This is a genomic window from Paenibacillus sp. Soil766, from assembly GCF_001428105.1.
In the GTDB taxonomy this organism is placed as follows: Bacteria; Bacillota; Bacilli; order Paenibacillales; family NBRC-103111; genus Paenibacillus_E.
Window position 1 is genome coordinate 10011 of the sequence record NZ_LMSJ01000059.1, and the last position, 230686, is coordinate 240696.

Annotated in this window: 223 protein-coding genes and 1 pseudogene (1 of these 224 running past the window's edge); 36 read left to right on the forward strand and 188 right to left on the reverse strand. The window is 43.1% G+C overall.

The features are described from left to right. Positions 1-132 precede the first annotated feature (132 nt). The 11 genes and pseudogenes from ASG89_RS32720 to ASG89_RS32770 all read left to right on the forward strand — a co-directional run bounded on the left by ASG89_RS32720 (position 133) and on the right by ASG89_RS32770 (position 9357). On the forward strand, positions 133-525 hold the full coding sequence (locus ASG89_RS32720; protein WP_057315539.1) for a contact-dependent growth inhibition system immunity protein: 393 nt from the start codon (positions 133-135) through the stop codon (positions 523-525). A 558-nt stretch (positions 526-1083) separates the two neighbouring features. Beyond that, a complete protein-coding gene (locus ASG89_RS32725; protein WP_057315540.1) occupies positions 1084-1641 on the forward strand; it encodes an AAA family ATPase in 558 nt (185 codons plus the stop codon). A 198-nt stretch (positions 1642-1839) separates the two neighbouring features. Further along, positions 1840-2277 carry a GNAT family N-acetyltransferase gene (locus ASG89_RS32730; protein WP_057315541.1) on the forward strand — a complete coding sequence of 146 codons (438 nt, stop codon included), beginning with the start codon at positions 1840-1842 and terminating at the stop codon, positions 2275-2277. Between the two features lie 265 nt (positions 2278-2542). Further along, positions 2543-3124, forward strand: a pseudogene (locus ASG89_RS32735) (hydrolase). Between the two features lie 248 nt (positions 3125-3372). Next, a complete protein-coding gene (locus tag ASG89_RS32740; RefSeq protein ID WP_057315542.1) occupies positions 3373-4722 on the forward strand; it encodes a tyrosine-type recombinase/integrase in 1350 nt (449 codons plus the stop codon). Positions 4723-4724: 2 nt separating this feature from the next. Further along, a complete protein-coding gene (locus ASG89_RS32745; protein WP_057315543.1) occupies positions 4725-6194 on the forward strand; it encodes a hypothetical protein in 1470 nt (489 codons plus the stop codon). Beyond that, on the forward strand, positions 6139-6657 hold the full coding sequence (locus ASG89_RS32750; RefSeq protein WP_157276902.1) for a hypothetical protein: 519 nt from the start codon (positions 6139-6141) through the stop codon (positions 6655-6657). The genes ASG89_RS32745 and ASG89_RS32750 overlap by 56 nt, the downstream gene beginning before the upstream one ends. After that, complete coding sequence (locus ASG89_RS32755) at positions 6623-7093, forward strand: hypothetical protein (RefSeq protein ID WP_057315545.1); 471 nt, start codon at positions 6623-6625, stop codon at positions 7091-7093. The genes ASG89_RS32750 and ASG89_RS32755 overlap by 35 nt, the downstream gene beginning before the upstream one ends. 144 nt (positions 7094-7237) lie before the next feature. Further along, positions 7238-8110 (forward strand): ankyrin repeat domain-containing protein, encoded by an 873-nt coding sequence (locus ASG89_RS32760; RefSeq protein WP_082593758.1) that lies wholly within the window; start codon positions 7238-7240, stop codon positions 8108-8110. Positions 8111-8129: 19 nt separating this feature from the next. Continuing rightward, positions 8130-8966 carry a hypothetical protein gene (locus ASG89_RS32765; protein ID WP_057315547.1) on the forward strand — a complete coding sequence of 279 codons (837 nt, stop codon included), beginning with the start codon at positions 8130-8132 and terminating at the stop codon, positions 8964-8966. 1 nt (position 8967) lies between these two features. Continuing rightward, on the forward strand, positions 8968-9357 hold the full coding sequence (locus ASG89_RS32770; protein ID WP_057315548.1) for an ankyrin repeat domain-containing protein: 390 nt from the start codon (positions 8968-8970) through the stop codon (positions 9355-9357). Between the two features lie 376 nt (positions 9358-9733). Here the strand turns inward: ASG89_RS32770 and ASG89_RS36885 are convergent, their stop codons facing one another. Further along, positions 9734-9892, reverse strand: coding sequence for a hypothetical protein (locus tag ASG89_RS36885; protein WP_157276903.1), 159 nt, complete (start codon positions 9890-9892; stop codon positions 9734-9736). A gap of 477 nt (positions 9893-10369) precedes the next feature. On the opposite strand from ASG89_RS36885, the gene ASG89_RS32775 reads away from it, so the two are divergent. Both ASG89_RS32775 and ASG89_RS32780 read left to right on the forward strand, forming a co-directional pair. Further along, positions 10370-11155: a hypothetical protein gene (locus tag ASG89_RS32775; RefSeq protein ID WP_057315549.1), complete on the forward strand. Its 786-nt coding sequence runs from the start codon at positions 10370-10372 to the stop codon at positions 11153-11155. Continuing rightward, on the forward strand, positions 11155-11649 hold the full coding sequence (locus ASG89_RS32780) for a hypothetical protein (RefSeq protein ID WP_235550017.1): 495 nt from the start codon (positions 11155-11157) through the stop codon (positions 11647-11649). The genes ASG89_RS32775 and ASG89_RS32780 overlap by 1 nt, the downstream gene beginning before the upstream one ends. Positions 11650-11872: 223 nt before the next feature. On the opposite strand, the gene ASG89_RS32785 is transcribed toward ASG89_RS32780, so the two are convergent. Continuing rightward, a complete protein-coding gene (locus tag ASG89_RS32785) occupies positions 11873-12061 on the reverse strand; it encodes a hypothetical protein (RefSeq protein WP_057315550.1) in 189 nt (62 codons plus the stop codon). Between the two features lie 264 nt (positions 12062-12325). Here ASG89_RS32785 and thpR point away from each other — a divergent pair, with 264 nt between their 5' ends. Beyond that, complete coding sequence (thpR, locus tag ASG89_RS32790; RefSeq protein ID WP_057315551.1) at positions 12326-12907, forward strand: RNA 2',3'-cyclic phosphodiesterase; 582 nt, start codon at positions 12326-12328, stop codon at positions 12905-12907. 124 nt (positions 12908-13031) lie between these two features. Next, positions 13032-13757: a hypothetical protein gene (locus ASG89_RS32795; RefSeq protein ID WP_057315552.1), complete on the forward strand. Its 726-nt coding sequence runs from the start codon at positions 13032-13034 to the stop codon at positions 13755-13757. Positions 13758-13876: 119 nt separating this feature from the next. Here the strand turns inward: ASG89_RS32795 and ASG89_RS32800 are convergent, their stop codons facing one another. The 3 genes from ASG89_RS32800 to ASG89_RS32810 all read right to left on the reverse strand — a co-directional run bounded on the left by ASG89_RS32800 (position 13877) and on the right by ASG89_RS32810 (position 17226). Next, entirely contained in the window at positions 13877-15019 is a 1143-nt protein-coding gene (locus ASG89_RS32800) for a zinc-dependent alcohol dehydrogenase (protein WP_057315553.1), read from the reverse strand. 185 nt (positions 15020-15204) lie between these two features. Further along, positions 15205-16107 (reverse strand): sugar phosphate isomerase/epimerase family protein, encoded by a 903-nt coding sequence (locus ASG89_RS32805; protein WP_200963596.1) that lies wholly within the window; start codon positions 16105-16107, stop codon positions 15205-15207. A gap of 201 nt (positions 16108-16308) precedes the next feature. Next, a complete protein-coding gene (locus ASG89_RS32810; protein ID WP_057315554.1) occupies positions 16309-17226 on the reverse strand; it encodes an AraC family transcriptional regulator in 918 nt (305 codons plus the stop codon). A 240-nt stretch (positions 17227-17466) separates the two neighbouring features. Here ASG89_RS32810 and ASG89_RS32815 point away from each other — a divergent pair, with 240 nt between their 5' ends. Continuing rightward, positions 17467-18828 (forward strand): MFS transporter, encoded by a 1362-nt coding sequence (locus tag ASG89_RS32815; RefSeq protein WP_414813330.1) that lies wholly within the window; start codon positions 17467-17469, stop codon positions 18826-18828. Positions 18829-19004: 176 nt separating this feature from the next. On the opposite strand, the gene ASG89_RS32820 is transcribed toward ASG89_RS32815, so the two are convergent. The 5 genes from ASG89_RS32820 to ASG89_RS38355 all read right to left on the reverse strand — a co-directional run bounded on the left by ASG89_RS32820 (position 19005) and on the right by ASG89_RS38355 (position 22563). Beyond that, positions 19005-19775 (reverse strand): GNAT family N-acetyltransferase, encoded by a 771-nt coding sequence (locus ASG89_RS32820; protein ID WP_057315751.1) that lies wholly within the window; start codon positions 19773-19775, stop codon positions 19005-19007. A gap of 118 nt (positions 19776-19893) precedes the next feature. After that, positions 19894-20583 carry a DUF7002 family protein gene (locus ASG89_RS32825; RefSeq protein ID WP_057315555.1) on the reverse strand — a complete coding sequence of 230 codons (690 nt, stop codon included), beginning with the start codon at positions 20581-20583 and terminating at the stop codon, positions 19894-19896. After that, positions 20580-21485: a LysR family transcriptional regulator gene (locus tag ASG89_RS32830; RefSeq protein WP_057315556.1), complete on the reverse strand. Its 906-nt coding sequence runs from the start codon at positions 21483-21485 to the stop codon at positions 20580-20582. The genes ASG89_RS32825 and ASG89_RS32830 overlap by 4 nt, the downstream gene beginning before the upstream one ends. 90 nt (positions 21486-21575) lie before the next feature. Continuing rightward, a complete protein-coding gene (locus ASG89_RS38350; RefSeq protein WP_268795694.1) occupies positions 21576-21839 on the reverse strand; it encodes a hypothetical protein in 264 nt (87 codons plus the stop codon). A 91-nt stretch (positions 21840-21930) separates the two neighbouring features. Next, on the reverse strand, positions 21931-22563 hold the full coding sequence (locus tag ASG89_RS38355) for a hypothetical protein (RefSeq protein ID WP_268795695.1): 633 nt from the start codon (positions 22561-22563) through the stop codon (positions 21931-21933). Positions 22564-22860: 297 nt separating this feature from the next. Between ASG89_RS38355 and ASG89_RS35220 the strand changes: the two genes are divergently transcribed. Then, positions 22861-23895 (forward strand): S-layer homology domain-containing protein, encoded by a 1035-nt coding sequence (locus ASG89_RS35220; protein WP_063868274.1) that lies wholly within the window; start codon positions 22861-22863, stop codon positions 23893-23895. Between the two features lie 51 nt (positions 23896-23946). Here ASG89_RS35220 and aroC read toward each other — a convergent pair whose 3' ends face one another. Beyond that, complete coding sequence (gene aroC, locus ASG89_RS32845) at positions 23947-25002, reverse strand: chorismate synthase (RefSeq protein ID WP_057315557.1); 1056 nt, start codon at positions 25000-25002, stop codon at positions 23947-23949. 19 nt (positions 25003-25021) lie between these two features. Next, the gene (aroA, locus tag ASG89_RS32850; RefSeq protein ID WP_057315558.1) at positions 25022-26368 is read right to left on the reverse strand and encodes a 3-phosphoshikimate 1-carboxyvinyltransferase; all 1347 of its coding nucleotides are present in this window, start codon (positions 26366-26368) and stop codon (positions 25022-25024) included. A gap of 107 nt (positions 26369-26475) precedes the next feature. Here aroA and ASG89_RS32855 point away from each other — a divergent pair, with 107 nt between their 5' ends. Together ASG89_RS32855 and ASG89_RS32860 are read left to right on the forward strand one after the other, a co-directional pair. Beyond that, positions 26476-27354, forward strand: a complete 879-nt coding sequence (locus ASG89_RS32855; RefSeq protein ID WP_057315559.1) for a LysR family transcriptional regulator — start codon at positions 26476-26478, stop codon at positions 27352-27354. A 78-nt stretch (positions 27355-27432) separates the two neighbouring features. Continuing rightward, the gene (locus tag ASG89_RS32860) at positions 27433-27912 is read left to right on the forward strand and encodes a hypothetical protein (RefSeq protein WP_057315560.1); all 480 of its coding nucleotides are present in this window, start codon (positions 27433-27435) and stop codon (positions 27910-27912) included. A gap of 67 nt (positions 27913-27979) precedes the next feature. Here ASG89_RS32860 and ASG89_RS32865 read toward each other — a convergent pair whose 3' ends face one another. Next, positions 27980-28198, reverse strand: a complete 219-nt coding sequence (locus ASG89_RS32865; protein ID WP_057315561.1) for a hypothetical protein — start codon at positions 28196-28198, stop codon at positions 27980-27982. A 305-nt stretch (positions 28199-28503) separates the two neighbouring features. Between ASG89_RS32865 and ASG89_RS32870 the strand changes: the two genes are divergently transcribed. Beyond that, positions 28504-29061 (forward strand): NADPH-dependent FMN reductase, encoded by a 558-nt coding sequence (locus ASG89_RS32870; RefSeq protein ID WP_057315562.1) that lies wholly within the window; start codon positions 28504-28506, stop codon positions 29059-29061. 248 nt (positions 29062-29309) lie between these two features. Here ASG89_RS32870 and ASG89_RS32875 read toward each other — a convergent pair whose 3' ends face one another. From ASG89_RS32875 to ASG89_RS32900, 6 genes are all read right to left on the reverse strand, one after another. Further along, positions 29310-31331: a beta-galactosidase gene (locus tag ASG89_RS32875; RefSeq protein ID WP_082593768.1), complete on the reverse strand. Its 2022-nt coding sequence runs from the start codon at positions 31329-31331 to the stop codon at positions 29310-29312. Between the two features lie 147 nt (positions 31332-31478). Next, positions 31479-32471 carry an Ig-like domain-containing protein gene (locus tag ASG89_RS32880; protein ID WP_057315564.1) on the reverse strand — a complete coding sequence of 331 codons (993 nt, stop codon included), beginning with the start codon at positions 32469-32471 and terminating at the stop codon, positions 31479-31481. A 23-nt stretch (positions 32472-32494) separates the two neighbouring features. Then, the gene (locus ASG89_RS32885) at positions 32495-36091 is read right to left on the reverse strand and encodes a glycosyl hydrolase 53 family protein (RefSeq protein ID WP_057315565.1); all 3597 of its coding nucleotides are present in this window, start codon (positions 36089-36091) and stop codon (positions 32495-32497) included. Positions 36092-36258: 167 nt separating this feature from the next. Next, positions 36259-37827, reverse strand: a complete 1569-nt coding sequence (locus ASG89_RS32890; RefSeq protein WP_057315566.1) for an ABC transporter substrate-binding protein — start codon at positions 37825-37827, stop codon at positions 36259-36261. A 71-nt stretch (positions 37828-37898) separates the two neighbouring features. After that, on the reverse strand, positions 37899-38798 hold the full coding sequence (locus ASG89_RS32895) for a carbohydrate ABC transporter permease (protein ID WP_057315567.1): 900 nt from the start codon (positions 38796-38798) through the stop codon (positions 37899-37901). A gap of 27 nt (positions 38799-38825) precedes the next feature. Then, positions 38826-39743 (reverse strand): ABC transporter permease, encoded by a 918-nt coding sequence (locus ASG89_RS32900; RefSeq protein ID WP_057315568.1) that lies wholly within the window; start codon positions 39741-39743, stop codon positions 38826-38828. 186 nt (positions 39744-39929) lie between these two features. Between ASG89_RS32900 and ASG89_RS32905 the strand changes: the two genes are divergently transcribed. Together ASG89_RS32905 and ASG89_RS32910 are read left to right on the forward strand one after the other, a co-directional pair. After that, positions 39930-41504: a response regulator gene (locus ASG89_RS32905; protein WP_057315569.1), complete on the forward strand. Its 1575-nt coding sequence runs from the start codon at positions 39930-39932 to the stop codon at positions 41502-41504. Beyond that, the gene (locus ASG89_RS32910) at positions 41501-43279 is read left to right on the forward strand and encodes a sensor histidine kinase (protein WP_057315570.1); all 1779 of its coding nucleotides are present in this window, start codon (positions 41501-41503) and stop codon (positions 43277-43279) included. Before ASG89_RS32905 ends, ASG89_RS32910 begins: the two co-directional genes overlap by 4 nt. Before the next feature lie 197 nt (positions 43280-43476). Here the strand turns inward: ASG89_RS32910 and ASG89_RS32915 are convergent, their stop codons facing one another. The 6 genes from ASG89_RS32915 to ASG89_RS32940 form a co-directional block, all read right to left on the reverse strand. Continuing rightward, positions 43477-51651, reverse strand: a complete 8175-nt coding sequence (locus ASG89_RS32915) for a polysaccharide lyase family 8 super-sandwich domain-containing protein (RefSeq protein ID WP_057315571.1) — start codon at positions 51649-51651, stop codon at positions 43477-43479. 266 nt (positions 51652-51917) lie between these two features. Continuing rightward, entirely contained in the window at positions 51918-52868 is a 951-nt protein-coding gene (locus ASG89_RS32920; protein ID WP_057315572.1) for a stalk domain-containing protein, read from the reverse strand. A gap of 123 nt (positions 52869-52991) precedes the next feature. Next, a complete protein-coding gene (locus tag ASG89_RS35970) occupies positions 52992-54236 on the reverse strand; it encodes a stalk domain-containing protein (protein WP_162259755.1) in 1245 nt (414 codons plus the stop codon). A gap of 465 nt (positions 54237-54701) precedes the next feature. Further along, positions 54702-55223 carry a YfiT family bacillithiol transferase gene (locus ASG89_RS32930; RefSeq protein WP_057315574.1) on the reverse strand — a complete coding sequence of 174 codons (522 nt, stop codon included), beginning with the start codon at positions 55221-55223 and terminating at the stop codon, positions 54702-54704. A gap of 18 nt (positions 55224-55241) precedes the next feature. Beyond that, on the reverse strand, positions 55242-55874 hold the full coding sequence (locus tag ASG89_RS32935; RefSeq protein WP_057315575.1) for an NUDIX hydrolase: 633 nt from the start codon (positions 55872-55874) through the stop codon (positions 55242-55244). 4 nt (positions 55875-55878) lie between these two features. Continuing rightward, positions 55879-56691 carry a class I SAM-dependent methyltransferase gene (locus ASG89_RS32940; protein ID WP_057315576.1) on the reverse strand — a complete coding sequence of 271 codons (813 nt, stop codon included), beginning with the start codon at positions 56689-56691 and terminating at the stop codon, positions 55879-55881. A 251-nt stretch (positions 56692-56942) separates the two neighbouring features. Here ASG89_RS32940 and ASG89_RS32945 point away from each other — a divergent pair, with 251 nt between their 5' ends. Both ASG89_RS32945 and ASG89_RS32950 read left to right on the forward strand, forming a co-directional pair. Continuing rightward, on the forward strand, positions 56943-57527 hold the full coding sequence (locus ASG89_RS32945; RefSeq protein ID WP_057315577.1) for a TetR/AcrR family transcriptional regulator: 585 nt from the start codon (positions 56943-56945) through the stop codon (positions 57525-57527). After that, on the forward strand, positions 57524-57703 hold the full coding sequence (locus ASG89_RS32950; protein WP_057315578.1) for a DUF3995 domain-containing protein: 180 nt from the start codon (positions 57524-57526) through the stop codon (positions 57701-57703). Before ASG89_RS32945 ends, ASG89_RS32950 begins: the two co-directional genes overlap by 4 nt. 71 nt (positions 57704-57774) lie before the next feature. Here ASG89_RS32950 and ASG89_RS32955 read toward each other — a convergent pair whose 3' ends face one another. From ASG89_RS32955 to ASG89_RS33015, 13 genes are all read right to left on the reverse strand, one after another. Next, a complete protein-coding gene (locus ASG89_RS32955; protein ID WP_057315579.1) occupies positions 57775-58194 on the reverse strand; it encodes an HIT family protein in 420 nt (139 codons plus the stop codon). An 85-nt stretch (positions 58195-58279) separates the two neighbouring features. Beyond that, positions 58280-59113 carry a sugar phosphate isomerase/epimerase family protein gene (locus tag ASG89_RS32960; RefSeq protein WP_057315752.1) on the reverse strand — a complete coding sequence of 278 codons (834 nt, stop codon included), beginning with the start codon at positions 59111-59113 and terminating at the stop codon, positions 58280-58282. A gap of 144 nt (positions 59114-59257) precedes the next feature. Next, positions 59258-59746, reverse strand: a complete 489-nt coding sequence (locus ASG89_RS32965; RefSeq protein ID WP_200963597.1) for an SRPBCC family protein — start codon at positions 59744-59746, stop codon at positions 59258-59260. A gap of 80 nt (positions 59747-59826) precedes the next feature. Beyond that, on the reverse strand, positions 59827-60057 hold the full coding sequence (locus tag ASG89_RS32970; protein WP_235550018.1) for a hypothetical protein: 231 nt from the start codon (positions 60055-60057) through the stop codon (positions 59827-59829). A 221-nt stretch (positions 60058-60278) separates the two neighbouring features. Beyond that, positions 60279-60536 (reverse strand): hypothetical protein, encoded by a 258-nt coding sequence (locus ASG89_RS32975; protein ID WP_057315582.1) that lies wholly within the window; start codon positions 60534-60536, stop codon positions 60279-60281. A 19-nt stretch (positions 60537-60555) separates the two neighbouring features. Further along, entirely contained in the window at positions 60556-61743 is a 1188-nt protein-coding gene (locus ASG89_RS32980) for an MFS transporter (protein ID WP_268795696.1), read from the reverse strand. Then, on the reverse strand, positions 61736-62554 hold the full coding sequence (locus tag ASG89_RS32985; RefSeq protein ID WP_057315583.1) for a class I SAM-dependent methyltransferase: 819 nt from the start codon (positions 62552-62554) through the stop codon (positions 61736-61738). Before ASG89_RS32985 ends, ASG89_RS32980 begins: the two co-directional genes overlap by 8 nt. A gap of 64 nt (positions 62555-62618) precedes the next feature. After that, the gene (locus tag ASG89_RS32990) at positions 62619-62915 is read right to left on the reverse strand and encodes a hypothetical protein (RefSeq protein ID WP_057315584.1); all 297 of its coding nucleotides are present in this window, start codon (positions 62913-62915) and stop codon (positions 62619-62621) included. After that, positions 62884-63498 (reverse strand): DUF3990 domain-containing protein, encoded by a 615-nt coding sequence (locus ASG89_RS32995; protein ID WP_057315585.1) that lies wholly within the window; start codon positions 63496-63498, stop codon positions 62884-62886. The genes ASG89_RS32990 and ASG89_RS32995 overlap by 32 nt, the downstream gene beginning before the upstream one ends. 38 nt (positions 63499-63536) lie before the next feature. Continuing rightward, the gene (locus tag ASG89_RS33000) at positions 63537-64520 is read right to left on the reverse strand and encodes an aldo/keto reductase (protein ID WP_057315586.1); all 984 of its coding nucleotides are present in this window, start codon (positions 64518-64520) and stop codon (positions 63537-63539) included. 159 nt (positions 64521-64679) lie between these two features. Further along, entirely contained in the window at positions 64680-65063 is a 384-nt protein-coding gene (locus ASG89_RS33005; RefSeq protein WP_057315587.1) for a GIY-YIG nuclease family protein, read from the reverse strand. A gap of 5 nt (positions 65064-65068) precedes the next feature. After that, a complete protein-coding gene (locus ASG89_RS33010; protein ID WP_057315588.1) occupies positions 65069-65551 on the reverse strand; it encodes a DUF6530 family protein in 483 nt (160 codons plus the stop codon). 98 nt (positions 65552-65649) lie between these two features. Then, on the reverse strand, positions 65650-66087 hold the full coding sequence (locus ASG89_RS33015) for a MerR family transcriptional regulator (protein WP_057315589.1): 438 nt from the start codon (positions 66085-66087) through the stop codon (positions 65650-65652). A 168-nt stretch (positions 66088-66255) separates the two neighbouring features. Here ASG89_RS33015 and ASG89_RS33020 point away from each other — a divergent pair, with 168 nt between their 5' ends. Further along, positions 66256-67104, forward strand: a complete 849-nt coding sequence (locus ASG89_RS33020; protein WP_057315590.1) for an SDR family NAD(P)-dependent oxidoreductase — start codon at positions 66256-66258, stop codon at positions 67102-67104. Between the two features lie 87 nt (positions 67105-67191). On the opposite strand, the gene ASG89_RS33025 is transcribed toward ASG89_RS33020, so the two are convergent. From ASG89_RS33025 to ASG89_RS33105, 17 genes are all read right to left on the reverse strand, one after another. Further along, positions 67192-67644: a GNAT family N-acetyltransferase gene (locus ASG89_RS33025; protein WP_057315754.1), complete on the reverse strand. Its 453-nt coding sequence runs from the start codon at positions 67642-67644 to the stop codon at positions 67192-67194. Positions 67645-67849: 205 nt separating this feature from the next. Further along, the gene (locus ASG89_RS33030) at positions 67850-68110 is read right to left on the reverse strand and encodes a hypothetical protein (RefSeq protein WP_056625290.1); all 261 of its coding nucleotides are present in this window, start codon (positions 68108-68110) and stop codon (positions 67850-67852) included. Continuing rightward, positions 68103-68501, reverse strand: coding sequence for a hypothetical protein (locus ASG89_RS33035; RefSeq protein WP_057315591.1), 399 nt, complete (start codon positions 68499-68501; stop codon positions 68103-68105). Before ASG89_RS33035 ends, ASG89_RS33030 begins: the two co-directional genes overlap by 8 nt. A 123-nt stretch (positions 68502-68624) precedes the next feature. After that, positions 68625-68813 carry a hypothetical protein gene (locus ASG89_RS33040; protein ID WP_057315592.1) on the reverse strand — a complete coding sequence of 63 codons (189 nt, stop codon included), beginning with the start codon at positions 68811-68813 and terminating at the stop codon, positions 68625-68627. Positions 68814-68853: 40 nt separating this feature from the next. Next, complete coding sequence (locus tag ASG89_RS33045; protein WP_057315593.1) at positions 68854-69708, reverse strand: 3-hydroxybutyryl-CoA dehydrogenase; 855 nt, start codon at positions 69706-69708, stop codon at positions 68854-68856. A gap of 64 nt (positions 69709-69772) precedes the next feature. Further along, positions 69773-70939 carry an acetyl-CoA C-acetyltransferase gene (locus ASG89_RS33050; protein WP_057315594.1) on the reverse strand — a complete coding sequence of 389 codons (1167 nt, stop codon included), beginning with the start codon at positions 70937-70939 and terminating at the stop codon, positions 69773-69775. A 28-nt stretch (positions 70940-70967) separates the two neighbouring features. Then, the gene (locus ASG89_RS33055; RefSeq protein ID WP_057315595.1) at positions 70968-72101 is read right to left on the reverse strand and encodes an acyl-CoA dehydrogenase family protein; all 1134 of its coding nucleotides are present in this window, start codon (positions 72099-72101) and stop codon (positions 70968-70970) included. 29 nt (positions 72102-72130) lie between these two features. Next, positions 72131-73039, reverse strand: coding sequence for a methylisocitrate lyase (gene prpB / locus ASG89_RS33060; RefSeq protein WP_057315596.1), 909 nt, complete (start codon positions 73037-73039; stop codon positions 72131-72133). A gap of 38 nt (positions 73040-73077) precedes the next feature. After that, entirely contained in the window at positions 73078-74526 is a 1449-nt protein-coding gene (locus ASG89_RS33065) for a bifunctional 2-methylcitrate dehydratase/aconitate hydratase (protein WP_057315597.1), read from the reverse strand. After that, positions 74523-75674 carry a citrate synthase gene (mmgD, locus tag ASG89_RS33070; RefSeq protein ID WP_057315598.1) on the reverse strand — a complete coding sequence of 384 codons (1152 nt, stop codon included), beginning with the start codon at positions 75672-75674 and terminating at the stop codon, positions 74523-74525. The genes ASG89_RS33065 and mmgD overlap by 4 nt, the downstream gene beginning before the upstream one ends. A gap of 17 nt (positions 75675-75691) precedes the next feature. Further along, positions 75692-76822 (reverse strand): acyl-CoA dehydrogenase family protein, encoded by a 1131-nt coding sequence (locus ASG89_RS33075; RefSeq protein ID WP_057315599.1) that lies wholly within the window; start codon positions 76820-76822, stop codon positions 75692-75694. A 472-nt stretch (positions 76823-77294) separates the two neighbouring features. Further along, entirely contained in the window at positions 77295-79241 is a 1947-nt protein-coding gene (locus tag ASG89_RS33080) for an ATP-dependent DNA helicase (protein ID WP_057315600.1), read from the reverse strand. Positions 79242-79399: 158 nt separating this feature from the next. Continuing rightward, the gene (locus ASG89_RS33085) at positions 79400-80278 is read right to left on the reverse strand and encodes a radical SAM/SPASM domain-containing protein (protein ID WP_057315601.1); all 879 of its coding nucleotides are present in this window, start codon (positions 80276-80278) and stop codon (positions 79400-79402) included. Between the two features lie 86 nt (positions 80279-80364). Next, a complete protein-coding gene (locus ASG89_RS33090; RefSeq protein ID WP_057315602.1) occupies positions 80365-81159 on the reverse strand; it encodes a lipid II flippase Amj family protein in 795 nt (264 codons plus the stop codon). A gap of 183 nt (positions 81160-81342) precedes the next feature. Beyond that, on the reverse strand, positions 81343-83172 hold the full coding sequence (locus tag ASG89_RS33095; protein WP_057315603.1) for an ABC transporter ATP-binding protein: 1830 nt from the start codon (positions 83170-83172) through the stop codon (positions 81343-81345). Further along, a complete protein-coding gene (locus tag ASG89_RS33100; protein ID WP_082593761.1) occupies positions 83169-84932 on the reverse strand; it encodes an ABC transporter ATP-binding protein in 1764 nt (587 codons plus the stop codon). Before ASG89_RS33100 ends, ASG89_RS33095 begins: the two co-directional genes overlap by 4 nt. 689 nt (positions 84933-85621) lie before the next feature. Beyond that, entirely contained in the window at positions 85622-87064 is a 1443-nt protein-coding gene (locus tag ASG89_RS33105) for a CoA-acylating methylmalonate-semialdehyde dehydrogenase (RefSeq protein ID WP_414813325.1), read from the reverse strand. A 126-nt stretch (positions 87065-87190) separates the two neighbouring features. On the opposite strand from ASG89_RS33105, the gene ASG89_RS33110 reads away from it, so the two are divergent. Beyond that, complete coding sequence (locus ASG89_RS33110; protein WP_057315605.1) at positions 87191-88798, forward strand: PucR family transcriptional regulator; 1608 nt, start codon at positions 87191-87193, stop codon at positions 88796-88798. On the opposite strand, the gene ASG89_RS33115 is transcribed toward ASG89_RS33110, so the two are convergent. From ASG89_RS33115 to ASG89_RS33140, 6 genes are read right to left on the reverse strand one after another with little or no spacing between them, the layout of a single operon-like run. Beyond that, a complete protein-coding gene (locus ASG89_RS33115; RefSeq protein ID WP_057315606.1) occupies positions 88795-89010 on the reverse strand; it encodes a hypothetical protein in 216 nt (71 codons plus the stop codon). The two genes, ASG89_RS33110 and ASG89_RS33115, sit on opposite strands and share 4 nt — an antisense overlap. Beyond that, positions 89003-90445: a dihydropyrimidinase gene (hydA, locus tag ASG89_RS33120; RefSeq protein WP_057315607.1), complete on the reverse strand. Its 1443-nt coding sequence runs from the start codon at positions 90443-90445 to the stop codon at positions 89003-89005. The genes ASG89_RS33115 and hydA overlap by 8 nt, the downstream gene beginning before the upstream one ends. Before the next feature lie 2 nt (positions 90446-90447). After that, positions 90448-91743: an NAD-dependent dihydropyrimidine dehydrogenase subunit PreA gene (preA, locus tag ASG89_RS33125; RefSeq protein WP_057315608.1), complete on the reverse strand. Its 1296-nt coding sequence runs from the start codon at positions 91741-91743 to the stop codon at positions 90448-90450. Positions 91744-91776: 33 nt separating this feature from the next. Next, the gene (locus ASG89_RS33130; protein ID WP_057315609.1) at positions 91777-93147 is read right to left on the reverse strand and encodes an NAD(P)-dependent oxidoreductase; all 1371 of its coding nucleotides are present in this window, start codon (positions 93145-93147) and stop codon (positions 91777-91779) included. 16 nt (positions 93148-93163) lie between these two features. Beyond that, positions 93164-94435 (reverse strand): M20 family metallo-hydrolase, encoded by a 1272-nt coding sequence (locus tag ASG89_RS33135; RefSeq protein WP_057315610.1) that lies wholly within the window; start codon positions 94433-94435, stop codon positions 93164-93166. A 6-nt stretch (positions 94436-94441) separates the two neighbouring features. Beyond that, positions 94442-95815 (reverse strand): aspartate aminotransferase family protein, encoded by a 1374-nt coding sequence (locus tag ASG89_RS33140; protein ID WP_057315611.1) that lies wholly within the window; start codon positions 95813-95815, stop codon positions 94442-94444. A 503-nt stretch (positions 95816-96318) separates the two neighbouring features. Here ASG89_RS33140 and ASG89_RS33145 point away from each other — a divergent pair. Continuing rightward, positions 96319-96945: a LysM peptidoglycan-binding domain-containing C40 family peptidase gene (locus ASG89_RS33145; protein ID WP_057315612.1), complete on the forward strand. Its 627-nt coding sequence runs from the start codon at positions 96319-96321 to the stop codon at positions 96943-96945. 83 nt (positions 96946-97028) lie between these two features. Here ASG89_RS33145 and ASG89_RS33150 read toward each other — a convergent pair whose 3' ends face one another. The 4 genes from ASG89_RS33150 to ASG89_RS33165 form a co-directional block, all read right to left on the reverse strand. Then, positions 97029-97952 (reverse strand): S66 peptidase family protein, encoded by a 924-nt coding sequence (locus ASG89_RS33150; protein WP_057315613.1) that lies wholly within the window; start codon positions 97950-97952, stop codon positions 97029-97031. Positions 97953-98049: 97 nt separating this feature from the next. After that, complete coding sequence (locus ASG89_RS33155) at positions 98050-98973, reverse strand: tyrosine-type recombinase/integrase (RefSeq protein WP_057315614.1); 924 nt, start codon at positions 98971-98973, stop codon at positions 98050-98052. Positions 98974-99109: 136 nt separating this feature from the next. Beyond that, the gene (locus tag ASG89_RS33160; RefSeq protein ID WP_057315615.1) at positions 99110-99364 is read right to left on the reverse strand and encodes a YolD-like family protein; all 255 of its coding nucleotides are present in this window, start codon (positions 99362-99364) and stop codon (positions 99110-99112) included. 24 nt (positions 99365-99388) lie between these two features. Next, entirely contained in the window at positions 99389-99592 is a 204-nt protein-coding gene (locus ASG89_RS33165) for a YwbE family protein (protein ID WP_057315616.1), read from the reverse strand. A gap of 383 nt (positions 99593-99975) precedes the next feature. On the opposite strand from ASG89_RS33165, the gene ASG89_RS33170 reads away from it, so the two are divergent. The 5 genes from ASG89_RS33170 (at position 99976) to ASG89_RS33185 (ending at position 103004) form a co-directional block, all read left to right on the forward strand. After that, positions 99976-100419 carry a DUF3995 domain-containing protein gene (locus ASG89_RS33170; RefSeq protein ID WP_235550019.1) on the forward strand — a complete coding sequence of 148 codons (444 nt, stop codon included), beginning with the start codon at positions 99976-99978 and terminating at the stop codon, positions 100417-100419. 5 nt (positions 100420-100424) lie between these two features. Next, positions 100425-101015 carry an FAD-dependent monooxygenase gene (locus ASG89_RS38085; protein ID WP_235550020.1) on the forward strand — a complete coding sequence of 197 codons (591 nt, stop codon included), beginning with the start codon at positions 100425-100427 and terminating at the stop codon, positions 101013-101015. Between the two features lie 84 nt (positions 101016-101099). Further along, positions 101100-101573: an FAD-dependent monooxygenase gene (locus ASG89_RS38090; RefSeq protein WP_235550021.1), complete on the forward strand. Its 474-nt coding sequence runs from the start codon at positions 101100-101102 to the stop codon at positions 101571-101573. A gap of 202 nt (positions 101574-101775) precedes the next feature. After that, the gene (locus tag ASG89_RS33180; RefSeq protein WP_057315756.1) at positions 101776-102627 is read left to right on the forward strand and encodes a helix-turn-helix transcriptional regulator; all 852 of its coding nucleotides are present in this window, start codon (positions 101776-101778) and stop codon (positions 102625-102627) included. A gap of 92 nt (positions 102628-102719) precedes the next feature. After that, the gene (locus ASG89_RS33185) at positions 102720-103004 is read left to right on the forward strand and encodes a hypothetical protein (protein ID WP_057315618.1); all 285 of its coding nucleotides are present in this window, start codon (positions 102720-102722) and stop codon (positions 103002-103004) included. A 99-nt stretch (positions 103005-103103) separates the two neighbouring features. Here the strand turns inward: ASG89_RS33185 and ASG89_RS33190 are convergent, their stop codons facing one another. The 4 genes from ASG89_RS33190 to ASG89_RS33205 form a co-directional block, all read right to left on the reverse strand. Next, positions 103104-103370, reverse strand: a complete 267-nt coding sequence (locus ASG89_RS33190; protein ID WP_235550022.1) for a DUF3892 domain-containing protein — start codon at positions 103368-103370, stop codon at positions 103104-103106. 74 nt (positions 103371-103444) lie between these two features. Continuing rightward, positions 103445-103684, reverse strand: coding sequence for a hypothetical protein (locus ASG89_RS33195; protein ID WP_057315619.1), 240 nt, complete (start codon positions 103682-103684; stop codon positions 103445-103447). A gap of 59 nt (positions 103685-103743) precedes the next feature. Beyond that, positions 103744-104631: an RsiV family protein gene (locus ASG89_RS33200; protein ID WP_057315620.1), complete on the reverse strand. Its 888-nt coding sequence runs from the start codon at positions 104629-104631 to the stop codon at positions 103744-103746. A 2-nt stretch (positions 104632-104633) separates the two neighbouring features. Beyond that, on the reverse strand, positions 104634-105143 hold the full coding sequence (locus tag ASG89_RS33205; RefSeq protein ID WP_057315621.1) for an RNA polymerase sigma factor: 510 nt from the start codon (positions 105141-105143) through the stop codon (positions 104634-104636). Positions 105144-105299: 156 nt separating this feature from the next. Here ASG89_RS33205 and xerS point away from each other — a divergent pair, with 156 nt between their 5' ends. Next, a complete protein-coding gene (gene xerS / locus ASG89_RS33210) occupies positions 105300-106382 on the forward strand; it encodes a tyrosine recombinase XerS (protein WP_057315622.1) in 1083 nt (360 codons plus the stop codon). Between the two features lie 40 nt (positions 106383-106422). Here xerS and ASG89_RS38095 read toward each other — a convergent pair whose 3' ends face one another. After that, positions 106423-106833 (reverse strand): YjgB family protein, encoded by a 411-nt coding sequence (locus ASG89_RS38095; protein WP_235550023.1) that lies wholly within the window; start codon positions 106831-106833, stop codon positions 106423-106425. Here ASG89_RS38095 and ASG89_RS38100 point away from each other — a divergent pair. Next, positions 106817-107122: a hypothetical protein gene (locus ASG89_RS38100; protein ID WP_235550024.1), complete on the forward strand. Its 306-nt coding sequence runs from the start codon at positions 106817-106819 to the stop codon at positions 107120-107122. The genes ASG89_RS38095 and ASG89_RS38100 overlap by 17 nt on opposite strands. A 112-nt stretch (positions 107123-107234) precedes the next feature. Here the strand turns inward: ASG89_RS38100 and mgrA are convergent, their stop codons facing one another. From mgrA to ASG89_RS36890, 9 genes are all read right to left on the reverse strand, one after another. Further along, positions 107235-108224, reverse strand: a complete 990-nt coding sequence (gene mgrA / locus ASG89_RS33220; RefSeq protein ID WP_057315624.1) for an L-glyceraldehyde 3-phosphate reductase — start codon at positions 108222-108224, stop codon at positions 107235-107237. Between the two features lie 179 nt (positions 108225-108403). Beyond that, positions 108404-109432 (reverse strand): phosphotransferase, encoded by a 1029-nt coding sequence (locus tag ASG89_RS33225; RefSeq protein ID WP_057315625.1) that lies wholly within the window; start codon positions 109430-109432, stop codon positions 108404-108406. Positions 109433-109455: 23 nt separating this feature from the next. Next, complete coding sequence (locus tag ASG89_RS33230; RefSeq protein WP_057315626.1) at positions 109456-109962, reverse strand: hypothetical protein; 507 nt, start codon at positions 109960-109962, stop codon at positions 109456-109458. Between the two features lie 164 nt (positions 109963-110126). Further along, positions 110127-110720, reverse strand: a complete 594-nt coding sequence (locus ASG89_RS33235) for a ribonuclease H-like YkuK family protein (protein WP_057315627.1) — start codon at positions 110718-110720, stop codon at positions 110127-110129. Between the two features lie 108 nt (positions 110721-110828). Continuing rightward, positions 110829-111788, reverse strand: a complete 960-nt coding sequence (locus ASG89_RS33240; RefSeq protein WP_057315628.1) for a C40 family peptidase — start codon at positions 111786-111788, stop codon at positions 110829-110831. A 139-nt stretch (positions 111789-111927) separates the two neighbouring features. Continuing rightward, positions 111928-112224: a hypothetical protein gene (locus ASG89_RS33245; protein ID WP_057315629.1), complete on the reverse strand. Its 297-nt coding sequence runs from the start codon at positions 112222-112224 to the stop codon at positions 111928-111930. Positions 112225-112317: 93 nt separating this feature from the next. Beyond that, positions 112318-114621: a thiamine pyrophosphate-dependent enzyme gene (locus ASG89_RS33250; RefSeq protein ID WP_057315630.1), complete on the reverse strand. Its 2304-nt coding sequence runs from the start codon at positions 114619-114621 to the stop codon at positions 112318-112320. A gap of 34 nt (positions 114622-114655) precedes the next feature. Next, positions 114656-115666 carry a 2-oxoacid:acceptor oxidoreductase family protein gene (locus tag ASG89_RS33255; protein WP_057315631.1) on the reverse strand — a complete coding sequence of 337 codons (1011 nt, stop codon included), beginning with the start codon at positions 115664-115666 and terminating at the stop codon, positions 114656-114658. 113 nt (positions 115667-115779) lie between these two features. Further along, positions 115780-115947 carry a hypothetical protein gene (locus tag ASG89_RS36890; protein ID WP_157276907.1) on the reverse strand — a complete coding sequence of 56 codons (168 nt, stop codon included), beginning with the start codon at positions 115945-115947 and terminating at the stop codon, positions 115780-115782. A 211-nt stretch (positions 115948-116158) separates the two neighbouring features. On the opposite strand from ASG89_RS36890, the gene ASG89_RS33260 reads away from it, so the two are divergent. Continuing rightward, the gene (locus tag ASG89_RS33260) at positions 116159-117406 is read left to right on the forward strand and encodes a sensor histidine kinase (RefSeq protein WP_057315632.1); all 1248 of its coding nucleotides are present in this window, start codon (positions 116159-116161) and stop codon (positions 117404-117406) included. Positions 117407-117476: 70 nt separating this feature from the next. On the opposite strand, the gene ASG89_RS33265 is transcribed toward ASG89_RS33260, so the two are convergent. From ASG89_RS33265 to sucC, 104 genes are all read right to left on the reverse strand, one after another. Beyond that, the gene (locus ASG89_RS33265; RefSeq protein WP_057315633.1) at positions 117477-117965 is read right to left on the reverse strand and encodes a low molecular weight protein-tyrosine-phosphatase; all 489 of its coding nucleotides are present in this window, start codon (positions 117963-117965) and stop codon (positions 117477-117479) included. Continuing rightward, positions 117962-118696 carry a phosphonate ABC transporter ATP-binding protein gene (locus ASG89_RS33270; protein WP_057315634.1) on the reverse strand — a complete coding sequence of 245 codons (735 nt, stop codon included), beginning with the start codon at positions 118694-118696 and terminating at the stop codon, positions 117962-117964. Before ASG89_RS33270 ends, ASG89_RS33265 begins: the two co-directional genes overlap by 4 nt. Positions 118697-118813: 117 nt before the next feature. Beyond that, positions 118814-119278, reverse strand: coding sequence for a RicAFT regulatory complex protein RicA family protein (locus tag ASG89_RS33275; protein WP_057315635.1), 465 nt, complete (start codon positions 119276-119278; stop codon positions 118814-118816). A gap of 35 nt (positions 119279-119313) precedes the next feature. Further along, positions 119314-120900, reverse strand: a complete 1587-nt coding sequence (gene miaB, locus ASG89_RS33280) for a tRNA (N6-isopentenyl adenosine(37)-C2)-methylthiotransferase MiaB (RefSeq protein ID WP_057315636.1) — start codon at positions 120898-120900, stop codon at positions 119314-119316. Positions 120901-121047: 147 nt separating this feature from the next. Further along, the gene (locus tag ASG89_RS33285) at positions 121048-123480 is read right to left on the reverse strand and encodes a bifunctional diguanylate cyclase/phosphodiesterase (RefSeq protein ID WP_063868276.1); all 2433 of its coding nucleotides are present in this window, start codon (positions 123478-123480) and stop codon (positions 121048-121050) included. Positions 123481-123766: 286 nt separating this feature from the next. Next, complete coding sequence (locus ASG89_RS33290) at positions 123767-124336, reverse strand: phosphate propanoyltransferase (protein WP_057315637.1); 570 nt, start codon at positions 124334-124336, stop codon at positions 123767-123769. Between the two features lie 97 nt (positions 124337-124433). Further along, positions 124434-125300 carry a 2-oxoacid:ferredoxin oxidoreductase subunit beta gene (locus ASG89_RS33295; RefSeq protein WP_057315638.1) on the reverse strand — a complete coding sequence of 289 codons (867 nt, stop codon included), beginning with the start codon at positions 125298-125300 and terminating at the stop codon, positions 124434-124436. Continuing rightward, on the reverse strand, positions 125288-127036 hold the full coding sequence (locus ASG89_RS33300; RefSeq protein ID WP_057315639.1) for a 2-oxoacid:acceptor oxidoreductase subunit alpha: 1749 nt from the start codon (positions 127034-127036) through the stop codon (positions 125288-125290). Before ASG89_RS33300 ends, ASG89_RS33295 begins: the two co-directional genes overlap by 13 nt. Before the next feature lie 208 nt (positions 127037-127244). Then, entirely contained in the window at positions 127245-128186 is a 942-nt protein-coding gene (locus tag ASG89_RS33305; RefSeq protein ID WP_057315640.1) for a dipeptidase, read from the reverse strand. A gap of 144 nt (positions 128187-128330) precedes the next feature. Next, positions 128331-128591 carry a stage V sporulation protein S gene (locus ASG89_RS33310; RefSeq protein ID WP_028558349.1) on the reverse strand — a complete coding sequence of 87 codons (261 nt, stop codon included), beginning with the start codon at positions 128589-128591 and terminating at the stop codon, positions 128331-128333. 113 nt (positions 128592-128704) lie between these two features. Then, positions 128705-129499: a TIGR00282 family metallophosphoesterase gene (locus ASG89_RS33315; protein ID WP_057315641.1), complete on the reverse strand. Its 795-nt coding sequence runs from the start codon at positions 129497-129499 to the stop codon at positions 128705-128707. A gap of 118 nt (positions 129500-129617) precedes the next feature. After that, positions 129618-131159, reverse strand: coding sequence for a ribonuclease Y (rny, locus tag ASG89_RS33320; protein ID WP_056625130.1), 1542 nt, complete (start codon positions 131157-131159; stop codon positions 129618-129620). A 380-nt stretch (positions 131160-131539) separates the two neighbouring features. Beyond that, the gene (locus ASG89_RS33325; RefSeq protein WP_057315642.1) at positions 131540-132232 is read right to left on the reverse strand and encodes a regulatory protein RecX; all 693 of its coding nucleotides are present in this window, start codon (positions 132230-132232) and stop codon (positions 131540-131542) included. Positions 132233-132307: 75 nt separating this feature from the next. Continuing rightward, positions 132308-133351 carry a recombinase RecA gene (recA, locus tag ASG89_RS33330; protein ID WP_057315643.1) on the reverse strand — a complete coding sequence of 348 codons (1044 nt, stop codon included), beginning with the start codon at positions 133349-133351 and terminating at the stop codon, positions 132308-132310. Positions 133352-133520: 169 nt separating this feature from the next. Next, the gene (locus ASG89_RS33335) at positions 133521-134771 is read right to left on the reverse strand and encodes a competence/damage-inducible protein A (RefSeq protein WP_057315644.1); all 1251 of its coding nucleotides are present in this window, start codon (positions 134769-134771) and stop codon (positions 133521-133523) included. An 85-nt stretch (positions 134772-134856) separates the two neighbouring features. Continuing rightward, entirely contained in the window at positions 134857-135441 is a 585-nt protein-coding gene (gene pgsA / locus ASG89_RS33340) for a CDP-diacylglycerol--glycerol-3-phosphate 3-phosphatidyltransferase (protein WP_056625118.1), read from the reverse strand. Beyond that, on the reverse strand, positions 135438-136766 hold the full coding sequence (rimO, locus tag ASG89_RS33345) for a 30S ribosomal protein S12 methylthiotransferase RimO (RefSeq protein ID WP_057315645.1): 1329 nt from the start codon (positions 136764-136766) through the stop codon (positions 135438-135440). The genes pgsA and rimO overlap by 4 nt, the downstream gene beginning before the upstream one ends. 128 nt (positions 136767-136894) lie before the next feature. Further along, positions 136895-137386, reverse strand: coding sequence for a YajQ family cyclic di-GMP-binding protein (locus ASG89_RS33350; protein ID WP_056625112.1), 492 nt, complete (start codon positions 137384-137386; stop codon positions 136895-136897). Between the two features lie 145 nt (positions 137387-137531). Continuing rightward, positions 137532-138407: a helix-turn-helix domain-containing protein gene (locus tag ASG89_RS33355; protein ID WP_057315646.1), complete on the reverse strand. Its 876-nt coding sequence runs from the start codon at positions 138405-138407 to the stop codon at positions 137532-137534. A gap of 51 nt (positions 138408-138458) precedes the next feature. Next, positions 138459-139256, reverse strand: coding sequence for a DUF3388 domain-containing protein (locus ASG89_RS33360; protein WP_414813326.1), 798 nt, complete (start codon positions 139254-139256; stop codon positions 138459-138461). A 90-nt stretch (positions 139257-139346) separates the two neighbouring features. Next, positions 139347-140231, reverse strand: coding sequence for a hypothetical protein (locus tag ASG89_RS33365; protein ID WP_057315647.1), 885 nt, complete (start codon positions 140229-140231; stop codon positions 139347-139349). Between the two features lie 60 nt (positions 140232-140291). Next, positions 140292-140543: a DUF3243 domain-containing protein gene (locus ASG89_RS33370; RefSeq protein WP_028558337.1), complete on the reverse strand. Its 252-nt coding sequence runs from the start codon at positions 140541-140543 to the stop codon at positions 140292-140294. Between the two features lie 104 nt (positions 140544-140647). Continuing rightward, on the reverse strand, positions 140648-141403 hold the full coding sequence (gene ymfI, locus ASG89_RS33375) for an elongation factor P 5-aminopentanone reductase (RefSeq protein WP_057315648.1): 756 nt from the start codon (positions 141401-141403) through the stop codon (positions 140648-140650). Further along, positions 141400-142689: an EF-P 5-aminopentanol modification-associated protein YfmH gene (gene yfmH / locus ASG89_RS33380; RefSeq protein WP_057315649.1), complete on the reverse strand. Its 1290-nt coding sequence runs from the start codon at positions 142687-142689 to the stop codon at positions 141400-141402. Before yfmH ends, ymfI begins: the two co-directional genes overlap by 4 nt. 3 nt (positions 142690-142692) lie before the next feature. Further along, the gene (gene yfmF / locus ASG89_RS33385) at positions 142693-143973 is read right to left on the reverse strand and encodes an EF-P 5-aminopentanol modification-associated protein YfmF (protein ID WP_057315650.1); all 1281 of its coding nucleotides are present in this window, start codon (positions 143971-143973) and stop codon (positions 142693-142695) included. A gap of 95 nt (positions 143974-144068) precedes the next feature. Then, entirely contained in the window at positions 144069-144842 is a 774-nt protein-coding gene (sleB, locus tag ASG89_RS33390) for a spore cortex-lytic enzyme (RefSeq protein WP_057315651.1), read from the reverse strand. Between the two features lie 116 nt (positions 144843-144958). Continuing rightward, positions 144959-147511, reverse strand: a complete 2553-nt coding sequence (locus ASG89_RS33395; RefSeq protein ID WP_057315652.1) for a DNA translocase FtsK — start codon at positions 147509-147511, stop codon at positions 144959-144961. Positions 147512-147574: 63 nt separating this feature from the next. Continuing rightward, the gene (locus tag ASG89_RS33400) at positions 147575-147814 is read right to left on the reverse strand and encodes a YlzJ-like family protein (RefSeq protein ID WP_057315653.1); all 240 of its coding nucleotides are present in this window, start codon (positions 147812-147814) and stop codon (positions 147575-147577) included. Continuing rightward, positions 147811-148533, reverse strand: coding sequence for a ClpP family protease (locus ASG89_RS33405; protein ID WP_321166550.1), 723 nt, complete (start codon positions 148531-148533; stop codon positions 147811-147813). Before ASG89_RS33405 ends, ASG89_RS33400 begins: the two co-directional genes overlap by 4 nt. 185 nt (positions 148534-148718) lie before the next feature. Next, complete coding sequence (locus tag ASG89_RS33410; RefSeq protein WP_057315655.1) at positions 148719-150395, reverse strand: ribonuclease J; 1677 nt, start codon at positions 150393-150395, stop codon at positions 148719-148721. Positions 150396-150566: 171 nt separating this feature from the next. Next, positions 150567-151430 (reverse strand): 4-hydroxy-tetrahydrodipicolinate synthase, encoded by an 864-nt coding sequence (dapA, locus tag ASG89_RS33415; protein WP_057315656.1) that lies wholly within the window; start codon positions 151428-151430, stop codon positions 150567-150569. A 26-nt stretch (positions 151431-151456) separates the two neighbouring features. Then, on the reverse strand, positions 151457-152674 hold the full coding sequence (dapG, locus tag ASG89_RS33420) for an aspartate kinase (protein WP_057315657.1): 1218 nt from the start codon (positions 152672-152674) through the stop codon (positions 151457-151459). Between the two features lie 42 nt (positions 152675-152716). Next, a complete protein-coding gene (locus tag ASG89_RS33425; protein WP_057315658.1) occupies positions 152717-153754 on the reverse strand; it encodes an aspartate-semialdehyde dehydrogenase in 1038 nt (345 codons plus the stop codon). A gap of 36 nt (positions 153755-153790) precedes the next feature. Beyond that, positions 153791-154384 carry a dipicolinate synthase subunit B gene (locus ASG89_RS33430; protein ID WP_056625070.1) on the reverse strand — a complete coding sequence of 198 codons (594 nt, stop codon included), beginning with the start codon at positions 154382-154384 and terminating at the stop codon, positions 153791-153793. Then, positions 154381-155280: a dipicolinate synthase subunit DpsA gene (gene dpsA / locus ASG89_RS33435; protein WP_057315659.1), complete on the reverse strand. Its 900-nt coding sequence runs from the start codon at positions 155278-155280 to the stop codon at positions 154381-154383. Before dpsA ends, ASG89_RS33430 begins: the two co-directional genes overlap by 4 nt. 153 nt (positions 155281-155433) lie before the next feature. Beyond that, a complete protein-coding gene (gene dut / locus ASG89_RS33440; RefSeq protein WP_057315759.1) occupies positions 155434-155862 on the reverse strand; it encodes a dUTP diphosphatase in 429 nt (142 codons plus the stop codon). A 13-nt stretch (positions 155863-155875) separates the two neighbouring features. After that, positions 155876-157132, reverse strand: coding sequence for a M16 family metallopeptidase (locus ASG89_RS33445; protein WP_057315660.1), 1257 nt, complete (start codon positions 157130-157132; stop codon positions 155876-155878). Between the two features lie 108 nt (positions 157133-157240). Then, positions 157241-158218 carry a polysaccharide deacetylase family protein gene (locus tag ASG89_RS33450; protein WP_235550025.1) on the reverse strand — a complete coding sequence of 326 codons (978 nt, stop codon included), beginning with the start codon at positions 158216-158218 and terminating at the stop codon, positions 157241-157243. 199 nt (positions 158219-158417) lie between these two features. Next, positions 158418-160520 (reverse strand): polyribonucleotide nucleotidyltransferase, encoded by a 2103-nt coding sequence (gene pnp / locus ASG89_RS33455; RefSeq protein WP_057315662.1) that lies wholly within the window; start codon positions 160518-160520, stop codon positions 158418-158420. 266 nt (positions 160521-160786) lie between these two features. Beyond that, the gene (gene rpsO, locus ASG89_RS33460) at positions 160787-161056 is read right to left on the reverse strand and encodes a 30S ribosomal protein S15 (RefSeq protein ID WP_028558319.1); all 270 of its coding nucleotides are present in this window, start codon (positions 161054-161056) and stop codon (positions 160787-160789) included. A 157-nt stretch (positions 161057-161213) separates the two neighbouring features. Next, entirely contained in the window at positions 161214-162161 is a 948-nt protein-coding gene (locus ASG89_RS33465) for a bifunctional riboflavin kinase/FAD synthetase (protein WP_057315663.1), read from the reverse strand. A 47-nt stretch (positions 162162-162208) separates the two neighbouring features. Then, positions 162209-163123: a tRNA pseudouridine(55) synthase TruB gene (truB, locus tag ASG89_RS33470; RefSeq protein ID WP_057315664.1), complete on the reverse strand. Its 915-nt coding sequence runs from the start codon at positions 163121-163123 to the stop codon at positions 162209-162211. Continuing rightward, complete coding sequence (locus ASG89_RS33475; protein ID WP_235550026.1) at positions 163120-164121, reverse strand: DHH family phosphoesterase; 1002 nt, start codon at positions 164119-164121, stop codon at positions 163120-163122. The genes truB and ASG89_RS33475 overlap by 4 nt, the downstream gene beginning before the upstream one ends. Then, positions 164118-164477 carry a 30S ribosome-binding factor RbfA gene (gene rbfA / locus ASG89_RS33480; RefSeq protein ID WP_056625044.1) on the reverse strand — a complete coding sequence of 120 codons (360 nt, stop codon included), beginning with the start codon at positions 164475-164477 and terminating at the stop codon, positions 164118-164120. The genes ASG89_RS33475 and rbfA overlap by 4 nt, the downstream gene beginning before the upstream one ends. Positions 164478-164483: 6 nt before the next feature. After that, entirely contained in the window at positions 164484-167405 is a 2922-nt protein-coding gene (infB, locus tag ASG89_RS33485) for a translation initiation factor IF-2 (protein ID WP_063868277.1), read from the reverse strand. Further along, the gene (locus ASG89_RS33490) at positions 167395-167724 is read right to left on the reverse strand and encodes a L7Ae/L30e/S12e/Gadd45 family ribosomal protein (RefSeq protein WP_057315665.1); all 330 of its coding nucleotides are present in this window, start codon (positions 167722-167724) and stop codon (positions 167395-167397) included. The genes infB and ASG89_RS33490 overlap by 11 nt, the downstream gene beginning before the upstream one ends. Further along, positions 167714-168028: an RNase P modulator RnpM gene (gene rnpM, locus ASG89_RS33495; RefSeq protein WP_057315666.1), complete on the reverse strand. Its 315-nt coding sequence runs from the start codon at positions 168026-168028 to the stop codon at positions 167714-167716. Before rnpM ends, ASG89_RS33490 begins: the two co-directional genes overlap by 11 nt. Before the next feature lie 29 nt (positions 168029-168057). Then, positions 168058-169155 (reverse strand): transcription termination factor NusA, encoded by a 1098-nt coding sequence (nusA, locus tag ASG89_RS33500; RefSeq protein ID WP_057315667.1) that lies wholly within the window; start codon positions 169153-169155, stop codon positions 168058-168060. Between the two features lie 36 nt (positions 169156-169191). Next, on the reverse strand, positions 169192-169656 hold the full coding sequence (rimP, locus tag ASG89_RS33505; RefSeq protein ID WP_268795698.1) for a ribosome maturation factor RimP: 465 nt from the start codon (positions 169654-169656) through the stop codon (positions 169192-169194). A gap of 229 nt (positions 169657-169885) precedes the next feature. Beyond that, entirely contained in the window at positions 169886-174196 is a 4311-nt protein-coding gene (locus ASG89_RS33510) for a PolC-type DNA polymerase III (RefSeq protein WP_057315668.1), read from the reverse strand. Between the two features lie 66 nt (positions 174197-174262). Further along, complete coding sequence (gene proS, locus ASG89_RS33515; RefSeq protein WP_057315669.1) at positions 174263-175711, reverse strand: proline--tRNA ligase; 1449 nt, start codon at positions 175709-175711, stop codon at positions 174263-174265. 21 nt (positions 175712-175732) lie between these two features. Then, positions 175733-176992: an RIP metalloprotease RseP gene (gene rseP, locus ASG89_RS33520; protein ID WP_057315670.1), complete on the reverse strand. Its 1260-nt coding sequence runs from the start codon at positions 176990-176992 to the stop codon at positions 175733-175735. A 269-nt stretch (positions 176993-177261) separates the two neighbouring features. Continuing rightward, on the reverse strand, positions 177262-178407 hold the full coding sequence (locus ASG89_RS33525) for a 1-deoxy-D-xylulose-5-phosphate reductoisomerase (RefSeq protein ID WP_057315671.1): 1146 nt from the start codon (positions 178405-178407) through the stop codon (positions 177262-177264). A gap of 23 nt (positions 178408-178430) precedes the next feature. Next, positions 178431-179225, reverse strand: a complete 795-nt coding sequence (locus tag ASG89_RS33530) for a phosphatidate cytidylyltransferase (protein ID WP_057315672.1) — start codon at positions 179223-179225, stop codon at positions 178431-178433. Between the two features lie 74 nt (positions 179226-179299). Next, positions 179300-180070 (reverse strand): isoprenyl transferase, encoded by a 771-nt coding sequence (locus tag ASG89_RS33535; protein WP_082593764.1) that lies wholly within the window; start codon positions 180068-180070, stop codon positions 179300-179302. 67 nt (positions 180071-180137) lie between these two features. Continuing rightward, positions 180138-180692, reverse strand: coding sequence for a ribosome recycling factor (gene frr / locus ASG89_RS33540; RefSeq protein ID WP_057315673.1), 555 nt, complete (start codon positions 180690-180692; stop codon positions 180138-180140). A 3-nt stretch (positions 180693-180695) separates the two neighbouring features. Beyond that, positions 180696-181421 carry a UMP kinase gene (pyrH, locus tag ASG89_RS33545; RefSeq protein ID WP_056625013.1) on the reverse strand — a complete coding sequence of 242 codons (726 nt, stop codon included), beginning with the start codon at positions 181419-181421 and terminating at the stop codon, positions 180696-180698. A 90-nt stretch (positions 181422-181511) separates the two neighbouring features. Further along, a complete protein-coding gene (gene tsf / locus ASG89_RS33550) occupies positions 181512-182162 on the reverse strand; it encodes a translation elongation factor Ts (RefSeq protein WP_057315674.1) in 651 nt (216 codons plus the stop codon). Positions 182163-182277: 115 nt separating this feature from the next. Then, positions 182278-182976 carry a 30S ribosomal protein S2 gene (rpsB, locus tag ASG89_RS33555; protein WP_057315675.1) on the reverse strand — a complete coding sequence of 233 codons (699 nt, stop codon included), beginning with the start codon at positions 182974-182976 and terminating at the stop codon, positions 182278-182280. A gap of 246 nt (positions 182977-183222) precedes the next feature. Then, positions 183223-183741 carry a hypothetical protein gene (locus ASG89_RS33560; protein ID WP_057315676.1) on the reverse strand — a complete coding sequence of 173 codons (519 nt, stop codon included), beginning with the start codon at positions 183739-183741 and terminating at the stop codon, positions 183223-183225. Beyond that, positions 183734-184315 carry a hypothetical protein gene (locus tag ASG89_RS33565; protein WP_057315677.1) on the reverse strand — a complete coding sequence of 194 codons (582 nt, stop codon included), beginning with the start codon at positions 184313-184315 and terminating at the stop codon, positions 183734-183736. Before ASG89_RS33565 ends, ASG89_RS33560 begins: the two co-directional genes overlap by 8 nt. Positions 184316-184340: 25 nt before the next feature. Continuing rightward, on the reverse strand, positions 184341-184661 hold the full coding sequence (locus tag ASG89_RS33570; RefSeq protein ID WP_057315678.1) for a hypothetical protein: 321 nt from the start codon (positions 184659-184661) through the stop codon (positions 184341-184343). A gap of 19 nt (positions 184662-184680) precedes the next feature. Then, positions 184681-186096, reverse strand: a complete 1416-nt coding sequence (locus tag ASG89_RS33575; protein ID WP_057315679.1) for a DUF342 domain-containing protein — start codon at positions 186094-186096, stop codon at positions 184681-184683. A 28-nt stretch (positions 186097-186124) separates the two neighbouring features. Continuing rightward, entirely contained in the window at positions 186125-186913 is a 789-nt protein-coding gene (locus ASG89_RS33580; RefSeq protein WP_057315680.1) for a FliA/WhiG family RNA polymerase sigma factor, read from the reverse strand. A gap of 19 nt (positions 186914-186932) precedes the next feature. Next, positions 186933-187355, reverse strand: a complete 423-nt coding sequence (locus tag ASG89_RS33585; RefSeq protein WP_057315681.1) for a hypothetical protein — start codon at positions 187353-187355, stop codon at positions 186933-186935. Then, complete coding sequence (locus ASG89_RS33590) at positions 187355-187849, reverse strand: chemotaxis protein CheD (protein WP_057315682.1); 495 nt, start codon at positions 187847-187849, stop codon at positions 187355-187357. The genes ASG89_RS33585 and ASG89_RS33590 overlap by 1 nt, the downstream gene beginning before the upstream one ends. Beyond that, positions 187846-188466: a chemotaxis protein CheC gene (locus ASG89_RS33595; protein ID WP_057315683.1), complete on the reverse strand. Its 621-nt coding sequence runs from the start codon at positions 188464-188466 to the stop codon at positions 187846-187848. The genes ASG89_RS33590 and ASG89_RS33595 overlap by 4 nt, the downstream gene beginning before the upstream one ends. A 3-nt stretch (positions 188467-188469) precedes the next feature. Next, positions 188470-188931, reverse strand: coding sequence for a chemotaxis protein CheW (locus ASG89_RS33600; protein WP_057315684.1), 462 nt, complete (start codon positions 188929-188931; stop codon positions 188470-188472). Between the two features lie 27 nt (positions 188932-188958). Beyond that, the gene (locus tag ASG89_RS33605; protein WP_057315685.1) at positions 188959-191031 is read right to left on the reverse strand and encodes a chemotaxis protein CheA; all 2073 of its coding nucleotides are present in this window, start codon (positions 191029-191031) and stop codon (positions 188959-188961) included. A gap of 44 nt (positions 191032-191075) precedes the next feature. Then, positions 191076-192200, reverse strand: a complete 1125-nt coding sequence (locus ASG89_RS33610) for a protein-glutamate methylesterase/protein-glutamine glutaminase (protein ID WP_082593765.1) — start codon at positions 192198-192200, stop codon at positions 191076-191078. A 47-nt stretch (positions 192201-192247) separates the two neighbouring features. Continuing rightward, positions 192248-193117: a MinD/ParA family protein gene (locus ASG89_RS33615; protein WP_057315686.1), complete on the reverse strand. Its 870-nt coding sequence runs from the start codon at positions 193115-193117 to the stop codon at positions 192248-192250. Then, positions 193114-194418 (reverse strand): flagellar biosynthesis protein FlhF, encoded by a 1305-nt coding sequence (gene flhF, locus ASG89_RS33620; RefSeq protein WP_057315687.1) that lies wholly within the window; start codon positions 194416-194418, stop codon positions 193114-193116. The genes ASG89_RS33615 and flhF overlap by 4 nt, the downstream gene beginning before the upstream one ends. Beyond that, positions 194415-196448 carry a flagellar biosynthesis protein FlhA gene (flhA, locus tag ASG89_RS33625; RefSeq protein ID WP_057315688.1) on the reverse strand — a complete coding sequence of 678 codons (2034 nt, stop codon included), beginning with the start codon at positions 196446-196448 and terminating at the stop codon, positions 194415-194417. Before flhA ends, flhF begins: the two co-directional genes overlap by 4 nt. 21 nt (positions 196449-196469) lie before the next feature. After that, the gene (gene flhB, locus ASG89_RS33630; RefSeq protein ID WP_057315689.1) at positions 196470-197564 is read right to left on the reverse strand and encodes a flagellar biosynthesis protein FlhB; all 1095 of its coding nucleotides are present in this window, start codon (positions 197562-197564) and stop codon (positions 196470-196472) included. 10 nt (positions 197565-197574) lie between these two features. Next, complete coding sequence (fliR, locus tag ASG89_RS33635) at positions 197575-198375, reverse strand: flagellar biosynthetic protein FliR (protein WP_057315690.1); 801 nt, start codon at positions 198373-198375, stop codon at positions 197575-197577. Between the two features lie 12 nt (positions 198376-198387). Then, on the reverse strand, positions 198388-198657 hold the full coding sequence (gene fliQ, locus ASG89_RS33640) for a flagellar biosynthesis protein FliQ (protein ID WP_057315691.1): 270 nt from the start codon (positions 198655-198657) through the stop codon (positions 198388-198390). Positions 198658-198683: 26 nt separating this feature from the next. Beyond that, entirely contained in the window at positions 198684-199457 is a 774-nt protein-coding gene (gene fliP, locus ASG89_RS33645; RefSeq protein WP_057315692.1) for a flagellar type III secretion system pore protein FliP, read from the reverse strand. Then, positions 199454-200086, reverse strand: a complete 633-nt coding sequence (locus ASG89_RS33650; protein WP_157276909.1) for a flagellar biosynthetic protein FliO — start codon at positions 200084-200086, stop codon at positions 199454-199456. Before ASG89_RS33650 ends, fliP begins: the two co-directional genes overlap by 4 nt. Positions 200087-200134: 48 nt before the next feature. Beyond that, a complete protein-coding gene (locus ASG89_RS33655) occupies positions 200135-200497 on the reverse strand; it encodes a response regulator (protein ID WP_057315693.1) in 363 nt (120 codons plus the stop codon). A gap of 24 nt (positions 200498-200521) precedes the next feature. Continuing rightward, complete coding sequence (fliY, locus tag ASG89_RS33660) at positions 200522-201790, reverse strand: flagellar motor switch phosphatase FliY (RefSeq protein ID WP_057315766.1); 1269 nt, start codon at positions 201788-201790, stop codon at positions 200522-200524. Further along, complete coding sequence (gene fliM, locus ASG89_RS33665; protein WP_057315694.1) at positions 201783-202781, reverse strand: flagellar motor switch protein FliM; 999 nt, start codon at positions 202779-202781, stop codon at positions 201783-201785. Before fliM ends, fliY begins: the two co-directional genes overlap by 8 nt. Before the next feature lie 35 nt (positions 202782-202816). Next, complete coding sequence (locus ASG89_RS33670) at positions 202817-203302, reverse strand: flagellar basal body-associated FliL family protein (RefSeq protein ID WP_057315695.1); 486 nt, start codon at positions 203300-203302, stop codon at positions 202817-202819. Then, positions 203303-203524, reverse strand: a complete 222-nt coding sequence (locus tag ASG89_RS33675; protein WP_057315696.1) for a flagellar FlbD family protein — start codon at positions 203522-203524, stop codon at positions 203303-203305. 61 nt (positions 203525-203585) lie between these two features. Then, entirely contained in the window at positions 203586-204404 is an 819-nt protein-coding gene (gene flgG, locus ASG89_RS33680; protein ID WP_057315697.1) for a flagellar basal body rod protein FlgG, read from the reverse strand. A 95-nt stretch (positions 204405-204499) separates the two neighbouring features. Then, positions 204500-204883 carry a TIGR02530 family flagellar biosynthesis protein gene (locus ASG89_RS33685; RefSeq protein WP_057315698.1) on the reverse strand — a complete coding sequence of 128 codons (384 nt, stop codon included), beginning with the start codon at positions 204881-204883 and terminating at the stop codon, positions 204500-204502. Beyond that, complete coding sequence (gene flgD / locus ASG89_RS33690) at positions 204880-205323, reverse strand: flagellar hook assembly protein FlgD (protein ID WP_057315699.1); 444 nt, start codon at positions 205321-205323, stop codon at positions 204880-204882. Before flgD ends, ASG89_RS33685 begins: the two co-directional genes overlap by 4 nt. A gap of 33 nt (positions 205324-205356) precedes the next feature. Next, positions 205357-206808, reverse strand: coding sequence for a flagellar hook-length control protein FliK (locus tag ASG89_RS33695; protein WP_057315700.1), 1452 nt, complete (start codon positions 206806-206808; stop codon positions 205357-205359). 33 nt (positions 206809-206841) lie between these two features. Then, complete coding sequence (locus tag ASG89_RS33700) at positions 206842-207759, reverse strand: MotE family protein (protein WP_057315701.1); 918 nt, start codon at positions 207757-207759, stop codon at positions 206842-206844. A gap of 23 nt (positions 207760-207782) precedes the next feature. Next, positions 207783-208226, reverse strand: a complete 444-nt coding sequence (gene fliJ, locus ASG89_RS33705; RefSeq protein WP_057315702.1) for a flagellar export protein FliJ — start codon at positions 208224-208226, stop codon at positions 207783-207785. Positions 208227-208235: 9 nt separating this feature from the next. Then, entirely contained in the window at positions 208236-209564 is a 1329-nt protein-coding gene (gene fliI, locus ASG89_RS33710) for a flagellar protein export ATPase FliI (protein ID WP_057315703.1), read from the reverse strand. After that, a complete protein-coding gene (locus ASG89_RS33715; protein WP_057315704.1) occupies positions 209564-210388 on the reverse strand; it encodes a FliH/SctL family protein in 825 nt (274 codons plus the stop codon). Before ASG89_RS33715 ends, fliI begins: the two co-directional genes overlap by 1 nt. Continuing rightward, positions 210381-211397 (reverse strand): flagellar motor switch protein FliG, encoded by a 1017-nt coding sequence (gene fliG, locus ASG89_RS33720; protein WP_057315705.1) that lies wholly within the window; start codon positions 211395-211397, stop codon positions 210381-210383. The genes ASG89_RS33715 and fliG overlap by 8 nt, the downstream gene beginning before the upstream one ends. Before the next feature lie 12 nt (positions 211398-211409). Continuing rightward, complete coding sequence (gene fliF / locus ASG89_RS33725) at positions 211410-212981, reverse strand: flagellar basal-body MS-ring/collar protein FliF (RefSeq protein ID WP_057315706.1); 1572 nt, start codon at positions 212979-212981, stop codon at positions 211410-211412. A 41-nt stretch (positions 212982-213022) separates the two neighbouring features. After that, complete coding sequence (gene fliE, locus ASG89_RS33730) at positions 213023-213331, reverse strand: flagellar hook-basal body complex protein FliE (RefSeq protein WP_082593766.1); 309 nt, start codon at positions 213329-213331, stop codon at positions 213023-213025. A gap of 11 nt (positions 213332-213342) precedes the next feature. Continuing rightward, positions 213343-213792 (reverse strand): flagellar basal body rod protein FlgC, encoded by a 450-nt coding sequence (gene flgC / locus ASG89_RS33735; protein WP_057315707.1) that lies wholly within the window; start codon positions 213790-213792, stop codon positions 213343-213345. Between the two features lie 6 nt (positions 213793-213798). Continuing rightward, positions 213799-214206: a flagellar basal body rod protein FlgB gene (flgB, locus tag ASG89_RS33740; protein WP_057315708.1), complete on the reverse strand. Its 408-nt coding sequence runs from the start codon at positions 214204-214206 to the stop codon at positions 213799-213801. Positions 214207-214432: 226 nt separating this feature from the next. Further along, complete coding sequence (codY, locus tag ASG89_RS33745; protein ID WP_057315709.1) at positions 214433-215218, reverse strand: GTP-sensing pleiotropic transcriptional regulator CodY; 786 nt, start codon at positions 215216-215218, stop codon at positions 214433-214435. 36 nt (positions 215219-215254) lie between these two features. Next, positions 215255-216652: an ATP-dependent protease ATPase subunit HslU gene (gene hslU, locus ASG89_RS33750; protein ID WP_057315710.1), complete on the reverse strand. Its 1398-nt coding sequence runs from the start codon at positions 216650-216652 to the stop codon at positions 215255-215257. Between the two features lie 87 nt (positions 216653-216739). Continuing rightward, on the reverse strand, positions 216740-217294 hold the full coding sequence (gene hslV / locus ASG89_RS33755) for an ATP-dependent protease subunit HslV (RefSeq protein ID WP_057315711.1): 555 nt from the start codon (positions 217292-217294) through the stop codon (positions 216740-216742). A gap of 194 nt (positions 217295-217488) precedes the next feature. Then, positions 217489-218805, reverse strand: a complete 1317-nt coding sequence (gene trmFO, locus ASG89_RS33760) for an FADH(2)-oxidizing methylenetetrahydrofolate--tRNA-(uracil(54)-C(5))-methyltransferase TrmFO (protein ID WP_057315712.1) — start codon at positions 218803-218805, stop codon at positions 217489-217491. Positions 218806-218817: 12 nt separating this feature from the next. Then, complete coding sequence (topA, locus tag ASG89_RS33765) at positions 218818-220926, reverse strand: type I DNA topoisomerase (protein WP_057315713.1); 2109 nt, start codon at positions 220924-220926, stop codon at positions 218818-218820. A 70-nt stretch (positions 220927-220996) separates the two neighbouring features. Then, positions 220997-222088, reverse strand: coding sequence for a DNA-processing protein DprA (gene dprA / locus ASG89_RS33770; protein WP_057315714.1), 1092 nt, complete (start codon positions 222086-222088; stop codon positions 220997-220999). Between the two features lie 115 nt (positions 222089-222203). Continuing rightward, a complete protein-coding gene (gene sucD, locus ASG89_RS33775) occupies positions 222204-223136 on the reverse strand; it encodes a succinate--CoA ligase subunit alpha (protein WP_057315715.1) in 933 nt (310 codons plus the stop codon). A 49-nt stretch (positions 223137-223185) separates the two neighbouring features. Beyond that, positions 223186-224346, reverse strand: coding sequence for an ADP-forming succinate--CoA ligase subunit beta (gene sucC, locus ASG89_RS33780; protein ID WP_057315716.1), 1161 nt, complete (start codon positions 224344-224346; stop codon positions 223186-223188). Between the two features lie 732 nt (positions 224347-225078). On the opposite strand from sucC, the gene ASG89_RS33790 reads away from it, so the two are divergent. Beyond that, entirely contained in the window at positions 225079-226650 is a 1572-nt protein-coding gene (locus tag ASG89_RS33790) for a YifB family Mg chelatase-like AAA ATPase (protein WP_057315718.1), read from the forward strand. 66 nt (positions 226651-226716) lie between these two features. Here the strand turns inward: ASG89_RS33790 and ASG89_RS33795 are convergent, their stop codons facing one another. The 5 genes from ASG89_RS33795 to ylqF all read right to left on the reverse strand — a co-directional run. Next, positions 226717-227094 carry a YraN family protein gene (locus ASG89_RS33795; RefSeq protein WP_057315719.1) on the reverse strand — a complete coding sequence of 126 codons (378 nt, stop codon included), beginning with the start codon at positions 227092-227094 and terminating at the stop codon, positions 226717-226719. After that, positions 227094-227411, reverse strand: coding sequence for an EscU/YscU/HrcU family type III secretion system export apparatus switch protein (locus tag ASG89_RS33800; RefSeq protein ID WP_057315720.1), 318 nt, complete (start codon positions 227409-227411; stop codon positions 227094-227096). Before ASG89_RS33800 ends, ASG89_RS33795 begins: the two co-directional genes overlap by 1 nt. Beyond that, entirely contained in the window at positions 227408-229255 is a 1848-nt protein-coding gene (locus ASG89_RS33805; protein WP_057315721.1) for a hypothetical protein, read from the reverse strand. The genes ASG89_RS33800 and ASG89_RS33805 overlap by 4 nt, the downstream gene beginning before the upstream one ends. Before the next feature lie 60 nt (positions 229256-229315). Continuing rightward, positions 229316-229963 carry a ribonuclease HII gene (locus ASG89_RS33810; RefSeq protein WP_057315722.1) on the reverse strand — a complete coding sequence of 216 codons (648 nt, stop codon included), beginning with the start codon at positions 229961-229963 and terminating at the stop codon, positions 229316-229318. 137 nt (positions 229964-230100) lie between these two features. Further along, positions 230101-230686: the 3' portion of a ribosome biogenesis GTPase YlqF gene (gene ylqF, locus ASG89_RS33815; protein ID WP_057315723.1), read on the reverse strand. It continues 278 nt past the right edge of the window; only the last 586 of its 864 coding nucleotides appear in the window; the start codon falls outside the window, past its right edge — the gene reads right to left on this strand; it ends in the stop codon at positions 230101-230103.

The following is a 230686-nucleotide window of genomic DNA, read 5'->3' on the forward strand; positions in this document are numbered from 1 at the left end:
TGAGTTCTGAGGGCTGCAACCCAGTACATACTCATCGTAGCGAGGCGTTCTTTTTTCTGCAAATGCAATCTACTAACACCTACAGGAATGTTAACGGGGAACGATAGTTCCAACCTAAGAGTGGAGGTAATTATGCTGGATTTAAATAAGTCTTTAGAGGAAATCGATGGGGGAAATTGGGGGGATCCTGAGGAGGGAGCCACTGGTTTGATAAGAAAGTGTCTTACATTAAGAAGAAAACCTCTAAAGGACTTTACAAATGATGATCTTACCCGGATGATATTACAAAAATTTTCTCTAAATTACCTTGTCCCTATAGCCATTACAAGATTAGTTGATAACCCGTTGAACTCCGGAAATTATTATACGGGAGATCTCTTATGTTCACTACTAAAGGTTAATCAGGATTTTTGGAAGGATAATTTAGAACTTAAAGAAGAATTCGATTTTATTGTATTTCATTTTCTCCAAGCGTATGAGACAATAATTCCCCTTATAAAGGCTTATCAGGATAAAAACGACTGAAGAAAATACTTCTGGATGGTGGTTTTAGTATTAAACTATCGGGAAACGTTAGTTCAATGAACTGTCTGCTTTTATTTGTGTCAGAAGTACTTCATAACTTAATTGTATTTATGCTTTTTTGAACACCATAACCACTTCAAAACTATATTTGTATTTATATTTTATAAGAAATCCAGCAAACCCTTATGTTTTCTGGATTTCTGCACTTCAAAACTTTAATGTCTTCCGACAACAACTATTGGAAGACATTAAAGTTTTGAAGTAGACATTAAAGTCTTGAATTAAACAATAAAGTCTTGAAGTAGACAATAAAGTTTTGAAGTGCGAAATACAATTTGAAGTAGTAACAAATTATGTTGTTTTGAAATTAAATAGGCGTTCACTCTATTATTGGGTGAACGCCTATTTAATTTTGTGTATGGAGAGAGAAGAGGAAGTCCTCTTTAGTCGTATCCAGCAGTAAGACGGGCAGGAGGGGAGATTAAACTAACGGGCAGTTTTCATCAGCAAGTTGTGTTAAAATATGGAATACATTACAAAGTTAATAGGAGTGGTTGAATGAAATTTGTTTTGATTTTCGGACCACAGGCAGTCGGCAAAATGACCGTTGGACATGCATTAGAAAAAACAACTGAACTGAAGCTTTTTCATAATCACATGACCATTGAGTTGCTTCATCCTTTTTTCGGATTCAGTTCTGAAACATGGAGATTAACAGAATTATTTCGTACAGAAATATTTGAGGCAGTGTCTAAGAGTAATCTATACGGATTGATTTTCACTTATGTGTGGGCATTCAACGAGCAAGAAGATTGGGATTTTGTAAATAAAATTTGTAATATTTTCGAATCAACGGGTGGCGATGTTTATTTTGTAGAACTTGAGGCAGATTTTGAAGAAAGAATTGTGCGTAACAATACTCCTCATAGGCTTGAATATAAGCCAACAAAAAGAAACATTGAGCAGTCAGAACTTAATTTAAAAATCTCTATGGAAAAATACAGATTAAACTCAACAGATGGTGAAATTAACAAGGAGAACTATATAAAAATAAACAACACAAATTTGAGTCCAGAAGAAGTTGCTAATATTATTAAAGTAAAATTCGAATTATAGGGTTCCCAATTGCAGTGTAATGAATTGAACTAACGAGTAACGATAGTTCAAATAAGTGAGTAGTTCGCCGTGGACGGCAGCTGCTCTTTTTGTTATTAAGCGATTGGCCAGGAGAGTTTCAATAAAAATGGAACTTTCTGAAGAAGTTTCGAAATCCTTCTGTTATAATATGGTAAAACTATGCTAGGAAGTGATAGTATGACTTATCCTATTTCTTATGCTGATGAAAATGAGAAAAACTATATACGAAGAAAACTTATCGAGTATAATGCACAACATGTTCCTGATCACTTAAAATCAAGATATGAAGAAATAAACCTGGCGATCAAAGATGATAATGGGAATATTATAGGTGGACTGATTGCAGTTTTGTGCTGGAATTGGATAGAAGTTGATATATTATGGGTAGACTCTGCATTTAGACTCAAAGGCACCGGTACACAACTGTTAAATGAAATAGAAAAAATAGCATCGGAGAAAGACTGTGACTTTATCAAATTAAATACCTTCAGTTTTCAAGCACCAAATTTCTATATAAAGAACGGATATAATCAATATTCGGCTCTTGAAAATGCCCCAGAAGGGGCCAAACACTTCTTCTTCAAAAAGGACATTAATTCAAGTAAGATACTTTAGAATTAAGTTAATATGGAAATGTTAGTTGAACAAAGCAGATCATGTGAAGGTCTGCTTTTTCATTGTAACTGCTGGGGGATCCAATGTTAGCTTCAAATTACGCTAACGGGTAACTATAGTACAATAACAAACAGGGAGCAGCTTGCCGCAGTTGCTCCCTGTTGACATTTTAAACGGGCAGTTTAACGCAGCTAGATTCTGTAGTGCCACTGTTAGGAAAATAGTGGTAATATAGTTTTATTCATTGAGTAATGGGGGCGATAGTGTGGGTTCAAGAATAATGCATTTAATTATTGCAAATAGAATTGCAGCGCGTCTTCACATTTTTTTATAGGTGAACATCAAGACTATTCTAGAAGTGTTGACTATAAGGGATTTTTGAATAAATATAGTTCACAAGCAGAAAGTCTTTATATATTGGGATACTATACACATTTAATTGCTGATGAAATATGGCTGAAAGGTTTTTACCTACCTTGGCTGAGAAACAGAATGGATGCCGATAAAGAAACACATGGTTTATACCATAATGATTTCAGATTATTAAACGGAAAATTACTGGAACACTATGTTTAGAGATGAATTGAGAAAGACGTTATTTTACACTCCAACAATCATTGATTTACAAGAGGTTAAGTCCAAAGATGTCGAAGAGTTTGTTCCTTATGTACTGGGAGATATGGAGTATGGAAAGGAAGTTGTTAATCAGAAACTTAATGTTTTTATGTTTGATCAGATTGTAGGTTACATAGAAACATCAGTTGATATGGGGTTATTAAATTTAAAACAGGCTGCCATCCTACACCGGCTGCACACTGCTCGCGAATGGTTAACCCTTCATCATTAGAGACGGATAGTGTCTCATAAAGTGTAGCGAAGGTCGCTGAACTAACCCAAAGGGGTTCATACAAATTCGTTAGGTGGGGTTTTGACATATGTATAAAATACACTGTAATATTAATTTATAAGTTTTGTTGACGAGTCTATGATTCTACTGTATTTTCATATAGTGTTACACACCATATGTGGACATCCGTTTTTGATAAACGGAAATGTCCTTTTTTTTGTGAATTAAAGTTGGAGGTGAAGGAGGTAGTGGCCTCATATTTTCATGTATTCTGTCCTGAGGGAGTGAACAGTAAATACCGTCTTATCGTATTTGATGATACTAAGGAGGCGTTTATTCCACTAACAGAGTATTTCCATGACCAAGTTAACAGAATTAGTGAGAGCTCAGTGCTAGCTTATTTAAATACTCTGGAACCGTTCTTCTATTGGTTAAAGCACAAGAGTCATTACCAGGCCAAAAAGGTCCAATGGGATGACGATCCAGAAGCTGTTAAGGAAGCAGTTAGGCAATATTTGATAGATCAGATGCACTGTAAAATCCGTGGTCGGGAAGGGCATGAAGGAATTTATCTGACAAGTAAAAGCTCCAAAACAGTGCAACTGTTCTTAGCCGCGATCAAAGGGTTTTATAAGACTATGATCCGCTTGAAGGAGTATTCCCATGTCAATCCACTATTAGATATGGATTTCAAAGATAATATAAATGAGAAGCCAGGGGAAAGATCAAACAGACCAAGGATGCCTCAAGCAGCCGGTACCGAGGAGCCTCTATCTTTTAGAAAACAAACGGATTCTTACTTCAAGGTCATCAACGAAGAATGGGTACCGGAGATTATAGGCGATTGGGACCTACCCTATCGTATTTATCAAGCAGGAGACACCAAAGGTTGGCGGTTGCGAGACGAAGTGGTAACTCGTTTTATGTTTGATACTGGCGCAAGAATATCAGAAATATTAGAACTAACAGTTGGTGACTACCGAAAACGATCAGATCTACATGAATTAGCGGCAATCAATAAAGGTAGCTATAAGCGTAGAATCAAGTTCATTCGTATATCTCCTGAGACATTAAAGCTATTAATTAAGTACGTGAACTCGGAGAGACGTCATTCCGCGAATGTACAAGTAAAGTTCAATGAGTTGCCTGACTCCGAACCACTTTTTATATCTACAAAAGGTACTCCATATAGCTACTCAGCATTCTATTCAAATTGGACCAAAATTACCAAATATGCTGGTATTAAACTGAATCCGCATAAAGCAAGACATTGGTTTGTGACCTCTATGTTGCGTGGGATATATGAACAGTCGGAAACAGCCGCTCAAATTGAAGACAAAAAGAAGCAGCTTATCGAGTATATGAAATGGAGAGATCCCGAGACAATAACGATCTATGAGCATTACTATGATGAGCAAAAGTTTAGAGACTTACATGAAAAGCTTCAGGAGAACTATTTGAAGCGTGAGAAAGAGTACTTAAAATCAGCTAAGACGCGGTCAAAAGTCGAAAAGACACCAGTCACACCATCTTTCGAGTTGGCGAGCTCAGAGGATAAACAAGACTGGCTAAATGAGTTTTATGAAGGAATGGAATAGTAGTGTCAACCGGCGTACAATTTTTACTAGAAGAAACACAAGTCAAAACCTGGGTTTCCCTACTTCACAATAAGATACCAGAAGAGCTGTTACTATTATGTGATCCGAACGGGGATTACTATTGGGACAAAGTTGACGAAAAAAATATCAAGTATTTTGCCCGACAATGTGTAGGACATCCTTGGGCAAATCCTTTTGCTCTAGCATTAATGTGTTTATCAGACCGGAATTTAACGCCGCAATCAATCATGAATATAACCAGTGTCTTGAATGCTCGGTTTCGAGATTTGTTTAATCATTTTAAACTGACATCTATGGAGGATTTCTTACCTTCGCATGTGGAACAGTACGTAACAGGACAAATTCTATCTGGTCATTCCGATCGACAACGGCAATCTATTCTGACAGGTTATAACACTTTTATGTTTAATCTAAAAAAATGGTTGGGAACTAAGTTCAGTGAAGAAAAACAGGTTTCACTCTCCGCATTCATGCTTCCAAACATTCCTTATGACAATCGAGATTTTAGTGCTCGAACTAGGGCAATTACCAATGCGAAAACCAAGCGAAAGGAAGATACCTCAGCTGTAACGCCTTTATTACCGGAAATAAGGGCTGAAGGGCACTTGAGATGGAATCAGGTCTGTAGACTTCGTGAAGCATACCGTAAGGCCATAATGACCGCAAAAGAGCAAAATTTGGAGCTTCCAATTGATTTTTATTATGATGAATCGGAGTATGTTAACGAACGTTGGCATTTCAAACTATGGGATATTTCAAGTTTTGATTATGTCCACGAAGGAAAGAACCGTTACCGAGTTTTTAAAGATGAAGACTGCTTTATGGAATTTATCAAAGCAGAAAAATTAGATGATGGTACGGAAGGAGATGGACCATGGTTCTTAGATATATTAAGGTTAAGGCTATTGGGCCAGTGGTCAACAGAATATACAACTGAGGAGCACCGTGAAAGGGTTGAGAACTACCTTAATCAGTGGGGATACGAGATCGGAGAGGACGGAAAGACAAATGCTCCTTTTTTACCACGTAACCCTGGGCTTCTAATGCAAGGTTTTAATGTAACGCGGAAACAAAGATTATCCAATAAACTGCTAATCAACATCGAACCAATCTATGTGGCATGTATGTTTGCACGATTTGCGTTAGATATCATAACATCGTCTGGGGCTAGAATAAACGAACTGCTGCAAATTAGTTATGATAAGGACTGCTGTGTGGTAACAGTTGATAAAAGTGTTAGTCCCCCTAGAAAAAACTATATATTCCGACTTACTCCTAAAGGTAGGGAAGAACCGGAGAACTATTATTTGCCTGAAGAAGTCTTCAAGTTTATGACGGAAATACTGAAAATGCTTAAGGAATCGTACAAGACTGAAACTGTTCCAGAGGTACAGTATGATGTCGATAGCAGAAGACATTGTGAAAACGCTGCTCCATCAGAAGGATATTGAAGTGACTTCTTACTACTCAGCTCCCACAACACAACAAGTTTCAGCATCAATAAATTCTCTTCATGAAAACTGGATCTCATATGTTGATATTCAAAAGGGGATTATCCGAGGACCAGAAGAGCTTAAAGAGATATATGATGATTACCGCGAGAAGGTTGGCACCATGTCGAAGGTTGTGGGTGGCATATGCACAATTGACTCGGTATGTCCAACTAAAATGGCTTGTGTGGGATGTGGTGCAAAAGTGCCTCGTCCAGAGTTTAGAGAAGAAATTACAGCCTTTTATAATTGGGCAGATGAAAGTGAAAAAAGATTCGAAAAACTGGGGTTACCGCTTGAAGCAAAGAAAATGAAGATCGCAAAAAATAGAGCTAAGCACGAGCTTAAGGAGATCCAGTTAATCGAAAAATCTCAAAAGGATGAGACATATGCGCCGGAAATTCGTATCTCCTCAAACAAATGAATTGGAATGGCTTCAAGAATCGTATGACAAGAAGAAAAATCGTTCCTTGGAACTTGGAGTAAAGGCCATCGACAGTCTTACTAATGAAGGTAAGTCTGTTTCTTACAGAACAGTTTCGGATAAATCGAAAGAAATTGATCCGGATGGAAAAGGTATACACCAAAATACTATTCGAAAGAACAAGGAACTTCACAATCATTTTCTAAAACATAGTACTACAAAGGTTTATAAACCATTGAAAAGGTCCCACAAGCCCTTAAATGATGATCTAAGGGCATTCAAGCATATAAAGCAGGATCGTGACGTAGATCGAGTCAGACAGCGTTATATGCAGCTAACGAAACCAGAATTGGTTGATTTGTTAGTACGTATGGAACAATACATTGCTCATCAAAATCAGACATGGTTAAAAAGTGAATTTGAAAAATTTAAATAATAAAAGGCTTAAGCCCTAATCTTAGGGCTTTTTGTCTGTTCAAAAACTCATTTAGTAAATGTGACAAAGGAACTTTTTGACAGTTGATATTTGATATGCTAAAGTGATTTGTAATAAGTGTTACATTATTACAGAAAGGTGTTAATGATGAGCAAAAAATCAAAAAAAAGCATCGTAATTTCAGTAAGGCTTGATGAAACCACATTGGCAGCAGTAGATTTATTAGTTAATTCAGGGCTTGCGCAGAGCCGCTCTGAAGCAGCTTCTCAGTTCATTAGCATTGGAGTACAGTCTTCAGAGGATTTGATTTTAAAAGCCAAAACACTTGAAGAAAACGTTCGTGTATTAAAAAAAGAAATGCTAGAAGCCGTTAAAAACAAAAGTCTTGATAAAGTCTTGCATTTGCTTGAAGTTGATGAAAAACTCAAGGATGCAAAGACCGAAGACGGCCAGACGGCTATTTTAATGGCTGCCTATTATCATGCTAATGAGATTAAAGAATTGCTCCTACAAAAAGGTGCGGAACTTAACTTATATGAGGCTGCCTCAGTGGGAGATGTGGCTAGAGTTCAAGAGATCATTACTTCATCACCAAATTTAATCAATAGTCACAGTTTTGACGGATATACCCCTTTAGGGCTTGCTGCACACTTCGGCAATGAGGATATTGTTACTTATTTGTTGGATTCTACATGGACTGACATAAACCTGAAGAGTAAAGATGGAAAGTTGAATAATACTCCTTTGCATGCTTCCATTGCAGGTAATCATATTCACATAGTTCGACTACTACTAAAACATGGCGCTGATGTTAACGCTCAATGTGAAGGTGAAATGCGACAAGGTTTTACACCACTACATGTCGCAGTACATTTTAATAGGTTAGAGCTAGTTAAAATATTGCTTGAGAGTGGGGCAGATATGCAAATTCATAACAGTAATTCATTAACCCCGTTCGAATATGCTATTGAACGAGGAAACAACGAAATAGCAGATACCATTACTCATACAAAATGAGAATAGGAAGTGAACTACCTTGAGGCTACCTGTAATTAATCAAGAACTTGCTGAAAAAATCCAACAGTCTGAAATCGATTATTTATTCTCAAGAATCAATTCAATTCGCGAACGGGAGGGGAATCCAGAGGGGGTTGAGATAGTTAATTTCGGCCGAACAACAGCTTATTATATAAAAACAATGCCTTGGGGCATATTTAATTCAGTAAAAGGCATCTCTGATGACGAAATTGACAAGCTAGGGGATATCACTCAGTTTTACCAAACAAAAGATAGAACATTTCAGATTGATGTGAATCCTATTCATTGTAGCTCCAAGCTTTTTGAAAGTTTATCCAAGCATGGTTTTTATCAAAGTTGTTATCATTCAGTTCTTTATGGGCTACCTACAGTAGAACAGCCTAAACTACCGTCCAATATGAGGATTGTGGAAATCGATACCGAAACAGAGTTTGACTCTTATGCTGAGATACATTGTCTTGGTTCTGGTATGTCACTATCCGATAAACATCACTTTATAAAAAACAATATAGGTTTGTTGAATAGACCTGGGTGGAAGCTATTTTTGGGGTACTTGAATGACATCCCGGCCGGAGTGGCTGTAATGCACATAAGCAACAACATTGCGTCATGCACATTAGCTGCTACAACTCCTCAATATAGAAAACGTGGATTACAAACTGCGCTCTTACATAGAAGGATGTACGAAGCATACAAAGCTGATTGTAAACTTGTAGTAGCACAGGCGAGTTTCGGGTCATCGAGCCAAAACAATATGGAACGAGTAGGTTTTCAAATGGCTTGGACACGATCTATCTGGGTGCCACACAAAAATAATTCTGAGAGGGGAATGTAATATGTCTGAAAGTTTGAATGCAGAATTAGTAAAGGATTTTGTATACCATGCGCATGCTGATTTGGAAAAGATAAAGGAATTACTCGAAAAAGATCCTGGACTTTTAAATGCATCATGGAACTGGGGAAATGGTGATTGGGAGACAGCATTAGGAGCTGCTGCACACATGGGTAAACGTGATATCGCACTGTTTTTATTGGAAAAGGGTGCTAGAATCGACATATTCGCAGCTGCAATGCTTGGTAAACTTGAAATCGTAAAAGCAATTATTGAAGATGACCCTGAGAAGATTCACATAGGCCCACATACGATTCCACTAATAGCTCACGCAAAAGCTGGCGGTGAGGAATCATTACAAGTCGTTCGTTTTCTTGAAACCTTTCAGCGATAATAAGTAACACACTCAAAGAACCACTCAAAGAACATTGACACTATATAAGAACAATTGATCTATAAAGGGATATATTGATTTACAGACATATGTATAAAATACGGATTTTGCGAATATGTATCATTTGATTTGAAATCAATCGGAAAATTTCCTACAAGCGCCTTGCAATAGTAGTAGTCGTCTTACCAGTTCCGGATTTTCCTTTGAAAATCATATGAAGTGTGTTTGCGCATTTGTTTTTAAACCGATTTGAAATCAATCGGAAAATTTCCTACATTTCCTACAAGCCCTTGCAATAGTCGTCTTACCCAGTTCCGGATTTTCCTTTGAAAATCATATGAAGTGTGTTTGCGCATTTGTTTTTAAACCAATCTTTTCACGTTCGTTCTATATTCATTCTTAGTTGTGCCTCTAAACCTATTATTCCGTTCATTTCAGAACCTAAATCAAATCCTGTCACAGCAGATACCTGCGTTGTTCCTGCTAGTACATTTCTAGCATGTTTTAAATCTTTTAGTTGACGTTTCCAAATCAAGCAATCCTCTATGGTTGATTTCCCCAACAAATATAACATCTAAAGTTTTAAAAGGTTAATCGTTTTTTAGGGATACGAATGTTTCTTAAGTTTGCATTTTCTACGCTTGCACTTGGTTTCAAATTGAATTTCAAATGTGCCTTTCCTATATTTCCAACTTTCTATTACTTCTTCAATGACCTTGGAATCATTAAAAACTTCAGAGAGTTTAGACCGAAGCTCTGTTTGAGTAATGCTAATTTATTGAATATTACTATCAATTATTATAGAGTTTTGGACTTATAATTGTCATTCCTCTTTCCGCCCCGTCGAAGCAAGTCCTGCAATTACATATGCATGCTCGCACCACAGTTCATTTTTACGATATCAAAAAGTTAATACGATTAAGTATTCCCCCCCATTCCCCTCGGCAATGAATAAACTGTAACAATTTTACAAATCATATTGGCAACAAACTGGATATAGAGGGTCTAAAAAATGAATAACTTCCGTAACAAATATAAAAACCGTTATTATCTAGCTAATGTTACAACGTTCGGTACAATCCAACTTCATCAACGAAATCCCTTGATTATCGCTTTATGGTCTGTTGCGTTCCCTGGCTTCGGTCACATCTTACTACACAAATTTCTCACTGGCTTTGCACTGTTTTTTTGGGAATTTTATATCAACCAATTAACCCAACTTAACACAGCCATGATGCTTTCGTTTAACGGCAATATCGTCCAAGCCAAGGCTGTACTAAACGAAAAATACATATACCTCTATATACCTGTTTATTTATTTTCCATTTGGGACAGCTACCGAACAACTATCGATGAAAATAAGGTCCACTTGCTGGCGAAAAGGGAAAAGGCTAAATTCCCAATTTTCTCGGTGAACGCTTTCGAAATGAACTTTATAGACAAGAAACAGCCATGGATTGCCTTGGTTTGGTCGATGACAATCCCAAGTCTTGGACAACTGTATATACATCGGATCTTTGCAGCTGCTTTAACGCTTGTAATGACGATGTTTATTGTCATCCATTCCAACATGATTGAAGGCTTTCATTACTTTTTGCTAGGAAACTTCCCTAAATCAAGGGAAGTTATAGGAGCTCAGTGTTTCCTTTACTTCCCTTCTATTTATTTCTTTGGTATGTATGATTCTTACTCCAATGCCGTAGAGTTAAGCAAACTATTTGACCATGAACAAACCGATTTTTTGAAAAGAGAACATCAATCGCAAGACTTTGTTTTACATAAAGGAGAAAAAATCTGATGGGTCTGTGTATCCAATTCTTTTCTACTTTTCAACATTCACACTATGTAGAACTTGCTATAAGTAAACTAAAAGAGCATGAGGTCGACAATATCTATGCTGTTCCACTTGACAATCGTTCAGTGGACATGAAACTTGTTGATTCCATGAACGCTACAGATGGAAGCTCGTTAGCCGATATTGGACTTATACTTGCAATGATGGGCGCAACCATTGGAGCGGCAAGGGGATTTGTTCTCGACTGGGGGCCAATTTTTTGGGGGCTAATTGGAGCTGTTGGCGGCTTTACTATTGGTTTTGTCTACGATATTACAAGTACCCTAATAAAAAGAAAAAAGAACCGAACTGCAAAGATAAAACTAGGTGAGATTATATTAATTGTCCAATGTACCAATGAACAATCCCAGTTTGTGGAGCAAACGCTGTGGAAAAGTTTAGCACTAGGCGTAGCCAAAACCCAAATGCAAACAACTCGACTAGAGTCAGATTCATGATACAAAGGTCGTCAAACAACCTCACTTCAGATGAAGTAAGGTTGTTTGTTAAGGCTACTAAGTTAGTTTATTAACCACCAGAATTTATATTTGCATCATCAATTCCGTTATTGCTGCTGCTTTTGTTATTATTACTTGGCTTTTGGTTTTTTTGCTTTGCTGATTTTATGCTCTTTTTCTGATTCGTCATGACTTTAGCCCACCCATCTTAAGTTATTTGTAACTAGTCGCTATCGTTATCATTATTGAAAATTTCATCCAGCTCTGAAATATGTTCGTTTGCGGCTGCCTGGATATCTTGATCGACTTCATTACTCCCTTGAATTTGTTCTGCAGCTTCGGCTTGATTGTTCAGTTGCTCAACAATTTGACCAGCGCCATGTGCGCCTTGATGTCCTCGACTCGATGTCATCGTAGTTGTACCCTCCCTTTTCGGTAAATGGACTTCCAGCTATATTATGGCGCTATCTTCCACCCTTATTCACGAATTGTAAACTTAATTATGTACGAACTTTACCCTCTGATGTTATATGGATCGCCGGTTTTTTGATTCCCGTGATTCCCGTTCTTCCGCATTGTGAAAATATTGATTTTTTCTAAAATCAAGACAAATACTATTGTAAAAGCTATGTATGCTGAATTAACAAACACCAAATGATGAACAAGAGAGGTTATAATGAATCCAGTCATTTTAGTGCGTTTATTTGTTGCTGTACCAATCCCTCCCGAAATTAAGCATGTTTTCGCCAGCTGGATTGATCAAATCAAGCCACATCTGTCTTTTCGTAAATGGGTCCATCCTGAGGATCTACATATTACGCTACAGTTTCTCGGAGATACACCGTCAGGAAGTGTTTCTCACATTAATCAAGTTCTGAATGATATTCTAACAATATCTAATCCGCTCTCTCTTCGTGTGGATTCCCTCGGCATTTTCGGGAGATCAACCCAGCCTTCTGTACTGTGGGTCGGTGTCGGCGGCGACGTAGAGGGGCTTCACAACTTACAGAGACGGGTAGCCGACGCACTTACGCCGCTTGGCTTTTCTCCTGAGGAACGTAATTATCACCCGCATTTAACTATTGCACGCAATTACATTGGCAAGACTCCATTTGATCGTAATATGCTTAGTACAATTACAAAACCTAATTCTTCTTTACAAGACCTTCTTTCGTGGAAATCAAATGAAATTATGCTTTATCGGAGTCATTTGAACAAACGACCAATGTATGAAGCAATTTCTATCGGTTCTTTTTAAATAAGTTTGTAGGTGTAGAGCTAACATTCAATAACCAAATTTTCACAGGATAAAAGCAGGCTGAATCCTAATAATAACGAAGGCTTCTAAGGCCAAGATATTTATTTTAGGAGGGACTATATCAATGAATCAATTCGAACATCAAAACCTAAACAATGCTTCTCATTCACCCTATTCAAACCGATACGCTAATTCTACTACTACGCAAGACCCTGTCATTTCTCATTATGGAGGTTACCAGGCTCAAAATCGGGAGCAGGTTGGACAGTCCTACCTTCATTCCAATATGAATGCTTACTCTCAAAACGCTTCACAGCCGGTCATTTCACACTTTGGGGGCTACCAGGCACAGAATTCCCAGTACAGTATGCAACAACCTAGTCATGCAGCCCAAATGAATGTTTACTCACAAAGTGCTTCGCAGCCAGTCATTTCTCACTATGGAGGCTACCAAGCACAGAATTCCCAATACAACATGCAGCCTAGCCATGCATCCCAATCATATGCTTATTCACAAAGCAATGCACAGCCAGTCATTTCACATTACGGCGGCTATCAAGCACAGAATTCTCAGCAAACTATGCAGCCTAACCATGCATCCCAAATAAATGCATACACTCAAAACACCTCACAACCAGTCATCTCTCATTACGGTGGCTACCAAGCACAGAATTCTATGTATCCTAACCATTCATCCCAAAATGCTTACGCTCAAAACGCCTCACAGCCGGTCATTTCTCATTACGGCGGCTATCAGGCACAGAATTCCCAGCACAGCGGATATCTACAACAAGGATCTAAACAATCATCACAACCAGTCATCGCGCATTACGGGTATACCAGTAACTAATTTAGTCAAATAAGTAAATGAGGACTTCACCTCTAGTGTTTAGGGAGTTGAAGTCCTCTATTATTATGCATTCTCGCGCTTCAGCCAGCCATTAATGGGTATGTGCTCCGCCAATTAGGCTAGGGTTTCAAAATAATTTTAATAGCCTGATCCTCCTTCTTATCAAAAATATGATATCCATGCTCCGCATCATCCAACTTCAAACGATGGCTAATGATATCGGTTGGATCAAATATACCTGCTTTGATTTGACGATATAATTCAGCCATATAGTGAATAACTGGAGCTTGACCCATCTTCAGCGTAATGTTGCGACTAAACAAATCACCAAAAGGGAAGGCATTATAATTCATACCATAAGCTCCAGTTACCTGAATCGTGCCGCCTTTGCGCACCAGTTTAGTAGCCATTCGGAATGCCCCAAGTCCACCACCTTGAATCTTAAGCATCGTTTCTATTTTCTCCACAAAGGTCTTCTCAGAATCCAGTCCTACAGCATCGATGACCACATCCGCTCCACCACCTGTAAGCTCAGCTAAATATTGAAGGAGATCATCTTGTTTTTTAAAATTAAAAACCTCAACATGATTCGTTTTACGCGCATGCTCCAAACGATAATCAACATGATCAATCGCAATAACACGCTTTGCACCTTTTAACCAAGCAAATTTCTGTGTCAGCAATCCCACAGGACCACAGCCCAGAATAATGACGGTATCACCAGCCTTGACACCTGCATGATCCACACTCCAATAGGCAGTAGGAATAATATCAGAGAGAAATAAGATTTTCTCATCCTCCATTTCAGCATCCTCAGGCACTTTAAAAGGGATGAAGTTTCCATAAGGAACTCGCAGCAATTCAGCTTGCCCACCTGCATATCCGCCAAAGGTATCTGAATAGCCGAAATACCCGCCTGTATCTCCATGTAAAAAATCATTTGAATTATCACACTGGCTCTCTAATTGATGGGTACAGTACCAACATTGACCACATGCGATATTAAAAGGAAGGATAACGCGATCTCCCTTTTTCACCTTAGTTACTTCTGTTCCAATCTCCTCCACGATTCCCATAGGCTCATGACCAATAATAAAGTCGTCTCGCATATTTGGTATTTCTCCATTATAGAGGTGAAGATCCGAACCACATATGCTAGTGGTCGTGATACGAACCAGAATATCATCCGATTTTTGCAATTTGGCATCAGGCACTTCTTTAACTTTCACATTCCGAATTCCTTGATAGGTTAACGCTTTCATTGTATCATTCCTTTCTCAACTGTCATTATTCTTCTCACCTGCTCCCATTATTATCATGCTGAATCCATGTGTCATATTCTTGACAATAAAAATGACAAGAGTATGATCCGATGAAATAAAAAAAACCGCCATTTAGGCGGATATTCATCAGACTATATTCTTGTCACCCTCACCCGACATTTACTTTAAACTCGTTGCCATAAGGATCGGGCGATCCTTGCAAACAGCAGTGCTTGCGTCCAGCGGTTACTGACCTCGATCTGATTGTCATGAAGGTCGCTCACAGTAATTGCATATGGTGGTGGCCCCAGCTCGCATACAAACGGAAGCACATCTCCTTCCTGTGCCGCTTGACGCCAACTGCGCATACCTCCGAGCCACCAACGTTGAAAGTGCTGCAACATGGGGTGTTCGCACTCTCGTTCTGCGATCCCTCCTTCATCCGAGCCTCCAAACATGGGCACGTCGATCTGCACTTGCTCCCCGTTTGATACACGAGCGTGGATGCTCTTCGTCCGTGGGAGCAGTGCCTGTAGCAGTTCTTCTGCCTCATCTGAGACGGTACGCATTTCCCCGGCAACGACGTAATGTGAGAAGTCAATTGTCAGCTCAAGATCCGGCACATTGTGAACATACTCTACCGTTCGCAGCAGATCCTGTGTAATCGTGCCGCGGTGCGTTTCGATATATGATGGTATGCCTGCAGAACGCGACAGTTCCGTCATTCCCGCAAGCAATTGCCTAGCTTGTTCTCCGACTAGAAACGGCCTCATCACCTGTACATTGACAAAATCGACTCTTCCGAACGCTTTTGCCTTGTTAAGAAATACGTCCAGTTCCTCCACCGTTTTGGGATACGCATTTACGCTGTATGAAAGATTGTATTGATCCAGCAACCGGTGCCATCGTTCGGCCTCATTACCCTCCGGAAGCATGCCGTTAATGCCGTCGTAACCCGCCTCTGCGATGCGCCGCACCTTCTCTTCCATGCTCCATTCGTCACTAGCGCCGTCTTGATCTCCCAATCCGTTCATCCCCCACCAGGACATTAGCACCTCGAGCCGTGGTTCACGTACACGATGCTTCATTAAAATACCCTCCCCTATTTCTGCTAAAGGTGTAATTATTCACATCCTCATTATACATTTAACACAAGAAAAATAAGAGAAAGTATCTTGCTGTTAATTCATACAATCCTGCTATAACTCATAATCGAAACAGCCTTATTAGCAACCTGTTTGAATCGATTTTGATATTCTTCCGCGATTGGCCTTGGAATTGAAGGGTTATTAACTGATCTCGAATGCTTCCGGTATTGGTTTTCTATGAAATGCTCTGATATCTTGAAGCGGAGGGAGCCCGAAGAGCCTGCGATATTCCCGGTTGAATTGAGCTGGACTCTCGTATCCGACTTCCAGTGCGGCGGCTGTCGCGTTAGCGGAGCCATTCAACATGAGGCGTCTCGCTTCCTGGAGGCGGAGCTGCTTCTGATATTGCAGTGGAGCCATCGTCGTGACAGCTTTGAATTTATGATGAAGTCCTGAGACACTCATTTTGGACGATCTCGCCACCTCTTCGATTGACAAGGTTCTGTTGTAATTTTCCTTTATCCATTCAATGGCTCTACCGATCCCCTCATTCTGCTGGTTCATGAAGACACGTTGGACAAACAAGTGTCCATATTCTCCCGTAAGTAAGCGGAAAATCATCTCGCGTTTGATCAGCGAAGACAAAAAGCGTATTTCTGTCTCTGACTTGCCCCGCAGCTCCAACAGCCGGAGGAATAATTGCAGCAAGTGCTCATCAGATTTACCTACGTAGGCTCCAGGACCCAGCTTACGATCGAGCGGCATCACGCTGATACCGGTATCCGTCATGACAGAAGCAATTTCTTCCGCTGTTACATCGATTCGTAAGCCGATATACGGCGTTTGCCGCGTAGCACCGACGACTTGACCGGAGGCCGGTATATCAATCAACGAAACCAAATAGTCACCCGCGGTGTAATAAATCGTGTCCTGACCGAGATGAAGCTTCTTGGACCCTTGTAGAATTAGGCAAAATGAGGGCGTGAGAACTCCAGGTATGATCGCTGTCGGCCGGTTACGCCGAAGCAGCGAAAAAAAGGGTATCGACGTCTCCGTACGCCCCTCTGCAAGATTAAGAGATTCCACCGCATTCAATAATTGATCCAGTTTTGTCTGCATGGGAACGTTCCTCCATTCCTATTTTCCTCTCCTATTATACGCCGTGCTTCGAAGAGCGCCAACCTGTTTATCGAACAATAAGAATTTAACTTTGCAGTATTGAGCAACTTTTTAGCAGAAACGAGCTACTTCCTGATGCGAATTCGCATCATAATAACGTTATAACATGAAAGGGAGGTTATCCTCTTGAATGAACATTCGAAACGAATTATTTTGGCGATGATCGTCGCCTGCCAGCTTATGATGGTGCTCGACGCTTCCGTCTTGGTTACCGCGTTACCCGAAATCGGCCGCACCCTCCATCTATCGACGGCCGCTTTGACTTGGGTGCAGAACGCTTATATCTTGGCGTTCGGAGGGTTCTTGCTGTTAGGAGCACGCGCGGGAGACATCCTGGGAAGGAGAAAAACATTCAGCGCGGGGATCGCCTTGTTTTCGCTAGCCTCCATACTGGCCGGCTTGGCGCCGACTGCATCGCTTCTGCTCGTGGCACGCGCTATGCAAGGATTGGCGGCAGCGATCGCCACGCCGTCTGCACTCGCCTTGTTATCTGTCAGCTTCTCTGGAACCAAGGAACGCTCGAAAGCGATCGCCGTCTACAGCGCCGTAGCAGGAGCAGGCGGCAGCGTCGGACTAATCGTCGGCGGTTTGTTGACGGATCTGATCTCTTGGCGCGCCGGGATGTTCCTCAACGTGCCGGTCGGTGTCGCTCTGCTTCTTATGGTGCCTCGCTATATGCAGGAGACGGAGTCGAAAGCGGGACGATTGGATATCATGGGAGCCATGACGTCGGTGATCGGCATGACAGCGTTGGCATTCGGCTTTGTTCAAGCCGCGTCTGGCAGATGGTTAACGCCGGAAGTATGGGGTTCGCTTGCTCTCGGAGGTGTCTCTCTAGCGGCTTTCGTGTGGATTGAAGCACGAGCGAAAGAGCCGATAACACCTCTTCGCCTGTTCGCAAGCCGAACGCGATCCGGGGCGTACTTGGGTAGGCTGTTTCTCTTGTGTGGAAATTATCCGATCTTTTTCTTCGTTCCGCAATTTTTACAGAACGTCCTTCATTTCAATTCTTTGCAGGCCGGACTCGCGATCATGCCGTTCACGGCTGTTCAGTTTGGGATGATGTATGCCATGCCTTCGCTCGTAGCCCGATTCGGGAACGCGAAAGTACTGATCGCCGGATTGATAATCGCGATCACTGGAACAAGCTGGCTGAGCCTCATTACAGCTGATTCTAGCTATCTCTCTCATTTGTTTTTACCGTTACTCGTCATGGGTTGCGGCGCGGGGATGATCTTCCAGCCCTTCACAACGTTAGGATTGTCCGGCGTTGAGGCCAAAGATGCAGGAGCGGCGTCGGGGCTCGTCAACGTTGCTCATCAGACAGGCGCGTCGCTCGGGCTCGCGGTTCTGATCTCTGTCTTCGAAGCGGTGAACCGGCAGGCGGTTCCTTCGAATATATCTTTTGCCCATGCAATCTCCGTCTCGCTTGTGGGTTCTGCCGTTTTCCTAACAGCTTCTCTCCTGGCTGTCTTGATCCTACTGCTGCCGGCAGACAGAGCGCAGCGCGTCGTCGCAACCGGAACGCAGAACGCGTCCTGATACTTTCATTTTCCATCTCCCATCGGAATAGAAGATTAGTGACTGCTCCATCTTCATTTGAGTTACGGCATGTTGGAGTTCTTCAACGCAACCAGGGAGCAGATGCCACATGGCATCTGCTCCCTGGTTAATACATTATTGCTCAACGGAACGGAATACTTCTACATTACTTAGTATTAATTGACTTGAATATTCAATAGCCTAGTTTTCGTGACCATTCCCGCACTCTCAAGAGTCCTTTTCGAAGCCTCGTTATAGTACCAACATCCACTTACAGGCATAACGCCTTGCTCTTTACACCATTTTCTCAATTGTATGATAATAAACCTCCCAATTCCTTGCTTTCTATATGCTTCATTAGTAAACATACCAATGCTTGCTAATCCTTTTATCATGTTAGACTTTTCAACTATACCGATTCCAAGCATCACAGAGTCTCTATAGTAAGTGAAGAGTTCTCCATTTGCAATCCGTCGTTCGTATTGGTCAAGGAAATCTCCACAGGTTTGTTGTATTTGTATCAGATCTTCCAAATTGGCAGCGCGAAATGATTCATCATTGGAAAGATTACTCTCTACTATTCCTGCTAGGTTGTCTTGGAAAAAGTAAGCTTGTTTATTGATCGTAAAGTCCTTATCTACCGCTAAGCTTATAAAAAGTTCATCACAGGTCGGAACGAATAGAGAGTTCACTGAATAACTATCAAGCACTTGGCTAAACATCCTCTGTGAGGACATTTGGTATGCGCGACTGATATAAAATTGAGTTAGAAGATCGTTGTTGTGAATAGCGAAGTAACCCACGATTATGAATCCTTCTTGGATTTTGTAGAAAGTCGATGCTAGAATATGTTCCTCTAAGAAAGAATCAAATGGTGAAGATAAGCTTTCGATGTATTCATCAATAAGATATTGAATTTCATTGATTAGACACTTTTTTGTAATCATCCAAACCATCCTTTCAAGAATTACGTTACGATACATAATTCCATAGTAAACGATGGCAATCATTAACTGAAGGGAAAGTATTCGTTTAACTAACCTCATCGGTTCCGTGTTTTAATAACTAGATAAATTCTTTAAAATCCTGAATCGATCGTGCTAATTCCCTCCATCTACCAGGAATTCCCTCCCTTTGATCACAATAGATATACTGTAAATAACGTGATAACTGCGTGACTTCTTGTTCCACTAATACCTCGCGTATCTCAGAAGGCTTTGTCGGCACATCATTTCTCCGTACAAGTTCAAATTGGTCTAAAGTAACAAACATTTGCAAACTTTTCTTATAAGCACAACGATTGGGGTATCGTGGTGAGCTTCCCGAATCATACTTAGACAACTTAACCGTGTCATAGAAATCAGAGAGCAATGCATGCGCATCTAATTGAAGGATTACAAAATCTTCATCTGGTTCTCTTCTCGCATACATCTCCAACATTTTTTGACAATCTCTCTGTGTCGGCCAAAAAAATACGTGCTGATCTAGATAACTATGGAATTGTTGATGAGTTATAGATGCATCCATCACTTGATCAGTAATTCTTAGATGCGCATTGGCTATAAACACATGACCGTCTAGATGAATCTCTCGACTCACTGACCGTCTCTCATTCGATAACGTAGGATCAACTTTATGACATGCATACAAAGCATCGAGATGCGCAACGGAGGGCAGATTCCTTACTCTTGTAAAATGAAAAAATGACTTTCTTTTACTACTGTTTGTTATTACATCTACGATTTCATTTCTCATATGGATGTGATTTCATCCTTTTTAATCGTTTGGATATAAGAAAGCACCAGATCAATAAATCCACTAGCTGCTTGCCCCAAATACCTATCTTTATGGTATACAATCACTACTTCACGACAGAGTTTAGGGTTAATGATTGGAATCATAACCAAATCCTCATAGTGATACATGTCAATTAATGTTTTTGAAAGAACAGTTGCCCCAATCCCAGATCGTACTAATGTAAATAAAGAATCTATCGTCGTCGTTTCAATAAAAGGTTTTAATTCGAGCCCTGCAATTTGGCATGTGGAATCAATCAGTTGCCTGCATCTATGTGTCTCAGGAAACATCACAATCGGGGTAGTTACTAATTCTTCAAAATCAATTATCGTATGACTAGCCAATGGATGATTGGCAGTAGTCACGAAATAGAAGGATTCACTGTAGAGAGGCTTAATCGCTAATTTATCATGTTCTACAGGTAGAATGGAGATGGCAAAGTCAAGTTCATTATGCAGAACCCGTTCAACGACATCTTCATTAGCAATCAACTTGATGTGAATATTCGGATATTGGCGATGATAATTGATTAATTGGGATGAAATCAGTTCATTTAATTCACCTGGCAAAGCGCCAATCGAGAGCGTACCTCGTTCTACTTTCTGCAGCTCTTGAATTTGTTCGCGTGCGCTAGTTAGGGATCCAATAGCTATATGGGATTGCTGGTACAAAATCATACCGGCTTCTGTGATCATCGTCTTCTTCCCGATTCGGTCAAATATTCGAACACCCAGCTCGTTCTCAAGTGCCTTGATTTGATGACTTAATGTTGGCTGAGTAATCCCAAGCTTTTCAGCTGCTCGAGTGAAATGAAGTTCTTCACACGTCGTCATGAAATATTCTAATTGTCTCAATTCCATGCTCTCATTCACCTCTTGATTTATGCCTCAGACATACTATTTCCTCAAATAGCTTTGGTTGTATCATTAGTTTCGGCAAGTGTACTCATACTAACCCTTCAGCAATTTGCCGTTAAATAGCATGTTCAGCGTTCGAATAAACAGTACGATCAGAACGATACTAAGCAAAGCTAGAATGGCCGCGGCGATGTCAATTAACAACCAAGAATGTACGAACATCGCATACTTCAATGCAGCATTACTAAGCGCAGCTATTGGGAAACTTACAGCCCACCAAGAAGCTCCGAATGGTACAGACTTTTTGAATACTTTAAAGAACATGACGACGAATAAAAATAGGCCAAAGTAAAACAACACAGCTGCAAACCCATCAATTCATTGCATAACATTCGTATAGCCAAGAAACCAACCTCAAATGGTGCTGTCATGATCATCAAAGAAGGTACTAATCCAGCTGGCATTGGTTCCTATGAATCAATCTGGATGCGATCATAATGAAGAAAAGTAAAGCAACAATGCCACCGATCGCTAAGCACATCAGATTGATTTCATACGCCCAAGTAAATGGTATCGTTCCACCAGCGACGGCCACATCAAGTGTAGCCACACCAGGAATAAGTAATGGTGGAACTGTATGTCCAGGTTCTTGATTCCCATTTAACAATCGTGAAACGAAAACAAAACTGAGCATTAACGTGGTCACCGTGCCGATGATCCAAGTAATTTGACCTACGACTTGACTGTAAGTACCTATCACGGAAGAAACTAATAGAATCGAAATCGTGATTGTACCGAAAAAATTTCCTACTATAGGATGCCTAAATTCACTTGCTACTATCTGTGGGTAACGAACCCACTTACATATATAACCTATACTTAACGCGATAAACATTAGAATTGCAACAATACCAATCATATCCGCAATGACAGGGGAAGTACCAAACAGCTTGCTCGCTTGTCCCCAAGCCGATGATAAACCCGAAATACCCATAACTGACGCGAATAAATTTACTGGCAAGAACTGTATGGAACCGAAAGTCCTTTTATGGTTCTGTATGGAGGAAGCCATTGTATTCATAATAAGTCACCTCTACCTTCATATTTGTATAGGATCGCGGTACACGATGTGTCTGGCTCTCACCAAGGAACAACCTTATCTTACCCTCGTGCCAGAAAGTGATCAATATTGTAGTTTCTATTGTTCCTATAGATAAGACGACTAGATTGAAGACAAATAAGGCCGCAAATTTGCGGCCCTTTTCAATTTTCTTACTCTTAAAAATTTTAGTAACTTATTTAAGAGTAGCTGCAACCTTTTTATCTACAGTCCCGTTTATGTTTCTGAAACACAAAAAACCACATGAGGTGAATGAATATGAAAAAAACAATCAAAACCTTCACGCTAACAGCAGCCACTGCTTTACTATCACTGACTTTAATCGGGCAAAGCTTTGCAGCATCTAGTACATTCACAGACCTTGATAATCTTGCAACAAAAGATAAAATTATTGCTCTACAACAAAGCGGTATTGTCGGTGGCATCACATCTACATTATTTGCTCCACATGAAAAAATTACAGCAGCTCAATCTGTACAATTACTCGTGAACGCACTTGGACTTAATCTAGACCTGGTCAGATTCGTGAAAGAACCGAAAGCAACTGATTATTTTGCAAATGCCTCAAACGATGCTTGGTATGCACAGGCACTAATTATTGCGGCAGTCAACAATGTGGATCTTCCCAAAGATCTCAACCCTGCTAAAAAATTGACACGTGAAGAATTCACACATCAGCTCGTTCGTGCAATTGAAGTAAGTAAGAATCTCCCTCTAATTAACCCTGTTGTCGTTGATATTAAAGATGGTGATCAAATAACCGTTGATTATTCGGGATCCATCCAGCGTGGACTCAAATACGGGATTATTAAACTAAATACCGATGGAAAATTCAGTCCAAAAGATGAAATCACGCGTGCTGAGGCTGCAGAGGAAGTATATAATGCGCTAGATTACCTGAAAACTCATCAAGCGCCAGTCATAAGTAATGATCCTATCTCTGCAACACAAGGTGTTCAGCTTATCACAGATGCACTAGGCAAATTGGGTACAGATATCAATATTAAGATAGATCCAGATGCCAAAATGACGCGTGAATCGTTCACCTATCTTCTCGTTCATACGTTCCAAACCAGTGAGAAATTACCGATGATTAAATTAAATCCAGTCGAAATCAAGGATAATGACAAGATTGACTTATTGAATGTTGGCGCCATCCAAACCGCGCTTGCTTTAGATATTGTCGAGCTAAATGCAGACGGTACTTTCCATCCGCAAGATGGCATTACCCTTACAGATGCAACAGAAATCGCTAATCAAGCGGTTAAAGCTGTCGAGGGGTTAAAGAAGTAAATTAAAAAAGAGCAGGCCCATTCTCGAAGGGGTCTGCTCTTCCCACTTTATTTAGCTCTGCATAGCGGCTTGCCGTTTATATAGATCTTCCACGACTAAGCACGCCATTGCTTCAACAACGGGTACGATTCGCGGGCAGATACATGGATCATGTCGACCAATTGTTCGAATTTCTTGTTCCTCACCCTTCACATTTAACGTCTTCTGGGCAACTGAAATGGAAGAAGTCGGCTTAACACTAATTCGGAATATAATTTCTTGTCCCGTACTAATTCCGCCTAGAATTCCACCAGAATGGTTGCTTAGAAATCCATCACCGTTCATTTCATCATTATGCTCACTACCCAGCATTGAGGCAGCTGCGAACCCCGCACCAAATTCGATCCCCTTAACAGCTCCGATAGAGAGCATCGCCTTTGCCAATTCAGCATCCAATTTATCAAATACAGGCTCTCCAAGTCCTGGCATAACCCCGCGTATACGACATTCAACGATACCACCACAACTATCGCCAATCGCTGCTAACTGCTCAATTTTCTCAATCATTTGAGCTCCGGCAATGGGATCACAAGCTCGTACCGCATTGCATTCTATCACATCCTCATCGAAGGTCTGACATCGAATTCCACCTATTTCGAGGGTGTAGGCCACTACTTGTACGCCTCTATGTTCAAGCAGCTTGCGAGCAACTGCACCACCTGCTACCCTGCCCGCTGTTTCTCTTCCGGAAGCTCGCCCACTCCCGCGATGATCACGGATTCCGTATTTCTGCAGATACGTGAAGTCCGCATGGCCTGGTCGAAAAGAGTTCTGAATATCCGTGTAAGCTTCCGGCTTCATATCTTGATTATAGAGATTGACAAACAGCGGCGTACCCGTCGTTCTCCCTTCGAAAACACCTGATAAGATATGAATAATATCATATTCTTTGCGTGGAGAAGTCACCGAGGATTGACCGGGTTTTCTTCGATCCATCTGTTTCTGAATATAGGCTTCATCAATCTCGATGCCTGGCGTTACTCCATCCACAATGACACCTACCGCGGCTCCATGTGATTCTCCGAATGTAGTAATTTTGAAAATCTCACCGAATGTATTTCCTGCCATATAATTGTAAGCCTCCTAGTTAATAAGTAATTTCTACACCTAACGCAGCCAATTGTTCAAAATAACCTGGACATGTCTTGGATACACACCCAGGATCTGAAATTCGGATATTTTCGACCCTTAGGCCGATCAAAGACAAAGCCATAGCCATGCGATGATCATCGTACGAATCTACTACAGCAGGCAATGGTTGCCCAGGATAAATCGTTAAACCATCCTCATGTTCCTCTACCCGAATGCCAAGCTTTCCGAGTTCACGACACATAGCAGCAATACGATCACATTCATGATGTCGGATATGAGCCGCATCAGTAAGACTTATAGGTCCATCTGTAAAAGGAGCCAAAGCAGCGATTGTTAAGGTTTGATCAGACCATTTCTTCATACTTTGCGTGAAGCCACCCTTGAGCTGCTTTGTGCCATGAACTTCAACAAAGTTCTCTCCGCGTCGTACCGTACACCCCATTCGTTCCAATACATCTAACATCTCTATGTCGGGCTGACTCGTCCTCCGTGCGTCAATGCCTTCGATCCGCACACAGCCTGATGTTAATGCAGCTAAAGCCCAGAAATAACAACAGGTTGAGACATCTGGTTCAAGTTGCAAATTCTGTGCTTGATAGATCCCTGAAGGAACACTTAGCGATTGTTCATCTTCAGAAACCTGCGGTGTGATACCAAAAGTAGTCATCATATCCATGGTCATTTGTACATAATCCCTTTGCACAATTTCCCCCTCGATCTGGATGGTTAATGGCGCTTGTGAATAGGGAGCGGCTAATAAAACCCCACTAATAAATTGGCTGGAAGTTGATCCAGGCAGTTTCACACTTCCACCTTTCAGTCCAGCAGCATCCAGTTCGAAAGGCAATCGATGTGCCGCCTCGAAATATTCAAACAAAGCTCCTTGCGTTGAAAGCGCCAAAAGTAATGGTTCAAGTGGCCGCTCACTTAATCGTTTGCTCCCCTTGAGCGTCCATTTCCCTCGTCCGACAGCCAAAGCTGCTGGCAAGAATCGTGCAACCGTACCTGCTGCCCCCATGTATAGCTCTACAGATGAATTTGGCCAATTTCCACCGCAGCCATCCACATAAGCAGTTTCTCCCTCAATGTCGACTGAAACGCCTAATTTCGTTAATGCTTCCATACACCAGAACGAATCATCGCTTTTCAAAATGCCACTCAGCTTTGATCTACCCTTGGCTAGTGCCGCAATTAGTAACGCTCGGTTTGTCTGACTTTTACTCCCAGGCACTCGGAGGGTCCCTGCTACGCTCGATTTTGGCGGACTAATTCGCACTTCGGAAATACCCTTATTCGTCGACCACGGAGAACGCGCTTCCCAATCAGGATGATGCATGACCATTTTCGCCACCTCTTTTGTGTTTTTGCTATATGCCTATTATAATGAGTTATATGATATAAATGAAATTGTAATATACATAACTAGCCATAGAGGTGTTCTATATCAAAATGATCAATTTAGAATGGTATCGTATTTTTTTGCATACTGCCAAATGCCGAAATTTAACAAAAGCTGCCCAAGAACTTCATATCACACAACCGTCCGTGAGCTATGCCATTAAGCAAATGGAAGAAGCAATTGGGGTTAAATTATTTCATCGCCTTTCGAAAGGTGTTGAGCTCACAGAAGAAGGACGCACGCTCTTTGACTATGTCGAACAATCCTTTGCTATGCTGGATTCGGGACAGAAGCATCTTCATAATCTGAAGCAATTACATCAAGGTGAGATTCGGATTGGGGCTAGTGATTCTTTGATTAAGCACCTTCTGTTACCTCAATTGAATGCGTATCATTTGCAATACCCAGGAATACGGATTCGGTTATCACATGGGAAATCAGGCGAGATTACGAAGCGATTAAAAGAAGGTGATATTGACTGTGCCATCGTTCATCTGCCGATCGAAGATTCTGAGTTGACGATTCACACGTTAGCGTTGTTGGAGGATTGTTTCGTGGTTGGGGAGGATTTCCGAGAATGGACGAACCGTTCCATCTCTACGAAGGAGCTCGCGAAGCTGCCTCTTATCTTCTTATCGCCGGGGAGTAGTACTAGAGTGTCTATAGAAAAATGGTTTGCTGCACAAGGATTCGTGGTCAATCCAGATATTGAATTAGGAAATATTGATCTCTTAGCGGAGTTCGCGAGGTTAGGCTATGGGGTTGCCTTCATAAGTCGGTCATTTGTACAGGATGAGCTTCGATCAGGGACTCTTTTTGAACTCAGACAAGAGGAACCACTTCCACCGCGGAGTATCGGATTAGCTGTTCGCCGGGACATGAAATTATCTGTAGCCGCTGAAGGCTTTGTCCAGATTCTCCAAGCATAAGCTGACATAATTGAACGATATTCCTTTTTCCAACGTCATAATTAAGGAATAGAATTTAATGATTTAAGGAGTATACAAATGAAAAAATTTCTCACATCACGATTAAACTGGGCTAGAATTAGCGATCAACTGGAGTCTTATTGGGAAGCAAACGTGCTGAAATGGAAGAAACGGTTAAACCCTTTGACGAATAGAATTGGATTTGGCATCTACTTTTATAAAAATATGACCTTGAACCTCAATCGTTTGAACAAAGAAATTTTACAAATTGCTGAGGATCATATCAACCTTTCACTGCTCAAGAAACACGAATTCCCTAGTTTTATCTCCGTTGTAGATGGCATTAGTGCGTCCACGATGGTTATGAAACTACCCAATCATATCACGAAGCAAATTACATCTATGGTACGAGCCCTCCCTGGTTTCAAGTCCCTACAAGCCATTGCTTGTGAGTATGGGTACAAATGCGAACTACACTACAATCAAGGGAAAGCATTTTTCGGTTCGTTGCAGATTCACTTTATCAAAATCAACACGTTTCCAATAATGCCAGCTTGAATCCTACATACCTATACAGCGTCAAAATAAAAAATCTCCAGCATTGGAGATTTTTTTGTCTTTACTTCTATTCAATTGAGTATCGAATAAAGGCTAGCAACGCTAATAAGCCTGCTGCAATCGAGATAACGTATAAAGAAGTAAGTCTTACCCACTTAATGCCTGTTTTCTGAAAATAAGACTGATCCCCTTCACGATTTTTACGTGAGAAACCGATCATAAATGTCGACAATAAGCCAAACAATAAAATAACGGAAAATATTACAAAGTAAATGGATGTATTCATAAGAAAAGCGACCACCCTTCTTTTGTCTAATCAAAATGGTATCTACTAAATTATATAGGAGCTTGTATGATAAATCATATACATCCTCTGTCATGTTCATACAAATTTCAAAAAGTAGCTCTTATGCTGACGCGAAAATGTCACTTTTGATTTCATAGTTCACTTAACTTATATTATGTAAACAAATCACGTTTCATATTGATCCCTTACAGGAAACATTTGTTATAACTGTATTTTCAATTGCAGGAGACTCTTTTCAACCGTTATGCTTCTAGTAAGACTTAATCTATTGGAGGCCATAACCAATGTTAAAAATCGGAATTATTCTCGGTAGCACTCGCCCAGGTCGCAGAGGCGAAGTCGTCGCCAAATGGATACACGAAGTAGCATCTAAACGTACGGATGCATTATTTGAGATCGTCGACCTGGCAGATTTTAATTTACCACTTTATGATGAACCTCATCCGCCTATGATGATGAAATACACCAAGGATCATACGATTGCATGGTCGAACGCGATCCAGGCGTATGATGGTTATATCTTCGTGACACCGGAGTATAATCATGCCGTACCTGCGGCGCTGAAGAATGCGCTCGATTTCCTGTTCAATGAATGGAAAGATAAAGCCGCTGGAATCGTCAGCTATGGTGGAGGCACTGGCGGAGCTCGTGCGGCTGAGAACTTAAGGCTCATCTTAAGTGAATTGCATGTAGCTAGTGTACGTGCCCAAGTTACTTTGTCCCTCTTTAGTGATTTTGAGAACTTCACAGATCTCAAGCCGCATCCGCGACAGGAGTCCGCAGCGAACACCTTGTTTGATCAAGTCATCGCTTGGAGCGGGGCTTTGAAGACATTGCGTTAATTCTTATGTAACCAAATGTATGAAGAAAAAAAGCTGATTTAGGGTTCTCCTAATTCAGCTTTTTTTGGCTATTTTATCAAAACATGGCTCTTCCTCTCTTTATTAGTATCTATGAGAAACTTATAAATTCCTTCCATCTACATATTTGTTTACATAACTAATGTTATGTAGTCAATTGACAATATAACAAAAAAGCTGAATCAGGTTTCCCCAATCCAGCATGTTAATCCTGTCTGATCTACTTCCATCTATATCGATCTTCTCAATACGTTTACGCCATACGGCTCAAGTCGCACGCTTGCACTTCCCAACGTTTCTTGTAGCAGCATGTCCCAATAGGAGTCACGATCTAGCTCAATCGTCTGGGCCTGCTGACCGAAATTCATTAAGAAAACATACTCATGCTCGCCATCCGTCCGAACTTGTGCAGTTACCTCATCAGGGACCTCCGTTTGTAACACAGCCTTGACCCCTGCACGCTCAACAACTTTTTTATAGAATGGTTTTAAAAGCTCAGTATCTGTACGCGTCGCGATATAATAGGCTTTACCCTGGCCAAATGCGTTCACGGTCAATGCTGGTCGACCTGCATAGAAATCATCCCCGTAGACGGCGAGTGTCTCTGCTCCCTCGGTATGAATAAGCTCACAGAGTTCACGAGACTCGTATTCTCCGGTTAGTTCGAGTGCATTCCCTTCTGTAAAGATCAAACGGTTTTTCTCATGATCATACAGGGCATCGATTTCCTCAGACCAAATTCCTAGCGTTTTACGAAGCGGTCCTGGGAAACCACCTTGGAAACAGAGGTCATTTTCGTCAACAATTCCTGACCAATACGTGGTTACGAACGTTCCGCCAGCCGCAACAAATTGCTCGATGCGCTCCCCGACACCAGGTCGAACCAAATAAAGCATCGGCGCCACGATTAGCTTGTATTTACTGAAATCAACATCCATATCGATGACATCGACGGGAACACCGCTTTCCCAGAAAGCGCGATAGTGACTGAGAATAGTTTGTTCATAGTTGATTCCCATATTACGAGGACCTTGCGAATTCTTCACAGCCCAGCGATTTTCCCAGTCGAAAATCAAAGCTGTTTCCGCCGGCACCGAAGTCCCAATCACTTCAGAGAGATTCTCTAATGCGCCGCCTAGCTCTGCTACATCACGAAATACACGCGTATGTTCATGTCCAACGTGATCAATTACCGCTCCGTGCAGCTTCTCGCTAGCACCGCGACTCTTCCGCCATTGGAAGTATTGAACAGAATCAGAGCCATGCGCGACAGCCTGCAGGGAAGATAACATATGCATACCAGGCTTCTTCAGCTTAGATACGGCCTGCCAATTCGTTAAACTCGGCGTGCTTTCCATCAATAGAAACGGCTGTCCACCTTTCAACGAGCGGAACAAATCATGATTGAGCGCGAACCAAGCAGCCAGATTACGTTGATCTTGTGCATCATGCCACGTTGGATACGCATCCCACGAAATAACATCAAGCACATCCGCGAATTTCCAATAGTTAAGCCCTTCGAACGCATCCATCAGATTCGTTGTAACCGGCAATTGCGCATTTGCAGCTTTCAACGGAGCAATTTCATGACGGCAGAAATCAACCGTTTGATCCGTCACAAATCGTTTCCAGTCCAAGTTCATGCCATGAACTAAGTTCTCACCATGCGGAGCAGGAGATTCAATTTGAGACCAACTCGTATACGTATGACTCCAAAATGACGTCCACCACGCCATATTTAATGCATCCAGCGTGCCATATTTGTTTTGCAACCAGCCGCGGAAAGCTTCCTGACAGTACGAGCAATGACATTCCCCGCCATATTCATTAGATATATGCCAACCAACTACAGCCGGATGCTGCGCGTAGCGCTCTGCTAGCCGACTGTTCATCATTGCTACCTTCTCCCTATAAACAGGAGAGGTGAAGCAATGATTGTGACGCGCGCCGAATAAATTGCGCACACGATTCGCACCCACTCGCAGTACCTCCGGGTACTGCTCCGCCATCCAAGCGGGCCTTGCGCCACTCGGCGTCGCAAGCCAAGCATAGATCCCGTTCGCGGCGAAGGTGTCGAGCACGCGATCTAACCACTCAAAGGTATACGTACCTTCGACGGGTTCAAGTGCAGACCATGCGAAGATACCGATGGCCATCACATTACATTTGGCCAGCTTCATCATGCGGATGTCTTCTTCTAAGACTTGCGGATCGTGCTGCCATTGATCAGGATTATAATCAGCGCCGTGCATGAAAACCGGCAATTTCGGGCTAATAGGTGGATATGTTGAAGACAAGCGGATCACCTCATGGAATCATTTTATGAACAAATATGACCCCATTCTAACAGCTTCTCGTCCCATTTAATACCCTACAAATTATCGATTGTCTGTCATTTATCAAGTTGCGGGTTGAATCATTTGTTCAGTGATGAACTGAGCATCGGCGAGATCGACTTTGCCATCGTTATTGAGATCTGCCTTTTGCGCCCTTTCCCAATCTGCGGATCCCGCACTTGCCTGCATATCGTAATAAGCCAATGCCAAGTCGCCGACATTCACGAGCCCGTCTGCGTTAAGATCAGCAGGCTTCATCCTGACAGTAATCGCAGCGAATACGGTTGAATCCGAACCCTGAATCGCGCCAGTTAGTTGATACACTCCAAGATGATCATAATTCGTTGCAGGATTGCTCTCCCATTGAACAGGTACTTGTAGATATGATTGATCATCGTTATAGACTGCCCTTACCACAGATGGTAGCTCAGGCGCAGCATGCAACCATGAAGTGGCTTGCACTAGCTGAACGGTCATAGAAACAGGAGTCGTTTCAACATCACTCATACGCGTGAATGTAATATCGTCAACGGATCCCCAATTGTCAGCCTGTCCATCCACTTCAAAACCAATCGTGCAGCTACCATTCGTTACAACGATGTTGATATGGGTAAGCTGCGGATTTTTCCAAACTGCATAGCCCGTATTGATAAAGTCAGCTTGGATGGGTTCATCTCCGTCAACTCTTGCGAAAATGCGGGAGGATACTTCCCCGCCGCCGCCCTGTGTATAAGCTGAAAGCCTATATCTCCCATTTTCCAAGCCTACAATACGTTGTGACACCTTAAAATGAAAGGCCGAAGCTGACCAGTAAGCAGCGGAATGTGTCCCGCCTGCCGTATGATTATCCTGAGTTTTGATACCAACAGCCGAAGCTTGTGCACCTTCAATTTGCCATGGAGATGAACCTATGCCTTCGAAATCTCCGTCCAAAGCAAGATTCACAGGGGGTGATGGATCTACTACTGCCTGAGCGGGATCGCCAAAAGGAAGACACCCGATCAATAACACAGCCGCTAGCACACCTGATTGAACGATCTGTTTCATTTGCATCATTGAAAACCTCCTCCTCCTTTAAATTAGAAATGAAACAACCGATAAAGAATAACTGCCGCTTCTGCTCGAGTTGTGTGCGCTTTAGGCGCAATTCCCTGCCCATTGCCTTGCACGAGTCCGATATTGAGCAACGTTGCAATAGCAGACTTCGCATAGTTCGACACGTCCATTTGGTCCGAGAACGTATCTAAAGTGCTGGTCTCATTACTCAGATCTAATCGATGTGCGTGATGAAGCGCTCTTGCCATAATAACCATCAGATCTTCTCTCGTTATTGTTGCTCTTGGGTTAAAATGCTGCGCATCACTGCCCTCGATAATACCGAGTGCTTTGGCAATACCTACTGCTTCCGAATAATAATCAGCCGCCGTCACATCTTGAAAACTTTCCACAGCATTCGCCGTGAGTCCTAACACTTTCACCAGCATCACGATATAATCGGCACGAGTTACCTCTTGCTCTGGACTAAATGTATCCGCTGATGTACCCGTCGTAACACCTTTGGAAGCAAGTGCTTCGACTGCCTTCTGTGCCCAAGTGAAGCCAGCCAAATCACCGAACGTATGATTGACGTAAGCCACAGCATATGTGCTGAGATGTGTTGTGGTAAATACAATGCTTTGTGATGCAGCATCGTACTTCGCATTGGGTACAGCTATCGCTTGACCGTTCTCATCGATATACCACATGACAATGTGATCAGGGTTTTTCAGTTCTTCCTCTGTAGGCACATAAGGAATCGTAACCGTCACTGGCGCAGCCGGATTGTTCCAATGGAGCAATTCTCCGCCTGATCTCAATTTCAAATCAATTACTGGCTTGCTGCCAATATTCGCTCTCAGTGCATCTGGCATTTGAGCTGGATCTACGGAACCAATTGTCAAACTTATGGGATCTACTCCCTTACCACTCGACCAGCTAAGCATGTTACTTGGTAAAGAGACCGTTCCTTGAGGGGTGATGACCTCTACGAACTGATGTTCTTCTGTTCCTTGTAACGCTGCTCTGGGTAGCACTTGCTCATAGGAGTTAGCACCATCAACCTTGGGCAAAATGACGGATAACTTCTTATTTCCGTTAGCATCCATTTTCGCCGTATCAACCATTTGCTTCCACATCTCAAGTGATACGGATGCAACTGCCGTATAGTTGTTATTCAAGGCAGGCGTTTGTTTCAGGCTGGCAGCACCTTCCTCATTAATTTCGATGGCAAGATCAGGATTTGGTGGAACAGTACCCGTACTTGGCATATCCGATGGTTCAGAGGGATCACTGTCTTCCGTAACCAACATAACTTTCGCCGTACCCATCGAAGCTGGCGTAATAACTCCACCTGCAGGAGCCGTTCCCCATCCCGCAGAAACTACCTTAATAACTCCCTCTGCCGCATTGGTTTCAGTCTTGGCACGCAACGTAAGGGCGACAGAATTCGAATTCAATGACTTTCCGCCAGAATGTCCAAGAATGAGTCTTACAACACCAGTCGTTTGCGCATTCATGGTTACCAATTGCACCGCTTGTGATGTGCTTTGTGCCGATACAAATTCAAAAGCTTCTGAATCATAATGGATGACAAGATCCTCTGCAAAAATTGTATCAACTAACCCTCCGTTCCCGACGTTTACACGAAACGTCGATCCCTTTACAACTTGACTTGGCGCAGACAGCGTTTCAGCTGTACGATCCGTATAGAACTCGAAATCATCCCAATTGCCCCAGTTACCCGATTTACCTTCAGCCTTTATCCCAATAGTTGCTGTACCATTCGGTTCTTCTCCATGATCTGCCGTATTATTCGTAACCTCAATATTCATCAGAATCGGGTGTTTCCATATCAACCAGCCTGAATTCACAATGCTTTCAGACATTTCGGCACCACCGTAATCCTTGGCAAACAACTGCATGCTGCTTTCTCCCCCGCCGCCATGCGACCATGCTTTCAGCGTATATTTCCCGTTAGCTAATCCGGTAATCGTTTGTGAAGCCGAAAATGGCATATCCTGCGACAAGGAGTAATGGAGTGCGTAGGTACTGCCATCATGCGCATTTGCACTATCTGAAACCACTTTAATGGCGTTACTCCCCCCTGTGATCGTCCAATTGGCGTTGTTACCACTTTCAAATCCAGGATTGTTCACCAAATTGGTGGAGCCCTGTACCGTAATTGTTCCATTAGCTCTTAATGGGACACCAGCTACTGTTCCTTGTAACTCAATCGTACCTGGGTGCTGCAAATCATCATCTTCAAAGGCATCCCACGTCACAGGTAAATCACGAACGGAATCATCCGTAAATTCAACCTGTACTTTACTTGGAAGCACGGGTGTACTGCCCACCGTTACTTTAATTTGTTCTGGATGTATCGCTGTTGACTCTGCAACAAAAAGATCACCGCTCGGGTTAGCCGACACACGATTAAAGACATCTAACGATGGCAGGGCATGACCGCCAAAATCAAACATCGCTTGATTTTCCCAACCGTTGCCTTCCCCAGCTTTCGAACTCCACTCCGCTCCCTTCACTGGAATCCAATCTGGCTCCCAGTAAAACACCCCAAGCCCCTTCTGATTAGGAACCTGTGCAACAGCGTTCATCACATCATGTACCTCTTGTGCTTGACCTTGAACGGTCGCTTTATATCCGCCTAATTGTTCTTGACTAGGACCAAAATTATTAGAGAAGTTGTCAACATCATTCAGCGTATAGGCATAGGCATTCTCAGCCACAAGGACCTCTTTGCCATATCGCTTCGAAATATCGATCATATTAGCTTGGAGGTCCTCCAGCGGTCCATGCCAATAGGGATAGTATGAAAAACCGATTACATCATAATCCACCTGACGAGAAGTCAGTTGATCAAAATTACGGCGAAACAGCTCATTGTTACCGCCATCTGCCAGATGAATCATGATTTTCGTCCGCAGCGCATTCGCATTGTTCGGATCATGGTCACGCACAGCTTGGACGCCTTGTTTAATCAAATTCGCCCATCCCTCAAATCCGCCGCTCCCCGTTGTTTGCCCATCCGGCCACACCATTCCTGTGTTCGTCTCATTCCCGATCTGTACCATCTCAGGCATTACGCCTTCATCGGTTAAGCCTTGAATCACATCCGCAGTATACGTATATAACGCTTGTTGAAGCTCGGCCGTATTAAGACCTTCCCAAGCCGCAGGCTTCGTTTGTTTTGAAGGATCTGCCCAGAAATCGCTGTAATGGAAATCAAGCAGCACTTTAAGCCCGAGTTCATGGGCTCTTTTGGCAATTTCAATCGTTCTCACCTTATCGTTATTTCCACCGCCAAGTCCGAATCCATTCGCATCAACAGGATTGTTCCACACGCGAAGCCGGACCCAGTTCACACCATGGTCCTTTAGAATTTGCAGCGCATCTTTCTCGATTCCCCCGTCGTAAAATTTACCTCCGCTAATTTCGATTTGCTTCAACATGGATACATCCGCACCCTTAATGAAATCCGCAGAGAGACCTGGGATGGGGTTAATGTGAATGTCAGTTGGCGTCGATACAGCCGGCGAATCTGCCAGTACGGATGGTATAGCAGAAGGCATGATTCCTGTGCTCAATATAGCAGCCATAGCGATTACAAAGCTTTTCTTCATCGTCTCAAATCCTCTCTCGCGCTCAAATGTGAACGCTTTCTTTACTCACTGCTACATCTTACCAACATAGAAATAGCAGCATAACCCTCTAAAATATCGATTACCTGTTCAATTTATAGGCACACGAAAAAACCGCCCCTGCACGCAGGAAGCGGTCTTCATCACTCTTACTTTTTAGCAATAACAGGATCTGCTTGGCTTTGCATTTCAGCTACAACTTTATCGATTCCAGCTTGCTTCAACTTGTCTTTAAATGTTTGCAAACCATGCGCTGCATCGCTAGGATCAACTAAGCCATAGAATAATGGCTTGCCGTAAGTTTCCATTACATTGCTGACAGCTGCAACTTCATTCTTCACTTTGGTATCATCGAATGTAAATGTCTCCAATGGATGGTTAACCGTAACGGTTTTCTTCCAATTCTCTGTGAATTTAATCGTCTCTTCTGCAACCGTCGAATCTAGACGCTCATTCAATGAGTTCCAGCCCCATGGATCTGTACCAGATGGCGGGAAGTCAGCCGAAGCAGGAAGCGGCTTGAACTGATCCTTACCTACGGGCTCATAGTGTTTGCCTTTGATACCATAGTTCGTCAAATCATGAATTTCCGGGTCATAACGAAGAAGGTCAATCGCCATCAATGCGCGCTCATAGTTCTTGGAACCCGCGTGAATGGACATCCCGTTATTGATGAACGGATTGGACAAACGTTTCTTGTCTGCACTTAGATCGTATAGCTCCACTTTCCAATCCGGATGTGTCGTTTGCATTTCGGACTTTGTACGCAGGAGAGTTCCAAGGTTCCACTCCACAGAAGCTAATTTACCATCTTTGAAAGCTTGTGTTTTATCTACTTTATTGGCAATCGCATCACGGGACCAAGCGCCAGCTTTTTGGGTATCGAACATTTTCTTAGCGAATGTAGCGAATTCTGGTGTATCTACATAGTTGAACAGTTTGCCCGTTGCTTCAGTTACTTTATACACGATTGGCAGCTGCGGCACGACAAAGTTCCACTCGTTCGGTTGGATCAACTCTACCGAATTAAACTCACTTACGCCTATGCTTGGTTTGAAATCCTTCTCCTTCTCCGAGATTACTTTCAAATAATTCACATAATCATCATATGTTTTGATCTCTGGCAAGTTATACTTCTGACGCAGATCACCACGAATACCGATCATATGATAGCTGTATTCAAAATTGTTTTGTGGAATCATATAAATTTTCCCGTTGATTTTCGCTTGCTCCCAAGCGACCTTCGGCTCTTCTGCCCATGTTTTTGGCGCGAATTTCTTAATCAGATCCTCAGTCAATGGCATGAAACCGTTCTTCGTAGCTTGCTGTGCATAATAGGACCATGTCGCTGAGAAGACAAGATCGAAGTCTTCATTCGCAGCAAACATCAATGGATATTTCTGTTGATATTCGCCCCAATCCAAGAAGCTAATGTCGAGTGTGGCATTAATCTTTTGCTTCATTAATTTATTAACTTCCCCGTATACCTCATCAAAAGCCTTCGGCTTAGAGCCTAAAAGAACCGTTTTCAGCTTCACTTCCTTGCTTGTATCAATGCCCGTATTCGCAGCTGCGGTCGCGGAAGCGCTTGCTTGTGGAACTGATGACGATGCACTTGGCGAAGGCGATGCTTCCTTGGGGCTGCAAGCTGACAGTACCGTGCCCATTGCAAATAAGGATGCCAGACTGAGTGTGGCTAATTTCTTCGTGTTTGCCATGTTATTCTCCCCTTATAAATAATAGATAAGTTATGATAAACCGGGAATTGGAATTCCCGGGGCTACCCTTTTTACCCTTTTACAGCTCCAACCGTTAAGCCTTGTACGAAATAACGCTGTACGAACGGATACAAGAAAATGATCGGTCCAGTGACCAGAATAGCTAAGGCCATCTTCAAGCTCTCGCCAGGCAAATCTGTTACCTGCATACCCGTAATCGCCATAACCTTGCGAATCCCTTCGAGATTACCTAACATTTTATAAAGTAAATATTGCAGGGTGTACAGTTTCTCATTCTGCACAAACAGCAACGAGTTAAACCAATCGTTCCAATAATTCAGAGCCGTGAACAAGCCAATCGTCGCTAAACCAGGTTTCGCCAAAGGGATAATCAATCGCACGAAGATCGTAAAATCCCCTGCTCCATCGATTTTCGCTGACTCGGTAATTGCATCCGGGATGCTGCGCAGAAACGTTCGTAAGATGATAATATAGAACACATTTAACAATGGTGGGACAAGCAGCGCCCAGAACGTATTCTTCATGTGTAAATAGTTAACCATTAAGATATACCAGGGAACAAGTCCCCCGTTAAACAGCGTCGTAAAGTAGAAGAAGAACGAAAATCCGCTGCGCCATTCAAAATCCTGACGCTGCAGCACATATGCTGCCATCGCGGATATAAATAATCCTACAACTGTACCCGTTACCGTCAACGCAATCGTGAGCAAATAAGAACTTACGAATTGCTCCGGATGCTTTAAAGCAAAAGTATAGGCATCCCACGAAAACTCTTTCGGCCATAAGCGAAACCCATCGCTCGTAATTGATGACTCACTCGTAAGCGAGCCACTGATGATAAGCAAGAAAGGAATCAAGCAAGCCAAACATATGACTGCTATAAAGACATAGCCAACCGCATCCAAGATTCGTTGATCGATTTGACTCTTTTTCACACTGGTCGTACTCATAGATCCACCTCGCAAGTTGCTGTAAGTTTAGAATAATGCATTATCTTTGTCTGATTTACGTACTAGGAAATTCGTCACCATGATAGTAACAAAACACAGAATGGATTGATAGAAACCGATCGCAGACGACATTCCGATTTCGTTGTTAACCAACAGAGAGCGATATACATACGTGTCAATAACATCTGTCGTCTCATACAGCAGGCCATTATTACCAACAAGCTGATAGAACAATCCGAAATCGCCACGGAAAATGCCGCCAATTGCTAATAGAACTAGAATCGTAATCGTTGGTCGCAGTGAAGGTAACGTAATGTATCGAATGCGCTGGAACACGTTAGCTCCATCGATTTCGGCCGCTTCATACGTCTCACGGTCAATGCTAAGAATGGAGGCCATATAGAACACCGCGCCATACCCTACTGCTTTCCAAGCCGAGAAGAAAACCAAGATATATTTCCAATACTCTGTCGTTGTATAGATATCTAATTCGGGAATGTGCAACGCACGCAGCAGCGTGTTTACCGTTCCATGCTCGTAGTTAAACAAATTGTAAGCAACCGCTCCTACGACTACCCAGGATAAAAAGTAGGGTAAAAACATAACCGTTTGCGCTGTTTTACGAAACAGCTTAGACCCGATCTCCGCCATGAAGATGGCGACAATAATTTGCAGACCATTATTAATAAGAATGAATGCCGCATTGTAGAGCAGTGTGTTCCTCGTTACTCGGAAGGCATCTCCTGTGAGGAAGAAGAACTTGAAGTTGTCCAAACCCACCCAAGGCGACCCCATAATTCCTAAATCATAGCGATACTGCTTGAACGCTAGTACAATGCCTGCCATCGGCACATAGCTGAAAAGCAAGAAGTAAAGCACTGCCGGCGCGATCATGAATAACAGCGCTTTCTTGGATCTCATGCGATACAGGAGTCCTGTTCTCATCTCTATCCTTTCCCCCATCCGTTTCTAGTTGTCTCTCTCCTGTATCTAAATTAACAGGTTACTCGTAACGAGATAACCCGACAAAATATCGATTCCCTGTAACTTTTGCAGATGCCCCTGCTAGCTAGTGGTATTGCATCTAAATATGAGATAATCTATAGCTACATCTAAGGGGGGTTACCCGTCATGAAACTTCTATTTGTAGAAGATGAGAAATTCACGCGAGAAGGCGTACTCAAATCCGTCAGTTGGGAGCGTCTTGGCATCACCGAACTCATTGAAGCTGTGGATGGTCTTGATGCTGTTGCTATTGCTGAACAGTTCAAGCCAGACATCGTACTTACCGACATTCGCATGCCGCGGATGGATGGCATCGAGCTTGCCTTTCAGCTACGCCGCAAATACCCGCAGTGCAAAATCGTCTTTATGAGCGGCTATGCCGATAAAGAATATTTGAAAGCCGCGATAACCTTGAAGGCAGTAAGTTATGTAGAGAAACCAATTGATGTGGAAGAATTGGAAGACGCCCTGCGGGGTGCGATAGATATCGTGCTGGAAGAACAGCGGCATGTTGCCAATGATACGGTAGCCAAAGAAAACAAGAGCTACATGAAGCAAGAAGCCGCTTTGCAGCTGATTCGCGGCGGTTACGATGAGGACATGCTGCATAATCGCTTATTAGCAGCTGATTTCATTGCTGTCATGCAAGCACCCGCGGCAACGGCCATCATCAAGTTGCATTCACCTGGATCACAGAAAGAATCACTGGGACAATTCATTGATGAAGCGCTTGCTAGCAGCGAGCAGCCCTATTTGTACGCTTGGAAAGATGATCATCACGCCATCATTCACTTCTTTTCGCAGCAGCATAACGGTGTCGAGATCAGCCAAGTTCAACATCTGTGCTACGAGCTTTCCACCGCCTTGAAGCGGGAGTTCGGTTTATTTTCCATCGCTGCGGGCAAAATCGTCCCTTCCGCCTATAAGCTGCAGGAGTCTTATACGAGTGCTGTGCTCCGATTACAGGAGTCTTTCTTTCACAAACCATGCTCCCTCATTATGCATGATAACACAGGGAGTGACGCTTACTCGCAGCCTTACGTGACGCAGCCTGTACAACTTGTCCGCTTCTCGGAAGCGTTGTCTGAAGAACATTTCACTGCTGCCGATCAGCTGCTCGCTATGATAACCGGCGATATTCGCCAGCATCCAGGCACGCTGATTGTGAGTGTGAAAGAACTCTACTACCGCTTCATCCTCGAAATGGATAAATTTGCACATAGTCGGAACATCACCCTCTTCGACACTTCAGAGGAAAATGATGTAGCTTGGAAGCTGATTCTGGAATGTCATTATTTGGACGATATCCACCGTGTTACAGCCATGAAGCTAGATGAATTGAAGAAAGCCATTCAAGAGCGCGCAAGCGGCGGCATGTCTTCCACAAGCTCCCGCATCGTACGTTTCATTCATTTGCATTATGCTAATGACGATCTTTCCGTGCAGGATGTGAGTGATCATATGCAGATGACAGCCTCTCATCTTATTTCGATCTTTAAAGAGGCTACAGGTAAAACGATCAAGCAATATGTAACCGAATATCGGATGGAGAAAGCGAAGGAGCTGCTTCGCAACAACCGACTGAAGGTACTCGATGTGGCGTCGCAAGTGGGCTTTAAGGACGGGGAGCATTTCGCCAAAATATTCCGAAAATCCACGGGCATGACGCCTTCCGAGTATCGGGAGCGGTGCCAAGCATGATCTTCTCCTTCATTCAAATGCTGCGGAAATGGCTGTACAATACGAAGCTGCGTCATAAAATCATGTACACTTATTTGCTGCTGATCATGCTTCCACTCGGCTTCTATCAGTTCATTGCTTCCGAGAAAATGTCCGATATCATCATCAATCATGTCACCTATTCGGCTAAGCAAGGCTTCGATCAGACATATTCCTTTCTGAATTATCGTGTCCAGCGGATTGCAGAGACGACGAATATTCTCGTTTCCAACTCGACCATTTCGGATATTCTGATGGATAACAATGTCACTAGTGATATCAATAGAGAGCTGCAGGAATACGCTAATCTTAAGAAGCTGCTGCGCTCCATGCAGGATAGTCTCGATATATCACGTGTAATCCTATACGTGCCGAGCGCTTTTATTTTCGCCAATGAGACTGAGAATTTCTTATCATTAGCTGAAACGAAGGACAGTCCTTGCTTCAACCGTTTAAATGACTTGCATGCCAAATATTTATGGTGTTCTGCCCCTGAACTTGGGGAGAAAGCCACACATGACAATTCTTCGCTTTATGTCGTTCGAAGTATCTTGGATCCGAACAACTATGCCATTCCGATCGGTCAATTACGCGTTGATGTACAAGCGGAAACGATAAGGTCCATGCTAAGTAAAGCGAATGTGGTCAGGAACAGTACGACCTTCTTGGTGGATCAGAATCAACAAATCATCTTATCCTCGGATCCGTCAGTGACTACGCTAGTAAATTTGCCAGACACACTGGACGATGCAATCTCTACGACTTGGCAAACGAATAACAATTACTATTTGTTCAGGCAGTTGCCTTCCAATTGGGGGATGGTCACCGTCATTCCACTGCATGAGGTTGTGCAGCAAAGTCATCAATTGCGCAATGATTTGTTGGTTATTTTGCTCATCGTGACGGTCATCGCCTACTTGTTAGCCTACCTCTTCTCCTTCTCTGTCACTCGGCGCATCACGCAATTGACTAGCCGCTTAAGGGATGTGCAGAATGGAAATCTCATCGCACTCGCTCAGACACAGGGTCGCGATGAAATCGGTGAGCTGATTCAAACGTATAATTACATGATTGAACAAATTAGCTCAATGAATAAGGAGCAGTACCGTCTGGGACAAGAAGTCAAAAATGCCGAATTAAAAGCACTTCAATCGCAGATAAATCCACATTTTCTCTATAACACATTGGATCTCATTAACTGGATGGCGGACAGCGGGTTGAACACGGATATTAAAAAGGTCGTCAAGGCACTCGCTCGTTTCTACAAAGTCAGCCTCAGCAGCGGCAAAGACATTATCACCCTGCGCGAGGAGCTGCAGCATGTTTCCTTCTATGTGCAGATTCAGAATATTCGTTTTGAAAATAAGATCGATTTCCAGATTGACGTACCCGAGGAGCTGCTCAGTCATCCCATCCCCAAAATCACCCTGCAGCCACTTGTCGAGAATGCCATTCTTCATGGGATATTAGGACGAACGCAGCGTGAAGGCAGCATTTCAATTCGGGCTTATCTGACAGATCAAACGATGCACCTCCTCATTAAGGATGACGGTGTGGGCATGAGTCTGGGCCTCATCGAGGATATGATGGCGGGCATTAGTCGAAGTCGGATCGGCGGGAGCAGCTTCGGCGTTAAGAACGTTGGTGAGCGTATTCGCCATTATTTCGGGGAACCTGCGAAGCTTACTTATCGAAGTATTCCGGGAGTAGGGACCGAAGTTGAGATTACGTTTCCATATACGGAAGAAGAAGAATAAGATGATTGAAGATGCGGAGGATGCAATTACTCCTGAAGTTTTTGCTCCGCCGAAATGGTCAAAGATGCTAAAGTACACTTATTATCGGGGAATACGGCTACATATGGATAAATTAGTGCATAAAAGTATTCCTTTTGGACCGAAAAGGTGAATAAAAGAGGGTCCCCGCCACATCCATGGCTTGGACCCTCTTTCTACTACTGATTTAGTTTTACTAATCGCTGAATGATAACAGCAGCTTGCGCACGAGTTGCCTGCGCCAGTGGCATGAATTTGCCATCGCTGCCTTCTATAATGCCTCCGCTTTGCATCAACGCAATCGCTTCTGCCGCGTATCCTGCAATATCTGTCGCATCAGCAAATGTCGTCCCTTGCTGACCTGTCTTCAGATTCAGATTCAGTACCTGCAAGCTGCGGAAGACCATGACCGCCATATCTTGTCTGGAAATTTCACTATCCGCACCAAAGCTTCCATCCTCTCTACCACTGATAATGCCTAATTTCTCAGCAGCAGCTACCGATCCAAAGTACCAATCCGCTTGGTCAATATCGGAAAAATTCGATATTCCTTGGTCATCAGAGAAGCCTGCAGCGCGCATCAACATGGTTAAGAATTCGGCTCGCGTTACCGGATGGCTAGGCATAAACTTGTTATCGCCTACCCCGTTTAACACTTCTCTCGCTGCCAATGCTTCAATGCTGGATTGAGCCCAATCCGATCCTGCAAGATCACTGAACGTTACATTAGCGTACCTAATGCTGTACGTTCCGAGCTCATTTGTTTTGAAATCCATCTTTCCTGTAACAGGATTATAAGTGCCATTGACAATAACTTCGTGCTTTCCTGCGTCATCCAAATGGTGAATAACCACATTCTCAGGTTTCTCACCTGGCTTCAGTTGGTAGGCGATCGCAACTCTTACAGCTTCGCCATCGAGTCTTGTAACAGGCTCCCCACCAATCTCGATGCCCAACTGATATATCGTACCGCTGCCTGAAGATTTCTCTTCAAATGTCCACTGAATCTCCTTAGCTCCCGCTTCTAATTCACCTTTCAGTGCTTGAACAGGTAGCTTCACTTCAACGCTGTTTGTTGTAAATGCCAATTGCGTAATTCCGCTTGCGATGGCTTTATCCAGAAAGGCCACTGGAATAACCGCACCAATTGGCTTATCCCCTTGCACATTTGGTAAATCAAAACTCATCTTATTATCCTTGGCATTTTCAAAAGCTGTACGGAAATCCGCTTCGCTAATCGTAGTAATATTGCTAATCTCTGGCTCAGGAATTACAGTACCTGGATTTGTTGTTGGATCTGTTCCCGGACCTTGCCCTGGACCTGTCCCTGGGTCTGTTCCTGGACCTGTCCCTGGGTCTGGATTAGCTCCTCCCGTCACCGTTACATGGGCAATAGCTTTCAACCCAGTCCCACTTATCGCCCCTTGTACGTCAAATGTCCCTGCTTGCGCATAGCTAGTTGCATTCACGCCATCCCATGTAACACCAAGCTGTGTAGTCGTTCCATCTCTATAGATAGCCGTAATCGTTGCAGGCAATACTGGGGCAATGCCAACCACCGTTGTCACATTCACTGGTGTAATGGACGTGATAACATTCTCCTGAGATACAACGACCTCATAATAGTTGAACACATTCGCATTTACTGTACTCATAGCTTTCAATCTAGCTGTACCAGGATTAACCCCTGTCACTTGTAGATCTAATCCACGCTGGACAATGGAAATCACTTTATTGCTGCCATTCGTTGCGTTTTGACTCTCAACGTACCATTTGACATAATCGCCTGACGCATAGAACGCATGCAAGCCTGATATTGCTGCGTGTAAAGTCACTTTGTGATCGACTTCCACTGCTGCTTCACCAGTGATCGCCAATCCTGATGTTTGCCCCAATACTTCCGATACAGGTGTCAGAATAAACCGATCGGTATTAATCACTTTGTTCGAACCGCCTTGGAACTCAAACCGGAACGTTTTCTCCCCAGCAGCTGCAAATGTAACATCGCCTAACGTATGAAATCCGATTTTTTCCGCGGCAAGCACTTGCCCATTCTCCATTTTTTGGTCCCACACCGGACCTGTTTGTACACCATCCACATACCACTGTCCAATCCCTCTGTTAGCATTCACTTTCGCTGCGACTTGAATTCTGTAGACACCAGCTTTCGTCACATTTAGCTTAAAATCAATGTAACTACCTGCTGTGGTGGCCGTAGAAGCGAAATTCAAACCCTGTGGGGACGCATTCGGTGTACTTCCGCTACTAACGACTGTCTGTGTTCCACCGCTTACCGTCGTTTTCCCAGCTATGCTCAAATCCGCAGCCACATAGGTCGTTGCCGAAGAAAGCGTAGGGATAAATACATCCTCCGTAACTTCGAATTGATCAATGCGCAGGGTACCCGATCTAGTTGCACCAAAGCTTAGATCTGCCAACATCACCGCTTCCTCCTTGTGACCATAGATCACAACTTTGCCTGACGTATTTGCTTTACCGGTACCCGTAATCACGATTTGATTGTCTACGATCGACAATTGTGAGCTATCTACATTTTCGTCGGCATACAGGATTTGATAATCTGCACCGGTATATTCCTGAATCCAATACGCTCGACCTTTCGATGAGTTCTCGGTAAGATCAATCGTGAAGCTCTTCAGCTGCTCACCTGCGAGCAGTCCTTTGAATCTGTACGTATAGATGCCTGTATCATCGAGTGAAATATCTTCAATCAGATACTGTTTAGAAGGATCCAACCATCTGAGATTTACATCCACACTGGACACTCCTGCTTTGCCGCCGCCAGTAGCAATCATCAAAGCATGATCCTTGTTCGGCGAAACCTGCATCATTACGTAAGGACCTGCTTTTTGATCAACCCAGGAAGTCGCACTATTACTATCCCAACCTATGCCATTATACACAGGACGAATGATGGAATCCGTCAGTTCCTTAATACGACCGGAGTTCCTCCAAGCGTTCAATTTAGCCATCAGATCTATACTCTTCTGACTCCAACCATCAGGTGAACTGCCGTGCTTAATATTTCTGGCAAATAAATATTTGTAATACGTCGACATATCACCCGTTGTCATATTCCCGATATTGAAGTACACCGAGTTCAACGGCAAATGTCCGAACAAGCCAGCAAATATTGGAATATCCAAGTCTTCGCCATACTCTGTCGTCGCTGTTGTCCAGCCATTATCTACGACATGAATCAGTTCATTCGTACGATCACCCTGCGACGGCCAAATATCAACCTCTGTTGTATATTTCACCATATAGTCAGGATTTTCATCGACAACTTCATTCAACACATGGTTTGTTAGGACATTTTTGCGATACACATTATCCGTCGGATGTGAATACGTCGTTACCTCTGAATTCGGCCAGAATTCGGTTAAATCGACCATTTGATGTGATAAATGATAATTATCAATCAAATAGTTGATCTTCTCTTTCTTCGCAGCAATCACGGCAGGGTCGGCCAAATCGTTCCCGCGATTATGATAACCCCCTGTCATGGAATACCACATACCTAGCAGCAATCCTTTATTTTGAAAATAATCCGCAAGCCCCTTCATATCGTTCGTAATCGATGGAAGTGCTTCAACACCATCTCTTGATGTGCCCGTATCATTCGCATTGTTCCAACCATCGTCAAACATAAACATATCGAAGCCCGCAGCATTGATTTTCGGTACGGCTACAGATTTGTAGAACGCTTCATTACGCTTGCTTTCTCCCCACTGCCAATCGTTCGTATTGAGAATCGTTGACGTGTGATTGTACTTAAATCTCGCTCGCAAATGTTCTTCAACCGCCATCTTCCCATCGACGATATCGCCTTGGAAGACACTCAAGTTGACAGCGATATATTCAAATTTCTCACCTGGGAATAATACAAGCTGCAGGGCTTCTGGATTCGTAGCCACATTCACCATATGACCCTTGAAGGCACTGATACCTGCAAAAGAACGAACCATATAAGGGGCCCCTGTATCCGGTGAACCTGGATCTCTTTTCAGAATCTCTGTCTTCGAGTTCACTTCTGGGCCTACATAAAAGCCATCTCCCGTATTATAACGGTTGATGATAACCTTAATATCCTCACTTGTTCTCTTCGTGTCGCTTTGATCAACACCACCTGTCGTACTGTTCCATTTGGACAAATAGACATAGTGTAAATTCCTTGCTTCATCTGGAAAATCCAACGTAATGACATCCGAAGATGTAATCTGCAAGCGCTTGTCGACACTATTATTCGTCAGATAGGCTTGGTATTTCAAGCCTGCTTTGCCGTCATAGAGCTCGAAGGATAGCGTAACTGTAATTCCATTTTTCGTAACAGGAATCTCCAATCGCGTTCCAACCTTAGATATTGAACCATCAGTTGCCGTCATTGAAATATCCCCAGAAGATGCCGTTCCAAGCACGAAACCAGTGTCATTCGCATCCAAGCTTAGTGTCGAACCTATCGCTTCTTTTCCTGTTTCACCACTAGTCAATAAGCGATAGTTGTAATGGAATAAGGTGGAATTGTTATCCGCTTCAATTTGAGGCAAATATTCTCTTCCTGCCGCTTTATTAAAGAAGCTTCCAATCTCGATACTTCCATCATCCGTAAATTGGATTTTGGTACGTAGTACATCATTCTCCAGTGTCCACGTGTTCGCATAATCAGCGATCGGAGTTGCGCTCCGCTCATTCGACGCAGTTACACTCGCTCCTGCCTGATTAAAAGCAGATACAATAAAATAATAGGGTACTTCACTCGTTAATCCAGAAATCGTTGTGCTGCTAACAGGACCTACTGTGACCGTCTCAGCATAATTGCCGCTTGCCGTCCCATACTTAATCATATACCCCGTAGCTGCATTCACAGGCTCCCAGTTAAGTACGACTGTGTTGTGTCCAGCAACCGCACTTGTCAGGTTAGGAGCTGCAGGTACTTCATTGGAACCGGCAATATTAAATTTGGCATGGAATGTTTTTCCCATTGAACCATTCGTTTGAACGTTTAATTTAATCGTAGGCAGTAACTGTGTTACCGTGATTCCCGGTTCGAATGAGATTGTCGCATTCGCAGGCAAATGAATCTCGATATCTATACTGCCTGTATTCTTGTGCGTTGGATCGGAAATCGACACATTTAGCACTTCCGATGATTTATGAGTCATGACAGATGCTTTCTTATTACTCGTAATCCAATTGCTTCCGCTATCTTGAATAGATTTCGTCGTATCGTTCCAGAAATTAGCACCAACAATACCGAGCGATTTCTCTTTCACTGCTTGTGCGTCCGTCGAATTCTCCAAAATCTCCACATCCGGATGACTGGCATAGCTGCCTGTTTCCGCTGAAGAATAATTCGGAAGCGTGACATATTGATACGTTCCATTCGTAGGATTCACACCATGATCGAACCATAACGTCATATAATTGCTCGTAAATGGTGTTGTTAAAGTCCCTGTTCGGCCATCAATTTGGTTCCAAGAGCCTGTTCTTGCTTCGCGAAGCCCTTTGACCGTTGCAGGTGTTGGGAAATAATAGCCGATATCTGTATTCGCCGTTTTGCCAGCCAGATGCGCCCATTGGACGGCATTCATCGTCTCATTCCAGCCGAGCGCTGCTGATTTCGCCGTATTATTTACCGTAAACGTATGATCGCCTAGGCTATCCATTTTGCGATTATCAACAATCGTTTCAATCGTACGATTCTCCGTACTTGTGATGCCAGATCCAAGGGATACGATTTCATTATCAAACATGAACCAAGACTTCTTCGCTGTAAGATTGCTGTATAGCGCATCCAGTTCCATACCCGAAACACCGTATTCCCCAAGAATCTCCGTGCCGCCAGTCCAACTGTTCCCGCTCGTATTATTACCGCCTGTCGTTCGTGTTTGACGATCTACGGTTGTTCCCGGTAGTCGATAAGGATCAACCGTTTGCCAGTAATTATCCGTAAATTGCCCCAGATCATTATTGTACAAGTAGGTCATGCCATCGCCAGTAAACCAACCTTTCAAATTCTCGTTGTTCCCGGACTCATAGTTAGCAATACGATTCGAATGCATACGGATGGCAAAAGTAAATGCCGGTCGCCGCTGAATTGCTTGATCCATACTGGCGAATTGCTTAAACGAAACCTGCTCGCCACGTGGTGTCACGCCAGCATCTTGCACGATATTTTTTGCTAGTACGATGTAATCAATCGAGTTGCCAAGGTAGAAATTCAAGTATGTATCCGCTTGGATCCAATATTTGATCATACTCTTGAAAAGAGTTGTATGCGCGAGTGGCGCAAGTTGAGATAAACGAATGACGGCTCTCGTAATGCGCTGAGCAGTTATATGGTCGGTCGCATAGGAACGTGAGATCTCCCGTCCTCTGGACATATCCATGACTAACCCTTTATACATGAAAGGTTCGAAGTTATCGTAAATCCACTGATACACGTTGCTTACTTTAGGGTCAGTGACTGCCCAAGTTGTACCGTTTAGCGCATAGAGCATATCAGCTAAATTCGCTAGCATTGTTGCGCCATATCCACCGTTGTAAGGTGTTACATCATGCTGGATAAACGAACCATCCTTGTAAAATCCGTCGCCTGAGGTGACATAGACGAATACAGGGCTCAGGCCGTCTCTTGCCATAGCAATCTTGGAGGCATTTTTCACGATAATTCCACGGTAGGCAACGACCTGGCTTTTCCAAACCCGATTCGCTGCTGTCATATCCACGATCGGTGTGAAATGTTCCACGGCATTCATGTAATTCGCAATTTGTGTGGAGGATAAGTCATCGTACAGTAGGATTACTGTATCGTTGAGTGCCAGTGGCGCTCCCATCCACCAATCCCACCAATTATCGTAAAGCACCTTGTTTTCGTTGTATCGGTTCGAATACATCCAATCCAGTGCTGACTGGAGATCCGCGAGCAACGCCGCATTATTCTGTAAGGAAGAACCAACTGTCGCATAGGCAATCGCCATTTCCTTCAAGCGTGTGTAAGCCGACGTAATTTGCGCGGAATTCGAGGTGCTGGCCAAATCACTCCAGAGCGCAGCACGATCTGCTGTTTTTATCATCGAATCCCAATTCGTTTGCGCTTTGGCTGTTAATGCTGTGATTTGATTAGCAATATCAAGGTCTTGTTGATTGTAAGAAAATCCACCGGTCAACATGACTTTCAACTTATTTCTAAGTGTATCATACTCGTCCTCTGGTGCAGCAGTCACTGTAATGTGGGCAACAGCACGAATTGATGTGCCTGCTACGGTACCGTTGACATCGAAGCTTCCTGCTTTGGCATACAGCGTATCTGCATAAGTGTCCCATTGTACATTTCTCTGTTCCATGGACTGATCCGAATAAACAGCCGTAACCACAGTTGGCAGTACTGGTTTAATTTTTGCTTGTGTCGTAACTTGAACAGGTTGTATGGCAGTAACGGCTAATTGCGGATGCGTAACCGTGATTGTAGCGATCGCTGGTATCGCTGTTCCAACTACAGCACCATTCACAGTGAAAGAGCCTAGTTGTGCGTATTGTGAAGCTTGGATATTCTCCCAAATGACAGGAGCGGATTTGATTGACTCATCAGTATATACAGCTGAAACAACAGCTGGCATAACAGGAGGAGTTCCCACAGACGTCGTGATCGCTTCTGGAGAAACTGATGTGATGGTTCCTGTAAATGGGAGAATTTCTCCTGTTCCCATTCTCACATGATCCAAGGTTATATTGGCAAATGAAGCAGAATCCCCACCGATTTTGATTAAAGAGGAACTGCCAGTTCCATTTGGTGCTCCACTCCATGCTAAAGTACCATCCACGTAGAGGTCATACGTGTAGTTCGAATGAACGACAACACGATAGGCATGATAGACCGTCGTGTCGAGTGTATACGATTTAGTCGAATTGGAGGATTTATTTTGCACGACACCACTTGTTCCGTAGGTTAAATAAAAGCTAATTAAATAAGAAGCCCCTCGTACTGTAAACTCATTGAGTGTTCCTGCCGCATTCACTTTGGCTACGGCTTCAAATGTGAACGCGCCTGAAGCAGGGGCAACTGTTGTCGCTGGTGCCACTGGCTGCTTTAAAAGGTACGTAGATTTATCAGACGCATCCACGATCGTTACATTCCCCGTATTTTGCGTGACCGATCCAGTGAAACCCGTTGTTCTCTGCTCTGTCCAGCCCGTACTCGTGAAATTACTCAAATTATCGTTGAGCAAATCCCATGGGCCGCTAGCGGCATATGACGGTTGTGGCAAGACCCCTACAAGTAGGCTAAACATCATCATCACGCAGATCACACTAGATATACTTCTTTTTATCAATGCCTACACACTCCTTACATCTTTTATTAAGCGCTTTCTAAGCCTAGATAGAACATAACATCCCTGACATCACCTAGATAGAACGCTAACTTGATAAAACCTATCTTGAATTAACCTCTTTCTAGCGGCAGTCAATTATTGATAGGAATACGAACGAGTTGTGATATATGGGTAGGATGTAACTGGCATTAGTGTTAAATGAAGGTTATTGCAAATGCAAAAAACAAGCACCGATATTCGCTCGGTACTTGCTCTCATGTACGCTATTACTCGAATTTGAAACTTCTTCTAATTGTACTAATTTGATCCGCCATTGAAAGAAACTCAGCTGCGAGCTCTTCGTCATGGGGATTATACTCAACATCTCCTGGGGGAAATAACAGGAACACATGGTTCTCGTCTTCTCCTAATTTGTATACTTGACCAATTCCCTTCGTGGTAGGGCCATTTGCAAGCCAATCTTCCTTCGTCCATATGGAAATGCTAAATAGGACACCACCGAACGCTTTATTTGCCTTATTAATAAAGAGGTAATTCACAAACTCAGATGCTTCATCCCTCTGCTCTTCGACCTCATATTTACCCTCCCAACTAGATGGGACATGGAGTGTGAAACGATATTGTGAATTATGATATATCATACTAGGAACATCAAGAATAATTCGATGATTGACGGCACCAATATGAAGGTAAACCGCATCGTAATTCTTGAAATCTCCCTCTCCCTCAGTTACAAACGTTTGGGTATCTACTCCGAAATTATTTCCCGAAATGGCGGCTTCGCCTATTTTCTCATTATCCTCGTTGTAAAAGGATAAGCCCGCTCCAATCATATTTTGACTGTTGCCTACGCCTTCAAATTTCAATTGACCTGTAACTTTAGTTGTATTGCCTGCTTTTGTAAGAATTAAATTTCCTACCGAGATACTGGCATAATCAGGATCTTTGATGTCTAGTGATTTATTTTTAACGACTATTTTTTGAGCTTCAGAATCATAATCGATCGTTGCTCCCAAATTCTCAGCCACAAATCGAACGGGTACATAAGCATGTCCATCCACATTCAGAATCTGATAGTCACTGTTCAACTTAACTTGACTGCCATTGATCTCAAAGCTTGCCGGAAACAATAACGCTTGAATCGTGTCAGAAGCGAAAGCGACAGATGAGCCAGCAAGTATCAGGCCACAACTCAGACCAAGAATAAATTTCTTCATCGTTAATTTCCTCCCAAACGTATCCATCCCATATTTTAACAATCCCAACTCATTAGACGCTTTATCTTCGAGATTGTTTCATAATGAAAAAAGCCGAGCATCTTTCGCTCGACTTTAACTCGCTTATTGGATTTGATTGATTACAGCCGTCCATTTATCACTTTCCCAAACCACCTGCGCGCCAAGCGCTTCGCTAGCAAATCGTAAGGGGACATACGTAGAGCCTTCAGCGGATATAAAAGGTGCATTTGAAAGTGCCTGTGATGTTCCGTTCACTAGTGCTTGTCTCTTCCCAATGGACAAAACAATCGTTTTGGATCCTTTCACAATCGTAACCTCTTGGCGGGTTCCCTCCCAAGCCACTTTGGCTCCCATCGCTTCGAAAACACCACGAAGCGGGATGAACGTACTTTCGCCAATGATTTTGGCTTTTGGCGCAACGTCGATGTAAGTCCCATTGATACGAATACCAACATCGTTAGACGTAAATTTCTTTGGCGGGTCCGTTTTTACCGGATTTCCTTTGTGTTCTGTAGATGGCATAGCTGGGTTTTCTACAGTTGTGAAAGACCATGATTTATTCTCAATGGTGACCGTATATGTTTCTCCATATGCAAGCTCATATTTCGGAATGATATGCCATGCATTCGTATCACCAAGTTCTTGCTTTAATTTGTAGATCTCGACAGGTTCATCTTGACTGTTCGTTAGCAGGGCGGTCACATCTGACTTATCTTGAGCTACCCCTGCGTAAGTAATAAAATAACCCGACTTCTCTATATCGAATTGTTCTAATGGATTCGGTATCTCAAACCCATAAAATCCAATCGGTACCCCCGTCTGTCCATCGTAGGGATAAACACCTATTCCTGTGTGGGTGAACCACTTCTTTGCAGGGTTTAGGACAAGTGCATGCTTGTTATACCCAACGCCTAGCAGTGACATGTCCGGAAGAATTAAACTCGATCTATGAAGCGGAGCGTCCAGTAACGACTGCACCCCCTCCTCTGGCGAATCAGTCGTAAACGAGACATCCTCAAATACACCAAATGTATCGGTATCAAAACCTGTCGCGGCCGCCCGATCCCAAGGAAGCTTGCCAGAGAACCCTTGCTTACTTGGTGTTTCCGTATGGCCGTTCTCCTGATTCATGAGGAGATAATTCGCATGGTTTCCGGCTGCTAGGGTAAGTGAAGGATCTAATTCCATCGTTGGAATGCCCATATGTGTCCTGACGTCATTTAAATAATTTAATGCAGCGCTTTGATCGTCGTTGCCTGCTGCAAGTGCACTGAGATTCCCGAGTACCATAGATACCCCAGTAAGAACTGTTGCTAGCTTAACGGTCATTTTCAACCAATTTTTCATTGTACCTCCGTAACGCATTGTTTGATTTCCACGAAACATTCCTTTTCGACAAAATACCTCCCAATTCCTGCAAAAGAAGACCAAGAAAACCTCTTAAGAAGTCCTTCGAGGATGAGTGGCCGTTACGGTATATGCTGGGTCATCCAATCGCAACACGTGTATTTTTGGCGCTTCAAATCGTTTAAAACTAGGTGTTGGCACGTATGTCACACCGGATTTCGGCACGGGGACGTTTGTTGGTGGAGTTTGTGGGTTTGGCGGGGGTTGTGATTCACATTTTTGATTAACTCGAATTTGTACAGCTATTTTCGAGAAATGACCTCGAAAACTCGATTTAACTGTAAAATATGTAGCTAACTCCCACCCGATTAACACACTATTTTACTCAGCAAAATTGTTGAAAAAAGGCCGCCGAGATTAGTCTCGGCAGCCCTTGATATCTTATATTGTTACTTATGTAGAGACCTACCATCCCATACGTTCCTTCAGTGTTGCTATCTGAGCAATGTGGTGCCGGTCATGCCAAACAAATCGTTGCAGCGCTACTTCCAAACTAAGCACACCAAGGACAGAGCTCGTAAAAGTCTTCTTGTAATCTGAAGGATCTAACGAACGGAGCACAGCTACGAATCGAATATGGATCGATTCCAATAGCTGAATCGAAGCTTCCAGCGGTAACTGATAATCACTCAGCTCTGCCCATAAATCTTCCCGGTATGAGCTTGCGACGGGACTATCCTCCGTAAGGGCACGCTTGAAACGCAGAAAAGCATTCATATCATTGTCCGCCATATGATGAACGACTTGTTGCACCGTCCATCCGTCAGGCCGATATGGTGTTAAACGTTGTTCTTGGTTGAAGTTTAACACAGTTGAACGTAGCCGATCAGCTGTCTCTGCAACGTCTGTCACCCATTTATTCCGATCCGATTGTGTTGGATGTTCGATCCGCTCGAATCTCCCAATCGGGTATCGCAGATGTTCCATAGTGTCAGTCCTCCTCACTTAGTCCAATCTAACTGCTTTATCGGGATCTCTTACATAATCAAACATGCTTCTCACCTGAGCAACCGTGTTCCGTTCTGCTGATAATTCGGGAAGTTCATTTTCTCCGAAAAAGCGCACCTCACTCGTTTCCACGCCAACCAACGCTTCTCCGCCAACTATTTTGCACAGAATAAACATTTTATAGATGTGATAGGGCTCTGGTGGATGGTTATGGAACTTTTTATCTAGAACAGCAAGCAATCTAATGGGCAACACTTCAAAGCCTGCCTCTTCTCTGATCTCTTTCACGGCAACTTCTGAAGGTGAGTACCCAATATCGGCCCAACCTCCTGGCAGTGCCCAGGCACCGTCCGCTTTTTCCTTCACGAGTAGTATTCGATCATCTTCAAAAACTACACCTCGAATATCAACTTTCGGTGTTGCGTACCCGGATTCATTGGCAAAGCTTAGGTTAATCGTTTCCTTGCCCGCCAATGTGTACGTATCTAGAATATCCACACTTATTTCCCGAAGCGCTTGGAATCGCTCCAAATCATAGACATCCTTCGAGTAGGTTAAGCCGATCTGTGCAATCGATTGAATTTGTTTGGCCCAGTCTAACCATTTAAGGCTTACATCGTGTTCTGTCATCTCTTCACTCTCCTACTTTTCTCCCGATATATAATAAATGCGAGGAAACACCTAAAATCGATGGATCACGCGCTAGTCGAATGAGAAGGTCAATGAACCCTTCTTTCTCCCCTCGATCCGTCCAATATTGCTTCTGTTCTTGCGATAACAACGCCCCCAGATTAGAAGATCCAATCAGATCTAATGTCTCAAATCCTTGGCTCTCCATAAATGGTTTGATATCTTCCACATTGTAATAATAAGCACCCGTGAACCGACCTGCATCTGTATGATTAAAAGTACCTTCCTCTAGAAAATGCTCAATAGCAGCCATATTGTCATTCGGTTTCCAAGCCTGGGGGAAGAGCAGCGAGGTTAGAAGCATCCGCATCCGACTTTGAAAAGCGACAAATACAACACCATCGTTCTTGGTTACACGATACAATTCCCTTGCAGCCGCAATGCGGTCCTCTTCTACCTGCAAGTGGTAGAGAGGTCCCAACATCAACGAAGCATCAAAAGTTGCATCTGATATCCCCTCCAATTTCGTGGCGTTCAGCCTATGAAAACCATGAAACATTTCTGCTAAGCCCAACTCATTTGCTTTATTTTTCGCTTGTTCCACGAGGTTAGGTGTTAGATCAGAAAGAGTCACGCTATAGCCGAGTTTCGCTAATTCCATTGCATATTTGCCTGGTCCAGCCCCGTTATCAAGGACATGGCCTTCACGTGGGAGATACTTCTTCATGTAGTGCCAATTTACCGTAAACTCAATAGGCTCGCGATCTAGTCTTCCCCACTCATCAAACTTGGCATAGTAATCAATCACATTCTTCATTCGTTGATCCCTCCTTATTGGAAATGCCAAAAAACCCATCGCCTCTCTGTACAATAGGTGTTCCTTACTAGTCCCAATCAATTGCGTTTGGATATGTAATTTGTTGGATGTGATGTAAGTTTATATTCCCATATAATCCCTGTCAATGGTTTCTTTTTCGACTTATTTTCCACTTGAAATGCATGGTAAACAGAATTATAATGACCTTAGTCATATAATGACTAAGGTCATTTAATAGCGAGGTGGTATTCATGCTTAGAGAAGTCCGCAAGCAAGAGCTCAAGCAACAACTTTTTATGAAAGCAATTGAGCTTTTTCAAGCGAAGGGTTACGACAATGTGACCGTTGAAGAAATTGCCTCTTCGTGCGGCATCGCCAAGGGAACCTTCTTCAATTATTTCCCCAAAAAGGAGCATGTCCTCCTTCATCTCGGTCAATCACAAGTTCAATTCATGAGCGAAGTTGTCCAGAAACATCAAGTTCCGAATCTCCGAGAACGTCTTCGACTGATCTTCAATGATCTGCTCTCTACCTATGCGCAGCATTCCGAGTTGTTAAAGCTTACGTTATCCGAAACGATGAAGTCCGCTTTGCTTATGAAAGAAGAATCACCTAACATCCTCATTTTTCAACAGACCCTATGTCAGATCATTAATGAGGCTAAAGACTTGCATGGGTTTCAAACACGTTGGGAATCGTCTATTATCGCTTCCGTTTTAGTCGGTACTTACTTTAATACACTCCTCTCTTGGGCGATGTTTCAATCTCAGGGTGAAGATCTCACTGTTATGTTTCACAAGCAAATGGATGTTATTTGGGAGGGAATTGAACAATGAACTCACTTCTTGTTTATGTATCTGCCACGTTCCTAGTCCTAAGAGCGATTGGGGATTTCAAATATTTAGGGTTTTTCAAAAAAGTCAAACACACCTCTTTCTCCTACTATGACACGCGATTCTATAGTCCTCTCTGTCTCTTCTTGGCTATCTCATTTCTACTAACCGTTGTGTAAAATAATGAAAAGCCACCCCTCATCCGATCGATGACTGGTGGCTTTAATTGTGTACAAATGAACTCTTGATGCTACAGATGTTCTTTCAACTGACCGATGATTTCCGCATACTCTTGCTCAGTCAATTGCTTATTATCAGCGGGATTCATTTCGAACATTTTGCCCCACGTGTACCCATCCTTATATTTCGGAACAATATGGAAATGAACATGTGGCATCGTATCGCCAAAGGCACCATAATTAATTTTGTCCGGAGAAAAAGCACGTTCAACAGCAGCTGCGGCCTGCGCTACATCACGCATATACGCATCTTGATTTTCTTGAGACAAGTGAAAGAATTCAGTGTGGTGCTCATTCAGAGCAACAATACAGCGTCCCTTATACGTTTGTTCTTTGAATAAGTACAACGTGGATACACGCAATTGTCCAATTTCAATCATCAAATTCGCTAATGCCTCGTTCTTGCTGCAATAATTACATACTGTGGTCATGGGGGAAGTCTCCTATTCTAGCGATTAGTAAATGGATAACATTACAAGTATCATAGCATAATTCACCTAGGAGCAGATACACTTCCTATTTAGAACAGTATGGCTCAGCCAGTTTCTTAACGCGCTCAATCCCCTCCCACATGTCACCAGGACCATCATAAACAAGTGTTAGCGGCCCTTCATAACCAGCCTGCTTGGCGATGTTCAAGCAGCGAATAAACTCCGTCTCATCAGGAATTCCCTCGGCATTCGTTTGCGCTTTGGCATGGATGGATTCACTATGCGGAATCGTTTGGACTAACTCATCGAATTTCTGTTCGCCTTTGAAATTCCCGAAATCGGAAGTAAATCCAATAACATCTCCACATCCTTTTATAATCGCAAGACAATTGTAACCTGTTGAAGAAAGTGATTTGAAATTTTCTGTCACGACGCGTACGCCATGATCCAAACCATATTGTCCCAGCTCACGGAGTGCTTCGATTGATCGTGCCAATGCATCCTTGTCTGAAGGATCTGCTTCCCCTGCAATAATACGTACTCTTTCTGCTCCTGCCAGTGCCGCGACATCTATCCAACCTTTGATCCATGCGATATCTGATTGTCTACGAAACTCATCTGAACTAGAGATATCACCATATTCAAGCAGTAATGTATAGAAACGAAGCCCAGCTTCCGTAAAGGCCCCTTTCAACGCAAGCAGATAAGCTTCATTCGTCTCTGGGAAATGAAAATGGCAAACTTCTAGCGAGCTGAACCCCTTCTCCGCGAGTACTGCAGGTAATTCGAGCAAAGCAAGCAACTCTGGTTGATCTTGAGCTTCCGTGATCTGCGTGCGTGTGGTGTCATGCCAGCGGGTCCAACGCAAAGGACCTAAATTTCGATGTAAACTCCAACTCGTTAGTGATAAAAATGGCATAGCTACCATCCCTTCATTCCTCTATTTTGAAATATCTTATCAGAGTCGTCCTGGAATCGCCATATTCGAACACGCAACTAGATGTCTTATTGTGCTATTATTCATGTAAAAAAGCAGGCCGCATCAGCGCCTGCTCTACTCCAACTATTTGATGCGATCCAAAAGCTCCGCTAACCGCTCATAAGAATCCTGCATCCCTTGCTCCATGCCAGAATGGAGCATACCATCTCGATCAGCGACCGATTGAAACACTGATTCCATCACTAGCTTGGTCTTTCCGCCTTCGAGTTCTTCGAATTTAGCCGTTTCGAGGATAACATGTCCCTTCTCCGGAAGTCCTTCAAATTCGAACGTTTGAATAATACGTTCCGGTGCAGTAACTTCATGGTACACGCCGCGGAACGCATACTCATTTCCATTGCTATCCAGATGTATATACCGCCAGTTGCCGCCACTTCTCGGTTCAAAAGTGTCCAATTTCATCGTTAGCACACGAGGTCCAAGCCATTCCACGATCAGCGTCGCATCCGTAAACGCTTTAAACACTAACTCTCGTGGAGCATTGAACACGCGTGTCATGCAGATCTGTTGACCTTCAGGCTCGTAGGTAAGAATTGCTTCATTGTCGATCATAACCATTCCCTTTCCTTTCATCGAAGTACCATTGCACTATAATATCGAATTCTCGGACATTATCCAAACCTTCAACCTTTTTACAATGCAATTCGCCCAAAAGACTTCAACGTCATCAAATGATGTAAAGTTAAATATCCCTTCCATTCTTCCTTAGCAAGACGCCATTCCTCGTCATATCTTCCCCAGGACCAATTTGGCTCCCAAGTCCCATCTTGCCCCATCTTTTGAATCAGTGCATCCAAATCAGCAGCTATCACATCTTGATACATTTCATAAAAGGGGGACTCCGGACCATCCACGATTTGCAAGGGAACCGCGCAGTAACCAGATCACTCTGCTGGATGTTTCACGACACAGTTATCTAGGAATTTCTCGATCGTTGGCCTGATTGCTTGTTGCTCATTCTTAGGCAATCGAAAATCGCACGAGGTGCTTCATTCGCAGCTGCAGGAATAATTTCCCACCCTTGATACTGTTCGATATAAGTTGATTTCAGATAATCAAAGATGTTCCTAATCAAACCTTCGCTCTAGTCGGAGTTAACCTTGGATACATATTGAAGCGCATGTGTTGTAGCTAGCACAGAAGACGCTTCACACCGAAGATCTGGCTCAAGTGCGCGACCGAAACCATGATCCTCGTTCTGATAAGTTATAAGCGCAGCTACAACGTCTGCCGGTTTCCCACCCTCAAACTCATACAGAAACATACTTTTCTCCATCTCTCTTGCCTGACTAAGTAGAAAGTCTCGTGCTTTGGCAAATTGTGCGCTAGACAACATTAGCATTCTCCCTTCCTCCTTCGTATTATATCCCCAGTTCCTGTTGCTTTCTTCGCGTAAATAGAACTATGCCAATCACCACGACACACGCCATAGATAACCAGGAGCTATAGAGGAAAACTTGTCTCATCCCATAGGCTGCGCTCATGAAACCACCTAAGAAGCTGCCGATAATACGAGCGGCCCCAAGGCTAAGTAATCCGTTAAGGGTTTGTCCGCTTGCCTTCCATTCAGGAGGTACTTCGCGGTTAATGATCGTGGCAATCGTAACGGAAAGTACGATAAAGATGACGCCATGCAAGACTTGAACGGGTAATATCCATTGCGCAACTTCGATCTGGGAGAATAAGAACCACCGCAGGGCAGACGCCAGGGCTGCAACGAGTAGAATGATCGAAATGGAGATTCGCTTGAAAATTGCAGCCGAAAATAATAGAAAGGGCAGCTCACTTAAGGACGAAATGGTCATCGACCAGCCTAACAGTACACTATCTCCGCCCATTTCCTTGAAATAGATCGGGAAGAAAGCGTAATAATAGCCAAGTGTGATTTGAATAATAAAATTCATTCCGATATAGAACATGAGTTTGCCATTTTTGAAAAGCTCACGAAATTTCCGTCCCATCACATGTGCTGGTCGCCCAGCGGCAGCCGGAAACCGCCATAAACAAAGCAATGCGGCAACCATCGTACACGCATAAACAGGGAACATCGAATCAATGTAGGACTTAGCAATGAACCCGAAAAAGAGTGACATTATGGCAAAGCCTACGGTTCCTCCCAATCGAATCAAGCCAAAGCTCCATGTAGGTCTCCGATCTAATTCCTCCAATGTAATGGCATCACTTAAAGCAAATATGGATGTTTGGAAAAAGGTAAAAATGCATATCACAATAAGAATATAAAGAAATTGATGCGAGATCGGGAAAAATAGAATTGAAATACCGCTACCAATTATTAATAGTCGCAGGATGTGATTCTTCGATTTGGCACGGTCCCCTAACGCCCCCCATACAGGTTGACCTATCATTGCAACTAAGGGTCCGAGACTCAGAAGGAGCCCGATCTGCTCCTGTGTAAACTTCGCGTTGTTAAGATACACTGGCATGAAAGTTCCATAAACCGCATTTCCCATATAAATGACGACATAAAATAATACAAATGCATTCAGTTTCGTAGTTGTCCCCTTCTTTCCTCTGTGAGAGCTAAACAATGCCTATTCGCATGCGGTATCCAAATAATATAGAACGTTCTTCTCCTGCGAAGGCCTTCTCCACAAGCTGACGAAATGCTGCTGCCTCGGCTTCAAGCTCTTTCGCTCCTAACTTTATCGCAGTTTGTAAGCCTCCCTGACTTAACGCTAGGTTAGCATAGCGGGTTGCGTCACAGGACTCCCAATTATGAAACACAATTTCTCTTGCATAACGAAATAAGCCTGATGATTGGATTTGTTTCAAATGCTCGTCCTTATTCCATTTGTGTGCTTGCTCATGATTCGGTGCCAGCTCAGAAGCTCGTTGATCACCGAGCGAAGTAAGCTTCATATATTGCCCCTCGATTTCCCAGTCAATGGCAGGCGGCCAGTCGCAATCATACGCGGCGAATACGCCACCAGGGCGAAGGATACGCGCGAATTCACGTAAAGTGCTTTGCGGCTCCATCCAGTGAAACGATTGTGAGCACGTGACAATGTCTGCAGAATCGGAAGGCAGCTCTAGTTCATGAGACAATCCATTCATGAATTGAATAGCATCAGGCTTATTCATGTTCTCCCATTTGGCTAGGGCAACTGCTCGCATGTCATCACTCGGCTCGACGCCGATGATCCGTTCTGCATCATTCAACCATAGAAACGAAGACAACCCTGTGCCGCAGCCTACATCTACTACGGTTTCGGGGTTGCTACCCAAATAAGCCGTCAATATCTGAATCAACTCCTGCGGAGCAGTTGGCCGGCTCTCATCATACAAAGCTCCGAAACCGGCAAATCGCTGTACATTACTTGAACGAATGTGTTCGATCATAGATTCCCTCCTCTGAGTGGTCACAAAAAAAGCTCACCAAAGGATGAGCTTCTACTCTTCTTATTTAACGTACATGAACATGTAATCGTCCTTCTAGGTGAAGTATGCCTTTATCCTGCACGGCATCTTTCGCGATTACATTAATTCGCTTCAGCCACTCTTCCGGCGTACAATTGACGGTTGCAGCTTGGACTAATCGCTCCGCGTGATCATAACAGGTGTCATAGCCACCTAATTTACGAATGACCTCGGCATATTCGACAACAAGCTTTCTAGCACCTTGCGAGGTGTAACCGAAACTCTGAACAAGTGCATCAACGATTCCGCGTTCATACAGATTCAGCCGAACTTGTGTTCTCATAGTAAATCCACCTGCCTCCCGTAAAAATGTTATAACCAACAAACCGAAGGGATGTCTCCCACTTCTCAGAGGAAAATACCACTTGATTGCCTAGACGTAACGCATCTAATTTCCGCCCGCGTGTGGTGCGTAGAATTTGATCATAAAACCAATGTACATCTCTATTTAATTGTACTGCTTCTTCAATAATTCGTCCAGTATCACCATCCGCCATCGGACCTATTATTATATCCGGATGCTTATGACAGGGGTCCGTATCTCCCTTTTTCATGACACAACGATGTGACATCACAAATTCAGCCCATGCTAAGGAGTCACTTAAAAAAATGAGAGGTTCCATCATCGAAGGAATCGCGATCAGCTCAATTTCTAGCACACAAGGGTTCTCATGCCCCATGATTGATCGAGCCGCAGCCTTGCGCGCCCAATTTCGCGCCTGCGCAGCTGAGATGGTTGTATAAAATCCTTCGCCGAAATCACGGCCAGGTCGCCAATACCGGCTATCCAATAATTTAGCTTGGAAAAGGTTGACGAGATTATCCGTTGTTCCATGATATAAACGTTGTGGTGTTATTATATCCATTTCGCTTCCCTCTGAAACCCCTTTCCCTTCTAAATAGGCTAGTAAGCACCACGAATATGTTCGTGTACGTGAGTCGCATAGAAGCTCTGAAGACGCGCTTGATCTTCGGTTGTATAAGCCGGAACTTCAAGGGTGGCTAGATTATCTTCAATTTGCTTGACGTTCTTGAAGCCAGGGATAATACAAGTAATATGCGGATTCTCCAAAATCCAACGCATCGCAGCACGTGCCATGTTGCCACGACCCTCACCGATCCAAGCCAGGTCTTGCGCGAGTTCAACGCCTTTCGCAAACGGCAGTCCTGCAAACGTCTCACCCACGTTAAATTGGTCGCCATTCGCATTGAAATTCCGGTGATCATCAGCGGCAAATGTACTTGATGTCGTGAATTTCCCGGTTAATAAGCCACTTGCCAGCGGAAGCCGCACAAGAATACCTACCCCAGCATCGTTCGCTTGTGGGAAGAGAGCTTCAGCAGGCTTCTGACGGAACAAGTTAAAGATCACTTGCAGGGCTTTGACTCCAGGTACGGAGAGACAGAACAAACCTTCTTCCACCGTCTCCACACTTACACCGTAGTGACGAATTTTACCCTCAGCTTTCAATTTCTCAAGCACATCAAAAACGGAACCGTCTTTCAAAATCGCAAGAGGTGGACAATGAATTTGATACAGATCAATTCGTTCCCGATTTAACCGTTTTAAGCTATTTTCCGCGAATTGGCGAACCGCTTGCTCCGAGTAGGTCGCAAGGTCATGAATATCACCTGAACGACAAAATTTCGTAGCAATATGAATCTCGTCTTCTTTCCCTTTCGTCGCTTTCGCTAGGAGCTCTTCGGCATGACCTGAGCCATACACATCCGCTGTATCAAAAAAGTTCACACCTGCTTCCATCGCACGGTGCAAGCCTCGAATGGATTCTTCGTCATTCGCCTCACCCCAGCCCCCACCAATTGCCCAAGTGCCGAAGCTAACCTCACTAATTCGAAGCTCTGTATCGCCAAGTTGTCGGTATTTCATCACTACCACTCCTTCTATGTAAAGTATCATCAAGCTGCTTCCACAATTTCTTCTTTCACCATTCGCCATAGGATAAGAGGAAACCTCCCTATTTATGCAAAAAAAAGAGAGTCCGCTTATCTCGGAACCCCTCTTTGGTAAATCGAGCAGAACGAAAGACTAGCGCTTCCGTTTATTATAGCCTTTATCTTCATACGGTTCCAACTTCTCTAACCAAAGTTCAAGCAATGCATCAACTTCAGCTCGATAGCTTTTCAACTCCGCGGCATCCAATATGATTTCATCCCGAGGCTCGATGCGATCCAGCACCTCAAACACGAACGATTGGCCACCGAACGTCGCCCAGTCTTTCTGTAGCTCATTGAATGTATTGGTATTCATCTGCTTACAAAATTCAAGCCGATTCTTCATTCCATCGAGATCCATACTACCGTTTACAAGTATTTTATCGTTCTGGGTATTGCGAATTTGATACACACCCATAGCCCGGAACGTTTGTTTATAATTGGTTGCAAGCTCCTTCTTCTTCTGTTTGTCTAACATGTTGACTAATACCCCATTTCTTTTAAAATCCTGGAAAGCGTACTTAAACGTTCTCCAATCAACTCTCCGTCATCACTCAATGCTTGGCTGAAGAGTTTGATATCTTCGTTGATTTTCTCATTATCCGTACATACGCCGACGGTCATTGCATCCCCTTGTAAGCCGATTCTGTCAATGACAGGATTCTCGGTATTATATCCGTTCTCATAGCGATAAGCGTCCTCTTGGAAATGCAGTTTCGTTCGACACACGAGGATTGCTAGATCTAGCACACGGTGTAAAGGCAGCTCTTCGGATTGACGTGACCATTTCTCACCAGTGTAGCGCCATACTTTAGCCGAAATATCAACCTTTCCTCTGTCATTCCACTGAGCTAGACCTAAGGAAAGTCCTTGTGTATCCGTGTTTTGCGTATATCTACCGTCAATATTGGCATAATTCTCAGCTACGATTACAGGTTTATGTTTGAGTGTTGTTGGGATTTTCAATGTGATTCCTCCAAGTTCGAAAGTAAGATGATTTCGATTTACTAATTTACTAAATTACTAAATAAAACCGATGATTGAAGTATACCTCAGCTTCTTTTTCAAGTCAATGGATGACTGTGCCCTACCCGCGGTATCCGTTTCGATGAATCAGAAAGCACGCATGTCTCGGGAAGCATGCTGCCCGACGTCATTTTCATATCAATCACATCTATTATCATTTGTAAGGAATTAATTTGTTGTTGGATATTCTCCCTATGCTGCTGCAGCTTGACTTGTAGATCAGGATGCTCTGTCAAATCGGACTCATATGTCAAACTCAGAAACGGCTTCATCTCGTCCAAAGACATACCGGTCTTCTTCAGACAAGTGATTAGTTTCATTACAATGAGATCTTCCGGATGATAAATACGATGACGATTATTTTTCCGATTCGCCTGAGGCAACAGTCCAATTTTTTCATAATATCGAATCGTATCTTCGGATAAAGCGGATTTCTCCGCTGCTTCTTTAATTGAAAACCCTACCGCCTCACTCATTATCTCCAGCTCCCTTTACGCACATTGACTTCATTATAAAACTTGGAGTTAACTCCAAGTCAATACAGAATAATTTAATCCACTTAGGGTTGACTTGAAGTCGACTCCAAGTTGTATAGTCAAATCCATATCCAATTACTTGCTTTTAAATTAGGGAGGAAAATTAAGATGGGCACAAAACTTTTAGGTCAAATCGTCCTAATTACAGGCGCTAGCAGCGGGATAGGATTGGCGTTAACTCACCAGCTGCTGCAAGAAAACACACAGATCATTGCGCTAATTCGCACAGAATTCCCGAAAGACGATACATCCATTCAAGCAGCAATAGCAACACGGCAATTGCGTGTGTACCGAGCGGACTTGAGTGATTTTACAAGCTTGCGGGCGGCACTTGAGCAAATTAAAAACAACGAGCAGCAGATTGATCTCCTTTACAACAATGCAGGTGGCAGCTTCCCTGAGTTGATGTATTCGAAGCAAGGTCGAGAACTTCATTATGAACTGCATACCGTCGCACCCTATATCATCACGATGGAGTTAAAGGCGCTATTGAAGAAGGGTACGCTGAAACGAGTCGTGCATACCTCTACTAACGCGTTCAATATGATGAAGCGTTTTGATCCTGAAACATTGGATAACCCCGTGCATTTTATCATGCTGTTCGGCCCCTATGCGGCGTCTAAACTCGCACTATCCTTATGGACACAAGAACTCGCTCCCCAACTTGCCCAAGAAGGGATTACGATGGTATCAGTTGACCCTGGCGGCAACAATACACTGCGCAAAGGCAAAAAATCAGGCATTCCCTTCTATCTCAAGCCGATTATCCAATTATTATTCCCTCATCCTAGCAAAGGGGCCTCCCTACTCTATCAAGGCGCCATAGGTGACCATAAACCTGGTGCCTATTTGGCGAAAAACAAGCAAGTTGAACTGAAATTCCTCCAGCATGCACCACGGGTGCTTGAGAAAGTTCGTGACATTTACGAGTATACCTATCAGCAAGTTGGGAAATAATAAATAGACGCGAACGGCGTTGCCCATACAGAAGAACTCCTGCAATCGTGCTTTACTAGCACTTTTGCAGGAGTTTTTCCTAGTCTACTATAAGTCCTGACTTAGGCGAATCATATCGCGGCACTGAATCCCATTTTCAAAAATAGGTTCCTTATAATGCCTTGTAAAGAAATCGAGATCCACGCCATAGATTCGAAAACCACACTTCTGATAGAGACTCAACTGCTGGATACCAGAATTTCCTGTGCCGATCTCAATCGTCTTATAATTTAACGTTCTTGCCGTTCCCACCGCATGTTTCACTAGTTCCTTGCCATAACCACGGCCTTGTTTCTTCGTGATCACCGCGATATTCACCAGTTCAATCGTCTTCGGTCTCGTTGGAAGCAGCAAATAAGCGCCGACAATTTCATGGTTCTCTTCCAATACGAAACATTTGCTTTGGTACACATATGACTCGACCATCGCAAGCTCTGGATCAGCTAATAGAAATAAATGAATCGGATATTCTTCCGTTACTTGTAATTCTCGAATATGCAACATTCTGTGTGCCTCCATCCATTTGTGATGGGTTTCAGAAGTGAAACTTGCTTTAATCATCCCTCTTCCTATTTTATCACGACCAATGGCCAATTATTTGGATAAAATAAGTAAAATTCATTCTTTCCGCGTTGGGATCATTCTGACTCAACATTCCATACTTCTGCTATGGCAAGAAAAACGGCCGCCCTAAGGCAGCCACAACTTAATTATACGTAATTTTCAAGCCCAATTCTGCGGCACGCACAAGTGCTGCGTCTGAGAATTTCGGCTTTTTGTATTTGACTTCGAACTCCTCTTTCGTCAGTGGTGTCCAATTGAAATCTCTATTCTGGTACACCCACGTTTTCGTACCCCAATCCACATGAATCGTACGACTTGCTACCTTTTTCACAACGCCAATTTCAAGAATGACACCAGTTTTACCAAAAAACTTCGCACAGTACTTCCCTACCATTTCACTCACTCGAAACATCCTCATTTCCATTAGTCAAATCACGCAGAATCCCAATTGCGATTTCAAAAGTCTCCTTATCCGACTGAAATTCATCAAGAAAGGATTTTCTGAAAATTCGTTGGATCTCTTGTCCCAACCCAGCGACACTCATATCTTCCAAATGTTTCGTTATATAAATGGTAATGCTGCGAGCCTCACCATCGTATTCATCGTCTTGACTTCCCTCTTCTAGTAATTGAATCGGATCCCATTGATCCAGATGATATTTCACAACGCCAATGATCGGCGAAGGATCAAACGGTAACGCAGCTAAGTACTTATTCTCTTTCCTGATTTCATTCTTTATGCTCCACAGCAAATAATTCATCTTGGTCTCATGCGATACGGCACGAAATTTCACAGAGATGGCCTCCTTTGTTGGACACCAGCTTAATCTGCTGATTCCATCTTCATCAGAGCAATCCGCTGCAGTGTCGCACCTAGCAGTTTATCATGTTAGCTGAAAGATGCCAACTTTTTATATTTAATCATCTAAATTATTAATGATATTAACTAATTGAAATCTCGTTTCTACCAATCGATTTCTATTGTCATTTCGATCCTCAGGCTCAACCCAACCAAAGCCATCGCCAACATATCTCGGGAAAACATGTACATGTACATGTACATGGCCTATATTCCATTCATCACCTGAATTTACCTGCTCTAACAAAAAAACAGCCCCTCATCAGAGTGACTGCATAGCTAACCGATTAAGTTGAATACGTATAGAAACCTTGCCCTGACTTGCGTCCGAGTCGCCCTGCCTTCACATATTTTCTAAGGAGCGGGCAGGGTCGATATTTGGAATCCTTAAATCCTTCATTGAGAATTTCCATGATCGATAAACAGGTGTCCAACCCAATGAAATCCGCGAGTTCTAGCGGTCCCATCGGATGATTCATGCCGAGCTTCATCACCGTATCTATAGCTTCCACCGTAGCTACACCTTCATACACCGTAAAAATGGCTTCGTTAATCATCGGCATGAGAATGCGATTCGAAACGAAGCCTGGAAAGTCTTGCACCTCAACCGGTGTTTTACCAAGTTCCTGACTAAGCTGAAAGATCGCTTCGAATACGGTCTGAGACGTTTCGAGGCCACGAATAATTTCAACCAGCGGCATCACTGGAACCGGGTTCATGAAATGCATCCCAATGACTTGCGAGGGACGTGTTGTCGCCGCAGCAATCTCGGTGATCGGCAGAGATGACGTATTCGTTGCCAGTACCACTTGAGGCGGACAGATCCCGTCTAACTTCTGAAAAAGCACCGTTTTCCAAGCCATATTCTCAGATATCGCCTCGATTACAAGGTCCACCACCGCAGCCTCTTCAATAGCTCCCGTTGGTTGAATGCGGCTGATGATGCCAGCTTTCGCTTCCTCTGTCAACCTCCCCTTCGCAATACTTCGATCTAATTGCTTACTGATCACCAACATGCCCTTGTCGATCAGTGGCATAGATTGATCATGCCAAAGTACCTTTCGGCCTGCAGATGCAACCACTTGCGCAATGCCGGTTCCCATCTGCCCAGCCCCAATTACCATGATGGTTTCTATAGACATGCTTCATCGCTCCTACAGCTTCATTGAACCGGACTATCATCACCGAATAGAATAGGATTCTCCGCTATTCCACGCGAAGCAAGATCGCATCACCTTGCGCCGTACCACTGCAGATCGCTGCGATCCCATAACCACCGCCAATTCTGCGAAGCTCATGGATTAAAGTGAGAATTATCCGAGTTCCGCTGGCGCCTATGGGATGACCGAGCGCAATGGCACCGCCATTAACGTTAACGCGTTGCGAATCCCACCCTAGCATACTCTCGCATGTGAGCACGACAGCGGCAAAAGCCTCATTCACCTCGAATCGGTCAATTTGATCCAACTTCATGCCCGTTTGCTGCAGCAGCTTGCGAATCGCAAGCGCAGGTGCCGTAGCGATATATGGCGCTCGCTCGCCTACACTGGCATGACCGAGTATCGTAGCGAGCGGGACAACGCCCTGTTCTAGGGCAGCTTCACTCGCCATGACTACCATAGCGGCAGCGCCGTCATTCACGCCTGGCGCATTCCCTGCCGTAATGCTGCCTTCCTTGTCAAATACAGGGGCTAGAGCAGCAAGCTTAGCCAAGCTTGTATCCGCACGCGGTCCCTCATCACTAACCACCACAGTCGCACCAACTTGAATTGAGATCATTTCTTCTGCGAAATATCCTTTCGCCATTGCTTCTAGCGCTAATTGATGACTGCGTAAAGCCCACTCGTCCTGCATCTGACGCATAATTTGGAATTCAGCAGCAACGCGACTGCCATGGAGCACCATATGCACGCGTTCGAAAGGACAAGTCAGACCATCATGAATCATCAGATCGATTAGTCTCTGTTCACCCATCCGTGCGCCCCACCGCGCATGCGTCGCCAAATATGGCGCCGAGCTCATGCTTTCCATACCGCCTGCCACTAGTACAGACGCATCACCTGAACGAATAATTTGGTCCGCCATGGTCACACTACGCAAACCCGAAGCGCACACTTTATTGATAGTCTCCGACGTCACGTTCCACGCCAGTCCCGCCATGCGAGCTGCCTGACGTGAAGGAATTTGTCCTGCCCCCCCTTGCAACACCATGCCCATCAAGACTTCTTCGATCAAGGAAGGATCCAGAGTCGCACGTCGTATAGCTTCCTTGATGACAATTCCCCCTAGCTGGGCAGCTGGGACGTCCTTCAACGCGCCGCCGAACTTACCAAAAGGGGTTCTCGCACCGCCAACAATGACGCTTTCTCGCATACACCTCGCCCTCCAGTCTACGCTCACGTCATTTAATCAAACGAGCAATCGCTCTCCGTTGCTCATCCAATGTTGCTTCAACCATTTGGAGCATGATCGCATCGCGCATATATCGTTCAACTGGGAAAGCTTTCGTATAGCCATACCCACCGTGGATTTGAACAGCTTCAATCGCAACCGCCATCGCCGTATCCCCGGCAAATAGATTGGAATACGTACCTTTAGCCCCGCCTTGGCTCTCTAGCCATGCAGCTTGATACGTGAGCAGCCTCGCTGCTTCAATTTGTGTTGCCATATTCGCTAGCTTGAAAGCGATAGCCTGTTGGTGCGCAATCGGCTTGCCAAATTGCTTGCGTGTCTTCGCATAGGCAATGGACACATCCATTGCCGCTTGCGCAATCCCAACGGCCAGCGCTGCGATACCGCTGCGAGCAGACTCCAACGTCCGCAACGCAATCCGGTAGCCGTCCCCTTCCTCGCCAAGCCGATTCGCCAATGGGATTCGGCAATCCACCAGTTCAATGGACATACTGGGTGAGCCACGCAGTCCTAGTTTTCTTTCTTTTTTGCCTAGAATGAATCCTGGTGTGCCTTTCTCAATAATAAAAGCACTACTCGCGTGCACTGTAGAATCATTTCCCGTAGCCGCAAACACCACATAGACATCCGCTTCCACTGCGTTTGAAACGAAAAACTTTGTGCCCTGCAGCACGTAATCGTCACCATCACGCAACGCTTTTGTTTGCATGACTACGCCAGGAGTCCCTACCGTTTGTGCACTTTCAGACCATGCATATGCCCCAAGCTTACGCCCATTTCCCATCGGACCTAGAAACAACTTCTTCTGTTCCTCGGTGCCAAACATGGAAATAGCCGCAACCGTCAACCCACTGTGAACGTAAAGTGAGTAACCCATCGAGGCGCAAGCACGAGCTAACTCCTCCAAAACCAAGGCATTCGTCAGAGCATCCGAGCCAAGTCCACCAAATAACTCAGGCACCAAAATACCAGTTAAGCCAAGCTCCCCCATCGTATCGAATACATGGCGATCAAACCGTTCTTCTTCATCTCGCAGCACCGCCGTCGGTGCAACCTCCCCAGATGCAAAATCGCGAACCATCGTCCGAATCATTTCCAATTCCTCTGAAAGGCTATAATCCATATGGAGCCCTCCCTCAAGCCGCATGAACGCTAACTTTGATCCTCCCATGTTGATCGTGCAATCGAACCATCCAAAGTCTCATAATCTTCATAGCGAATCGCCTTATATAACTCGCTGCGCGTTTGCATGTCTTCAAGCGATCCGATTTGTGTCCCTTGCTGGCGAATCTCCTCAAATACCCGCTCATAAGCTTTTGCAGCGACACGTAACGACGTAACCGGATAGAGCACCATACGAAAGCCCCAGCTTTCAAATTGTGCTGCTGTATAGTAAGGTGTACGTCCAAATTCGGTCATATTCGCCAAGAGAGGTGCATCCACTTCCTTTCGAAAATGCTGAAAGTCCTCCTCGCTCTCGAGTGCTTCTGGAAATATCGCATCTGCGCCAGCGGCGAGATAGTGCTTAGCACGGGTGATGGCTTCCGCCATGCCCTCTACTCCTTTCGCATCTGTCCGTGCAAGTATATACAATTTTGGGCTGACAGCTTTGAGGGTGCGGATTTTTTGACACATTTCCTCGGTGGAAATGAGCTTCTTACCACTGAGATGTCCGCATTTCTTCGGCATATCTTGATCCTCAATTTGCACAGCGGCAACTTTCGCCTCTACCATCTCCTTCGCGGTCCTTGCAACATTCAGGATGCCGCCATATCCCGTATCGATATCCACCAATAACGGAAGTCCCGTTGCTCGAACGAGCTCCCTAGCTCGCTCTGCAACCTCGTTCGAATAAAGGAGTCCTAGATCAGGCAATCCTCTACTAGCCGTATAAGCGGCACCTGATAAATAAAGAGCTTCAAACCCAGCTTGCTTGGCGATTCTAGCGGCCATGCCATCGTGGGTGCCAACGATTTGGACAATAGGACCCGCTTCAACTAAACGACGCCACTGTGCAGCTAATTGTTCTTGACTCGGCTCCTCCTCAATCAACCATGACATAGTAACCTCCTGCCTCATTCAGCCGATCTGACCAATAGTTAAATAACGAAAAGCGACATATACGCAGACACGGGTGTCTGAATTAGCTTCTCGTAATCGAGTGAAAGCTTCATAATCTCATCCGTTTGCTTCCTTGGAAACCGCGTTTGCACGTTTGCTTTGAACTTATCGATCACTTTCGGCAAGCCCTCCGCACGCCGCTTGCGGTGTCCGATGGGGTACTCACAAACGATTTTGCCCGTAGACGTTCCATCCTTAAAATAAATTTGAATGCTGTTCGCGATAGAACGCTTATCTGGATCTAGATAATCCTTGCTGTACTGCTCGTTCTCGACAACAACCATGCGCTCCCGTAGTGCATCAATGCGCGGATCAGCAGCGATATCATCTTCGTAATGCTCCGCTGTCAATGTACCAAATAGGAGTCCGATAGCGACCATGTACTGCAGACAATGATCACGATCTGCAGGATTGTGCAGAGGACCTTTTTTATCAATAATGCGCAGCGCTGATTTATGAGTTGTTAACATAACTTTTGTTATGTCTCCTACACGATCTTTTACAAGTTCATGAAGAGTGAGTGCACATTCAACAGCAGTTTGCGCGTGAAATTCGGCAGGAAAAGAAATTTTGAACAAAATGTGTTCCATCACATAACTATTCAACGGTCTAGCCAAGGTTAGCGTCTTTCCTTCGAAAAGCACATCCTGAAACCCCCAAGTTGGTGCTGTCAGCGCAGAGGCGTACCCCATCTCCCCTCCAACTGCCATCAAAGCCAAACGAACAGCCCGACTTGTTGCATCACCCGCAGCCCAAGATTTCCTAGAACCTGTATTAGGCGAGTGCCGATACGTACGTAAGCTCGCTCCATCAATCCATGCATTAGAGACAGCGCTGCATACCTCCTCCTTCGTCCCTCCCAACATAACTGCAGCCACTGCGGTGGAAGCGATTTTCACCAGATGGACATGATCCAAGCCAACGGCGTTCAGGCTATTTTCCAGTGCGAGTACGCCTTGTATTTCATGCGCTTTGATCGCCATCGTTAAGACGTCTTCCATCGTAAAAGGCGATTGCCCCTCGGCCATACGTTTTCGACTCACATAGTCAGCAATAGCAAGGATACTGCCTAAGTTGTCGGATGGATGCCCCCATTCTGCCGCTAACCACGTGTCATTATAATCGAGCCACCGAATCATACAGCCTATATTGAAGGCCGCTTGAACGGGATCCAATTCGTATCGAGTGCCGGGCACACGAGCACCGCCGATCACATCTGAACCTGGTACAATCGGACCCAGATGTTTGGTGCAAGCGGGAAAACGCAGCGCAAGCAAGCCTGTTCCCAGAGAGTCCATGAGGACATGATGTGCAATCTGATACGCTTCCTCACTCTCAATCTCGGCATGTAGAGCGTATTCTGCAATTTCTACTATAAGCGGATCGAAAATCATCTCCCTCTGAGCCCATTCTCTAGACGTACTCATACGATCTCGTCCTCACTTTCTGAACATGTATCTCCCTGAGGTGGATGTAAATCTCGCTCACCCGTATAACGAACACGTGGTCGGAAGAGGCGATTGTTCGCATGCTGCTCCATCACATGTGCACTAATGCCAACCGTGCGTGCTGCAAGGAAAACAGGGGTGAACAGCTCAATTGGAATGCCAAGCAAGTAATAGACAGGCGCGGCATAGTAATCCAAATTGGGATGAAGCCCTTTCTCTGTACGCATCACGTTCTCCCCACGTACGCACATATCGTATAACTCCTGTTGCTGACATGCGGGTGCGAGTTTCGCCAGTGCCTCCTTCATCAACAACGCACGTGGATCAGGTTTTCGCATATACACGCGGTGTCCGAAGCCCATGATGCGCTCCTTCCTAGCAAGCTTAGAACGAATCAACACTTCCAAATCATCTTCAGAACCCGCTTCAAGCAGCATGTGCATAACTGCTTCGTTTGCACCACCGTGCAGCGTACCTTTCAGTGAAGCAACCGCGCCAACAAGTGCACCATAAATATCTGACTGTGTAGAGGCGATCACGCGAGCTGTAAAGGTTGAATTCGGCAACTCATGCTCACTATACACAACCAGCGATTGATCAAAAATCGCTACCTCCATCGGAGAAGGGATCGTTCCTGTGATCATGTACAGAAAGTTAGCTGTATAAGATAACTTATCTTCTGGCTCAATGAGCGGTTGCTTCGTAATTGCCCGATAACCATATGCGACAATTTGCGGTACTTTGGCTAAGAGGCGTATGGCTTTACGTCCGTTCGCTGCAGGTGATCGATCATCGAGTTCGTCATCGAAGCTCGCTAACGCAGAAATGCTTGTTCGCAGCACATCCATCATATCTGCCCGGTCCGGCATCAAATGGAGCATGGCCCGCACATTCGGCGGTAATCCATAGACCGATTGAATCTGTGATTCAATCGCTTGACGCCTCGTTTCATTCGGCAATTTACCCTCTAGCAGCAGTCCAACAACATCCAAATAGGACATTTGCTCAGCAAGCTCCATCAGATCATACCCGCGAATCACAATTTCTTCCTTCTCCACATCAAGATATGAAATGCTAGTCTCACTGGCAATCACATGTTCAAGTCCAGGCAAATAGTGATCACTCATGTTTTCGCTCTCCCTTCCTACATACTTTCAGAAAGCAGCAAACGCGAAATCACAATACGCTGAATCTCATTCGTCCCTTCATAAATTTGCGTAACTTTGGCATCTCGCAGATAACGCTCCACCTTCGATTCCTTCAGACAACCCCACATACCGCAGAGCTGGACAGCTCGCAAACATACTTTAACAGCCATATCACTGGCAAAAAGCTTCGCTATGGCAGCCTGCTTCCCATACGAGAGCCCCTTGCTCTTGCGCCAAGCGGCTTGATAGGTCAGCAGTCTTGCGCCTTCGATGTGCGTGGCCATCTCCGAGATATGAGCATAGAATTGCTCGCTACGCTCGCTATCTCCCGCTCCATAAGCAAGAACAGCGTCCAAAGCCCCTTGGCCGATGCCCGTTGCCTGCGCCGCAATCCCGATCCGTCCGCCATCCAGACTTCGCATCGCGATGCGGAAGCCTTCGCCTTCGGGACCTAGTCGGTTGTCAGCAGGAACGCTGCAGCCCTCAAACCTCAACTCCATCGTCGTGGATGAGCGGATACCGAGCTTATTTTCTTTGGTACCGAAAATAAGCCCTTCCATGCCTTTTTCCACGATGAAAGCTGTACAACTCTTTGACTTGTTCTGCGCATCCGTTATCGCAAAAACAATATACACCTCCGCCTCCCCGCCATTCGTAACAAATAGCTTGGAGCCGTTAAGCACATATGCGTCTCCTTCCTTTGTCGCTGTGGTGCGCATCGCACCAGCATCTGAGCCTGACTCGCTTTCGGTCAGACAATAAGCGCCAAGCTTTTTACCTTGTGCCAAGGGGAGTAAATACGTTTGTTTCTGCGCATCTGTCCCATACGTATGAATCGCCCAACTGGCCAGCGACGTATGCACGGAGAGCATCACAGCAGTTGACGCGCAAACACGCGAGAGCTCTTCAATCACCATCGCATAGGTTAGGAAATCAGATCCGCCTCCGCCAAATTCTTGTGGCCAGGGAATCCCAGACCATCCAAGCTCACCTAAACTGTCGAAAATCTCACGATCAAACCGCTCATATTCATCCCTTTCCTCTGAAGTCGGATCCATCTTCGCGAGTGCAAACTCACGGACTTTGGCTTTGATATCTTGCTGATCATGGCTATAAGCGAATTGCATGCGACGACCTCCTTCGACATGTTCATGCTGCAGACACTGGATTGGCCGAGGTAAATAGGGTCGATCGTACTTATTTGGACAAGTTGTAACCGCTTACAATTATATGTTATATATACACGCTTTTGTTTGCCAATAGACTCTGCTGCGACAAAAAATGATCATGACGAACATTTGAAACAACTACTTCTTGTTGCCACATGTCCACTCACAAGTTACATCTACCTCAAATAGCCATCGCAATTCCCCTCACTGTTAGGTTAGATGGAAAAGGTACAGCTAAATTTGTCAAATTCTTGATATGAGGCCAATTAGATGGAAAAGAGGATGTTAATTTCGTTGATTGGGCTGAATAAGCCGATATCCTCTCAGATTAGCGTCATAAGACAAACGGCGGACTGAAAACAAATCAATGAGAAAGGGGACTAGACAACGTCTAACCCCCTGTTTATATTCTAGTTGCTTTACACAACTCCTATTCGGACTTCAGCACGACGCCAGCTGGCAATACCCGCTCGACATGCTCACGCAGCGATGCATTCGTATACAGTTCCTCACAGAAAATCGCAATGATCCCACTATCCTCGCGTGTACGAATCAATCGACCCATCCCTTGACGCAATCTTAGGAGCATATACGGAATGTCGACTTCTTCATAGGGCGAAGCTGCAGCTTCACGCTTTGCGTTAAATACCGGATCCTGCGGAGGAAACGGCATCGCCCAGACAATGACATTGGATAGCGATGGACCAGGAATATCGAGTCCTTCCCACAAGCTAACGGCAGCCAACACACTATGCTCGTCCTCTTGGAACGAAGCAATCACATGCGAGATTTCTTGATCTCCTTCATAGAAGAAGGTTAGATTCTTGCATGCCGAATGGTCTGCCATCTCCCTTTTGAAACGCTGCAATTCCTGATGTGTCGGGAACAAAATTAGCGCTCTGCCTTCTGTTCTATTTAACAAGTGGACGGCTGCAGTCATCTTCTCTTGGAAAGTACCGCCTTCCGTGAAGCGCGGGGCAATGACTTCCATCCGTTCCGCGTAGTCATACGGTGAATCTACCGAGAACGAGAGATACTTCTCTAAGCCTAAGCTGTTCGCCACATAATCGAACTTACCCTCTACAGATAGTGTGGCCGAAGAGAACACGATTGGCATTTTGGAGGAAAAGACATACTCCTTGAGCACTTCCTTCACCGTTCTAGGCATAACAACAAGACTGAGCCCTGTAATACTTTCCGTTGCCCAGCAAATAAAGGAATGATCGTTTCGGAATAACGCGAACGCCTTCTGCATCATTTCCAGATGCTCCTCCACAATTTTCAGCTGATAGTCATTAAGGGTAAACATTTCTCCCTCAAAGACAAGCTCCTCTTCGATCTCGGACAAAATATCACAGAGTGTATGAATCTCTCTTTTCAAGAGATCACTCATCACGATTTGTTTACGATCAGAGCCCTCAATCGGGCGACAACAACTTTCCAGTACCTCAAACATACGTTCGCTCTGCTCAATCGCACGATCAATACAGACGGCTAAGGTTTCACGTACTTCCCCTTTTAACAAGCGAATGACCAATTCCTCGAACACTATATGCTTCAGCTTATAGGTCAACGCCTTCTGAGCAGCAGATTCCATCAAATGTCCTTCGTCAAACACAACGGTACAATGTTCTGGCAAAAGGGGCAGCTGTCCCTCACGCTTTCTTCCGTCATAGGTCCACACATGCTCCATGTAGAAATCATGCGAACATATGATCAGATCAGTTGACTTCCTATACGACTCGCGAGATAACGTTTGTCCACATCGATGACGCTTATCACAGACAAAGCAATCTTGGAAAGCATCCCAGTTCATGCGATTCCATTGTTCATCGTTAAGCTGCGGGTAATTCTTACGATCACCGTACGCATAGAACTGTTGCATGGCTTCACGTGTATGAACAAAATCAGGAAGTGATTCGTATACCTCGCGATAGAGCCCTGTATCCTCGTGTCCGAATCTGGCCTCATCCACCTTCACCAAACAAGCATATTGGTCTGGCGATTTTGCCAGTCTGGCATCAATTTGCAAATTCAAATGGCGAGAGATTTTATCAATATCTCCTCCAGGTTTCACGAGTTGCTCAATTAAAGATTCATCCGCGCATGCGATGATCGCGGGTTTGTTCATAAAACGCGAATAGCAGATCGCATATAATAAATACACCAACGTTTTCCCCGTGCCAACGCCGGCTTCCGCAAAAATCGTCTGTTTCTCAGAATAAGCCCGCTCTAGCTGAAAGGCCATATAAATTTGTTCATCTCGAACTTCAAATCCCGCTTCTGGCAATATGTCATAAAAGATATCCGCAATCCAGTCGGATACCTGCTGCATAAATGGCTGTGCATGATCATATGCAAATGGATAACGTCCCACGTGTTGTGCCCCCAACCCTCTAAGTTAAGAATCAAACTTGTATTATCTCATGAATGTTTGGCAAAAGCAAAAAGGGTTGCGAAAAAGGAAGAAAATGCCGATTACATGAAGAAAAGCCCACTCCTACAGCAAAGCCGCTGTCCGGAATGAGCTTTATTTTACATACTAAAACGTTCGCGATAACCGCATTTCCGGCAAAGTTCCTCGACCACTTCGCGTCTAGAAAAGCCTTCAAATAACCGATTCGCTCGTTCACCCTCTACAATCTCAGAGAATGGCGTGTGGTTAATGTTCCCCAAGTTAATAACCCCTTCCCCATCTAGACAACAAGGAATGACGGTTCCGTCAACGAGAATACCTGCTTGATTACGTAAGGCGTGGCAGAAGCCAGGTCCCTCAATTTCCTCGGCCTTCAAATCAGGCCATTGAAACTCATGATCCTGATTCAAGTAGACACGATCGGCAAGCTTAACGCCAGTTCCGCGGACGAATTTCTCATCGATTTTGTAATCGAGCTCGAACTCCTTCTCTAGCAATTCCAGCACTTCACGATTCCGATTCCGTTCCAAATTCGTCTGATTATCTGTATCCAAATTCCATAATCGGAAGGAAATAATGACATTCGATTTCGCGACGATTTCCTTGGCAAAACGCAGGATGCTCGTCACATAGCCTTCCTTATCCTCGGAGCCTTCATGACCGTCAAAGCTGTGCAGAGAAAAATTCATTTGGCGAAGTGCCGGTTTATCAAGCAACTTGTGCCTATTTTTGTTAATGAGCGTCCCGTTCGTTGTGATATTCACTTTGAAGCCTTTTTCATGGCTCAGATCGAGCAATTCATCGATTTTCGGATGGAGCAGCGGCTCACCCTTCACATGCAAATAAATATGATCCGTATGCGGCTTAATTTGATCAAGGATATTCGTAAATGTATCTATTTTGATGAAATTCGCTTGACGTTTCGTCTGAGGACAGAATGTGCAAGCCAAATTGCATACGCTCGTAATTTCGATATAAAACTTCTTGAACTTCTTCATGGTCGGACTCCGTTTCTTATTGGCGCTACTATGATAGAGGCTATTATACCAAGCGAGACGGTTGATTGAAAGGATTTCACACTTTTTTAGAAAAACAACTGGACCATCCTGCCAATAAAGTAGGCGGACGGAACGAGGAAAATTTGCGCTAATAGCGTACCTAAGAAGCGGGTTGTCATGAGTAAAGCGTAGATTTTGCCTAGCTGTTTACGTTGCTCTTCATCATGCAATGCCTTATCGGTGATGAGACCCAATTGGGGATCGATGAATATGGTGAGCAAAATCGTAGCAATTCCGTTGATCAGACCCGACGCTTGTGAGGCTGTAGTCGCATAATCAGGCCATAGATGAGCCGCATATAGTGAGGCTAGTACACCCACGGAGTAGAAAGCTGTAACGACAATATTGATGAATAGGAATCGTTTAGAAATGCCGAGATAACGGAACTGGCTTAGCTTCACTTTGGGCTTTTTAATATATTTGGTCGTGTTCTTCAGCTGTGAAATCGTCACATTCGTGAGCATCTTCGGCAGTGAACCGGCAAGTTCGAGACGAGCAATGACTCTAGCACTTAGGTTGATAAAAGTAGGAAATAACGCGATCGCGATTATCGTCCCGATCGACGATGCCAGTAGAGAAATACGCAAATATCGCACCAAATCAAACGTGGGCTCATGCTTGGCATAATCCACAAAATTCGCCGTCATCGGCGCCTGAATCAGGTTCGCCGTACGCGATACAAGTACGACGATGCCGACAAGTGAAAGTGCCACTGCGAGTTTGTTCACCCTTACACCTGCATAACGAATCGAGTAAGACAGTGTCTCGGCTGTGTGAATGATCATCGTCAATATAAAAACCAAAATGAGTGTGTTGATCATACAAAGGGTTCATCCTTTACTTGAGTGATAGGTGCTGAAACGTAAGAGAGAGAAAACGAAAACCCACCTGCTGTTGGTCGCATCGGGTGGGTTTCGTGGTGATTAATCATTGTCTATTATTCGCGACGCAGCGCGGATTCCCTTTATTAGTAATCACGCATGGCGCAAGAACTACGTCTTAGACTACGCCTTGCGATCGTCCCCATACCACAGCTCACGGAACGTGGAGCTGTGTCGCAGTAGTTCCTCCGATGTGCCTTCCGCTTCAATGCGGCCATCTTTCATCACGATGATGTGGTCGGCACGCGTCAACGCGGTTTTGCGGTGCGAGACGACCAGACACGTCGCATCACTGCGGCGCTGGAACATCCGCTCCCAAAGTTTCTGCTCTGTCTCGACGTCAAGCGCGCTCGACAGGTCGTCGAAGACGTACAGCTCGGCGTCTCGCACGAGCATTCGTGCCGCGGCCGTCCGCTGCGCTTGACCGCCGGAGAGCTTCACCCCACGCGGGCCGATGACGGTGTCCAGCCCGCCAGGCAGCTGCGCGACGTCGAACTCGAGCACCGCCGCGTTCAAAGCCTGGGGTAAGCTGTCACCTTGCTCCGCTTGCCCGAGCAAAATATTATTGCGCAGCGTATCGCTGTATAACCGCGGCACCTGCGCGGTATATGCGCTCTGCGGCGGTGTAAAGAAGGTGCCCGGATCCTCAACGGGCACACCATTCCACGCGATCGTTCCACTCTCCTTGGGCAACAGCCCAAGAAGGGAACGAACCAGCGTGGTTTTGCCAGAGCCAATCGTTCCCGTGATGACGGTGAACGATCCTCTTTGCATGGCGAAGTGAATGTCAGCGATACCTCTACCCGTATCTGGGTAGGTATAGCTGAGCCCATTCACTTCCATGCGCTGCAGCGGAGGTGCAACGACGCTGTCATTCTCTTGATCTTGAACCTGATCTTGATCTTGATCCTGATCTCGTTTTACCATCGCAACAGAAGAATCAACCTTCCCTACCCGCTCCTTCTTCAAATACAACGGCTTCACCATCGTCAACACCCTCGCCGAAGCTCCTTGCAACAAGAAGGTCAATCGCTCAAGTGAAACACTCATTTGCTTAAAATAAGTGATAAACTTCCCAACATTCGTAATAAACTGCGTCACGAAGGTCAAATAGTACACGAACAAGGCGAGGTCACCGACAGTGAACGTCCCTGCTCTCATTTTCGTTCCCGCCAAAAGAAGCAATAATCCCGTCCCCAAATTCACGGAATTTGAGAAAACGGAGTCTAGCAATTCGCTCATCAGTCGATCTTTAAGCATCGCCTTGCGACGCTGATCACCGAAGCTGTGGAACCGCTCCATGACTCTCTTCTCGGCGCCAGCCACTTGAATGGCCTGCACATTACCGAACATCTCGCTGATCTCTCCCGTCACCTTAGAGGTGGATTCCCTACTCGCGGCACGATATTTCTGCAAACGAACAGTTGCGAGTTGTGCCGCTGAAATCACGATGACGATTGGCATAAACACGAGAAGTGTCATTTGCGCATCAATACGAATCAATATGTAACCTGAAACGAGTGCAAAACACGTCATCCCAAACACATCTACTGACCAGCTCGCTGCTTCCTCGGATTGATCCACGTCATCGCGGAAGTGACTGATCGCTTCGCCTGGTGATACAGGAATCGCTTGTGCACCCGGCTGCTTGAGAACATGTTCTAGTAAATTGCGACGAAGCAGCATCCCCATTCGGAAACGGAAGTGCACATCCGTAATGAACCCAATGATGATCAATAGGATTCGTCCCAGTGCTGCCCCAATTAACAAAGCGATCAAACCCCATACTCCGAATTTCAAGGTAGCATTCCCCGTTAACGTGTCGAAAAATGCTTTTGTAATTAGCCCAGGTGCAATTGGAGCCAAATAAATAATTGTCCATGCGAGCGCATTAACGAAATATCGGAAAGGTTTATACATGATAAGCCCTTTTAAATACTGAAACGTTGTCATGCCAACACCTCCTCTAACCCTGTCGCGAGCAATTGGCTAAAGCGGGAATTCGGGTCGGCGGCAAGTACTTCTCTACGGCCTGATTCCAGCACACGCCCGCCATCCAAAATAACGATATAATCAGCACGCTGTACAGTAGCAAGTCGATGGGCAATCATGATACAGGAGCGCTCAGTTAACAATTTGGAAACGGCTTTCTCCATACGCTGCTCTGTCAAAGGATCCAGACGCGATGAAGCTTCATCCATAATAACCAATCCCGGATTCGTCAAGAATACGCGTGCAAAAGCCAACAACTGCGCCTCTCCAGCAGATAAGCTGCTTCCCCCCGATGCAAGCACCGTATCCAAACCATCTGGCATCGCTTCATACCAAGCGCCTAGTCCAAGTTCATAAAGTACGGCAATAATCTGATCATCCCGAATGGACACATCATAAAAGGTTAAATTATCACGAATCGTCCCTTGAATGATTTCAATATTTTGTGTTACTAGCGCGACACGCTTCCGAAGCTCAGCTAGTTTACAATTCCGAATGTCAATACCACTAAGTGCAATCACACCTTTTTGCGGATCATAAAATCGCAGTAATAACCTCGCAATCGTAGACTTCCCGCTCCCTGTTCGACCAAGCAATCCTAGCACCTCACCAGGCTTCAAGTTCATCGTCAGGTGATCAATCGTCGGCTGATCGTCGTCATAACTGAATACAACATCCTTGAAATCAACGCCAAGGGGTCCATCTGGAATCCTAGCCCCAGGTCCATCTTGGATCTTCGACTTAATCGCGAATAGTTCTCGAATGCGAGAAATACTTGCGTCTGCTTTTTGCAAATCTTCCATTTGCGTCCGAATCTTCTCGATTGGTTTAGCGAGTAATTCCGTGTAGAAGAAAATTAAATATACGGTACCCAAGGAAATATGATTGCCATGCCATAAATAGGCGCTAATCCCGAACGCCATCGCATTCCCCAATGCGAAAACGAAGATCGACATGTTCCACATCGCACAAAAGCCGAGGAACGCTTTGACGCGTAATGGCAACATTTTTCGAAGCATCGTATAGAAACGATTCATCACGAAGCTTACTGCACCGTTGGCGCGAATATCCTCTGTCCCCTCCAAATGCTCCCCGATAAACCCATAAAACTCAGCATTCGCCTGCCGCCACCCTGCCCAAACGGGTACAGCAAATTGACGAATCCACCCAATCATGTAAATCGCACAAACAACGAAAACAGCCATCCCAGCACCAATTACCCAATTTTCCCGGAATAAGAGGACGAGAATCCCCGCCATGAGCAGCACATTCCCAAACAAATGAATGATCATACTGGAGAAGAAATTCGCAAGCGCATTCACATCCCCATCCACACGCTCAATTAGCGAGCCAGATGTATGACTTTTATGAAAAGACATATCCAACGACAGACAATGCGAGGCTAAATCAACGCGCAGCTTATTGGTTGTTTTCCAACCGACATTTTCACTAAAATAAGTCGCGATCACAGATACTAGCTGCTGAACCAGTGCAAATCCAATAAACAGAAGCGCCGCTGTAAAAAGTGGCTGCATCGCCCCTTGTGATTGCGCGGTATCAATAAAATAGCGGATGATTTGCGGATTAATCAGTTGCAGCCCGATGGAAGCGAACAACAGGAGTGTTAATCCAATCAACGTCCCCTTCTGAGGAAACAAATAACGGCCTAACAGCTCGCGATATTGCCCCATGGAGTTGCTGTTTTTTCGGTTTTTCTTCATTGTTATGGAGTCCTCCGTATTCCTCTCGACGTACACTCCATCATACTAAATTGGCTCCTTCTCGACAACGGACTCTTTGGCTAAAATGAAAAAAGCCGCCGAGTCGGCGGTTCATGTCTTCCCGTATAACCCACATAGCTAATGGTTGATATCTGTAACGTTGTTTTTCACTCTTACAGCATGGAATTCCACCAGCCGGAGCTTATTCTCCCGCTATAACGTTGTTTTTCATCACTAAACCCCTCGAAATCGAGCCGGGGATGATTTTTCTCGAGCTATAGTGATGTTTTTCATCACTAAACCCCTCGAAATCGAGCCGGGGATGATTTTTCTTGAGCTATAGTGATGTTTTACATCACTTAAACTCTCGAAATCAGGCCGGGGATGGTTTTTCTTGAGCTATAGTGATGTTTTACATCACTATACCTCTCGAAATCAGGCCGGGTACGATTTTTCTCAAGCCATAGTGATGTTTTTCATCACTTAAACTCTCGAAATCGAGCCGGGGATGGTTTTTCTTGAGCTATAGTGATGTTTTTCATCACTAAACCTCTCGAAATCGAGCCGGGGATGGTTTTTCTCGAGCTATAGTGATGTTTTTCATCACTAAACCCCTCGAAATCGAGCCGGGGATGATTTTTCTCGAGCTATAGTGATGTTTTTCATCACTACAGAGCCATCACCCACACTCAAAAATACCGCGATGTAATCATCTTCTTTTTCGTATAAAATTCAACGCCATCTTTCCCGTTGGCATGCAAATCGCCGTAGAAGGAATCCTTCCAACCGGAGAAAGGGAAAAAAGCCATCGGCGCTGGCACCCCAACGTTGACGCCGAGCATTCCCGCTTCGACTTCTTCGCGGAATTGGCGCACAGCCTTCGCATTCTCGGTGTAAATCACCGCTGAGTTCCCGAAGCTGGATTGATTCACTAACGCCAACGCGCTAGTCAAATCCGCTGCGCGGAATAACGACAAGACAGGCCCGAATATCTCCTCTCTCGCAATGGTCATCTCCGGCTTGACATGATCGAATATCGTGGCTCCGAGGAAAAACCCTTCCCCCGCACACGCCTCCCCCATTCTACCATCGATCAGCAGATGAGCCCCTTCTGCGATCCCTTTCTCGATGTAGCTCGCAATCCGTATGAGCTGCTCATCTCGGATAACTGGAGTCAGTGTGACCTGCTCCTCCATCCCGCTACCAAGCACCATCTGAGCGGCAGCTTCCTTCAACCCGTCAATAAACGTATCCCCTTCGCCTACTACAACAACGGCAGAACATGCCATACAGCGTTGGCCAGCTGAACCGAACGAAGACATGACAATATTCTCGACCGTTTTCTCCATATGTGCATCGGGCATAACGATGTGATAGTTTTTGGCGCCTGCTAGGGCTTGCACCCTTTTACCAGCAGCAGATGCGCGTTCATACACATACTTAGCCACTGGCTGTGAGCCTACAAAGGATACCGCTTTGACAGAAGGTGCAGACGTCAGTGCATTAACCACGTCGTGTGAACCATGGACGACATTCAGCACACCATTAGGAAGTCCAGCTTCTTGCATCAATGCGGCTAATTTCATAGCTGTCAATGGCGTGCGTTCGGATGGCTTCAAAACGAAAGTATTCCCAAGCGCAATCGCGAGCGGAAACATCCAGCACGGCACCATCATCGGGAAGTTAAAAGGAGTGATACCTCCGACTACGCCTAGGGGCACCCGAAATAATTCAGAATCCATTTCTGCAGAAATATTTGCGAGTGTCGTGCCCATCATGTGGGACGGTGCACCTGCTGCAAATTCTACACACTCCATGCCGCGCAGCACTTCACCAAGTGCTTCTTTGTAGCTTTTCCCGTTCTCTCGCGTAATCAATTCAGCAAGTTCATGCTCATGAGCTTGAAGCAGCTGCCAATAATGAAACAATACGCGCGCACGTTTAGGAACAGGCGTTCTACTCCATGATTCATACGCATCTTGAGCTGCAGACACAGCTTGCTCTACATCACTAGTACTTGATAATGGCACTCGCGCAATCACTTTTCCTGTTGCAGGATTGATGACATCACTCATCACTCCACTTGTTGCGTCTACCCAAACGCCATTAATTAGATTTTGCAGCTCTGTCATCGCCATTCATCTCCTGGGGCAATAATTTTTCTCCAAAAATCATTGGACACATTGTATAATAAGGTACACATTCCCTTACTTTTCGCAATTACGTTAACTTTCCTAACATGAAAGTGGTGATTTCGCTTGGTACAGACTCTTTTGCAATTAACCGTGCACGATGTTTTGCAGCGCCCACTCTTTCATAAGGCTGAAGCGATTGCTACAGAAGAAGCACTAGCCCGTATAGTTCGCTGGGTTCACATCATGGAAGTTACGCAAGTCGGTCACCTTTTGAATGGAAACGAACTCATTCTTAGTACGGGAATTGGTTGGCACGATAAGGAAGAAACTAGCCTTTCGTTCCTGCAGCAATTGATCGATCGTGGTGCTTCAGGGTTGTGTATCGAGCTTGGTACCTATACGAAGCAGCCACTAGAGAGCATGAAGGCACTTGCCCTTCAAGCGAATTTTCCGCTTATTTTTTTCCATGAGGAAGTCCGATACATTGATATCACACAGGATTTACATACACATTTCATTCACCAGCATCATAAAATGGTATCCGATCTGGAATCCCTCTCCACCAAGCTTAATCAACTTCTTCTGTCAGGCAAAGGCTTGCAGCCGCTTCTCAAGCTGTTGCAAGAGACAACGCAAGCGCAGGTCGCTTTTTTTCCATTTGATTCGGATACCGCCGTTTTCGTCCCCTCCTTACCTAAAGGAGATGGCTCTGCCTTTTATGAGAAATGGATTCATGGCGAAATGTTTCATCTCTCTGAAGTCATAATCAAGCTAGCTCATCGCCCAATACTCGCATTGGAGCACTTGTTCGCAGACCTTCTACTATATGCCGAACAAGAGCTGAGCGAGTTCCAAATCCTTGCTTTGGATCGATGTGCGACCGCTATAGCTCAAGAGATGATGCGCACGACCTATATGGAAGAGAAAACCCGCTACAAACAGGATCTATGGGTGACCGAATGGTTAAGCGGCAAGCACACGCTTCAGGATATTCGTGACTATGTCATGTCCGTCAAACCGCCTATAAAACTAGGACCAATCACCCTTTGTGTCTTCGATAAAGCCGCAGGAAACAATGGTTCCAGAGAACAGGAAACACTCCTTATTCAGAAACAAATGATCGCCCGCTCCTTATTTGAAAGAGAAGGCTTTTATTTACTCCCTACGGTGTATGATCACCGAATCGTCTTCATCCTCTTAGATCAAATGTCCTCTGCTGCTAGTCATGAACGAATCTTACGGACCATCCAACGCTTACAAAAAACGCAAGAAACGCAAATTTTTCCATCTCTACTGGGGATTGGCCGAACCATTAACGATCCGCTCCACATTCAAGTCAGCTATGAAACTGCCTTAGAAACATTAGAGATCCAGAAGGATATCGGCGTACTCACTAAGCCTTTCTATCACGAGTTACACGTCTACAAAGTGATACTACTTATGAAGCAAAACGATCAACTTACTTCTTTCATTGACGGGTATCTCAGCGGTATTATCGCGTATGATCGTGAGAAAAATGGCCAGCTTTTGAAAACCCTACACATGTATCTAGCGCTATCCGGCTCCAAACAGGAAACAGCTAAAGAGTTGTTCATCGTTCGGCAAACGTTGTATCATCGGCTGGACAAAATTGCTGCGATCCTCGGAGACGATTTCATGCATCCGCAGAAGAGAATCGCGCTAGAGCTAGCTCTGCACGGATATGAATATTTGAACGGTTCCATCCATTAAGCTTTGGATTTACCTTGTGACAATAGCACATTAACGTAGTACTTCCTGGCGTTGGCCGTTGTCAAATGAAGCCTCGCTGTTTCACCACCGGGGTGTTCGAGGTCTAGCCATGCCCCTTCTAGATCCTCGAGCACACCGATGATTTTGAATTTCTGCGCGACATAGACGTCAAGCTTTTGCTTTTCCGATTGAAAAAGCTCAAATTCAGACATAAGGAGCACCTCCTTGGACCGTTTCTATCTTCGACGGAGTGACTTGCGCGGAGGGTGAAACATATGTGCCCCTCTTGATGAATTGACCATTTCCCGCTTCGCCCACGAATTGTTTATCCCGAATGACATAGGCTCCGCGAGACAATACCGTCACGGGCTCCCCTGTAATTTCAATGCCTTCGAACGGATTATAATCCACATTCATATGGTGGGTTTCGGCTGAAATTGTACGCTTCACATTCGGATCAAAAATCACAATATCTGCGTCCCCGCCAACTGCAATCGTCCCCTTTTTCGGAAACAAACCAAACAGCTTGGCGCTTCGGGTCGACACAATATCCACGAACTGATTCAGTGTAATTCGCCCTTTCCCTACTCCTTCAGAGAACAGAATAGAGAAACGGTCCTCGATACAAGGTCCGCCATTTGGAATTTTGCTGAAGTCCCCGAGACCTAAATCTTTTTGACCGTTAAAATTAAACGAACACTGATCTGAGCCCAACGTCTGCAATTGGCCCGTTTTTAAGGCATTCCACAGCACGTCTTGGTGAAACTTTGGCCGAAGTGGCGGGGACCACACATATTTCGCACCTTCGAAATCCGGCTTTTCCAAATAGGTTTGATCGAGCATGAGATACTGCGGACACGTTTCACCCCAGATATCGACACCGCGATTACGGGCATCCGTAATTTGCTGCACAGCCTCTTCACACGTCACATGCACGACATAGAGCTGCGAGTTGGCTAGTGCCGTGAGCTTGGCTGCACGCCCTGTCGCTTCACCTTCAATTAAGGATGGCCGAGTCAGCGCGTGATAAATCGGGTCCGTCTGACCCGCTTCGAGTGCTTCTTTGATTAAATACTCAATGACATCGCCATTCTCCGCATGTACCATCACGAGTGCTCCATGCTTTTTCGCCTCAAGCAAAGTCCGATAAAGTGTGCCGTCATCCGCTTGAAAGACGTTCTTATAGGCCATAAAAACCTTGAGTGACGTGATACCTTCATCATGAATCATACTCGGCAGCTCGGCCAGCACCTTATCATTGATTTCCGCAATCATGAGATGAAAGCTATAGTCAATGACGGCTTTGCCTTCTGCTTTCTGATGCCATGTCTGAACAGACTGATGGAGCGGTTTCCCTTTATTCGTCAAGCAAAAATCTATCACTGTCGTCGTTCCGCCAAATGCTGCAGCTATCGTGCCTGTCTCGAAATCATCGGCGGTGACCGTCCCGCCAAACGGCATATCCAGATGAGTATGCGGATCAATACCGCCAGGAAAAACATATTTCCCTGTGGCATCTACAATCTCTGCGCCTTCTCGCGAAAGGTTCAAACCAATCCCGGTAATAATGCCATCTTCGATGAGAACATCCCCTAGATAGTGATCCGTTGCAGTGACAATGGCGCCATTCTTAATGAGTTTGGCCATGACTACACAGCCTCCTTCTTATCGGTATCTTTTTCCCCGTTTAGCTTGGCAACAGCCGTTTGACGCTCGTTCCATGTCATTGGCTCCTCTGTTCCCTTCACCTCAACCATCGAGATTGCCCCATCTACGGGACATACAATCGCGCATAAGTTACATCCTACACAGTCCTCTTCCCTCACCTGCAAAAAGGACTTCCCTTGCTCATCTGTATGTCGCTCAATGCATTGATGCGAGGTATCCTCGCAAGCAATATGGCACTTATTGCAGTTAATACACGTTTCCGTGTTGATCTTCGCAACGACGGCATAGTTCAAATCCAAATTTCCCCAATCTGCATAGCGCGGGACGGATTTCCCGATTAATTCAGAGACGCTGGCTAAGCCTTTTTCATCCAAATAGTTGTTCAGCCCATCGATCATATCCTCTACGATCCGGAAGCCATGATGCATAGCGGCTGTGCATACTTGAACACCTGTTGCGCCCATGAGCATAAATTCAACCGCATCGCGCCAGTTGGAAATGCCGCCAATGCCAGAAATCGGAATATTCACCCCTGGATTACGCGCACAATCCGCGACCATATGAAGGGCAATTGGCTTCACAGCAGGACCGCAATAACCGCCATGTGAGCCTTTGCCGCCGACGTGTGGAATGGTATTCCACGAGTCAATATCAACACCAGCCAGCGAGTTAATCGTGTTGATGAGCGAGATCGCATCTGCCCCGCCACGAACCGCCGCTAAGGCTGTGCTCGTAATATCCGTTATGTTCGGCGTCAGCTTCACAATCACGGGTGTCTGGGCCGCTTCCTTCGCCCACATCGTTTGCGCTTCCACAAGGTCTGGCTGCTGTCCAGATGCCGCACCCATTCCACGCTCCGCCATACCGTGCGGACACCCGAAGTTCAATTCAAGTCCGTCCACACCTACGGCTTCGACCTTTTTGACAATCTCGTGCCACTTCTCTTGCTTGGGCTCAACCATCAGTGAAACGACCAAAGCATGATTAGGAAATCGCTTCTTCGTTTCATAGATTTCCTTCAGATTAACTTCAAGCGGACGATCGGTGATCAGCTCAATATTGTTAAAGCCCGCAACACGTTGTCCGTTGAAATGAACAGCAGCGAAACGAGAGGATGTATTGATAATGGGATCGCCAAGCGTTTTCCACACGGCACCTCCCCAACCCGCTTCAAAGGCTCGCTGAACCTGATACCCCGTGTTCGTTGGCGGAGCCGATGCCAACCAGAAAGGGTTGGGTGAACCAATTCCAGCTAGATTCGTTCGTAAATCAGCCATGTTGAATCCCTCCTGATTCTGAAATAACCCTGCCTAAGCTGATGCCTCTTGCCCCTTCACCAACTGCTTGTAAATCGCATATGCCGCCAGTTTACCTTGTTGAGCCGCTGAAACCACCATGGCTTCGCCCTGTCCATCTCCAAAAATAACATCGCCAGCTGCGAACACCTTCGGATTCGATGTCTTTCCTGCAGCTGCATCTACCAATGTCACTGTGCCCCGTGAATGAGCGAGTCCGAACTGTTCGATCAGCGATATATGCTTCGTCTGACCGATCGCCTTGATTACCGCGTCCACTTCAATGACAAATTCGGAATCCGCAAGGGGCACTGGCCGTTTACGCCCTCCATCTGACTCTAGAAGAAGTTCCATCCGCACACATTCGATGCCAATGACGTTCCCCTGCTCATCACCGAGGATCCGTTTCGGAGCCGTTAACCACTGAAAGGCCACACCATCAAGCTTCGCAAACTCATATTCAAAATCATAAGCTGTCATTTCTTCTTGTGTTCGTCTGTAAACGATTTGGACGTTATCTGCCCCAAGCCTAACAGAGCACGTAGCCGCATCTATGGCGGTATTCCCAGCGCCAATCACAGCAATTCGCTTCCCTACGAAAGATTCATCGAGATCTGGGGCTGTTTTCGTCGATTCTACGAAATCAATGGCGTCATAGACACCGGTCAATTCTTCTCCATCGATGCCAAGCATGGGTACTTTAGACATCCCAACCGCGAGCACTACAGCATCGAAATCACTCAACAATTCAGCAGCACTGACTTCAACTCCGACACGCGTGTTCATCCGAAACTCCACTCCAAGCTGCCTGACTTGTTCGACCTCCCACAGGGAGATTTCCTGCGGCAGCCGGAATGATACGATGCCATACGTATCCAAGCCGCCCCCTTGCTCCTTCGCTTCAAAAACCGTAACCTTGAAACCGAAGCGGGCTAGCTCACGAGCCGCCGCAAGTCCCGCAGGTCCGCTGCCCACGATCGCGACTGATTTACCATTACTTGCCCCTGCTTGAAATAAAATCTGTTCATTCTTGATCGCCCAGTCCGTTGCGTATCGCTGCAATTGACCAATTAAGATAGGCTTGGACGAATGATTGAGTACACAAGCCCCTTCGCATAATTCTTCAGTTGGACATACTCTCGAACAGGAAGCGCCAACTGGATTGGCATCCATAATCGTTCTAGCGGATCCTTTTAGATTGCCGGAGGCAATCTTTTTGATAAATGAAGGAATATCAATGCCTGTCGGACAGGCGTGCGTACAAGGAGCGTCATAACAGAACAAGCAGCGGTTGGATTCTTCGATTGCCTCTTTGGGCTTCATGCCAGCCTTCACTTCAGCAAAATTACGCTTCAACTCCGTTAGCGAAATAAATGTCGTACCCATCTTCGCTCCTCCTCCCTCATTTAAAGGTTCCACCTTTGTCTACTACGATCTGGCGGGCGGTTCGGTAAAGAAGCTCCGTCCCCAATGTAATATCCTCTGGGCTAGCATATTCCTTCGGATTGTGACTGATGCCCTCTAGGCAGCGCACGAAAATCATGCCGTAATCGCACACATAAGACATGGATAACGAATCATGGAAAGGACCGCTCATGAGCTCAGGCGGCTTCATCCCCATCAGACCTGCTTCTTTGTGCAGCGCAGCTTTGATCCAATTCGCGCAATAGCGTGGCTCGCTATTCGTATCTTCTCGAATCGTATAGGTGAGCCCATGCTCACAGGCTACGTTCTCGATGACACTTAGAAGTTCCGCTTCAAGTGCATTGCGACGACAGATATCGATGTCTCGTAAATCAATCGTAAAGCTTACCTTCTCAGGTATAATGTTACGAGAATCTGGAAATACCGTGAGTGAACCGACGGTTCCTACTGTTGGGGCGCCTGGCTCACGACGAACCAGCTCGTTCAGTGCAACGATGATCTTGGCACTGCCTAGCAGGGCATCATGTCGCATCGACATCGGCACAGAGCCGGCATGACCCGCGAAGCCCGTCATCTCTACGGTGAGCCATAATGGACCGGAGATTCCGCTCACGATACCGATCGGCTCATCGAGAGACTCCAAGACAGGTCCCTGTTCAATATGCAGCTCAAGAAAAGCGCCGATTCGGCCCTCTTGGAACGTATACCCTTCGAAATCCGCTGGATCACAGCCGAATGTGAGCAGTGCTTCTCGGCGAGTGACGCCGTTTTTGTCCGTACGTTCCAACTCATCTGCTTCGAGCTTACCCGTCATGCCCCTAACACCGAACAACCCTTTATTGAAACGACTGCCTTCCTCATCACAGAAAGCAACAACTTCGACGTTACATGCGGGTGTCACGCCTTGTTCTATCATCGTTTGTACCGCTTCTATCGCGCCAAGCACACCGATGGCCCCATCAAATCGCCCCCCATAGGGCTGTGAATCCACGTGCGAACCGAGCATTAGCACAGACGCCTGTGGATCGCTCCCGCGCCACACGCCAATCAGATTAGCAAAAGGATCGATATACGCCTCCATTCCGGCTTCTTCCATCCAGGATTTCACAAGCTCCACACCCGCACGATCTTCCTTCGAAAGAGCAAGTCTACAGACGCCAGTTTCGCCGATTTTCCCAATTTGCGCTAGTTCATGTATGTGCTGTCCTAGACGTTCTGCGTTGATTTGGATAGGTGATATTGTCGACAAGTATGATCATCCTTTCTCTTGCTCGTTACCAAACACAGTGAGTAAGGTTTCAATAATGAAATTCACATCTTCATCCGTAGAGGATAATGGCGGACTGAGCGTAATGATATTGGCATAGCCAGGAACGGTATCCCCGTTCTTACCAACGAGCAGTCCCTTACTTTTACATGCAAGAATAATAGTAGTTACCCGTTCTACGGAAGCGGGAATCTTCGATTTACGATCCTCGACCAGTTCAATGCCCATCGCTGAGCCGAAAATACGAATTTCACCGACATGAGGATGCTCATTCAACGGCTCTAATCGAGCTCTGAAAGCTTGCCCAATCTCAGTTGAACGTTCAACAAGTCCCTCACGCGCAATAATGTCGAGATTCGTTAAGGCCACCTTACAAGAAACAGGATTTCCACCAAATGTATTGACATGTCTAAAATGGCTAGTCGCTTCTTTCTCTTTGAAAGAATCGTATAATTCGGCCGATACAGCAGTGGCTGAAAGAGGCGAATAAGCGCTTGTTAACCCTTTGGCCATCGTGACGATGTCCGGTCGTACCCCATAATTCTGATGACCGAAAGGCTTGCCCGATCGCCCAAAACCACAAATGACTTCATCTACGATCAGTAAAACATCATATTTATCACAAATACTTCTTACCGTCGGTAAATAATCGTCATGCGGAACAAGCATTCCCCCGCCAGTAATTACAGGTTCCAGAATTACACCAGCGACAGAATCTGCTCCCTCCCACACAATGGCATTCTCGATCGCTTTGGCACATTGTAAGCTGCAACTTTCTTTCGTTTGTCCGAATGGACAACGATAACAATATGGCGGGGGAACATGCTGGAAGCCTACCCCAAGCGGTTCATATTTCAGCTTTCGCTGCGCTTGACCCGTTGCTCCCAACGCGCCCATGGAATTCCCATGATACGACCGGTGACGCGAAATAAACTTATGTTTACTCGGTTTGCCATTCTGATGGTGATATTGACGAGCGATTTTGAATGCGACTTCATTCGCGTCTGATCCTGAATTGGAGTAAAAAATCCGGTACTCGCCTTCGAGCCATTCATTTAATTTCGCCGCTAACTCTATTGCCGGGATATGAGATTGAACCATTGTTGCATAAGCAAGCTTCATCATTTGCTCAGCGGCTGCTTCGGCAATTTCTCGCCTACCATGACCTACGTTCACGCACCATAACCCTGACATACCGTCCAAATATCGATTGCCATCAATATCTGTCACCCAACTGCCTTCGCCAGAAGCGATGATCATAGGATTCTCATTATGTGCAGACATATGATGCCATACATATTTGCGATCTTTCTCTAACAGCTCCTCTTTAATCAATGGATCAACGTCATTTTGAGCGCTCATAAGCAGTCCCTCCATCTCTTGTCCATTCGTTCTTATTCTATTTCTATGTTCAAAAAGAGGATGTCATCCCTAGCTTTGTTTATATTTTTCAATTGGTAGATTTGGTATTAGCAGGTTTGTACAGTGGGGGGTTAATGAAAGGGAATTTTAGCATTGTTGAAAAGTTACTCTTCAGAGGGTTCATTTCCCTCTTAAACAGACTTTCGAATAACAGCGGTCTCCTCCTTCTATCCGTTTAGCTTAACGTTATCTATTTGTGAGTATTCGTAACCCTATATGTTATATTATATCTCGAATCTTTGGATTTTCACTATACATAGTGTTCCTAAATTGGCGTCGATATTTGACATAGTGTAAAATCACTCATATGGTAATTACATAACTTATATTATGTAAACAAATTACCGCCGCAACGACTATATCCATATATTGTTCATATTCTCTATTTCTTCATTTTGATAGAATGAGTACGTAACCACTATCCGACATCTAGGAGGAAGACGATGAAAAAGCTTATTCTTACAACAGTTGTTGCTACTAGTCTTATGTTCGGTGGAAGTGTAAGTGCTGCGCCTTCCAATACTTACATAGCCACGGATTCCGACACGTTCTGGTCCATTTCACAAAAGTTTAACGTGCCCCTTTCTGATCTTATCGCAAGTAATCCTACAGTGAATGCAGATAACATTTATGAAGGCGTTATCATAACTATCCCTTCGAAGGCAACTACCAAAGCAAGCTGGGAAGTCAAAGCCGATGCGATCATTGCCGTAGGGATGAAACAATTAGGCGTGCCCTATGTTTTTGGTGGCAGCACACCTTTTGTAGCGTTTGATTGCTCTGGATTTGTGCAATATGCGTTTAATCAACAAGGTTTTAATTTGCTTCACTCTGCCGCTTTGCAAAGTCAATTAGGAACGCCTGTGGCGAAGAGCGACCTTCGCAAAGGTGACCTCATTTTTCTACAAGGAACCTATACGACTGGTGTTTCCCATGTTGCTATCTATCTAGGCAATAATCAAATTCTTCAAGCTGGGACAATGGGAACAAGAGAAGTGAAAATTAGCACTTTATTTGGTACTCCTTATTATGATGCGCATTATTGGGGAGCACGCCGTTTGATTAACTAACTGACTCGCCATATACATTCTATGTGGTAAAAAAGCCGGTATTTACCGGCCTTTCCTATATCTTTCCTCTTATTTACGATGAGCTAACCCGTGACGGTTGGTTCTAAGATAGTCAGTTTATTCGTGTACGTATCGAGTTCAGCCATCGCCCCAATAGGTATGGCCGCTTTGTAATAGCCGTGGGCCGTACTAAAGTTAGTCAAAAGTGGTTTACCTAAAGGTACGATAATTCCTGAAATTAAATCATAGTAGGTTGTCGCATAGGAAGTCGTACAATTCGTACATTGTCCCATTACGATCCCTACGCAATCTCGAAATTTACCTGCCATTATTAATTGCGTCAAATAACGGTATATCGTATTCGACGGCTCATGTGTCTCTTCGATGACGATAATTGTACCTACTGTATTGACTTCGAAAGGTGTTCCCAGTGTACCAACCAATGAAGTAAGGTTTCCACCAACAATACGACCTCTCACCGTCCCCTTCACAAGACCATACAACGGCATATTCGGCGGATTTTGAATGACTTTTGGACTTAAGAGTGTCGATGTCGCCGCATAAAATTGATCGAAGTTATAAGCTGGTGTATTGGGATTAAAATCAATTAACAACAGACTTTGAAATGTAATGAGATTCGCAAATTGATATAAAATATTTAATAAAATCGTGATATCACTATAACCCGAAACGATTTTCGGGTGACTATTAATGAGGGTATAATCGAGGAGTGGCAATATATCTTTAACCCCTGTACCACCTCGTGTAGGGAGAATCATACTGACGTTCGGATTGAGAAACATATTCATCAGGTCTTCCGCTCGCTGAGTTGCTGTAGCTGCAACGATCCCTCCATATGCATAGGCATATTTGCCCACGACAACTTGAAACCCCATCTCACCGAGTGTCGCTATTCTAGCATCAATTTCGCTTGCATCAAGTGGGCTTCCTAATGTAACAATGCCAATGGTATCTCCACTTTGTAAGATGGGTGGGCGTATCGCCATCGCTATACCTCCTACCAATGACATGAAAGAAAAGGAACTACTCCTCAATCCCTTTTATGCTACGAATTAGCGAATTATGACAACTCTCCTATTTAGTTTAGATACCCATCCCGACTGGAATAAAGGCCGAAACACGATTCATGGCTTCCTGCTTTTGTTTATCCCCTACATGCGTGTATATTTGGGTCGTTTGAATACTGGCATGTCCTAACAATTCTTGCAGCGTTCGGATATCCGTCCCAGCTAACACTTGCATCGTTGCAAATGTATGCCTCAGCTTATGGCTGGAGAATGATTTCCCCTTCAGCTCCATATATTGCCCTTTCAATTGCCCGAATTGTTTCTCTGCAATCGCTTGAATCATTCGTATACTAATGCGTCGACCGAATTGGGATACAAAGAACGGCTGCTCGCTCCCACCCCTCGTCTCCAGTCGCTCAACTAGCGCGCGCTCAAGCACATGGACGATTTCACTGGGGAGCGGGATGACACGCCACTTCCGACCTTTCCCTAAGACCATCAATGAATTCGTGCCGCGATTAAAATCCGAAATATTCATGCGATGTAATTCGCTGACGCGAAGTCCGGCATAGCTCATCAAGAGGAACATGGCTACATTGCGAATCTGATATTTTCCTTCGATGGATTGCAGAAAGACAGAGAGTAGTTCCTCACTCAGAAAGGTCGGAACCGAATTCTTCTCTACCTTCGATTTCTTGACGACGATCGAAGGATTGTTCTTTATCATCTGCAGTTCGATGAGTGCTGAGAAAAATGTTCGGATCGATGAAAGATAGCGATTCCTCGCGGCATCCCCCGCCCCACCTTGGCGCATCTTTGTCAAGAATCGCATAATATCAATCGCCTCAATTGTAGCCAACTCTTTCTCTCCTAGGCTTATCAGAAATAAGCGAACATCTCCCAGATACGCTTGTTGTGTTCGTTTCGTAAACCCCTGATCTTTCATCCAGGTGTCAAAAAGCTCCAAATACTCGTCATCATATGTGAATCTAGTATCCATTCTAGTAAACTCCGTCCGTTAAAAACTAAATTGCGTTAAATATAGATTTAGTGCAATTTTTGCGTAAATAAAATGCGGTCAAATTCCGCAAATTTCATGAAAATTAGATCAAATTTGCGTTTGACCGCTATAAAGATTAGTCCCGCGGATATTCTACTTTCATAATATCCATAAATGGTACTTTATCCAACTCACCGTCTCTTGTCTCCATATGTACGCGCCCGGTACGAGAGTCCATCGTTTTGATCTGACCGCGAACTCCTTCTTCACGACCCCAAACTGTAAGAAGAATCTCCGAATTTTCCATCTTCGCTTCCGAGAGTTGATTCCCAATCTCTTCCAAAACAAACTCATCCCGAGTCGGTCTTTTTGCTACTTTTGCTTTCGCCATGCTTGCTTCCCCCAATGTTCTGCATCACCTAGCCGGCGATAAAATTTGTTTGACTCTTCCCACTTGTCCATCGACCAGTCGTACTTTAATCCCATGCGGATGCGTCGGCGAATTGGTCAACAGATCTTTTACAATACCATGTGTCAATTTACCACTGCGTTGATCTTGCTTCAAAACAATATTAACTTCTATTCCCGGCGTCACGTCTTTTCGATTTTGCCCGTTCATGCTAGTGTAATCGCCTGCTTTCTTTCCACTTTGTGTGCTTCATTATAACATATATTGTGCGTATACCCCATATTTAAGTACATGGATTATTAAACCCTTTCGGACAGTGTGCCAAATCACTACAATGAGGTAAACTAGAAAGAAAATCTGCTTAATAAGGTGATTTGTCCTTCCAATTACTCCCCCGGGAAGTAATTAATGATATTAATCATTAATATCATTAATTCATATAATTCCCAAATTTATGTGCGTAATCCCCCATTTCGTGCCTTTTCCTATTGAAATAATCTGTTTAATTCATATAATTATGACTGTGGTCATTATTTGACTGAGGTCACCTTAAAATCGATCAATTTGAAGTTGTGTGGCTTTGGCATTTAACAATGAAAGGTTGGGATGAAATGATTATCATTGGTATTTCCGTTTTAATTTTACTTTTTATTGGCGGTGTCCATATGTACTGGGCATTTGGAGGTAGATGGGGCAGTCAAGTTGCTACTCCAACGTTGGAGAATTCGAATAAACGATCATTCCGTCCCGGTAGAGCCGCTACAGTTATCGTCTCTCTTCTTTTAGTTAGTGTCGCGGTACTGTTAAGTATTCAAGGACAATTACTGCCCTTTCCTTCGTACTTCTGGGTTACTTGGGGTTGTTGGATTTCGGTTTTCGTATTCGCCCTAAGGACGATTGGGGATTTCAAATATTTTGGTGTATTTAAAAGAGTCAAAGGCTCACGTTTCGCAAAATACGATACGTTCTTTTTTACTCCACTTTGTATTTGGCTAAGTTTCTCATTTTACTATTCAATTCTGCGGTTTGGAGGCTGAACTGCATGAGCAAGAGAACATTCATGATCGTAGGCGGCGGAATCGCAGGAATTACAGCAGCTATTGCACTCCAACAGTCGGGTGAAGATGTGAAAGTCTATGAACGTTTCCCAGAAGTTCGAATGGCTGGCGCAGGAATAACCATTGCTCCAAATGCTCTCAAAGCACTTGAGCAATTAGGTTTGGCAAAAATTATTATCGATAACGGTCAAGTTAGCCGTGGTGGGATGGCCATTTTGAATGAGAAAGGCGCTGTTCTTTCAGAACTTCGAGAGTTACATTATGAGTACCCCATGATCTCCATTCATCGTGCTGATCTTCATCGAATTTTGTTGGGAGCGCTCCATCCAGAAACGGTTGAAATGGGCAAAGAGCTCCAAAATGTACGATATGAACAAAATAAAATTGTTCTATCCTTCATGGGTCAGACGACAGCATCCGGTGACTTTTTAATTGCGGCAGATGGGATTCATTCCCCTGTTCGGAAGCAACTGTTCGATGATGCTCCATTAAGATACGCAGGTTATACTTGTTGGCGAGGTATTGCAGATCGTTGGAATAGCCAACAACAACCGAATCGTTTCACAGAAACTTAGGGACCTCGCGGCCGCTTCGGGATCATTCCGTTACCCAAGGAAAAGACCTACTGGTATGCCTTAGTGAACGAAACGGCGGACAGCATGTTGTATCAACATTTTCAAATCAGTGATTTAATCGCCAAATTCGGCAATTTTCATGCACTGACATTGGAAATCTTATCAGCTACGACTGACTCCAATGTGATTCACAGTGATATCAATGATATTAGACCTCTTACTCGCTTCACTGATGGACGTTCCCTCCTGATCGGAGATGCTGCACATGCAATCACACCAAACTTAGGGCAAGGCGCTTGTCAAGCCATTGAAGACGGTGTCGAACTTGCCCGCTGTTTACAGAAACATTCGGGAATACCCCGTGCATTCCATCACTTTGAACAACTCCGTAGACAAAGAACACACCAAATTTCCAAACGATCCTTGGCTATTGGAAAGCTAGCGCAATTGGAAAATCCGTTTCTTTGCGGACTACGCAATCTCATGATGCGAGTGGCACCGACCTCCATGCAAATGAAGCAGCTTGAATCCTTGTATAACGTCAATTTTAATGATTGAATGATACCTCTTGCTTTCTCTCACCTATAACTACTTTCATTCTTACCTCACTTTTACTAGAGAAATACGGAATCAACAGGGATGCCATCTTTCCATGGGTTGACTATTCATATACAATAGAAATAGTTAATGTCATTAATTCACACTTAATCATCGATATCACGGAGTCAGCTCGGAAGGAATGTATGTTATGCCTAGGTTCATGGACGATACGATAAGTCCTTATCCACTTCGAATCATTACTTTACCTATCGATGCCAGTAAATTGAAACTGCAATCCCTACGGATTCTACACGTTGGACATCTCCCCGGTCGGATTATGTATCGCGGACATGCCACATTTGAGAGCTTTGCCATTGTATATATTGCAGGAGGCAAGGGAACTTACCGAGTCAATGACGGACCTGTTCAAAAAGTAGAAAGCGGCAGCCTATTCTTCTTCCGCCCAAATCAGTTTTATCAATACGGCCCCGAACCCGGCGGCTTCTGGGATGAGTATTATTTTACGCTCGAGGGCAGCCGTGTGCTGGAATGGCAGAATAGTTGGTTAACGGATTTGGATCAAGTGAAGCATGTTGGTAATGAGGATGCTGCCCAGCATAATCGCATTGAGCGCATATTCATTGGGATGGAAAGTGGCATTCCTGCTAATATTGATCGGGCAGCTTTACTTATTGAGACATTGCTTTTTGAATTCATTCAGCGGGCTGAAGCCACAACGGAAACAACGAAGACTGGGCAGTTTATCAATCTTATCAACGAGCTTAGCGATTCGTTATATCAACCATTTGATGCACAAAGCATTGCGAAACGACATCACATTTCACTCTCTACCCTTCGAAGAATCGTCAGTGATTATTCTGGCTATCCGTTAAATACCTATATGCATAGAATGAAAATGGCTGAAGCCAAAAATATTTTATTAAATACGACTATTTCCGTAAAGGAAATTGCCGACTCGCTAGGTTACAAAGACGTCTTCTACTTCTCGCGAATTTTTAAAAAGTATGTAGGAGTCTCGCCTCATATTTTCCGAAATACGATGCACACCTAGTTGCTAAAATTTCCGACTACTTAGCACGACTTGTCACATTGCTGCATATGATAGATTGAAAGCAAATCTTCGTATGTGGGGGTGAATCAGACATGGCACTTACACTATCGGGTTTAATGCTTTATGCAATGTGGCTTGTCTTAGGAGTCATGGGTCTTAGCTTCGTAGTAGAATTGTTCAAATCGTTCTCAGCTGGCACGTTTTCTAGCTCTTCGATTACAAATTACTTGAGAGACCTTTTGTACTTTGTGTTCCCATTATTCTTACTTTCCAACTTGATGCCGCTAGATCATACCGATTACATTATCAAAATCGCCTATTATATCGGTGCGCTTGGCGTCGTTTATCATTATGTTGGAGGATACTTCAAAAAATAAACCTGCAATCGCATTCACAACAGCTGCTGAGTCGCTCAGCAGCTTTTTTTATGTACTAAAAAACTGTTCACCTTTAGGTAAACAGCTTTTCAAGCCCCTTTAAAACCGAGGTAAATTCGATAAATTATTGCTTGGATCTCCATCTGGATACGAACGTAAAGTTTTCTCTCCTTTACGATTTACCCCCGTATTCGCATCTTCAATTAAATCTGCTTCCGTCATCTCAATTGCAGTTTGAACATCGACCACTTGGCCATTTTGAAATTGAACAGCTTCGATACTTCCATTTTCATAATGTACGGACTGGATCATGGCTTTATTCGGATCAATCGTATGTGGACCACTATTACGACGTCGCGGCATCATGCTTCCTCCTTTATCTTCCTATAAGGTGTTTAACCCCACGAAGGTGGGGCTTCATTTTCAGCTTCATTCCGATACTATGACTGTGTAGACTCACTTTGGGATTTAATTTCCTGCTTCAGGTCTTCTGTCTTCTGCTGCGCTTGCTTGATTTGATTTTGAAGATCTTCTACCTGCTGCTCGGCCTCCGAAAGTGCCGCCGCTGTAGCTTGTGAATAGATTTGCTGAGCAACCTGCAAGGTTTGTTCGGCTGCTTGCTCTGCTTTTTGGGCTACATCTTTGATTTGTGCTAAACCAAGTTCCTTTTGTTGCGGCATGGTAATACCCCCAGCTGATGTTTTGCATACCCAATTAATGTAGGCAACCTAGTCCTTTTTTATTCGGGCAAAAGATAAGCATGTGTGCTTAACTGATCAGCTAAAAGGTTGGTCGGTACGATGAATTCCGGTGTTCCCATATAGCCGGGTGTAACCTCATATTTTTGAAACACGATAACAAGCTTCCCGTCGCTATTGATATAAAAACTTTGATCCTTTTTTATCGACTTAAAATAAAATTTTACATCATTCGGAACACCTTCCACCCAATACACTTTGGCGGGATCATCCTTCATACGTTGTATCATTTGAGCCTTAATCGAGTCACTGATCACTTGAATATATCCGTCATCTTTATATAAGCTTGGTAATGATATTAGTAACTGATTTTTCTTATCAATCGTGTCATATTGGAAAGTTGTAGACGAAGAAGCCGCTGTGTTAACTACATATCTACCTACTGAGAAGATCTGATCATTGTCCGTTTTAACGATATACCCGCTATCTACCCCAAGATGTCCCTCTAATCCACTTGCTTTCATCTTCTCAATGTCAATCATGAAATCTGTATAGAGCTTCTTGCTTTCTTCCATGTATTTCGTATTTAGGGACTCCTCCAAGGCTTTGTTATCCAAATTCGTGATAATAGGGACTTCTACTTTTGCTTTATTTGCACCATCATCATACTGAAATTCTCGAAATGTCAAAACTTTGATCAGTTTGCCAACGACGGGCATATCAACTAATGACCCAGCGAAAGCTGGGCTCGTGTTAAGACCCACAACAAATACAACAGCTGCTGCCGCGATAGCTACTGATGACCACTTCAGATTCATCCTAGGCTTTTTTCTATGTTGTTTTATCGCTTGATTGACAATGAAATCGAGTTCGGCAGGAATAGGTATGTCCATATAGGTTTGTTTCATTTGTTCTAACTTCTCGTCCATGGTTAGTTTACCTCCACAAGCGTATCATCGTTCATTTTTATCCGTAAAAGCTTAAGTGCTTGGTACAGCCGAGTCTTAATCGTACTCGTGTTTTCTTTTAGCACATCTGCAATTTCATCGATCTTCAAATCTTCGAAATAGCGAAGCGTAATCACACTTCGATACATAGCAGGTAAATCTTCTAATGCTCTCTCCAAGTCAATATCCGTGTAGGCATCTTCACTGCCAGGCGTTATCGCTTCCATTGTCACATCATCCATAACGGTAAGTTTCTTATGTTTACGCAAGAAATCTAATGAGGTATTGACGACAATTCGGTAAAACCAACTTTTTATGGCCACATGGCTTTTCAACGAATCTGAGGCTGCTAAAGCTTTCTGAATCGCCTCTTGCACGATGTCGAGTGCATCCTCTTGATTTTTCACATAGCTATAGGCAAGACGATATACATGCTCCTTATGCTCCGTTATACAGGTAATGAGTTCATTTTCTAGCTTCCTATTCGTAGTCATATCGTTGATGACGCTCCTTTTACCGCGCGGTTAATCAGATTTGAATCATGTTGTAGCTAAGACGTATAGGAGTGCCAAATAGTTTGATTTCGAAGCCTACCATTTTAGGGAATCCACTGGTATACTAACAGCAAGACGCTTATGAGGTGAACCGCTATGAATATTATTAAAGTCAAAGACCGCCATGAGTTAGATCGACGAGTCCCTTCGATGCCTTGGTATATTGAGAAATTTATTAATTATAAGCTTCCTGATCTTTCACCCTCATCACTTCTTGAATATGTACGTGATTATGAAATTTTCCTCTCATGGCTTCTTGCCGAGGGATTAAGCACAGCGACCGTAATGAATCAAGTCCCACTTGAGGACTTAGAGCGACTACATATGGACAGCGTTAATAATTTTCGCATGTTCCTTGCGACTCGTAAAGCACAAGCTAATGGTAAAACTACGATTAACCGTAAATTGTCTGCACTGCGCTCCTTATTTCATTATTTGAGTCAAATTGCCGAAGATGATAACTTCTACCCGCTCCTGAAACGAAATGTGATGGCGAAGGTAGAGATTAAGCGAGCGCATAAGGCCAAAGACAGCGCAGCGAAGCTCGAAGGCAAGTTGCTGCAGGAAGATGAAATTGCAGAGTTCATTGCTTATGTGAAAGATGGCTATGAGCACGATATAGCAACGAATAAACAAGCACTATACGCCTATGAGTTAAATAAGGTCAGAGATGCCTGTATCGTTACGCTGATCCTCAATTCAGGACTTCGTGTATCTGAGGTGTTTAACCTGAATGTCGATGATATCGATATGAAATTGAAACTCGTCCATGTGTATCGAAAAGGTAAAAATGACGATACGTTCAAAACGCCAGTCTACTTCCGTCTCGATGCCATTCAAGCCATCACGGACTACTTGAGGATACGCTCCTCCCGATACAAGCCAGCCAAAAAAGAAAAGGCCCTCTTCATTGCCATGGCCAATGGCAAAAAAGAAGGCGAGCGTATGACGAAACGAGCAATTCAAGAGCTTGTGATCAAATATGCAAAACGATTTGGTAAGCCGTACTTATCTGTACATAAATTGCGACACTCGTTCGCCACGGATTATTACTTACAGAACGACTTGTACAAAACGCAAGAACAGCTCGGCCATGCTTCTCCTGAGACCACACAAATCTATGCACATCTCACGGATCGTACAATGTCTGAAGCGATTGACAAGCGTGCGGAGTCTTAAGGCTGTTAATACCCCACACTCGGCACTACTATTGTGTAAATTATCCAGCCATGTTGTTGATAGAGTGAATGGTATCAAATACAGAAATATGATCTACTTTACCCGTAGATTTGGGAATAATAAATTTGAGTTGAAATTCTTGTGAAGCTTTATAAATATAAATGGTATCATCACCATTGACTTTGGTGTCAGTTGGCTTGCCTAAAGCTTGTTCAATCTGACTTAACGTCAGTGTATGCAACTTTGGATCATTCGAGCGAATATCTATGATTTGACTTCCCTTATTAAAACCAATAACAGCATTCTTCTTTGTGTAGGTCGCGTAAATTCCACTACCCGCTGATTCTGACTTATCAGCCTTTCCCCACGATTTATCGACATCGTCAGTAAGTCCAGTATTGGCTGCAAACGGAATGCCGTTAACTTTACCTGATTTGGCAAGCTCCAACATATCTTTAATTTGCTTAGATACCGTACTTGCACTTGTAGTTGACGAAGGCATCGGTGATGAAGTAGGAGCCGCGGAAGCACTAACAGTAGGACTTGCAGTTGGACTAGCCACTGAAGTTGTTGCAGGTGTAGCGGATGGGGATGGTGACGAGCTCGGACTTGGAGTCGTCGTATTGGACGCCGAGTCTTGTGTTGAAGAACATGCCGTCGCTAAGAGCATTGTCGACAAAATCAACGTATATATTGTAGTTTTTCTCTTGTATGTTTTCATAGTAATCTCCTTTAATTGATTTAGTTACAGTTTACTAACGAAGTACCTACATAAAAAGTTGCAACTCATGAAATAAAACAAACCATAAGGGAATAATCCCCTATGGTTTGTTTTGGTTAGAATTGGCAACATTATTTCAAGATTTTCTCAATCGCTGCTAATTCTTCTGGAGCAAACTCCAGATTTTTAAGAGCGGCAACATTCTCCTCAATTTGTGACACGCGACTTGCACCAATCAAAGCTGACGTAACACGCTCGCCGCGAAGTACCCAAGCCAGTGACATCTGTGCTAAGCTTTGACCACGAGAGCTTGCCAACTCGTTTAGCTGAATAATTTGGTTGAGCTTGTCTTCTGTGATATCCTTCTCTTTCAAGAATTGACTCTTTCCGCCAGCTCTCGAATCCGCAGGGATTCCATTCAGATATTTATTCGTTAGCAAGCCTTGAGCAAGCGGGCAAAAAGCAATACTTCCAGCACCGAAATCATCCAATACATCCTGTAAACCTTCTTCGATCCAGCGATTCATCATACTATAGGCAGGTTGATGGATAAGAAGTGGTGTCCCCAAACCTTTGAGAATGGAAGCCGCTTCTTTCGTTTGCTCAGCAGAATAGTTGGAAAGTCCAACATAAAGCGCCTTACCTTGACGTACGATTAAATCCAAAGTCGCCATCGTTTCTTCAAACGGTGTGTTCGGATCTGGGCGGTGAGAGTAGAAAATATCTACATAGTCTAGGCCCATTCTTTTCAAGCTTTGATCCAAGCTGGAAACCATGTTTTTCTTGGAGCCCCACTCGCCATAAGGACCTTCCCACATGTGGTAACCTGCTTTTGTTGAGATAATTAATTCATCGCGATATGCTGCGAGGTCACTTTTAAGCACACGTCCCATTAATTCCTCAGCAGAGCCTGGCGGTGGGCCATAGTTATTCGCTAAGTCAAAGTGTGTAATCCCCAAATCAAAAGAACGCAGCAACATAGCTCTTCCGTTCTCATGTAAATCTAAACCTCCGAAATTATGCCACATGCCGAGTGAGATTGCAGGAAGCTTCAACCCCGATTTTCCAGTACGATTATATTTCATTTCTGCATAGCGTGTTTGACTTGCTTGATAGACCATGATAGTCCTCCTTCACATTTCTATGTAACCTGAATTTGGTATGAAACATATGTATTCACTAAAGTTTTCACAAATATCCTTCTTCCTATGTACCAGTATAGTTCAAGCCTGTCAACAATAAAAGAACTGAAAAAAACGTGTCTTACTAACCTTAAGGTTAGTATGGCACGTTTTATAGATTAATTCTGATCTAAACGTAGTAAGGTGTTGTGCTCTTGGAGCCATTTCGTTTTCTCATACGTATTGCCAATAATATCGACCAGCACGCCTTGTGGATCTACCCCATCCAAGTATCGCCCAAGGAAATGAATGAAAACATCAAGTCTACGAAGCTCGATTAGCAGGGGTAATATCCTAATTTCTTCTTGTGATAATTGGACAAATTGACAGTAACCTTCATAAAATGCTTTGCTATTCCTTCTGAGCCTATCCTCGGAAAGCATCGGGTCAATAAGATCGGACAAACAAACGGCAAGTTCCATAACCCTCGCATCGATCGTCACAAATTCAAAATCAAGAATGGCAACAAAACGCCCCTCATCATCCACCAGCATGTTGGAACCGTTAATATCGCCATGGACGAGTTGATGCGGCAGCTGACGAATGGTGGGAATGGCGCTAAACAATGCCATGTAACGATTAAATATATAAGCAAGTTCGTCCTGCTGTGCGATGAACGGCTCAGGCGGTTGCAGCGCGAAAGCTTGAATCGCATCTGGCTTGCAGCTAGGATGAATATGTTCTATTTCATAGTAAGGAGCGTACTCCGGTTTATCTGCTATTGAAATCTTGGCTAGGGAAGCAGATAATTGTCCTGCCGCTTTCCCCATCTCTTTCAGTTGACTTATACCTAATTCGATTGGATTATGACCTTCTGTAAAAGTAAACAAGGCAGCAAGCTTCCCATCATCATCTTCCCCTAAAGTCACCACAGTTCCCCCAGTTGGCAGCTCTAGAGGTATTGGAATTTCGAAAGGAAGCTCCTCCTTCATTTCAGCTAAACGAAGCAATACGCTATGCTCAAACTTAATTTTGTTCCGGTCACGATGCGTTTCATACAGTCGTAGAACATATGTACGATCCTCTACCTCAACGAATCGTGTTGTATTATTCATCCCGCCTGCCCCAACACGAAGCGTCCATGTTTGGTCCCCGAACCAATTAGCTGGGAGTAATGCTAATTGTTCCTCTTTTTCAATGACTCGCATAATACCCTGACTCAGCTCCTCTCTTAAACTTGATTGTCACCTTCTACCGCGAATTCAAAATCCTCTACATCGAAAGCCTCGACAGGTATGGCATACTCCACTAATCGCTCAATAAAATCAAATTGATCCGTTAATAACACAGCTTGCTCTTTCAATGAGGTCAAAATTAATTCCGTTTCGATGGGATCAAATTGATCCCCATAAGCTTCATTATCTATTGCATACACAATTTTCAATGTCACATGCTCATTTATTGGTAAAGGAGGGCTTTTTCCCCAAGGCATGGACAACGCTTTTTCAATTTTTTTCTTATTAAAAGATTCCTCAAAAAATGCAATGAGCTCACCGATCATTTGTTTGACAAAACCATCATCTTCATGTTCTAACATAATCGGTTCAGGGCTGCTATGCAGTTCATATAATTCTTGAATGGTCGTGTAAGGAATCAAATAGGTCACAGGCTTTGATGGCAGCATGAGCTGGCCATGCACGGCTAACATCACAGCTTCGATAATAAACGTTTTGCTCATGGAGTCCCCCCCTAATGCTACAATCATCATTCAGCAATACTTCGCTAAGAATACTCGGAAACCCTTTTTTTCACATAGAAACACATCGTACCCTTGCCTCATAAAATTAAACCGTTAGCCCCCAAGATCGCTTTGACCATTCGAGCTAACGGTTCATAACCAGCTTATAAACTACCATCGAACACCTCATTGTCTTCATAAAGAGGTCGATATGGTTTCTTAGAGAAGCGATTCGCATAGGCGGATGCCACATAACAATCGGGTTTAATGACCGGAACCATCCCGACAGATTCCACCCGTCTCACCATTTCTTGGACGAATTTTGCCGTCCGATTTCTATTCTCGTCATCTCCCGCATCAATATGAATGAACATATCGAACGTGGCACCTTGATACAGATGAGGAAGAATAATATTTTCCATATCTAATCGCTTGTTTTCGTCAAAATACATCGCAATCTCTTCACTTAACGTCGTTTCCATCGAAAGCTTTTCTTTGATGGAGTGAAGGGCTCTTGGTACGATGACTTGACGATAACATGCCCACGCTCCTTTCCCTAGCCGCTGGATCACTACGCCGGTAATGAATTTCGTATGACCTGTGTGTACCTGACAATCCGTACCTATAATGAATTTATAGGTTGCCACAGGGTCAAGACGCATGAAATGGAGAATACGCTCGTGCACGGTATCCAGGTTAAGTCCTCTTTCTGCCCGATTCCTAAATTCCAGTGGTTGGTTCGTCGTCGAAGGTTTCAAAGATAAGGCTCTCCCTTTCTCCTTAAACTATAGAAAAAGGCGGATGCTCAAGGCAGCACCCACCTTTAATATAGTATATGGCAAACCTTGCCTGTTCGAACCATCAACTTATTTTAAAACAGGGCCACCGTACAAAAATCGATTTTCCCACTGCTTGCCATCGATCGTATCGACGCGAACGCCACCTGATTCAACGGAATAGGTATGCAGCATTTGACCGTTGCCTAAGTATAGACCAACATGTGTGATAGGCTCTGTCAAGACATTAATGTCATCGTAATCCGATGCTTTAGAACCTTTGTAGCTGCTGAAAAATAAGAGATCCCCGCGCTTTAACTTCGTCCAATCCTTCACAATTGAACCCAACGATCTTACATAGCTGCCTTGCGCAGCAGAATCACTTGGCAAAGACAGACGGAGAGCATCCCAGTACATCGTTTGCACAAAGTCTGAGCAGTCAAAAGTAGTTGGATCATTGCGTGTTGATCCGAATTCATACGGAGTACCCAGGTACGCTTGACCCGCTTCAATCACAGCTTCGATCTCATCCGCTATAGGCATATTTGGCTTCACTACGGAGAAGTCTACAGTTATGTATTTGGAACTAGTGCTCATATAACCGCTGACACCGTCAGCATCTTTCACTTTATACCAGCTATCATTCACTTTATCAGTGACAAGAACTTCCTCACCTTTGGCTAACATTCGAATAACTTTTGAACCCGAGCTAGCGTCTGAAGAAGGTAATGTACGGAAATTAACACCATAAATGATTTGTGCATTACTAACAATCGTTATGTATTTACTGTTTGTCGATACGTATCCACTTACACTTTGCGCATCCTTAATTTTGAACCAATTCGCTGTCGGATAGTCAGTCACTGTGACCAATTCCCCTGTTTTCAACATGCGAATGACATTACTCGATGTGCTTGGTTGATCTCGAAAGCTTACCCCTGCTACGATCTGAGCTTTCGTCACGACCCCCTCTTCAGCTTGCGTATCATTGGGAAGTAGAGCCATGAATGATACCATCAATACAGCAATTACCATTGTCAACTTATTCATCGTCTTACCCTCCACCTCATGATGTTAAAATTTTCTTTCGTATCCTTATTATAGTTTGAGGGGGTCATGCGCGAATATAGGTGAATGGTAACGATTCTTGTCTTACCATGCGTGGCGATTAGCCTATTGACGGCTAGGTTTAATTTTCCAATTTCCGAGCTTCAGCTTTACGAGTTATAGATGACCAATACAGTCGCCATTGTGGTGAGTTTTTGAGTTTTACATTTCCTATCTTCATCTCATTTTCTTCCAATTCAATCACTTGCCAACTGTTGGGATCTTGAACAGCTTGTGATTCTAAAAAGTTAAAAGCGTGCTCTTTGGCTTCCTCTTGCTCATGCCAGAATTTCACACCATAGTATGCGAGTCCATAGTGGTTAACCAGTGTCGTCGTATAAATTTGTTCGGATTCTATATGCTGCAGCACATAAGGCATATTCCTTTACCTCCTGATGAAAAGGCCCATTCACCACAAGGGGAATGGACCTCCGTTTGTAGACGAGATTTCTCAGATAACAGTTATGCCAACTTACAAATAGGCGTTCTCATGCTTCGCTTTCAGCATGTTCCAACGTCTCTCTACTTCGGTCTCGAACGATTTCAGTGAGCCTTCATATTCAGGCTTCGTAAGATGTTTCGTTTTCCCCATCGTTTTCAACCAATCGGATAATGGAATCTTCTTACTCTTATCCTCCGGATTGTAGGTGATCGAAGTCACACCATGCTCCACCTCATACAGTGGGAAGAAGCAGGAATCCACCGCAGCACCAACGATGTTAGAGCCCTCTTGATCATCAGACAGCCAGTTCAATGGACAAGCAATGAGGATTTTGCCATATACCAACCCCTCATGCTGCGCATACCATTGCGCCTTCGCCGCCTTCTTGACCAGATCTTGCGGATACGCTTCTGAACCGGTAAATACATACGGTATATGCGTCGCTGCCATAATTTGCGCAGTATCCTTATGATGGAATACCTTTCCACCTTGATGTTTCCCGACATTGGAGGTCGACGTCCGATGCCCCATCGGCGTTGAATACGACAATTGTGCACCAGTGTTCATGTAACCTTCATTATCGTACTCGAGGATAATCATTTTATGATTGCGAAGGGCCGCTCCAATAGCTGGCCCCATTCCGATATCCATACCGCCATCACCAGTAATCATGACGAAGGTGAAATCGTCTTTCAATCCCAGATGATCAAGTTCTCCACGTCGCTTCCGCTCCCAGAACATCTCAACAACACCTGACAGCGTTGCTGCGCCATTCTGGAACAGATTGTGGATGTAAGTAGCTTTATGCGCCGAGTACGGATAGCCCGTTGTTACAACCATCGCACAGCCTGTATGGAAAATGGAGACGATATCGCCTTCTATGCCTTTGAAGAACAGTTCGAGTCCTGAGAAAATACCGCAGCCAGGACAAGCGCCATGACCTGGTGCAATCCGCTTTGGCTTTTTCGTCAAGGAACGAAGCGGCGGGATACGTACATTCAATTTCCCTGTATTCTCATCTGGGGTAACGGTGATGAGACCCGTCTTCAGATCTTCATACTTCATCGGCGTCAATACTCGCTTCGGTGCTTTCGAAGGATCCCCCGGCGTATGGCCGTAGTAATCAAAAGGCACTTCAACCTTGCCGATCTCCATCGCGTCAATGGCGAATTGGAACAGATTATGCCCATCCTCGGCATAAAAGTCTTTGCCACCTAAGCCATAGATTCGGCTTATGACAAGCGTGTCCCTGTTCCCATTCGTGAACAGTGCCGCTTTAATTTCATTGACCATGTTGCCGCCATGTCCGCCGTAGGAATCCGCGCGATCGCCTACGGTGATCGCTTTCACATTCTTCAGCGCCTCTGCAATCTGCTTCGCTGGGAACGGTCTGATCAGGTTCGGTGCGATCGAACCTGCTTTAATGCCCTTCGCGCGGAGCTGGTCGACGACATCCTTGATGATTTCGGAAGCCGAATTCATCAAGAATACTGCGACTTCCGCGTCTTCCATCCGATACAGCTCTAGAATCGGATAGTCACGACCCGTCAATTCGGCATACTCCTGCCGAATACGGTCATATACACCTTCGGCGTTATACATCGCCATCGACTGTTGATAGCAATTATTAATGTAATCCGGCTCATTCATATAGGGTCCGACGGTAATCGGATTATTACGATCCAATGTATCTGGGAAGCCCTGTGGCTTCTCACCTACGAATGCCTGCACATCAGCCCGATGTGCGAAGGTTTGCACTCTGCGCTTTTGATGAGATGTGAAATAACCATCTGATGCGACCATTACTGGCAAACGCACCTCAGGATCCTCAGCTAATTTCAGCGCCATAATATTCATATCATACACCGCTTGCGGATCTCGACACATCACAATCGGCCAACCCGTATTCAAAGCATAGTATAGATCTGAATGATCGCCATGAATATTCAGCGGCCCCGAGACAGAACGGCAAACCAAATTCATAACCATCGGAAATCGGGTTCCGGATTGGACCGGCATTTGTTCTAGCATATACAAATAACCGTTGGCACTTGTCGCGTTAAATACGCGGCCGCCAGCAGTTGATGCACCATAACATATACCTGCTGAACCATGTTCACCATCGGCAGGAATTAATACAATGTCATGCTGTCCATTGGACTTCATGAGATCTAGAAACTGAGCTACTTCCGTCGATGGTGAGATTGGAAAGTATCCCATGACATGATAATTAATTTGATGTGCTGCATAGGCAGCCATCTCATTCCCTGATTCGTACACGATGCGTTGTTCGACTTTGGCTATCCCTAATTCCTGCTTGATATCAATGGACATGCGTGTAGTTCCACCCTTCTCCCATAAATACTCTCTAAGAGTTTATAGCTAGATTGAAACGATGAGGCATGCGATTTAGATCAGCATAACCATCTTCTTCACGCTCACTGGAGAGCGCATCGGTTGGACAAGCTTGTACACATTTAAGACAACCTTTACAATACTGATAGTCTATGCCTTGCAGGAACATTTGGGGACGGCCTTTTTTGTCAGGAAGCTCATCCCATACGAAACAAAAGTCTGGACACACATTATCGCAAGATGCGCAGTGAATACATGAATCTTCATGAAAATGCGGCATCATCCCAGCACGGGAAATACTCAAATCTTTGAGTATACTATTCCCTGGGTTCGTAACTACTCCCCCGATAGGCTGTGTAGCGAAGCCCAGAACTGGTGTATCATACCGAACAAACTCTGGCATTGATTCCCCTACTGGAAGCGCATACGTTTGGAAAACTACCTCATTATATCCACGATCGAACGTACGCAATGCTGGTGCAACTGCAAGTGGGTATTTCTTTTCTAAAGACTTTCTAATAACTCCTCGCATGACATCTGGATCCAGAAAATCACACAATCGGAACATGGCTCCTAACATAGCCATATTTACACGATTCTTCTCCTCGAGCGAGATACCAATTGCGTCAATGACAGCAATTGTGCCCCCTCTAAGCTTCATCTTCTCCTTCAATTCATCAGGCGTTTTCGTTGAATTTACTAACACGGTACTATCCTCATAGATGCCACTGATAACGTTTACAGTTTTGGAAAGAGATTCATGAAAAACACCTACAACATGCGGTCGTTCAACGGGGGATGTATCCCGAATCTTCGTATCCATGTCACAAAATCGAATATGTGCTTTTACTGCCGATCCTTTCTTCTCAGACCCATAGGATGAGAAACTGACACCGTTCAAACCAACGCCAACAACTCCTGCTTCAGCCAGCATCTTACCTGCCAGATTGGCGCCTAGACCGCCGATGGATTCCAGTCTTATCTCGAAAAATCCGAGATCGTTCAATTTAGGTAAAGTTACCATGCTTGGTCTCCTTTCAAAAATGAACTGCATATAGAGTGAATAGTGTGAATAATAAATCTACTATTATTGTAACAAGAAATGGCTGGTAAGCAACCTTTTTTTAATTCAGCCATTCAAAGCAAATAATCAATGATTAAACCGCATCTCCCCAAATAAAAACTATACGTTTCCTGATCCACTTCTATGTCATTCTCCCTTGCCTCACAATCTTCACAAACGTCTACATAATCGTCTTCAATCGGATTAAACACTACACCGCACACCTGTGAGCACAATCGCATTCACATCTCTCCTCGGCTTCAAATCCCTCAATATTGTAAACGCTTGCAAAACCTGTTTCTTTATTATACAGCGCTTTATACACCAATGACTATAAGTCTTTATGAAATCTTTAGCATTCCAAATAGGTCATTTCACTTGATTCAAGATGTATTTGTGAGATAATGTAGAAATAATTGCCAAATTGTCGAAATATGGAAAGGATGCTGATGATTGCTTCATTTCATTATAGCCAATGAATTACAAAACCTTTTTTACATCATGAGCTCTGCTCTGCTTCATCTCATTCTTGCTCCTCATTTTATATATAAAGAAAAGTATTTGAATCTTTTTTTCTCTTTGATACTTGGAGGCTTCATCCTTCTATACTGGAACTTTGCGGATATTGATCCTTTAATCTACTCCTTGCAATTAGTTCCTGTATGTTTGCTTTTTGTAACATTAGGCGTTGGCATTGCACCTTCGATCATGACATGGATCATATTCAATTTCGGTTGCATGTTCGTACTGAATTACTATTGGGAACCAGCTCTATTAAGCAGCACTTTCATGTTAATGCTAGGCATTCTTGTTCGAAATCGTGTAGCTAACGCAGATTTAAAAGTTAAGCTCCTGTATGCAACTGGTATCCTCATCATTTATGAACTATTGTATGCACCACTTGCTCCTTATGTCTTAGCACCATTTTCCTTGTACACTGGTTTAGTTTTAGCCCTTGCTTTTATCTCATTATGGATTATGATTTCTTTACTTTTTTTTATTAACAAATATGAAATACAGAGAACACATATCACTCATCTAGAAAAAAATCGCATGTTAGCGGAGTTATCGGCTACAGTATCACATGAAATCCGGAATCCATTGACATCTACTCGTGGATTTCTGCAATTACTCGCAAGATCGGATCTAACTCTACCTGATCGTAAGCGCTATGTTGACCATGCCTTATCAGGCGTGGACCAAGCCATCACCTTACTGACAGATTTCCTTAACTATGCGAAACCCTCACTTGACATGAAGGAACAACTAGATATTAAAGCAGAACTAGATCATACTATACGTTTTATTACTCCCTATGCGCATGATTTTCAAATTACCATTGATGTTTCTCATGCATGTGAAACACCTCTTTATATTCTTGGAGAGTCTCAAAAGCTTCGCCAATGTTTACTGAATCTCATTAAGAATGCCATTGAATCCATGCCAAATGGTGGAAAACTGTCATTGCGTACTTGCAAACATCCGAGTGCCGTTCAGGTATCGATCATAGACACGGGAGTTGGAATGACCAACAAGCAACTGAACTCTTTGGGCAAGCCATTCTACACAACCAAACAGCATGGTACAGGACTTGGACTTGTCGTAGTCATGAGTCTCATCAAGAAAATGAATGGCAAGATTTCATTCACTAGCAACCTCAATTGCGGAACGCAATGCTCTATTATTTTCCAACAATACTAGCATAACGAAAAAGCAAGCTAGACAAGAGGCTCGCTCTTATCTAGCTTACTTTTGTATTGTTGTATGCCACTTACTTAATCCGTCCATGTTCATCCACGATATGTGCAAGTAACCGACTACAACTTTCCTCAACCATTTCATATACTTCTTGAAATTTCCCCGTATAGTAGGGATCAGGGACTTCAGTAATTGTTTGATTAGAAGAAAAGTCCAACAATTTATGTATGGAAGCTTGTTTCCGATTTTCCGCAAATTCTGGAGCAAATGTGGCCAAGTTCACGATGTTACTTTCATCCATGGCGATAATATACGTAAATTGATGAAAATCATCCGGACGAACCTGTCTAGCTTGTAGTCCCTCATATTCAATCTGATTCCGGTCGAGAATATCCCGTGTTCCTTGATGTGGAGGATGACCGATATGCCAATCCCCAGTACCCGCCGAATCAATGGAGATGACATCTTCAAGACCGGCTTCCTTTACTTGATGACGAAATACCGCTTCCGCCATAGGTGAACGGCAAATATTACCCAAACAAACGAATAAGACCCTAATCATATTTGACCAAAAACAAGCATTTTTTCATTCAACGTGAGTGGTCTGGCTGGAATATCCAGGACAATTCTACCGTCTGACACTCCCCAAATACGTGTAGCAAATCGTTCCGCAAGTTCTACTTTGTGTAAAGTTGCAATGACAGTCATGTTGCGGTCTTTGCACAACGACTTCAAATCTTGCAAAATGTACTCAGTAGACTTCGGATCAAGTCCAGATACCGGCTCATCGGCCACTAGCACCTTAGGGCCAAGAATCAATGCTTTTGCAATGGCAACTCGTTGCTGCTCTCCACCGCTAAGCTGACCAACCTTCTTTTCTCCTTTATCCAAAAGACCAACTTTCTCCAAGAAGTCCATGCTGTCGATTTTCTCATTTCTCGACGATAATCCTGTAACCATCCGAAGTGGTGCCTGATAAACCCTACCCATCAACACATTTTTGACAGCGCTTTTATTCCGATTTAGAGAAGGTTTTTCCTCCAGGTAAGCGAAATCCTTCCCCAATTTGAACCTGTCCCACGGACCTGGCTTCGTTATATCATTCGAGTTATAGATGAGCTGACCGCTTGTCCATTTCTCTTGATGGCTAATACATCGAAGCAGCGTTGTTTTCCCACTGCCACTGCTGCCGATTACCGCGATAAACTCACCCGCATCTACTTGAAAGCTAATTTGCGATAAGACCTGAATATCTGGAGGGAATACTTTACTCAAATTGCGAACTGTCAGCATGACAACTCTCCTTCACGTAAGCCTAGTGGTCATTCATAAGAAATAGTAAATCGCCGCTCAACTAGGGCCATTGAACTGCTCGTTGAGGGCGATTCCCTTCTCATTTACATGTCTAATTTAATCGCAGGAAGTCGGTGCTTCTGCCGCGCCTGCTTCAACATTAATTTTATCTGAAATCGTGTCTCTAACGACTGACATTACAAGTTGAAGCAAATAGTTGATATCTTCTTGTGTTTGCTTGAACTCATTTACGATAGGAATCCCATCTAATTCATCTTGCAGAACTTCGATTTCATTTTCAATTTTTTCCACCATTTTCTTGTTTTGGAACGTTTCAAAAGCAACAATCTCTTTTTGCTTCTTCTTAATCGCACTAATTAAACCTTGAATATCAGGATTCGTAGCAATTTGCTTTTCAGCCTTTTGATAAAACTGAACTTCATTGGAAGTAGTTAGCAAAGCAGCTAATTCCTTTGCTTTCGACAGAATATCTTCGCGAACGATCATTTCTGTATTCGTAAATTCCTCAACTTTAAATGCATGAGGTTGGTTATCGTCATGTGCATGATCACATTGGGACATTGAATAACACGCTCCTATTTATCCTGTTCGTAATTTTATACAGATATCTGAAGAGGCTTATGTACAATCTCGCCCTTCAAAATCCAAGTTTGTGCATGAGTAACTTTGACATGAACCATCTGGCCTATTAAAGAAGGATTCCCTGTGAAGTGGATTAGCTTATTCGTCCGTGTACGGCCAGCAAGCACTTCTGTGTTGTTCTTGCTTTCACCTTCGACTAAGACTTCGACGGTTTGATCTAACAAGCGCTCATTGCTGTCTTTGCTCAGCTTATTTACTAGCTCATTCAGCCTATATAAACGCTGTTTCTTCACTTCCATCGGTACATTATCTTCCATCTCAGCTGCAGGCGTGCCTACTCTCGGCGAATAGATGAAAGTAAATGCAAAATCAAAGCCAACTTCCTCGTACAGCGTCATTGTATCCTCGAATTGCTCATCAGTCTCACCTGGAAAACCAACGATAATGTCTGTCGTTAATACGACATCTGGTATCGTCGCCTTAATTTTGCCTGCTAGTTGCAAATAATGATCCCTCGAGTACTTCCGGCTCATCCGTTTTAAGACATCGGTGTTACCAGCTTGCACCGGTAAATGGATGTGCTCAACGAGATTGCCACTTTTCCCTAACACCTCAATCAAACGATCATCGAAATCACGCGGATGCGAAGTTGTAAAACGAATACGTGGAACATCAATCTTACGAATATCGTCCATCAAATCAGCGAAAGTGTACGTTATATCTTCAAAGTCTTTGCCATAAGCATTGACATTCTGTCCAAGTAGCGTAATTTCCTGAAAGCCTTGACGAGCCAAATCCCTGACTTCTGCCAAGACGTCCTGCGGTCTACGGCTTCGCTCCTTACCACGTGTATAGGGAACTATACAGTAAGTACAGAACTTATCGCAGCCGTACATAATGTTAACCCAAGCACGGATACCTTCCCGTTTTTTGGGGAGATTTTCTACGATATCGCCTTCTTTTGACCATACCTCCACAACCATTTCTTTGTTGAAGAAGGCATCTTTCAAAAGGCTTGGCAAGCGATGAATATTATGTGTTCCGAAAATCATATCGACAAAGGCATGTTTTTGCATAATACGATTTACCACGGATTCTTCTTGCGACATACAACCACATACACCAAGAATAAGTCCTGGCTTCTGCGCTTTCAGTGTCTTCAAATGACCAAGTTCACCGAATACCTTGTCTTCGGCATTCTCACGAATGGCACACGTATTCAAGAGGATCACATCTGCGATCTGCTTGTCATCCGTAGCCGTATAACCCATTTGCTCGAAAAGACCTCTCATGACTTCGGTATCATGCTCATTCATCTGACATCCGTATGTCGTGATTAAGTAATATTTGTCCTTACCAAACTCCTGCATATCTTCTGGTATCGCAAAATCGTAGTGAACCTGAATGTCTTCTTTACCACGTTGCTTCTCATCCTTATAGTTCGGTGCAGAATTAATTTGGATGTTCCTACCTTTAATTCGATACGTTGTCTTGCCCTCTTCTTGGCTTAACACTTTCGCATCCGAGAAGTCAAAGTATTTGGAGTAATCCTTAACCTTGTCGGATGTTAAGTCCGATGTATTTGGGTTCTCCTTTGACATGATGAATTCACTTCCCTTTATCTATAAATATAGCTCTAACTTGTATTAACCCAATATCAAATTATAGCACAAAAGATACCTGTATATCCATATAGGCTTCCATAACACTATAATGAGAAAAACCTTCTCCTAAGAGAAGGCCATCAATCACTGATGTCTAAATGAATATTGCTGCTTAATGATACTAGTCAACTCTTGAGCAGGTAATGGGCGGCTAATTAAGTACCCTTGCGCTTCATTGCATTCTTTTTGTAGTAAGAATTGAAGCTGTTCCTTCGTTTCTACCCCTTCTGCAATTACCTTCAGGTCCAAATTATGCGCCATTGAAATAATCGTATGTACGAGTGCTGCATCCTTCGCATCCTCAAACATATTTCGAGTAAACGATTGGTCAATTTTTAAGCTGTCGATAGGAAACAACTTCAAATAATTCAAAGATGAATATCCCGTTCCAAAGTCATCAATTGATAAAAAGATACCCATAGCTTTCAATTTATGCATAGTCTCAATAGCATACTTGGAATCTTGAATGATACTTTCCGTTAACTCAAGTTCTAGATATTTATGTTCGAGACCAGATTCATCTAATGCTTTACTCACGATATCGATTAAATTGTTTTGTTTAAATTGCCTGGAAGAAATATTTACAGCTATTCGAAATGGTGGATGTCCTTGCTTCTGCCATTCTTTATTTTGGCGGCAAGCCTCGTTTAGCACCCATTCACCAATTGGAATGATTAATCCAGTTTCTTCTGCTAGTGGAATAAAATCGGCTGGTGAGATTGGCCCCCATTCGGGATGCTGCCAACGTATCAATGCTTCTGCTCCTGTAATCTTACCCGTATTCACATCAATCTGTGGTTGATAAAAAACTTTAAACTCGTTACGTTCTAGTGCTTTACGCAGCCCAATTTCCAATTGCATTTTTTTGGTGACCGCTTCATTCATCTCAGGTGTATAAAACTGAAAATTATTTTTACCTTGTTCTTTCACACGATACATCGCTGTATCAGCATTTTTAATTAAAGTCTCAATATCACCACCATCAGATGGATAGAGACTAATACCAATGGAAGGTGTAACGAATAACTCGTGTTCAAGAATGGTAAAAGATTGTGAGAAAATACGAACAATTTTATTAGCATTTTTTATCATCTCATCAGCAGTTGTATGCGCCCAGAGAATAATAAATTCATCGCCGCCTTGGCGAGAAACCGTATCTCCTTTACCGATGCAAGCTTCAAACCGCTTCGCAACCTCAATCAATAATTTATCTCCCATAGCATGGCCAAGTGTGTCATTAATAAATTTAAACCGATCCAAATCGATGAACATGATCCCCATACTTTGTTGATTTTCATAAGCTTGATCTAAAGCAAGATCGAGACGATCATTTAATAAAAGCCGATTCGGCAGACCCGTTAAGGGATCTCGATACACCATCCGATTAATTTTTTCTTCTGTCCTTTTCCTTTCAGAGATATCTCGAATTATGCAGCTAAAGCACGTACTTTCTTCTTCTTTCCAAACTGCAAGTGAAAGCTCCATTGGAAACTCCGTTTGATCTTTGCGTAACCCTAGTAATTCATATGTCATGCCAAGTTCATTCACTTCACCAGTAGCTAGGAACCTCTCCAATTGCTCCTTATGTGATTCTATGAACCGTTCTGGAAAAATGCGATGTAGTTTTTCCCCAATAAGCTCTTGTTCTTCGTAGCCAAAAATGAGTTGCGCACCCTTATTCCAGGAGAGAATTGTCCTATTATGATCAGCTAAGATAATAGCATCATGAGCAGATTCTACTACGGAACGAAATCTTTTCTCAGACATCATCATCTGTGATTCAAAACGTCTATCGATGAATGTACTGATGAACGCTAGTCCTAAAATAAATAAAATGCCAAAACCAATTAAATAGGCCAACAATTTCGTATCGAACGTAAGTTCTGAAGCGATGTGTGCATGATCATGTTTGAACGTTGCTGCTGCCATACCTGTATAGTGCATACCACTTATTGCTATGCCCATGATCAACGAACTACCTAGCTTTCGCAACATAATACGAGGTGAGCCGGCATTTTGTTTAACCGCGAATAACAACAGGAGTGCAACTAAAGAGACAACATATGCAATGATGGCAGAAAGAGCCCATAGATAGGGATTATATTCAATAGTCGCCCCCATCACCATTGCTTCCATGCCAATGTAATGCATCGATACTACCCCTGTAGCAATAAAAGTAGCTCCAATGAACACGTGAGGTTTGCGCATAATGGGTCTACTGACGATATATAAGGCTAACCAAGATGCAAGCAACGCTGGAACAATTGAATAAATCACTGTAGATAATTTGTATGAGACAGATATCGGTAAATGAAACGCTAGCATCGCGACGAAATGCATCGACCAGATACCCATTCCCATTGCAAATGCACCGCCAGCTAACCAGGCTTGCCTCACTGAACGTTTGGCCTTATGGATGCGAATACCGAGATCCAATGCAGCAAATGATGCAATGATTGCAATGAGAATTGAAAAAATGACAAATGGGATGTGATACGAACTTGAGATAGTTTCCACAGTGATGTCTCCTAACTTAGGGCAATGATTTTGATATTTACAGGAGCCATTGAATCAAATCAAAAAGCCTAAACATACATTTTTTTTGAATCTGTTAATTATATTTTACCATGATTTACTTAGTGCCTCTACACGTTTATGTCGAATATACTCGAAAATATTCAAATTTTACATATTAACGTAATATTCATGCAAAAAAATACGCAAATAAGCATCCTTTACCCGTCGATGTAAAGGATGCTTATTGTTTTATAATTAGTCTAGCTAATATTTAATATCATTAACTTTATAACAAGAGTTCCGCTTTGTCACCTGTTTTCACACCTGCTGCATTTCCCTCATCGGTATCAATATGCATATCCAACGCAAATTGGTCCGAGACGCGAGCTATTACATCTTCAAATATTAATGGCCTCTCTCCTCGCAAATGAACGCGTAGAAGCTGTTTATCTTGAATTCCCCATAGATTTGCATCAGAAGTATGAAAGTGAATATGTCTGGCAGCTACAATGACGCCCTGATCCAATGTAACTTCTCCTTGTGGTCCAATGACACGCAGTCCAGGTGTTCCTTCAATATGGCCTGATTCTCTCACTGGCGGATGAATACCTAGTGTGAAAGCATCTGTACGTGAAACTTCAATTTGTGTTTGTGGACGAATCGGACCGAGAATTCGCACCTTATCGAATTGACCTTTCGGTCCTATAATAGCAACTGTCTCTTGAGCTGCGAATTGGCCTGGCTGCGAAAGATCCTTGAAACTCGAAAGCTCGTACCCTTCACCGAAAAGTGCAACTAGGTCGGTTTGTGAAAGATGTATATGTCTTGCTGAAACACCAATTGGAATCAAAGGCATGGTAACCACTCTTCCTCTCTTTAGATCATAATTGACAGTATTACCGCTCAGCAAAAAAGGCATACGGAGTTTTACCGTATGCCTTCTAAGGAATTTGTTATTTAAACTCAGTAAGCAGTTTGCTGAAGTCAGCTTCGGAAAGTTTAAGATCTTGTTTAGTTAGACCTTCTTTTGCAAAGCTAGGAATGGAATCTTCATAGCTCTTTTTATCTTTATTTTGGTAGATGATGCCTGTCAACATGGAGTTTGTTTCCATGATCTTAGTCATCGCCATCACACGGTTTGTGTAATCATAGTCTGGAATCTCATCCAAATCAACGATATTCTCTTTGAACCAGTCATATGTGTTTACTTTGTTGAAAGTAACACAAGGACTGAATACGTTGATCAAGGAGAAACCTTTGTGGTTCAAACCAGCTTCAATAACAGCTGTTAACTGTTTTAGGTTGCTGGAGAAGGATTGTGCTACGAAAGAAGCACCTGCAGCCATTGCAATTTCAAGTGGTGAAATTGCGGACTCGATTGTACCGGATGGTACGCTTTTTGTTTTGAAGCCTTCCGCACTACGTGGAGATGCTTGACCTTTTGTCAAACCGTAGATTTGGTTATCCATTACAATGTAAGTAACATCAATGTTACGACGAATAGCATGAACAGTGTGCCCCATACCAATTGCAAAACCGTCTCCGTCTCCACCAGAAGCAATAACTGTCAAATCGCGGTTAGCCATTTTCACGCCTTGTGCGATTGGCAATGATCTTCCATGAATACCGTGGAATCCGTATGCATTGATGTAACCTGAGATACGTCCAGAACATCCGATACCTGAAACGATTGCTAAGTTTTCTGGCTCTAAACCAACGTTAGCTGAAGCACGCTGAATAGCCGCTTGAACGGAGAAATCTCCACATCCAGGACACCAGTTAGGCTTTACATTGTTACGAAAGTCTTTTAATGTTGCCATGCTAAAGTCAACTCCTTACATTTTTGTTCGATTTCTGCTGGTAAGAACGGATTACCGTTGTATTTAAGTACGTTTTTAATTTTATCTGCATGGCCAACATGCAATTTAATTTGATCTGCCAATTGACCTGTAGCGTTGTTTTCTACAACGATAACTTGTTTCGCTTTTTCAACAAGCGGACGAAGTTGTTCAGCTGGGAACGGATGAATCAAGCGTACAGTTGCATGGTTGGTTTTGATACCTTCCAATTCAACACGACTTCTAGCTTCATCAATTGTTCCACCTGTGGAACCCATACCGATAATAAGCAGATCTGGATTCTCATGAGGAGCATCAAATTTGATAGCATCTGTCACTTGAATATGTTTCAACTTCTCAAGACGCTTATCCATCATACGTTGACGATTTTCAGTGCTTTCGGAAGGACGACCTGTTTGGTCATGCTCTACGCCTGTCACATGGTGGATACCGTTCTTCACGCCAGGGATTACACGTGGAGAAACACCTTTTTCCGTGAACTCATAACGTTTGAACAACTGATTAGGTTCTTGTTCTGGTGCTTCAGTTACTAGTGCGCCGCGGTCAATGACGATGCGGTTGTAATCCAGCATTTCTGCGGATTGTTTACCTAGTGAAAGTTGAAGATCCGTCATAAGAATAACAGGCACTTGGTACTGCTCAGCAAGGTTGAAAGCTTCAATTGTATCGTAAAAACACTCTTCAATCGTACTTGGAGAAAGAACGATTTTCGGAATTTCACCATGCGTTCCGTAAACCATTGCGTTTAAATCTGATTGCTCTTGTTTAGTAGGAAGTCCTGTACTTGGACCACCACGTTGCGTATCAACGATTACTACTGGAGTCTCAGTCATACCCGCAAGACCAATAGCTTCCATCATTAGGGACAAACCAGGACCTGCAGAAGCTGTAAGCGCACGAGCACCTGCGTAGTTAGCGCCGATAGCCATTGTACATGCTGCAATTTCATCTTCCGTTTGAATAACAGTTCCACCCAATTTAGGAAGTACTTTTTGCAAATACTCCATAACTTCGGATGCTGGCGTAATGGGATAAGCTGGCATGAAGCGGCAACCTGCAGCTACAGCTCCTAGAGCGATTGCATCATTTCCGATCATGAACAATTTCTGTTGTCCGTCAGCAGGCTCTAATTGGAAGTCAGCGATAGGTCCGCCAGCAAGTTCAAGTACGGATTCTGCACCTTTGCGAACTGCTTCAATATTCTTCTCAACGACAGCTGCGCCTTTACGGCCAAATTCTTCTTCAACTGCTTTATTAAACACGTCAATCGGCAAGCCAAGTAGAGCCCATGAAGCCCCTGACGCGGCCATGTTCTTAAATAGGGATGTTCCTAATTCCTCTGCAATTGCAGTAATCGGTACAGGGAACAATCTAGCTTTGATTCCTTCCGGTAAAACAGGATTAAATTTAGCGTCCGCAACGATTACACCATTGTCGCGAAGTTCGTGTGCGTTGAAATCGATACTTTCCTGGTCGAAAGCAACAAGAATGTCCAAATCGTCTGAAATTGCGCGAATCGGTTTGGTGCTGATGCGAATCTTGTTATTTGTATGTCCCCCCTTAATCCGTGAAGAGAAATGACGGTACCCATACAAATAGTAACCGAGACGGTTCAATGCAGTAGAGAAAATGCGGTCTGTACTTTCGACCCCTTCACCCTGCTGACCTCCGATTTTCCAAGATAACTGACTAATCACCGTACGTCCACTCCTTTTAATTGTAGCTGCATGAAGAAAATTTGATAAGCTGATTGTTTAGTAAATTAAGACGTTCAATAAAAAAAATCTTTCACTTGTCATCCAAATTCTATGCCTTTACAGAGCAAATTGCAAGAGGTAGCACCGTTTCTAAAAGATAGAGTTTTTAGATTGTATCCATATCAATATTAGATTGATTTCCACTTAATCATTGCGGAAGGTTCCGCAACATGAAATTACGCCAATTCCCATACAAAAAAGCCTCCACCTGCGACTCCGTATAGTTTTTACACAAAGCTTCTATAATATTTCCGTAATCTCCAACATGTCTTAAATCTTTTACCCACTGCTCGATCCCATCAAAATCCGAACCAAAACCAATTTGTGACTCACCGCCTAATGCACAGATATGATCAATGTGTTTCAATATCGCAGAAATCTCTACCGTTGATTTCAAGTTCTCCAGAAAGTAAGGAACAAAGGTAATACCCATAATACCTTTACATTGTATGATAGCTTTAATTTGATCGTCTGATAAATTTCTTGGATGAGGACATAGGCTATAGGCGTTAGAGTGTGAAGCGATAAATGGTTTTTTGTAATCCGCCACAAGCTCCCAGAAGCCAGATACTGAAAGATGGGACACATCGACTATTATACCCATAGTTTCTATTTCTTTTAACATGTGCTTTCCTTTTTTTGTAAACCCGCCTTTCCTTGACTCCATAATGCCATCTGCTGCCCAATTCGCGTAATTCCATGTGATTCCTGCACAACGTACACCTAAATAATCGAGTATTCGCAAGTTGGTTAGATTGCCTCCCAGTGCATCCATACCTTCCAATGTCAAAATAGCACCAATCTCCTGTGATTGCTCTACATCTAACCAATCTGAAGCCGTTCGAATCCATCTCATTTGCGGATGGCTTATAATCTTTCGATGGAAAATATCTACCATTTGCAGAACATGCTCAAAGTTAGGGTTGGGGATGGATTCTGAAAGATATATCGCAAAACATTGTACTTTTACGCCTGCCTTCTGCAGCTTTGGAAAGCTTACATCCAATTCTATTACATCCTGATTAAATGCCAGATTACCATTCTTATATAGCTTCGATAATGCGTCGCAATGTCCATCTACAATTTTCATATTATTTCCCGCCTCCTGACAAACGGATTTATGTCCAAACAGCACAAAAACCTCTATACAGAGGTTTCATAGGTACTGTGATAACATTTCGATTTAACTGACTGTCAGTCATGAAAGTCAACACTTATACAGTTGCCTTACCGTCTACCGAGGCTCGACAATCAATTTAATAGCCGTCCGGTCCTCCCCATCAATAACGATATCCGTGAAGGCTGGTACACATATTAAGTCGACTCCACTAGGCGCCACAAATCCTCTTGCGATAGCTACTGCTTTGATGGCTTGGTTCAATGCGCCTGCACCTATCGCTTGAAGCTCAGCGGCTCCACGCTCGCGCAATACGCCTGCCAATGCACCTGCTACGGAGTTTGGATTGGATTTTGCTGAAACTTTTAACACATCCATGAATAGTACCTCCTCGGAAATGATGGATAGCTTCCAATACCCATCATATTCACTAGGTACACGAAACATGCTACCTCATCTCATTAATCCGGATACCATTAGCATTCTTACTACTAATCCATAAATACCTGATCTTCATCATATCTAATCAAGTTAATCCCCTTAGCTAAACCCGTCTGATCGTTTAATTCTATAACAACAGCATGGAAATGCCATTTTCCTTCATCTGTAATGAAACGAACGGGAAGCTGCGTCTTAAACTTTTGAAGTACTGCGTTACGTTCTACCCCTAGAATGCCATCACGAGGCCCTACCATCCCTACATCGGTCACATATGCTGTGCCTTGAGGCAACACTCGATTATCATTTGTTTGAACGTGTGTATGGGTTCCAACGACCGCAGACACTTTACCGTCCAAATGCCAACCCATTGCGATTTTCTCTGAAGTCGCTTCCGCGTGGAAATCGACAAAAACAAATTTATGTTTCTTCTTATCAGCTTCCAATATTTCATCCACTTTACGGAAAGGACAATCAATTGGCGGCAAGAATGTTCGTCCTTGTAAATTTATAATAAGAAGTTCTTGGTCCTTCACTTTGATGACAGTATGCCCTTTTCCTGGTGTCCCTGGCGGGAAGTTCGCAGGACGTACCATTTTATCGTCACGATCAATAAAATCGAAGATTTCTTTCTGATCCCATGTGTGGTTCCCCATCGTAATAGCCTGAATACCCATTTCATATATTTCCTTAGCAATTGCTTGTGTAATCCCTTTACCCGCCGCTGCATTCTCTCCGTTGGCAATGAAGACAGCATGCGGATGTAACTGTTTCAGTCTTGGCATGATATTTTTCAATGCTTTTCTACCTACAGAACCTACGATGTCACCAATAAATACAATTTTCATAACGTAAAACGAGCTCCTTTATATGACCCAATTTAACTAGGTTGTCTTACTGAACTATTCCATTCGGCCTTGAAAATAAGGAAAAGTGGCTATAATAGCCACTTTTCGCATTTGGTTCTTATTTAGCGTATTCAACTGCTCTAGTTTCTCGAATGACCGTAACCTTAATATGTCCTGGATAATCAAGTTCTCCCTCGATTTTCTTCGTAATATCACGGGCTAAACGGAACGCTTCAGTGTCATCCACTTTCTCTGGCTGCACCATGACACGTACTTCACGACCTGCTTGAATGGCGTATGATTTCTCAACACCTTCAAATGATTCTGAAATCTCTTCTAGCTTCTCCAGACGCTTGATATACGTTTCTAGCGTTTCTCTTCGAGCACCCGGTCTAGCGGCTGATAAAGCGTCCGCAGCACCTACTAGCATGGCAATTACAGAGGTCGCTTCCACGTCACCGTGATGTGAAGCAATACTGTTAATAACGATTGGATGCTCTTTGTATTTCTTGCCAATCTCAACACCGATTTCGACGTGAGACCCTTCCACTTCATGGTCTAACGCTTTACCAATGTCATGAAGCAGCCCGGCACGTTTCGCCAAAGTTACGTCTACCCCGAGCTCTCCGGCCATTAAACCAGCCAGATACGCTACTTCCATGGAATGTTTCAACACGTTTTGTCCGTAACTTGTTCTGAACTTTAGGCGCCCCAAAATTTTGATCAAGTCAGGATGCAGACCGTGTACCCCAACTTCAAATGTGGCTTGTTCCCCATATTCGCGGATACGTTCGTCCACTTCTTTGCGAGACTTCTCAACCATCTCTTCGATACGTGCGGGATGAATACGTCCATCCGCTACAAGTTTCTCAAGTGATGTGCGAGCAATTTCACGACGGATTGGGTCAAAACCAGATAAGATAACTGCTTCAGGCGTATCATCAATAATAAGGTCAATACCGGTCAAAGTTTCCAAAGCTCGGATATTTCTACCTTCACGACCGATAATGCGACCTTTCATTTCTTCATTAGGCAACGAGACAACGGATACCGTGGTTTCCGCTACGTGATCTGCCGCACAACGCTGAATAGCAAGTGTGATGATCTCACGTGCTTTCTTATCGCCTTCTTCTTTGGCTTGTTGTTCGATCTCTTTGATTAGCTGAGCAGTTTCATGACGAACTTCTTGCTCTACATTAGTAAGAATGATACTCTTAGCTTCTTCCATTGTAAGACCAGAGATTCGTTCCAATTCGGAAACTTGGCTTTTATAGAGCTGATCAATTTGTGTTTGTGTATCCTCGATTCGCTTCTCTTTGTTGGCAACTAGCTCTTCTTTACGCTCGAGAGACTCTAATTTTTTATCCAGCGATTCCTCTTTTTGCAACAATCGTCTTTCTTGTCGTTGAATTTCATTCCGACGTTCACGAATGTCTTTTTCAGCTTCGGATCGTAGTTTGTGCACTTCGTCCTTTGCTTCCAGAACCGTTTCTTTTTTCAGTGCTTCTGCTTCCTTTTTGGCAGATTCTTTTATCTGCTCAGCGGCTGTTTCAGCACTGGAAATTTTCGCTTCTGCAAGAGATTTACGGATAAAATAACCAATCCCTAAGCATGCAGCTCCAACAACGAGAATGATCGCGATCCAGATGGCAGTCATCATCTTGTTCACCTCCTCGTTGGTTTCTCCAAGTTGTTAGCCTGGGGTACCTTCGGTTTTTTAATCCGATTCAATTGTTTGACTAGTCATACATACCCTTTAATGTAAGAGTATGGCTTTTAAATGAATGCGCACTGTGCGTTAGGGCACTATAGTGCTAATAATCCATAATCAACAGTGTAAAAATTGGCGGTTTTTACATCTGTCTTCTCAAAATCAATGAAATTAGTATGATTTTGAATACATTATGAAAATATACACTGTTATTTTATCTTTTGTCGAAGAAGCTTGTCAAGCGATTGTCCGCGAGTTGATTATTTAGACCCAAAATCCAATCACATATAATTAATGCCATTAAGTTTTTATAAAACTAATTAATGTGATTAATTATCTTCATATCCATCATCCATTAATTCCAATTCTTCCTCCTCTGTTTCATTGCTTATGAGCCCCAATACCTTAGTAACAATGGCACCAGTATAACCTCTTCGCATTAGAAATGCCGCAGTCTTACGTTTTCTATCCATTAGTTTTCCTGAGGTTTGATTCCATTTTGTTCTCGCTATTTTCAGTGCTCCTACATACTCATCTTCTGGATTAATCGACTCCATTGTACTTTTAACCACATCTTGATGAATCCCTTTTTGTTGAAGTTCTTGTCGAATCAGATTACGTCCTTTGCGTTGAGTAACCACTCGATTGTCCGTCCACATCTTCGCGAATTCTTCATCATTGACGTATTTATTTTCAATGAGCTTGTCACTCACCCAATCTATAATAGGCAATTCAAAGCCTTTCTCTTTCAATTTACGTTTCACCTCTGAGAGGGAATGGGGACGTCTTCCTACCATATGAAGGGCTTTTACATAGGCCATATTGCGCTCTTCATCTACAATGATAGCTTCAATCGCTTGCTGATATAAGGATTCTCCTTTGTTCAAACGGTGCTTGATCAGAATATCTTCATGAACAGAAAAAGCGTACTCCTCATTCAGATAAATGTTATAGCGATGTCTTCCTTGCTTTTGTTTTTCTACTTTGGTTATTACTTGTAATTCTTGCTCTTCGTTATTCATCTCAACAATCCCCCAAATGAAGAAAAAACACCCCAACACAAGGTTAAGGTGCTTCATCCATCCTATTTTCCAAACCTATTCAAAAGCTGTTTCCAACTCGTCTTCATCTTCATCTGTATTCGGACCAACAACTTTAATCAAGTTGCTATTTTCTCTAATTCGAAGTTCGATCGTCTCGGAGATCGCTTTATTATCTTTCAAGAATTGCTTAGCATTCTCGCGTCCTTGACCAAGACGTTCACCTTCATAGGAATACCAAGCACCGCTCTTATTCACGATATCCAATTCAGTTCCGATATCAATAATGCTACCTTCGCGTGAGATGCCTTCACCGTACATAATATCGACTTCAGCTTGTTTAAACGGAGGTGCTACTTTATTCTTAACGACCTTAATTCTTGTACGGTTCCCAACCATGTCATTACCTTGTTTGATCGTCTCAATACGACGAACATCTAAACGCACGGAAGAGTAGAACTTCAATGCACGACCACCCGGAGTCGTCTCAGGGTTACCAAACATAACGCCAACTTTTTCACGTAATTGGTTGATGAAGATCGCGATAACTTTTGACTTATTGATTGCTCCAGACAACTTACGAAGCGCTTGTGACATCAAACGTGCTTGAAGACCTACGTGAGAATCCCCCATATCGCCTTCGATTTCCGCTTTCGGTACTAGTGCTGCAACGGAGTCGATAACAATAATATCTACCGCGCCACTACGAACAAGTGCTTCCGCGATCTCAAGTGCTTGCTCACCTGTATCTGGTTGGGAAAGCAACAGTTCATCTATATTAATACCAAGCTTACTAGCATAGGAAGGATCCAACGCATGTTCTGCATCGATAAAGGCAGCTTGTCCGCCTACTTTTTGAACTTCAGCAATTGCGTGAAGCGCTACAGTTGTTTTACCTGATGATTCTGGACCGTATACTTCAATAATTCTTCCGCGAGGGAACCCACCTATTCCAAGTGCGATATCAAGGGCAAGCGCACCCGAAGAAATCGTTTCAACTTGCATATGTGTAGATTCTCCAAGTTTCATAATGGAGCCTTTTCCGAACTGTTTCTCAATTTGACGTAATGCATTATCTAACGCGGCACGACGATCTGACAAAACGACCACTTCCTTCTATCATTATAGGTATATGATAACTTGTTTTGGCATGTTTGCCAAGCATTTTTTCGAACATACATTCGTTTTTTTGCGAACAAACAAAAAACCGTAACAAAGTTATCGCTTTGCTACGGTTCTTCCGTTAACTACCTCTCATTATAGTGGATATCTAGTTTTCTTTCAACTGTTTCAATAATTGATAGAGTGCGCGTTTAGCAGCCCTATGTTTGATTGAATCCCTATTGCCTGTTAGTTGGAGAGTAAATACTTCCGTCTCCGCATGCTTTTGTGCTAATCCCACATAGACAAGTCCCACAGGCTTCCCTTCAGACGGGCTTGGACCCGCCACACCGGTCACAGAGATGCCAAAGTCACTACCAGTCCTATCAAGCAATTGTTCGGCTAAAATGACTGCCGTTTCGCTGCTAACTGCACCTGGAGCACCTTCTCCCTCCAAAATATCCATAGGCACACCGAGCAGCTTATGTTTTAAGGCATTTGAATAAACGATAATACCACCTAAGAAAGATTCTGAGCTACCAGGCACTGCCGTAATCAAATCGCTGAGTAAACCTCCTGTACAGCTCTCAGCCACTGTCAGCGTCTTCTTGCTGGCCGCAAGTAATTGCAAAACAATCGTCTCAATAGGGACGTCTCGATCCGCGTAAAGATACTCACCAAGTCGATTCGTAATTTCAGCCTCCGTAGCTTGTAACTTTAACTCACCTTCAGCTGACGTGTGTGCACGCGTTGTTAAACGTATCGTTACTTCACCTTCTTTTGCGTAAGGGGCAATTGTCGGGTCAGTCTGCGATTGAATCAAATCTAGTAGTTGATGCTCCAAACTGGACTCACCTATGCCTGCAAACTTCAACATTTTCGAATAAAGCGGAACTTCATTCGTCATTCGTAATTGAAGCCACGGTACCGCATATTTGCTAAACATGGGCTTCATTTCTTTAGGAGGTCCTGGTAAAAGCACAAAATGTGTCCCCTCAAAGGTCAGTGCATTTCCCACTGCCAAACCAGTCTCATTTTGTAGGGGATCGCTGGCTTCTAGCATAAGTGCCTGGCGCCGATTACTTTCCACCATGTGAATCCCTCTTGATGCAAACATCTCAGAAATAACCTTCATAGATGGCTCATGAAGCACCAAATTGCGTCCCGTAAGTGTAGCTACTACATCCTTGGTCAGATCATCCTGCGTTGGCCCCAGCCCTCCTGTACAAATCACGACATCAGCTCGTGATGCAGCTAATCGAAGACTGTCTAACAAGCGCTGTTCATTGTCTCCTACGACTGTTTGAAAGTAAATATCAATCCCAAGTGCTGCACATTCTCTAGAAATAAACTGCGCATTGGTATTCACAATTTGACCAAGCAGCAATTCTGTTCCTACCGCAATGATTTCTGCTTTCATCTACGAACCCTCCTTTAAAATGAGAAAACCTCTAAGGTGATCGCTCGTTATTGATCGACCGCGTTTAGAGGTAGGTTATATGCAACTATGACTTTTCTGAAAAATCGATGACGTGTTTATTTTTGACGAAATATTCCACACCTGAATAAACGGTAATAATTGCTGCAGCCCAACTAGCTATTACATCAAAGGGAAAATCTAGGAACGTAAATGGAAAATTATTAATCAACAGAGCTATGATGGCTGTAATTTGAGCCGCAGTCTTCGCTTTACCCCATTTGCTGGCCGCCATGACAGTACCCTCTAAGAGGGCAATTTGACGAAGACCAGTCACCGCCCATTCTCTGCTAATAATTACAATAACAATCCAAGCATCAACTTTATCCATTTCTACTAGTGAAACAAGTACAGCGGTAACAAGCAGCTTGTCTGCTAAAGGATCCAGAAGCTTGCCCAAATTCGTTACAAGATTACGTTTCCTAGCAATGTAACCATCTAAGCTATCTGTACTCGCAGCAATAATAAAAATTAATGCAGCAATAATTTGATTATACGTTATGCTAAACTCCTCTATCCGTATTTGAGGAAATTTTACCTTAATCAGCAAAAAGAACATGATGATCGGTACTAATAAAATTCTCGCTACGGTGATGCGGTTAGCTAAGTTCATGCAATTACCTCCCCTGATAAGTCAAACTCGTAGGAGTGGGTAACGCGAACTTTCGCAAGTTCACCAATGTTCAATTTAGCATTCGACACGAATACTTCACCATCAATTTCAGGTGCGTCGAATTGAGAGCGTCCAATATAAACGTCGCTTCTACCATCGTATCTTTCGATAAGCACGTCGATTTCTTGCCCGATTCGGCGACCGCCGCGAATATTCGAAATTTCACGTTGAATTTCCATAATCGCGTTAGCACGGTATTCTTTAACATCATCCGGAACTTGATCCGGCAGTCTTGCTGCAGGCGTATCATCTTCCATGGAGTATGCAAACACACCAAGGCGATCGAACTGAACATCACGCACGAATTGTTTCAAGTTCTCGAAATCTTGTTCAGTCTCACCAGGGAAACCAACAATCAAAGAAGTACGCAAGGCAACATCCGGAATGGATTCACGTATTTTACGAACAAGTTCGCGCGTATCTTTCTGGCGACCTGGTCTTCGCATACGTTTAAGAATGGAATCTTCACTATGCTGTAATGGCATATCAATGTATTTGCACACTTTAGGATTCGTTGCCATAACTTCAATCAACTCATCACTGAAGAAGCCTGGGTATGCATAGTGCAGACGCACCCACTCAATACCTTCTACTTCACTTACTTTGTTCAACAACGTAGGAAGCATGAAGCTATCATAAATATCTGTTCCATAGTTTGTGGAATCCTGCGCAATTAAGCTAATTTCTTTAACACCTTGAGCCGCAAGGCTTGCAACTTCAGCAACGACCGATTCCATGCTTCTGCTTTTAAAAGCACCGCGCATAATTGGAATGGAACAGAATGTACAAGCGTTATCGCAACCTTCCGCAATTTTCACGTATGCCGTATAACGCGGTGTCGTCATCAATCTAGGCAGGTCAGCGTCATAGTTAAATACCGGATTCCCTACAAGAACCGGTTTCTTCCCTCTAAGCGCTTCGTCCACAATGTGATTAATTTTATCAAAATCACCCGTACCTACGATGCCATCGATCTCAGGCATTTCTTCCATTAACTGCTTTTTGTATCGTTGTGTTAAACAGCCTGAAACAATTAGCGCCTTGAGATTCGCTGTTTGCTTCAGTTCTGCCATATCCAAAATTGTATTTACGGATTCTTCTTTAGCAGCATCAATGAACCCGCAAGTGTTCACGATAATGACTGTAGCATCTTCCTTGTTGTCTACAAGTTGGAAACCACGGCCATGAATTAAACCTGACATAATCTCGGAATCAACCAAATTCTTCTCGCATCCGAGAGTAACTACTTTAACCTTTTCTGTCATGAAAGAAACAACCTCCAATAGTCCTAAAAAACACTCCCTACCAGTATAATACAAGCCAATTGGGGTGTCAAAATGTAAAAACCCCCTGCATTCAGGGGGTTTTCCTACAAGTAACCTTATATTCCTGATTATTTCATATTAACAAACTGCAAATCCAATGGAATATCCGCTTTCCGAAGCAGTGCAATAACAGCCTGTAAATCGTCACGACTCTTCCCGGTTACACGAATTTGATCCCCTTGAATTTGAGTTTTCACTTTCAATTTTGAATCACGAATCAGTATATTAATCTTCTTGGAGTTGTCTTGATCGACACCTTGTTTCATACTGATTTTCTGTCTAACTGTGGAACCAGCGGCTGGCTCTACTTTGGAATATTCGAGATTTTTAATCGAGATTCCACGTTTGGTCATTTTGGCATGCATAATATCAAGGACGTTCTGAAGCTTAAACTCATCATCCGAAGTGACAACAAGCTGATCTTTATCTAATTTAATGCTACTCTTGCTTCCTTTAAAATCAAAACGGGTCAACATCTCTTTCTCAGCTTGTTGAATCGCATTATTTAGTTCTTGCATATCCACTTTGGATACAATATCAAACGAACTCTCTGAACTCATCTACATCCCAACATCCCTTCCATCAAATTACATTAGCATTATAGCAAGAACACGTAAAAAAGGAAATATCCAACCGCCAATGGCTTCGAATATTTCCCATCAAGCTATTTTCATTACCCGGGAAAGCGCAGGAACTGGCAAATTGCTAGCTTTTCTGCAAATTCAATTGAACCCGCTTCGGATTCGGCGTATCGCCAACAGGTACGAGAGTGCCATTGACCATGAGCTGCAAAGCACTAGCTGCACCAACATTCAAATAAGCTGAAGTCGCTAACTCAAATGTGTCCGTATCACCGACATTATACAGTTTCTGTCTTAGCAATGGCCCCTTCTCACCCTCAGGGGTTAGTGCATTAATAGCAATCCAGCAAGATCCTGTAATTTTGAATTGAATATTTAAATTCGCAGTACCTGTAATGATGTAATTATCTACACCCTTTTCATTAGCGCTAAATTTCACCTGCACAGCTGGTGGTGTTGGGGTCGGCGCTGGTGTTGGGGTTGGCGTTGAAATCACTGTTGCTTTACCTTCCCCAGTAGCATTTACAGACGTGCTCGGCGAAGGGTTCGTCGAGTCCGTTATGCGCGGCGATTGCGTTTGCGTTGGCTTCTCATCCGCTGGCGTTCCCTTATAATTCTTGTATGTATAATAATATACAATCCCGAATATGAGCAAAATAAAACAGACAAACATCAGGCTAGAAGCCCAGCGGCTCATTTTTTCTGTATTGCGAACACTTGATCTATTCTTGCGAATCGCTTCCACAACAGGCTTCTCAATCGTTGGGGCAGGAAGCGTTGACTGATACATATTTAGAACTTCATTCGGATCAAGTCCCAATGCTTCCGCATAACTTTTAATAAATGCCCTCACGTAAAAACTACCTGGCAGCACTTTGTAGTTTCCTTCTTCAATGGCTTCTAGATAGCGCTTGCGGATCTTAGTAACTTCCTGGAGATCATCTAGCGAAATCTTTCTTTCCAGTCGAGTTTTGCGCAAAATGTAGCCTAAGTCAGACATATGGTCACCTCCCCGAAGGAATTATTCATCCTGTTATTGACGTTTGAAACATTAAAAAGGTTCGGACGTATACGTAAACGAATCGTAGTTAATTTCTTCATCCGGGCTGTTCCGAAGCTCGATAATATAATCGAAGTGATTATAGGTGTATTCCGATTCCCGAATAAAAATGTCTGGGTGCTCGATAACCTTTGTTGAAGGAAGACCCATAATATCTTGTAAAAGACTGTAATGCTTTTCGTTGGAACGAATCGTCGAAACAATACCGTCAATGATATAGACATTGTTTGGGGCCATTTCATCCTCAGAAAGCTGACTGCGAACGGTTTGTCTCAATAAAGTTGAAGAAACAAACGTCCACCGTTTGTTCGCACAAACGCTTCCTGCGATGATCGACTCCGTTTTACCTACACGCGGCATACCACGAAGCCCTACAACTTGGTTACCCTCACGCTTGAATATTTCACCAAGAAAATCAACTAATAAACCTAGCTCGTCTCGCGTGAAACGAAATGTTTTGCGATCGTCCGAGTCGCGTTCTATATATCTGCCGTGACGAACAGCCAAAATATCAACTAATTTAGGAGGTCTCAAAGCAGTAATAGTAATATTATCTACTTTTCTCAACATTTTACCCATTAAATCAATTTTTTCTTCATCATTTGTTTGTAGAAGCATGCCACGCGTACGATCTTCAACCCCATTAATCGTTACGATGTTAATATCCAGCATCCCCATCAATGAAGCTATATCACCTAATAAACCGGGACGGTTCTTGTGAATTTTGTATTCCATATACCATTCTTTAACGTCCAATTCTTCCACCTCATCATCATCACTGTCACACATATCTGTAACTGAACCAGACTGTTCATGTCCATTTAATTAATTTCTACAAAATTCGCCATAATCCTTCTCCAAAACAGAAGAACACTGACATTATTTCATTTTTAGTTCCTTTAGCTCTTGCGCATTGTAAGTTTGGATGCCTTTTTGCCAATTATGTGTTTTCATCGCCGCGAGCCGGTTATCCAAAATTTGTGCCCAATTAAGATCGGCGGATACCGCTCCGGAAAAGTCCATTACGGATACACCCAAAGTTTTCGCTTTTTGCAACTGTTCTGCACTCGCAGGGCTGTAAAAAATAACCCATGTTGCATGATGTTGATGTACTTGAAAACTCAACTGCTGAAACCATTGGTTATTGTTATTTAGCAATACTATGTGATCGGCTTCTTCTGAAGGGGCCCATGCAGATGGAATTGGACGTTCACTTTGCGTTACCCATTCGATGACCACATTTTGAAACAAAAGATCTTGAATCGCCTTGTTTTTCATGGTTTCCATTTGTTGCAAGTCCAATTGGAGCAAAGATGCCTGCTCGTTCACGGTAACTGCGCTACCTTCTGCCCATGGCTGACTTTGTAGAAAAGTCCATTTACTCGTAGTAAGACCTAATGCCATCTTCTCGTTGGCAGAAGGGAATAGCTCATTTCCAACAACGTATATGTAATCATATGATTTCGATTTCAAATTCGAAACTACATTATCATCCAGCGCATTCAAATCTTTAACCCACTCGTAAGCAATCGAATTTCCATCTCGCCAATTCTTTAGTGTTTGACCCAGCACGTCCTTTGCTGATGCTGATAGCCCGCTACTTGAGAGCATTAGAACAGACATTTTCTGATCAAGCAGTTCTTGCTTAATAACTGGAATTCCACGATTCCCGCAACCAGCAAGTAGTGATACTACTAGGATTAAAATAAGTAATAAACGAGTCATATGCATACATTGATAATTCCTTTCCAGCTGATAAAGCATGCAAAAGCCTCCGAAAGAGGAGGCTTTCACATCATACCCTATTGAATTGTAAAACGGTTATTAGCCTTTGTCTACTAATTTTACCATGAGGCGCGCAAGAGTATGCTTTTCCTGTTCATCCCCAGCATCCCACAACTCTTTGAGAACTCGTTCTTGCTCATTTTGAGGATCCACCTTGTCTGCCAAAAACTCCCCAATTTGAAAAGCGAGCTTGGAGATGGTTTCATCACTCATCCCTGCATGTCCAGCCTGACTCACGCGTTCAGCCAAAAACTCTTTCCATTTGTCGAACACTTTAAGTACAGTAGCCATTGTAAGAAGCCTCCTTTGAGTTATGAGAAATGGTCATTACATACGTAATATGCGCTTCTCAAAACAGAATTATGCGTCGACTTCTCTACCATGGATTCTTGTATTTAAGTAAGCCAACCTCCGTTAGGTGAGATGATTTGACCTGTAATATAACCAGATTCAGGCAAGGCCAAAAAATAGACAAGCGATGCTACCTCATGCGGCGAAGCTAGCCGTCCAACAGGAATTTCGTTGGTAATGGCATCTATTTCGTCAGCCTGAAAGCTGGCCATCATATCGGTCTGAACAGCACCAGGTGCTACGGCATTCACTGTAACACCTGATGGAGCGAGTTCCTTGGCTAACGCTTTCGTAAACGCATTAAGGCCGCCCTTGGCGGTTGAATATAGTACCTCGCACGAAGCACCTGAGATGCCCCATATCGAAGATACGTTAATGATTCTACCATACTTTTGTTTAACCATTGCGGACATAAAAGCTTGCGTACAAAGGAAAGAACCCTTGAGATTAACATTCATGACACGATCCCAGTCTTCTTCTGTCACATCAGCTAGCATCCCATAGTGAGAAATCCCTGCATTATTAACAATAATGTCTGGTACCATATTCATTTGTTCCAGCTTATCTCTCATTTTGAGAATCTGCTCATGCGATTGAATATCCGCTGATACCGTAAATACTGTTGCCCCTAGCTTCAAGCAAGAACGGGCAATTTCATTGGCTGCTTCATGTGAATCCCGATAATGAATGACAATCTGCATGCCTACCGCGGCGAAACGTTGAGCTATAGCAGCGCCAATCCCCCTGCTAGCTCCCGTAATCAGCACGGTCTGTTCACTGAATGGTTTACCAACACTCACGATGGTTCACGACTCTGTACAATGGAAATAGCAAGCTTACTCCAATCGAAATGCTCACGGAAGCGATTATTCACATCTTCTAGTGTTAGCTGTTCATATACCGGCAAAATATCGAAGAGATCGATCCCTTTGAAACGGTACTTGGTATATTCATTCGCAATCGATTCAGGTGAGTTCATCATCCGCAGGAAACTGCCAATCTTCTTCTTACGACTGCGTTCGAAAGTGACACTATCGAGACCAGTTTCTTTTCTTTTTTCAACCTCGTCACGAATCCTAGCAATAAGCTGTTCAGGATCCTTCGTATCCCCCCCAACAATGGAGAAAGCATACCCATCACTACAGTTATATTCATGACCGAAATTATCCGAAATTAACTGATCATCATAGAGTGTTTGATAAATATCAGAACTGGAGCTAAATAAGATATCCAACATTAATTTGGTCGTTAATTCTCTTACCAATAATGGCTTACCTGTAACCGCTGGTGCAGCTTCCTTGAAGCCCATTAAACACTTCGGCAACGAAACTGGAAGTACAATAAGCCTGCGAGATTCCTTGACTTCTACTGGCTCTTCAGGGAAGAACCTTTGGATCTCACCTTGTGGTGGAAAAGTTTTGGCTGCTTGATTGTCTTTGACTAAGGTAATAACCTCTTGTGGATCCACGCCTCCTACAACGAATAAACTCATGTTGCTCGGATGATAGAACGTGTTATAGCACTCATATAAGGTCTCCTTAGTTATTTCTGCAATTGACGCAACAGTCCCGGCAATATCTATATGAATCGGATGCTTCGCATACAAGGATTCAATCAAGCCATAATAACTTCTCCAGTCCGCATTATCCTCGTACATCTTAATCTCTTGCCCAATGATCCCTTTTTCCTTTTCAACATTCTCATCCGTAAAATAAGGGTTTTGCACGAAATTAATTAATGTCGTTAAGTTTTCCAAATAGCGATCTGTTGATGAAAATAAGTAGGCCGTTCGATCAAAGCTTGTGAAAGCATTGGCCGATGCACCATTCGTAGCAAACGTTGCAAAAATGTCTCCTTCGGGTTCTTCGAACATTTTGTGTTCTAAGAAATGCGCAATACCATCTGGTACTCGTACGGCATCTTTACCCAGAACTTGGAAATGGTTATCAATAGAGCCATATTGGGTTGTAAAAGTTGCATACGTTTTCTGGAAACCTGGTTTGGGTAACACGAACACATGCAGCCCATTATCAAGCTTTTCATGATAAATGGTTTCATCAAGATGTGGATATGGAATACTCTGCATGGTTTACTCCCCCTTCTGATCCCGTAAAAAGTATATCGTGTCCAATTGAACTCGTTTCGCAACCTCTGCTATAGCCGGTATATCTACTTGCTCTACTGCAGAAATTAAACCCGCTACCGTACGCTCTTTTCCCGACAAAATGGCATTAAAATCAAATGAAATCAGCTCAAACGCTGAATCTTGTATTTCACGCAATTGATTGGAAATCATCGCTCTTGTTTGACTCCATTCAATATCGGTGATTTCACCTTGTTCCAAAGCTTTCAGTTGTTTACGTATGATATCCACGGCTTTCTCATAGTTAGCCATCTCAATCCCTGACTGAATCGTCAAAATGCCTTTATGTCCATCAAATCGGGAAGATGCATAATAGGCAAGGCTCGCTTTCTCACGAACATTCGTAAATAATTTGGAATGCGGATATCCGCCTAGAACTCCATTATACATAAGTGCAGCCGGGTACTGATCGTCACTGTATGAAATATTCGTACGAAGCCCCATATTCAACTTACCTTGGTTAACATCCAAACGTTCTACAATCGTTTTTACTTCACCTGTTACGCCACGCGGTGCAGATGTGACATAGCTAGTATCAGCATTCCGCTCAATCGCAAACGATTGCTTCACAATTTCTTCTACTTCACTTAACGTTGTGTTGCCAACAACATAAATGTCCATCGGTGATGTTTGGAGCCATTCTTTATATTGTTCGTAAAGCTGCTCCGCATTCATACCGTCGAGGTCCTCTATTTTTCCTAAGGGATGAAGTCGATAGGGTTCTCCACTGCACATTTCTTCCATGCAACGTTCGGCTGCATAACGAATTTTATCATTGATGACCGATTCAATTCGTTTACGAAGTGTTTGTTTTTCCGCATCTACATATTTCGAACGAAAATGTTGATCCTCTAATGCCGGGCGAGTTAACGTTTCTCCTACAAATTCAAGTCCTTGTTTCAGCAAGGAATCCGCTGATTTCACGAATCGATCATTGATAATGTCCATTCGTAACTGAACAATTTGGTAGTCGCCTCGCTTATAGATATCAAAGCCAAACCCTGCACCGTACAAATCATCTAAATACTCCCTGAATTGCTTCGTTTCAGGACGAAGTTCTGTACCTCTGCGAAGGATAAAAGGTGTTACTGCCGTACTTGTGACCGTCTCTTCATCTAATTGACGTCCTATGTATACAGAAATGGCAAATGTTTTGAAACGATCTGTCGGTAGAACGTGTATTCGGATATGCTTCCAACTGCTACGCTCAAATTGAGTAGGCTTCAAAGGTCAGTCTCCCTTCTATGTCTGTGTAATAAATCCATTATATTCCTATACGAAGAGGAGAAGCAACCACATGTGGCCCCTTCTCCTTGTCCATTTTACACACAGAAAATGTGTTTACCAATTTTTTTAATTTGTTTTCTTGTCCAAATCCATTTGGACGTTGCTGTTTCTGGATTGAAATAATAGATACAACCACCCGTTGGATCTAGTCCATTCAATGCATCCCTTACGGCTTTTTTGGAGGATTCATTCGGTGTTAACCATATTTGACCATCCGCTACGGCCGTGAAAGCCCCCGGTTGAAAAATAACACCAGATACTGTATTCGGAAAACTTGCCGATTTCACTCGGTTTAAAATAACCGCCGCTACAGCAACTTGTCCTATGTATGGCTCACCCCGTGATTCACCATTGACAGCATTGGCCATTAAGTTAATATCCTGTTCCGAATAACCAAGATTGTTAGAGGGAGTTAGATTGGCAGGCGTATCTGTACCTTTATTGCTACTACCCTGATTGTTATTCGCCGTTTCTGGGGCTGAAGGTCTCCAGCTCTTCGTTGCTTCCCATAGCTTTAATTTGGTTTTCGGTCCAACGATACCGTCCACCTTCATGCCAAACTCGCCCTGGAATCGTTTCACTGCTGTTAAGGTCTTGTACCCATAATCACCGTCAATGCTACCATTATAAAATCCAATGAATTTCAACCTGCCTTGTAATTCATTCACATCAGAACCCGTGGCACCATAGCGTACTTCATTCTTACTAAATGTTTCTACCGTCGGCGGATTGAATTTGCCCTTCAATTGAAAAGAAACTACCAAGACAAACACGATACAAAATGTAATGACTATTAGTCGTTTATTCATTCCCCTTCTCAACCTCACTTTTCAAATTGCAACCTTTTCTTGCTTATTATGAGAAAGTGAGTCCATGATTATACAAATAAAACACTCCCCATAGGAGAGTGTTTATCCAATACGGATTAAGAGCTAATCCGGTTATGATGATATTGTTCAAGTGAGATCAGTACTTCACGCGGTTTGCTGCCTTCATAAGGGCCAACAACCCCTTTAGCTTCCATGGCATCAACAAGCCTAGCAGCACGTGTGTAACCAACTCTCATTCTTCGTTGTAATAAGGATACTGATGCTTGCTTCGCTTCCAAAACAATTTGAACGGCTTGATCATAAAGCTCATCCTCAAATTCATTCTGCTGCTCTGGCATTTCTTCAACCTGTGGTACGAGTTCCTCCCGATAGTTGGCTTGTTCTTGCGTACGTACAAACCCAACAACCTGTTCAACTTCGCCATCGGAAAGGAATGCCCCTTGAATACGTACAGGTTTGGATGCACCCACTGGCAGGTAAAGCATATCTCCACGACCCAGCAATTTCTCCGCTCCTACCATATCCAAAATCGTTCGCGAATCCACTTGCGAAGACACCCCAAATGCGATACGTGAAGGAATGTTGGCCTTGATAACACCTGTAATTACGTCAACGGAAGGACGTTGTGTCGCAATAATTAAGTGAATCCCTGCAGCCCGCGCCATCTGTGCAAGACGGCAGATTGAATCCTCAACATCATTTGCTGCTACCATCATAAGATCAGCTAACTCATCCACGATAATCACATAGTATGGCAGAGGTGCTGCAGTACCACTCTCCGTCAACATCGCATTATAGCCTTCAATATTACGTGTCCCACTCTTGGAGAATAGCTCATAGCGTTTCTCCATCTCGACAACGATTTTCTTAAGTGCTAGAGATGCTCGCCTTGGATCCGTAACGACAGGAGCTAATAAATGCGGAATGCCATTATATACATTCAACTCAACCATCTTCGGATCGATCATTAGAAACTTCACTTCATTTGGCTTAGCTTTATACAAAATGCTTGTGATAATCCCATTTATACATACGGATTTACCTGATCCAGTAGCACCAGCGACTAATAAATGGGGCATTCTCGCCAGATTTCCAACAATTGGCTGACCTGAAATATCTCGTCCAAGAACGACGGATAGACGTGAGCTAGACTCCTGAAAAGCATTAGTTTCCATGACTTCTCGCATCGTAACAATAGAAACTTCTAAGTTCGGCACCTCAATACCGATCGCAGATTTCCCAGGTATAGGTGCTTCCATCCGTATATCTTTTGCTGCTAATGCTAGTGCAATATCATCGGTTAAAGAAACAATTCTGCTAACCTTCACACCTACATCAGGTTGGATTTCATATCGAGTTACCGCAGGACCTCTAACTACCTCAAGTACCTTTGCTCTAACTCCAAAGCTCTCTAATGTGGCTTCAAGCTTTCTTGCATTGGCCTTGTAATCCGCCATTTCGCTTCCTTTACCGAGAGCTGGTCTTGCTAGTAAATCAAGCGAAGGTATTTCATAAGGACGAGTTTCGATGACTGGAGCATCTTGAAACTCAAGTGTAACTGGCTCATTCTCATCTCCATCTGCACTAATTGGAACTGTTGTTGTACTATTGGGTACAGAAGACGCTGCAGGTCTAACAACTTGTTGTGCTTCTTGAATAACCTGTTCTTGAAAATCACGAATGATAGGTGCTCCTAAGGGTTCACCTGTATTATGTAACGGTTCAGCCGTTGGATGTTCGTTGTTCGAGTAAACAACTTCCTCTCCGGACTCTTCAGCTTCAGCAACAGACAAATTATCCTCGATATCATCCCGTTCTCTTGCTGCAGATTTCTTGCGGTTCTCCTTAATTGGTCTGAGGAGTTCCATAAACAATGGCGTTCTCTTCGCCCGCTTGACTGGTTGAAAGACTTCTTCATCAAATTCATCATCAACAGGTACATAAGCTGGCTTCTTCACCTTAGTAGGCGCATTTCCCGCTGACGCTGCCTGCGCCTGTGGTTGTCGTCCCTCGCGGTCTTGCAGCCATTCCTTCATTCTGTCTTTAAAATTTTGTCCTACATTACTGAAACGACCCTTCACGATATTACCCAGATCCACATAAGAAACACCTGTAGCTAGAATAAAACCCATAACGAAAAGCATATATTGGATTAGTCTGGCTCCAAGGTAATCGAACAAGAAATAGAGGATGCTGTATAGAAAAGCGCCTATCATTCCTCCGCCAATACCATGTTCTAAGGCTGATCTTCCAGCTTCAGTCGGGTGCAACCCCTCAAGCATGGCAGACCATGTCGAAGAAATGACTTTACCTGATGTAAAATCGTTGTTAGGATACAGCTGAGCAAATAAATCAATATGATTCTTGATTAATAAGCCAAGAATGAACAACAAAATGCCCGCTTTCTTGGGAGTTACCATTTGTGGCCAAGCACGTTTGATCATGGCATATAAGGCCACATAAATAAAAATAAGTGGTATAAGTGAATACCAAGTCCCTACAAAAAAACGAAACAAATAAATCAATGAATTCCCCACATGACCTTGATGTGCAAGGGCAATGACCGAGAAAATCAAGATGAGGATTCCATACAGCTCGAATAATAAGCTGGTCTTTACAGCCTTCGTCTTTTTCCTGCGTTTCGCCAAGATTGTCACCCCCAAGTCCACATTATACCATATTTGACTCGAGGGATGATACGGGAACAAGACCTAATGCGCTGAATTGACCGCTAGCTGAGGTTGGTAAGAAATGATACTGCCAGGCGTATACTGTTCATTCAAATAATCTTGGGGATTACAGCTATACAACCTTACAATGCGTGCTTGATAGCCGCTTAACGGTTCAATTTGCATCATGAAACCGTCTACTTCAATATCTAAGTATTGTGGGCTATATGCATCGAATCCTTCAAAGATTACCTCCATAGGAATCACGGAATAATGGATCACTGAACAAGCCCCCCAGAGTTCGCCACTTTCTTTGATTCGATTCGGCTGTTCAACTCACGAATGGCATCACCGATGCCACCTACTTGATTGATTAGTCCATATTTAACGGCATCGATACCAATTACCGTTGTGCCGATATCTCTCGTAAGTTCACCCGTCTTAAACATAAGCTCTTTAAACTTCTCTTCCGTTACATTAGAATGTTTCGTTACGAACCTTACAACACGCTCTTGCATTTTATCTAAATATTCAAAGGTCTGCGGTACTCCAATTACCAAGCCATTTAATCGAATCGGATGAATCGTCATGGTAGCTGTTTCGGCTATGATCGAATAATCCGCAGACACCGCTATTGGAACACCAATACTGTGGCCGCCTCCTAGAACCAATGCAATCGTGGGTTTAGATAACGTCGCGATCATCTCAGCGATAGCTAGACCTGCCTCCACATCACCGCCTACTGTGTTTAAAATGATCATTACGCCTTCAATTTTGGAATTCTGCTCGGCAGCCACGAGTTGAGGAATTAAATGTTCATATTTGGTCGTCTTATTCTGAGGTGGTAGTACGATATGCCCCTCTACCTGCCCAATGATCGTTAAACAGAAAATATTTGATTCGCCAGAGACCGTATTCGTTTGTCCTAATTGTTGGATATTTTCAAGAACGACATTTTTCTTGGCTTCCTCTGTCCCTTGTTCTTGTTCCTTCGATTCCAGTGCTGATGCCACTTCATAATCCCCTTTCAAATTAAGCTACAAAGACAAGTTGTTCAAGATCTTCCATAGTATGAATAAACTTGTATACTTTCATGCATACTTCACTTTGCAGCTACAAGAAAAAGCTCCCTCCATTTGGAGAGAGCTTTACTATTTGCATAGGCTCAAGTGACTTGTTCGAGTACCTAAACTTCCATAATGATAGGAAGAATCATTGGTCTTCTTCTGGTTTGTTCATATAAAAAGCGTCCGAGAACATCTTTCACATTTGTTTTTAAAGATGCCCATTCATTTACATTTTCATTCATTAGTTTAGTTAACGTATTTGTTACGATTCGATTGGCTTCTTCAAGAAGTCCTTCGGATTCACGAACATAAACAAATCCGCGTGAAATAATATCTGGGCCGGACAAAATTTTGCCATCTTGCTTACTAAGTGTAACCACGACAACAAGAATTCCATCTTGCGACAGTAATTTACGGTCACGCAATACGATATTGCCTACATCGCCTACACCTAGTCCATCAATTAGGATGTTGCCGCTTTGAACCTTCGATCCTTTGCGTGCAGCCCCATTTTGAATTTCTACCGTATCACCAATATCGCACATGAAAATGTCTTCTTTAGGAATGCCGACAGTTTCGGCAAGGATAGCATGTTGACGCAGCATGCGATATTCGCCATGAATTGGAATAAAGTATTTAGGCTTCATCAGGTTCAGCATTAGCTTTAATTCTTCCTGACTACCGTGACCTGAAACGTGAACACCCGTTACTGATCCTGGTCCATAAATCACGTGGGCACCGATGCGCATAAGCTCATCAACCGTTCTGCCAACGTAACGCTCATTTCCTGGAATCGGAGTTGCCGCAATAATAACCGTATCCCCTGGTAAAATATCAATCTTACGATGGGTTGAACGTGCCATTCTTGTTAGAGCAGACATCGGTTCGCCTTGGCTACCCGTTGAAAGGATAACTACACGATCAGCTGCAAGCTTGTTAACTTCCTCTGGCTCAATCAACATGCCGTCTGGAATGTGCAAGTAGCCTAAATCGCTAGCAATCGAAACCACGTTAACCATACTGCGACCAATTACTGTCACTTTGCGATTCGTTGCTGCAGCTGCATCAAACACCTGTTGAACACGGTGGATATTCGATGCAAATGTCGCAATGACAACTCTTTGCTTCGCTTTACGAAACACTTCTTCAATCTCAATCCCTACGCCGCGCTCAGAGCCCGTGTAGCCAGGACGTTCAGCATTCGTACTGTCTGAAAGCAAGGCAAGAACGCCTTTCTTTCCGATCTCAGCCATACGATGCAAATCTGCGTATTGCTCATTAACTGGAGTCTGATCGAACTTAAAGTCTCCCGTATGAACAACAACACCTTCTGGTGTATCAAGTGCGACACCAACAGAATCTGGAATACTATGATTGGTTTTAAAGAAAGTTGCCGTAAGAACGCCCAAGGGAAGAACAGATTCCGAATTGATTAGAATTCGATTCGTCGTTCCAAGCAAGTTCGCTTCCTTCAGCTTAGCTTCAATAAGTCCCATCGTTAGCTTCGTAGCATAGAGGGGAACGTTAAGATGTTTCAGCACGTAAGGTAAGCCACCAATGTGATCCTCATGGCCGTGAGTAATGATGATGCCGCGTACTTTATCCCGATTCTCTGTTAAGTACCCGATATCTGGGATGACAATGTCAATTCCGAGCATGTCCTCCTCAGGAAATTTCAAACCACTGTCAATGACAATAATATCGTTCGCATACTGAACGCAATACATATTTTTTCCGATTTCGCCCACGCCGCCAAGAGCGAAGATCAAAAGTTTATCAATATTTTTTTTGGACAAGAATATACCTCCTTCATAGATTGGACGACGAATTTTAAATGAAAAAACCGAACTAGTCACTTGCAACCATTATACATGAAAAAAAACAGCAAATACAAGTTAATACTGAATACATTTAGATTTCCCAAAAAAAGAAAACCGATGCCGGAAGCACCGATTCATTAGGCATGATCATACAAAAAGTGATTGAATGAATTGACCTTCTTGCTCGGATACACGAACTAACGGAAGTCGAACGCTGCCTGTTTCAATGCCCTTAAGTGCCAAAGCATGCTTAATTGGCGCTGGGCTCGGTGCACAAAAGATACCAGTGAATACAGGATGAAGCTTACGATGAAGCTCAGCAGCTTGCTGAATGTTGCCTTCTAGATAATACTTTATCATAGTTTGCATTTCTTTTCCAATCACATGACTCGCTACACTGATAATCCCTTCACACCCAATAGCTAATGAAGGCAAAGTATTACTATCATCTCCACTATAAACGAGGAAATTAGGGGCAGCATGTGTAAGTATACGTGTCATTTGATCCGTGTTCGAGCAATCTTTGGTCGCCACGATATTTGGTATTTGGGAAAGACGAATCGTCGTATCAGCATCCAGGTTCACACCTGTTCGGCCAGGCACATTGTAAAGCACAACAGGCGTATTAACAGCCTCTGCAATCGCTTTAAAATGTTGATACAACCCCTCTTGTGAAGGACGGTTGTAATACGGCGCAACAAGAAGTAAAGCATCCACGCCAAGCTGCTCTACTTTACGCGAAAAAGCGATGGTATGAACAGTGTCGTTGCTTCCAGTACCTGCAATGATTTTGCACCGCCCTGCAGCTACTTGAACGGAAAGTTCAATAAGTCGCAACTTCTCATCTTCTGATAACGTTGGCGACTCCCCTGTCGTCCCACAAATCACAAGGCTATCCGATTGTTGTTCTTCAATTAAATAATTAATTAATGGCTCTACTTGTTCCCAGTTGACCTGCAACTGATCATCAAATGGAGTAACCATTGCTGTGACTACTCTTCCAAAACTCAATTGGTACGCCTCCTTACTTTCTTGATTTATTTAAATAAATTGAATTTTCGATGAAGTGCACGCACTGACTTGATCATATCGACACCTTGCACAAGCACCCAAATGGTCGTGTTCGAATCAGCAGATTGCAGAATTCGGATATCTTCCACGGTCAATGCCTCAACAATATGCGCCATTATACCAGGTACACCATTCATTCCGCCACCAATCACGGACACCTTTGCACAGCCACTCGTGAACTTGGGCTCGTAACCTTGCGCCTTAAGTAAATGAACTGCACGTTCAGCTTCATGATCGAAGACAGTATATACAACGCCTGAAGGATTCACATTAATGAAATCAACACTAATCTGATGCTGCGCCATCGTTTTGAATACACGAAGTTGAAGATCAAATTCACCATCAACAGCAGCGACTTGGATCTGTGTTATATTCGTGAAATGTGCAATCCCCGTAACAAAGCGATCTTTAACGTTATTAATGTCTGTAGACATGTTGTCAGAAGCTGTGACAAGCGTTCCTTCTTCCTTGGTGAAAGTTGATCTCACGCGGATCGGAATATTCGCTTGCATAGCAACTTCAACAGCTCGCGGATGAATGACTTTAGCACCGTTATGTGCCATATTACAAATCTCACTAAAGCTCACGCGTTGTAACGGTTTAGCATCTTCAACAATTCTTGGATCCGCTGTCAAAATACCATTAACATCTGTGAAGATATCCACAATTTCTGCTTTGAGTGCGGCACCAAGTGCTGTTGCTGATGTGTCACTGCCCCCGCGGCCTAATGTAGTCAACTCATCATGACTTGTTTTCCCTTGAAACCCCGTGACAATAACAACCTGGTCGTGCTCTAACAATTCAAGAATCCGATTAGGCTTCATCGCAACGATTTGAGCATTGCCATGATTCTCATTCGTGATCAGACCTGCTTGCCCACCCGTCAAAACTGTGGACTGAATTCCTGTATTGTTCAATAAACTACACAAAAGTACTGCAGAAATTAATTCTCCGCAGCCCATTAACATATCGAGTTCCCGAGCGGGCAGCCCCTCGCCATTCTTACGAACGAGGTCTAGGAGCGTGTCAGTCGCATAAGGATCCCCTTTTCTTCCCATCGCAGATACAACAACAACTAGTTTATAATGTTGAATTAGTGCATCTTGAATATGTCCAATAACGTGTTCTCTAGCTTGTGCGGTAGAAAGTGAAGTACCTCCGAATTTCTGGACAAGAATTCGCATGAGTTTCCCCCATTTTCACTGCTCATATAGGCAGTTTACTGATTATTGCTCTATAGCAATATATTCAGCAATTTGTACTGCATTCCAAGCAGCACCTTTTAACAAATTATCTGAAACAATCCATAGGTTAAGCGCTTTAGGATTACTCAAATCACGGCGAACACGCCCGACGAAAGTTTCGAGCTTGCCTGCGGCATCTGTAGCTAACGGATATTGTTGTTCTGCCGGATTGTCCACGAGAACAATTCCAGGAGCATTTGCTAGTAGATTTTTCACTTCTTCAATATCAAAATCTTCTTTCAATTCTACATAGACGGATTCTGAATGCCCGTAAACAACAGGAATACGCACGCATGTAGCTGTGACTTCAATGGACTCATCGCCCATAATTTTCTTGGTTTCAAGAATCATTTTCATTTCTTCATTCGTAAATCCATTATCTAAAAATTTATCAATTTGCGGAATAGCATTGAAAGCAATTTGATGCTTTACTGGCAAGGAGCCTACTGGTAAAATATCTGGTTTTGCCTCATTACCTGATAGTACTTCTTTGGACTGTCTAAGCATTTCATTAATTGCTTTAGCACCAGCACCAGAAACGGCTTGGTACGTGGAAACGATAATTCGTGAAATCCCATAACGGTCATATAGCGGTTTAAGTGCTGCAACCATTTGGATCGTAGAACAATTCGGGTTCGCAATAATCCCTTTATGTTCATTGATTTTCTCAACATTTACTTCAGGAACAACAAGTGGAGTGTCTGGGTCCATTCGGTACGCACTTGTATTGTCAATACAAATCGCGCCCGCTTCAACTGCATGCGGAGCCAATGCTTTGGTGACATCGCCTCCTGCACTGAAAAGCGCAAGATCAACATCTTTAAAGCTATCCGGAGTTGCTTCTTGCACAACGACTTCTTGGCCTTTAAATGCAATCTTTACCCCCGCAGAGCGAGCAGAAGAGAGTAATTTCAATTCCTTGATGGGGAAATTCCGTGCTTCTAGTAGACGGATGATTTGCTCGCCGACAGCGCCTGTAGCGCCTACAACTGCAACATTGAAAAGCTTCTGGTTGGACATATGCTGGTTTCTCCCCCTCAAGTTGACATCTATCTGTTAGTATTGAAATCTCTCAATAATCATGGGCTGCAATTGTTTACCTTCTAGCGCAGCTTCACAAGCTTCCATAATCAAGTCCATCCGGGCCACCAACGAATTTGGTTTAGCTCCTGGTGCATCTTGACCATAAGGCACAAAGTAAATATTCTTGGTAATCAAAAGCTTCGCAATATTCATTGCATTTAAACCCAAACCATCATTCGTTGAAATCGCTAGTACGAGCGGTCTCAAGTTTCTCATTTGTGCTTTAGCTGCCATAAGAACGGGGCTTTCTGTCATTGCATTTGCTAGTTTACTAGTTGTATTTCCCGTACAAGGAGCAATCACCATCACATCTAATAACTTGGATGGACCTAGTGGTTCTGCATCTACAATGGTAGAAATAATTTCATTACCCGTAATATCTTTCAGCATTTGCTGCCAGTCAGCAGACTTACCAAAACGTGTGTCGGTCGTCATAATTGTATTCGATACAATCGGAATGACACGAGCACCCGCATCTACAAATCTCTTAATTTGAGGCATGACCTCTTCAAGTGTACAGTGAGAACCGGTTAATGCGTAACCGACTGTTTTCCCTTGCCAATTCATTCCACATCGCTCCTGTCTTTGAAGTCTTCCTCGATCAGCTGACTTAAGGTGTTAGCCATAATTCGGCCAGCTGTTTTGGGGGCGACGATTCCAGGTAAACCGGGCGCTAGCATCGCTTTAATGCCTCTCTTCTCGGCAAATCGAAAGTCCGTTCCGCCGGGTCTTGAAGCTAAATCGATAATAAGCGCGCGATGTGGGATATTGGTAATAACTTGCGCTGTGACTATCATAGTCGGAATTGTGTTAAAAAGCAAGTCAATATTCCCCACTTCCGGGTACAGATCCTTCGTGTAAAAAGGCTGAAAACCCATCTCCCACGCCCTTGCATAATGCTCCGGTTTCCTGACGCCAACCTTAACGGTTGCCCCTAATCCTTGCAGAGTTTTGGCCATTGTGAAACCTGTTCGACCAAATCCTAATACCATACAAATGGATCCATGAATTGTAATATCGGTGTTCTGGATGGCCATCATAAGCGCACCCTCTGCAGTAGGAATCGAGTTATAAATGGCAATATCATCACGATCTAATAACTCTACAAGCTCAATGTCATGTGCCAAAACGAGTTTCTTCAAATAGCTCTTCGCCATACCTGTATACACCTTGGCATGTTTTGGTAATGAAGATATATGCTCATCTGTCAAAATCATCTCTTCACTTGAGAAAATAGATTCCACTTGTCCTGTCTCATCCGTACCTACAACCGGCAATATAAGTGCATCCACATGCCCAAACAATTCCGGATCTAATTTCACATTCGTAACACCGTGAAATTGCCTCCCGAGATTGTCAAATCCGAGTAATATAACGGTAGCGTCTAGCTCAGTAAATTTCTGAATTACTTCAAGTTGCCGGGCGTCTCCCCCCATGATAGCAACCGAAATCCCAGTAAGCATTCTTGCTTACACCCCTTCCTCGGTCCGTTTCGATACGTTATAGTATGCGTTCGCCTAAGGATGGGTGACTTCCGACTTTGTATCCTCTGAAACAAGAAAGAACCCCTTCCTAAGAAGAGGTTCTTTCTTGTTCGTATTATGTAACCGGCAGTATTAGCGACCAGTATGGCCGAAGCCACCTGAGCCACGTACCGTTTCAGACAACTCATTGACAACAGTCAATTGAATTAGTGGTACACGCTGGAATACCATCTGAGCGATGCGTTCATTCCGCTGAATAACGAATGGCTCCTGGCCGTGATTAATCAGCAATACTTTAACCTCGCCGCGGTAATCCGCATCAATAGTCCCCGGTGAATTAAGCGTTGTAATACCGTGTTTATAAGCAAGACCGCTTCGAGGGCGAATCTGTGCTTCTAATTCAGGCGGCATGCTAAGCGCGAAGCCAGTTGGAATCAATTGACGCTCACCAGGTGCGAGTACAATTGGCTCACTAACTGCAGCATGCAAATCATACCCGCTAGCTGCTTCAGACATTTTTTGTGGTAGGAGAATATCTTCTTGACCTTCGATTCTTTTCATTTGTACTTCAAAATCAAAGAGAGACAAGCTGATCCCTCCTGAAACCGCTAATTACATCATCCGCATTTCCGACCATGGACAGAGCAAACGGTGTTGCAAATAAATTTTTCGTTAGTTGGCGAATATGATCCATGTTCACACTTTCAATACGTTCAATCATTTCATCCAAACTATAATGCTTACCTGTCATCAATTCATTTTTACCAAAACGATTCATCCTGCTGCTAGTGCTTTCTAAACTCAGAATAAGGCTGCCTTTCAGCTGCTCCTTGCCCTTTTTAAGTTCATTATCTGTCATTCCGTTTACCGCAATATCATGAAGCAACTCCATCGTCACTTTCAGTACTTCTTCCGTTTGCTTAGGTGCCGTTCCTGTATAGATTGTAAACATCCCGCTATCAATATGAGAAGAGTGATAGGAATATACGGAATAGGCTAATCCACGTTTCTCACGGATTTCTTGGAATAGTCTAGAGCTCATACCGCCACCAATGGCATTATTCAATAAAACCATCGGATACAAATTTTCCTCTTGTAGTGACAATCCAGGTAGCGACAAGCAAATATGATTTTGTTCTGTTTTCTTCGCATGGAAAATCAACTCGCTAAGGAACTCTGGTGCATCATAGCTTGTTTCAAAACCTGATTGAGAGAAGTCACCGAAATGCTTTTCAATTAATTCCTTAACACTATCATCAATATTCCCGGCAATACTCAGCACTGTATTCTCTGTATTGTAATTTTGTTTGAGGTAAGAACGAAGATCGTCAGACTTCATTTTGGACAAATTATCTTGCGTTCCTAGAATCGTATACCCCAAAGCATGTGTGCCATAAGAAGCTTTCGCTAACAAATCATGCACAAGATCATCCGGTGTATCTTCATACATGGAGATTTCTTCGTAAATAACGTTCTTCTCTTTTTCCAACTCACCTTCATCAAAGGTTGAATGAAAGAACATATCCGAAAGTACATCCATGGCTAATGGCAAATGCTCATCCAATACTTTAGCATAATAACACGTATACTCTTTGGACGTGAAGGCATTCACGTTCCCGCCGATGCCATCAAAGATTTCTGCGATATCTTTCGCTGAATGACGTTCCGTACCTTTGAACAACATGTGCTCGATAAAATGTGAAATCCCATTATTCGTTTGTGATTCATTACGTGAGCCTGTTTTTACCCAAATCCCGAATGTTACCGATCGAAATGTGGGGATTTGTTCCATAACCACTCTCAATCCATTATGTAAGCGATATTTGATCACCAAGGTTCCTCCTCGAAATGGTACACTTAAAAGTCCAATTCTCCTATTATACTTCCTCAGTCTAACAAAAATGTGCCTAGGACTCAAATTAGCTGCAGTAAATCATGACTAATTCGTGATTTGCCCCTGTCCGGTGATTCTTTTGGAGGAAAGAAGATCTGTTACAGTACCTAATACCAGCCCTTTTTTCTTAACCAGACTGATCATACCTGGCAACGCATCACGTGACGACACCGTGGGATGCATTAGGATAAGTGTCCCTGGTTCTACATTGTTAGATAGTCGTTCAAGAATGCGAGCAGCTCCTGGATTTTTCCAATCAATCGTATCAAACGTCCACAAAACCGTTTGCAGTTTAAATTCTGAGGCTACTTGAATCGTTTCTTGATTGAAGTAGCCTGAGGGAGGTGCAAATAATGAGTTTTTTACACCTAGTTGCTTCAGCAAGTCCTCTGTTTTCGAAATTTCCTCGACAGCTTTACTCCGCGAAATCGTACGCATGTCTTTATGTGAATAGGCGTGGTTCGATACCTCATGTCCTTCGCTTAGAATACGTTTGGCCATCTCTGTATTTTTCTTTAACCAAGAACCATCGAAGAAAAATGTCGCTCGGACATTTTCCTTACGCAGCGTTTCTAACATGCTATCCAAGAATTCATTGCCCCAAGCAACATTAATCATAAATGAAACCATTGGTTTCTTCGAATTTCCTTTATAGACAGGATTGGGAGCAAGATCGTCTAATTGAATTTTTGGCTCTACTTCCTTCATCACATAATTAATTTGATTAGGTGACCATTGATGCTCCGCCAATTTCAGTGTCTCTTCAATATCTACTTCAAGTCCATTATAACCAGGGATAGCTTTCCAAACGGAATCTACTTTTGCATTAATTGGAGCAACCTTACGGTTCTCAGCTTCTTTGGTTATCGTTTCTAATAAGGAAGTTTTATTGGCAGAAGCAAACACTGGACGTATGTCAACCTTTGTACCAACACTCACATGATCATCATGAAGTTGACTATTTTTCACACTTTGTATGTAAATTCCAACACTTGGGATTGCGTTCACACTAAATAGAACCATAGCAAAAAAACTCCCAAGCAACATCCATTTTTTGTGGAGCATACACAGGTCCCCTTTCTTCATCTCCTGATTGTATGAAGGTTGGGACAAGAGTAGAACCCGTGCATGTCCTCCCAAATATGAAAAGCAAAAAAGAGACAGATAGATCTGACTCTTTATCCTGAACTATGAATGAAACGCACTCACGAATTACGATTCTCTAGCTTTGTGCAGAGACCTGTGAAGTTAACGTTGCTTTGCGTGAAAGATTTACTCTTCCTTGTTGATCAATCTCAGTAACTTTAACCGTAATTTGATCTCCAACATTCACAACATCTTCTACTTTTGCTACACGTTCTGTAGAAATTTGTGAAATGTGAACGAGACCTTCTTTACCAGGTAGAATTTCAACGAATGCGCCGAATTTCTCTACGCGTTTCACTGTACCAAGGTACGTTTCGCCAACTATGACTTCACGCACGATGCCTTCAATAATGGAACGAGCTTTCTCGTTCATTTCTTGATTGGACGATGCGATGAATACGCGACCGTCTTGCTCGATGTCGATCTTCACGCCAGTTTCCTCAATAATTTTATTGATGATTTTACCGCCAGCTCCAATGACATCACGGATTTTATCAGGGTTGATGTTCATTGTGAGAATTTTCGGTGCATATTGAGAAAGGTTTTTGTTCGGCACGGAAATACGTTCTACCATTTTGTTCAAAATGTGCAAACGACCTTCCTTGGCTTGTTGCAACGATTGTTGCAAAATGCTGCGGTCGATGCCGTCGATTTTGATATCCATTTGTAAAGCTGTGATACCTTCTGCAGTACCTGCAACTTTGAAATCCATATCACCAAGGTGATCTTCCATACCTTGAATATCTGACAGAATGGAGAAATGATCGCCGTCTTTGATAAGTCCCATTGCAATACCAGCAACTGGTGCTTTAATAGGTACACCAGCGTCCATAAGTGCAAGGATACTTGCACAAATACTTGCTTGGGAAGTTGAACCGTTCGATTCCAACACTTCTGACACAAGACGAATTGTGTACGGGAACTCAATTTCATTCGGGATGATCGCCTCAATAGCTCGTTCACCTAGCGCACCATGTCCAATCTCACGACGACCTGGAGGACGCAATGGTCTTGCTTCCCCAACGCTGAATGGCGGGAAGTTATAATGATGCATGAAACGTTTTGTTTCAGTCAGATCTAAACCATCCAAGATTTGAACATCACCAAGTGCACCTAATGTACAGATACTAAGCGCTTGCGTTTGTCCGCGTGTGAATAAGCCAGAACCGTGTGTGCGCGGCAACAAATTGATATCGCATTCGATTGGACGAATTTCTTCTGGTTTACGTCCATCTGGTCTTACTTTATCATGCGTGATCAAGCGGCGTACTTCCTCTTTCACGATATCATATAGCGTTTCTTTCACATCACCAAGAAGACCTGGTGTTTCTACATATAAAGCAGTGAAATGTCCAACAGCATCCGCATTGACGACATCAATCGCTTCTTGACGTGCATGTTTCTCAGGAATTTTGATCGCATCAACTAATCTTGCTTGTGCAAATTCACGCACTGCGCTATTTACTTCAGCATCGACAGTATGGAGTTTAACTTCCATTTTCGGCTTACCGACTTGCTCAACCAATTCCTCGATAGTCGAAACAATCTTGCGAATTTCATCATGACCGAACATAATCGCTTCGAGAACAACTTCCTCTGACACTTCTTTCGCGCCAGCTTCAACCATCATAATCGCATCTTTGGTACCAGCAACAGTTAAATGAAGATCACTCTTCTCTGCAACTTCACCCGTTGGATTGATTACGAATTGCCCGTTTACACGTCCAACAATTACACCACCAACAGGACCATTAAATGGAACATCAGAAATGGCTAGTGCTGCGGACGTACCGATCATTGCTGCCATTTCAGGCGGGCATTCTTGATCCACGCTCATGACGATCGATACGATTTGAATGTCATTACGGAAGCCTTCTGGGAAAAGCGGACGAATAGGACGATCCGTCAAACGGCTCGCAAGAATCGCTTTCTCACTAGGACGTCCTTCACGCTTAATAAAGCCACCAGGAATTTTACCTACCGCGTATAATCTTTCTTCATAGTTCACTGTTAACGGAAAGAAATCTAAATCTTTCGGTCCGCTGGAAGCCGTTACTGTGCTAAGCACAACCGTGTCGCCATAACGAACAGTTACTGCTGCATTGGCTTGTTTGGCTAGTCGGCCTGTTTCAAGAATGAACGGCTTACCGCCAAGTTCCATTTGTACCCTTGTCTCCATAATATCCTCCTAAGGCATGGTTTGAAATTCAAAATATGTGTTTGATAAACATGTACAGAAATCATAAGATCCAGAGACCAATCCGAATTTACTCCGTATGTATGCAAAAAGACAAGCTATGGAGTTATCCTCTATTTCTGCGTTATGTCTAGTATTTCCTTCTTTTCCCGTTTTAAAAATACAAGAAAAAGCAACCTTTTGCTGCTCTCTGCCAGAGCTTTATTAAGCCTAGCAAAGGAGCAACAGGTTGCTTCTCATTGTCGGTTTTATCGACGCAAACCAAGCTTTGCAATCAAAGCACTATAGCGGCTTACATCTTTGTTTTTAACATATGCTAGCAACTTACGACGTTGTCCAACCATTTTAAGCAAACCACGGCGGGAGTGGTGATCTTTCTTGTGTGTACGAAGGTGGTCTGTAAGGTTAACAATGTTTTCTGTAAGGATTGCTACTTGTACCTCAGGTGAACCTGTGTCGGTATCGTGTACTTTGTGTGTTTGAATCAGTTGCGTTTTGCGCTCTTGCGTAATTGCCATGATCAATTCATCTCCTAAATTCTCTTATAGTATCCCCGCTAGCCTAGAAAGCGCCGATGAAAACGTCAACCCAAGCTAAGGTTCATGTCAAATGAACACGTCCATTCGACAACGTTATTCAGTATAACACAATTGTCTAGTAGAAGTAAATGTAGGATTACGCCTCTAACGTCATTTTCTGTCTAGCTTCTGCTGCATCAAGTTTGATTTGAGCAACTAAATCTTCTAGTGAAGTGAATTTACGTTCTGGTCTAAGAAAAGAAATAAGCTCAACCATAACGGTTTCTCCATATATTTGCTCGGAAAATTCAAATAAATGCGCCTCAAATGATGGTTTTAGTTCACCAGTCTCAAATGTTGGTTTCACACCAATATTCATGACACCTTGATAAACTTCCCCGCGGACGATCGCTTTAATCGCGTAAACGCCGTTCTTGGGACTGACATATGGTTCTTCCAATTGGAGATTAGCAGTAGGGAAACCAAGTGTTCTCCCTCTCTTCGCACCATCTACTACTTTACCACTTATGCTGTATGGTCGTCCTAGTAACCTAGTCACAGTTTCCAATTCTCCAAGCTGCAATGCTTCACGTATACGTGTACTGCTCACTTTTTCACCATTCATATGAAAAGGTCTCACCACTTCAACAGAGAATTTCCCGTGACTCAACTCGCAGAGTGAATCCGGAGTACCTTTACCTTGAAACCCAAAGGTAAAATCAAAACCACATATGACGCTATCTACGCCAAGTCGATCAAGAACTTGATCTACGAATTGTTCCGGAGATAAACGCATGAGTGAGGCATCAAATGTTACGATGTAAGCATGATTCACACCCATACTTTCGAAAATCTCCATCTTTTTTTTCAAGGGAGTTAATAGATCCAAGTATTTATCTTGACCCATTACCGCTCTAGGATGAGGATAGAAGGTCATGATAGCAGATTTAAGTCCAAGGTTCTTAGCCGTATGCAAAGCCCGTCCAATAACCTCACGATGCCCTAAATGTACACCATCGAAGTCACCAATGGCCACCACTTGTTTTCCTACAAACTGTGTTAGCTGATCCAAATCCATCGGATATGATATTGGTATTATTTCCATAAAAGTTCGTTCACCTATCCATTTCAACCCGTCCCGCGACGTTATGATTAAAGGAATACTTTGGCCGGGACCAAGACGTGGCTAGTGCTTTTCCATTCAAACAGACCAAGAAATCGTTCATCTGGTGAATAGGCCCGAAATATGGTTTGTGTTGCATCTGCATGAGCCACTCGATTCGCAGCTAGAGCTATTTTCTTACCTTGCAAGGAATGAAGTGCTTCTTGATCTGTGAGGGAAATAGATGGAATGTGTGAGATGGCGATATCCATCGGAATCATATGCTGCTGTAATGATCCTTCATCCTTCATTTGAACAATTTGCTCAAAGGTTAAACATTGCTCTTTACGGATATTCCCTGTTGATGTACGTATCAGACTGACCATTACAGCTGGATATCCGAGAGCTTTCCCTAAATCTACACACAATGTTCTGATATAGGTACCTTTGGAGCACACCGCACGAAAACGAATTTCAGGATGCTTCTGATCCAAATTGAGCTCGAGAATCTCAAGTTCATAGATCGTTGCTTTCCTGGCCTTACGTTCCACTTCCTTACCTTCTCTCGCCAATTCGTAGAGACGCTTGCCATCTACTTTAACTGCGGAGAACATGGGAGGAATTTGCTCGATGTCTCCTACGAAAGATTCCAGTACTTCACGTATTTGGCTTTCGCCAAGTGATACATGTGATACTTCTTCCAAGACAGTCCCAGTCATATCTTCCGTATCTGTAGATAACCCAATTCGTAAAACAGCTTCATATTCCTTCGGCAACTCTTGAATATATTCAACCATTCGTGTAGCACGACCAATACAAAGCGGAAGTACACCTGTCACTTGGGGGTCAAGCGTACCCGTATGACCAATTCGTTTGATACTTAGGATCCTTCTAACTTTGGCGACAACATCATGTGATGTAAAGCCCGCTGGTTTCCAAACAGGCAGTATGCCTTCTAGCGTCATTTCAGCTTGTCCCCTACTTCCTCAACCATTCTAGCAATTGCCTCATCTAGCGTACCATGGATTGTACATCCTGATGCTCGAACATGTCCTCCGCCACCAAGTGACTGCGCAATAGCAGCAACATCGACTAGTCCAGAGGAGCGCAGACTTACTTTAATGACACCAGATGCCTTCTCTTTAATCAGCATTCCCACTTCAACACCCTCAACATTACGAGGATAATTCACTAGTCCATCCAAATCATCGCTCGACGCACCTGTTAACTCTAAATCTGCGAGCGACACGGCAAGCCACGCTAACTTCCGATCATAGGAAAAGGAAAGTGTCGATAGCGCTTTTTGGAGAAGTACTATCTGTGCATATGTCATTCGTTCAAGTACAAGTTCAGCGATTTCAGCACCCTTGACCCCTAACTCCAACATGGAGGCTCCAATTTTCATAACCTCTGAAGAAGTATTCGAGTAACGAAAGCCACCTGTATCTGTTAACAAGCCCGTATAAATGCATTCACCGAAAGAAATGTCAGGTTGAAGTTTCATATGTAACGCCAAATCATACAAAATTTGAACGGTTGCCGCGGCATCATGCTTGATTAAATGACATGAACCAAATTGATCATTCGTTGGATGATGGTCAATATTGAGCAGGTTTACCCGCTCATCAAAAAGAGTGCTGATCCTACCCATTCTGGAGAAATCAGCACAATCAACACTTATGATGGTTTGATACAGTCGATTCGGTGCCTGTTCACTATAATCAATCGTATGTTTACTACCTATTAAGTAGGAAAATTTAGAGGGCATTGCGCCCTCATTGATCATTGTGAATGACTTCCCAAGCTGACTCAAAATCCAACCTGTTGCATACGTTGAACTGGCTGCATCCCCATCCGGCTGGATGTGAGATACAACCAAGAAATCATCATGCTGCTCGATAAATGCAGCTGCTGCTGCCAGCTGCTGACAGTATTCGGTGGCATGGTTCATTCCGTTATTCATACGTTTGTATTTCCTTCCTGATTGAGCTTATACAACAATTGGTCAATGTGACTACCATAGTCGATAGAAGCATCAAATTTAAACTGAAGCTCTGGAATCTTACGCAAACGAATTCGTTTACCTAATTCAGAGCGAATATACCCTGAAGCAACAGAAAGTGCCTTAAGTGTGGCAGCTTTCTCTTCTTCAGTTCCCATTACGCTTAAATAAACACGAGCAAGGGACAAATCATTCGTCACTTCAACACCTGTAACGGTCATGAAACCAATACGAGGATCTTTCAGCTCAGCTTGAATGATCTGACTAAGCTCTTTCTTAATTTGTTCGCCAACTCGACCTACACGAACTCTAGCCATTTATAATCACCTCTCAACGGACTCCATGATAAAGGCTTCGATAATGTCGCCCTCTTTAATATCATGATAACGCTCAAGAGATATACCACATTCATAGCCTTGTGCAACTTCTTTTTGATCATCCTTGAATCGTTTCAAGGAATCAATTTTGCCTTCATGAACAACAATTCCGCTACGTACTAAGCGCGTTTGTGCATTACGAGCAATTTTACCTGAAGTTACATAACAACCTGCAATTGTTCCTGAACCTGTAATTTTGAATACATTACGTACTTCAGCTTGACCAAGAACAACTTCCTTGAAGATTGGATCCAACATGCCTTTCATCGCTTGCTCGATTTCTTCGATTACGTTGTAAATGATGTTATGCAGACGAATATCAACTTTCTCTTGATCAGCCGTTGCTTTAGCAGCAGGCTCAGGACGAACGTTAAATCCGATAATAATCGCATTGGATGCAGAAGCCAGAATAATATCAGATTCCGTTACTGCGCCAACCCCATTATGCAGAATCTTAACGCGAACACCTTCAACTTCAATCTTCTCAAGAGAGCTTTTCAGTGCTTCTACGGAACCTTGAACGTCACCTTTGATAATCACATTCAGATCTTTCACTTCACCGTCTTTAATATGCTTAAAGAGGTCTTCTAGGGTAACACGCGAATTAGCAGTCATCTCGGATTGACGAAGTGCAATCGCACGGCGATCAGCGATGTCTCTTGCTTTACGCTCATCTTCATAAGCCAAGAATGGATCCCCAGCTTGTGGAACTTCTGTCAGCCCCGTGATTTCAACCGGAGTTGAAGGACCTGCTTCTTTCAAACGTTTACCTTTATCATTAACGATCGCACGAACACGACCGAAGCATACACCGGCAACGAAGCTATCTCCAACTTTTAATGTACCATGTTGAATTAGGATTCTAGCCACTGGGCCTCTTCCTTTATCCAATTCAGCCTCAATAACAGTCGCTCTAGCACGCTTGTTCGGGTTAGCTTTGTACTCTTGTACCTCAGCTACCAGCAAAATCATTTCAAGCAAGTTTTCAAGACCAATACGTTGTTTTGCGGAAATTTCGCAGAAAATCGTATCGCCGCCCCACTCTTCTGGAACTAACTCATAAGCAGTAAGAGCTTGCTTGATTTGATCAGGATTAGCGCCTTCTTTATCAATCTTGTTCACAGCAACAATGATTGGAACACCAGCTGCTTTAGCATGACTAATCGCTTCAACAGTTTGTGGCATTACACCGTCATCTGCTGCAACAACGATAATCGTAATATCCGTAACTTGAGCACCGCGGGCACGCATCGTAGTAAACGCTTCGTGACCTGGCGTATCCAAGAAAGTAATTTTCTTATGATTTACTTCGACTTGATAAGCACCGATGTGCTGCGTGATTCCGCCTGCTTCGCCTTCAGTAACACTCGTTTTACGAATGGCATCCAGCAATGTTGTTTTACCATGATCGACGTGACCCATGATCGTAACAACAGGTGGACGTTCGAGCAAATCAGCCTCGTCATCGATTTCTTCGAATGTTTCGAAGTTATCTTCTTCGACTTTAATTTTGATTTCAACTTCAACACCAAATTCAGTCGCAATCAATTGAATAGTTTCCAAATCTAGCTCTTGGTTGATCGTAGCCATTGTGCCAAGGAATAAAAGCTTCTTAATCACTTCAGAAGCGTCTTTATGAAGCAATTTCGCTGTTTCACCAACCGTCATGTTGCCACGAACGATGATCTTCTTAGGTGTGTTATCCACTTTTTCTTTCTTAACCATGTCTTGTTGGTAACGACCTCTGTTGTTCCCGCGCTGGTTACCTCTGTTGTTGCCACCGGGACCACGATTACCACCAGATCTATTATCGTCAAAACGTTTTGGTGTTGGTTTGGATTTCTTTGTTGTTATGATTCCAGCTTTTGCTGCTGCATCATCCAACTCAGCCGCTGTTGCGCCAACATGAAATTGTGGTTTAGCTTCTTGAACAACCGGTCTTCCACTTTGGTTATTGTTGCGGTTCTCGAAAGGCTTGGACTGACGATTAGGGCCAGCACTGCGATTCGGACTAGATTGCGGACGACCGCTGTTTGCGCTTTGACCGCTGCTTGCTCCTGGACCGCCTGAGCCTTGATTCGGGCGTGAGCCTGCATAGTTACTGTTTGTGCGTGGTGCTCCGCCTTGTCCTTGACCTTGGCTATAGCCTTGACTAGCTGGACGACTACTATTGTTGTATCCACCACCGCTTCCACCTGCAGGACGCTGCCCACCAGGATTGGAACCTTGATAACCCGTACGTTGTCCACCTTGGCTGGAGCCTTGACCACTAGGACGTTGTCCACCAGGATTGGAACCTTGGTAACCTGTACGTTGTCCGCCTGGGCTGGAGCCTTGACCACTAGGACGTCCACCATTTGGATTAGATCCTTGATAGCCCGTACGCTGACCACCTTGACTATTATTAGGTCGATTGCCTTGGTAGTTGCTGTTTTGACCACTTGGACGTGATTGTTGCGGGCGACTTGAAGTATTATGTGTAGACTGACCTTGTTGTGGAGACGTGACTCCAGTTGATGGAGTCGGTTGACTAGTTGATTGTTGCTCAGTAGTAACTGGCTTAGCGGCCGGAGTTACTGCACCTTTATTCTCTTGTGCTGGAGCCTGCGATGCAGGATTCTGATTCGTCGTAGATGAACTCACATTTCCTCCGTCCGTAGCTGCTCGTTTGGCAGCTGCATTAGCTTTGATATCTCTAAAAAACTTTTCCACACTGCTAACCGCGTCATTCTCCATTACACTCATATGGTTGTTAACAGGTATATTTAATCGTTTGAGAATGGTAATAATTTCTTTGCTGCTCATATTGAGCTGCTTCGCGTATTCGTACACGCGTGTCTTGTCTTTATTATCTTGTTTATTGGTCAATATGTTTCACCTCCGCAGGATTTTCTTGACTCTTCAGCAGCATCTGCGCGAAGCCTCCGTCCAATACACCTATGGTGACACGCATTTCTTTCCCAATGCTGCGGCCCAATTCATACTTCGTGCCAATTTCCATGAGTTTAACTCCATAAAATTGACATTTATCTTGAAATTTCTTACGTGTATTAGCTGAAGCGTCCTCTGCCATGATAACAAGCTTGGCTTCACCCGCGCGAATTGCTTTGAAAACACCTTCATCACCCGTTACGAGTTTCCCAGCCCTCATCGCTAATCCTAATTGATTAAAAAATTTAGGATTCATCTTCCGATTCCTCCTCTTTCGAAGAAAGGAATTCATCTTCAACACGAATGAAATCTTGTTCCAGTTGGTCATAAATATCTGCGCCTACGGCATGCTTCAGAGCTCTATCCAGGGCTTTGCTTTTCTTTGCCAATTTAAAACAAGAAACTTTACCGCACAGGTAGGCACCGCGCCCAGACTTCTTCCCCTTAAGATCAATGAGAATGTCATCTTCAGGCGTTTTGACGACGCGGATCAATTCCCTCTTCGGCATCATTTCCTGACAGGCAACGCATTTTCTCAGAGGGATTTTTCTCTGCTTCATTCCGATCACCCCTTGTTCCAAACAAAAACTTAATCGATGCTAATTGAATCTTGGTGCATTTCTTCCGAGTAAGTTTTCACTCTGCCATATTCTTGTTCTGCTTGTGTTTCGCTCTTGATATCGATTTTCCAGCCTGTTAGCTTAGCTGCTAAGCGGGCGTTCTGTCCTTTAATCCCAATTGCCAAAGAAAGCTGATAATCAGGTACGATGACTCGTGCCATTTTTTCATTTTCATGAATTTGAACTTCAAGGACTTTAGAAGGGCTTAGCGCATTCGCCACATACTCTTCTACACTCTCCATCCAGCGAACGATATCAATTTTCTCTCCACGCAGCTCGGTTACAATCGTTTGAACGCGAAGTCCCTTAGGACCTACGCATGATCCGACTGGATCAACCTCTGGATTACGAGAATGAACAGCAATTTTCGAACGGAAGCCTGCTTCACGTGCAACAGAACGAATCTCTACTACTCCATCGAAAATCTCGGGAACTTCAAGCTCAAATAGACGCTTCAACAACCCTGGATGTGTTCTCGATAGTATAATTTGAGGTCCCTTAGTCGTGTTCTCGACTTTCGTAATATAAGCTTTAATACGATCTCCCTGTTTGAACTTATCCGTAGGCATAAGCTCCGTAAGTGGAAGAACAGCTTCTACTTTGCCAAGATCAACATAAATATTACGTTGGTCTTGACGTTGCAGGATACCTGTTACGATATCTTCTTCTTTATCGATAAACGCATTATAAATTAAGCCACGCTCGGCTTCGCGGATTCGTTGCGTAACAACCTGTTTAGCGGTTTGTGCTGCAATTCGACCAAAATCACGAGGCGTCACTTCAATTTCAACAATATCATCTAATTGGTAATTAGGATTAATTTCACGCGAAGCATGAACAGAAATTTCCAATCTTGGATCCAATACATCTTCTGTAACGGTCTTCCGTGCATAAACCTTAATAAGACCCGAATGTCGATTGATATCTACACGAACGTTCTGTGCTGTGTTGAAATTACGTTTATAACTTGAAATCATCGCCGCTTCAATAGCATCAATGAGTAGCTCCTTGGAGATACCCTTCTCTCGTTCAATTTCCGACAGCGCTTCAATAAAATCCGTGTTCATTTGAACTGAGTCCCCCCCTTCAATAAGTAACGATTACTAAAATACGATAGCAAGACGTGCACTAGCTACTTTGGCAACCGGAATGCTGATTTTCTTTTTACCAATCTCGATCACGAGCACTTCCTCGTCATAAGACTGCAACAACCCTTCAAACTCCTTAGAACCGCCGATCGGTTCATACGAGGTTACAAATACGTGACTATTTACGGCCTTATAAAAATCTTGAGTTTTCTTAAGCGGACGTTCTGCTCCAGGAGAAGAAACTTCTAAGAAATAAGCATCAGTAATCGGATCTTTCTCATCCAATTGAACACTTAAGTACTCACTGATGCGGCCGCAATCATCTATATCAATTCCGCCTTCTTTGTCAGCATAGACGCGAAGGAACCAATTGCTGCCTTCTTTGACATATTCAATATCCACGATTTCAAACCCATTTTGTTCAACAAAATCCTTCAGCATGTCCTCAATGATGGATTTGATTTGTTCTTGTGTAGCCACAGATATGTGTACCTCCTAAATTGACTTCTCCTTGTCGTATCCCGAAAAGTCCTATATCAAAATGTAAAGAGTGGGTTTCCCCACTCTTTAATCACAAGATGATATCCTCATTATTGCCAATAAAAATTATACCATAACCATTCTTTGCATTACAATAGCAAACTTGTTAATCATTTTCACTTGACAGCTTAAAGTCTACTTCAGAAAACTCAATTCGTAAACATCCGCTTTAGAACAAGGAAAGCTGATTGGATTCAGGCATACCTCGGAAGCAACCCATTGAAGTCAACAGTTCTATGACGGTTTTAGAAGCCTTGGATTTATTTTGGAAATCCTCAATGGATAGGAAGTCGCCTTCTTCTTTGGCAGCTGCGATGTTCTTAGCCGCATTTTCACCAATTCCTGACATCGCAGCAAACGGTGGAATTAAGGAATTGCCATCAATGATAAACTTCGTTGCATCGGAACGATAGATATCAATCGGCTTGAAACTAAAGCCGCGTGACGTCATTTCCAGGGACATTTCAAGAATCGAAACCATGGCTTTCTCTTTCGGAAGAGCTTGAAAACCTTTCGCCTCAATCTCTACTAATTGTCTGAGAATCGCATCATATCCTTGGCAAAGCAGTTCAAGATCAAAATCAGCAGCACGAACGCTAAAGTACGTAGCATAGTAAGCAATCGGATGGTACACCTTGAAGAAAGCAGTACGAACAGCGGAGATAACGTAAGCCGCAGCATGCGCTTTTGGAAACATATACTCAATCCGTTCGCAGGATTCAATATACCATGCTGGTACATTACAGCGTTTCATCTCGTCTTTCCATTCGTCTGTAAGGCCCTTCCCTTTACGAACGCTCTCGGTAATTTTAAAAGCAAGACCTGCATCCATCCCCGCTTTGTAAATCAGATAGAGCATGATATCATCCCGACAGCCAATAACCGTCTTAATGTTACAAATCCCTTTTTTGATAAGCTCTTGCGCATTCCCCAACCAAACACCTGTTCCGTGAGACAACCCTGAAATTTGCAATAAATCGGCAAAAGAAGAAGGTTGTGTTTCTTGAAGCATCTGACGGACGAATTTGGTTCCCATTTCGGGAACGCCATACGTAGCCACCGGCGAACGGATCTGATCCGGCCTTACACCTAATGCATCCGTGGAATTGAAGATACTCATAGCCTTGGCATCATTCATTGGAATCGTTGTAGGATCAATGCCTGTCAAATCCTGAAGCATTCTCATCATCGTCGGATCGTCGTGTCCCAGAATATCTAATTTGAGCAAGTTCGCATCGAAAGCATGATAGTCAAAATGTGTCGTCATCCATTCTGAATTCTTATCATCTGCTGGGAATTGAACCGGCGTAATATCATCGACCTCAATGTAATCAGGAACAACAACAATACCGCCTGGATGCTGCCCGGTACTTCTTTTGACCCCCGTACAGCCTGATGCTAATCGAGCGATTTCTGCACCGCGCCATTTCTGGCCTTGTTCTTCTTCATATTTCTTCACGAATCCGAAGGCCGTCTTCTCAGCAACAGTACCGATAGTCCCTGCTCTGAATACATTCTTAGGTCCAAAGATCTCTTTCGTGAAGTTATGCGCAACCGGCTGATAAACCCCAGAGAAGTTCAAATCGATATCGGGAACTTTATCCCCTTTAAATCCTAGGAATGTTTCGAACGGAATATCATGCCCATCCCCTTTTAAATTCCCGCCGCAGGAAGGACATACTTTATTCGGTAAATCGAAACCACTCGGTACACTACCGTCAAGAAACCATTCGCTGTGCCTGCACGAAAGACATATATAGTGAGGCGGCAAAGGATTAACCTCTGAAATCCCCAACATCATCGCAACGACAGAAGAACCAACGGATCCCCGAGATCCGACCAGATAGCCATCCGCGTTTGATTTCTTAACGAGCCGCTCTGAAATCAAGTAGTTGGCAGAAAATCCAAATTTAATAATAGGAACTAATTCTTTCTCTAGTCGAGCAATAATGACTTCGGGAAGCTCCTCACCATACATACTTTTGGCAGTATCATAACAAGTCGTACGAATCTCTTCGTCAGCACCTTCGATGATAGGTGTAAATAGCTTGTCTGGAAAAAGTTCAATGGATTCAAACCGATCTGCAAGATCATTCGTACTACGAATAACAACTTCAATTGCTTTTTCTTCACCCAAAAACTTAAACTCTTCAAGCATTTCTTTCGTTGTACGAAAATGTGCGTCAGGCTTCTTCATCGCTTTCAGCGGACTAAAGCCTGTAATTCCATTGATCGTAATATCCCTGCATACTTTCTCACGTGGATTCAGATAATGAACGTTCCCTGTAGCGATGACCGGCTTACCTGTTTTATAACCAATTTCACATACACGTCGAACTGCATCCTCTAGATCTTCTTTAGAACCAACCAAGCCCTTTTCTACGAGATGCATGTTATAGCTAACTGGTTGAATTTCGAGAATGTCATAGAACTCTGAAACTTGCTCAGCCTCTTCAACTGATTTGTTTAGTACAGCTTCGAAAAACTCACCCTTTTCACAACCGGATGTGATCAAGAGCCCTTCTCTATGCTCCACTAACACACTCTTGGGAATCGTCGCAGCTCGCTGTAAGTAAGTGGTATGAGACATCGAGATCAGTTTAAATAGATTTTTCTTCCCAACTGGGTTTAATGCGTATATACAGCAATGAAATGGCCGCTGATTGGATAAATCTTTACCTACATAATCATTCAATTTCGCAAGGCTCGTAATCTGACGATCATTAGCCTCATTAATTAAATGATAAAGCACATAACCCAACGCAATCGAGTCATCAATCGCTCGGTGATGATTATCGAGACCTACTTTAAATTTATCAGACAATGTATTTAATCGATGATTCTTCATAGATGGGAAGAGAAATCTTGCAAGCTCTAACGTATCGAGCACTGGATTCGTAACCTCTGGAAGGTTCATGCGCTTTAAATTCGTTTGAAGAAAGCCCATATCGAAACGCGCATTATGTGCAACTAGCACGCAATCCCCAATAAACTCTACAAACTTAGGAAGCTCATCCTCAATATCTGGGGCATCCTTCACCATATCATCATTGATATTCGTTAACTGCTGAATGTTATAAGGAATTTTCTCATGCGGATTAATGAAAGTGGCGAAGCGATCAATCTCTTTGCCATCCTGCATCTTCACGCCAGCTAACTCAATGATACGATTATTAATGACCGAAAGCCCTGTGGTCTCCACGTCGAAAATAACATAAGTCGCTTGCTTCATGTCGAGATCTCGACCATTCATAACAATAGGGACAGAATCATTCACGACATTCGCTTCAACGCCATATATCACTTTAATACCATGTTTTTTGGCCGCTTTCCCAGCGTCTGGAAAACATTGAATATTACTATGATCGGTAACAGCTATCGCTTTATGTCCCCATTTGGCCGCCATTTTCACATATTGGTCTATCGGTGTCAGAGCGTCCATCGTACTCATCGTCGTGTGCAAATGAAACTCTACACGCTTCTCAGCAGCGTCATCCATGCGATCCCTTGGTGCCATAACTTCGTATAAATCATTCGGAATCATCACTAGCTCAGGAATTTGCATGAATCGATCATACTCTACTTTTCCTCTTGCTCTAATCCACGTACCATTGGCAAGAAGATTCATGATCTTAACATCGTCCTTGGTCTTCGCAAAAACCTTCATTGCCAGTGAATCACTAAAATCCGTAATATTAAAAGTGAATAACGTATTACCATTTCTTAATTCTTTGACATCCAAGCCAAATACAGTACCTTGTACAGCAATTTTCTTCTCTTCTTCTTGGATATCCTTAAGTGGAGTAGGAACTTCTTTTATATCAATGCCCATGACTAGCTTAAGATCACCCTCAGGTAAGGAAGACTCTTCTTCCTCCATGTCGATGGACATCATGATTTCTTGTGTATATGATTTTTCACCTTGTTCACGTTGCTTTGCAAACTTCTCATATTCCGCAACGATTTCTGTAGTATCACTAATTGCATACTTAATAGATAGTTCTGTTTGAAAAAAATTATGAAAAAAATTCCGAATAAACATATCGATATTCTTTTTCTTCGCTAATTCTAGACCTATAGCATCCAACATGATTAACGATAGGGCATTTCCCTGTACTTCGAACCTAGCTTTCGACATCCAACCATTGACAGAGGGAACTTCTCGCTGTAACCATTCCATAAACAAGCCCCAATACTCCTCAACGAGAGCAGCTGGTTCTGCCCCTTCATACTTCCAAATAAACCGAATTTTTGCGATCTGTGCAAACTTCTCTTGAATCATTTTACAAAATGTACGATAAATATTCAGAGGCACAAGGTCATTTTTCACCAAATAGAACGTCCAGTCACGATTTTTCCGACTAATCTCTACTTGATCAATGTAGCCTTCTGTAAAATATGACCGTACAACATCGGCTGGAATCTCGGCTTGCTGCATCAAAAGCTCAAAGCGATTCCGTTTATCAGCCAAATTACTCATGAACAGCCTCCCCATAAAACATACCAAGGGCAATGGAGTTAGACCTCCATATGCCCTTGATTGTAATTAATAGCTTCGACCAAAGACAACTGTATGCTGGGCAGGATCACCACACACAAGACAAGTCGATTTGGTTTCGGATGGTGTGAACGGGATATTACGACTTGTTGCTCCTGTTTCTTCCTTCACTTGCGATTCACAAGCGTTAGATCCACACCAGCCAGCCAAGGCAAATCCGCGTTTCGTCTCCAAAAATGTCTTAAACTCATCGATCGTATCAACCGCAATATAATGCTCGTCACGGAATTGCTTCGCTTTATCATACATCTGCTGATGAATCTCAGCAAGTAAATTTTGAACTTCTTGCACGAAGTCAGACTGTTGAACGATTTTCTTTTCTCCACTTACGCGAGAAACAAGAACTACTACGCCATTTTCCATGTCGCGAGGACCTAATTCTACACGAATTGGAACACCGCGCATTTCGTACTCGTTAAATTTCCAACCTGGACTTTGATCAGCACGATCATCCACTTTAACGCGCACGCCAGCTTTCTTCAGATCCGCAAATAACTCGTCAACACGCCCAATTACTTGCTCACGTGTTTTTGGAGGTCCGATTGGAATCATGATGACCTGCGTAGGTGCAACCTTCGGTGGTAACACTAAGCCGCGATCATCCCCGTGAACCATGATAAGTGCGCCAATTAATCGCGTACTAACTCCCCATGAAGTTGTATGTGCAAATTGGTGTTGATTCTCACGATCAAGGAACTTGATATCAAAGGCAACTGCGAAATTCGTTCCAAGGTAATGAGAAGTTCCCGCTTGAACTGCTTTACCATCTTTCATCATAGCTTCAATGGAGAACGTATCAATAGCACCTGCAAATTTCTCGGATGGCGTTTTTTGACCAACGATTACCGGGATAGCTAGGAAATCTTCCGCAAATTGACGATAAACATCCAGCATCTGCATTGTTTCGCGTCGAGCATCTTGCTCATCTTCGTGCGCAGTATGACCTTCCTGCCATAAAAACTCAGTTGTACGGAGGAATGGCAACGTGCGTTTCTCCCAACGAACTACGTTTGCCCATTGATTGATTAACAATGGAAGATCACGATACGAGTTAATCCACTCGGCGTACATGTGCCCGATCATCGTTTCAGACGTAGGACGGATAGCCAAGCGCTCTTCTAACTTCTCCCCACCTGCCTCAGTGACCCACGGAAGTTCTGGATTAAAGCCCTCGACATGCTCTTTTTCCTTTTGGAAAAAGCTTTCTGGGATAAACAACGGGAAATATGCATTACGATGACCCGTTTCTTTAAATTTGCTATCCAACTCGCGCTGAATATTTTCCCAAATCTCATATCCATCCGGTTTAAACACGATACATCCACGAACCGGAGAATAGCTCATTAAATCTGCTTTCTTAATAACATCTATGTACCATCTGGAGAAATCTTCTCCTTGCGGTGTAATTTCTTTGACAAATTGCTTATCGTTTGACATAAACCCTCCCATAGATTAGGACTATCCCTTAATCAATCGTAAAATATCATTGTAAGTAACAGCAACCATCAACAGCATAAGGAGTGCAAAACCAACAAAATGAACCATACTCTCTCGGTTCGGGTCTATCGGTTTTCCTCTCAATGCTTCTAAGCCCATGAAAAGGAGTCGGCTTCCGTCTAGTGCAGGGATTGGCAATAAATTAAAAATACCTAGATATAAGCTTAAAGTGGCCGCCCAAGAAATTAAGTAAGTCAATCCCATTTTAGCAAATTCAGCAGATACCTGAGCAGTTCTTACAGGTCCACCGAGATCATCTAATTTGAATTGAAGCATCACTAATTTTTGCAAACCTGTTACGATTCCAATGGTTGTACCCACTACTTGATCATAGGTCCCTGTAAATACTTCCCCCAACGTAGCGCTTCTGCGGTCACCGCTTATAACAACACCAAGCTTCCCAGCACCTGCTTCCATCTCTGGGGTTACTTGAAGTGTAATTGGATTACCCGCGCGATCAATCACCCATGTCATTGGCTTCCCGGCCGAAGCTTGTATCGAAGTAACGAGTTTCTCCCGATCATCTCCGATTGGCTGTTTATCAATGGACATGATGATGTCGCCTTTCTGTAGGCCTGACTTCTCACCCGCTTTACCAGCGAGTACAGAATCTAGCTTTACATTCGTGAACACACCGGACATTATTACAACAATGAAGAACAAGACAATGGCCAAGATAAAATTCATGACTGGTCCCATAACGATAGCAATGGCACGTTTCCCTACAGATTTCGAGCCGAACTGACGATCATAGGGAGCTATTTGGGTTTCTGTTCCCTTCGTCACCATCATGGCTTGCGGATCAATCGGGTAAGTCACTTTCTCACCGTCAACATCAAGAGATACGCGAAGTGCTCTCTCTATATCAATTTGTTCCACGACACCCATGATAACGTTAGAACGACGATCTAATTGATCAAGATATAAAAATGTAACTTCATTCTGTTTGTTTAATTTAATTGCAACTGTCTGTCCAGGGTTAACTTGAACAAGTTCTGGGTCTTCACCTGCCATACGAACAAATCCACCAATCGGTAAAATCCGTAACGTATATCGGGTTTCCCCTTTTTTATATGAGAATATTTTGGGACCGAAGCCAATCGCAAATTCACGAACTAAAATACCTGCACGTTTTGCAAAGTAAAAATGACCCCATTCATGAATCGTAACAAGAACGAAAAACAGCAGAATAACCTTTAACCCAACTTCAATAGCCGACAAGTCGTATTTCCTCCTTCGGGTTTTCTTCAGAAAACTATCCTATGTAGCAATGACCTACGCTTTCGCTTAAAGAGCTTGCCTTCTAAGCACTACTTCAGATCAGCTGTTCTTGTTCTTAGATTACCACTATTGAACATCTGAATACAAGCTATGCCTGCTCAGGTCATTATACGAACTCAGAGAAATAATTAGACTTTACTCCAGCCTCGGCGTCGGAAATTGAAAAGAAGAGCTGAGCCATGCAAGCTGACCACACCTCTTCCTGACTTTTAGAAACGGATAGACGCTGCAAACGATCTAGCCCATTGATCTTGTTCGTGAATAACCTCAATTGTAGGAGTAGCATATGACTCATGTTTTTGCAAAGAAGCTTCGATAATATCCTCAATTTGTAGAAATGAAATATCACCCTTAAGGAAACGAGCCACTGCAATTTCATTAGCCGCATTATACACAGTAGGTGTACTTCCACCTTGTTTACCACTTTCAAAGGCCATACGTAAGCAAGGGAATCGTGTATAATCCATTTCACGGAAATGAAGTTTACCGATTGCGGCTAGATCTAACCTAGTTGTTGGTGTAGGATAACGATCTGGATACGTTAACGCATACTGAATGGGAACCCGCATATCTGGATTACCTAACTGCGCAATGACACTATGATCAACAAATTCAACGTAAGAGTGAATGACACTTTCCGGATGAAGCAAAACTTTGATATCCTCATATGCCAAACCAAAAAGCCAATGCGCTTCCATGACTTCAAGTCCTTTATTCACCATCGTAGCGGAGTCAATCGTGATTTTGGCGCCCATTGACCAATTCGGATGCTTTAGTGCATCCTCCACAGTAACACCCACTAATTGTTCCCTCGTACGATCACGGAAAGATCCACCTGAAGCCGTAATCGTGATTTGAGCAATTTGTGAACGTGTCTCACCATTTAAGCACTGAAATATCGCAGAATGCTCACTATCAATAGGTAATAAGGCAACCCCTTTGCGAGAAACAGCTTCAGTAACAATGTGTCCCGCACTCACTAATGTCTCCTTGTTAGCTAGTCCAATATCTTTACCCGCTTCAATTGCGGCTAATGTTGGTCGTAGTCCTTGACTCCCAACAAGTGCACTTACAAGCAAATCCGCATCTGTGGCAGCAGCGACCTCCAACAAACCAGCTTCGCCATACAGAACCTTAATACTTGCTGGAATTTGGCTAGCAACCGTTTCAGCCAATTCCTTCGTAGCAACGGACACGAGTTTAGGTCGAAATTGTTTGGCCTGTTCAATGACGAGCTCACTGTTATACCCAGCAGATATCGCTTCGACTTGAAACTTTTCTGGCGAATGCTGTACAAGATCCAAGGTTTGAGTACCAATGGATCCTGTCGAACCCAAGATGGCAATTTTCTTCATACGTTCAACCCCGCTCATGAGAATTAGTTAGGAATCAAATTGAGCAGATAGATAAAGGGGAATACTATTAACCAACTATCCATCCGATCGAGTACGCCACCATGACCTGGCAGCAGAGTTCCCGTGTCTTTAATTCCTTTAACACGCTTATAGGCGGATTGAATTAAATCACCAATTTGCCCTACTACAGCAATAACAAATCCTAATAAAAGTGCTTTCCCTACACTTAAGAGATCCGGTGCGTACAAAGCAAAGCATACGGCCAATATCATCGCAATAACTACTCCGCCGAGAGCTCCTTCAATCGACTTTTTTGGACTTATTTGTGGCCACAGAGGGTGCTTACCTAACTTCGAACCAACAAAATATGCACCAGCATCCGATGCCCAGATACAAACAAACACCATAATCGTCCAAAACAGACCATTATCCGCCAAACGAGCCTCAATCATGTAGTTGAAACCAAATCCAATGTATACGACACCTAGTAATATCACAGATACTTGATCAATCGTTATTTTGTTCTTGGAAGCTACTGTAATGAAAAGCAGCAAAAACATGGCGAACCAAATTACACTTGTAAACGAGAATGTCCACGTTATACCTAACAACCCCCATGGGATCGTTAGACATAATATAGCTACGAGTCCAGCAACAGCTGTGAGTTTAAATGGCATATACCCATTCATTTGTAAGTACTCGCGGTATCCAATAATCGAAACGAGTACGATTAAGCCTGCATACCACAAATCACCAAGTACTAGAAGAGTAATAAATGCAAGACCGGCAATTACGCCTGTTATGATCCTTTGTTTCAAGTTGAATCCCCCTAGATGAACATCGTTTATCTCTAAGCCATCCTTTTAGTGAAAAACGATTACACAATCAGATGTTAAATACCACCGTATCTTCTTGCGCGGCGCTGATATTCAGCAATAGCTTGCATAAATAAGTCCTCTGTGAATTCTGGCCAATAGGCATCTGTGAACCATAATTCCGAATAAGCTAATTGCCAAAGTAAAAAGTTGCTCAATCGCAATTCCCCACTAGTACGAATTAACAAATCGGGGTCAGGCAAATCTGACGTTAACATATAGGATGAAAAGAGAGATTCGTCCAACTCATCCGGATTCAAGTTTCCGTTTTGCAGGTCCTTCATCATGTCCTGAACACCTGCAATGATTTCCTTACGTCCGCCATAATTTAAAGCAAAATTCAAAATAAGACCCGTGTTATCTTTCGTTCGTTCGATCGCACCTTCTATAGCTTTCAGTGTATAGTCAGGTAGACCATCTTTCCAACCAGTCATTCGAATACGCACATTGTTCTGAATTAATTCTTCAATCTCCAAAGGGAAAAACTCTTGGGGCAGCTTCATAAGAAACTCGACTTCTTCTTTCGGGCGCTTCCAATTTTCAGTTGAAAATGCATACATCGTTAATACTTTGACACCAATATCATTCGCTGCCATTGTAATCTTCTTTACATTTTTCATGCCCGAGTGATGACCCGCTACACGAGGCAATCCTCTTTGTTTGGCCCATCGACCATTTCCATCCATAATAATTGCTACATGCGCAGGTACTTTGTCCAACTCTATTTCAGTTGTTCCACTCACTTGCTTACGTGTTGGTATTAACCATTTCTTAAATAGCTTGAGCACAGTTGTTCCTCCCAACTAGGGAAAGATGAAAAACCCCCGCCAATGAATACCCGGGGGCATATCTATCTTATACTTCCATGATTTCTTTTTCTTTAGCAGCCAAAACTTTCTCAACTTCAGCTACGAATTTATCAGTAAATTTCTGAATGTCCTCTTGATGCTTACGAGACTCATCCTCAGAAATACCTGCTTTTTCCAGCTTTTTAATTTCGTCGTTTGCATCACGACGAATATTACGAATCGCAATTTTGGCTTCTTCGCCAAATTTCTTCGTCATTTTCACCAAGTCATTACGACGCTCTTCTGTTAATGCTGGAATAACAATACGAATAACAATACCGTCATTCGATGGTGTTAAACCTAAATCGGACTTCATAATTGCCTTCTCAATAGAAGACATAGAGCTCTTATCCCATGGTTGAATGAGAAGTGTGCGTGAATCCGGAGTAGTCAAATTAGCTAATTGATTCACTGGCGTCATTGCGCCATAGTATTCCACTTGAATACGATCTAATAGCGATGGCGTAGCACGTCCCGCACGAAGAGAAGTCAAATCTCTTCTTAGCGCTCCTATTGCTTTATCCATCCGATCTTCTGCGTTCTTCTTCACTGATTGAGGCATGGTTTATACGCTCCCTTTAACTGTAGTCCCAATTTTATCGCCAAGGACCACTCGTTTGATATTCCCTTTTTCCGTGATATTAAAAACAACCAACGGAATGTTGTTATCCATACAAAGGGAAGATGCAGTGGAGTCCATGACACCAAGGTTATTACTTATTACTTCCATATAGGTTAACGTTTCGAATTTCTTCGCTGTTGGATCTTTGAATGGATCAGCTGAATAGACGCCGTCCACTTTGTTTTTAGCCATAAGAATGACTTCTGCTTCAATTTCTGCAGCTCTCAAAGCAGCTGTTGTATCCGTTGAGAAGTAGGGATTACCAGTTCCCGCGGCAAAAATAACAACTCTGCCCTTTTCAAGATGACGCATTGCTCTTCTACGTATGTAAGGTTCAGCAACTTGTTGCATTGTAATGGAGGACTGAACTCTTGTTGGTACCTCTAGGTTTTCCAGTGCATCTTGCAAAGCAAGTGAATTCATGACAGTAGCCAACATTCCCATATAATCCGCTGTTGCACGATCCATTCCCTTTTCACTACCTGCAATTCCACGCCAGATATTCCCGCCACCAACAACGATTGCAACTTCTACATTTAATTCTACAACATCCTTCACTTGCTGAGCAATGGAGGTAATCACTTCTGAATCAATGCCATATCCCTGTTGTCCGGCTAAAGCTTCTCCGCTCAATTTAAGCACTATTCTTTTATAAAAAGGTTGACCCAACTTGTATGACCTCCGTTTCCATGCATAACTTCATATCTTTAAGGGCTAAAAAAGAAGGAACACCAAGTGTTCCAACTTTTTGAATACCTATTATAGTTTAACTTGGGACATAACTTCTTCCGCAAAGTTCTCTTGTTTTTTCTCAAGACCTTCACCAAGACCGAAACGAACGAAACGACGAATGGAGATGTTCTCGCCGATAGCTGCGATTTTCTCATTCAACAATTGGTCGATTGTTTTGTCTGGATCTTTAATGAATGCTTGCTCCATTAAGCAGAACTCTTCATAGTATTTACCAATACGGCCTTCAACCATTTTGTCGATGATTTTCTCTGGTTTGCCTTCATTCAAAGCTTGGTTACGAAGAATTTCTTTTTCTTTTTCCAAAGCTTCTGTTGGAACTTCTTCACGACGAACATAAGATGGGTTTGCTGCTGCGATGTGCATAGCAATGTCTCTGCAGAAAGTTCTGAATTGCTCTGTTTTACCAACGAAGTCCGTTTCACAGTTAATTTCAACAAGAACGCCAACTTTACCACCAGCGTGGATGTAAGATTCTACAGCGCCTTCTGTAGCAATACGTCCAGCTTTGTTAGCTGCTGCTGATAGACCTTTCTCACGAAGAAGTTCTCCTGCTTTCGTGATATCACCATTTGCTTCTTCAAGTGCTTTCTTGCAATCTAACATTCCTGCACCTGTTTTTTCACGTAATTCTTTTACTTGAGCTGCTGTAACTGCCATGTAAGAAACCTCCTGTGAAATAGTATTGTTTATATGTAACACTAGTTTATTCTTTAAAAAAAGGGTGGTGACAGGCTGTTACACCTTCCAACCACCCTTTTCACATTGCTATAATTTAAGCTGTTGTTTGCTCGCCTTGGTGTGCTTCGATAACTGCATCAGCAATTTTCGCTGTTAACAATTTAACTGCGCGAATCGCATCATCGTTACCAGGAATCACGTAATCAATTTCGTCTGGATCGCAGTTTGTATCAACGATACCAACGATTGGGATACCCAATTTACGAGCTTCTGCTACAGCAATACGCTCTTTGCGAGGATCGATAATGAAAAGTGCACTTGGCAAACCTTTCATGTTCTTGATTCCACCTAGGAATTTCTCAAGACGCTCTTTCTCTTTGCGAAGAATGATAACTTCTTTCTTAGGAAGAACTTCGAAAGTGCCATCCTCTTCCCATCTTTCAAGAGTTTTCAAACGGTCGATACGTTTTTGAATTGTAGCAAAGTTAGTCAATGTACCACCCAACCAACGTTGGTTGATGAAGTACATGCCACAACGTTCTGCTTCTTCAGCAACGGAATCTTGGGCTTGTTTTTTAGTTCCTACGAAAAGGATTGTACCATTGTCTTCGGATACGGATTTAACAAAGTTGTATGCTTCTTCAACTTTTTTAACCGTTTTTTGAAGATCGATGATGTAAATACCGTTTCTTTCAGTAAAGATATACTTGTCCATTTTCGGGTTCCAACGACGTGTTTGGTGACCGAAATGTACGCCAGCTTCTAAAAGCTGTTTCATGGAGATAACTGCCATCCCCAATCCCTCCTCTAAATGGTTTATTTGGTATCCGCCGCCCCTCGCATTTTTGCATAAAACTTACCGAAGTAAGCACCATTATGCAAATTGACGGGCGTGAGTTTTTAACACCGTGAATAAATATACCACAACTAAATACAAGGTGCAACCTTTTATCCTGAATGTCATTCTTCCCTTGAATTGGTACGTTTATGTGCCGGAAACAAAAAAAGATCTCATAAAAAGATCCTTTTGAAAGAATTATCATTGTTGTTTGGCAATCAGATTCGAAACAATCGCTTGCAAATCCGTGACACCAACAAACTCGTGGTATCCAACTTGAATTTTAGTATTTCCACCTTGTTTATCAAGCTCTGTAACGAACGCTTTACGATCGGTGATTACGCCAGAATTAACAAGAAGATCTGCAACAGCTGTTGCGTCTAGATTAGGCTGTACATAAATAACGATCTTGACAGGCGCAGTAGGCGAAGTCGCTTTAGGTTGCTCAGATGGTTTAGCCGCTGCTAACTTATCCGTTTCTTCTTTTAATTTCTTCTGGATGGCAGTATCTAACTCCGCTTGCGTGTATATCTTCACATTTTTCTCAAGCACTACATAGTATTTAGAGGCTTCTTCCTTGAGCTTTTGTGGATCCATCTCCTCCAAAGATATACCTGACTTGCTAGGACTACTTGGACGAATCAGCATCACTTGAAGAAGAAGAGCACCAACAATGATACCTATACCAATACCAGTCACTAAGGCTTTATTTTTAAACACGAGTCCGTTCCTCCTGTCTTGAAAGCTGAAGGATCAAACTGACCTCGCCTTTATTCATACTAAGCTTTTTGGCAATAGCCTCCACGCTTTTACCTTGATCATGTAACATAAATAATTCGGAATATCTGAGCTTCATGCTTAATCCTACATAGACTGGCTCCTCAGGAAGAGGAGCAGGAGTTAATTCGAGTACGTTTACAGACGCAGGAATCCCATGATTAGACGAGTTAAGAGCACTCAGCATCTCAGCAGGAGAAAGAACGGGTTGCTGAGTCACATGAAGAGTTGTAAGTTCTTTGGACAGTTCGTGCTTCTGTCTCTCCAAGGTTTCCAAACGTCGAGCTAACTTAGCAAGCTCCACTTCATAATCTTGCTTTGTCTTTGAAAATAGATCGAGCATGGCCTGATTTTGCTCATCCATCTCAGCCGCGAAGTGTTCTATCGTATCTTCGATTTCCTGCACAACTGTAGCATTTGCGGATGAAGCCGTCGTTTGTTCCTTCGGTATAAATCTTGCATAAACAATCATCACAAGACCGAGAAGGATGACGTAGAGCACCGGCTGCATAACCATAAAGTTCACCTTTTCCTATAGCAAGTTAGAGGGAAAAGTCAATATGATGACCTTTATAGGGATGATCAGGATGTTGTTCCGACTCCGTAGAAAGGTTATTTAATTGCCCCCTTGTCTTACTTTTACCTATTTGCGTTTTTTTCTGTTCACGACGATCCTTGATATCCGCGCGCCCACTCTCTTCGAGTTTACTGGCACGTCCTCGATCACGTTCCGTTGTTAACGTAGCTTGATTTTCTAAAATCGTTCCATCTTGCCGCGGCTTCTGCATCAATTGATTCTGTTTAATACCAGCCTCATCATTTTTGTGTACAGCGAATTGTAAATCGATGGCTTTAAAACTCATCGTCTACTCCCTCCCACACTTACACATTGGCACTCATGACAATGTCGCCTTCACTTAAGCGGAATGTCATTCGGTTCGTTGGATCTTTAATAAATTTCGTGTAACGACCAATGACGATTTTGGTCCCTCCATAAATCGTCGAAATAACTTGAACCTTCGCATTCTCTGAATCCTCAAGAGATTTTTCAATTTCCAAAATTCGTTCCTTGATCGACACTTGTTCATCCACCGACTGCTTCTTCGTATTATTTAGTTTAATACGCATGGCAAGTTTATCTGGACTCAATTGACCAATTGCAGCTAATTGATCTAATAAAGAAAGCGCTTTATCCGATTTCTCCATATTTTCAATCAGTGACTTTAGTTGATTACGAAGTTGAATCATTTCATTACGCAGTTCTGGCAGAACACCGACTTCAATACTCGTAGCAGTTGACATTGAATTCCCAATTGTTCTAGCCGTTACACGTTCTCCAGCTTGAATAGTACCGCCTACGATTAAGCCTTTTGCTCCAACACAGTTGACACTGCTACCTGCTCTCACCGTCGAATGCATGATGCTTTGAGAAACATTTAGTTCCCCAGAAACTTCAATCGTGGCATCTTGGACGAAAGAACTCTTCACATTCTTGCCAGCTTTTATCAAAGCTTTATTTTGCCCTACAATACCCGCCGAGATTTCAATAGATCCTTCTGCTTCAAGCTCCGCGGCTTCTACGCCACCGATGACACGAATGTCTCCAGCTGCTCGAATTTTGAAACCTGGCAATACATTGCCTCTTACAACAACAGTACCTATGAAGTCAATGTTACCAATATTATAATCAACATCCCCATTAATCTCATAAACAGGGAAAACATTTATTTTATCCCGATCCGTTCGAACTACCATGCCATCAATCGTTGCGTAAAGCCCCATCTGCTCGGCATCTGTTACAACATTTTTACCTACTTTGAATCTAGCTTCTTTACCTGATTTTGAAAAAAGCGTTTCACCAGTAACTGCACGACCTGGCGTGCCAGCTGTAGCTAAAAACCGTTGACCAATCAATTGCCCTTTTCTAACATTATGAATGGATACGACTTCTTTATAATTGACCCGGCCATCTTCCAACTCCAAGGGTTTTTTTTCGTTGTCATCGAAGTCAAAAGATAATTTAATATACCCATTTTGACCATCAAGCTGTTTAGTTCCCGTAGCAATAAGTGTCTTTTTATTCGAAAAAGATTTCGGATTGTCTGCAATTTCTGCAAGTACGACTTGATTTACACCATGAATAATATGATTTTTTTGAACCAGGTCTAATAATTGCCCAATTGAGACTTTAAACGTATCTTCAGTATTACTGATAAGTAAATGAGCAGATAACTTGTCATCTGACACCGTGATACTTATGAAGAAATCCAAAGGCATGTTCCCTTCACTCACGTACATACCACCTTTCCATACTTTCAGAATAAGTTTAATTATCTTGAAAAAGTTGATTTTTAAATCGTCCGAGCACACCTTTTAGTCTTAAGATCGCTTTAGAATGCAATTGAGAAATACGAGATGGAGATAAGCACATAACCTCAGCAATTTCACTTAATGATAATTCTTCGAAGTAAAATAATGAAACAACTGTTCTTTCTTTTTCTGTCAAGCGATCAATAGCTTTCGCCAATGATTCTTTTAGATAAAACTCGTTTACTTGAGACTCCGGATTTTTGGCTTTCTCATCAACTATGAGGGATAATCTGGTCTCAGATTCTTCTTCACGAATAGGATCATCAATTGAACAAATCGTCGTTACCGAGATATCCTGTAACATTTGTTGGAAATCTTGTTCGGTAATTTGTAAATACGTGCTTATCTCCGAATCTGTAACGGTTCGAAGATATTGTTGTTCGAGCTTTTGATAAGCGTCTTCTACTTTTTTGGCTTTTTCCCTAACAGACCTTGGAACCCAGTCCCCTTGTCGTAGGCCATCAATGATTGACCCGCGGATTCTCCATGATGCATAGGTTTCAAATTGTAACCCTCTTGCATAATCAAACTTCTCAACAGCATCGATTAGACCCATTACTCCAAAACTAGATAAGTCATCTTTGGAAACACTTTTGGGAAGACCAATAGCTAATCGCCCTGAAACATACTCAACTAATGGTAAATAGTTCTCTATTAGAGCTTGTCTTGCCGCAATGACCCCTTGTTCTTTCCACTGTTTCCACAAATCAATATTGGCAAGCTGAACTTGCTTTTGGTCAATCATGATTAATGATACACCATCCTTAATCTTCAGACATTCGCCTCAAGGCACCCGCCAGTTGTTCAGGGTCTAAATTATTCTTGGTGACTAGCTTAGGTGGATTCAATGGTGAAAATTGCATATCATTAGAATGTGCATCCTTTGTGTGGTTCGACTTCATTAATTGGCGTGTTTCCTCATCCTCATCAGGAGTACTTAAATCTAAGTTTTGACCTACCTCGGATGAGGAGTTAACGAGCGATGAATCCTCAAGTGAGGAAACAGGTCCAATTAATAACCCTAATACCCATCTAAATCCAAATGTTAGAACGAATAGAATAAGAAAGCAATATCCGGCTTTGATGCAGGATGATAAAAACAGATTGTTACCTATAGATAAGGTAAATGTAAAAATTCCAGCTAACAAAGCTACGATGAGATTTATTCGTATAGTTCCAATCATCATTAAATTTCCTTTACTCCCAATTGAACACTACGGATCAAGAGGATCCCTGTCGCACTAAAGAACTCAATCGTACGTCCATAATTTGCTCCTGTATCCTCTGACAGAATAGGAATCTTGTATCGATTCAACATTTCTTTACAAGATTCTACATTCCTCGGTCCGATTCTCATCGTATCATTATTTCCGGCAAATGCAAACATTTGAGCACCACCAGCCAGCTTGGCTTCAAGCTTATTAATATTGGCTCCAAGCTTTTCCATTCTCGAAATAAGCTCTGGAATAGCCGTATCTGCATACTTTGCGATATTTAATGAACCTTCTCGCGCTATTTCAGATGAAGGCAGCATGACATGTGCCATACCTGCTACTTTTGATCGGCTGTCATATAGGGTAACACCTACACAAGAACCTAATCCTGTTGTCTTCAAAACACCGATTTGATGAGCAACATTCAAGTCAGCCATACCTACTTTAACTAAGTTTTCTAGCGTCATGGAGAGACTACCCCTAATGCCGAAAAGATTTTACCAAACGATTCCGGATCAGGGATTAAGAAAAAGTGCCCTTGCACTTCATTCTCCCCTTCCAAAAATTTAGTATCAATGAGTAGAGCCTGGTCTCCCATTTGACCAAATTGCAATAATCCATAGCTTAAAATTGCACCAGCCATGTCAATCGCCAGCGCTGGAACCGTCGGCTGCATATTTAAATTCGTAAAATCAGCAAGCGAGGATAAATAAGAACCGGCAAGTATGTTTCCAATTTCATTCAGTGCTGATAATTCTAACTCTGAATACTCTTCTTGATCAGGTATGGATAATCCAACCAAATCATGAAGCATATTTTTGGCAGCATCCAAGTCAAGAATGAAAAACATATTTCCCGGGGCATCCCCTTCAACTCGTAAGAAGATGGCTAGTACGACTGTCTCAGCCCCACCAACACTTTCGCAAATTTCTTCGAAAGGCAACATTCTCACTTTTGGAACCAACATATCAATCGGCTTATCCAGTAAGGTAGAAAGAGCAGTCGCTGCATGTCCTGCGCCAATGTTACCTACTTCTTTAAGCACATCTAATTGAAAATCCTCTAATTGGCTAAAAACGTCCACAAGCTATTCCTCAAATCTTTCTAGCTGCTGAATTTCACTGCGATTCAAAACTTGCTCTAGATTTAGGAGTACCAATAATCGACTTTCGCCTACACGAGCTATTCCATCTAAGTATTTCGCTTTAATACCACCGACAACTTCTGGCGGAGTATTAATATTATCAGTATCCACATCAATCACATCGTTTGCGGAGTCTACAATCAGACCTACTTCAAATTCAGCCGCAGAAACGATAATAATACGTGTTGCATCCGTACTTGCTACCTCTTCAAGTCCAAATCTAGCACGCAAATCAATAATTGGAATTACAATACCACGCAAATTGATAACACCCTTAATAAATTCTGGTGCTTTGGGTACACGTGTCATTGGTTGCATTCTTTCGATCGTTCTAACCTTCTCTACTTCAACACCATACTCTTCCGATCCAAGTGCGAAGACAATTACTTTTTTTTCTTCTCCCATTGTCAAATCCTCCTTAACGAATATGGTTTATTTAATCAATGCATTCGGATCAATAATCAAAGCAACTTGTCCATCCCCAAGAATGGTTGCCCCAGAAATCGCGAAAATTCCTGTTAAGTATTTACCAAGGGTTTTTAACACAATTTCTTGTTGACCAATAAATTCATCCACCATAAGTGCTACTTGTTTATCGCCTTTGCGAACTACAACGATTTCCGTTTCTTCTTCCAAATCCTCATTAAAATCAGGAACTTGGAATAAGGTGCTCAGGGACAATAATGGGATGACCGTCTTGCGATAATCGATCATTTTAGTACCCTGGATAGTACGGATTTGCGATTTCTGAACTGCTGATGTTTCAACAATTGATGATAATGGAATCGCATATTTCTCACTGCCTAGTCGTACCAACATCGCTGAAATAATAGAAAGTGTCAGTGGCAACTGCACGGAAAACTTGCTTCCAAAGCCTGGCTTAGAATCTACTTGAACATGTCCGCCGAGCATCTGAATCTTAGTCTTCACGACATCTAAGCCTACACCACGTCCAGAAATATCTGAAATCTTCTCCGCCGTACTGAATCCTGAAGCGAAAAGCAGGTTGTACACTTCATGATCTGTTAGTTTAGCTGCTTGTTCTGCGGTAACTAGGCCATTTTTCAGAGCTGTTTTCAATACTTTGTCTCTGTAAATCCCTTTACCATCTTCTTCGATTTCAATAAATACATGATTCCCGCTGTGGAATGCACGAAGTTGTATCGTACCTTGCTCTGGTTTACCTACAGCTATACGATCACTGATCGATTCAATACCGTGATCAACTGCATTTCGCAATAAATGAACTAACGGGTCACCGATTTCATCAATGACTGTTCGATCTAATTCTGTATCAGCACCAGTAATCACAAGATCTACTTTTTTATCTAAGGATTTAGCTAGATCTCTGATCATACGCGGGAATCTATTGAATACTGAATCTACAGGAACCATGCGAAGCTTCAGAACGATATTCTGCAAATCACTGCTCACGCGGGACATATGTTCTACTGTCTCGGTTAAATCATTCCGTTTCACTTCACTCGCTAATTGCTCGAGTCGAACACGATCAATTAATAGCTCACTGAATAAATTCATCAGTGTATCTAAACGTTCGATATCAACACGTATCGTGCGGCTTGCCACAGGAGCACCACCTACTGCTGGTTTAGCAGCACCCGCATTCGCAACTGGTTCTGAAGCTTTGGATGAAGCTGCATCCATTACAGGCACTGTAGCCGCAACAGCAGAAGCAATCTCTTGACGAGCTGTTTCAATCTCTACATTTGGTCGGGATAGTTCTGCAAGAGATTCTGTATCTACGGCTATAATAACAGCAGAAGCAATTTCAGAAACATTTAGTATTTCTTTTTCCAGTGTTGCTTGATCAACTTTGGAAATAAAGTACAACGAGAACGAGCGATCAAACTTCTCTTGCTCAATTTCTTGAACGGAAGGCGTTGACTTAATAATCTCGCCCATTCTTTCCATGGCATCGAATACCATATAAGCACGCGCAGCTTTTAACACACAGTTTTCATTGACACTGACTTCGATATAAAAAACAAGAAAGCCTGATTCGATTGACTGTTGAAGAATTGAGTATTGAAACTCATCGACTTCAATGCCTTTAGCTGGTTCTTTTACAGCAACGGTAGTTGTAGCAACTTGGCCTTTTTTGTAATCACCCGTTACAATAGATCTCAGTGAAGTAACAATTGGACTTACGTCCGCTTTACCTGTCCCGCCTTGAATAATATCTTCAACCATGGATTCCAAGGAATCCAAACTTTTAAAAATGCAATCAAATATGTAAGGATCCATATCAATTTTGCTATTACGGACAAGGTCAAGCACATTTTCCATTTCATGTGTAAGTGCTGCGATGTCCTCGAATCCCATCGTTGCAGACATCCCTTTTAACGTATGAGCTGAACGAAAAATGTTATGAACAATACTTATATCTTTCGGATTACTTTCTAAATTAAGAAGATTTTCGTTCAATGATTGCAAATGCTCTTTTGATTCATCGATAAACATCGATAGATATTGACTAAGTTCCACTACCACACACCTCCAATAGAATCATCCAGTACCCAATGTTTCCTTTAGTTCATTTCATTCTGTACACACCTAGATAAACGAACTGCAATTTCCTGCTGAGGTAACACATGCATTGCAGCTTGATTTTCTACAGCGGCTCTTGGCATTCCATACACAACACAAGTTTCTTCCGCTTCAGCAATGGTTGTTGATGCTCCTGATTGTCTCAAAGAAAGCATACCTTTGGCCCCATCACTTCCCATTCCAGTCATCAAAACGACATGTCGCTTTAATTCATTCATGCTTAGTAAGGATTCAAACATCACATCTACTGAGGGTCGATGACCGGAAACAGGTTCATCTTTAGTTAAACGGATTTTGTAAGTTCGGTTTGTATCTTTGTGGATAACCATATGCCATCCACCGGGAGCCACATAAGCAGTCGATGTTTGAAGAACTTCACCATCTGCCGCTTCAACAACCCTAATTTGAGAAATATCATTCAAACGTTGCGCTAGTGATTTAGTGAAGTTTGGCGGCATGTGTTGAACAATCAAAATGGGTGCTGGAAATCCTGCAGGAATATTGGAGATAACTTGATGTAAGGCTCTCGGACCACCAGTTGAAGTCCCTATGGCAACTACATGACTAAAATGTGTCGTTGTCGGAATAGACTGAGCAACTGAATCCGATTGTTTCAAATTGTCTTTCAGCATCTTGGATCTTAAAGACAAAGGATTAACTTTTACTGCTGGCGAATGCACACTTGCTGATTGACTAACATTCATTTTCGAACGTACGGCCATAAGCAGTTTCTCATGCAGCAATAGCTTAACTTTATACAAATCCAGTGAGATAGAACCCGATGGCTTTCGAATAAAGTCTACTGCTCCCAACTCCAATGCCCTAATTGTCTCCGAAGCGCCTTCTTGCGTTAAGGAGCTCAACATAATAACGGGAGTTGGTTGCTCTTCCATGATTTGTTTAAGCGCATCCAATCCATTCATGATAGGCATTTCGATATCCATTGTAACAGCATCCGGTCGAAGCAGCTTAACTTGTTCAATTGCTTCTTGACCATTCTTAGCAGTACCAATGACTTTAAATTGCGTATTCTCTGAAATTAAATCACTTACTATTTTTCGCATAAAGACGGAGTCATCTACGACAAGAATGTTATATATTGCCAAGCTGCTTCCCTCCTCTATCTGCTTATTCGACACGTTTTTCAAAATTCCTATTTCAAAAGTTTCATCATTTTATTTAAAAAGCTCTTGACACCTGTTGAAGGTGTTTCAATTACGCGATATCCCTTAATATAATTATCGGTAAGTGTTTTGATACTCTTGGTTGCCGTTGAATACGGAAATGCAATTGAGAAAGGAATTTGCCTTTTCACAGCTTTAGAAACAACCGGATCATCATCAACAAACCCTAAAGTTGGAATCGTAATATTCAGAAATTGTTTAGCTACTAATGAAATTTTGTCAGCTGTCTGCTTGCCCTCTCGCGCATCTGTAACCCGATTAATAACGAGTTTAAATGAAACATCGTGTCCCATTGAATTCACCATCTTGATAATGGCATAGGCATCTGTAATGGATGTTGGCTCAGGCGTCGTAACCACGATGGCTTCTTCAGCTGCAAGTATGAATTTTAGCGTTTCTTTGGACAGACCAGCACCTGTATCAAAAATAATAAAATCAACATAGCCGTTCAGTTGCATAACTTGTTCCGCAAAATAATCTAATTCTTCTTCCGTTAATCGCAGTAAGTCATTAAAACCAGATCCACCTGCGATGAACTCTAAATCATTAGTCCCCTTTTGGATGATTTCCCAAATCGTCTTATCTTTCTTTAATAGGTGATATAGACTATAAGTAGAAGAAACCCCCATTAATACGTCAATATTAGCGAGTCCAATATCTGCATCGAATACAAGCACCTTGTAGCCCAAAGACTGCAGTGATAAAGCGAAGTTTAGCGTAAAATTGGATTTACCTACGCCACCCTTACCACTGGTTACGGTAATAATCCTGGTTGTTCTTGTGCCTTTATCACCCTGTGTCTGAACCAGATTCCGCAACCCTTCTGCTTGATCCTTCATGTTCTAGGTTCCTCCAATAACAAATCAATGATTTGCCACTCGTTCATTTCCGCGATATCATCAGGTACACTCTGCCCATTTGTCACATACGAAAGCTTGAGTGAAAACTCATGAACAACATTCAAAATGGCTCCATAGGAATCCGTTTCATCCATCTTGGTAAAGAGAACCTTGTCCATTTTGAATTTACTGAAATTATTCGTAATGGCCCGCAAATCACGATATTTAGTCGTTAAACTTAATACGAGTATCGTTTCACTATTTCCTTGCGTCTTCAATAATGAATTCAATTCTGAAACATACATCTCGTTACGGAAGTTACGTCCAGCTGTATCCATGAAAATGATGTCGCATTCTGCTAAATTTTGAAATGCTTTCGTCAAATCCTGCGGTGAAAATACAACTTCAAGTGGCACATTTAATATGGTTGCATATGTTTTAAGCTGTTCGATCGCAGCAATTCGATAAGTGTCTGAAGTAATGAATCCAACTTTACGATGATATTTCAATACTTGTTCCGCGGCCAACTTCGCTATTGTGGTCGTTTTACCAACACCAGTGGGTCCAACGAAGTGAACAACGCGAGTTTGTGTTGATATATGCTTACTGTGATCTGTTTGGAAAATCTCGCCTAATTTCGAACGAACAAGTTGTTGAGCATTTTCTTCTGTAACAGGTTCATCTGCAAGTTGAAAATCTGCCATAACCTCATCCATAATCTGGCGTACAAGTGCTGGATTTACTTCTTGGTCATATAGTCTCTGCTCAAGCTTTTGCAACGGTTCTGGTAGCTTATCCCCGTCAGTAACTTGTGTAAGCTTCTTCATCATTTCTTTCATTTGTTTGAGTTCATCCATAACCTGTTCATCTTTGACCGACGCCCTGGCTGCTGATTGAATAGATGATGGTGAATAGGCTTGATGCCCAGCAGGATTCATAACTCTCTCCGCTTGAGGAACGGCACTAACCGCTACTGGTTCGTTCTTCATTGCCACAGGTACTATTACATCAGGTACATCCGGAAAATCAGATTGATAACTAGTTTTAATTTGAGCTACCTGACTATTCACCTTGGGCTGCGGTGGCATTTGGGCGGCTACTCGTTGAGGAGCAGGCGCAGGTTTCGCATTAGTATCGTCAATTGCGGCAATGACTTCTATCTTTTTCTTCCCAAACATGCCAAGAAAACCGCCAGTCCGGATTTCTTTCGTATTCAGAATTACCGCATCCTTACCAAGATCTGTACGAATTTTTTGCAAAGCGTCTGGCATGGAATCAACAACATATCTTTTTACTCTCATAAATTGACTACCCCCATGCTTTGGATTTCAACGCTAGGCTCTAGTTCGCTATAAGAAAGAACTGGTATATCTTGTAGAGTTCGTTCTAAAAGCTGTCTAACATACATCCGAATCGTTGGTGAAGTTAGGATGACTGGTTGCTGTCCCGATTGGATTAATTTCGTAACTTGCTCAGTTACACGATGATAAATAATTTGTGATGATGAAGGATCAAGTGCCAAATAACTACCTTGATCTGATTGCTGTACGGAATCTGCTATTTTCTTCTCTACCGAAGGGCCAACGGTTATTACTTTCAGAGAATCTCCATGTGATGTAAACTGCTGCGTGATTTGCCGTGATAGCGACTGTCTCACATACTCAGTTAAAATCTCAGGATCTTTCGTATACGTACCATAATCCGCAAGTGTTTCTAAGATTGTGACCAAGTCACGAACAGATATTTTCTCACGGAGAAGCTTAGATAACACTTTCTGAATATCTCCTACAGTTAACACAGATGGAATTAAATCATCCACAAGAGCAGGATACGATTCTCTTACATTTTCGATAAGCGCCTTCGTTTCCTGACGACCCAAGAGTTCATGAATATGTTTCTTAATGATTTCTGTTAAATGCGTTGCAACTACAGAAGGAGGATCTACGACTGTATAGCCGGATAGCTCAGCTCTCTCTTTGTTTACTTCATCAATCCAAATTGCAGGTAACCCGAATGCTGGTTCCGTTGTTTCAATACCTGAAATCGAATCATCATCAAAACCGGGACTCATGGCCAAATAGTGATTTAAAAGTAGTTCGCCGCGTGCAACCGTATTGCCTTTAATTTTGATGATATACTCATTAGGTCTTAATTGGATATTGTCGCGAATTCGAATGACAGGAACTACAACACCAAGCTCTAAAGCACATTGACGACGTATTAAAATAATCCGATCTAGTAAATCGCCGCCCTGCTGTGTATCAGCAAGAGGGATTAGACCATAACCAAACTCAAACTCAATCGGATCAACTTGAAGCAAGGAAATGACACTTTCTGGACTTCGTACTTCCTCAATCTGCTTTTCTTCAACCAATTGCTCTTCTTTAATCGCTTCTTTTTCCAAATTCTTTTGCATTTTTAATGCGGCATACACCAATAAAGCAGCTATCGGATACGTTGTAAACCAATGGATCGGAGTAAAAGTACCTAATACAACCAATGTACCGGCAACAATGTACAATAACTTAGGTTGAGCCGTTAATTGTTTCGTTACATCGTGTCCTAAATTTCCTTCAGACGATGCTCGCGTTACAATGATACCCGCGGCAGTAGAAATTAATAGTGCAGGGATCTGACTGACCAATCCATCCCCGATTGTCAGAATCGAGAACGTTTGCAAAGCATCTTGAAAATCCATCCCTTTCATCGTCATCCCGATGATAAATCCACCAATTAGATTGATGACGAGGATAATGATCCCGGCGATCGCATCACCTTTGACGAATTTACTGGCACCATCCATGGCACCATAGAAGTCAGCTTCGCGTTCAATCTTCTGTCTTCGTTCTCTAGCTTGAACCTCATTAATTAGGCCAGCGTTCAAATCAGCATCAATACTCATTTGCTTACCTGGCATCGCATCCAACGTAAATCTAGCCGCAACCTCGGCCACGCGCTCAGAACCTTTGGTAATAACAATAAATTGCACTAAGACAAGGATGAGAAACACAACGAATCCCACGACGATATTGCCCTGAGCAACAAATGAACCAAAAGTTCTGACCACGTCGCCTGCTTCAGCATGCGCCAAAATATTACGAGTTGTTGACACGTTTAATGCCAATCGAAAGAGCGTAGTTATCAGTAGCAAAGAGGGGAATATCGAGAACTGGAGTGCTTCTTGCGTATTCATGGCAACTAGGATAATCATTAATGCAATCGAAATATTAATAATAAGTAAAAAGTCCAGCAAAGGGATAGGAACAGGTACAATCATCATCAACACGATGCCAATAATACCAATTAGAACTAATAAATCTTTGATTTTCATCAGATTGCACCTCCCTCTACGTTAATTCGTCTTACCCTTTATCTTATATACATACGCTAGTACTTCTGCAACAGCTTGGAATAAATCCGCTGGAATAGCATCACCAATCTCAACCTGTGCAAAAATCGCTCGAGCAAGCGGCTTATTTTCCATTGTCATAACGCCATTCTGTTTGGCGACTTCTTTAATTTTTAAGGCAACATAATCTGCCCCTTTTGCAATAACCGTTGGAGCCTGCATATCTTTCGCATCATATTTCAATGCTACTGCGAAGTGAGTTGGGTTGGTTATGATAACATCGGCCTTAGGAACTTCCTGCATCATTCGTTGCATGGCCATTTGACGTTGTTTGGCACGAATCTTCCCCTTGATGAGAGGATCGCCTTCACTTTTCTTATACTCATCTTTAATATCCTGTTTGGACATTTTAAGACTTTTTTCATGCTCATATTTTTGATAAATAAAATCAAAAATCGCTAAAACGATTAGAATAGCACCGATTTTGATTCCTAAACTTAGCGTAACCGAAGCAATAAAGGAAAATGTATTCTCCAAAGGTGTATGCCCAAGCCCTAACAGCCTTGCTTTTTGCGCCATTAATGTAGTATAAACCGCATAGCCGATGATCAACATTTTCAAAGTCGACTTTAGAAAATCCATCACTGTTCGCAGCGAAAAAATCCGTTTAAAACCACTGATCGGATTAATCTTGTCAAACTTCATCATTAAAGGCTCTCCGATGAACATAAAACCAATTTGCGCGTAGTTTGCTATGAAAGCGATCAGAACGACTAGTAAAAAGATTGGAGACAAAATGATCAAGCCTTGTTTCGTTAAATCCGTGAATAACACTTGTACGTTACCTACTGTTAAATCCATGCCTAATTGATTCTCATATACATCCCGAAAGATATGAATAATTCTTCCTTTCATAAAAGAACCAAACATTAGAAATGCCACAAATGAAAAAAGTAAAATGAAAGCCGCGGGCAAGTCCATACTTTTTGCAACTTGACCCTTATTTCTGGCATCTTGTCTTTTCTTGGCAGTAGCAGGCTCCGTTTTTTCCCCAGCAAACCATTGTAAATCAAGTTGTAAACGAAGTTGTTGGGACACGGTACTCCTCCTACTTAGGTGTTATCTGCGGCGACCCGCCAATAATATGAAGCATTTGCTCCATATAGTCAAACATAATACCGAACAATTGCTGAAATTGTGAAATTAACCCTGGGAATACAATGACAAGCAGGAAAAATCCAAGAATCATTTTAAGCGGCGCCCCAATTACAAAAATATTAAATTGTGGTGCAACCCTTGTCAGAAGACCTAAACCTAAATCAGTTAGAAATAATGCTGCAACGATGGGAGCTGCGAGTTGGAAAGACAGATAAAACATTTTGGAGAGTGATTTAAATAAAAAATCTGAGATTTGTCCTTCGTAAATGCGACTAAACAATGCGTTATCAATTGGCACCCATTTATAACTGTCTATTATCGCCCTGATTAAGAAATGATGACCGTCAAAGGACAGGAACAATAGAACGGCAATCATATACTTCAAGTTGCCGAGCATTGGCGTTGAAGCACCTGTTAAAGGGTCAATTACACTGGCCATACTAAATCCAATTTGCATATCCATAAATGAACCAGCAGTTTGAACAACCGTGAAGAATAAATAAGCAATAAAACCTAATATGATCCCAATTAGCATTTCACGAATAATCAAAAGCAAGTAAACACCATCAATAGGTACGGACTTCTCCATCCCCAACGTCGCGAAAATAATCAATGATATAAAAATGGAAAGTCCCACTTTAAACACCATTGGAATATTTCTAGAAGAAAGTATAGGGACCACGACAAAAAAAGATGTAATTCGACAAAAAATAAGCAGAAAAATAGGGATCATTTGAATAATTGCTGGCATTTTACTCACAACCTAACCAACGAATTTGTAAAGATTGTTGAGTAGATTAAAGGTAAAATCAACTAAAGTATTCATTATCCATGATCCAAAGATAAGGATTGAAAACAATACAGCAACGATTTTTGGAACAAAGGCAAGTGTTTGCTCTTGAATCTGTGTCGTTGCCTGAAAAATACTAATGGCTAAACCAACAATTAATCCAATTAGCAGCATTGGCGCACTAGCTTTAAGAACGGTGTACACAGCCTCGCCAGCAATTCGTATTACAAACTCCGAACCCATCTAGATTCCCTCCGATATCTTGGTTATTAACCGTAGCTTAAGAGTAACGATCTCACCACAAGATACCAACCATCTACAAGAATAAAAAGAAGGATTTTGAATGGAAGTGAAATCATCACGGGCGGGAGCATCATCATCCCCATTGCCATTAACGTGCTAGATACAACCATATCTATGACCAAGAATGGAATGAAAATCATGAATCCCATTTGGAACGCTGATTTTAATTCACTTATGGCATAGGCAGGTACTAGAGATGTGAGAGGTATGTCTTCAACACCTGTAGGAGCTTTTGCTTTGGAATAATCGAGAAACAGCTTCAAATCTTTCTGACGAGTATGTTTAAACATAAACTTCTTCATAGGCAAAGATGCCGTTTGAAAAGCCTGAGTTTGATTGATTTCACCTTTTAAATAAGGCTGAAGTGCTGTCTGATTAACTTCCCCTAAAGTAGGAGACATAATAAAAAAGGTTAAAAACAGAGCGAGTCCGATTAAAACCTGATTAGGTGGCATTTGTTGAGTTCCTAATGACGTTCGAACAAAACCCAATACAATCACTATTCGTGTAAAACTCGTCATTAAAATTAGAAAAGATGGGGCTAGACTTAATACCGTTAGTAACAAAAGGAGCGTTACGGTATTCGATGATCCCCCCGTTGCTGTGCTCGTCCCAATATTGACATTTAAACCTGGAATCGGGTTCGTTAGATCCGTTTCGGCAGCAGAAGCAGTTAATGACAGTAGGAACATGGATATCACAGTGAGCAGCAATAAACCAATTATTTTATTTCTTTTCATTCTTCATTCAACCGATCTGTTTGTTTTTGATCAGACAACCATTCTTCAACATTCTTATTCCGATCTGTTACACGCTTTAATTTATCATGAAATACTTGTTGAAACGAAGAAGTAATCTCTACTTCCTCTTCTATATCGTTCTTCTTTCGTGGGAGCTTGCTGATCCACTTGCTTATTGTGCCAAAGCCCATTCGATCATCCTGCGATGAATGTAAGAGATCTGTGATATAAGCTACTTCATCGGCGTCAATGATTTTATCCAATAACTGAATGTTCTCACCAACGCCAACAACGAAGAGCGAATGCCCAATCTCTACAATTTGAATGGATTTATTTTGACCAAGGGGAACTCCCCCTAAAGAACGAATCGAGTTCCCAAACATTGTACCTTTATTTTTCTTAGCCACATACCTCATCAGTACATAAAAAAGAATAATGATAAATGCAAGTACCAAAATTACCTTAACAACCATCAATACTGAATCCGCTGATCCCATCGAACTCGGATAATCAGACATAGGATCCTCTTTATTCGGTTCTGTCTCGGCATTTACAACATTACTTGTGTAGAGCATGGCCATACAACTGAGAATAGTTAAGTATGCTTTATTCGATTGAAGTCTTTTCATAATAACAACCCTTTCGGTTTATGTAAGACTCAACCGAATCCGAACGGTTTAACCTAGAGTCTTTTTGATAGCTTCGATAACGCGATCAGCTTGGAATGGTTTAACGATGAAGTCTTTCGCCCCTGCTTGAATGGCATCAATAACCATAGCTTGTTGACCCATCGCAGAACACATAATTACTTTCGCGTTTGGTTCAATTTTCTTAATTTCTTTTAATGCTTGAATGCCGTCCATTTCTGGCATCGTGATATCCATCGTAATTAAATCTGGTTTCAACTCTTTATATTTTTCGATAGCTTGAGCTCCATCATTCGCCTCGCCACATACTTCATAACCATTTTTAGATAAAATATCACGAATCATCATTCTCATAAAAGCTGCATCATCCACAATTAGAATACGGTTAGACATTGAAAATATCCCCCTAAAATTAAATTATTGTAATTTTTGAATTCGTTCCCATTGATTAACAATGTCAGTTACACGAACCCCAAAATTCTCATCGATAACTACAACTTCACCTTTGGCTATCAACTTATTATTCACCAAGATGTCTACCGGTTCACCAGCAAGCTTGTCCAACTCAATAATAGACCCCTGAGACAGTTCTAAGATGTCTTTAATCACCTTATTCGTTCTGCCCAATTCTACAGTTACCTTAAGTGGTATGTCGAGAAGTAAATTCAGGTTTGTATCATCAGCTTGCGTGTATGAGCCTGATTGTAAATTACCAAACTGAACAGGTTGAACATTCACATTACGATTTGGCATTCCACCAAACGCAGCTGGAGGCTGTTGTTGATACATCGGCTGCTGCGGTGGATACATCGGTTGTTGTGGCGGATACATCGGCTGACCCATTGGGGGCTGCTGATACATCGGTTGCTCATACATTGGTTGTTGGTACACAGGTTGCTCATACATTGGTGCTGGTTGCGATTTAGGAGCTTCTTGCACAGGTGGAGCTACGACTGGTGGTGCTTGAGCCGCCGGTGCAGCTTCCATTGCTGATTCAGTATCACCACCACCCATTAAGATCGATACCATTTCTTTGGCGAAAGGAACAGGCAACAACTGCATAATATTGGAATCAATAAGATCGCCAATGGCAAGTCGGAACGATATCTTTATAAATACGTCCTCGTCAGGCAGTTTTCCTTCTCCTTTCGACAAATTTAATATGTCGATTCCTGGTGGAGAGATATTGACAAATCGATTAAATATGGTAGACATGGATGTAGCTGATGAACCCATCATCTGATTCATAGCTTCTTGTACCGCACTGATATGAATTTCACTAAGATTTTCATCACCGCCAGTGCCGTCTCCACCCATCATAAGATCAGCGATAACTTGAGCATCTTTGGTTTGGATAACTAGCAAGTTAATGCCATCGAACCCATCTACATAGTTCACATGTACGGCAACATGAGGTCTTGGAAACTGTTCTTCCAATTCTTCTTTACCGATGACTGACACCTTAGGTGTCGTAATATCTACTTTCTTGCCCAAAAGCGTAGACAACGCTGTCGCGGCGCTGCCGAATGTAATATTACCTATTTCCCCAAGTGCATCCTGCTCGAGTGGGGATAAAAAATCTTCTACTTGCGGAGGCCCATGAAATGAAGAGACAGAACTTTCTTCAGATGATTGTCTCAATAAAGCGTCGATCTCTTCCTGCGACAAATAATCTCTGTTATTCATCATATTCTTCTTCTCCTTCATTCACGATTTCTGTAATTTGTACAGCCATCTTCCCTTTTACGGTACCAGGGCTTCCGAGATATTTCAGCTTCTCGCCCACTTTGACTTGAAGCGAATCTTCGACGGATTTATGCAGAGGGATTACATCGCCAATTGTTAATCCTAAGAAATCACGAATAGAAATTTCAGACGATCCCAATTCTGCAATGAGAGGTAACTTGGTTTTTTCCAAGCGGGATTGAAGTGCTTCCACTTCTTCAGGTGCTCTCGTCTTCTTCTGGGAAACAAACCAGTGATGCACAGACAGCCGAGGCATGATAGGTTCAATTACAACATGAGGAATACATAGGTTGATCATACCCGTTGTGTCCCCGATTTTGGTGCTCAGCGATATTAATGCAATCGTTTCATTGGGAGAAACAATTTGCATAAACTGCGGATTCGTTTCTAGTGCCTCTAAACGAGGTTGAATATCAATAACGGTCTTCCAAGCTTCTTGCAAGCTATCAAATGCTCGACTGAAAATACGCTCCATAACAATCGTTTCAATCTCGGTTAGTGCATTAATTTTAGTTGGCGTCGTACCTGCTCCGCCTAGTAATCGATCCAACATAGCAAAGGCAACATTGGGATGTACCTCAAGTACCATTCGACCCTCTAAAGGCTCTGCTTCAAAGATGTTCAAAATGGTCATTTTCGGGATCGATCGAATAAATTCATCATAAGGCAATTGTTCAACTTGAACCACACTGATTTGCACGAAAGTACGCAGTTGCGCTGAAAAATAGGTTGTTAAGAAACGTGCGAAATTTTCATGAATTCGAGTTAAACTACGTATATGATCTTTCGAAAAGCGCACTGCTCTCTTAAAATCATAAGCCCTTACCTTCTTCTGAGTATCCTCTTTCTTAAGTTCATCTGCATCCATTTCCCCAGAGGACAACGCAGCTAGCAAGGCATCGATCTCATTTTGCGATAAAACATCAACCATTCGAGTCACCTCCTTTGAGCAAAATCATTTACGAGTTACTGTAGCACTTTATCAGTAATCCAAATTTGTTTGATTTTACCTTCATGCAATAATGGGTTTAGTTTGTTCATTATTGTAGAAGTTAAACTATCTGACCCTTTGCTTCCTTCAATTTGCTCCTTTGTCATATCACCAAGGATCTGGACTATCGTTCCCTTAACGGCTGAATCGAGCAAACTATCGAATTCAGCTTTGGCCTTTGAATTTTCCATTTCAAAAGCAAAGCTTATTTTAATGAAATTCTGACTGCCTGATAAATTCGTTAAAATATCCTTAATGATAGATGTGTTAGCCTTAACAGTCTCTGCAGATGGCGCTTTCGTAGGCTTCACACTCGCAACAGCATCCTGAGCCTTCACAGCAGGATCTGTGGATTCACTTTTCTTCTCCATAAAATTCCACAACACAAATGCTGCAGTGAGAATTAGTGTGATAGCAATAAGGATGGAAACAATGAGTATAAATATTTTGTTCTTAAACACTTATGAACCCTCCGTATCCCTGGACTGTATTGTCGCTCGGACGGAACCAATGTCTTGCATGTAGGTCCGCACTAAGCTTACCACAACCTCTGCCTTTTCGAGAACTGTGATTTTCTTGCCTGTCGTCAATGTAATCATGGTATCCGGAGTTTCTTCGATAAGCTCGATCAAAATTGCATTCAAGATAATCGGTCTACCATTTAAGCGAGTGAGAGAAATCATCCTTCTCCTCCTGAATCAGGGTAAGGGGAGCTAAGCCCCCCTCTTGTCAATCAATTACTCATTATTGCTTAAGATTTACAACCTCTTGCAGAATTTGATCGGAAGTTGTAATAATTCTGGAGTTAGCTTGGAAACCACGCTGTGCAATAATCATTTCAGTGAATTCACCAGTTAAGTCAACGTTAGACATTTCTAGTTGCCCAGAGACAAGTGTTCCTGTTCCCGTTTCTGGATCACCAGGTGATCCAACTGTTATTTCGGGCTCTGGATTTGCGTTTGCAGTCATTTGATACAAGTTCCCACCGATTTTCTCAAGACCAGCAGGGTTGATTACTTTCACAACGCCAACTCGTTGCCCTGTATTAACTGTTTCTCCATCTGCATTGACGCCAATGATGTCACCATTTTGTGCAATCGAGAATGAGACGATACCTTCTGGAATCACAATGGGACCTGCATCCTCGGCGCCCATAACATGAAGCCCCTCAGAATTTACAAGGTTCCTGTTAGGATCAACAGTAAAGTTCCCCGCTCTAGTTAAAAACGGTGTAGCTTGTTCTACTGTTCCAACTGCGAAGAAACCATCACCATTCACACGTAGATCTGTTACTACATTCGTTGTCATTGCACTACCAGCTGTATGAACCGTATCAATAGCAGCTATACTAACACCTAAACCAACTTGCTGAGCATTCACGCCACCTCGGTTCTCATCTGGCGCACTTACACCTGCGACCGTCTGGCTAAGAATGTCTTTAAACATAACACGGCTACCTTTAAATCCGATGGTATTGACGTTTGCGATATTATTTCCAATAACGTCTAACTTCGTTTGAAAACCACGCATACCTGAAACGCCTGAGTACAAAGATCTTAACATGAAGTGGCCTCCTAAATCGGATGTAAGAATATGAATTTGAGTTGCTTCTTTCGATCCACAACTCCAGGCTTCCTATACGGTCGAGCCCTGTAAATCTACGAAATTATCATTGCGCTATCAATCTGTGTAAACACATGATCATTCATTGCTTGGCCATCTAACGCAGTCACTACGGTTCGATTGGGTACATTTACGATATACCCATTCCCTGCTAAGATCAGTAGCGCATCCTTGGCACCTTTGGAGGCAGCTTTATCAATGGCATTGTTCATTTTCTCAATTTGTTCTGGTTTGAGTTGAATGCCGCGTTCTTTTAACCTAACCTCAGCATGATGACTAAATTTCACGAATTGTTCTTGGAACAATTTTTGAAAAGTAGGATTTCCAATAGTCTGTACTTGCTGGGTTGGCGTTCTTCTCGTTGAACTAGGTGAAACCGTACTAGGATATAGTTGACCTATGGATATTCTCTCTGTCATTGACTGTCCCCAGCATTTTCTATTTTCTTTAACTTATCAAGGGAAACTTCCGCGCCATTCACAGTGGCATATTGGTTCCCATCTTTAAAAGTTATCGAATCTACTATGCCAGACATCTCAGTCTCAATACCTGAAGAATCTGTTCCCGTCCACGAGATGGACTTGCCAATCAAACCAGACACAAATCCTAAGGATTGCCTCATCAGCTTCATTTCACTAGCCATATTCGTTAATTGCTCAACTGAAGTAAATTGTGCCATTTGTGCGATAAACTCTTTGTCCTGTAAAGGCTGTGTTGGATCTTGATTCTGAAGCTGTGTAATCAAAATTTTCAGGAAATCATCCTTGCCCAAAGTCGTACTATTTTTATCCTTGGTTTTCGCATTATTCCCTGTATTGATCAGATCAGTTACATTACCAACGATTGGGTTTGAAGCCATACATTCACCTCCAACAATTCATTCTACTTCCATTTAGGCAATGACATCGAAGGAATTACCGTTTGCATTATTGCGCAGCTGTGCAATTTGTTCCATATCTTCTTTAAAATGGGTAGCATCCACTTCAACTTCACTCGAGCGATTTTTGGTTTGTTGTTGTGATTGATTGAAGCTTTGCGATTGACGTTGTTCTTGGAACATGCTCGAAGACATATTTGGGCTTTGAGTAACTTCTAGTTTCTCAACCTGTAAGCCTTGTGTAAGTAACGCTTGACGCAATTGAGGCAACTGACTTTCTAACATTTGTTTACCTGCTAGGGTATCGGCCGCAAACTGGGCAAATAGTTGTCCATCATGCATAGAAATTTTCACATCTACATGTCCCAAATTCTTTGGAAACAAAGATAGTTTTGCCTCAGAAAACCCTTCAGACATCGTAATTTTCATGTTTTTCAATACATGTGTAGTCATCTCTTCTGTGAAATTAGCGGCTGTTAACACCGGTACTGGCGTTTTGTCAGCTGCAATCGTCGCTTGCTGAGATTTCTGTAAATCACCAATCGTGACAATCGAATTTGTTCCCGAAGTAGTCTCAATAGGTAAATCAACAAGTGGTGGATTTGTCGTTTCCGAGATGTCATAATACTGTTCACTAACAACTGATGGAACATGCTTAATTGCAAATTTCTCTTGTTTTGGTTGAAGTGATTGCAGATTTACGGAAAGACTGCTATCTAGCAACGAGTCGTTTTCACTTTTGTTTATGTACTTATTGGAAGCAATTCTCCCATTCGGTGAAGTGTTATCTTTAGCTCCATTAACAGGCACAATTGACTCCATTGCAAGATTAGATACGTCGCCAGCAGTTAACTTCTGAGTGTTTCCTACTTCTGCTAAGATCTCTGGAAGTAATGGTTGAATCGTATTCGCGAGTTCTGTATTCAAGAAGTTTAGAATCGAATTATCAGGTTGTTGCTTGGATAAAGTTGATAGTGTTAATAGTGTACTTTGTGCAGTTAGAATCAATGAATTGTTGGTAGACTGCTGCCACATCGCAAGATTTCCAGCTCCGAGTGTGTTTGGCGTGTTACTCAGTGCAGCTAATAAATCTTCTGCATCGTCAAACCACTTTTTGACTTTAGGATCTTGCAATAACTTGTCAGCTAGTGAAGGATTACTATTCATTGCTTCTATCAGCAACTCAGGTAATGCACCATCCGACAAAATCGTTTTTGATTCTTTAGCCACATCAGCCACATCCGTTTGAATCGGCATTACCAGGTTTTGAAGCATTTGCAACATCATGCTCATTGAAAGCTCAGACTCTGAAGTCGAATCTTCGACCATTGGTACATTCTCCTGAGACGTTTGGCCAGAAAGTAGTGCTGAAAAGCTATCCGTTGTTCCATTTCCTTTGGAAGTCCCTTTGCCTGCAGCTAGTGCTCCTGGTTGTGTTACCGGTACTGAAGTCATCTGTACGTCCATTTATTTCACCTCCCTTCCTAATTTACTTGCAAGTTACGGAACAAGCTTTGCAGCAATGGAAGCTGCCATTTCCTTATCAGCATCTGAGAGGGCGGACATCACTTTAGAACGTGATGAGTTATCCATCCCACTTAGAATAGATAACACTTTGGCTGGATTTGATTTGTTCATTTCAAGCAGAACATTTGATGCACTTTTTGGTGTCATATTTGCAAAAGTTTGTCCAAGATCTGAAGTACTTACCGTACTTGTCGCTGCCTTGGCATCATTCGTGTTATTCGTTGCTAATCTTTCTTGTAAAGCAGCTATTTCTTTGTCACGAACAGGTACGATATCTTTTAATCCGATGGAAGCAGCGGCCGCTTTAGCAGCATCCATTTTTTCAAGAATCGCTCCGCGATTATCTGCTTTCATCATAGAGAACACCAGCACCATTTCGCTCGGAGTCAATGCCTCAATAATAGGTGCAACTTTACTTGGCGTCATTTTTGCGTACATATTGGCAAGCTGTGTGATTTGATTCGTGTATTCTTCTTCTGATTGAGTTTTATCTTTTAATTTCTCCTCAAGTTCGGCAACCTTTGCAACAGCTGCCTTTAGAGAAACGTCTTTATTCTCAGTCGTCGAATCTGCTTTTTGCAATGCTGCTGTCAATTCATTTACACGGGCATTCAGCTTCGCAATCTCATCATCTTGAACCTTTGCGCTTTGCTCCGAGGATGTTGCTTTACCTTCTGCAGTCACAGGTGCAGTTTCTTTCGGTGCTGGTACTATTAATCCAACGACAGGCGTATTGTGCAATGCTTTTTGAATACTACTTTTGATATCATAATCAAAAATGGAAAGCAGCACGAAGAGTAGAACTGCCGTAAACACAAAGGGGATGACAAACCATATCAAAAATCGCTCCAGTGCACTATAAGATGCACCCTCTACGCTTGTATCGGCCATCTCTTCGTCCCTCCTTTTCTAGCTTAATACGATAAACGCCTGAAACGATTCGTGGCCATTTCATCAAGAGCATCTTGCTCTTTTTTAGCGATCATGACTTGGAATTGGTTATGCGCTTTTTCTCTTGCTTTGGTCCATACCTTTTCATCTATCATTTTCACCGACAAATGTTCTTGCTTCTCAGTCACGATATGTTTCGCTTGTTTAACATCCTGATGCTTTCGAGCAATTTGTTTATCCACATGATTCATGTAACTTTGCATGAGAAGCATGTTCGATATTGACACAGAATGGTTAGTTGCTTGAATCATTTCATTGTGCAAATTTTCCTTCTGCTCGAACAATCCATGTAAGCTCGTTTCTTCATTCCGTAACTGCCCCATTGCCTCAGATAAAATCCATTCTGCTTGAGTTCGTTCATTATTCTTCAGATCGACAATTTGCTGGAAAGAGTAGCGAAAACTCATCTAGGACCCTCATCCCTTATAAAATTCTTGGATTAATCGCTCTTGCGCTTCTTCGTATGTTAGTTTTTCACTTGTTCGTTGTTTCGTGAAATTCCAAATGGCTTCGATATTTTCCATTGCTATATCGATATTAGGATTAGAACCTTTCTGATACGCCCCGATATTAATAAGATCTTCCGAATCTTTATATATAGAGAGAAGACGCTTAAGTTGATCGGCAGCTTCCATATGTTCTGTTGGCACGATTTCTTTCATAACTCGACTGACACTTGATAATACATCGATTGCAGGATAATGACCTTTGTTCGCAATACTGCGATTCAGAACGATATGACCATCTAAGATTCCTCGGACAGCATCTGCAATCGGCTCGTTCATATCATCACCGTCGACAAGCACGGTGTAAAATGCAGTAATAGAGCCCTTCGCACCTGTACCTGAACGTTCTAATAGTCTAGGCAGCATAGCGAACACCGAAGGCGTGTATCCACGCGTAGCTGGGGGTTCACCAACGGCTAGTCCCACTTCACGTTGCGCCATAGCAAATCGTGTTACGGAATCCATCATCATCATGACATTTAAGCCGCGATCTCGAAAATATTCAGCAATACTTGTTGCAATCATTGCGCCTTTAATCCGAATTAATGCAGGTTGGTCAGATGTTGCCACAATTACAACTGATCTAGCCAACCCCTCTGGACCAAGATCACGTTCTATGAAATCCAACACTTCTCTGCCGCGCTCTCCAATGAGAGCAATGACATTGACATCTGCTGAAGTATTTCGTGCAATCATACCCATTAAAGTACTTTTCCCAACACCAGAACCTGCAAAAATACCAACACGCTGCCCTTTACCGATTGTCAATAATCCGTCGATACAGCGTACGCCAACTGAAATTGGATTGAGAACACGTGGACGTGTTAATGGATTGCTCGGTGTATTATTTGTCGAATACTGCGCCATCCTAGAAGGCAGATAAGAACCATCTAATGGTTGACCTAGACCGTCTAAAACTTTTCCCAACAACTCATGTCCAACCTGGACTGTTAATGGTTTTCCTGTGCCAACAACATCGCAACCAGGACCGATAGCATCAAGATCGCCAAGCGGCATTAAAATAACTTTATTGCTTCGAAAACCAACCACTTCTGCTTTTAATGGTTTATTTGATTTATGCGGATAGATATAACACAGATCACCTATACTGACATCAGGTCCCTCAGATTCAACTGTAAGTCCAATAACTTGCGTCACCTTACCGTTTACCCTAATTGGATCAATCGTTTGTAAAACTTCTTTGTATTTATCCACGTTCGGGATCGACGTCTGTGTCATTAGGATTCCTCACTTTGTACGGCCAGTTGCTGAAGCGCTGACTTAATTTCTTTCAGCTGCGTATCTAGTCTAGCATCGATGCTTCCGTACGAAGACCGTATAACACATCCTTGATCTTGCACCGAAGAATCCGGAATAATTTCGAGCTCTGCCTGCGAATCAATCGACGTGATCAATTCTTCTCTTGCATCCTGGATATATGCAAATTGAGAAGGCGCTACACATAAGGTGATAATTCCTTTTTCACGTCTGCGTGCAAGTACTTTTTGAATGAACTCTATCACCCAACCAGGCTCGAGAGAAAGTTGACGCGCAATAATCTTTTCTGCGATAGATGTGCTTAATTCAATTAGAAATGGTTCCGACTCTTGGATGATTTGTTGCTTCAGCTTATATGACTGTTCAAGAATCGAACTAGCTTCAGCAAGCATATCATCATACTCTTTTCGAAGAGCACTTTCCGCTTGAATGACGCCTTGACCATAACCATCATCATATCCAGCTTGCTTAGATAAGTTCACTAACTCTACATCCTCAGCGCGCTTACTTTCCCACCAGCTTGCAATGTCTCTTTCAGTTTCTTGGCGGATTAAGGCACACTCTCGCTTTGCCTCTTCAATCTGTTCGCTGGCAAATGCTTCTGCATCCTCCAAAATTTGATTCTTTAGTAAGGTTGCATCATTGATCTCAATTTGCATTTCCTCAGAGATACCATCATCAACAGATGGCGTGTCTGTCTTAATCGCTGTAAGAAATGAAATCGTCTCAACAATCTTTTTATCTTCAATTGGATAATATGCGAATGATTTAATGACATTAGACAATAATATCATCTCCTCCACCACGTGCGATGATGATTTCACCCGACTCTTCTAAACGACGGATCGTAGCCACGATACGGGTTTGTGCTTCTTCCACGTCACGTAGTCGTACAGGTCCCATAAATTCCATTTCTTCTTTGAAAGTCTCTGCCATACGCTTGGACATATTTTTGAATAACACATCACGGACTTCCTCACTCGCAACTTTAAGTGCAAGCTGTAAATCAGCATTTTCAATATCGCGAATAATCCGTTGAATGGAACGATTGTCGATATTAACAATATCTTCAAATACGAACATCCGTTTCTTAATTTCTTCAGCAAGCTCTGGATCTTGGATTTCTAATGAATCTAGAATCGTTCGTTCTGTTCCGCGATCGACACCATTCAAGATTTGAACGATAGATGCGATACCACCAGCATTTGTATAATCTTGTGTAACGGTCGAAGAAAGCTTCTGCTCTAGCACGCGTTCAACCTGCGAAATAACTTCAGGTGATGTACTATCCATAAGTGCAATCCGCTTAGCAACATCAGCTTGTTTCTCCTGCGGGAGTGACGACAAGATGATAGATGCTTGTTCGGCTTGCAGATAAGATAATACGAGTGCAATAGTCTGAGAATTCTCATTCTGAATGAAGTTGAGAATTTGTGCTGGGTCTGCTTTCCGTGCAAAGTCAAACGGTCTAACTTGAAGTGTAGCTGTCAAGCGATTGATAATATCAAGCGCTTTCTGTGAGCCTAGTGCTTTCTCCAAAATATCCTTGGCATAGGCGATACCACCTTGTGAAATAAATTCTTGTGCCAAACAAATTTGATGAAACTCAGCTAGAATTGCATCCTTTTCTAAGGTGTCTACTTTACGCACATTCGCTATTTCAAGAGTTAATTGTTCAATTTCTTCTTCACGTAAATGCTTGAAAATTTGTGCAGAAACCTCAGGGCCTAAACTGATCAAAAGAATGGCTGCCTTTTGTCGTCCGGTCAACCCTTGTAAAGCGGCTCTGGCCATACAAGTGCACCTCTATTCGTCTACTAACCAAGTGCGCAGCAAGTTAACAAATTCTTCCGGCCGCTTTCTTGCAAGCGTTTCGAGCTGCTTACGCACTTGATTGTCATTCGTTACATTTTCAATATCAATCGTTGGAAGCTCTGCCTTCTGAGAAGTAACATCCATTTCTTGTTCAGCAAGAACTTGTTGTGCTGCTTTCTTACGTTTACGTATTGCAAATCCAATAAATGCTCCAATTGCTAGTGCCGCTAGCGCTAACGCGCCATATGTCACATAAGTAGATGTCTTAGTTGCATTTTCTTCGGAAGTTCTTGCAAACGAATGTGCAAAAACAGTAACTTTTTTCTGTAATTCATCGTCTGTATAAGTAGTCTTATTATCAGCTAGTGCAGTTCTAACGATATTTACTAGCGCATTTTGAATGGCTGTTTTTGTTTCTGCAGTTAAAGAGTTCGGGTCATCTCTGACTGGCGGCTCTATGCCGACATTAATACTTACATCCTTCACGACATAAGGTGTTGAAATAATGTCATTTGTAATACGATCCACTTCGTAGTTGACTGTTTTACTACTTTTATCTGAGCTGGAGTTGCCATTGTTCGATGATCCTGGATAACCCGGAACATCCGTTTCGCCAGTACCAGGAACTCCACCTGTCTCCGTGCCTTTATTTTGATAGGATTCATTCGCTTCTTGCAAGGAGATCTCAATGCCCTTTTGATCAGCTTGATTTGGTGCCCTTACAAGTTGCTCCTTAGTTTTCTTCTGATCAAAATTCATTGTTGTAAATACACTAACGCTAACTTTATCGCGTCCAAACATCGTGCCAAGCATTGAGTTGATATTCTTCTGCAAATCATTCCGGAACTGCGTATTAATATCCGTATCTCGCGGCGTATTATTAGCTTCGCCACTAAACTTGTAGGATACTAAATTTTGATCCGATATGGAGATATTCTCAATTGGAAGATTTTTTATACTATGTGAAACTAAATTATAAATGGTATCTACTTTGGACTGATCTAACGTATAGCCTTGCTTCACTTGCAAGACCACAGAGGCAGTTGCCTTCTCCGCCTGTTGCTGTAAGAACGGACCTTCTTCTGGAAGAGAAATGTTAACCTTAGAACTCGAAATGGCTTGGTTCGCATTAATAAGCTGTTGAAGTTCTCCTTGAATGGCACTCAAATATTTCACTTTGAATTCGTTGTCCGTGATGCCGAATGAGCTATTACCGCTAAAAACCTCAAATCCCAAGGAGCCGTTCTTGTTCAAGCCTTGTGACTCAACTGCAAGTTTTACATTGGCGACTTCACTAGTAGGCACTTCTATGCTTTTACCATCGGCACTCAAATGATAAGGTATTTTCGCTGTATCCAGATAGGATTTAATATTAGCTGCGTCACTGGGCTGCAGTTCTGTATAGGCTAATGAATAATCTGTCTTTGATAAATTAACACTTATAATCGCAGCAGTTAAAATCAGAAGGAACACAGTAGCTAAAAAAATAATTTTCGTCGTTCGATTATAACGATTCCAGTATTGCTTCACCTTTTCCCAGTACTGGAGCAGGTTCTCGTTCACTCTGTCACCTCATTGACCCAAATTTAGCAGCATCTCTATACTTACAGCTGCATTCTCATAATTTCTTGGTACGCCTCGAGCACTTTATTTCTGACTTGAACAGTAAGCTCTAGTCCTAATGAAGCTTTCTCAGAAGCAATTGTCAATTGATGTACATCTGAAAGTTCCCCTTTAATGAAGCTTTCGTTCAACTGATCGACTTGTTTTTGCTGCGCACTTAAATTGGTCATGGCGTCGTTCAAGAAAGATCCGAATTTCTTACCAAGATCATCTGCACCCTCACCCGTGTTATCCTTCGGCTGAACGGAGCTCATTATATTTAATGGGCTGTAACTAATTTTATCAATCATCCTTGAACCTCCTATCTACCAATTTCCAACGCTTTACTAATCATTGCTTTACTTGCATTCAATGCTGTTACATTCGCTTCATAAGATCTCGTTGCCGAAATCATGTCGACCATTTCTTTGGTAATATCCACGTTTGGCATATAGACAAATCCATTGGTATCTGCATCAGGATGCGAAGGATTGTACACTTGTTTCAATGGGGATTTATCTTCAAATATTTTATTCACTCGAACTCCTTCACCAGTTCCATCTGCCATCGCTGTATTCAGGGACTGGGCGAAGCTTGGCTGAGATTTCGTTTCGAATGAAACTAACTTTCTCGTATATGGCATCCATTTGCCATCAACAAATTTCGCTCTTGTTGTATCCGCATTAGCAATGTTAGAAGAAACAACATCCATACGTAGGCGTTGCGCAGTTAAAGCAGAAGCACTAATGTCAAATCCGTTAGTAAGTCTCATCGTTTATTACCTGCCCCCAATAACCGTACGTAGTTTTTTGAAATCGCTGTTCATCTGTTGAATCATCGTATTGTATTTAAGCTGATTCTTGGCCATCAAAGACATCTCATAATCCATATCCACATTGTTCAAATTGTTGTTAATTGCTGTCGAATTATCTGATTTAATTTCGGTATCTGGCAATTTAGTCGATTTACCAATCACAAAGTGTCTAGGATCCGTACGATAGCCATCTATAGAAGGTGTATTCGCATTCATTTGTCCTTGTAAGAGCTCTTCAAATGCAACATCGGAACGTTTAAAGTTAGGAGTATCCACATTGGCAATGTTATTCGCCGCCACTTTTTGTCTCAGCGTCGATGCATCCAGCGAACGCTCCATCATATTCCAACTAGGCTTGTCTAATAAAGACATAAACGATTCCCCTTCACTTCAAATAATATTCACATCACTAATTCAACATGGAGAGAATTAATTCCTTCTTGTTTCGACATAATTCTCGATTATCGATACAAAATAGTTCTATATGTAGAATTATGTAAACCTTTGACTTACACTCTTTATCATCTAAGATAATACGATAAGTTACAATAAGAAAAAAGCCCTATCTTTTTTCCAGATAGGGCTTTACCATTTGTTGTTACAATTTCGACTTTATCTGTTCAATACTCTGCATGAGTTGTTCGTTTAAAATACGGATATAAGTGCCTTTCATTCCAAGTGATCGCGTTTCAATTACGCCAGCACTCTCCAGTTTACGCAGGGCATTCACAATAACTGAACGAGTTATTCCCACGCGATCTGCAATTTTACTCGCCACCAACAATCCTTCCTTGCCATCCAATTCCTCAAATATATGTTCAACAGCTTCCATTTCACTGAAAGACAATGAGCCAATTGCAACTTGAACCACTGCTTTGCTGCGAGCTTCCTCTTCAATTTCTTCCGCGCGCTCTCTTAATATTTCCATGGCGATCACCGTTGAACCATATTCTGCAAGTACCAAGTCATCATCAATAAAATGACCTTCACTTCGACTTAGAATCAACGTACCCAAACGGTCACCTCCGCCAATAATTGGCACTAAGGTTGTATGAGTCGCTGGAAACATATCTTTCATCTGGTCTGTATAATAAAAATACGGACTGTCAAGCTCCGATGTAGATGAAGTCTCCTCGATTTTAAGCAGTAAATTATTAGATTCAATCGGGAATCTACGCTCGATTAGAATCGTTTGATTCATGTCAGGTGAAACAGGATCATTCGTTACCGCGTAACCTAAAATTTTACCTTTTCGGCTGACCACATATATATTTGCGATTACGACATCTCGCAGTACTTCTGCCATATCCATAAAGCTAACCGCATTGCCCGCTTCTTTTTGGAGCAAACGATTCAGCCTTCTTGTTTTATTTAATAAACTCATGTAACTGCCTCCTACTAACCGCAACCTGCTTATTTCTTATAAGATGTATTGACTTAAATCTCTATTTTGAACAATACTGCTAAGTTTATCACGCACATACTCTGGATTGATCACAAGTGATTCTAATGTGATTTCTGGTGCTTCAAACGACAAATCTTCTAATAATTTCTCTAAAATCGTATGTAAACGACGAGCCCCAATATTTTCAGTTTGTTGATTGACTTCAACAGCAATTCGCGCAATTTCATGAATAGCTTCCTCAGCAAACTCAACCATTATACCTTCAGTTTGCAATAAAGCCGTATATTGTTTCGTCAAAGCATTCTTGGGCTCCGTTAAAATCGAAACAAAATCTTCTAGTGTTAAATCACTTAACTCGACTCGAATGGGGAATCTACCCTGCAGCTCAGGAATTAGATCCGATGGCTTGGCAATATGAAAAGCACCTGCCCCTATAAATAACACATAATCAGTTTTAACAGATCCGTATTTAGTCACCACTGTGGAGCCCTCTACGATAGGTAGTATGTCTCTTTGAACACCCTCACGCGATATATCTGGTCCACTTCCACCGCGGCTGCTACTGGCTATTTTATCAATCTCATCTATAAAAATAATACCACTTTGCTCCGCACGATTGATTGATTCCTGGATGACATCGTCCATATCAATTAATTTCTGCGCTTCTTCTTGAGTTAGAACTTTTCTTGCTTCTTTCACAAGCAATTTCCGTTTTTTCATCTTTTTAGGCAGAAGGCTGCCGAACATTTCTTGCATGTTCATCCCGGCTTGTTCATTGCCTTGACCACCGAGCATGTCGAGCATGGAAGGCGTCGCGTCTTCCACTTCAACTTCTACATGATCATTTTCTAATTTACCATTGGATAATTGTTCGGCGACTTGAGCTCTTCTAGAAGCCAGATTCGAATCAGGCGGCGTATCTTCTTGCTCATCTTTATTTTGCCCACCAAAAAACATCTCAAGCGGGTTACGCTGCGTTTTGGTACGGGAAGGACTTGGAGCAAGCAAAGTGACTAATCGCTCATTAGCGAGCTTCTCCGCACGATCCTTGACCTTCTCCATTCGTTCTGCTTTGACCATACGCACGGCCGTCTCAACCAGATCGCGCACCATCGATTCTACATCACGACCCACATAGCCTACTTCAGTGAATTTCGTCGCTTCAACTTTAATAAAAGGTGCGCCAACCAGCTTCGCAAGTCTCCGCGCAATTTCCGTTTTCCCAACACCCGTAGGTCCAATCATGAGGATGTTTTTCGGCACAATTTCATCTCTCATGCTTTCATCAACCAGATTTCTCCGATATCGATTTCGCAATGCGATCGCAACGGATTTTTTTGCTTTTTTCTGCCCCACAATGTATCGATCTAGTTCATGGACAATTTGTTTAGGGGTAAGAGAGCTGTTTGCCATATGTAATACCCTCCTTAAATGTAGGCTAAAGTTAATTGATCAATTGAGAGCGTGTGCTAATATTCCTATGTAAACATACGTTCTAGTCTATTCAATCTCTTCAACAATAATATTATGGTTGGTAAACACACAAATTTCAGCTGCTGTCGTCAACGCTGCGTGAGCAATTTCCTTCGCACTTAGTTGAGGAGCATGTCGATGAAGTGCTCGCCCAGCTGATAGTGCAAAGCTCCCACCAGAACCAATAGCTAGAATACCGTCATCTGGTTCAATTACTTCTCCATTACCGGAAAGCAGTAGAAGACCAGAGGCATCCATGACAATCATCATGGCTTCTAGTCTCCTCAGCACACGATCTTGACGCCAATCTTTCGTTAATTCAACTGCAGCCCGCTGAAGATTCCCATGATGTTCTTCTAGCTTGCCTTCAAACTTCTCAAAGAGTGTTATGGCATCAGCAACAGAACCGGCGAAACCAGCAATGACTTTCCCTCTATGTAAACGACGTACTTTTTTGGCTGTGCTCTTCATGATCATACTATTGCCAAATGTCACTTGACCATCACCGGCTATAGCTCCCTTACCTTGATGACGAATTGCAAATATCGTTGTCGCATGAAACGTAGCTTGATTGGGTTCCATTTCGATTCACCCCTCTATAAGAATCAATTCCGATAAGAGATCTCTCCTTGCCTATGGGTCGCAAAAATGAGAGAAACCTCTAGCGAGGTCTAAAGGTTGAGTAGACCGCATCTAGAGGTAAATGTATGATCAAACGAATGAAAAATGCAATAAACATTAATTTATAGTAACACAGTGGATCATCACATGACAACTTATTCAGTGATTGTTTTCTCAAAATTCTGAATACTCTCTAATGCACGGTTTGCCAGCTTTTCGTATTTTTCTTTTTTGTTCCGAATACGCTCTGGAAACGAAGGCAGCAATCCGAAATTCGCATTCATCGGTTGGAAATGTTTAGACTCTGCAGTTGTAATGTATTGCGCCATACTACCTAACGTCGTTTCAGCTGGGAGAACTACGCATTCTTGACCTTTAGCCATGCGACCTGCATTAAGACCGGCGATCAATCCAGAAGCAGCTGACTCCACATAACCTTCAACACCTGTCATTTGACCCGCGAAAAACAGATTCTCACGTTGTTTATATTGATAAGTCGGCTCTAACAGCCTAGGCGAGTTAATGAAAGTATTACGATGCATGACGCCATAACGTACAAACTCAGCTTGCTCTAAGCCAGGGATTAGCTGCAGAACGCGTTTTTGCTCGCCCCATTTCAAATGGGTTTGGAAACCAACCAAATTATACAGAGTTCCTGCTGCATTATCTTGACGAAGCTGCACAACTGCGTGTGGCATTTTACCTGTGTGCGGATTGATTAAACCAACAGGCTTCATGGGTCCGAATAACACAGTTTGTTTACCGCGTTTCGCCATTACTTCTAATGGCATACAGCCTTCAAAATAGATTTCTTTCTCGAATTCCTTTAATTCTGCGACTTCAGCTGTAATAAGAGCCTCGTAGAATACATTGAACTCTTCTTCCGTCATCGGACAGTTCAAGTACGCCGCTTCCCCTTTATCATAACGAGAAGCCAAGTACACCTTATTCATATCGATTGAATCTTTCTCAACAATCGGTGCTGCAGCATCGTAGAAGTATAGATATTCTTCGCCCATCAAAGCTTTTAGTTCCGCTGCAAGATCTGGTGAAGTCAAAGGACCGGTCGCAACGACGACAATTCCCTCTGGTAGAGCTGTTAATTCCTCGTTACGAACTTCAATTAATGGGTGATTCCGCAACGTGTTGGTAACTGCTTGTGAGAATCCATCACGGTCAACCGCTAAAGCTCCTCCTGCAGGTACTGCATGCTCATCAGCACAAGATAGGATCAGCGAGTCCATCCGTCTCATCTCTTCTTTCAATACGCCTACAGCGTTCATCAGCCCATTAGAACGTAGAGAGTTGCTACATACAAGTTCAGCAAACTGATCCGTGATATGAGCTGGAGTTTTCCTTACATTACGCATTTCATATAAAGTAACAGGCACGCCTTGACGGGCAATTTGCCATGCGGCTTCACTGCCTGCCAATCCTGCACCGATGACTGTTACTCTTTGGTTTTCTGGCAAAATCAGACACCTCTAATCTTTCATATCATCTGTGTGATCGGATTCGTCAACAGCCTCTTCCTTATGATCACATTGTGTACATTGAATCATAACCCCATTCTTGCTTCGCTTCTCAATCATCATGGAACTGCATGCTGGACATGGCCGATTGACTGGCTTATCCCAGGAAACAAAATCACAGGTCGGATATTGATCACAGCCGAAGAATACGCGCCCCTTCTTGCTTCTACGCTCAACGATTTTTCCAGCGTGACAAGTTGAGCAAGTAACACCGATATCCTTAATGATTGGCTTCGTATTCCGGCAGTCCGGGAAACCAGAACATGCTAGAAACTTACCGAAGCGTCCCATTTTATAAACAAGATGCTTACCGCATTTCTCGCATATTTCATCCGAAACTTCATCTTGAATCTCAATTTCTTTCATTTCCTCTTCAGCAAACTCTAATCGCTTTTCAAAGGACGTGTAGAAAGTGTCGAGTACTCTGACCCAATCCTCTTTCCCTTCCTCGACAAAGTCCAACTCTTCTTCCATATGAGCTGTGAACTCTATATCGAGAATTTCCGGGAAAAACTCTTGCATTAATTGGATCACGAGCTCACCTAGCTCTGTCGGCACGAATTTCTTCTCTTCGATTGCCACATAGCCACGCTTCTGTATCGTTTCAAGTGTAGGTGCGTAAGTACTTGGTCGTCCAATCCCCATCTCCTCAAGCGCACGCACTAAACGTGCTTCGGTATATCTTGGAGGTGGCTGCGTAAAGTGCTGCTTCGGCTCTACACTTTGCTTCGGTAATGAATCACCTTTAGATAGAGGAGGCAGTAGTTTATCTTCTTCCGTCGTACCGTCATCATTACTTTCTACGTACACTTTCATGAAGCCAGCGAATTTCATTTTGGATCCGTTCGCTCTAAATACGGTCTCTCCTGCGTTTAAATCAATCGTCATCGTATCCAAGATCGCGGACGCCATTTGGCTTGCAACAAAGCGATCCCACACTAGCTTGTACAATCGGTACTGATCTTTACTCAAGAACGCTTTCATTTGATCAGGTTCACGAAGTACAGAAGTTGGTCGAATCCCTTCATGCGCATCTTGTGCATTCGCATTTTTCTTCAAATACTGACGAGGCGTCTCAGGGTAAAATGTTGGACCATATTTCGTCATAATAAAGTCTTTGGCTTCTTCTTGGGCAATAGGAGAAATCCGCGTAGAATCCGTACGCATATAGGTAATTAAACCGACAGTACCTTCTTTTCCTAAATCGATACCTTCATATAATTGCTGCGCCACAGACATCGTTTTGGAAGCACGGAAATTCAGTTTACGCGCCGCTTCTTGTTGCATTGAGCTTGTAATAAAAGGAGGGGAAGGGTTACGTTGACGTTCTTTCTCTTTCACTTCTTTTACTATAAACGCTTCGTTACCCATAGCAGCAAGAATCAAATCGACATCTTCTTGTGAGTGCAGTTCTTTTTTCTCACCATTGTGACTATGATACTTAGCCTCAAATACAGTTTTACCCGCATCAAGAACTGCTGTAATCGACCAGTATTCTTCTGGCTCAAATGCTTTAATTTCATTTTCTCGGTCTTGAATTAACTTAACAGCTACCGATTGCACACGGCCAGCAGACAGTCCTTTCTTCACTTTTTTCCACAGCAAAGGACTGATTTTGTAACCAACTAGTCTATCTAATATTCGACGTGCTTGCTGGGCATTAACGAGATCTTGATTGATGCGTCTAGGTGTTTTGAAGGCATCCTTAACAGCTTCCTTCGTAATCTCATTAAACACAACACGACAAAGTTCATCTGCACCCACGTCGAGATAATGGGCTAAATGCCAAGCAATCGCTTCACCTTCGCGATCCGGATCCGCCGCTAGATATATTTTTTTCACTTTTTTACTTGCGTCTTTGAGTTCTTTAAGGATAGAACCCTTTCCACGAATCGTTATGTATTTAGGCTCAAAGTTACGATCGACTTCTACGCCAATTTGGCTTTTCGGAAGGTCGCGAATATGACCCATCGATGCTTTTACGATGAACTTACTGCCTAGATATTTGCCGATGGTTTTGGCTTTAGCTGGTGACTCAACAATGACTAACGAATCTGCCATGGTTCGTCCTTCCTCCCCTCTTGGTTTCAAGGTAAGTTTATTTGGCGAGAAGCAAAACTTCGTGATTAGCCTATGCTCGAATGTATGTTGAACCCGGAAGCTGTTTAATCGCCTTTTTCAATACCAAAGATAACAGAACTCCATGCAAATGTCCAAACGTAAATTGAGTATCTTCTAATAGAGTGTCAATTGAGACCGGTTCATCTGACAACTTTCCAACTATTTCGACCTCATCTTCAGTCAGAATAAACGTCGTTTTTTGTTTCAAAGCAACTTTTATTTCTTCTACATTTATCATGTGTTTATACTCTTCGACAATTTCCTCAACACAGGTGACTAATTTCGCGCCATCCTTCAAAAGCTTGTGTACACCGCTGCTTTGGCGTGAATTAATTGGACCCGGAACAGCGAAAACATCCCGTGAAGCATCTAGTGCACACTCAACCGTGATCAATGATCCACTATCTTCTGCCGCTTCTACTACCGTAACACCCAAAGATAGTCCAGCAATAATTCGATTCCTCTGCGGGAACATGCCTGGCCTCATCCCAGTACCTATTGGGTATTCAGAAATAATCACGCCTTCCTGCTCAATCTTGCGAAATAAGAGAGCATTCTCACGTGGATAGATCGTATTGATCGCACATCCAAGAACAGCCACCGTCTTCGCTTTTCCTTGCAGTGCTCCAATATGCGCTTTACTGTCAATTCCTCTTGCTAGCCCGCTCACAATCCCGAATCCTGCTCTTGAAAGTGAGGCTGCCCACTCTTCAGCGATTTTCTTCCCATACAGCGTAGGGGTTCGAGTACCCACTATACCTAGTAAGCGCCCCTGTAAAAGCGAAGGGTCTCCTTTCACATATAACACCCATGGCGGCTGAGCAATTTCTTGCAAATTTAACGGATAGTCCTCGTCGAATCTTGTCATGATTCGAATGGATTGACTTCTATATTGATATATCTTTTGTTCAATAAACGCAGGGGTCAATTGTGTCGCAATAGTTTCTGCTATTGTCCTTCGGATTCCACATGAAGAGATCTCACCTGCTGACATCCCAATTAAAACACTAAGTTCAGTGAAACGACTTAAGAGCTGGTGAATCGTTTTCCACCCAATCCCCTCAAGCTCGTGCAAGCCAATTAAACAGTTGCGATTATCCATTAGTATATACACTCCTTCCAAGAATGACAAATCTATGCATCAAGCTGAAAATAAAAAAACCTCCCAAATCCCAATTAAGGGAAATGGAAGGTTGCTTACCTTCGTGAAACGAAGCTTATTTTTTTGTGATAACTTTATCTAACATACCTTTTTCTTCAAGCACGCTAACAAGAGTCGAACCCATTTCGGATGGTGTAGCCGCTACGCGGATACCGCATCTTTCCATCGTTGCAACTTTCTCAGCAGCTGTACCTTTACCACCGGAAATGATGGCACCAGCATGGCCCATACGTTTTCCTGGAGGCGCTGTTTTACCACCGATGAAGCCAACAACAGGTTTCGTCATGTTTGCCGCAACCCACTCTGCTGCTTCTTCTTCAGCCGTTCCGCCGATTTCACCAATCATGATAACTGCGTACGTATCCGGATCTTCGTTGAAACGTTTAAGGATGTCGATGAACTCGGATCCTTTAACTGGATCCCCACCGATACCAACTGCGGAGGATTGTCCAATTCCGCGAGTTGTCAATTGGTGAACAGCCTCGTAAGTCAATGTTCCGGAACGCGAAACAACACCTACGTGACCTGGTGTATGGATGTAGCCTGGCATAATACCGATTTTGCACTCGCCTGGTGTAATAACACCTGGGCAGTTTGGTCCGATAAGAACGGTATTTTTACCTTCTAGGTATCGTTTTACACGTACCATGTCAAGAACAGGAATACCTTCTGTGATACAGATAACCAATTCAAGCTCAGCTTCAATCGCTTCGATGATGGATTCTGCTGCGAAAGCAGGTGGTACATAAATAACAGATGCTGTTGCACCAGTTACTTTTTTCGCCTCAACAACAGTGTTGAATACAGGCAGCTTAACAAGCTCACCATTTTCCAACGTGATATCTACAGTAGTACCGCCTTTACCAGGAGTTACGCCACCCACCATTTGCGTGCCGTAGTCCAGACCGCCTTTGGTATGAAACAAACCCGTAGCGCCGGTAATCCCTTGAGTAATGACTTTTGTATGTTTATTGACCAAAATACTCATGATCGATTGTTCACATCCCTTATATATTTTTCAAACCGCTCAGGCTTGATTATTTTACTAGTGCAACGATTTTTTGTGCGCCATCTGCCATGGAATCAGCAGCAACAATGTTCAAGCCGGATTCGTTAAGAAGCTTTTTACCAAGCTCAACGTTAGTTCCTTCAAGACGAACAACAAGCGGACGGGAAAGTCCTAGCTCTCTTGCGGCAGCGATAACACCCTCAGCGATAACATCACAACGCATGATACCACCGAAAATATTAACGAAAATCCCTTTAACTTGCTCATCGGACAGGATGATTTTGAAAGCTTCAGTAACTTTCTCTTTCGTGGCACCGCCCCCTACGTCTAGGAAGTTGGCAGGGTCTCCGCCGTAGTGCTTGATGATGTCCATAGTGGCCATAGCAAGACCAGCGCCGTTAACCATACAACCGATGTTGCCATCAAGTGCGATGTAGCTAAGGTCATATTTGGAAGCTTCGATTTCTTTCGCATCTTCTTCTTCAAGGTCGCGAAGCTCAACGATATCTTTGTGACGGAAAAGAGCGTTAGAATCAAAGTTTAATTTCGCATCAAGAGCCATAACGTCGCCAGATCCAGTTACAACCAATGGGTTGATTTCTGCAATGGAAGCGTCTTTTTCAACGAATGCTTTGTAAAGTGCAAGCATGAACTTAACTGCTTTGTTTACAAGCTCATTCGGGATATTGATTGCATAAGCAAGTCTACGTGCTTGGAAGGATTGAAGACCAATTGCTGGGTCAACAACTTCTTTGAAAATTTTCTCAGGAGAGTGCTCAGCTACTTCTTCAATCTCCGTACCGCCCTCTTCGGAAGCCATCAATACAACGCTTCCTGTTGCACGGTCAACAACAACACCTACGTAATATTCTTTCTTAATGTCACAGCCCTCTTCGATCAAAAGGCGTTTAACTTCTTTACCTTCAGGACCTGTTTGGTGAGTGACAAGTACTTTACCTAGAATTTCACTAGCATATGTACGAACTTCCTCGAGGCTTTTAGCTACCTTAACGCCGCCTGCTTTACCGCGACCACCGGCATGAATTTGTGCCTTTACCACGACAACGGATGTTCCAAGTTCTTTCGCTGCCTCAACTGCCTCATCAACAGTAAATGCAACCTTTCCGTTAGGAACGCTGACTCCGTACTGTCTCAGGACTTCTTTGCCTTGATACTCATGGATATTCATTTCCTAAATCCTCCTATCAGTATGGACTTTCTATACGTGCTATACAGGGAAAAGTGTAATTTCCAATTGACGTTGTGCACGAGAAACTATCTTGCTACCGGAATTAGTATCACACTTCTTCGCAAGCCCTAACCATTGTATCACATTATTTTCGACAGTTTCTTTATTTTTTTCATGAATCCCTTCAAATTTTCCTTTCACACTGAAAAACTTTAGCTATCACTACACAATAAAAAAACGTATTCTTCATAATAATGAAAAATACGTCATGCTTCAATTAGACTAATAATACGAAGTTGGTATTGTATTAACACGAGGTTCACGCTCTGCTTGCTTGATAAAACGCATTTCATTGCCTGAAAAGTTACAAATTAGGCATTGAATCGTTGGCTCTGGCTCAGGAATGACGCCAGGATCTTGAAATTCGGTTATATCCCCAGAAAGTGCGTCCTTTAGAAATGACTGCGCATAACTCGTGATTACACTAAATTTAACGCGATTTGAACGACAATTGGGACAAAAATATGGTTTTTCCTGCATTTCATCACCTCATCTTCCAGTATGTGCAAGTCGCACATTTTTAAAACGCGATAAGTGACCGACAATATTTGCGTAATTTTACCAATTGCGATTATAATAAAGAAAATTAATCGGATCAATGAGGAAGCACCTTTTATCCAATTCGAACTCAGTTCTTGCAACTGTGAATTCCATGGAGAAGAAGGTGTTTTTATGTATGGCAAAGTTATGAGTGCTTGTTTACAAGGAATTGAAGGACGCACGATCGAAGTCGAGGTTGATATTTCGAGCGGTTTACCTCAGATCAACCTAGTTGGACTTCCAGATTCAGCGATTCGCGAATCCGTGGAGCGAGTTCGTTCATCGATTAAAAATTGTGGTTTCACCTTCCCGATGGACCGAATTACGGTAAATCTTGCCCCAGCTGACTTGCGCAAGGAAGGCTCGTCTTTCGATCTTGCCATTGCTGTTGGCATTCTCATTACTACTGGCCAGGTGCATTTTGAAGGCTTCGCTTCCACCTTATTTCTAGGTGAACTAGCGCTAGACGGATCACTCCGTCCCGTTCCCGGTGTACTATCCATGGTCCATGCAGCCAAGAATACGGGGATTAAGCGAGTTTGTCTATCAACGGCGAATGCACAAGAAGCTGCTTTAATCGAGGGTGTTGAGGTTTGTATTATTGCGAATTTATCCGATTTCAAAAATTGGAACAAATGTTCTCACATCGAATTTATGTATCAATCTGCTGAACATGAAGTAATTGAGCTTTCTAACCCACTCAATCACCCCCATGGTTATGTAGAAGATTATGCCGACGTTAATGGACAGCATCAAGTAAAGCGCGCTATGATGATCGCTGCCGCAGGCATGCACAATTTGCTCCTCCTTGGTCCACCAGGTACGGGGAAAACGATGCTGATCAAGCGACTGCCTTCTATCCTTCCGCCTTTAACAGACCGAGAAGCACTTGAAGTCACGAAGATTTACAGTGCTTCTGGCAAGCTGACAGACCGGTCCACATTGATGCGTGCAAGATCGTTTCGCGCCCCTCATCACTCCATCTCAGCTGCTGGTCTCGTCGGTGGTGGAACGATCCCCAAACCCGGTGAAGTAAGTCTTTCTCATCGAGGTATTCTCTTCTTAGACGAGCTTCCAGAGTTTACCCGAAATGCCCTCGAGGTTCTCAGACAACCCCTTGAAGATCGATATGTGATGATTGCTAGAGCAAGAGCCGTCTACACATTCCCTTCCCATTTTATATTAGCCGCAGCTATGAACCCTTGCCCTTGTGGCTATTACGGTGCTGAAACAGAAGCAAATGCTTGCATCTGCAGTCCAGCTAAGATCGTTCATTATCGTTCTAAAATCTCTGGCCCACTTCTCGATCGCATCGATCTCCATGTTGAAGTTCCAAAACCCAGTTATGCCCAACTGAAAGACAATGCTTCTAATTTGTCGTCTGGTGAGATGCGTACTAGGGTCATGCAGGCCCATATGCGACAGCAGCAGCGTTATGCCGGAACAGATATTCAACATAATAATGAATTGAGCGGAAGATTAATGCGAGAAATTTGTCAATTAACACCTGAATGCGATCAGCTTCTGCGTACTTCATTTGACGCATTGGGCTTAAGTGCACGCGCACATGATCGGATTTTGCGGCTTGCGCTCACGATTTCGGATCTAGACGGTTGTGATTGCATTCTCCCGGCTCACTTAGCAGAAGCCATCCAATATCGGAATTTGGATAAAAATCAACGCATCGATGAAATTGTGATCTAAGTAATTTGGCATGTAATTCACCAAGAATAATAAAAGCCCATTGACTAGTCATAAACTGACTGACTGTCAAAAGGCTTCTTGAATATGTACGATATTCGGCTCCGTGTTACTTTCCGACATTTTAACTGCGATGACATCGAACTGAATCGATTGCTCGTATTTCTGAAAGCGATGCATATAAAATTGTGCAATTTCACGCACCTTCGCTTGTTTACGGTAGTCCACAGATTCTTTGGCCGTACCGAATCGGTTAGAGGGACGTCTCGTTCGTACCTCAATAAAAATGAGCTTATTCGACTTCTCTGCAATGATATCGATCTCGCCAGAACGACAGCGCCAATTCCGCTCCACAATCTGATACTCCCGCTCTAGCAGATAAGCGAACGCCAGTTCCTCACCTTGTCTTCCCAGCATTTTGCGATCATCTTTATGTAGTCTGCTCATCAGTCTAAGCCTCGCGAAGGTTTCATACGCTGATCGGATCGATAAATAAAACTAAGCACTTCAGCTACTAATTGATACAGCTCTGGCGGTATTTCTTGATCTAAATCAAGTTTGGATAGCACCTCAACTAACGATTTATCCTCTTGAATCGGAATACCGCTTTCCTTCGCTTTTTGCAAAATGGCTTCAGCCATATGCCCTTTCCCTTTGGCAATGAGGGTCGGGGCTTTCTGTGCTTCTGGTGAGTAGCGCAGCGCTACTGCCTTCTTAATCGGGGTATTTTGTGATTCCTCCGACGTTTTTTTGGGGGTGCTCATGCGCGTACGTCAACCCCTTTATAGGTCTTAGGGCGATAAAACTCGCTTAAATCTACACGACCATCCAAAGAACCTATTTTAGTAGCCTCTTCCTTGCCTTCTTGAATTTCAGGAGGCTTAGGATATGGCGAACATTTTAACGAAATAAACTGATAACCAACACGATTCATGGCAATGGCAATCTCATCTTTGGATGAATCCATCAAACTAGCTAACGCTGGATGATCATTGTGAATATTCAACGAAACAATTTTGTTCACGACTTGAACATCCAGTAACGTATTGCCCATTACTTTCATTTGAAGATCAAACAGTAGTCGACAGTTGCTAGCATCTACTTCTCCACGGTTTCCTTTACGGGATTGAATATGAATAGCTGCTGTTTGTTGACCAGCGTTGTCCAGGAAGGGCACAAATAGGGTCATTTGGGTAAACATTGCATTCTTATCATTCGTCAACATAAGCTGCTGTCCTGTAATTTGACTGACTGCTTGTTGTGCCGCTTCTTTAAGTGGCGCAGGTGTATCGTCAGATGTTGTAAGTTGAAGTAAAAGACTTTTGAGCGTTTCGGTGGCTGGTTTCGCGATATCACCTTGTTGATCAGACGCATTGGTGCTAAAGAGTGAAAAGGAGCTATCCGTCGCTTGTTGGCGCGCAGGCACAGGATTTCCGCGTTCATCCAACTTGGCAGCCACATGCGATTCATGTTCAACGCCAACGGCTTTGAGCAGTTTGCTGATCCAGTTTGTCTCAGGATCAGCAGCTGGCTCGTTCGGAGGCGCTGCATCGACTCGCGCCTCTCTTGAGGCAAGAGCCCCCTCCTGCTTCGCAGGGGGCTCTTGCGCAGGCACGGACGCTGGCGAACCCGCTTGCAGCGGCTCGCCTTGCCTCACAGGCTCAGCGCTGCGCACCTGAGCCGCGTGAGCGTCGGCCGCCGGCTTCGCCGTGGCGGCCACTGTCACCGCGCCAGCAGCTGTCGGCGCGGGTGGGGCTTCGCCCACTGATGGCGCGGCGGGCGGGGCTGCAATGGCAGCGGCCGCAGGCTCGCTGCCTCGCGGCGCAGCCGCGGTAGTGCCACCAGCCTGCATAGCAGCTGGTGCACTCGATGCCTGCGGCGGCGCAGCCGCAGGCTCGTCCATGGCGGAGACTGGCGCAGCCGGCTCCGCAGGACGCACAGCTGCGGCGGTAGCACGCAGCTCCTTGAGCAGCGACACAACCTGCTTGGCGGTATCCGCCGCAGGATGTGTCGGGTCTTGCTCGAGCAGCGCGTTCGCCTGCTGCTCTAGTTTCTCTAACACCTGGCCCGCCGGAGGCCCAGTCGTTACTTGCTTTAAAGCGTCCACCGTCGCCGGTGTAAGCGGCAGCCCTTTCTTCGAGGCTAATACAGCCGCCTGCAGCCACTCTTCCTTACCCACCCCCTGCGGTATCTCTCGCATCACAGACTCAAATGCCTTCACATTTTCCTTGGATACGGGAATGCCTTCTTGCTGTATCTCCTGTACCATTTGACGATTGCCAGCCGTATCCTTTACCTCAAAAGTCTTGAGTAGTTCGCCGAGAGAGTCATCCGTGATAAGCACATCCGAAGCAAGAAGCGGCTTCAATATGATTTGACCACCCTTAGATTCCGGCTGAACCTGCAGCATCGTCACATCACCTTGTTTGAGAGGTGTTTCCAACCTCGCTCGTACTTGTGTACCACCTATATTCACAAGTGCTTCCTGATCACTAAGAAGCTGAAGCACTATACCTTTGACAATTTGTCCAACTTTTAATTCGAGCGTCTTCGGGTCAGCTGCCGTTAAATCCCCGACCAAGTTACGAATTAATCCACTAATATTCACACAACTCACCTCAAATCTGATTACACGTAAGTATATTATCGGCGTCTACTGCCTTTTTCGTTATATGAAATCAAATAGCAGTTGTTCAGTCTGCACTTCATTCTCTTGCGCCTCAAGCTGAGCCATAATTTTACGAATAAATAATTTCCTATGTAGCGGCGTCGGCCCATATCTTAGGAGCATCTCTCGATGGTGCTTTGTTGCATAACCTTTATGTACGGCGATTCCGTATTCTGGATAGAGCTCGTCCCATTTCGCACACATGCGATCTCTCGTCACTTTGGCGATGATGGAAGCGGCCGCGATGGATTGACTTAACGCATCCCCATGAATGATGGCTGATTGCGGTAAATCTATGTCCACAATTTCAGCATCTACTAGTAAATAATCCGGCAATTGATCCAGCTGCTCTACCGCTTGTTTCATAGCTAGTCTGGATGCTTGTTTGATATTTATTACTTCTATATCTTCCACATTGACAATGCCAATACCAACTGATACAGCCTCACTCATTATCTGATCAAACAGCAGTTCGCGTTTCTTCTCCGATAGCTTCTTGGAATCATTTACACCTTCAAGCACATGCCCCATCGGAAGAATAACAGCAGCCGCAACAACATCCCCAAATAAACACCCGCGACCAACCTCATCAATTCCTGCTACTGCCATGAAACCTTGTTGCCATATGTCTTTCTCATGTTCTAACACGCGTTATGCCCCTTTCCCATGCCTTCATTATAAAGGAACGGCGCTTCGTCAAGCCAGACCCATTTTTTTCTACGTTATCTCTTCAACAAAAAGAAAAACCCAAGGCCATGGCCCCAGGTTCTTCCTGATTCGTTTGATTAAAAAGGTCTTTCCAATGAAATACGACCCATTTTTCCTGCTCTCAGATCACGAATGATAATGAGGGATGCTTTGTCCAAATCGACTTTCCCCCCGCTTACAATAGCGCCGCGCTTACGCCCAATCGCTTCCATGACCTTCACCATTTCTTGAATGTTATCCATGTCTTCCGGTAGTTCCTGAACACCAAAGCGTTCCTGGATACCAGCTCCATAATGCTGAACCATATATTTTATCGTAAATAAAGCTACTTCATCTAAATGCAGAAGCTCTTCCTTGATAGCCCCAGTTGCAGCCAAACGCATGCCAACCAACTGGTCTTCAAATTTAGGCCACAAAATCCCCGGTGTATCGAGCAGATCCATCTCGGTGCCAACCTTGATCCATTGCTGACCTTTGGTCACACCTGGCTTATCACCAGTCGCAGCAATCTTCTTACCTGCCAACTGATTAATAAGCGTGGACTTACCGACATTTGGAATCCCAACAATGAGCGCTCTAATTGCACGAGGATTAATTCCTTTACGCAGCATCGTCTCAATTTTATGAGCCCAAAGCTGTTTAACGCGAGGTAAAATCTCTTTG

Excerpts from the sequence above, each read along its gene's own strand:
- ASG89_RS32720 (WP_057315539.1), top strand. The coding sequence starts at position 133 with ATGCTGGATTTAAATAAGTCTTTAGAGGAAATCGATGGGGGAAATTGG.
- ASG89_RS32725 (WP_057315540.1), top strand. The coding sequence starts at position 1,084 with ATGAAATTTGTTTTGATTTTCGGACCACAGGCAGTCGGCAAAATGACC.
- ASG89_RS32730 (WP_057315541.1), top strand. The coding sequence starts at position 1,840 with ATGACTTATCCTATTTCTTATGCTGATGAAAATGAGAAAAACTATATA.
- ASG89_RS32750 (WP_157276902.1), top strand. The coding sequence starts at position 6,139 with ATGATGTCGATAGCAGAAGACATTGTGAAAACGCTGCTCCATCAGAAG.
- ASG89_RS32755 (WP_057315545.1), top strand. The coding sequence starts at position 6,623 with ATGCGCCGGAAATTCGTATCTCCTCAAACAAATGAATTGGAATGGCTT.
- ASG89_RS32760 (WP_082593758.1), top strand. The coding sequence starts at position 7,238 with ATGATGAGCAAAAAATCAAAAAAAAGCATCGTAATTTCAGTAAGGCTT.
- ASG89_RS32770 (WP_057315548.1), top strand. The coding sequence starts at position 8,968 with ATGTCTGAAAGTTTGAATGCAGAATTAGTAAAGGATTTTGTATACCAT.
- ASG89_RS32775 (WP_057315549.1), top strand. The coding sequence starts at position 10,370 with ATGAATAACTTCCGTAACAAATATAAAAACCGTTATTATCTAGCTAAT.
- ASG89_RS32780 (WP_235550017.1), top strand. The coding sequence starts at position 11,155 with ATGGGTCTGTGTATCCAATTCTTTTCTACTTTTCAACATTCACACTAT.
- ASG89_RS32785 (WP_057315550.1), bottom strand. The coding sequence starts at position 12,061 with ATGACATCGAGTCGAGGACATCAAGGCGCACATGGCGCTGGTCAAATT.
- thpR (WP_057315551.1), top strand. The coding sequence starts at position 12,326 with ATGAATCCAGTCATTTTAGTGCGTTTATTTGTTGCTGTACCAATCCCT.
- ASG89_RS32795 (WP_057315552.1), top strand. The coding sequence starts at position 13,032 with ATGAATCAATTCGAACATCAAAACCTAAACAATGCTTCTCATTCACCC.
- ASG89_RS32800 (WP_057315553.1), bottom strand. The coding sequence starts at position 15,019 with ATGAAAGCGTTAACCTATCAAGGAATTCGGAATGTGAAAGTTAAAGAA.
- ASG89_RS32805 (WP_200963596.1), bottom strand. The coding sequence starts at position 16,107 with ATGAAGCATCGTGTACGTGAACCACGGCTCGAGGTGCTAATGTCCTGG.
- ASG89_RS32810 (WP_057315554.1), bottom strand. The coding sequence starts at position 17,226 with ATGCAGACAAAACTGGATCAATTATTGAATGCGGTGGAATCTCTTAAT.
- ASG89_RS32815 (WP_414813330.1), top strand. The coding sequence starts at position 17,467 with ATGATGGTGCTCGACGCTTCCGTCTTGGTTACCGCGTTACCCGAAATC.
- ASG89_RS32820 (WP_057315751.1), bottom strand. The coding sequence starts at position 19,775 with ATGATTACAAAAAAGTGTCTAATCAATGAAATTCAATATCTTATTGAT.
- ASG89_RS32825 (WP_057315555.1), bottom strand. The coding sequence starts at position 20,583 with ATGAGAAATGAAATCGTAGATGTAATAACAAACAGTAGTAAAAGAAAG.
- ASG89_RS32830 (WP_057315556.1), bottom strand. The coding sequence starts at position 21,485 with ATGGAATTGAGACAATTAGAATATTTCATGACGACGTGTGAAGAACTT.
- ASG89_RS38355 (WP_268795695.1), bottom strand. The coding sequence starts at position 22,563 with ATGAATACAATGGCTTCCTCCATACAGAACCATAAAAGGACTTTCGGT.
- ASG89_RS35220 (WP_063868274.1), top strand. The coding sequence starts at position 22,861 with ATGAAAAAAACAATCAAAACCTTCACGCTAACAGCAGCCACTGCTTTA.
- aroC (WP_057315557.1), bottom strand. The coding sequence starts at position 25,002 with ATGGCAGGAAATACATTCGGTGAGATTTTCAAAATTACTACATTCGGA.
- aroA (WP_057315558.1), bottom strand. The coding sequence starts at position 26,368 with ATGGTCATGCATCATCCTGATTGGGAAGCGCGTTCTCCGTGGTCGACG.
- ASG89_RS32855 (WP_057315559.1), top strand. The coding sequence starts at position 26,476 with ATGATCAATTTAGAATGGTATCGTATTTTTTTGCATACTGCCAAATGC.
- ASG89_RS32860 (WP_057315560.1), top strand. The coding sequence starts at position 27,433 with ATGAAAAAATTTCTCACATCACGATTAAACTGGGCTAGAATTAGCGAT.
- ASG89_RS32865 (WP_057315561.1), bottom strand. The coding sequence starts at position 28,198 with ATGAATACATCCATTTACTTTGTAATATTTTCCGTTATTTTATTGTTT.
- ASG89_RS32870 (WP_057315562.1), top strand. The coding sequence starts at position 28,504 with ATGTTAAAAATCGGAATTATTCTCGGTAGCACTCGCCCAGGTCGCAGA.
- ASG89_RS32875 (WP_082593768.1), bottom strand. The coding sequence starts at position 31,331 with ATGCACGGCGCTGATTATAATCCTGATCAATGGCAGCACGATCCGCAA.
- ASG89_RS32880 (WP_057315564.1), bottom strand. The coding sequence starts at position 32,471 with ATGATGCAAATGAAACAGATCGTTCAATCAGGTGTGCTAGCGGCTGTG.
- ASG89_RS32885 (WP_057315565.1), bottom strand. The coding sequence starts at position 36,091 with ATGAAGAAAAGCTTTGTAATCGCTATGGCTGCTATATTGAGCACAGGA.
- ASG89_RS32890 (WP_057315566.1), bottom strand. The coding sequence starts at position 37,827 with ATGGCAAACACGAAGAAATTAGCCACACTCAGTCTGGCATCCTTATTT.
- ASG89_RS32895 (WP_057315567.1), bottom strand. The coding sequence starts at position 38,798 with ATGAGTACGACCAGTGTGAAAAAGAGTCAAATCGATCAACGAATCTTG.
- ASG89_RS32900 (WP_057315568.1), bottom strand. The coding sequence starts at position 39,743 with ATGAGAACAGGACTCCTGTATCGCATGAGATCCAAGAAAGCGCTGTTA.
- ASG89_RS32905 (WP_057315569.1), top strand. The coding sequence starts at position 39,930 with ATGAAACTTCTATTTGTAGAAGATGAGAAATTCACGCGAGAAGGCGTA.
- ASG89_RS32910 (WP_057315570.1), top strand. The coding sequence starts at position 41,501 with ATGATCTTCTCCTTCATTCAAATGCTGCGGAAATGGCTGTACAATACG.
- ASG89_RS32920 (WP_057315572.1), bottom strand. The coding sequence starts at position 52,868 with ATGAAGAAATTTATTCTTGGTCTGAGTTGTGGCCTGATACTTGCTGGC.
- ASG89_RS35970 (WP_162259755.1), bottom strand. The coding sequence starts at position 54,236 with ATGAAAAATTGGTTGAAAATGACCGTTAAGCTAGCAACAGTTCTTACT.
- ASG89_RS32930 (WP_057315574.1), bottom strand. The coding sequence starts at position 55,223 with ATGGAACATCTGCGATACCCGATTGGGAGATTCGAGCGGATCGAACAT.
- ASG89_RS32935 (WP_057315575.1), bottom strand. The coding sequence starts at position 55,874 with ATGACAGAACACGATGTAAGCCTTAAATGGTTAGACTGGGCCAAACAA.
- ASG89_RS32940 (WP_057315576.1), bottom strand. The coding sequence starts at position 56,691 with ATGAAGAATGTGATTGATTACTATGCCAAGTTTGATGAGTGGGGAAGA.
- ASG89_RS32945 (WP_057315577.1), top strand. The coding sequence starts at position 56,943 with ATGCTTAGAGAAGTCCGCAAGCAAGAGCTCAAGCAACAACTTTTTATG.
- ASG89_RS32950 (WP_057315578.1), top strand. The coding sequence starts at position 57,524 with ATGAACTCACTTCTTGTTTATGTATCTGCCACGTTCCTAGTCCTAAGA.
- ASG89_RS32955 (WP_057315579.1), bottom strand. The coding sequence starts at position 58,194 with ATGACCACAGTATGTAATTATTGCAGCAAGAACGAGGCATTAGCGAAT.
- ASG89_RS32960 (WP_057315752.1), bottom strand. The coding sequence starts at position 59,113 with ATGCCATTTTTATCACTAACGAGTTGGAGTTTACATCGAAATTTAGGT.
- ASG89_RS32965 (WP_200963597.1), bottom strand. The coding sequence starts at position 59,746 with ATGATCGACAATGAAGCAATTCTTACCTACGAGCCTGAAGGTCAACAG.
- ASG89_RS32975 (WP_057315582.1), bottom strand. The coding sequence starts at position 60,536 with ATGCTAATGTTGTCTAGCGCACAATTTGCCAAAGCACGAGACTTTCTA.
- ASG89_RS32985 (WP_057315583.1), bottom strand. The coding sequence starts at position 62,554 with ATGATCGAACACATTCGTTCAAGTAATGTACAGCGATTTGCCGGTTTC.
- ASG89_RS32990 (WP_057315584.1), bottom strand. The coding sequence starts at position 62,915 with ATGAGAACACAAGTTCGGCTGAATCTGTATGAACGCGGAATCGTTGAT.
- ASG89_RS32995 (WP_057315585.1), bottom strand. The coding sequence starts at position 63,498 with ATGGATATAATAACACCACAACGTTTATATCATGGAACAACGGATAAT.
- ASG89_RS33000 (WP_057315586.1), bottom strand. The coding sequence starts at position 64,520 with ATGAAATACCGACAACTTGGCGATACAGAGCTTCGAATTAGTGAGGTT.
- ASG89_RS33005 (WP_057315587.1), bottom strand. The coding sequence starts at position 65,063 with ATGTTAGACAAACAGAAGAAGAAGGAGCTTGCAACCAATTATAAACAA.
- ASG89_RS33015 (WP_057315589.1), bottom strand. The coding sequence starts at position 66,087 with ATGAGTGAGGCGGTAGGGTTTTCAATTAAAGAAGCAGCGGAGAAATCC.
- ASG89_RS33020 (WP_057315590.1), top strand. The coding sequence starts at position 66,256 with ATGGGCACAAAACTTTTAGGTCAAATCGTCCTAATTACAGGCGCTAGC.
- ASG89_RS33045 (WP_057315593.1), bottom strand. The coding sequence starts at position 69,708 with ATGTCTATAGAAACCATCATGGTAATTGGGGCTGGGCAGATGGGAACC.
- ASG89_RS33050 (WP_057315594.1), bottom strand. The coding sequence starts at position 70,939 with ATGCGAGAAAGCGTCATTGTTGGCGGTGCGAGAACCCCTTTTGGTAAG.
- ASG89_RS33055 (WP_057315595.1), bottom strand. The coding sequence starts at position 72,101 with ATGGATTATAGCCTTTCAGAGGAATTGGAAATGATTCGGACGATGGTT.
- prpB (WP_057315596.1), bottom strand. The coding sequence starts at position 73,039 with ATGTCATGGTTGATTGAGGAGGAGCCGAGTCAAGAACAATTAGCTGCA.
- ASG89_RS33065 (WP_057315597.1), bottom strand. The coding sequence starts at position 74,526 with ATGAGTACGTCTAGAGAATGGGCTCAGAGGGAGATGATTTTCGATCCG.
- mmgD (WP_057315598.1), bottom strand. The coding sequence starts at position 75,674 with ATGAGTGATCACTATTTGCCTGGACTTGAACATGTGATTGCCAGTGAG.
- ASG89_RS33075 (WP_057315599.1), bottom strand. The coding sequence starts at position 76,822 with ATGCAATTCGCTTATAGCCATGATCAGCAAGATATCAAAGCCAAAGTC.
- ASG89_RS33085 (WP_057315601.1), bottom strand. The coding sequence starts at position 80,278 with ATGAAGAAGTTCAAGAAGTTTTATATCGAAATTACGAGCGTATGCAAT.
- ASG89_RS33090 (WP_057315602.1), bottom strand. The coding sequence starts at position 81,159 with ATGATCAACACACTCATTTTGGTTTTTATATTGACGATGATCATTCAC.
- ASG89_RS33095 (WP_057315603.1), bottom strand. The coding sequence starts at position 83,172 with ATGACAACGTTTCAGTATTTAAAAGGGCTTATCATGTATAAACCTTTC.
- ASG89_RS33100 (WP_082593761.1), bottom strand. The coding sequence starts at position 84,932 with ATGAAGAAAAACCGAAAAAACAGCAACTCCATGGGGCAATATCGCGAG.
- ASG89_RS33105 (WP_414813325.1), bottom strand. The coding sequence starts at position 87,064 with ATGACAGAGCTGCAAAATCTAATTAATGGCGTTTGGGTAGACGCAACA.
- ASG89_RS33115 (WP_057315606.1), bottom strand. The coding sequence starts at position 89,010 with ATGTCTGAATTTGAGCTTTTTCAATCGGAAAAGCAAAAGCTTGACGTC.
- hydA (WP_057315607.1), bottom strand. The coding sequence starts at position 90,445 with ATGGCCAAACTCATTAAGAATGGCGCCATTGTCACTGCAACGGATCAC.
- preA (WP_057315608.1), bottom strand. The coding sequence starts at position 91,743 with ATGGCTGATTTACGAACGAATCTAGCTGGAATTGGTTCACCCAACCCT.
- ASG89_RS33130 (WP_057315609.1), bottom strand. The coding sequence starts at position 93,147 with ATGGGTACGACATTTATTTCGCTAACGGAGTTGAAGCGTAATTTTGCT.
- ASG89_RS33140 (WP_057315611.1), bottom strand. The coding sequence starts at position 95,815 with ATGAGCGCTCAAAATGACGTTGATCCATTGATTAAAGAGGAGCTGTTA.
- ASG89_RS33145 (WP_057315612.1), top strand. The coding sequence starts at position 96,319 with ATGAAAAAGCTTATTCTTACAACAGTTGTTGCTACTAGTCTTATGTTC.
- ASG89_RS33150 (WP_057315613.1), bottom strand. The coding sequence starts at position 97,952 with ATGGCGATACGCCCACCCATCTTACAAAGTGGAGATACCATTGGCATT.
- ASG89_RS33155 (WP_057315614.1), bottom strand. The coding sequence starts at position 98,973 with ATGGATACTAGATTCACATATGATGACGAGTATTTGGAGCTTTTTGAC.
- ASG89_RS33160 (WP_057315615.1), bottom strand. The coding sequence starts at position 99,364 with ATGGCGAAAGCAAAAGTAGCAAAAAGACCGACTCGGGATGAGTTTGTT.
- ASG89_RS33165 (WP_057315616.1), bottom strand. The coding sequence starts at position 99,592 with ATGAACGGGCAAAATCGAAAAGACGTGACGCCGGGAATAGAAGTTAAT.
- ASG89_RS33170 (WP_235550019.1), top strand. The coding sequence starts at position 99,976 with ATGAAAGGTTGGGATGAAATGATTATCATTGGTATTTCCGTTTTAATT.
- ASG89_RS38085 (WP_235550020.1), top strand. The coding sequence starts at position 100,425 with ATGAGCAAGAGAACATTCATGATCGTAGGCGGCGGAATCGCAGGAATT.
- ASG89_RS38090 (WP_235550021.1), top strand. The coding sequence starts at position 101,100 with ATGTTGTATCAACATTTTCAAATCAGTGATTTAATCGCCAAATTCGGC.
- ASG89_RS33180 (WP_057315756.1), top strand. The coding sequence starts at position 101,776 with ATGGACGATACGATAAGTCCTTATCCACTTCGAATCATTACTTTACCT.
- ASG89_RS33185 (WP_057315618.1), top strand. The coding sequence starts at position 102,720 with ATGGCACTTACACTATCGGGTTTAATGCTTTATGCAATGTGGCTTGTC.
- ASG89_RS33190 (WP_235550022.1), bottom strand. The coding sequence starts at position 103,370 with ATGATGCCGCGACGTCGTAATAGTGGTCCACATACGATTGATCCGAAT.
- ASG89_RS33195 (WP_057315619.1), bottom strand. The coding sequence starts at position 103,684 with ATGCCGCAACAAAAGGAACTTGGTTTAGCACAAATCAAAGATGTAGCC.
- ASG89_RS33200 (WP_057315620.1), bottom strand. The coding sequence starts at position 104,631 with ATGGACGAGAAGTTAGAACAAATGAAACAAACCTATATGGACATACCT.
- ASG89_RS33205 (WP_057315621.1), bottom strand. The coding sequence starts at position 105,143 with ATGACTACGAATAGGAAGCTAGAAAATGAACTCATTACCTGTATAACG.
- xerS (WP_057315622.1), top strand. The coding sequence starts at position 105,300 with ATGAATATTATTAAAGTCAAAGACCGCCATGAGTTAGATCGACGAGTC.
- ASG89_RS38095 (WP_235550023.1), bottom strand. The coding sequence starts at position 106,833 with ATGTTGGAGCTTGCCAAATCAGGTAAAGTTAACGGCATTCCGTTTGCA.
- mgrA (WP_057315624.1), bottom strand. The coding sequence starts at position 108,224 with ATGGTCTATCAAGCAAGTCAAACACGCTATGCAGAAATGAAATATAAT.
- ASG89_RS33225 (WP_057315625.1), bottom strand. The coding sequence starts at position 109,432 with ATGCGAGTCATTGAAAAAGAGGAACAATTAGCATTACTCCCAGCTAAT.
- ASG89_RS33230 (WP_057315626.1), bottom strand. The coding sequence starts at position 109,962 with ATGAGCAAAACGTTTATTATCGAAGCTGTGATGTTAGCCGTGCATGGC.
- ASG89_RS33240 (WP_057315628.1), bottom strand. The coding sequence starts at position 111,788 with ATGAATAAGTTGACAATGGTAATTGCTGTATTGATGGTATCATTCATG.
- ASG89_RS33245 (WP_057315629.1), bottom strand. The coding sequence starts at position 112,224 with ATGCCTTATGTGCTGCAGCATATAGAATCCGAACAAATTTATACGACG.
- ASG89_RS33250 (WP_057315630.1), bottom strand. The coding sequence starts at position 114,621 with ATGTCCATTGATATCAAGCAGGAATTAGGGATAGCCAAAGTCGAACAA.
- ASG89_RS33255 (WP_057315631.1), bottom strand. The coding sequence starts at position 115,666 with ATGGTAACTTTACCTAAATTGAACGATCTCGGATTTTTCGAGATAAGA.
- ASG89_RS36890 (WP_157276907.1), bottom strand. The coding sequence starts at position 115,947 with ATGCGATTGTGCTCACAGGTGTGCGGTGTAGTGTTTAATCCGATTGAA.
- ASG89_RS33265 (WP_057315633.1), bottom strand. The coding sequence starts at position 117,965 with ATGATTAGGGTCTTATTCGTTTGTTTGGGTAATATTTGCCGTTCACCT.
- ASG89_RS33270 (WP_057315634.1), bottom strand. The coding sequence starts at position 118,696 with ATGCTGACAGTTCGCAATTTGAGTAAAGTATTCCCTCCAGATATTCAG.
- ASG89_RS33275 (WP_057315635.1), bottom strand. The coding sequence starts at position 119,278 with ATGTCCCAATGTGATCATGCACATGACGATAACCAACCTCATGCATTT.
- miaB (WP_057315636.1), bottom strand. The coding sequence starts at position 120,900 with ATGTCAAAGGAGAACCCAAATACATCGGACTTAACATCCGACAAGGTT.
- ASG89_RS33290 (WP_057315637.1), bottom strand. The coding sequence starts at position 124,336 with ATGCCTTTGATTCCAATTGGTGTTTCAGCAAGACATATACATCTTTCA.
- ASG89_RS33295 (WP_057315638.1), bottom strand. The coding sequence starts at position 125,300 with ATGGCAACATTAAAAGACTTTCGTAACAATGTAAAGCCTAACTGGTGT.
- ASG89_RS33305 (WP_057315640.1), bottom strand. The coding sequence starts at position 128,186 with ATGAAAATTGTAGATGGACATTGCGACGCATTATCGAAGCTATATAAG.
- ASG89_RS33310 (WP_028558349.1), bottom strand. The coding sequence starts at position 128,591 with ATGGATGTGTTAAAAGTTTCAGCAAAATCCAATCCAAACTCCGTAGCA.
- ASG89_RS33315 (WP_057315641.1), bottom strand. The coding sequence starts at position 129,499 with ATGAAAATTGTATTTATTGGTGACATCGTAGGTTCTGTAGGTAGAAAA.
- rny (WP_056625130.1), bottom strand. The coding sequence starts at position 131,159 with ATGATGACTGCCATCTGGATCGCGATCATTCTCGTTGTTGGAGCTGCA.
- ASG89_RS33325 (WP_057315642.1), bottom strand. The coding sequence starts at position 132,232 with ATGAATAACGAAGAGCAAGAATTACAAGTAATAACCAAAGTAGAAAAA.
- ASG89_RS33335 (WP_057315644.1), bottom strand. The coding sequence starts at position 134,771 with ATGAAAGCAGAAATCATTGCGGTAGGAACAGAATTGCTGCTTGGTCAA.
- pgsA (WP_056625118.1), bottom strand. The coding sequence starts at position 135,441 with ATGAACTTAGCTAACCGCATCACCGTAGCGAGAATTTTATTAGTACCG.
- rimO (WP_057315645.1), bottom strand. The coding sequence starts at position 136,766 with ATGACAGAAAAGGTTAAAGTAGTTACTCTCGGATGCGAGAAGAATTTG.
- ASG89_RS33350 (WP_056625112.1), bottom strand. The coding sequence starts at position 137,386 with ATGAGTTCAGAGAGTTCGTTTGATATTGTATCCAAAGTGGATATGCAA.
- ASG89_RS33355 (WP_057315646.1), bottom strand. The coding sequence starts at position 138,407 with ATGTCTGACTTAGGCTACATTTTGCGCAAAACTCGACTGGAAAGAAAG.
- ASG89_RS33360 (WP_414813326.1), bottom strand. The coding sequence starts at position 139,256 with ATGTGTGACAGTGATGATGATGAGGTGGAAGAATTGGACGTTAAAGAA.
- ASG89_RS33365 (WP_057315647.1), bottom strand. The coding sequence starts at position 140,231 with ATGCTTTATCAGCTGGAAAGGAATTATCAATGTATGCATATGACTCGT.
- ASG89_RS33370 (WP_028558337.1), bottom strand. The coding sequence starts at position 140,543 with ATGGCTACTGTACTTAAAGTGTTCGACAAATGGAAAGAGTTTTTGGCT.
- yfmH (WP_057315649.1), bottom strand. The coding sequence starts at position 142,689 with ATGCAGAGTATTCCATATCCACATCTTGATGAAACCATTTATCATGAA.
- sleB (WP_057315651.1), bottom strand. The coding sequence starts at position 144,842 with ATGAATAAACGACTAATAGTCATTACATTTTGTATCGTGTTTGTCTTG.
- dapG (WP_057315657.1), bottom strand. The coding sequence starts at position 152,674 with ATGCGAATTCTTGTCCAGAAATTCGGAGGTACTTCACTTTCTACCGCA.
- ASG89_RS33425 (WP_057315658.1), bottom strand. The coding sequence starts at position 153,754 with ATGTCCAACCAGAAGCTTTTCAATGTTGCAGTTGTAGGCGCTACAGGC.
- ASG89_RS33430 (WP_056625070.1), bottom strand. The coding sequence starts at position 154,384 with ATGAATTGGCAAGGGAAAACAGTCGGTTACGCATTAACCGGTTCTCAC.
- dpsA (WP_057315659.1), bottom strand. The coding sequence starts at position 155,280 with ATGCTTACTGGGATTTCGGTTGCTATCATGGGGGGAGACGCCCGGCAA.
- dut (WP_057315759.1), bottom strand. The coding sequence starts at position 155,862 with ATGAAAAGAATCGAAGGTCAAGAAGATATTCTCCTACCACAAAAAATG.
- ASG89_RS33450 (WP_235550025.1), bottom strand. The coding sequence starts at position 158,218 with ATGGTTCTATTTAGTGTGAACGCAATCCCAAGTGTTGGAATTTACATA.
- pnp (WP_057315662.1), bottom strand. The coding sequence starts at position 160,520 with ATGGAGACAAGGGTACAAATGGAACTTGGCGGTAAGCCGTTCATTCTT.
- rpsO (WP_028558319.1), bottom strand. The coding sequence starts at position 161,056 with ATGGCAATTACGCAAGAGCGCAAAACGCAACTGATTCAAACACACAAA.
- ASG89_RS33465 (WP_057315663.1), bottom strand. The coding sequence starts at position 162,161 with ATGGAAATAATACCAATATCATATCCGATGGATTTGGATCAGCTAACA.
- truB (WP_057315664.1), bottom strand. The coding sequence starts at position 163,123 with ATGACGCTAGAAGGCATACTGCCTGTTTGGAAACCAGCGGGCTTTACA.
- ASG89_RS33475 (WP_235550026.1), bottom strand. The coding sequence starts at position 164,121 with ATGAATAACGGAATGAACCATGCCACCGAATACTGTCAGCAGCTGGCA.
- rbfA (WP_056625044.1), bottom strand. The coding sequence starts at position 164,477 with ATGGCTAGAGTTCGTGTAGGTCGAGTTGGCGAACAAATTAAGAAAGAG.
- ASG89_RS33490 (WP_057315665.1), bottom strand. The coding sequence starts at position 167,724 with ATGAATCCTAAATTTTTTAATCAATTAGGATTAGCGATGAGGGCTGGG.
- rnpM (WP_057315666.1), bottom strand. The coding sequence starts at position 168,028 with ATGAAGCAGAGAAAAATCCCTCTGAGAAAATGCGTTGCCTGTCAGGAA.
- nusA (WP_057315667.1), bottom strand. The coding sequence starts at position 169,155 with ATGAACACGGATTTTATTGAAGCGCTGTCGGAAATTGAACGAGAGAAG.
- ASG89_RS33510 (WP_057315668.1), bottom strand. The coding sequence starts at position 174,196 with ATGAGTAATTTGGCTGATAAACGGAATCGCTTTGAGCTTTTGATGCAG.
- proS (WP_057315669.1), bottom strand. The coding sequence starts at position 175,711 with ATGTCAAACGATAAGCAATTTGTCAAAGAAATTACACCGCAAGGAGAA.
- ASG89_RS33525 (WP_057315671.1), bottom strand. The coding sequence starts at position 178,407 with ATGAAGAAAATTGCCATCTTGGGTTCGACAGGATCCATTGGTACTCAA.
- frr (WP_057315673.1), bottom strand. The coding sequence starts at position 180,692 with ATGCCTCAATCAGTGAAGAAGAACGCAGAAGATCGGATGGATAAAGCA.
- tsf (WP_057315674.1), bottom strand. The coding sequence starts at position 182,162 with ATGGCAGTTACAGCAGCTCAAGTAAAAGAATTACGTGAAAAAACAGGT.
- rpsB (WP_057315675.1), bottom strand. The coding sequence starts at position 182,976 with ATGGCAGTTATCTCCATGAAACAGCTTTTAGAAGCTGGCGTACATTTC.
- ASG89_RS33565 (WP_057315677.1), bottom strand. The coding sequence starts at position 184,315 with ATGGTTATGCAGCCGGTGCTCTACGTCATCCTTCTCGGTCTTGTGATG.
- ASG89_RS33570 (WP_057315678.1), bottom strand. The coding sequence starts at position 184,661 with ATGAGTTTTAAAGCCATCGATTTACAATTCGCTGTACACAAAAATGAT.
- ASG89_RS33575 (WP_057315679.1), bottom strand. The coding sequence starts at position 186,096 with ATGTACGTGAGTGAAGGGAACATGCCTTTGGATTTCTTCATAAGTATC.
- ASG89_RS33580 (WP_057315680.1), bottom strand. The coding sequence starts at position 186,913 with ATGATTGACCAAAAGCAAGTTCAGCTTGCCAATATTGATTTGTGGAAA.
- ASG89_RS33585 (WP_057315681.1), bottom strand. The coding sequence starts at position 187,355 with ATGATGATTGGAACTATACGAATAAATCTCATCGTAGCTTTGTTAGCT.
- ASG89_RS33590 (WP_057315682.1), bottom strand. The coding sequence starts at position 187,849 with ATGACGCTAGAAAACTTAGTTAAAGTAGGTATGGCTGACTTGAATGTT.
- ASG89_RS33600 (WP_057315684.1), bottom strand. The coding sequence starts at position 188,931 with ATGGGAGAAGAAAAAAAAGTAATTGTCTTCGCACTTGGATCGGAAGAG.
- ASG89_RS33615 (WP_057315686.1), bottom strand. The coding sequence starts at position 193,117 with ATGAAGGATCAAGCAGAAGGGTTGCGGAATCTGGTTCAGACACAGGGT.
- flhF (WP_057315687.1), bottom strand. The coding sequence starts at position 194,418 with ATGAGAGTAAAAAGATATGTTGTTGATTCCATGCCAGACGCTTTGCAA.
- flhA (WP_057315688.1), bottom strand. The coding sequence starts at position 196,448 with ATGAAAATCAAAGATTTATTAGTTCTAATTGGTATTATTGGCATCGTG.
- fliR (WP_057315690.1), bottom strand. The coding sequence starts at position 198,375 with ATGCCAGCAATTATTCAAATGATCCCTATTTTTCTGCTTATTTTTTGT.
- fliQ (WP_057315691.1), bottom strand. The coding sequence starts at position 198,657 with ATGGGTTCGGAGTTTGTAATACGAATTGCTGGCGAGGCTGTGTACACC.
- fliP (WP_057315692.1), bottom strand. The coding sequence starts at position 199,457 with ATGAAAAGAAATAAAATAATTGGTTTATTGCTGCTCACTGTGATATCC.
- ASG89_RS33650 (WP_157276909.1), bottom strand. The coding sequence starts at position 200,086 with ATGAAAAGACTTCAATCGAATAAAGCATACTTAACTATTCTCAGTTGT.
- ASG89_RS33655 (WP_057315693.1), bottom strand. The coding sequence starts at position 200,497 with ATGTCTAACCGTATTCTAATTGTGGATGATGCAGCTTTTATGAGAATG.
- fliY (WP_057315766.1), bottom strand. The coding sequence starts at position 201,790 with ATGAATAACAGAGATTATTTGTCGCAGGAAGAGATCGACGCTTTATTG.
- fliM (WP_057315694.1), bottom strand. The coding sequence starts at position 202,781 with ATGGTTGATGTTTTATCGCAAAATGAGATCGATGCCTTGCTAGCTGCG.
- ASG89_RS33675 (WP_057315696.1), bottom strand. The coding sequence starts at position 203,524 with ATGATTTCTCTCACTCGCTTAAATGGTAGACCGATTATCTTGAATGCA.
- flgG (WP_057315697.1), bottom strand. The coding sequence starts at position 204,404 with ATGTTAAGATCTTTGTACTCAGGCGTTTCAGGTATGCGTGGTTTTCAA.
- ASG89_RS33685 (WP_057315698.1), bottom strand. The coding sequence starts at position 204,883 with ATGACAGAGAGAATATCCATAGGTCAACTATATCCTAGTACGGTTTCA.
- flgD (WP_057315699.1), bottom strand. The coding sequence starts at position 205,323 with ATGGCTTCAAACCCAATCGTTGGTAATGTAACTGATCTGATCAATACA.
- ASG89_RS33695 (WP_057315700.1), bottom strand. The coding sequence starts at position 206,808 with ATGGACGTACAGATGACTTCAGTACCGGTAACACAACCAGGAGCACTA.
- ASG89_RS33700 (WP_057315701.1), bottom strand. The coding sequence starts at position 207,759 with ATGGCCGATACAAGCGTAGAGGGTGCATCTTATAGTGCACTGGAGCGA.
- fliJ (WP_057315702.1), bottom strand. The coding sequence starts at position 208,226 with ATGAGTTTTCGCTACTCTTTCCAGCAAATTGTCGATCTGAAGAATAAT.
- fliI (WP_057315703.1), bottom strand. The coding sequence starts at position 209,564 with ATGACACAGACGTCGATCCCGAACGTGGATAAATACAAAGAAGTTTTA.
- fliG (WP_057315705.1), bottom strand. The coding sequence starts at position 211,397 with ATGGCCAGAGCCGCTTTACAAGGGTTGACCGGACGACAAAAGGCAGCC.
- fliE (WP_082593766.1), bottom strand. The coding sequence starts at position 213,331 with ATGATTGATAAAATTAGTTACAGCCCATTAAATATAATGAGCTCCGTT.
- flgC (WP_057315707.1), bottom strand. The coding sequence starts at position 213,792 with ATGAGACTTACTAACGGATTTGACATTAGTGCTTCTGCTTTAACTGCG.
- flgB (WP_057315708.1), bottom strand. The coding sequence starts at position 214,206 with ATGTCTTTATTAGACAAGCCTAGTTGGAATATGATGGAGCGTTCGCTG.
- codY (WP_057315709.1), bottom strand. The coding sequence starts at position 215,218 with ATGAGTTTATTAAATAAAACAAGAAGGCTGAATCGTTTGCTCCAAAAA.
- hslU (WP_057315710.1), bottom strand. The coding sequence starts at position 216,652 with ATGGCAAACAGCTCTCTTACCCCTAAACAAATTGTCCATGAACTAGAT.
- hslV (WP_057315711.1), bottom strand. The coding sequence starts at position 217,294 with ATGGAACCCAATCAAGCTACGTTTCATGCGACAACGATATTTGCAATT.
- topA (WP_057315713.1), bottom strand. The coding sequence starts at position 220,926 with ATGGCAGATTCGTTAGTCATTGTTGAGTCACCAGCTAAAGCCAAAACC.
- dprA (WP_057315714.1), bottom strand. The coding sequence starts at position 222,088 with ATGGATAATCGCAACTGTTTAATTGGCTTGCACGAGCTTGAGGGGATT.
- sucD (WP_057315715.1), bottom strand. The coding sequence starts at position 223,136 with ATGAGTATTTTGGTCAATAAACATACAAAAGTCATTACTCAAGGGATT.
- sucC (WP_057315716.1), bottom strand. The coding sequence starts at position 224,346 with ATGAATATCCATGAGTATCAAGGCAAAGAAGTCCTGAGACAGTACGGA.
- ASG89_RS33790 (WP_057315718.1), top strand. The coding sequence starts at position 225,079 with ATGTATGGCAAAGTTATGAGTGCTTGTTTACAAGGAATTGAAGGACGC.
- ASG89_RS33795 (WP_057315719.1), bottom strand. The coding sequence starts at position 227,094 with ATGAGCAGACTACATAAAGATGATCGCAAAATGCTGGGAAGACAAGGT.
- ASG89_RS33800 (WP_057315720.1), bottom strand. The coding sequence starts at position 227,411 with ATGAGCACCCCCAAAAAAACGTCGGAGGAATCACAAAATACCCCGATT.